This is a genomic window from Arthrobacter pasteuri, assembly GCF_054510955.1.
Window position 1 is genome coordinate 227,005 of sequence record NZ_JBTNDO010000001.1, and the last position, 227,575, is coordinate 454,579.

The following is a 227,575-nucleotide window of genomic DNA, read 5'->3' on the forward strand; positions in this document are numbered from 1 at the left end:
CGTTCGGCGCGACGAGGCCGGTGACGTACAGGGTGTCGGGGAGGTTCGGGTCCTTGACGCCGGTCGACGCCCATAGGGGACGCTGTGCGTTCGCGCCCGCGTTCTTGAGTACCTGCCAGCGCTCGGTGGAGAACTGCTCCTCGAAGATCTGGTACGCCAGGCGGGCGTTGGCCAGGCCGGCCTTGCCCTTGAGCGCCGCGGCCTCGTCCGTTCCGATCGTGTCGAGTCGGGCGTCGATCTCGGCATCGACGCGGGAGACGAAGAAGGAGGCGACCGAGGTGATCTTGGACAGGTCGTGGCCCTTCTCCCTGGCCTGCTCGAGGCCGGTCAGGTAGGCGTTGATGACGGCACGGTAGCGCTCGAGCGAGAAGATCAGCGTGACGTTGACGCTGATGCCCTCGGCCAGTGTCGAGGAGATGGCCTCCAGGCCCTCGACGGTCGCCGGGATCTTGATGAGGACGTTGGTGCGCTGCACCTTCGCGTGCAGGCGCTTGGCCTCGGCGACGGTCCCGGCGGTGTCGCGGGACAGGCGCGGGTCGACCTCGATGGAGACACGGCCGTCGGCGCCGTTGGTGCGCTTGGCCTCCTCGGCGAAGATGTCGCAGGCCTGGGCGACGTCGTGGGTGGTGATGTCGAAGACGGCCTGGTCGACGTCGGCGCCGGCCTCGGCCAGCGCCCCGACCTGCGAGGCGTAGGACTCGCCCTTCTTCAGCGCTGCGGCGAAGATGCTCGGGTTCGTGGTCACGCCGACCACGTCGAGCTCCTCGATGAGGCGCTTGAAGGCGCCGGAGTTGATGCGCTCCCTCGAGAGGTCGTCGAGCCAGATGGATACGCCGGCGGCCGAGAGGTCAGCTGTGGGTGTTGACATGGTGTGCTCCTTGTCCGCTTCCGCGGAATGTGTGCTGGGTTCTGACGGAGGGTACGGAACTACTGGTGGTCGCCGGTCTCTGTGGCCTGGTGGCCCGAGGCCATGGCCGCGGTGCCGTTGGGTGCCAGCGGGTCGGCCGCGACGGCCTGGAGGGAGTCCTTCGCGGCGGCGACGACGGCCTCCGCGGTGATGCCGAACTCGCGGTAGAGCGTCTTGTAGTCGGCGGAGGCACCGAAGTGCTCCAGGGAGACGCTGCGGCCGGCGTCGCCGACGATCCCGTGCCAGCTCTGCGAGACGCCTGCCTCGACCGACACGCGGGCGCGGACGGTGCGCGGCAGGACGCTGTCGCGGTAGGACGCGTCCTGGGCGTTGAACCACTCGAGGCACGGCATCGACACGACGCGCGCCGAGATGCCCTCCGCCTCGAGGGCTTCGCGGGCTTCCACCGCGAGCTGGACCTCGGAGCCGGTTCCGACCAGGATGACGTCGGGCGAGCCGTTCTTCGCCTCGGCGAGCACGTAGCCGCCTTTCGCGACGCCCTCGACCGAACCGAAGATGTCACCCTGGGCCGCACCCTCGCCCCGCTCGTACGTCGGGATGTTCTGGCGCGTCAGCACGATGCCGGCGGGGTTCTCGGTGTTCTCGAGGATCGTGCGCCAGGCGACGGCGACCTCGTTCGCATCTCCCGGGCGGACGACGTCGAGTCCGGGAATGGCCCGCAGCGACGAGAGCTGCTCGACCGGCTGGTGCGTGGGACCGTCCTCGCCGAGGCCGATCGAGTCGTGCGTCCAGACGTAGATCGCCGGAACGCCCATGAGGGCGCCGAGGCGCACGGCCGGGCGCTGGTAGTCGCTGAAGATCAGGAACGTGCCCGAGAACGCGCGGGTGCTGCTGTGCATCACGATGCCGTTGACGATGGCCGCGGCAGCGTGCTCGCGGATACCGAAGTGCAGGACGCGCCCGTACTCGTTGCCCGACCAGGCCTTGGTCTGGCGGCTCGGCGGGATGAACGACGGCGATCCCTCGATGGTCGTGTTGTTCGACTCGGCGAGGTCCGCGCTACCGCCCCACAGTTCGGGAAGCACCGGGCCGATGGCGGTGAGGACCTTGCCGGACGCGGCGCGGGTGGACATGTCCTTGCCCGCCTCGAACACCGGCAGGGCCGATTCCCAGCCCTCGGGCAGCGTGCGCGCCTGGATGCGCTCGAGCAGGGCGGCCTCCTCGGCGTGCCCGGCCTTCCAGGCGTCGAAGCCCTCCTGCCAGGCGCTGTGGGCCTCGGCCCCGCGCTGCACGATGCCGCGCGCGTGCTCGAGGACCTCCGGGTCGACCTCGAAGTGCTTCTCCGGGTCGAAGCCCAGGGCTTCCTTCAGGCCGGCGACCTCGTCCTTGCCCAGGGCCGAGCCGTGGATCTTGCCGGTGTTCTGCTTGTTCGGCGCCGGGTAGCCGATGATCGTGCGCAGCGAGACGATCGAAGGCTTCGAGGTCTCGTTCTTCGCGGCGACGAGGGCGGAGTAGAGCTCTTCGACGTCCTCGACGTACTCGCCGGTCTTGGTCCAGTCGACGCGCTGGGTGTGCCAGCCGTAGGCCTCGTAGCGCTTGAGGACGTCCTCGGTGAACGAGATGTCCGTGTCGTCCTCGATGGAGATGTGGTTCTCGTCGTAGATCACCACGAGGTTGCCGAGCTCCTGGTGTCCGGCCAGCGACGAGGCCTCGGCCGTCACGCCTTCCTGGAGGTCGCCGTCGGAGGCGATGACCCAGATCGTGTGGTCGAAGGGGCTCGTGCCGGCAGGAGCCTCGGCGTCGAACATGCCGCGCTGGCGGCGCTGACCGTAGGCGAAGCCGACCGACGATGCCAGACCCTGGCCCAGCGGGCCGGTGGTGATCTCCACACCCTTGGTGTGCCGGTATTCGGGGTGACCCGGAGTCAGCGAACCCCACGTACGCAGCGCCTTCAGGTCATCGAGCTCCAGGCCGTAGCCGGCAAGGTAGAGCTGGATGTAGAGGGTGAGCGAGGTGTGCCCGGGGGAGAGGACGAAACGGTCCCGGCCCGTCCACTCCGGATCCGACGGATCGTGCCGCATCAGCTTCTGGAACAGCAGGTACGCCGCCGGCGCCAGGCTCATCGCCGTCCCCGGGTGGCCGTTGCCCACCTTCTCCACCGCGTCCGCGGCCAGGATGCGGACCGTGTCGACCGCCTTCTGGTCGAGTTCGGTCCAGGTCAATTCCTGCTGTTGCGTCTGTGGCACGTTTCCGGGCCCCTCTCTGTCCGGAACGGCGGCTGATGGGTGCGTGCTCCAGGCACGCGGTCAGGCCGGCCGTTCACCATTGAATCCTGCAAAGTTCGGCGCCGAGCGAGGCAGCACTCAGCCCGGACCATTCGTTCCGGGCATGCTTCCGCAGCGGGCTTTCACAGCCACACTATCCCTTCCGGCTTCTGTTCGGCCGTGGGAGTCGAAGAATGTCGTAACTCACATTCCGGTGTTGCGCGGGGCCGGTCCGGACGGACCCGTGGCGCGCCGCCGGCTGGCCCACCGGCCCCGGCGGCTCAGCCGGGCGGCGCGTCGTGCAGGAGAAGGGCGGCGGAGCGGGATCCTGCATCAGATTCCACCCCGATTTCTACACGGTGTAAAAGGGTATGATGGGCATTGTCTTTTCCTCCGGAAGAATCGAAAGTGTTGCCTTGTGAAGACCCAGCAGGCTCCTGCTCCGGCACGTTCCCCGCAGGCCCGTCAGGGTGTCGGCCGCAAAGCGAAGGCCTACCTCGCTCTGACGAAGCCGCGCGTGATCGAACTTCTCCTGGTGACCACCCTTCCCACGATGATCTTCGCGCAGGGCGGGTTCCCGCCGCTCGGGCTGATCCTGGCGACCATGGTCGGGGGAGCATTGGCCGCCGGCAGCGCGGGTGCCTTCAACTGCTACATCGACCGCGACATCGACAAGCTGATGCACCGCACGGAGAACCGCCCACTCGTCACGGGTGAGGTGACCCCGCGGGAAGCCCTCGTCTTCTCCTGGATCCTCGGCATCGTCGCCATCGCCGTCCTGTGGTTCGGAGCGAATCCCTTGACGGGGATGCTCGGCGTCGCGGCGATCTTCCTCTACGTGGTGGTCTACACACTCGTGCTGAAGCGCCGTACGTCGCAGAACATCGTGTGGGGTGGCGCCGCGGGCTGCATGCCCGTCCTCATCGCCTGGGCCGCGGTCACGAACTCCGTCGAGTGGCCCGCCGTAGTCCTGTTCCTGATCATCTTCCTGTGGACGCCCCCGCACTACTGGCCGCTGTCCATGAAGTACAGCGACGACTACAACGCCGCCAGCGTCCCCATGCTCGGCGCGATCGCCGGCGCCCGCGTGGTGTCCATCCAGGTGGTCCTGTACGCCTGGGCGATGGTGGCCTGCTCGCTCCTGCTGGTCCCTGCCGGTGCAGGATGGGTGTACACGGTGGCTGCGCTCCTCGGCGGTGCCTGGTTCCTCCGCGAGTCGCATCGTCTGTACTCGCTTGCCCAGCAGGGCGAGCTGAACAACAAGGCCGCGATGAAGGTCTTCCACGGCTCCATCAGCTACCTGACCGTGCTCTTCCTCGCCCTCGCGATCGATCCCTTCGTCGGTTCGGCCATCCTGCCCTGATCGGGTTCTGACCGCGCCCTGATCCTCGGCGCACCGGCCGCCTCCGGAAGCGCCTAGGCTGGCTGTCATGGATTTCACCGGGCTCATCGCCTATCCCGTCACACCGTTCGACGCCGAGGGCAGAGTCAGCCACGAGGACCTGCAGGTACTCGTCGGCACCCTGGCGTCCTCAGGAGTCGACGCGATCACCGTGCTGGGTTCGTCGGGAAGCTTCGCGTACCTCGACCCGGCGGAACGTTCCAGTGTCGCGCGGACCGCCATCGAGGCGGTGGACGGGCGGCTCCCGGTAGCGGTGGGCATCAGCTCGGTGGGCACCCGCGAGGTGCTCGATGCCGCGGTGGATGCACAGGCGGCCGGAGCGGCCGGGCTCGTCCTGTCGCCGGTCTCCTACGTTCCCCTCACCGATGACGAGGTCCTGGCCCAGGTCCGGGCGGTGTGCGCGGCCACGGACCTCCCCGTCTGCCTCTACAACAACCCGGGAACCACGCAGTTCGACTACTCGCTGCGCGTGGTCGCCGAACTGTCCGCGCTGCCGGAGGTGGTGGCGTTCAAGGACACGGCCGCCGATGCCGCCACCTTCAAAGCGCGCCATGCCGAACTGGCCGCCCTCGTTCCGGCCGGTGCCCTCAGCCACGGGGTGAGCGGGGACGTCCTCATGATGTCGGGAGAGATCGCGGCGGATGCGTGGCACAGCGGCCCCGCGGCACTTCTGCCCGCCTATTACCGCCGCCTGAGGTCCGCCGTCGTTGCCGGTGACCAGTCCGAGATCGACCGCGTCCGCCACATCCTCGCTCCCCTCGTGGACCACGTCGCGGGGCTCCGGAAAATCAGCGGGCTGCACCTGCTGGCCCGCGCCTGCGGCATCGCGGCCGGGGATCCGCGCCCGCCGCTGTTACCGAGCCCCGGTTCCGAACTGCGCGAACTGGGACGGCTGCTCGACGTCCTCGAGGCGGAGTTCGACGACCGCTGACGGTTCGCCGGGCCCGGCCCTGACCGGCCCCGGGCGGACATGTCCGATGGAGCTACGGGACGAGCTCGACGTCCTCACCGAGGAGATTGGCACGGAAGCCGTCGCCCTGGACCGTGACGTCCTGGAGCACAAGGCCCTCGGGCAGGCCCTCGACGTCGTGCTCGATGGTCACGAACCTGCGCACGGCCGCGGCGGCGGCATCCGAGAGGAAGTCCGGCCCCCCGACATCGATCGACCGGGGCTCGACCGCGATCCTGCCGGCCTGGACCTCGACCGTGCCAGTGGCGACCACGCGCAGTTCGCGGCCCAGGGCCTCGACGGTGCGGACCACCACGGCCTGGCCATCGTCGGCGGCCCGCACCACGGTGCCCTCCCCGAGGTCATCGGCAACGACCGCGAACGGCACGGTCGCGTCCACAGCCAGCCGTGCAGCGACCAGCCCGTCCGGCCCCGCGACCACGTCCTGCCCGACGGCCCGGACGTCCCGGAGCGTCGAGTCTCCGGTGACCACCGTCCCGGCATCCAGTGCAAGGTCGGCGAGCCATACCTCGTCCTCGCGCAGGTCGGCGGGAGGTTCACTGCCCGGCAGGGGGTCCGCCGTCGGCGACGCCTCAGGCGCTGCCTCGCCTTCGCCGGCCGGGTTGCTCACCACCCACCAGAGGATTCCGACCGCGACCGCCAGGACGAGGACCATCCCGAGAGCACCTATCAGCCAGTCCTTCGCGCGCGTCCATTCCATGAGGACAGTCTGATGGCTCACCACTCAGGATGCGCGACACCGGGCCCGTCGCGCTCGATGGACAGTCGCGCGGCAACCGGTGACACCTGGTCCTCGACGACCTCGTTACGCCCAGCCGGGCCGTTCTCAGTTCCTGCAGCGACATGAGGTCAAGGACGCTTTCCGGAAAAGCTGACCGACCACGCCGCTTCCGGATGACGCTGTCGGCGGCGTGCGTGATCGGAGTCGGCGCGATGTTCTTTCCAGTGCCATCCGGTCTGCCTTCCGCGATCACATTGGCGCCCAGTCGAGACATGTCCTCACCCGTTCTGTGATCAGCGGGTCGGATACTTGGAGCATGGTACTCAGGGGGATTGAAGCAGGACGGAAAGTGCGATGGGTGAGGGACAATATGGCGGCCCTACCGTCGTTGGCGGCGTTGCTTGCCGTAGTCGTGTTGTGGGTCGTCGGAGTAGTGGGCGGCATCGGCTTTCTGGCCGATGCGAGCTCGCCCATGGTGATGCTGATCGGGCTCTACATCATGCTCGCGGGTGTCGCCGTGTCGATCATCGTCGCCACGCTTGCGGTCAATGATCTCCTGAGCCGTTACTCGAAGCAGGGCACCCGTCGCTAGTTCAGCGCGTCGTTCGGGCTGCTCGCCGCCCAATCGGATGAGGCCCCGTCGGCCGCGCTCAGCGAGGAGTTCATTGCTTCCGAGAAGGTCCCCGTCGTCACTTCACACCGGTCGCGCCGCAGCCGGCGTCGGGGCCACTGTCGGATCGGTCGTATCGCCACCGCCACTACCGCTGCTGGGATCGTAGTACTGCCAGTACCGGCTTGTGGCGTTCACATCGGCGAGCATCAGCAGACCACTGCCGGCCGTGCCTTGCGCCGCACTGTTGACGTTCTGCTTCGTCGAGGTCGCGTTGTGGACGTACTGGTCGGCGTCAACGATGCGAGGCGTCTTCGTGGCGGCGCTAAAGTCGATGTTGTCCAGCGGTGTGGACTTCTCGTAGGTCGCGCCGCCGGTGCTGCTGCAGACACCGGCGTTCGCCGTGCCACCGGGCTTCGGGTAGGTGGCGAAGGTACGCAGCATCTGGGTGCTCTCGTCGATCATGACGATCATCCGGTTCGGACACTCCGCCACGGTCGCGATCGTATGCGCCGACCAGGTCGTACCGTTCAATTCCAACAGCTGGATCAGCGGCTGGGACGCGGCGGTGAAGGACGTCTTGATAGCGGCGAAAACCCTGCCGCCGGAGGAGCCCAGCCGCTTCAGGTTGATGTGGTCGTCAGCGCTGTTCTGCCCCAACACCGCCGCTACCGGAGGACTCCAGGAGGTGTTCGACGCTCCATCGACGTGGTAGCTCCAGTACCTGCCGTCAGTGGCGTCGCCGACCTGCCGGCTCCACATCACGCCCATCTTGTTCCCGTCGAAGGCGATGACCGCCGACGTATCGTCCACGGAGACGCTGCCCAACCCCGCAGGGCCCAGCGACGCAGGATGCGGAAACGGCGTCCCCCACGTCGTGCCATCCGTGCCAGTGGCATTGAGGTAGATCCGGTTCCCCTGCTGCCATGTGGCCCACACCCGACCGGTCGAGTCCTTGTCGATGGTCAGCGCCTCGACACGCTCGTTGTTGATTTGAGTAGAACTGAGCTGCTTGTAGGTTTTCGTGCTCCAGTTGTAACTGTAACGTCGCATCGTTGTCGGGAGGCCCGGCTCGGCCGGCAGTCCGTCGTTGACGAACCGGTAGCTCGCCACGTTCAACGTCGTCCCATCCCACAGCACGTCATGATGCGTGCTTGCCCGCGGATCCGTTGCCACGCCTGTATCGACCCACGAACTCGTTGCGGCATCGAACCGAAAGATATGGAAATCCGAACTGTCGGTGTCCCACAGGTTCCCCCACCAGGACTCGTCGTTGAACCACAAACCACTCGTGGCCCGTTTTGTACCGATCGGCGACGGCGTCCCTGCATGCGACGCGCTCTCGACTCCGGCATCGCCCGGCTCCGGCGCACTCGTCGCTGGTGGCGGTGTCACCGTCGGCGAGGCCACGCCGGCCGATGGATCCGGTGGAGTTGGGGGTTCGGCTGCTGATGTCGGTGGTGCCGTCGGTGCGACCCGACTGTCAAAGCCGGTGGTGGCGTTGCCCGGAGTTGAACAGCCGGTGAGGAGCAGAACAGCAATCGCCGCAGGCACCAGGTGTTTGCGGTGGTCGCTGAATGGGCTAATCATAAGGTTCTTCGTGGTCCGATCAGTGTGTACTGCTAGGATCCCCCAGAACGAGGCTGCTCCGAGGGCGAGGACGCCGGTGGTGGAGCGTTTTCGCGAGGTGATGGTGTGCCACCATTGGTTTTGCTCCCCTGGCCCGAGCGAGCGGATCATCGGCGATCCCCTTCCCCGCCAGACACTACGGGGAAACCCATAACAACAGCATGAGTGGCATCTACCCGACTTCACCGTCGTACTACGTGATCCATCACCTAGTGCACTCGTTTGAACACCTACTGGTGGTAAACGCGCTGTGAGTGAAGTCGACGTCCTGACACCGGTATCCGCTACTTGCGATGACCACGTGTTTGTCCCCACTGCTACTCGAACCTCTCAAAACCGCTTCGACAGTGTTGCCGCATTCTGGTCAGCAACCCTACGGTTGAGGATCATCGCAACGAATGTCCGGAGCACCTGGGGGACCTGCTTGAACCACCCTTCGACCGCGACTCGGCAGCGCAACCGCTGCTGAGTCAGCTCCGTACCACCAGAGGTTGCCGCCCACCCTTCGAGATGGGCGGTGACCCTGTCTCCATGGGGGTTATCGGATGCAGCCACCACGTCCTCGTCCGAGGTCCTTCCGGAAAGCGGCTGTAGCCGTCGCAGCGCTCCTGGCGGTCTCCGTCACAGGGTGCGCTGGTGCTCCGGAGCCGCCTGGCCAGCACTCCCCGACTGACGATGTTCGGATTGCTGCTGTCGGTGACATGAACGGTGCCAGGACCGATGATCCTGATAGCCCGTCCGGCCGGAACGGTGCGGCGATCACCCGGCTCGTGGAGAACGACGAGATCGACGCCTTCCTGGGGCTCGGGGACTTCCAGTACGACACTGCGTACTGCGCCGACTACGTGGACTACTGGAAGCCGCTGTGGGGAGGCGCGATGCCCAAGTTGTACTGGGTGTCCGCCCCCAACCACGACTGGAAACCCGGCCGCAACGAAGACCTCGACAACTTCATGAATGGCCAATGCCCGGGCTCCACGGCGAAGGCTGCCATCAACGAGCAGCGTGGGTTCATCGGCAACGGGAAACCGTATTCGAAGGATTTCGGAACTTGGCACTTCGCGTTCCTGTCGTCCGCGCACTGGCAGTACGATTCCGCGAAAGCCCGGGAGTTGACGGAGTGGCTGGACAACGACCTCGCTGCTGCCCGGGCGGCGGGAAAGCACACTGCAGTCGTCTACCACGAGCCGTACTTCACGTCGAACACGGACAGCCATGAGCGGGCGGCTGACCACAAGCCGTGGATCGACGTGATGTGGAAGCACCGGGTCCGCCTGACCCTGTCAGGGTCACAGCACAACTACGAACGCTCCTGTCCGGTGAACAGTGCCGACGAATGCGTCAGTGACGGGATGACCGCGTTCCAGGTCTCCACGGGAGGCATCGGCCTCCGCTCCTTCACCAGCCATCCGTCGTACATCGAGAAGCGGTTCAGCGACACTCACGGGTACCTCCGGTTGACCCTTCGGGGCGACGGTTCCTTCGAGTGGGAATTCGTTCCGACGTCGGGGTCGAGCACGGACTCAGGGACGCGTTCCGCGCCGTAGCGCAAGTCATGACCGGCATCCCCGGGCCGCGGGTCGGGGCGAAGGCGCTGGCCGGGGCGACGTGGTCGGCCAGCGCCTATCGGTGGAATCATGGTTCTTGCTCCGGCTGGTCCGGCTCGTATCCGATGAGCCAGTGCAGGCCGTGGCGATCGATGACCTGGCCATCGGATGCACCCCACGGTTTCGGGGCCAGAGGGTCGACGACAGTCCCGGAGGCAGCCAGCTTGTCGAACCACTGGTGCAACACCGACGGTTCAGCAGTGCCCAGCAGTGAGAGCATCAGTCCCTCACAGCGGATCGTTTTCTCTCCTGCCGGTGCGTCTGCTCCCGCAAGGGCGACGGTGCCGTCGAGCACTCCGTGGGCGACGGCACCCGGGGGGCCGTCTGTCCTGGCGAAGTCCTCGTAGGTGAACAGGGACACTTCGCCGCCGAAGACGTCCGCGTAGAACCCCAGCGCCTCACGCGCGGTCCCCGGGAAGCTGATGTAGATCTGGAGTGAAGCCATCCTGCACCGCTCCTCCTGCCACGTGGTGTGGCTCCGCGCCGACCCTACGATCGCCTGCTGCGTCGCCACTTGGTAGCGTGTGCCGCATGCCCATCAGACTCGAGAATATCGGCATCGCTGTCCGCGACCTCGACGCGGCGATCGCCTTTTTCACCGACCTCGGGCTCATCGTCCTCGGCCGTGACACCGTCAGCGGGGACTGGGCGGACACCGCCGTCGGCCTCGATGGCAACCATGCGCACATCGCCATGCTCCAGACACCGGACGGCCACGGTCGCCTCGAGCTCTTCGAGTACCTGAACCCCGCAGCGATCGAGACGGAACCCACCCGGCCCAACGCGATCGGCATGCACCGGGTCGCCTTCTCGGTCGAAGACATCGACGAGGCCCTCGAGATCGCGGCGAAACACGGCTGCCACCCGCTACGTGGCGTGGCGACCTACGGAGACGTCTACAAGCTCACTTATGTCCGCGGTCCGAGCGGCATCATCGTCATGCTCGCCGAGGAGCTGAACAAGAACTGACCGCAGGGCCATCCTCCTGCAGGACGCCTAGGCGGGGAGTGCGCTCCTGCGGAGAGCATCGACGACTCCATGGACGGCGGTGCGGTGCAGTGCTTCGGGCCGGCAGAGGATGTCGACGCATCGACCGAGGTGCAGGTCGCTCAATGGCTTGAGGACTATCCCGCTGCCGGGGCGCGGTGCCGCGGTGTAGCGGGGCATCAGCGCAAGAGCGGGGCCGGCTGCGACGATCGCGGCAGCAATGAAGAACTCGTTGATCCGGTGCGTGATGTCGAGGGGTCGGCCGGCATGGACGGCGATACTTTCCAGCGCGGCCACGAGGGGAAACCCGTCCTGGACGGACACCCACTGCTCATCGATCAGATCCGCGACGCTCACGGCAGGTTGGCCGGCCAGGCGGTGGTGACACGACATGGCGACGTCCAGGGGCTCGCGCACCAGTGGCAGCGCGGTGATGGACGCGGGCCACGGTGCGCTGTGCTCGAGGCGGTGGGCGATGACGAGGTCGTAATCCGCGGTCAGGGCAGGGAAGCCGTCCTGGCCCACATCACGATCGTGGCAGAGCAGCCGTGGGTTCCCTTCGCCTGCCAGATCCCTGAGCAGTGGGCCGAAGTAGCTCAGGCCGGCGCTGGTGAATGCGGAAATGCTCACCGTCGCGGTGGGGTCCTGCACATACCGGTTCACGGCCTGCTCGGCGGAACTCATCGCCACGCTGATCTGCATCGCTGCCTCGGCCAGTGCCTGTCCGGCGCCGGTCAGGACAAGGGTGCGTCCCCTGCGTTCCGTCAGTGGCACCTCGACCCGGCGCTGCAACGCGGTGAGCTGCTGCGAGATTGCGGATGGGGAGACGTGGAACGCCCGTGCCACTGCGGCCAGGCTTCCACGCTCTCCCAACTCCCGGAGCAGCCGCAGCTGGTGAAGATCCATAAGCCAACGCTAAACCACGTGTTCAAGAAGTACCCTCTCGTCTAACTGTTGCGGGCGGGGAAGACTCGAGGGGTGCCTTCTCCCTCATCCTTGTTCCCACCCTTTCCGCAACCCCTCATAGGAGGGCGGGCCTCGATCGTTTCCTTCCTTGCCGCGCGGCGGGTCGACGTACTCCTCCTCCTGGTGGCCTTCGTCTGGGGCAGTAGCTACCTGGCGGCCAAATCGTTGACCGACACGGTCGGCGTTCCCGTGATCCTGTCACTCCGGTTCCTCATCACGATCGGTGCCCTGGTGGTGATCTCGCTGATCTGGAACCGGCGCAGGATCAGTCTCCGGGAGGGCATCGTCGGCGTCGTGCTGGGGTCCACCCAGGCGGCCGTGCTCATCCTGGAGACGTGGGGGATCGCCGGCACCAGTGCCACGAATGCCGGCCTGATCATCAGCGTGGTCATCGTCTTCACCCCGGTCACCGAGAGCATCGCCTTCCGTGTGAAGCTGCCGCGCATGGTGTTCGTCGCAGGCGTGATCTCGGTCGTGGGCGTTTGCCTGCTCGTCTCCGGGGGCGGGTTCGCGACTCCTACCCTCGGGGATGTCCTGATGCTCGCCGCGGCGATCGTCCGCTCGGTCCACGTGACCGCGGTGTCCGCCCTCACTCGAGGACGCGACATCGGTGCCCTGAATCTGACCCTGGTCCAGAGTGCTCTCTGTGCGGCCGCCTACACAGCCGCAGACCATTCCCGCGTTCTCGCCGCCGTGCGGACCCTCAGCCCGGGCGAGTGGGCTGGTGTGGTCTATCTCGGGCTCGCCTGCAGCGTCTTCGCGTTCCTCGTCCAGACCTGGGCCATCCAGCGGACCTCCGCATCGCGGGCCAGCCTCCTCATGGGAACCGAACCCATCTGGGCTGTGCTCATCGGCCTCACCATCGGACAGGAGACGCTGGTACTTCCCGGAATCCTCGGTGCCGCACTCATCGTCGCGGGCACCTACCTCGGACTACGGGCCGAAAGCCACCACAGGAACCCGCTGACACCCACTCTGCATGCGGGGAGCACGCCTCCGGGAAGTGCCTGAATGGGATCAGGCAGACGTCGGGCTGAGGCGCCGCATCCCACCTGCGGCTGGTGCTGCCCCGTCTACGGGCGCCGCTGCCCGTAGACGGGCTACCTTCCGTATAATCCGAACATGCCAATCATGCGCCCCGACCGCGGACCCCATTCCCAGCAGTGCGCCCTCGGGCAGTGCGGGGACTCACTGTGAGCGGCGGTCTCGTCGCCCTGCTCGACGACGTCGCCGCCCTGGCCCGCATTGCAGCTGCCTCGATGGACGACGTCGCTGCCGGGGCCGCGAAGGCGGGGACCAAGGCCGCCGGCGTGGTGATCGACGACGCCGCCGTCACCCCCCAGTACGTGTCCGGGGCCGACCCGTCCCGCGAACTGCCGATGATCAAGCGGATCTTCTGGGGATCGCTCCGGAACAAGCTGGTGATCATCCTGCCTGCGCTGCTGCTCATCAGCGCCTTCGTCCCGGCGATCATCCCGTTCATCCTCATGCTGGGCGGAACCTACCTCTGCTACGAGGGGGCGGAGAAGGTCTGGCACAAGCTCCGTGGCCACCACGAGGCCGAGAAGGCACCGGCGGTCGAACGGGGCCCGGAGGCGGAGGCCAAGGTCACCAAGGGCGCCATCACCACCGACTTCATCCTGTCCTGCGAGATCATGGTCATTTCGATGACCGAGGTCGCTGACGAGTCCCTGTGGGCACGGGCGCTCATCCTGATCGTCGTAGCGTTCGCGATCACGGTGATCGTGTACGGTGCCGTGGCACTCATCGTCAAGATGGACGACATCGGCCTGCACCTCACCACCAAGGACTCCGCGGGCTCCAAGCGCCTCGGTGAGCTGCTCGTGAAGGGGATGCCCGCCGTGCTGACAGTGATAACACTCGTCGGGACCATCGCCATGCTGTGGGTCGGTGGCCACATCATGCTGCAGGGGGCCTACGACCTGGGCTGGCACGCGCCCTATGACCTGGTCCACGTCCTCGAGCACCCCTTCGCCGGAGTCCCCGTAGCGGGCGGCTTCCTGGCCTGGCTCGTCAACACCCTGTGCTCGGCCGTCCTCGGACTCGCCTGGGGCCTCATCGTCATGGCGATCGTGCACCCGCTCATGAAGGCGCTGCCGTTCGGGAAGAAGGGCGGGCACGAAGAGGGCGACATCCGTGCCGCAGTCGCCGGCCACCGAGCGGCGGGACGCGACGGCGGTTCCGCCGCCTGACCGGCCCGTCCGCCGGCGGTTGCACCGGATACTAGGAGACGGCCTGCGGCACCCTGGTCCCGGCCGTCGTGCCCGGCAGCGGTTTCCGCGTGGTCCCGATGTAGAGGGCGTGGATCGCGGCAGCCATCAGCAGGGACGCCCCGAGCATGTGCAGTGCCACGAGGGCGACGGGCAGGTGCAGGAAGTGCTGGGTGTACCCGATGGCGCCCTGAGCCAGCACGACGGCGGCGAGGATGACGAGCGCCGTGCGCAGCTTCTCGTGGACCTGCGAGCGGTAGGCGAGGAGGACGGCGAGTGCCACCGTGGCGACGAGCAGGTACACCGGGAGCGCGTGCAGCCGCGTCATGATGTCGGAATCGAGTCCGTTCCGGGCAGCCCCGTGGTCACCGGCGTGCGGGCCGGAACCGGTGACGACGACGCCCAGGACGACGGCGATCGAGGTCAGTACCGTCGCTGTGACGAGCAACTGGCGCAGGAGGGGAGACCCGGCCGGGTCCGTGTGGCTGCGGTACTGGTCCGCCGTGAGCCGCGCGCGATTCACCAGTACGGTCGCCAGGGCGACGAGGACCATCGACACGAGGAAGTGAAGGCCGACGACCCACGGATTCAGGTCGGTCCAGACGGTGATGCCGCCGATGACCGCCTGCGCCGGGATGCCGAGGAAGAGCCCGATGGAGAGCCGGAACAGGTCTCTGCGCTCCCGCCGCATCCCGAGCACCGAGATGATCATGGCGACGGCGATGAGAACCAGCACGAAGGTCAGGAGCCTGTTCCCGAACTCGATCACGCCGTGGAAACCCATTTCGGGGGTGGTGACGATGGAGTCCGGCGTGCAGCGGGGCCACTCCGGGCAGCCGAGGCCCGATGCCGTGAGGCGGACCGCGCCCCCGGTCACGACGATGGCGATCTGGGAGACGAGCGAGGCGATCGCCAGGCGGCGCACGAGGGGTGTGGTGGTGCGCGGGAGGGCGCTCGTCAGGCGGGAGGTCGAGGGGAGGGTCATGGCGTCAGCTCCATTTGAACCAGCGGATGGCCGCCAGACTAGCGAGTGCGGCCCAGACGAGGAGGACGAGGCACGCGACGGGGTCGAGGGTGCCGTCCACCAGGGCGCTGCGCAGTCCGTCGCCGAGGGCGGCGGACGGCAGCACGGAGATGAACGGCTCGGCGGCAACGGGCAGGCTCGTTGCCGGGATGATCACGCCGCCGGCGGCGGCCAGCAGGATCCACACGAGGTTGGTCACGGCCAGGGTGGCTTCGGGGCGGAGCGTGCCCGCCACGAGGAGACCCAGGGCCGTGAAGGCCGCCGAGCCGACCAGCAGGAGGACGGCGGCGGGAAGGATGCCCTCGACCTGCGGCGACCAGCCCAGGAGCGCCGCTGCACCGCCGATCACGACGAGCTGGACGGCGAGCACGACGGCGACGGCGACCGCCTTGCCGAGGATCAGCCCGGAACGGCCGAGCGGCGTCGTCGAGAGGAAGCGGAGCACGCCGTACCGGCGGTCGAAGCCGGTGGCGATGCCCTGCCCGGTGAAGGCCGTGGACATCGTGCAGAGGGCGAGGACCCCCGGCGCGGCGATGTCGATGCGGCTGGGACCGTAGGCATCGAGCAGCGGAGTGATCACGAGGGCCGTGAGTGCCAGCAGGGGCAGGACGATCGCCAGGACGAGCTGCTCGCCATTGCGGAGCATCGCCAGGGCCTCGTACCCGCCATGGCGCAGGACGCGGGCCGGCAGGGAGGCGGCAGTGCCCAGGGCCGACCCCGCGCCTTGCACGCCCTGCTGTGGGGTTGCTGCGCCCGGCGTCATCGGATGCTCCGTCCGGAGATGTCGAGGAACACGTCCTCCAGTGAGCGGGGCGCCATGCTGATGGCGGTGGGCATCACACCGGACGCCTGCCACCATTCGGCCAGGCGGGCGACGTCGCCCGCCGTCAGCGGCCCGCGGAGGACATAGTGCCCCGGGTCGGGCTCGCGCTGGTGCAGGTGGGGGAGGAGGTCGGGTGGAAGCGTCAGGCCCGGCACGGTCTCGAAGTGCAGTTCGCGCATCCCGTCGGCGTCCTTGTCGGCGGTGAGCTCCGCGACGGTGCCTTCGGCGACGGTGCTGCCGCCCTCGATGATGTAGACGTAGTCGGCGAGCTTCTGCGCGTCGTCGAGCAGGTGCGTGGTGAGGATGACCGCGAGGCCGTCCGCGCGGAGCTCCCGGATGAGGTCGAACACGATCGAGCGGGACTGCGGGTCCAGGCCCGCGCTCGGCTCGTCGAGGAAGACGACCTCGGGCCGTCCGACCAGCGCGCAGGCCAGGGCCAGGCGCTGCTTCTGCCCTCCGGACAGCCGGCGGATGGAGACGGCGCCGAACTCGTCGAGGCCGAGGCGCTCGGCCAGCGCGTCGACGGGCAGGGGAGCGCTGTACATGGAGGCGACATGGCGCAGCAGTGCAAGCGGCCGCACCGACGGCGGGAGGCCGCCGTCCTGCAGCATCACGCCGACGCGGGCACGCAGCTGGGGTGTCGCCCGGTAGGGGTCCTGGCCGAGGAGGCGGACCACACCACCGTTGGCACGCTGCAGCCCCTGGGCGCACTCGAGCGTCGTCGTCTTGCCTGCTCCGTTGGCGCCGAGCAGTACGGTCACCGCGCCGTGCGCTGCGCTCAGGCTGACCCCGTCGAGCACCCGCACCATCCGCCCGTCGAGGGAGCCGACAGGACCGAAATCCTTGATCAGGCCGTCGATCTCGAGGGCGGGGGAAGTTGTCGGCACCCCAATATTCTACGTCAGGTAGTAGGAGGCCGGAGGGCCGCAGGTGGGTAGCCTCGCCTAAGTGGTGGTGCGGAATACATTAGGTCATGCTTGTGTTGTGTATTGTGTCGCCGACGGGAGGAATGGACTGTGACCGCATCGCCCCGCGCCGCCGTTCCGGCGGACGACAGTCTCGCCCCGCGCACCCGCGCCGTGCCTGAGGTCCCTGCCGGCCGTGCCGACCAGATGGCCCAGATCGTCTCCCCGGACCCTGACGAGCGCACCCGCGACCGGGTGCTGTCGGCCGTGCTCGAGCGCGGACCGGTGAGCGCCGCGGAACTCGGGAACAGCCTCGGCTTCACGCCCGCCGCCATGCGCCGGCATCTCGACGCCCTCTCATCGGACGGCCTCATCGAGGTCAAGCGCGTCCGCAGCTCCGCCACGGGTGCCGGCCGCCCCGCCCGCCGCTACGTCCTGAGCCGGCGCGGCCAGAGCAAGATGGGCAACGACTACCTCGACATCGCCACCGCAGCACTGACGCAGCTCGGCGAGGCCGCGGGTCCCCAAGCCATCGAGGACTTCGCACGCACCCGCTTCTCCGGCATGGAGGAGCGCTACCGCCCGATCGTCGAAGCCGCGGGCCCCGACCTCGAAGCGCGCGCCCATGCGCTGGCGGGCGCCCTGACGGCCGACGGATTCGTCGGATCGACCAAGACCGTCGGGATGCCGCAGGCACGCGGCGTCCGTTCCTCCTCGACCCCGTCGAGCCGCCCGACGATGCTCAGCGTCCAGCTCTGCCAGGGGCACTGCCCCATCCAGGGACTGGCCTCGGCCTTCCCGGCCTTCTGCGACCAGGAGACAGGCGTCTTCGCCCGCCTCCTCGGCGTCGACGTGCGCCGGCTCTCGACACTGGCCGGCGGCGGCCACGTCTGCACCACCCACATACCCCTGGGAAGGGCGACGGCGGCTCCGGCAGCGTCCGGATCCACCGCCGTCCCCGCGGCCGCGGAGGTCGCGTCCCCCAGCAATCCAGCAACGTTATCCATCCATCAGCAAGGAAGGCCATGATGACGGATCAAGTAGACCGCAAGCCAGCTGCGTCGGCAGTGCCGGAGTCGGTGATCAGCGACATCCTGGAGAAGAACCCGGAACTCGAGGGCATCGGCACCTACCAGTACGGCTGGGCCGACAAGAACGAGGCGAGCGACAACGCGCGCCGCGGCCTGAGCGAGGAAGTCGTCCGCGACATCTCCGCGAAGAAGAACGAGCCCGAATGGATGCTCGATCTCCGCCTGAAGGGCCTCAAGTACTTCGACCGCAAGCCCATGCCCGCCTGGGGTGCAGACCTCTCCGGCATCGACTTCGACAACATCAAGTACTTCGTGCGCTCCACGGAGAAGCAGGCGAACACGTGGGAGGACCTCCCCGAGGACATCCGCAATACCTACGAGAAGCTCGGCATCCCCGAAGCCGAGCGTGCGCGCCTCGTGTCCGGCGTCGCCGCCCAATACGAGTCCGAGGTGGTCTACCACCAGCTCCGCGAGGACCTCGAGCGCCAGGGCGTCATCTTCCTCGACACGGACACCGCCCTGCGTGAGCACCCGGAGATCTTCAAGGAGTACTTCGGCACGATCATCCCCGTCGGCGACAACAAGTTCGCGTCGCTCAACACGGCCGTCTGGTCGGGCGGATCGTTCGTGTACGTGCCCAAGGGCGTCCATGTCGAGATCCCCCTGCAGGCCTACTTCCGCATCAACACGGAGAACATGGGCCAGTTCGAGCGCACGCTGATCATTGCGGACGAGGACTCCTACGTGCACTACATCGAGGGCTGCACCGCTCCGATCTACACGTCCGACTCCCTGCACTCCGCCGTGGTCGAGATCGTGGTGAAGAAGGGCGCTCGCGTCCGCTACACCACCATCCAGAACTGGTCGAACAACGTGTACAACCTCGTCACCAAGCGCGCCATCGCGCACGAGGGCGCCACCATGGAGTGGATCGACGGCAACATCGGCTCGAAGGTCACCATGAAGTACCCGGCCGTGTACCTCGTCGGCGAGCACGCCAAGGGCGAGACGCTCTCCATCGCCTTCGCGGGCGAGGGCCAGCACCAGGACACCGGCTCGAAGATGGTGCACATCGCGCCGAACACGAAGTCCTCGATCATTTCCAAGTCCGTGGCGCGCGGCGGCGGGCGTGCCGCCTACCGCGGGCTCGTCCAGGTCCGTGAGGGAGCGACGCATTCGGCGAACACCGTGCGCTGCGACGCGCTGCTGGTCGACACCATCTCGCGCTCGGACACCTATCCGTACGTCGACATCCGCGAGGACGACGTCACTATGGGCCACGAGGCCACCGTGTCGCGTGTCAGCGAGGAGCAGCTCTTCTACCTGATGTCCCGCGGGCTCCCCGAGGACGAGGCCATGGCCATGATCGTGCGCGGCTTCATCGAGCCGATCGCCCGTGAGCTGCCCATGGAGTACGCGCTCGAGCTGAACCGGTTGATCGAACTGCAGATGGAAGGGGCCGTAGGCTAGCAATGGCTGAGACCACCCACACGGAAATTTCGCCCGACACCGCCCCCGAGGGAGAGGTCACCGACCTCGGCGACCTCGACGAGAAGGCCCGCCTGGGCGCCCCCTCGGGCGCCTCGGCCGCCATCGACGGGTTCACAGAGGAGGGCGAGCGCCTCTCGGCGCGCAACGCGGGTTCCGAGCAGCTCGGGCTCAAGAAGCACAGCCATGGCAACGCCCCCGTCGTCCCCGAGGCGTCCCGCGGGGAACGCCGGAGGTCCTTCGACGTCGCCGATTTCCCGACCCTGACGGGCCTCGAGGAGGACTGGCGCTTCACGCCGCTCAAGCGCCTGCGCGGCCTGCACACCGACGCACTGACGGGCACGGCTCCGGCCGTCGAGGTGACCGGTGCCGGCAACGTCACCGTCGAGACGGTCGAGCGCGGCGACGCCCGCCTGGGCACCGCGGCGACGCCCGAGGACCGCGTGTCCGCGGCAGCCTGGAATGCCTTCACCGAGGCGACCGTCATCACCATCCCCAAGGAGACGGTGGCGGACGGTGAGGTCATGGTCAGCGTCACCGGATCGGCGTCCGAGGCGGTGGCGCAGCACATCCTGATCCGCGCGGAGGCTTTCTCGAAGGCCGTCGTCGTGCTGGACCACTCCGGTTCCGTCACGCTCGCCCAGAACGTCGAGATCGTCGTGGGCGACGGCGCGGAACTCACGGTCGTCAGCGTTCAGGAATGGGACGGCGACGCCGTGCACGTCTCCTCGCAGCAGGCGAAGGTAGGACGCGACGCGCGCTACAAGCACGTCGTCGTCAGCCTCGGCGGCGACCTCGTGCGCCTCACGCCGTCCTCGATCTTTACCGCCCCCGGCGCAGAGGTCGAGATGTACGGCCTGTACTTCGCCGACGCCGGCCAGCACCTCGAGCAGCGACTGCTGGTCGACCACGCCGTGCCCAACTGCAAGTCCCGCGTCACCTACAAGGGTGCGCTGCAGGGCAAGGACGCGCACACCGTGTGGGTCGGCGACGTGCTGATCCGCAAGGCGGCCGAGGGAACGGACACCTACGAGACCAACCGCAACCTCATCCTCACGGACGGCGCGCGGTCCGACTCGGTCCCGAACCTCGAGATCGAGACGGGCCTCATCGAGGGCGCAGGCCACGCCAGCGCCACCGGCCGCTTCGACGACGAGCACCTCTTCTACCTGATGGCCCGCGGCATCCCCGAGAAGGACGCACGCCGCCTCGTGGTCCGCGGCTTCCTCACCGAGGTCATCCAGCAGATCAAGGTACCCGCGCTCGAGGAGCGGCTCTCCGAGTCGGTCGAGCGGGAACTCGCGGCAGGCAACCTCTGATGGCTGATGCCCCCAGCGGCGAGCTGATCTGCAGCGTCGACGACATCCAGGTGAAGCAGGCGCTGCGCGTGCTCATCGACGACTATCCCGTCGTCATCGTCCGTGATTCGGACGGTGAGATCCACGCGCTCGGGGACACCTGCTCCCACGCGGACGTCTCCCTGTCCGAGGGCGACGTCGAGGGCTGCACCATCGAATGCTGGGGCCACGGCTCCCAGTTCGACCTGCGCAGCGGTGCCCCGCTGCAGCTCCCCGCCTACGAACCCGTCCCGGTGTTCGCACTCGAGATCCATGACGGCGACGTCTATGTCGATATCACGACGGTCACCAACGGAGCCCCCGCCCCGCAGTTCGGCTAGCGCGGCCGTCCACGCACACACTTCCTGCACAGCAGGCGAAGGAGAAAAGAACACGATGTCCACACTTGAAATCAAGGACCTGCACGTCAGCATCGACACTGAGCAGGGCAACATCCCCATCCTCAAGGGTGTCACGCTGACGATCAACACCGGCGAGACGCACGCGATCATGGGCCCCAACGGTTCCGGCAAGTCGACCCTCGCGTCGACGATCGCCGGGCACCCCCGCTACAAGGTCGACAGCGGATCCATCACGCTCGACGGCGAGGACGTCCTGTCCATGAGCGTCGACGAGCGTGCCCGCGCCGGCCTCTTCCTGGCCATGCAGTACCCCGTCGAGGTACCCGGCGTCACGATGACCAACTTCCTGCGCACGGCGAAGACCGCCCTCGACGGCGAAGCCCCGAGCCTGCGGCACTGGACCAAGGACGTCAAGGCTGCCATGTCGCAGCTGCGCATCGACGCGGACTTCGCCCAGCGCAACGTCAACGAGGGCTTCTCCGGCGGCGAGAAGAAGCGCGTCGAGATCCTCCAGCTCGAGCTCTTCCGCCCGAAGTTCGCGATCCTCGACGAGACCGATTCCGGGCTCGACGTCGACGCCCTGAAGGTCGTCTCCGAGGGAGTCAACCGCGAGCACTCGAAGGGCGAGATGGGCACGCTGCTCATCACGCACTACACACGGATCCTGCGCTACATCAAGCCGGACTTCGTGCACGTGTTCGTGGCGGGCCGCATCGCCGAAGAGGGCGGTCCGGAACTCGCTGACCGCCTCGAGGAAGAGGGCTACGATCGGTTCACGGCCCAGTCCGCGGTCGAGGCCTAGGACCACCAGGATTCCCGGCACGTCCGCGTGCCGGGTCACGTGACTACTGTTCGGAAGGAAGAGTGCGATGAGTGATGTGCAGCAGGCGCAGACCGCGCTGGATGACATCGAGGAAGCGCTGCGGGACGTGATCGACCCGGAGCTCGGCGTGAACGTCGTCGACCTCGGGCTCCTGTACGGCCTGAAGTACGCCGAGGACGGCGCCCTCCTGATCGACATGACGCTCACCACGGCCGCGTGCCCGCTGACCGATGTGCTCGAGGAGCAGGTCGGCCAGGCGCTGGACGGCGTGGTCGACGAGTGGCGGTTGAACTGGGTGTGGATGCCGCCATGGGGTCCCGAGAAGATCACCGAGGACGGCCGCGACCAGATGCGGGCACTCGGCTTCAACATCTGAGGTTCACCCGGCAATCAGCCGGAGGGCGGTTCCAGCAGGCGCTGGGGCCGCCCTCTTCGTCGTTCCGGAGGGACTCACCCGTTCGTCGGATTCCCGCGGCGGCCGGCGGCCCCCGAGTCCTCGTTCCCGTCCCTGTCCCCGTCCCTGTCCCCGTCCCTGTCCCCGTCGCTGTTCCCGTCGCTGTCCCCGTCCAGTTCGCCGTCCTCGTGGTCGCCGAGGCCCCTCGCTGCAAGCGCCTCACCCGTCCGGTGGGCATACGCCACTGCGCCGACGACCAGCGGCGTCACGGCGACGCGCGGGCTCCGGTCCAGTCCCCGCGCACGGGCCGCCTCGCGGACGTCGACGAACAGCCCCGCGAGGTAGGGGATGCTCCTCAGCATGATCGAGAGGGCGAGGGCGAAGCGTTCCGGATCGGCGCCGAGCCTCCGGAAGGGCCGCACCAGCCGCACCACCCCGTCGAGGAGGTCCTGCGTCGGCGTCGTGAGGGTCACGGCCCGCGCCGCCAGGAGGCAGGCCACGATGCCGCCCACGACGACGAATGCACGCAGCCACCCCTGGGCCACGCCCTGGTAGAGCGCAAGAATGCCGAGAAGCGGCGCCGCCGGCAGGAGCATGCGCAGGATCCGTCCGGGGGAGAGGCGTGCGCCGGCCAGGAGCGCACCGGCAGTCACGGCCAGTGCGGCGGCGGTGGTCTCCGGCGACCGCCATGCCACGACGGCGACGGCGCATGCGAGGGAGGCCGCCGCCTTGAGCGGGAGCGGCAGCCGGTACAGGAAGCCACGGCCGGGCTCGTACAGGCCCAGGGTACTGCCGAAGCCCCTCACACCCGGCCGTCCGGCACCGCTGCGGCGAGCTCGCGGTAGAGCGCCACGGCGTGCGCCGGCGCACCGTCGAAGACGATCCTGCCGTCGTCGACCACGAGTGTCCGGTCGCTCTCGAGGGCGAAGTCGAGGTTGTGGGTCGTGAAGACGACCTGCTGGTCGAGGCCCGCGATGAGTGAGCGGACCCGCGCGTCGTTGCGAAGGTCGAGCAGCGTGGTCGGCTCGTCCGCCACGAGGATCCGTGGTTCCACCGCGAGGACGGCGGCGAGGGCGAGGATCTGGCGCTCACCGCCGGACAGGTCGTAGATGCTGCGGTCCGCGAGGTGCGCCACACCGAACCGTCGCAGGACGTCCTCGCCCCGCCGGCGGCGCTCCGCGGCAGGAAGCCTGCGGGCCCGGAGGGACAGCTCGACGTCCTCGCGCCCCGTCGGCATGACGAGCTGCGACAGGGGATCGGTGAAGACGAACCCGACGGCGCGGCGCACGGCCCGCCCCGCGGTCCGGGTGTCCTGCCCGAAGACCGCCACCGATCCCTCGGACGGGGCCAGCAGGCCGTTGATCAGCCGCAGGAGCGTCGACTTCCCGGAACCGTTGGCCCCGATCACCGACACCCTCCGTTCTGCCAGGGTGAGCGTCAGGGGGTGGACGAGTGTCCGGGCCTCGCCGTCATCCGTCCGGACGCCTGCGCCCCTGAACTCAATCACGGGGTGCGCGCCTCCGGGTGGAGAGCAGTCGGGGGAATGCGCGGTGGACCGACACGGCGATCAGGGCGGCCAGGACGTTCTTGATCACGTCGCCGGGGAGGTACGCGGCGTCGATGATGATCGCCTCACGCAGGGGGAGACCGGCGTTGACCATGAGCCCCGCCACGCCCAGGGGGTGGATGGTCAGGAGACTGGCGGCCAGGCAGGCGAGGAAGAGGAGGCCTGCGCGGAACCGGCGCGCCCTGCGCAGCACGACGACGGCCAGCAGGCCCGCGACAAGTGCTGCGAGGGGGAACGCCAGGAGGTATCCCGCCGACGGTCCGGCGAGGACACCGAAGCCGCCGTTGAAGCCGCTGAAGACCGGCAGGCCGATCAGCCCGGCGGCCAGGTAGAGCAGGACGGCGGCGGCTCCGCGTCCCGGTCCGAGCACGATCCCGGCGAGCATCACACCGAGGGTCTGCAGCGTGATGGGCACGCCGAGCGGACCGACCGGTATACCGGGTAAGATTGCAAGGGCGGCGATGAGGGCGGCAAAGACCGCGACCAGCGAGAGATCGGTGGTATCCCACCGCTTCCGGGACGACCGCCGGCTCCCGCCGGCCGGTCCGGTGACGGTTTTCTCCGCTGGCTGCATGGCGCACGCTCCTTCAGCAGGCCGGAGTCGCACCGGCTCTTCCGGTGATTTGTCGAATTCCTCCAGCCGTAACTGCTTCTGTACCGAGACTAGCGCCGGTCATTCGGGGATCCCTTGTGGGATTCCTACAAGAAAACGCCGTCTCCGGCACCATCGAAAGGCCTCACCATGATTAACGTATCGAACCTGGAGCTCCGGGCCGGTGCCCGCCTCCTCATGGACGAGGTGTCCTTCCGTGTGGACAAGGGCGACAAGATCGGGCTCGTCGGGCGCAACGGTGCCGGCAAGACCACCCTCACCAAGGTGCTGGCCGGGGAATCACTCCCCGCGGGCGGCACGGTGACCCGTTCCGGTGAGATCGGCTACCTGCCGCAGGACCCCCGCACACCGAACATGGAGCAGCTGGCCCGTGACCGGATCCTCTCGGCCCGGAACCTGGACGCCGTCGTCGGCGAACTCCGCCAGGCCCACGAGGACATGGCCAGCGAGAAGACGTCGGTGCGGAACAAGGCGATGGCGCGCTACGACCGCATCGAGGCCGCGTTTCTCGCCGGTGGCGGGTATGCCGCCGAGGCCGAGGCGGCGTCCATCTCCTCGAACCTCGCCCTGCCCGAGCGCATCCTCAACCAGCCGCTGAAGACCCTGTCCGGCGGCCAGCGCCGGCGCGTCGAACTCGCCCGCATCCTGTTCTCGGGTGCCGAGACGATGCTCCTCGACGAGCCCACCAACCACCTCGACGCCGATTCCATCGCCTGGCTGCGTGACTTCCTGAAGAACCACCAGGGCGGGCTGATCGTGATCAGCCACGACGTCGAGCTCCTCGAGGCGACCGTCAACAAGGTGTTCCAGCTGGACGCCAACCGCGCGACGATCGACGTCTACAACATGGGCTGGAAGCGCTACCAGCTCCAGCGCGAGACGGACGAGCGCGCCCGCAAGCGCGAGCGCGCCAATGCCGAGAAGAAGGCCCAGGTCCTCATGGACCAGGCGAACAAGATGCGGGCGAAGGCCTCGAAGGCCGTGGCCGCGCAGAACATGGCCAAGCGCGCCGAACGCCTGCTCGGCGGCCTCGATGCGGTGCGGGCCTCGGACCGGGTCGCTGCCCTCCGCTTCCCGGAGCCGTCCCCCTGCGGCAAGACGCCCATGACGGCCGAGGGACTCAGCAAGTCCTACGGATCGCTGGAGATCTTCACCGACGTCGACCTCGCGATCGACCGCGGGTCGAAGGTGGTCATCCTCGGACTCAACGGTGCCGGGAAGACCACGCTGCTGCGCATGCTCGCCGGGGTGGACAAGCCCGATACCGGACAGGTCATCGCGGGCCACGGACTCAAGGTCGGGTACTACGCCCAGGAGCACGAGACGCTGGACACCCAGCGGACGGTCCTCGAGAACATGAAGTCTTCTGCCCCGGACATGCAGGACGCGGAAGTACGCGGCATCCTCGGTTCGTTCCTCTTCTCGGGCGACGACGTCGACAAGCCCGCCGGTGTGCTCTCCGGCGGCGAGAAGACGCGTCTGGCCCTGGCGACCATCGTCGCATCCTCGGCGAACGTGCTGCTCCTCGACGAGCCGACGAACAACCTGGACCCTGCGAGCCGCGCAGAGATCCTGGGGGCCCTCAAGAACTACAGCGGGGCCGTGGTCATGGTCAGCCATGACGAGGGTGCCGTCGACGCACTCGATCCCGAGCGGGTCGTCCTGCTGCCGGACGGCGTCGAGGACCTGTGGAACTCCGACTACCTGGAGCTCGTCACCCTCGCCTAGGTCCGGCTGCCCTTCACCACCCCTGCCAGGGGCCCGGGTGTCTCCCTTCACGGGTGGGGCGAGGGCCCGGGTCGAACACCTCCCAGCAACGGTTCTCACCAACCGTGTCGCCTACGACCCGTGCTGACCGCCACAAAAGGGAAAGCCCCTGGCGAGGGGCTTTCGTGGATTGGACAGGTGTTGATCGGTCGTGGTCAGCGGTGATGCGCTCCTCCTTCCGGCGCCGGTGGCGCTCCTCGGCGGTCTGATGACACCGAGGCTAATTCCTGCCCGGACGGCGGTGCAACACGAAGAGGTGGTTGCATTCCGGCCCGTGATGTCCTTCAATCGCCTCCGATTACTCGGACCGACTGGAGAGCGAACCAGATATTGAGTTTCTGGGCTTGAGTCCCATGACCGAGACCTCCGCCTCTACTACGACATCCACCCTTGCCCGCACGGTTCTGCGCGTGGCCCTGGGCGTCGTCTTCCTCGCCCACGGCTGGCAGAAGATCTTCGACTACACCATTCCCGGTACGCAGGCAGCCTTCGCCCAGATGGGGGTGCCGGCAGCCGAGCTGATCGGACCGGCTGTCGGCTTCCTCGAACTCTTCGGCGGGGCCGCCCTCATCCTCGGCGTACTGGTCCGACCAGTCGCAGCCCTCCTGGCCCTGGATATGCTCGGCGCCCTCTTCCTGGTCCACGCCCCCGCCGGCATCTTCGCCGACAACGGCGGATACGAACTCGTGCTCGTCCTCGCGGCCGGTGCAGCCGCTCTCGGCCTGGTCGGCGCCGGTCGCTTCTCCCTCGACGCCCTGACCTTCGGGCGCAACCGGAACCGCGCGATCGCAGCCCTGGCCTAGGTGGCGTCCGTCCTGCCGGCCGTCCGCCAGGACGCTCAGCACGGGCGTGGTGACGGGGCGGGCAGCGCTGGGATCTCGCTGGCTTCCTCCTGCTACTCGGCGGCCCGCCCTCGGCCCACGGGAGTAGCAGAAGGTCCTGGTGAGGCGACTACTGGTAGGTGACCAGCCAGGGCTTCGGGTCGATGAGTGTGTAGGTCTGCTCCGGTGTCAGCATCGGCTGGTCCTCGTCGTAGAAGTTCTTCCAGGAGGGCCAGGTCCCTTCGGGAGGGACCGACTGGAGAGCGAACCAGGTATCGAGTTTCTGGGCGGGGGTCCCGTGACCGTCCGCATGCAGAGTCACTGCCAGTTCTGTCCGTGAGACGTCGAGGTCCTCGCGCTCGCTGATCATGTCGATGCGGAACTGGTGGATCATCAGGAGTTTCTGCGGCAGGGCTCGGTCCCGCGTGAGGTTCGCGAGCCAGGTGCTGGCAGCATTGATCTCGGCGGCGCTGACGGTGCCGATCTGCTCGAGTGGCTGTTGGCCGGGGAGAAGCCTCCACTCCGGATCCAGGGCCAGTCCGACGGACGGTCGGGCAAGGAGCTCTTCGTAGAGCTTGGCCTGGGACAGGAAGTCTGACCGTCCGGACTGCAGGTCCAGCACCACGTACACGCCCTGTTCCTCGGCGGCGTCGATCCAGGGTTCGAGCTGGTCGATGGAGGTCTCGCTGGAGTAGTCACCGTCCGCACCGGGATCGGCGCTGGCTACGGTGGCGATGAGATCCAGTGCAGGAACGACGGGCTCGTCACTGAACGGCTGATACTGGGCGGCGAGATCCTTCACCCGTGCGAGTGTCGCCTCGATGTCCTGTTCGCCCAGCGCTCCGAGGTAGGGGCCGCTGGGGTGCCCGTAGAGGGCCACCATGCGGCGGCCGGGAAAGACGGTCTGGCCGCCGCCGGGCAGCTGTGCGGCCGTCGCGGCCACGCGGACCCGCTCGGCGAAGATCTGCTCGGATCCGAACGCGTCACCCACGGCGAGGATCGCGCGGTCGGCGTGTGACCGTACCGCATCCACCGTCCGCCCGGTGGCTCGCGGGTCTGGCTCCGTCGCCAGTTCGACATCGGCTCCGGCGGCCCTTGCTGTCACCAGAGGTGCCAGTGCGGAGGAGGGCGTAGCCAGCACCAGCGCCTGGATCGGTTGGGCCGCGGGCGTGAAGTCCGGGACTTCCGCTGCAGTAGCGAGTTCCGCGAGTCCCGCGGACGGGGCACCGGTCGCCGAGGCACCAGGCGATGGCTCAGGTGCCGGCGGTGTCGTGGCCGGTTCCAGAGTGAGCAGGCGGGGGTCGGGTCCGCCCAGTTCACGGACCGAGGCGACGACGTCGGCCTCCACGGGGACGGGACTGACAGCCAGCCCCAGAACCTTTTCGAACCCTGCCGCCGACGTAGGACCAGCCACGAGGGCGCGCTGCGCGGCGAGGGCTTCCCAGTCGGCCGCCGGGTCTCCGTACCCGATGACTGTCTCGACCTCCAGCCGTTCGAGCTCGGCCGTGACTTCCGCCGCATCGGATCCACTCGGGCTCACCACCAGGACGGGGACATGGAGGCCCGCCGCAGCACTCGATGCTGCGGCGAGATCGGCGTCGACGAGGACCGATTCATCCTCGATCCGGCGAGCGACGACCACGGCCGCCGGGCTGCGGTCGAACATCATGCTGCTCATGTGGATCGACGTCTGGGTATCTGTGCCTGCCACCACGTGGCGCTTCTCGGCACCGGGGTGTGCGAGAACGACGGACGCCGCAGCAGCCGCGGACTCAGCGGCATCCGGCGGCTCGCTCGAGACGCAACCGGTCACGAGGAGTAGTGCGGTGAGGGCGAGGAGGGCGCGGGCACGGGGAACACGACGGGAATTAATAGGGGGTCAACTTTCGTGAAGGGGCTCTGACGACTCTATGCCCGTGACGGCTCGGGCGTCGACGGTCGTCCACATCGGGACCGGTCCATACCGTTCACCCGAGGCGAGAATCGGGCTCGGGGATTCCCGGATCCCGAGGAGCGGAGCCGGGGATGTAAGGGTCCAGCGGAGTAGAATAGTACCCCAGCATGAAACAGGTGTGTGATGAGAATTCACCCGAAAAAGCAGCATCAGCACCTCTTCGATCGGCACCTCTTCGGTCGTCCGACCCCCGAACCCCCAGGGGTCGGGGATACGCCGCGCTCCGCCGAGCAGCCGACAGCACCACTGGTCGTGACGAAGAGGAAAACGCACCCATCGTTCTTCCACGGCTTTGACAGGGCTGCCGCCGTGTTCCTCGGGCCGGCAGATCGATCCGATGGCGACACTCCCGTGGTCCACGCCCATGATGCGGCGGAGGACACCTCGGACGAGACACTCCGTTCCGTCGACATCTACACGGACTCACTCGGGCACCACTACGCGCAGCGCAAGCGACCACAGGAAGGACGGGCACAGTAAGTGCCGCCGGCGGGTGTGCGGATCCATCTGTGGCGCCGGCTCCAAGTGCGGGTTCGACGGCACAACTGGAGCACACAGCCACGACCGCAGGTGAGGTCACGGTCGACCCATGCCTACGCGGACATGGTGCCACCGCCGGCTGCGAGCAGACCGAAGTATTCGTCTCCTCGAGCGTCGCCACGTACGCGGATCAGCCCGGCCCCGTCAACAAGCAGGGCCTCACCGCCGTGTTCGTGCGCGTCACCGACACCTGTGCCACGGCGCCCGACCCGGTCAGCGCGGCCGCCGGCGGGGGCGCAGTACTGTTCCAGGCGGAGGGCCAGACCATGGCGCCCCTGGTGGTTGATCCCCGGCTAGCCCCCGCCTCCATTGACACCCGGCTGGCAGGCTCCGACGGCAGCGGAGACCCCGTCACCATCGCACTCTCGGCATCCTGGACGGCCACTGGCCCCCTCCAGCACGTCACGTCCCATAGTCACGAGCATCACCCCGGCGAGGGCAACGTGAACGCGACCGACAATAGTCGGATGCGCGCAGCCACCGCAGATGTGTCCGTGACGGTCGGAGACTTCACGGCTACGGGTACGGACACCACCGCGGTCCTGGAACAGACGAAGTGACGCTGCATCGAGATTGCCCGACCCGGTGTGGAGGAGTTCTATCCCTGCTTCGGATTCCCCGGGTGACAGGGCCGATGGTCGCGCGTCCCTTGCGGCCCGGCCCCTTCCGAGGGACCGGGGCGGGCCCCCTAGCGGATGCCCTGCGCGTCGAGGATGGCGTCCTCCTCGTCTTCCGATGAAGGGCGACGCCGCCGTGCCGGGCGCTCCGGAGCCGTCCCGTCCTGCTCCTCGTCGCTGCGGCGCTGCTGCCGCGCGGCGTAACCGAGGCCCACGAAGGCCAGGACTCCGAAGGCGAACCACTGCATGGAGTACGACAGGTGCGGGCCCTCGTCGATGGAGGGCTTCGGTGCGGCAACCGGTGTCTGCGCCGCCGCCGGCCGTTCGACGGCCAGGAGGCCGTAGGCCGCGTCCTGCAGCGGATAGTCCAGCCTGCCCGCGAGCGCGGGAAGATCGATCGACGCGACCTGGCCTTCGGGGGCCCCGCGGTTGACCGGCGGCTCTCCGGGTTTCGTCCGGGCCGTGACCTCGACCCGGCCGGCAGGCGGAGCGGGGATCTCGTCGGGACGGCCCGCCTCCGCATTGCCGATGGGCAGCCAGCCGCGATCGATGATGACGGCTGTGCCGTCGTCGAGCTTCAGGGGCGTGAGCACCTCGTAGCCCGGTTGGCCGTTCAGTGGCCGGTTGCGCACGACGACCTGGTGCGCGATGTCATAGGTCCCGGTGAAGGTGACGGGAGCCCACTCGCGGTCCGGGTCGTAGCTGTCGAAGCCGTTCTCGCCCGGTAGGTAGCGCTCAGGAGCGGCGTCGTAGTTCGCCTCGATGCGCTGGATGTTCTCCACGACCGCTTCGCGACGGTCGAGTTGCCAGCGTCCGAGGCCCACACACCCTGCGGCCAGCACGATGACCATGGCGAGCCAGCCGAACCAGCGGGCGGAGAAGAGGAAGCGGTACACCTAACGGGTCTCCATCGGTTGATCGGCGGTCAGGGGGAGCGTCTCCTTCCAGAGTCCGCGGTCCCGGAGGTATTCCTCGAACCACTCGACGTGGTCCGGGCAGGACGCCCACGCCTTGCGGCGGTCGGGTGTATGGATGCGCGGGTTGTTCCAGAGCAGCTGCCATTCGGCCGCGTTCCTGCAGCCCTTGCGCGAGCAGACGGGCGCTCCGCTGTCCGCGGCCCGCGGTGCCCCGAACAGGCCGAGGCCCGCGATCGAGGCAGCCGCGGGTCGACCCGCCGGGATCTCAGGCATCTGCACCCGTGGTGCCGTTGCCGGCGGCAGAGGAGCCGTGCCGCGCGCGCTGCTGGGTGTCATCGATGATCTCTCCGCTGAGGACCTCGTCCTCGTCCGCCGGACCGGCGTCGACCACCCGGGCCTCGATCTCCCGGACCGGGGCGCGATCGATCAGCGCGTCGCTGTGCCGGATGTTGCTGGTATCGCTTCCGCCGTTCGCGATGATCACTGCGAAGTACGGCAGGAACACGGCACCTGCGATCATCACCCACTGCAGCCACACGTAGGGGACGACGAAGACCAGGACGAAGCAGATGAGGCGGAGCCCCATCGATACCGAGTACCTGATCATTCGCGACCGCATCTCGTCGCTGTGTGATTCACGAGCGTCGGAGATGGTGTGGACGTCTGGGTTGTGCTTCGTTTGTTTACTCATCACACTCCAAGGAGAATCCCTCAATTATCTCACTCCGGGTCCCGTTCCCGAAGTCGAGGGATGCCCCGCTAGGATCGTCGGGATAGTTTGGCCGCACGGCGGGCCTGAAAGGGTCGACACGCTCCGGCGGATCCTTGGCGGGACCGTCGACAGCGGACAACACGACGAACAACAGCGAACAACGTGGACCCCTTCCGGCCCGCAGATAGAGGAGTTTCCCCTTGGCATCTGGTGCAGACAGCAAGACGACGGCCTCCGGACGCAGCGTCCTCATCACCGGAGGAAACCGGGGGATCGGCCTTGCCATCGCCAAGGTATTCGTAGCCAACGGCGACAAGGTTGCCATCACCTACCGAAGTGGCGAGGTGCCCGAGGGAATGCTCGGCGTCAAGGCCGACGTCACGAGCGAGGAGCAGATCGACGCGGCCTTCACGCAGGTGGAAGCCGAGCACGGTCCGGTCGAGGTGCTCGTCGCGAACGCGGGCATCACCCGGGACACGCTGCTCCTGCGCATGACCGAGAGCGACTTCACCGACGTCATCGACACGAACCTCACGGGAGCGTTCCGGGTCGTCAAGCGTGCGTCGCGCGGCATGATCCGGTTGCGGCGCGGGCGCGTCATCCTGATCTCCAGCGTCACGGGTCTCTATGGGGCGCCCGGCCAGATCAACTACTCGGCGTCGAAGTCGGGACTCATCGGCATCGCGCGCTCGCTGACGAGGGAGCTGGGCTCCCGTGGTATCACGGCCAACGTCGTCGCGCCCGGGTTCATCGACACCGACATGACGGCGGAACTCCCCGACGACACCCGCAAGAGCTACCTGGCGACCATCCCGGCCGGGCGCTTCGCATCCCCCGAGGAGGTGGCCGGCGTCGTGTCCTGGCTGGCCGGCGACGCCGCCGGTTACATCTCCGGCGCCGTCATCCCCGTCGACGGCGGCCTCGGCATGGGCCACTGACCCCCCACCGATTCCCACGGAGCCCCCACTCCGTCCCCGCACCATCAAATTCCAGCAGAAGGAGCACCATGGCCACCCTCGAGGGCACCACAGCAATCGTCACCGGATCGTCCCGCGGCATCGGAGCCGACGTCGCGCAGCAGCTCGCCGCGCAGGGCGCGGCCGTCGTCGTCAACTACCGCCAGAAGGCGCCCCGCGCCAACAAGGTCGTCGCGGGGATCGAGGCGTCGGGCGGCAGGGCCGTCGCCGTGGGAGCGGACCTGACCACGCCCGAGGGGCCGGCCGCGCTGGTCGATGCCGCGGTGTCGACCTTCGGCGGGCTCAACCTGCTCGTCCTCAACGCCTCCGGCGGCATGGAGACCGGCATGGGGGAGGACTACGCGCTCAAGCTCAACCGCGATGCGCAGGTCAACATGCTCACGGCAGCCGCCGAGGTGATGCCCGCGGGATCGCGGGTGGTCTTCGTCACGAGCCACCAGGCGCACTTCATCGAGAAGGTGGAGACGATGGACGCGTACGAGCCCGTCGCCCGCAGCAAGCGGGCCGGAGAGGACGCACTGCGCGCGCTCATCCCGCAGCTCGACGAGAAGGGCATCTCCCTCGTGGTCGTGTCCGGCGACATGATCGAGGGCACGGTCACCGCGACCCTTCTCGACCGGGCGACGCCGGGCGCCATCGAGGCACGGCGCCAGGAGGCAGGACGCCTGTATTCGGTGGCGGAGTTCGCCACCGAGATCGTCCGGATGGTGACGGCCGACGTGCCCACCGGCCACACCGAATACGTGGGCGGCGCCGAGGACTTCCTCGCCAAGAGCTGACGCCCCCGCCAGGAGCTGACGCCGGCCGGGGCGCGTCCGGCCGGCATCCACCGCACACAGGAGGGCGCCCTTCACATGGAAGGGCGCCCTTCGCGCGGGACAAGTCCTTCGCGCGGGACGACCTGAAGGGCTGGCCCCTAGAGACCGGCCAGGTGGCGGACGACGTCGAGGTCGGGCAGGTCCAGGGCGGCGTCGGCTGCCGCGCGGACCGCGGGTTTGGCATTGAACGCGACGCCGAGGCCCGCGGCCGCGAGCATGTCGAGGTCGTTCGCGCCGTCGCCCACGGCCACGGTCGCTGCCAGGGGGACCCCGGCACGGCCGGCCTCGGTGCGCAGCATGCGCGCCTTCTCCCGGCGGTCGACGACGGCGCCGCGAACGCGCCCCGTCAGCACGCCCTCGGCGATGTCGAGGTCGTTCGCCTTGGCGAAGGACAGGCCGAGGCGCTCGGCGAGGGGTGCCAGGACCTGCGAGAAACCTCCCGAGACCACCCCCACGCGGTGGCCGGCCCCGAGGTACGCAGCCACGAGCTCCTCCGCGCCATCGCTCAGTTCGATCCTGCCGGCCACCTCGTCGATCACGGACGCGGGCAGGCCTTCCAGCGCGCGCACCCGGTGATGCAGGGACTGCGCGAAATCGAGCTCTCCGCGCATCGCCGCCTCGGTGACGGCTGCGACCTCCGCCTCACGTCCCGCGTGCGCGGCGAGCAGTTCGATGACCTCCTGCTTGATCAGCGTCGAGTCGACGTCCATGATCAGCAGCTTGGGGCCGGGTGCGTAGACTGCCGCCGGGACGAGGGCCGCTCCGATGCCGGTCCGGTCGGTCCATTCAGACAGTCCCGTACGGAGCGGGGAGATCCGCCCGGACCGGTCCGCCGGCAGGACGACGTCGACCGTCAGGACGGCGTACGTCGCCGTCCCGGCCGCGGACACTCCCGTGACCTCGGTGCCGAGTTCCCGCAGGACGGACACCAGGTCCTCGTGCTGCCCGTCCTCGAGCCGGCGGGCATAGGCGACCACCCTCGCGCTGTCCGCCCTGTTCTCCGCCGTACTGTCCGGGATACTGTCCGGGATGTGGTCCGGCATGCTGTCCGCTCCTGTCCGTGCCGCTGGCGGCGTCGTCGTGTTCTTCCCGTCCTGCCCCGGGGACGCCCGGGCGCGCGGGTTCCCTTCCCGGGCGCTGCCGGTGCGACTCCGACGGCACCTGCCGGGACGGGCACGACCGTCGGGCACAACCCTCGGGAGGCTCCCGGTTTCGCCACGGAGCCGCTCCTTAGCCTAGTGTCTAGGACCATGAGCGACGTTCTGGAACTGGCGGGAGTGAGCCTCGTCAGGGGCGGCAAGACTCTTCTCGATAACATCGACTGGCAGGTCAGCGAGGGTGAGCGCTGGGTGGTCATGGGCCCCAACGGAGCGGGCAAGACCACGCTGCTGCAGCTCGCGGGTGCGCGCCTGCATCCGACCCGCGGTGTGGTGGGCATCCTCGACGAGGTGATGGGCGCCGTCGACGTGTTCGAGCTCCGCCCGCGCATCGGACTGGCGTCCGCTGCCCTCGCCACACAGGTCCCCGACGACGAGACGGTCCTGAACGTCGTCGTGACCGCCTCCTACGGCGTCACCGGCCGGTGGCGCGAGCAGTACGAGCGCCTCGACGAACGACGCGCCTTCCGCCTCCTCGACACGTGGGGCATGTCCCGCTTCATGAACCGCCGCTTCGGCTCCCTGAGCGAGGGCGAGCGGAAGCGCGTGCAGATCGCCCGGGCCCTCATGGCCGATCCGGAGCTGCTCCTCCTCGACGAACCCGCGGCGGGTCTCGACCTCGCCGGTCGCGAGGACCTCGTGAAGCGCTTGACGGAGCTCGCGCGGGACGAGGAAGCGCCGGCCATGGTGCTGGTGACGCACCACCTCGAGGAAGTGCCGCCCGGCTTCACGCACGCGTTGCTCCTCCGCGACGGCAGGGTCGTGGCCGCAGGCCCGCTCCCGGGCGTCCTGACCGAGGAGAACCTGAGCGAAGCGTTCGACGTCGCCCTTCGAGTCACCGAGGAGAACGGCCGCTACAGCGCGGTCGCCCGGGCGTGACGCCGCCGGTCGCTCCGCTGTCCGGTAGGGAAACCTGATGGCGCTCGTCGAGCTCGACGATGTCGACGATCCGCGGCTCGCGGACTACCGGAACCTCACCGACGTCCAGCTCCGCCTCGCGAAGGAACCGGCGGAGGGCCTCTACATCGCGGAGAGCTCCAAGGTGCTGCGGCGCGCGATCGACGCGGGCCATGTGCCCCGCTCCTTCCTGTTGGCCCCCAAGTGGCTGGCCGATCTGGCGGACGTCCTCTCGCGGTTCGCGTCCGTCCCCGCCTTCGTGGCACCGGAAGCCACGCTCGAGGCGATCACGGGCTTTCACCTCCACCGCGGCGCCCTGGCCGCCATGCACCGTCCCGAGCCGCTCCCGCTCGCCGATGTCCTCGCGTCCTCGCATCGCATCGCCATCATCGAGGACATGGTGGACCACACCAACCTCGGCGCCGTGTTCCGCTCGGCGGCTGCCCTCGGCATCGACGCCGTCCTGGTGAGCCCCCGCAGCGCCGATCCGCTCTACCGGCGGGCAGTCCGCGTGAGCATGGGCAGCGTCTTCCAGGTGCCTTGGGTCCGCCTCGTGACCTGGCCGGATGCCCTCGCCGCCGTCCGGGGGGCGGGTTTCACCGTCGCAGCCCTCGCCCTGGTGCCCGGGGCGGTGCCGCTGGGGGAGTTCGCCGCCGGGGAGCACGAGCGCCTCGCCCTCCTGCTCGGCACCGAGGGCGACGGGCTGAGCGACGGCGCACTCGCGCAGGCCGATGTCGCCCTGACCATCCCGATGCACGGGGGAGTGGACTCGCTGAACGTGGCCGCGGCGGCCGCCGTCGCCTTCTGGGAGTGCCGGTACGACGTCGGCGCGGTGCACGCGCTTTAGCGTCGGAGGGCCTCCTGCGCTAGTATGAATAGCTGGCCCTGTCGCCAACCTTTACATCCCCCGTGCCTGGCAAAATCCAGGCAACCAGAGAAGGTAGTCCCGTGAAGTCTGAAATCCACCCCCAGTACCAGTCGGTCGTGTTCCGCGATCTGGCCTCCGACAAGGCGTTCCTGACCAAGTCCACGGTCGGCTCGTCCAAGACCATCGAGTGGGAAGACGGCAACACCTACCCCCTCATCGAGGTCGAGATCTCCTCGGAGTCGCACCCGTTCTACACGGGCAAGCAGCGCATCATGGACTCCGCCGGTCGCGTCGAGCGCTTCAACGCCCGTTTCAAGGGCTTCGGCGGCAAGAAGTAGTCTTCCGCAGCACACCGGACGAGGGCTTGACGCCCTGCATCCACGAGGGAAAGCCATGCCGCGACGGCGTGGCTTTTCCCGCTTAACGAGCAGTTCCATCCAGCACCAGCACTGCCCGCCCGCAGCGGGCCGGCACCCAGGAGGTCCACCCATGGCATCGGCATCGGACGACGGCCGCCTGCACGGCGAGTTCAAGACCCCGGGCGGCAAGCTCACCGCCGTGGACCTCTCGGTCCGGGACGGGCGCCTCACCGGGGTCTCGGTCAATGGTGACTTCTTCCTCGAGCCGGACGAGGCCCTCCTCGACATCAATGCCGCGCTCGAGGGCCTTCCCACGGACACGGCGCCCGGGGAACTCGCGAGCGCCATCACGGCACGCCTCGATCCTTCCGCCGTCCTGTTCGGGTTCTCGGCATCCGCCATCGCCACGGCCGTCCGCCGCGCCCTGGGCCGGGCCACCGGGTTCGCCGACCACCAGTGGGAGATCATCCCGCCGACACCGCTGTCCACGGCGATGCACGTCGCCATGGACGAGGTCCTGACGCACGACGTCGGTTCCGGCGCCCGCAACCCGACCCTGCGCTTCTGGGAGTGGCAGTCCCCGTCGGTGGTGATCGGTAGTTTCCAGTCCATGCGCAACGAGGTGGACCCCGACGGAGCCGCCCGGCACGGTGTCACCGTCGTGCGCAGGATCAGCGGCGGCGGCGCCATGTTCATGGAGCACGGCAATGCAATCACCTACTCCCTCTACGTACCGCAGTCGCTCGTGGACGGCATGAGCTTCGCTGACTCGTACCCCTTCCTGGACGCGTGGGTGATGGAGGCGCTCGAGAAGCTCGGCATCAGGGCCTGGTACCAGCCTTTAAACGACATCGCCACGGAGATCGGCAAGATCGGCGGTGCCGCGCAGAAACGGCTCGCCAACGGCGGCATGCTGCACCACGTGACCATGAGCTACGACATCGACGCCGACAAGATGCTCGAGGTGCTCCGCATCGGCAAGGAGAAGATGTCCGACAAGGGCACGAAGAGCGCCAAGAAGAGGGTGGATCCGCTGCGTCGCCAGACGGGCGTGGCCCGTGAGGAGATCATCGACGTGATGATCTCCACCTTTCGGCAGCGCTACGGCGCCGTGGACGCGACTCTGTCCGAGGACGAGCTGCAGCGCGCCGGGGAACTCGTGGAGCGCAAGTTCGGCACCGAGGAGTGGCTCTACCGCGTGCCCTGAGCCTGCGCCCTGAGGGAGCGCAGCAGGTGGTCGCGCTCCTCGAGGACGATGCGGCGCAGTGCCGCCGGAGCGTCGGAATTCCCGTCCAGCCAGGCATCCGTCCGCTCGACCACGGGGTGCTCCTCCGGCGCCCCGTCCAGGTCCTGGCTCCCCGGGTACAGGCCACGCACGATCCTGCTCGCCATCTCGATGCCACGCGTGGCCCAGACCCCGCGGAGCGCACCGAAGTAGGGTTCCTCGTAGCGGCCGAGCAGGCCGCGCGGGCCCAGCACGAAACCCTCGATCGCCGCACTGAGCAGCTCGTTGGACAAGCGGTCGCCGTGCACGGCTTCCTCCCAGGTCGCCTTCTTGATGCCCGCGTCCGGGATCGCGGCGGAGGCCAGGGTGAACCCGACCCTTCCCGACGCGGTCGCATCCGCGGCACGCTCGGACTCCAGTTCGCCGGGGAGCACGCGCTGCTGCGCCGCCAGTCCCTGCAGGAAGAGCCAGCGCAGCTCGGGGTCGAGGGGAAGCCCTGTGATCCTCTCGTCGCCGTCGAGCACCGCGCGGACGACGTCGGCCGCCCGGGCAGTGGTCCTGGCGGCGGAGGCCAGTGCGCGCGCCCACGCGAGCTGCAGGTCCGATCCCGCAGCGGCCGTCCGCAGCCCCTCCTCGAGGAAGCTACTCACCCGGTCGCGGAGGCCGGCACGCCGGCCCGCCGGAGCAAAGCGCTCGACCGCGGTGCCGGTGGTGGCCAGCAGGACCTGCAGCACGCCCACGCCGGTCTCGGCCGGCGCGGCGAGCAGAACGGCGTCGAGGTAGGAGTCCACCGGCAGGCGGGCGTCCCTCGTGCTGGACCAGAGGGCCGTCAGGCACGTCGCCCGCGCCAGCGGATCGCGCAGGCGGTGGATCGAGGACAGCAGGGTCGAGAGCGAACGCTCGTCGAAGGAGAGCTTGGCGTAGGTCAGGTCGTCGTCGTTGACCAGCAGGAGGTCGGGCTGCGCGGTGCCGGTGAGCGCGGGGACCGGAGTCCGGCCGCCCTCGACGGTCACCGCCTCGGCGCCGGTCCGCACGAGCCAGCCGTCGGCGTCGAAGGAGTACAGGCCCAGCCTGACCCGGTGGGGGCGGGGTTCCTCCACGCCCGTGACCGGGTCCACCGCGTTCTGCACGATCGTGACCTGTCGGAGCACGCCGCCGTCGGCGACGACCTCCGCGCCGAGGGACGGCACGCCGGACGTCTGCAGCCAGGACCGCGACCAGGTGCCGAGGTCCCGGCCCGTGGCGTTGGTGAGCACGTCGAGGAGATCGGCGAGCGTCGTGTTCCCGTACTCGTGTTTCCGGAAGTACCGGCGCACGGCGTCGGTGAAGGCCTCCCGCCCGACGAAGGCCACGAGCTGCTTGAGCACCGACGCGCCCTTGGCGTACGTGATGCCGTCGAAGTTCTGCTTCGCTGCCTCGAGGTCCGGGATGTCGGCGACGATCGGGTGCGTCGTCGGGAGCTGGTCCTGCACATAGGCCCACGACTTCCGGCGGTTCGCGAAACTCACCCAGGACGTGCTCCACCGCGTGGCCTCCGCCACCGCCAGCGCGCCCATGTAGTCCGCGAAGGACTCCTTGAGCCACAGGTCGTCCCACCAGGACATGGTCACGAGGTCCCCGAACCACATGTGCGCCATCTCGTGCAGGATCGTGTTGGCCCGTGCCTCGCGCTGTGCCTCGGTGGCCGCCGACTCGAACACGTAGTTCTCCGTGAAGGTCACCAGTCCGGGGTTCTCCATGGCGCCGAGGTTGTACTCGGGAACGAACGCCTGGTCGTACTTGCCGAAGGGGTACGGGTAGTCGAACAGGTCGTGGAAGAAGTCGAGGCCGCGCCGGGTGGTGTCGAAAATCTCCGGTGCGTCGAAGGACGGCGCGAGGGAGCGGCGGCAGAACAGGGCCAGCGGCACCTCGAGGCCCTCCCCGGCCGTCCCCGGCGCACCGGTCCACGAGTCGGTCTCGCAGTGGTAAGGGCCCGCAAGGATGGTGGTGATGTAGGTCGAGATCCGCCGGGTCGGCGCGAAGGTCCACCGCACGGCCGAGCCCGGTGCGTCGTCGAGCGGCACGACCGCTGCCTCCGCGCCGTTCGAGGCCACGGTCCAGCCGGCGGGTGCGATGACGCGGAAGGAGAAGGAGGCCTTGAGGTCCGGCTGCTCGAAGTTCGCGAAGACGCGGCGCGCGTCGGCCGGCTCGTACTGGGTGTAGAGGTAGGTTTCCCCGTCGGCGGGATCCACGAACCGGTGGAGTCCCTCACCGCTCGTGCTGTAGGCCGCGCGTCCCTCCACCGTGACCGTGTTCGAGGCCGCGAGGTCGTCGAGGAGGACCCTGGCGCCATCGCTCACGGCGGTCGGGTCCAGCACCCGTCCGTTCAGCTCGACGGCGGTGACCTCGCCGATGAAGTCGAGGAACGTCGAGCTGCCGGGTTCGCGGCACGAGAAGACCGCGGTGGTGGTGCTCCGGTACGTCCCCTCCGTGATATCGCAGGCCTCCGAGAGATCGAGCTCGACGGCGTAGCTGCCGGTCTCCAGCAGGGCCGACCGCGCGGCCGCCTCGTCGCGGCGCAGGTTCTCGTTCTCCATCCGGCCATTCAATCACGCAGCCTCACCGCTTCGTTTCGGGCATGTTAACGGCGCGTGTGGCAGTGCGTATCGGCGCTTCATCCATGGCACTGTTGGGTTATGTCCGAGCTCTTTGCTGACTATCCAGCCGCCGCCCGCAAGACGACCGCCTTCGATGAGATGTTCGATGCCGGGTACCTTCCGCGCACCGAATACGGCCAGGTCGCGGCCGCCCTGGACGCTCTCAACCTCGCCGATGTCACAGCCCGTGCCGACTCGATGGCGCGCACCTTCCTCGACCGCGGCGTCACCTTCGACTTCGCCGGTGAGGAGCGTCCCTTCCCGCTCGATATCGTGCCGCGCGTGATCGCCGGCAGCGACTGGGAGGTCCTGGAACGCGGGGTCGCGCAGCGTGTGAAGGCGCTCGAGGCGTTCCTCAGCGACGTCTACGACAAGATGACCGTGGTGTCCGACGGGGTCATACCGCGACGGCTGATCACCTCCAGCGCCCACTTCCACCGGGAGGTCGCGGGGTTCGCCCCGGCGGGCGGCGTGCGCGTCCACATCTCGGGGATCGACGTCGTGCGGGACCAGCAGGGCACCTTCCGTGTCCTCGAGGACAACGTCCGCGTGCCCAGCGGTGTCAGTTACGTGCTGGAGAACCGGCGGGCCATGGCCAAGGGGCTCCCGGAGGCCTTCGGGCAGCAGCACATCCGGCCGGTCGAGGAATACCCGCGCCGCCTCCTCGCCGCCCTGCGCAAGACAGCGCCTCCCGGGGTGGAGGAACCCACCGTCGTGGTGCTGACCCCGGGTGTCTTCAACTCCGCCTATTTCGAGCACACCCTGCTCGCCGGGCTCATGGGCGTGGAACTCGTGGAGGGACGCGACCTGATCTGCCGTGGCAACCGCGTGTACATGCGGACGACGGCGGGGGAGCAGCGCGTGGACGTCATCTACAAGCGCATCGACGACGAGTTCCTGGACCCCCTGCAGTTCCGCGCGGACTCGGTGCTCGGGTGTCCCGGCATCGTCAACGCCGCCCGCGCCGGCATGGTGACCATCGCGAACGCCGTCGGCAACGGCGTGGCCGACGACAAGCTCGTCTACACCTACGTCCCCGACCTCATCCGGTACTACCTGGGCGAGGAGCCCATCATCGCCAACGTGGACACGTACCGGCTCGAGGATGCCCCGGCACGCGAGGAAGTGCTCGACCGGCTCGATGAACTCGTCGTGAAGCCCGTGGACGGCTCCGGCGGCAAGGGACTCGTCATCGGCCCGGACGCCACGAAGGCCGAACTCGACATCCTCCGCGCCAAGGTCCTCGAGGACCCGCGCGGCTGGATCGCCCAGCCGGTCCTCCAGCTCTCCACCGTGCCGACCATGTCCGGGGGCCAGTTCAGCCCCCGCCACGTGGACCTGCGACCCTTCGCGATCAACGACGGCGAGGAGGTCTGGGTGCTTCCCGGCGGACTGACGCGTGTGGCCATGAAGGAGGGCTCACTGATCGTCAACTCGAGCCAGGGCGGAGGCTCCAAGGACACCTGGGTGGTGGACGGCGAGGTCCGCGGTCCGGCGGACGTGCCGCAGGAACGCCCGACTGTGACCGTCCGGGAACGCACCAGCGTCTGGCCGATCGAGACCAACTGGCAGGACAAGCAGTCGGAGCAGCAGCAACAATGACCGCCGCCCCGACGACCACGACTTCCTCGAACACCCCGACTTCCCCGACCTCCATGGAAGGCAGGCTCCATGCTCAGCCGCATCGCTGAATCCCTCTTCTGGATCGGCCGCTACGTCGAACGCGCCGACGGGACGGCGCGCATCCTCGACGTCCACCTCGAACGGCTCAACCAGATGCCGCTCGCCCAGCAGAGGGAGACCTCCCGGCACCTGCTCGGCGTCATGGGCAGCCATCCCGAGAAGGACGACATCGACCTCTCGGACCTGCTCCAGGCTCTCGCCTACAATCGGACGAGCGCCACCTCCATCGCCGGCGCCCTGGGAGCCGCGCGCGAGAACGCGCGGCGGGCCCGCGAGACCGTCTCGAGCAGCGTCTGGGAGGGCCTGAACACCACCTGGTACGGCCTGACCCAGCACCGCAAGGACGTCGTCGGGACCTACCGCTTCTGCCACTGGGTGGTGGAGCGGACGGCGATGATACGGGGACTGTCGGACACCACCATGAGCCACGACGAGTCCTGGCAGTTCCTGGTCCTCGGGCGCAGCCTCGAACGCGCCGACATGACGGCCCGGATGCTCTCCACGCATGACGTCCACGCTGCGGGTCTGTCCTGGGTCAACATGCTGCGGTGCGCAGGCGCGTACGAGTCGTTCCTCCGCACCCGGCGGGCCTCCTTCGGCGACCAGCAGGCCGCGGAGTTCCTGCTCCTGGACCGCCTGTTCCCGCGGTCCATCGTCTACGCGCTCAGCGACGCCGAGAAGTGCCTCACCCAGCTGAATCCCGCGTACCAGCGCGTCGGGTTCATCAATGACGCCACCCGGATCGTCGGGCAGGCGAGGACCTTCCTCGAGTTCCACCAGACGCGGGACCTCATGTCCGAATTGCCCGAGCACATGGACCGCATCCAGAAGGCCTGCGCGCGGGCCTCCGACGCCGTGTCCCGCACGTACTTTTCCCAGGCGGACGAGCTGTCCTGGGTTGGAGAGGTCTCATGACACGCCTGCTGATCGAGCACCGCACCGGCTACGACTACCGCGGCCGGGTCTCGCTGTCCTACAACGAGGCTCGCATGACACCCCTCACCGACCCGCAGCAGGTGGTCCTCGAGTCAACCCTGAAGATCAGTCCGTCGAGCGCCGCCGTGTCCACCTACCGGGACTACTGGGGCACCCGCGTGACGTCGTTCGACGTCCATGTGCCGCACGAGCACCTCGAGGTCACGGCCCTCTCCACCGTCGAGGTCAGCCGCGTGGAGCGCGTGCCCGGCGAGGCGGAGATCCTGTCCTGGGAGGACCTCGCCGCCCCGTCCCTGACCGACGAGTTCGCCGACTGGCTGGCCCAGACGAACCTCAGCGAGCCGGGTGAGGAGGTGCGCGCGCTGGTCGCCGCCCTCGCGCGCGACCGCAACCCCCACGAGACCGCCCGTGCCGTCTTCGACTGGCTGCGGCAGCAGATGGACTACGTCCAGGGCGCCACCGGCGTGCAGACCAGCGCCCGCGACGCCTGGGCGGAACGCGCGGGCGTCTGCCAGGACCTCGCGCACGTCGCGATCGGAGCCCTGCGCAGCCTCGGCATCCCCGCGCGGTACATCTCCGGCTACCTGCACCCCCGCCGCAGCGCGGATATCGGCGAGACGGTCGCCGGACAGTCGCACGCCTGGGTGGAGTGGTACGACGGCGAGTGGCGCGGCTGGGATCCGACCAACAGTGGTCCGGTGAGCGACTTCCACGTCTCCGTGGCCCGTGGCCGCGACTACCGCGACGTCTCTCCGCTCAAGGGCATCCTGTCCGGCGGCGGAGGATCGACGCTCAACGTGACGGTCGCCATCACCAGGGTCGCCTAGCCCCTCCCGGACCTGCCACGCAGAGAAGGCCCCCGGCATGCCGGGGGCCTTCTCTGCGTGCGTCAGATGGCGGGGTAGGCCGGTTCGACGACCTGGTTCTTGCTGACGATCGTCAGTCCCGAGTCCGTGACCGCGAAGCCGCGGCTTCGGTCCAGCTCGAAGTCGACGCCGATCTGTGCGCCCGGGGGGATGCGGACGTTCTTGTCGATGATGGCTCGCCGGACCACCGCACCCGCGCCGACGGTGACCTTGTCCAGGAGCACGCAGCCCGTCACCTCGGCGGCCTCGTCGATGAACACGTCGGTCGCCAGGATGGAGGTGTTCACGGCACCACCGGAGACGACGACGCCGGCCGAGACGATCGAGTCGTGCGCCTCGCCGGACCGGCCCGATGCGCTTCGGACGAACTTCGCCGGCGGTGAGACGCTCTGCCGCGTGTAGATGGGCCACTGCAGGTTGTAGAGGTTGAACAGCGGCAGGGGGGAGATGAGGTCCATGTTGGCCTCGTAGTACGAGTCCATGGTGCCCACGTCGCGCCAGTACTGGCGGTCACGGTCGGTGGCGCCCGGGATGTCGTTCGTCGTGAAGTCGTACACCGCGGCGTCGTTGCGCTCCACGAAGTAGGGGATGATGTCCCCGCCCATGTCGTGCTTGGTGTCGAGCCGTGCGGCGTCGTCCTCGAGGGCCTTGACGAGCGCATCGGTGGTGAAGACGTAGTTGCCCATGGAGGCGAGGAAGCTGTTGGGGTCGTCGGGAAGTCCCGGCGTCGTCTTCGGCTTCTCGACGAAGGCCGCGATGCGTCCGGGATCGTTCTGGTCCACTTCGATGACGCCGAACTGGTCGACGAGGTGCATGGGCTGCCGGACGGCCGCGACGCTGACGGACGCACCGCTCTTCACATGCGCGTCGACCATCTGCTGAAAGTCCATGCGGTACACGTGGTCCGCGCCGATCACGACGACGATGTCCGGCTGGGCGTCGTGGATGAGGTTGAGGGACTGGTAGATGGCATTGGCGCTGCCGAGAAACCAGCTCTTGCCGCGTCGCTGCTGCGCGGGTACCGAGGCGATGTAGTTCTGCAGCTGCGTGGACATCCGCCAGGTCTCGGAAATGTGCCGGTCGAGGCTGTGGGACTTGTACTGCGTGAGCACCACGATCTGGAGGTATCCCGAGTTGACCAGGTTGGACAGCGCGAAGTCGATCAGGCGGTAGCTGCCCGCGAACGGCACGGCCGGCTTCGCCCTGTCCGCGGTCAGCGGCATCAGCCGCTTGCCTTCTCCGCCTGCCAACACCACGGCAAGTACTTTCTTCGGTGCCACTATCGACCCCCCGCTCTTCCTTGAGTGTTCTGCCTCGGCGACCGGTGGTCGGTCAGGCGTCGGTCCACACACCCGGAACCCTTCCGGTCACTTCACACTAGAGGACTCCGGCGCACTGCACTACGTTGGGATGGTGCGAGTAGACATTGTGACCAAGGAGTTCCCGCCCGAGATCTATGGTGGCGCGGGGGTGCACGTCGCCGAACTGAGCAGGGTCCTTGCGCCCCAGGTGGACCTCCGGGTCCACGCCTTCGGCGCAGCCCGGCCCGAGGACTACCACGGCGCATTCGTGCGCTCGTACGGTGTCCCGGAGGGGCTCGCCGGAGCGAACGCCGCCGTGCAGACCCTCGGCACCGACCTTCAGATGCTGGACGCCATCGGAGGCGCCGACCTCGTGCACTCGCACACCTGGTACGCCAATTTGGCCGGCCACCTCGCGTCCCTCCTGCACGGCATCCCGCACGTCCTGAGCGCACACAGCCTCGAGCCTCTGCGCCCCTGGAAGGCCGAGCAGCTCGGCGGTGGCTACGCACTCTCGTCCTGGGTGGAGAAGACCTCCTACGAGGCGGCCGCGGCCGTGATCGCCGTGTCCGCCGGGATGCGGGCCGATATCCTCCGCAGCTATCCTGACGTCGACCCCGGCAAGGTGCACGTGGTCCACAACGGCATCGACGTGGCGCAGTGGTCGCGCGACGAGGACGACGACGCCCTCCGCGCCCACGGCATCGACCCGGACCGCCCGAGCGTGGTCTTCGTGGGCCGCAACACGCGCCAGAAGGGAGTGCCGTACCTCCTCCGCGCGGCCGCCCACCTGCCGGCCGACGTGCAGCTCGTCCTCTGCCTCGGCGCCGCCGACACACCCGAACTGGCGGCCGAGACCGAGGTGCTCATCTCGGACCTGCGCGAGCGGCGCGGCTCCGTGGTGCTGATCGAGAAGATGCTGCCGCGGCGCGAGGTCATCCAGATCCTCAGCCACGCCACCGTGTTCGCCTGCCCGTCCATCTACGAACCCCTCGGCATCGTCAACCTTGAAGCGATGGCCTGCGGCGCCGCTGTGGTCGCCTCGGCCACGGGAGGCATCCCGGAGGTGATCGACGACGGCGTGACCGGGACCCTGGTGCCTCTCGAACAGGTCCAGGACGGCACGGGGACGCCCCTGGACCCGGAGAAGTTCGTGGCCGACTTCGCCGCGGCGCTCAACGCGCTCGTCGAGGACCCCGCGAGGGCCACAGCCATGGGCGCGGCAGGGCGCGAGCGGGCGGAGCGGCACTTCGACTGGGGCTCCATCGCGGAGACGACGCTCGGGGTGTACCGCAGCGTCCTCTGACGCGGGCAACGCCGGGCGTGGGTGCCCGGGGCAGTACCCAGTCAGTCGCTCGCGACAGCGAGCTCCGCACGGAGGAAGGCCCGGGAGCTGATTCCCGGGCCTTCCACGTGCGCTTCACCCGCGGTGGGTTACCCACGGTGCTTCACCCGCGCCTCAGCGCCGCGCCCGCGTCCTGCCGGCCTTCATGGCCTTCCTCTCCGTGGCGGCGCGCGCCAGGAGCGTCTTCTCGTCGATCGGTGCGTCCCCGCCGGCGCGGCGGCGCCGTGCGTACTCGGCGGCTTCCTCCTGGCGCTGCTGCTCGGCACCGCCGGCGATGGCGGAGCGCACGTGCTCCGGGCCGTACCCGAAGGCTTCGACGAGGTCGAGGGCGTGCGGACGGATCTTGACCAGCAGGCGGTTGATGTAGCCGTCGAGCGTCCGCGCGCGCTGGGAGGACAGCCGTCCGTTCATGAGGAACCAGGCAAGGTCCTTCTCGATCAGGCACAGGCCGAACAGGTCGCGCAGGCGCGTGAGGATCTCCCGCGTGCCCGGGTCCTTGATCTGCTGCAGGCCTCGTGTGAACGCCTCCCACTGCAGCAGCTCGGCGTGGGCGTGGGCCACCTCGATGAGCTCGTTTTGGTGCTCGTTGAACAGGGCCGCCGACTCCTCCTGCGACTTGCCCTTCGCGCCGCGCAGTTCGGCGGCGAGTGCCGCCACGCGGGACTGCACCCGGTCCGTCAGGAGTTCGTGCTGCGTGTCCTCGTCACGCAGTGCGATGGCCGACTTCTTCTCCGAGCCGGAGTCCGCGACGGTCTGCGCGACGCGGCGGAGGCCCGAGCGGTGGAGGGTCCTGCCCGCTGCCTGGGACACCGCGTACCGTGCCAGGACGCCGAAGTCGACGCCCTTGAACTCCTTCGCGTAGTCGGTGAGCAGGCGCTTGGCGACGAGCTGCAGCAGGACGTTGTTGTCGCCCTCGAACGTGACGTAGACGTCCAGGTCCGCGCGCAGGGACGCGAAACGGTTCTCGATGAGGAAGCCCTGACCGCCCGTCGCCTCCCGGCACTCCTGCAGCGTGTCGAGCGCCAGCCAGGTGCTGAGTGGCTTGAAGGCGGCGGCCAGCGTCTCGAGGTCCTGGCGGTCCTCGTCGGTGTCGTGGTCGCCGGAGAACACGTCGTCGAGCTTCTCGAGGAGTTCCTCATGGGCGAAGGCCGCGGCGTAGGTCGCTGCGAGGCGCGGCAGGAGCCGCCGCTGGTGCCGCTGGTAGTCCATCAGCACCTCTTCCCTGAGGTCGGATGACGCGTTGAACTGGCGGCGCTGGGTGGAGTAGGTGATGGCCGCCGTCAGCGCGAGTTTGCTCGCGGCGACGGCGGCGCCGTCGAGCGAGACACGGCCCTGCACGAGGGTGCCGAGCATGGTGAAAAAGCGGCGGCCCGGGGAGGCGATGGGTGAGGAGTAGGAGCCGTCCGGTGCGACGTCGCCGTAGCGGTTCAGCAGGTTGGTGCGCGGCACCCGGACGTCCGTGAAGTGCAGCCGGCCATTGTCGATGCCGTTGAGGCCGCCCTTGATCCCGTCGTCCTCGCCGCCCACTCCGGGCTTGAAGGTGCCGTCCTCGTTGCGCAGTTCGACGTAGATGCCGTGCACGCCGTGGTTCACTCCGTTGGTGATGAGCTGCGCGAAGACGACGGCGGCGCGACCGTCGATGGCCCCGTTGCCGATGTAGTCCTTCCAGGCAGCGCGGAAGGGTGTGTCGATGACGAACTCGTCGGTCGCCGGGTCGAAGGTGGCCGTGGTCGCGATGCTCGCGACGTCACTGCCGTGGCCGGTCTCGGTCATCGCGAAGCAACCCGGGATCTCCATGTTCATGATGCCGGGCAGCCAGGCCTCGTGGTGCTTCTCGGTGCCGAGGTGCATGACGGCCGAGCCGAAGAGCCCCCACTGCACGCCGGCCTTGATCTGGAGCGAGGGATCGGCGACGACGAGTTCCTCGAAGCCTGCGACGTTGCCGCCGTGGTCGCCGTCACCGCCGAAGGTCGCAGGGAAGGCGCGGTGGACCGCCTTCTGCTCCACCAGGTAGTGGAGCTGGTCGAGGCACCGCCGCCGGTGGTCGTGATGGGTGAGCCCCTCGATCTTGTGCAGCTCGGGGCGGCCGGCGAGTTCCCGCGCAACCCGCCTCACGTGCGCCCACTTGCCGAGGAGCAGTTCGCCGAGCTCCGCCGTGTCCACGGTGGCCTGTTCGTCGTCCCTGATGTCGACCGTGGCGGGAATCTGCTGGGGACCGGAGATGGTCTGTGTCATGGCGTGTCCTTCGCGGATCGGAGGGTTTCAGGGGAAGACGGGGATCGTCGGGGGGGCGGGGGGCACGAGGGCTTCGTACCGGCTGATGCCGTCGAAGAGCCAGCCCGTGATGTGGCGGGCCATCTGGTCCTCGGTGGGCTTGTCCGGCCCGTCGGGGGAGCAGAGCCACTGCTCGCCAGCCGCCCGGACCATACCGATCGCTGCTGCCGGCCAGTAATGGGGTGCGACGTCATCGGGCCCCACAAACCGCTCGGGGCGCAGCACCGCACGCATCGGCCGCGAGAGCATCTCGGTGACCGCCGCGAGGAAATGGGCGAGGGTGTCCTGGGCGCCGTCGTCGGCGGCCGTCGACTCGGCGATCCCCACCCGGGTGACGAAGGCGTAGACGTTGGGGGAGGTCCGGGCCATCTGGAGGTAGGCCAGCACCATCGAATACAGGCCTTCCCGCGGGGTCGGGGCGGCCTTCGCCGCGTCGAGTACCTTCTGCTGCATCTGTGCGATGACCACCTCGGCCATCGCCCGCTGCAGCCCGGTCTTGTCGCCGAAGTAGCGGTAATAGACCGACTTGGACGTGTCGGCGGCGGCGGCGATGTCCTCCATCGACGCCCCGGGCCCGAGAGCGCTGATCGCCCGCCTCGCCGTCTTGATGAGCTGCCGCCGCCTTTCGGCGCGGTGCTCCTCCCAACGGCTGGAGCGGCCGTCCGTCACTGTCCGCGTGCCGTTCGCCGCGTGATCGGTGAGTGCGTCGGGAGCCCCCTCTGGAACGCCGGAGGAACTCCCTTGGGGAGTGCTCAGCGTGGTCGGCGCAGACTTCATGATACCCAGCGTATCAGGTACGCTAGGTATCGGAAATCACCCTTCGTCCCAGGAGCACTCCCATGGCAGGTCAGGCCGGCACGCAGATCACCGCCCCGTCACCCCGCACGGCAGTCGTCATCGGCGGCAACCGCATCCCGTTCGCCCGCTCCGGTGGGGCCTACGCCTACTCGTCCAACAGGGACATGCTCATCGCCGCGCTGGACGGCCTCGTGGCCCGCTTCGGGTTGCAGGGCGAGCGCATCGGCGAAGTGGCGGCGGGCGCGGTCCTCAAGCACTCCCGCGACTTCAACCTCACCCGAGAAGCGGTCCTCGGCTCCGCACTGTCGCCCGAGACCCCCGCCTACGATCTTCAGCAGGCCTGCGCCACGGGGCTGGAGACCGTGGTGGGTCTGTCCAACAAGATCAAGCTGGGCCAGATCGAGTCCGGCATCGCCGGCGGGGTCGATTCCGCCTCGGATGCACCGATCGTGGTGAGCGAAGGACTGCGGCGCGTGCTGCTCGATCTCTCGCGCGCCCGGACGACGCAGCAGAAACTCAAGGCGCTCAGTGCCCTCCGCCCGAAGGACCTCTCACCGAACGCGCCCACCACCAGCGAGCCCCGCACTAGCCTGTCCATGGGTGAGCACCAGGCCCTCACGACGGCAGCGTGGGGCATCACCCGGGAGGCTCAGGACGAGCTCGCCTACCGTAGCCACCAGAACCTCGCGGCAGCCTACGAGCGCGGCTTCTTCACCGACCTCATGACGCCTTACCGCGGCCTGACCCGGGACGCGAATCTCCGCGCCGATACCTCCCCGGAGAAGCTCGCCACCCTCAAGCCGGTCTTCGGCAAGGGACTCGCCACCCCGGCGACGATGACCGCCGGCAACTCGACGCCCCTGACCGACGGCGCCGCCCTCGTCCTGCTCGGCAGCGAGGAATACGCCACGGCCAACAACCTGCCGATGCTCGCGAACATCGTCGACGCCGAAGCGGCGGCGGTCGACTTCGTCCACGGCGAGGAGGGACTGCTGATGGGAGGTGTCCACGCCGTGCCCCGCCTGCTGGAGCGCAACGGGCTCACCTTCGAGGACTTCGACTTCTTCGAGATCCACGAGGCCTTCGCGGCGACCGTGCTCAGCGCTCTGGCCGCCTGGGAGGACCCCGACTACTGCAAGCGCGTCCTCGGGCTCGACGGAGCGCTCGGCAGCATCGACCGCTCGAAGCTCAACGTCAACGGCTCCTCACTTGCGGCCGGGCACCCTTTCGCCGCCACCGGCGGGAGGATCGTCGCGTCGCTCGCCAAGACGCTGTCCGAGAAGGGCGGGCGAGGCCTCATCTCCATCTGCGCCGCAGGCGGCCAGGGCGTCGTCGCGATCCTCGAGGCGAGGAACTGATGGCCGACAACTACCTGGACCTCGTCAATACGCCGCTTCCGGGCAGGATCGCCAAGGCCCTCGGGTTGCCGCGACCCTCGGTCCTCCGCCGCTACACCCCGGGTGAGGCCCTTGCTGCGATGCCGGTGCTCGTCACCGGATCGGGCACCGGAGCGGACGCGCTCGCCGAGAAGCTGCTCGGCTGGGACATCGAGGTGCGCCGCCACGTCCTGCCGGGCGAGAAGCTCAGTGCCGCCGTCGTGGTCCTCGATCAGGCGGCATCACCGGCGGACCTCGCCGCCCCGATGCTGGAACTCGGGCAGGCGGTGAAGCTCCTGGTCCCCGGAGGGCGCGTGGTCGGCATCTTCCGGTCCCCGGCCGAGACGGCCGACCCCGCCGAGGCCGCCGCACGGCAGGGCGTCGACGGCGCCCTGCGATCCGTGGCCCACGAACTGCGCGGCGGAGCCACCGCCAACGGCATCGTCCTGCGCGGCACCGCCACGACGACGGACCCGACCACCCTCGGTGCGCTCCGGTTCTTCCTGTCCGGCAGGAGCGCCTACGTCGACGGGCAGTTCCTCGACGTGGCGGCCGCCCCTGCGGGAAGCGTTACCGAGCTCGCCGCCGCCACCACGGCGGAGGGCGAAGGCGTCCCCGACAGGCCGCTGGCGGGCAGGACAGCAGTGGTCACCGGTGCGGCGCGCGGCATCGGCGCGAAAATCGCCGAGGTCCTCGCCCGCGAGGGTGCCCGCGTGGTCGTCGTCGACGTACCGGCGGCAGGCGAGCAGCTCGCCCAGGTCGCCAACCGGGTCGGCGGCACCGCCCTGCAGGTCGACATCACCGAACCCGAGGCCGCGGCCCGCATCCTCGAGCATGTGGGGCAGCGCTACGGCGTCCTGGACATCGTCGTCCACAACGCCGGCATCACCCGGGACAAGCTGCTGGCCAACATGGACGCGGCACGGTGGGATTCCGTGATCGCGGTCAACATCGCCTCCCAGCTGCGCATCAACGAGCAGATCCTCGCCTCGCCCGTTTTCTCCGCGACCGGGCGCATCATCAGCCTCACCTCGACGAGCGGCATCGCCGGCAACCGCGGGCAGAGCAACTATGCGGCGTCGAAGGCCGGAGTCATCGGCATGGTCCGTGCGCAGGGTGCCGCCTTCGACGGAACTGCCCGGACCATCAATGCAGTAGCACCCGGGTTCATCGAGACGGACATGACCGCGAAGATCCCGCCGCTCCGGCGGCAGGTCGCCCGCCGACTGAGCAGCCTGCAGCAGGGCGGCCTTCCCGTGGACGTCGCCGAGACCATCGCCTTCCTGGCCTCCGACGCGGCGGCCGGCATCAACGGGCAGGTGGTCCGCGTCTGCGGACAGAACCTGGTGGGCGCGTGAGCGGGATGTCGGGTGACACCGTCCTCCCTGCGCTGCCGGGACTTCCCGCGCTCTACCGGCGTGCCGTCACCCTGGCCGCGCAGCGCTCGCTGGGACGTGCCGCCGTGCCGTCCGGGCTCCCTGCCGCCCGGCACCGCGTCGACGGTGTCCGGACCGACCTCGCGGCGCTCACCCGGTTCCAGCGGCTGATCGGGTCGGCGGGGCGGGACCAGCTCCCGTCGGCCTACCTGCACACCCTCGCCTTCCCGGTGGCCATGAGCGTCCTCGCGCGGCCCGACTTCCCCCTGCCCCTGCTGGGCATGGTGCACCTCAGCAATGAAGTGCACCAGGACCGGCAGGTCAGCGCCTTCGAGCAGCTCGACGTCGTGGCCTACGCCGAGAACCTCCGCCCCCATGCCGCCGGCACCCAGCTGGACGTCGTCATGGAGGTCGCGGCAGGGGACGAACGCGTCTGGACGGGTCGCTCCGTCTACCTCGCCCGCGGAACCCGGCTGGATGCCGCGGCACCGGCGCGGCGACGCGAGGATCGCCCGCCCTTCGCCGCGCCCGCCCCCACCGGTGTCTGGGCCCTCGATGGAGGGATCGGTCGCCGCTACGCCGCCGTGTCGGGGGACTGGAACCCGATCCACCTCAGCGGGCCGACGGCCAGGGCGCTCGGCAGGACGACGGCGATCGCCCACGGCATGTACCTGGCCGCGCGCATGGTGGACCAGGCCGTAGCCGCTCCCTCCGGCACCCTCGACTGGCGCATCGACTTCGCCGCCCCCGTGCCGCTGCCCGGAGTCGTGACGACGTCGTTCTCACGGACGCCCGGCGACGGGGGCGAGCGGATCGACGCGATCGGCTGGTCGGCGAAGCGCCGGCGACCGCACTTCACGGGCTGGGTGCGCGCGGACTAGCGCGACGCGACTCCGCGGTGCCTGATGGATCGCCCCGCGATTCCAGCTCCATCGGCCGCCCTAGACTTGGGCCATGACCGGCTCCTTCCTGGCAGACCGCGCGGCCCAGCTCGACGCCGCCGATCCGCTCGCACACCACCGCGCCCTCTTCCTCGGCACCGACGGCGACGCCGTGCGCTCCTACCTCGACGGCAACTCGCTCGGGCGCCCGCTGGCGACGACCGCGGACAGCCTGGCCTCGTTCGTCACGGACCAGTGGGGCGGCCGCCTCATCAGGGGCTGGGACGAGGGGTGGCTGGTCCTGCCGGAGCAGATCGGCGACCAGCTGGGCCGGGTGGCGCTGGGTGCTGCCGCCGGACAGTGCATCGTGGCGGACTCGACGAGCGTCCTGCTGTACAAGCTCGCCCGGGCTGCGGTGGCGGAGCGCCCGGAGCGGACGGAGATCGTGGTCGACCGCGACAACTTCCCGACCGACCGCTTCCTCGTCGAGGGCATCGCCCGCGAGCGCGGGCTCACGCTCCGCTGGATCGACGTGGCGTCCGACGGCGGTGCGACACCCGCCGACGTCGTCGCCGCCGTCGGCCCCCGGACCGCCCTCGTCCTGCTCAGCCATGTCGCCTACCGCTCCGGCTTCATCGCCGACGTACCGGCCATCACCCGGATCGCCCACGACGCCGGTGCCCTCGTGCTCTGGGACCTGAGCCACTCCGTCGGGTCTGTTCCGGCCGAGCTGGACGCGTGGGACGTCGACTACGCGGCGGGCTGCAGCTACAAGTATCTGAACGGCGGGCCGGGCGCCCCCGCCTGGGCCTACGTGGCGAAGCGGCACCTGGCCACGCTCGACCAGCCGATCCTCGGCTGGCTGGGCAGCGCAGATCCCTTCGCGATGGGGTCGGTGTACCAGCCGGCGGATGGTATCCGGCGTCTGGTCTCGGGTACGCCGCCCATCGTCGGCATGCTGGCGATGCGCGACATGATCACCCTGATCGAGGAGGTCGGCATGCGCGCGGTCCGCCGGAAGTCCGAGCTCCTGACGTCCTTCGCCGTCGAAGCGGTCGACGAGCTCCTGGCGCCGCACGGGGTGGTCATCGCCTCGCCGCGGGCGGCATCCGAGCGGGGGAGCCACATCACGATCGACCACCCGGCCTTCGCGGGGATGGTGCCGGAGCTGTGGCAGGAAGGGGTCGTCCCCGACTACCGGAACCCGAATGGGATCCGGCTGGGACTCTCACCCCTGTCGACGTCGTTCGGCGAAGTGGCTGTCGCCATCGACGCCATCGCAGATCGTCTCGCCTCGACCCCGGAACGGGCAGCAGGGGAGTAGTGGGAGTTCTCGACGCCCTCCTCCGGGTCGAGGAGCGCATCGTCGATGGCTTGGCCAGGGCTGAACCGCCGGATGTCGGCGCCACCGGACTGATCGCCATCGTGCTGGTTGCGATCGCGCTGTCGGTGCCACGCCGCACCTGGCGGTTCTTCGGCCTGTTCGTCACGGTCGTCCATGAACTCGGCCACGCGGCGGCGGCTCTCCTGACGCTGCAGCGAGTCACCGGGGTCACCCTCCGCCTCGACCATTCGGGCACGACCACCAGCGTCGGGCGACGCGGCTGGCGCACCGCCTTCACGACGTTCTGGGGGTACCCGGTGCCCGCCGTCGCCGGCGCCGCCCTCGTCTCCTGTGCTGCCTACGGATGGGCGTCGGCAGCGCTGTCGGTCGGAGCACTGCTCCTGGTGGCCGCTCTCGTCCTCGTCCGCAACCTGCAGGGCGTCCTCATGCTGGGCGGCTGCGTGGGAGTGGCGCTGGCGGTCGTCTGGTTCGGCGGAGGGACGCGGGCGGGCTACGCCTGCCTTGCCCTCGGCCTCGCCCTGCTCGTGGGCTCGTGCCGCGACTGGGTGAAAGTCGTGAGGGTGCATGCGCGACGGCGGGACCTGCCGTCGTCGGACGCCTACCTGCTCCAGCAGGTGACACGCGTCCCGTCCCCGCTCTGGCTCGGGATGTTCGCGCTCGTCATCGGGATGGCCCTGCTGTCGTCGCTGGAGCCGCTCGCGCGGATCGCGGACCTCGCAGCTCTCGGGTGAGGAGTGCCGGCCCGTCAGGTGCTCGTGTGGCGGTTGTGGCCCGACCTGTACGGAGCGCCCTGCTGTCGGCACAGGTCGTCGAACAATTCGTTGACGGCCTGGGAGATACAGTCGCGGTCGTGCACGGGCAGCTCGATCAGGCCGTGGAGGTAGGCGTTGACCTCATACTCGTCCACCCCTCCGCCCATGCTGAAGTAGTGGAGCCAGAGCTCACCCGTCGAGATGTTGGCGCGCTGCATCGCGTCGTACGTCAGGGCGTACTGCTCCTGGTCGGGATTCGTCTCGTCCACGTCATCCACTCCATGCGCTCGGGGCACCGTCCGTTGTACGGCTGGTGGGACCAGCATAAGCACGCGGGTGCCGCCCGGGGGATGTGGGAGGAGTTGCAGGTGGCGCCCACCAGGTGTAGGACGCCGTGCGCATGAATGATGATTCTGCCTGCTCCCGGACGCCGCGGGCACAGGCCGATTCAACACCTGGGCCAAACCCGTGGTAATGTTTCTCTCGTTGCTTTCGACGGTTTCAACCGGAGAAAACCACCCGCGCGGGTGGCGGAATGGCAGACGCGCTAGCTTGAGGTGCTAGTCCTCTTATTGAGGGTGGGGGTTCAAGTCCCCCTCCGCGCACAGAAAAAACCCCGGTTCGCCGGGGTTTTTTTGTGCCTGTTTTTTGTGCCCTCGACCATGCGGAGTGGTTTCCCGACCACGCGGGCCTCGAAATCTGCTGCCCGTGAGAGATCCACGCGCACAGTCACCTGCCTGGCGAGAATAGATGAAAGGTTCCGCAAGAACGATCGGACCGCCTCCCTACTGCATTGAGATGCGTGGTCGCGATGCACGGGACCGGCGTCGGAGCATTTTGCCCGGAGCACCTCAGCAAGCTCCCTCATCGCCGACACCACGGCTATCGCCGGACCATCAAAAGGCCGACCCGACAAGCGGGCCGGAACGGCCAGCGGGAGGACCGGGGATGCGGTGGCCGCCGGCGGACCTGCGGCATCGCTACGATGTCCGGATGGGGGATACTGCTCGACGAGTCAGCCGCGAGAAGCAGAGGAAACGTGCCTACCGCATGGAGGACTTGCCGATCCGCCCGCGCCGGGCTGCCGCGGCTCTGGTTGGACTGCTCTTCGCCCTGGGCGGCGTTCTTTTGGGCGTCCATACCGAGGCCGAGTTCGACCGGGCCGGCGAGTACGTCAAGACGCCGGAGCACCAGAGCGGCACGATCCTGTATGGGAGCCCGAAGTTCGGGGGGCGCTGCGACTACTACGTGGCGGTGGAGGGGAAAGCGCTGCTGCTGGACTATTCGGGATTCATTCTGGACGACTCTCGGCACGCGATCATTGAATACGTTGTCGACCCCGAAAACGAGGAGCGCCTGATTGCAGTGGGCTCACCGGAAGATTGGGAGGACAAACCTTGGAGCACATCGCCCGCGGCGTCAGTCGGCGGATTCTCTGTCCTCGCGATCATCATGGTGACGTGGAGTCGAATCGTCCCTGAAGACGGAGAGGCCGTGCGGGACAAGTTCTTCCCGAGCAGGAAGCCGGCGGGCCGGAGAGCGCGTGACCTGACGCCCGGAAGAAGGAGCGCTCAGGCCCGCCATGTCCGTTGACGATGGGTCGGCTGGGACTGCAGACGGCACAGAGAGCCTGCGGCCGCGGCAAGGCCGGCCGAAGCATAAGCGCCGCTACGTCCGGATGGGGACCCGACTGCGAGGGATCAGGAAGAACCTGCGCAGAAAATTCGACGCGCACTTCTACCGCCTGCCGCTTGGTCTGCGCCGTGCCGCGGCCGTGCTGTTCACGCTCTCGATCGCTGTGCTCATGGTGTCCTTCTACGTGGGCAGCCACGCGCAGTTCAAGGAAACCCGCGAGCACGTCAGAACGCAGGATCACCAGTCCGGCCTCATCGTCCATATCTTTGACAGCTGGAGGGGCGGCACCCCCGATTACTACGTTCAGACTGAAGAGGGATGGCAGAGAGTGCACTATCCGGAGTTCCTTCCGGAAAGGCATTTGTACGCGGAGGTCGAGTACATCGTTGACCCCGAGGGCCCTCCTCGCATCATCGCGGTCGGCACTCCGGAGGACTGGGAGCGGATGTCTGCGGGCATGCTCTGGTTGCGGGTAGGGATGGGTGTCCTCGCCCTTGCGTCCATTGCAATGGCCTGGGAACGCCTCGCCCCCGAAGACGCCCGAGCGCTGTCGCAGAAACTCTTCCCGAACAGGAAGCCACCGGGCCGAAGCTCGCGGCCCCTGCCGCCCACAAGCAGCGGACAGGGACGCCACGACTGGTGACTAGTCGATGTCCCCGTGCTTGATGTCGGCGGCGGCGGCGCGCGCGTACGCGGCGGCGATGTACTCCTCGAGCTTCACGCGCTTATTCGCCGTTGGCCCCGGCCGCCGACCCGGATGGCGGGTAACTCGCCGGAGCCTATGAGCGCCCGGATGGTGAACGGCTCGGTGTCCAGCTCATCGGCTGCCTGCTCGAGGGTGAGGAACCGCGACTGTTTCACGGTCGACGGCTCGGCGGGTGCCCGGTCATGAACCCATCCTGCCCGACGGAGGACTAGATCGGTTCGGGCAGGCCAGCCTCACCGCCGAGCTTCTCCGCGCGCAGATCCCTCGACAACCCGATGACCGAGTAGAGACCAAACAGCGCCGGCGTGGAGAGGAACGCGAAGATCAACGAGTCCTGGGCCTCTGCCGTACGGGTGATCCATACCCAGGAGAGGAGTATGACGACAACGACTGCGGCGGCGACCTACATGATCCACGCGATCTTGTTGGCGCGCGACTGCGTGAAGTCGTCGTGCCAACCATGCCCCCAATGGCAGCATTCGGGAACCCGCGTCACGACGTGTGCGCGCATTGCGGACTGTTGTTCCTCTCGGGGCCGCCTAGGCCATTGCCTCGTGCAACGCATCTTCTGAGCCTCCACTCAGCGCGCCGGTTAGCTCCGCATCATCGACAGAATCTCCGTCTGGATCTTCAGCCGAAGAGCCTCCCAATCGTGCTGAACCTGCCTATTCCGCCTGTTCCGACCCAGCCGGGGACAGCACCGGGTACCCGGATTTGATCTTGGTGGCACTCGACCGTCCGGGATATCCGTTCCTCCACTTTCACTGGGACAGAAGCAGGCTCCCGGCCGATGCTTCTGTCGAAGGGTTGTTCTCCGCGACCAGCGCTGATGGTCAGCGCTCTCGTCACTTCGTGGTGGTTATCCGCAACGGAAGCACTGAAAGTCAGTACGTGCTAGATCCGGGAACGGGCGAGCGGATCGTTCAGCGCCAAAAACGAGACGCAGGATCCGCCAGCACGGCCGAAGCCGGGAGGAATTCGGTGGACATAGACTTCTCAAGTGAGGGCGTCAGTGCCACCTTTCCTGGTTCGACAGTTACACCCCTCCATGGGGGATGGACATGGACGGCTTCAGTCGCCGTCAACGGCACAGTTGTTGACGCGTGTGACACCCGGACGGACTAAGTGGAAAGAGAGCTAAGCCAAGGCCCCCCAGCACGGCGAATGAGTCCACCGGTTTCGGCAGAGGTGTCAGCGTTCACCTGGTCCTCGACAGATGGCGGCGCCTTGCGGGTCCCGGGTTCGACCCCGGCTATGGACGAAGGGCCCGGAAAGGGCCTCCCGGAACTAGCCGACGGATGAGAAGGGATCAGCTGAGAGTGTGAGGCACACTACCGGTCTTCGGACCGGGCGGGTTCGAAGACCGGCGGGCTGCGTCCTTCAACATAGCGAGGCGGCAGGCTGATCGATCAGCTTGCCGCCTTCTCTTTGCCCGGGGAGACTTCACGGTGTACCCGCACACATCCTGATCGAGCATCCGACCTACCATCGAGAGTGACCATGACCAGTACCCAGAGCCCGACCGTGGGCATGACGAACCGCATCCGGCGTTCGGGTTCGCTCGCCCTTGGCGTCACCGCGCTGCTCGCTAGCGCCCTCCTCACAGGCTGCACTCCGGAGGGGGACGTCATCGACGAAGACTATGCCCAGGTGTGTCAGGACAGGACCACGCAGGAGCGCGTCGAGGACAGCAAGTGCAGTGAGGCGGGCCGTTCCAGCGGGGCTTTCGGCTGGTACTTCCTGCCCATGATCATCAACAACTCCGGCCGCAGCACTGTCATCCCGCGCGTTGGATCCCGGGTCTCGGGCGGCATCACCAATATCCCCTCGGGGGCGACCGCCAGGAGCGGGTTCTCCAACGAAGGCCAGTCCGTTACACGCGGCGGCTTCGGCAACAGCGCGAAGTCCGGCGGCAGCGGCGGACGCTCCGGAAGCATGGGAGGCTGACGTGAAGCGCTTGCTGTCTACCCCACGCCCGGACTGGAAGGAGAAGATCGCCAGTCAGGGCCTGATCTACTCGACGACGATCATGCCCGACGGCTCGGAGATCGACTACTGGCACGAGGGCGCCTATTACCAGTTCGACCTCGCAGAGGTCGAGATGCTCGAGAAGGTCACCGAGGAGCTGCACGGCATGTGCATCGAAGCGGCCCGATACCTCGCCACCGGCGTCATGGGCAACATCGGCATCGGCGCGGAAGCAATGAAGTTGGCCGCCGGATCGCTGGCCCGCAGTGAGCCCGCCGTCTACGGCCGCTTCGACTTCGCCTATGACGGCGTGAACCCGCCGAAGATGCTCGAGTACAACGCAGACACTCCGACGGGCCTCATCGAGGCGTCCATCGCCCAGTGGTTCTGGCTTCAGGACGTCAAGCCCGAGAACGACCAGTGGAACGGCATCCACGAAGCCCTCGTCGCCGCATGGGACAAGCAGCGCCGTGGGATCGAGGGCCCAAGGCTGCATGTTGCGCACATCGAAACCGAGGAGTCAGGCGAGGACTGGATGACGGCCGCCTACATGCGCGACGTTGCCTCACAGGCCGGTTGGGAGACCGTCGGCATCAATATGAGCGACATCGGCTGGGACTCCCGCCAGCACCGCTTCGTGGACCTCGACAACAAAGCCATCAGCACCATCTTCAAGCTCTACCCGTGGGAGATGATGATGAAGGAGGAGTTCGGACAGAAGATCCTCGACTGGCCCGTGATGACCCGCTGGGTCGAGCCGGCCTGGAAGATGTTCTTGTCCAACAAGGCCCTCCTGGCCGCCCTCTGGCACCTCTACCCGGACCATCCCAACCTATTGCCGTCCTACCTCGACGGACCGAATGGCATGCAGGAGTGGGTCGCGAAGCCCCTGCACGGCCGCGAGGGCGACAACATCCGCATCCATGCCAAGGGCGTCGAGATCGAGCAGCCCGGCGACTACGGAGCCGAAGGCTGGTGCTACCAGGCGTGGAGCCCGCTGCCCGACTTCGACGGCAACCGGCCAGTCCTCGGTGCCTGGGTGGTCGACGGCGAGTCCGTCGGCGTCGGCATCCGGGAATCCGAAGGCTACGTCACCGACTACTTCTGCCGTTTCGTACCCAACATCATTAACGCGCCCGCGCCGAGCAACGGTTAGGCGGCCATGACCATCTCACCCACCGGATCCGCAGTCCAAGGCAAAGGACTGTCCGCCGGGGACCTCGGCCTCGCCGGCAGTGTCTCCATCGGCTTGTCGTCCACGGCGCCTGTCTACTCGCTCGCCGCTACGCTCGGCTTCATCGTCCTGGCCGTCGGTGTGCAGGCCCCTGCAGCGCTCATCGTCGCCTTCGTGCCGATGCTGCTCATCGCCTACGCCTACCGCGAGCTCAACAGGGACACCCCTGACTGCGGGACGACGTTCACCTGGGCGTCACGCGCGTTCGGGAAGTTCGCCGGCTGGATGGGCGGCTGGGCCGTGGCCCTTTCCGGCATCGTGGTGCTGGCCAATCTGGCTCAGGTCGCCGGGCAGTACCTCTGGCGCCTGGTCGATCCTGGGCTGGGCGACAACGTGCCGCTCGTAACCACTACTGGCGTCGCCTTCATCGCCGGCTTGACGTGGACGAACTACCGGGGCGTGGACATCTCCGAGAAGATGCAGCGCACACTGATCGCCCTCCAGTACGCCGCTCTGGCGCTCTTCACCGGGTTCGCTGTGTACCGCATATCCGCAGGGCAAGCCTTCGACTTCACGGCGGTGAGCCTCGCCTGGTTCAACCCGTTCGCCGTCGAGTCCCTGTCCTCCTTTACCTACGCCATCCTGCTGGCCCTGTTCATCTACTGGGGCTGGGACACCTGCCTGGCGCTGAACGAGGAGACATCCAACCCGCGGAAGACCCCCGGGCGGGCTGCGCTCATCTCCTCGGTCATCCTGTTGGCCACCTACGTCGGTGTCAGCGTCGTCGTCATGATGTTCGCCGGCACCGGAAGCGAGGGCCTCGGACTCGGTAACGAGGACAATGCCGCCGATGTGTTCTACTCGGTCAGCGAGGCGGTCATGGGCGACTGGGCGTGGGTCGCTGTGCTCGCCGTCCTGATCTCCGCGGCCTCATCCACCCAGACGACGATCCTCCCGACGGCGCGCGGAACCCTGTCCATGGCAGCCCACCGGGCATTGCCGGAGCGATTCGCGTCCGTCCACGCGAAGTACCTGACGCCCACGTTCTCCACCGTGCTGATGGGAGTGGTGGCGTCGGCCTACTATGTGGCCCTGACACTGGTCAGCGAGGACTTCTTGGCCGACTCGATCGCGTCCCTTGGCCTGTTCATCGCGTTCTACTACGGGCTGACCGGCTTCGCCTGCGCCTGGTACTTCCGCAGCACCCTGCGCTCGAGCACGCGCAACCTGATGTTCCGGGGCGTGCTGCCGCTGCTCGGAGCGCTGATGATGACGGCCGCGTTCGTCCTCTCTGCTGTCGACATGCTCGATCCCGAGTACGGGAGCACCGTATTCCTCGGCGTCGGCGGCACATTCGTCATCGGTGTCGGGGCGATGCTGCTCGGCGTCCCACTCATGGGCCTCTGGTACGCCACGGCCGCGCGCCGACTGGCGGCGGACGAAGCCATCGCCGAGTACACCGCCGACTGATCAACTGGCCGCTTCGCTCCACGTCTCGGAGCCGCGGACAAGAGCGCCGAGATCCCGCCAGTGCTGATCGGGGAGCCTGCCGCCCGTCTCCCCGAATGCGCCACCCGTCGGCCACCTGCGGAACAGCTCTATGCTGCCTCTGCTTCAAGGGCCGGCTTGAGGACGGACAGCTGCACGACCTGAGCAGTCCGTCTCGCACGAAGTTCGACCTGAATCGGCAAAGGTGGCATCAGCCGGCCCTGCTCGATGAGTTCGATGGTCTGCCGGGACTGCGGGATGGGGATGTTGGACGTGGCGTCGTGGTATTCGCCGGGGTGGGTGATCATGGCTTGCTTTTCCTGCTGGTAATGGGTTCTTCCACAGGTTATTCGTTGCCGGTGACAGTCGGGCGGGGTGCCATCGCAGTGTGCATCACCACGGCGGCGATCACCGGCCGCTGATGGGCACCCAGGCGGAATCGAGTGTTGCAGGGATCTGTACGGGCGGATCTGCGCTGACCCGGGCGAAGACCTTGGGGTCCGTACTGGGAAATCCCTCTGCGCTTCGAGGACAACTCCTGTCGGCGGCGCCATGCGCGGAGGCGGTCAGCCGAACGGAAACCGAACCAAGCCTCCTCGCAGATCCGCTACGCGACAAGGATCCGGCGTCTTTTGCTTCAGGCCCATATCTCTACCTGTACCTAGGCGGCGAGGCGCCTGAGGGCCTGTACATCCTCCCGGGTGAAGATCCGAGGCCGGTCGTCCATCAGGCAGGCGGTGCCGATACGCCAGCCGCTGGCTGTGCAGAGGGGGTGTCCGGCGTAGAAGCGGACCTCCGGCCCGCCGGCAACGAGGGGGTGATGACGCCGTCCCGGGTCGGCGGCGGCGTCAGGAATGACGAGGGTGCGGTCATGGTCAATCGTCGTCGCGCACAGGGACAGGTTCCGCGGGAGGTCCTGCCCTAGGGGTCCGATGACGGATTTGATCACCTGCGCGTCCTCGGTGATCAGGGCCATGGAGGCTGAGCTGACACCGGAGTGGTCCCGGGCCTGCCGGGTAATCCGATCGAAGCGTCCCTCCGCGCCGGTCTCGAGCAATCCCGACTCGTGCAACGCGTGGAGGCGCCGGAACTCGATCTCATCCACGCCAGCACTGTCCACCCCTTCACAGGCGGTACCTGTGGCCGCAGCGACCTCAGGCGAGGTGGCGGCGCTGGTGGCGCTGTGGTCCCTGCTGGTGGGGCGGCGAAGTCGTAGCCGTCGGGGGAGAGGACCAGCTCTCGGAGGTAGTCGCTGTAGCCGGAGGACGACGCCGCCTCATGGTCGCTGTAGTGCGCACCATCGACCATGGAACCGGTACTGTCCAGCAGTTCATGGATGATCTGAGCGAGTAGGTCCCGCTGTGGCGCCGGGAGCATCACCAAACCGGTCAGGTACCCCTGGACATCGAGTTCGTCGCCTTCGCAGGTGAGCTCGGAGGACGCAGTGAGGATCTCGTCCAGGCGGAGGCGCGCTGCTCGCACCGTCTGAATCGCGCTCCACTGCTGCACATACTCAGTCAGCACGCTGATCCCTCCGCCAACTCCGTGGAGCACTATTGGGCAACCCGACAGGATTGCTGCTGCCAACCAACTTCAAAATTTCACACGCGCCGCGTCGCCTGAGGCCCTGACGGGTGGGTGCTCAGGGGATCGGCGGGTCCTCACAGCAGCACGCGTTCATGCTGGCGATGATGCCGGCAGCAACCGCCTCGATCGGGCGTCTTCGTCGATCAGCCGCGCTCTTCAGGAGCGCGCGTGCCTGGTGTTGGGAGCAGTCCTTGGTTCCCATGATGATCCCGGTGGCCACGTTCACCGGGCTGGTGACTTCCACGAAGGCCCGCAGATAGGAGGGCACACCCACCAGGTCCTGGTCTGGCTCGCCGGCAGCCTCTGCCCGACCGGCATTTCTGCCGGGTGGGACGGGGTGGATCGAGGAATTGTCTGGTATGGCGGGGTCGGTCATGCGGCACTGCCCTCACCGGGGATTGTGCTCCGCCGAACGATACAAGCGCTACCGGACACCATCAAGAAGAATCATTTGGTCAGCAGCCTTACTTTCAACTGCTCGTTCTCACACTACGCGCACGCCGCCTTCGGTGCTCATTGCACTGCCGGCAATGTACTTCCGGCCGGTCGAAGACGCCGTGCCGCTCAGGAGCCGAGGATCGGGACGATGCCGGAAACGGTTCATCCTCAGCAGCACGCGCGCGGACTGTCCTCGAGAAATCATGGATAGCTAGAACCTCTAGCTTTACACCTGGTGAGCTTTGCTCTATGGTCTGTGAGCCGGTCCAGTAGCGGGCCTGCAGGACTCTTTTCGTGAAGGGCACATCCGCCATGACAGGTACTCCGCTCTTTCCCGCGACGGTTCCCACAGCCGACCCCACCGCTGACCCTGCTGCCGGTTCCACTCCCGGCCCCGCCAGAGCCGCCGATATCGATCTGCTGAGCGGCTGGGCCGCCTCCGACTCGCTGATTCCCATGGACCTGTCCGTGGTGTCGACACGCAAGCTCAGGGTGTTATGCAACCAGCTCTATAGCGCCCTGGATGGGGACTTCCCGCCCTATGGTGCCCTGAGCGCGTACGCCGCTGTGGGGGAGGAACTCACGCGGCGGGCAACGCGCCCCCGGCAGTGATCTCGCCGGTCCTTCCCGCAGTGGAAACACCACCGCCCGCATGCCGAGCGGATGCATGAGGTAGGGTCGCAGGCTGCGGTAGCGACGGGCCGATCTGCGCCCGAAACCGCTCGACCTCGTGTACCCGCTGGTGTAGGAGCCGGCTGTCTATTTCGCGATTCCTGCGGCTCTTCTAGGATGCCGGGAAGAGGTCGAGCAGGGCTTGAGCACGGGTTTGCGCCTGGTCCTGCTGATTGAGCTGGTGGGTGCGATCGATGATGTCCTGGGAGATGGCAATCACCGTCCGGTTCGTCAGCTGGCTACGCTGTCTGATCCAGTCGAAGGCTTCGGATGCTGTCAGCCCGCCTCGAGCCATGCCCTGGGCCTGCTCGATCACGCTACGCTTCACAGCGGATGCAGCGACGGCTTCGTTCGCCAATCGGTGGGTGTCCCAGTGAATGGAGCGCGTGAGGTCCACGACCAATGCCCAGACCCCGATGGGCTCGCTGCCCTGCTCACCCTCACTCAGGATGTAGTCGCCGGAGATCAGGACCTTCCGGACCTTGCCGTTCACATCACGCAGGGACAGGTACGCGGAACGCGGACCACCCTTGCTCAGCAGGTTCTCCCAGAGGGACCTGGCCGCGGTCTGATCAGCTGGTTTGAAGTGGGAGATACCGAGGTCGAGGGTGGGCACGATCTCGCCGCGCTCGTACCCGTGGATGCGATACAGCTCATCGGACCAGTGCAGGGCCGGTGATTCGAAGTAGTGTTCGACGATGCCGGTCGGACAGTTGACGAAGTACTCGACGGTCTCTGCGGGTCGAGCTTCGACACCAGGCGAGTGAGCCGGAGATGCCGGGATTTTTGGGGACGAGGAAGCAGTGGTGGTCACTGGTGGGGGATCCTTCGACGCGACAAAAGGACCGGCCAGCTTCTTGACCGGTTTGATGAGGATGTTGGACCGACATCATCCCTGCTCGTCCATGTTCAGTTCCCCTCCACAGCCCGGCTGCTTGACCTATGAAGGAGACCCCACGTTCGTGCACGAGGCTCGTCGGTGTGGCCGGCTGAGCCCCACGAACGGACCGCGGAACATCTTTCAGGCGTATAGCCAGTATGCGCAGCCCAGTTTCAACATCGCCCGTGCCCATGCTCAAGCTTGACCCTGCAAAGCACCCTTGTCCTTGTGGCTCGGGTACCAGAGCTTTCCCGCAGGACGCTCGAGTAACGCCTGCCGGTCCTGTCGAACCCGCTGTAGCGTGTCCGGTATGTCGACCGAGCATCGTCCTGCCACTCGAACGGCGATCATCAGACCCGAGCGGCCCGAAGACGCCGAAGCCATCCACGCACTGACGCAAGAAGCGTTCAAGGGGAAGCCGTTCAGTTCCGGGACGGAGGCGGCCATCGTCCGTTCGCTTCGCGCTTCCGGCGGTCTGGCGCTGTCCCTGGTGGCGGACTCATCCGGCACCATCATCGGTCACGTTGCTTTCTCTCCCGTGGGTGTTACCGGGTCCCCGGGGGACTGGTTCGGCTTGGGGCCGATCTCGGTCAAGCCGGAGCACCAGGGCGGTGGGATCGGGCGCAGACTCGTGCGCTGCGGGCTCGAGCTCCTGCAGCAGCAGGGCGCCGAAGGGTGTGCGCTCATCGGGGACCCCGACATCTACTGCAGACTCGGATTCCGGTCCGGTGGCCTCCTGTATCGGGGACTCGATGAGGCCTTGGTCCAGTACGTCGTACTCAATGGCGCGCCTTCCCCTGCAGGGACGCTTACCTTCCTGCCGGCCTTCGATGACGAGTAGGGAGCGGCCGGCTTCCGTTGGTGGGTACTGCGGAATGGCTCGGGGTGCAGGGGTATCACGCCTCCACGTCACCGGGCCGGGTCCACGATCCCTCAGACGGGTGATCCGGAGCTGCGTGCCGGTGCGACGGCGCCCGGGACAGGCGTGAACGCCCGCCCGCTGATCGTTTCCGGAATCAGGCGCATGAACCGGTCCTTCCGGCCCATCTCCCAAGGGTGCAAGGGCAACTGCACCGTGGCCAGCAACTCCGGTATCTGGCTGATCGTCGCCGCGTGGCCCTGGACGACGACACTCCACATCAGGGTGTCGCCATCGACGAGGCCGTCGGCCTCGAAGGTGACGGCAGCCCTCTCGGAGAAACGGGACTTCGTCCCCTCGGACGTTCGAAATACGATCGAACCGTGATCGACGACGAAGTTGATGGGAAAGATCTCCGGATTCCCCTGCACACACAGGGCCAGGCGCCCGAACGGAGCGTCCCGGAGAAATGTCCAGCATTCGTAGGCTGCAAGGATTTTCGTAGGTGTAGTCTCGGCTTCCATAGGTCGACAGTACGAAGCGACCGGCGCGCCGACTAGGGCCCTCTGACCCTGTCGCTGTCAACGATGAGGACTCGTCATGGCCGATGAAGCGTGATTCCCGTGGGGGCGGGCGAGCGCGGTGACAGTACGGGGAGCGCGGGATGACCACATATTCAGGGGAATCGCCGACGGGGGCGACTGCGCAACCGGTGGCGCTCGCGGGGGTGGAGAACCTTCTGGCGGCCTTCGCTGCCATCGCGGACGACCTGGGGCTCGACACCGTCCTGGAGCGGGTCATTGCTGCGGCGTGCCAGCTCGTCGATGCCCGCTTCGGCGCCCTGGGGGTCGTCGGCCCGGATCGGAGGCTCAGCCACTTCATCACCGTCGGCCTCAAGGATGACGAGATCCAACATATTGGCCCGTTACCGACAGGGCACGGGGTGCTGGGACTGCTGATCACCGAGCCGAAGCCCCTGCGGCTCTCCGACCTGCGTGAACATCCCCTCGCCTACGGGTTTCCGGCCAATCATCCTCAGATGACCTCGTTCCTCGGGGTTCCGATCCGCATCCACGAGCGCATTTTCGGGAACCTGTACCTGACGGAGAAGAACGGGGGAGTGGACTTCTCCGATGCCGACGAGCAGCTGGTTGTCTTCCTGGCTTCCGCGGCGGGCGTCGCGATCGAGAACTCGCGGCTCTTCGACGAATCGAACCGGCGGACTCGGTGGCTGGAGGGCGGGCTGAACGCGGTGAAGGAACTGCTCGGCGAGCATGACGGAATACGCAACGACCTGGAAATCCTCGCCACTCATGCCCTCGACGCCTCGCACAGTATTCTTGCCGCCGTCCTGCGGGATTTCGGCAACCAGCGTGAACTGATCTGTGAAGCGGCCGACGGCGTCGAAGCCGAGGCCCTCCTGGGACGACAGACCCGCGACGCCAGGCTGGTGGACAGGCTGCCGAGCACCCTGTCACCGGTTCTACTGAACGCCGATGAGGTTACGGAGGTGCTTCCCGGAGCCCCGGCAGGCACGATCGGGACGGCGCTGTTGTGCCGGCTTCCCGACGAGGGCGACCGGCGTTTCCTCGTCATCGGTCGCGCGCCGGGCGCTCCCCAGTTCACCGATGTCGATCACGAGATGATGCGCACCTTCGCCTCCCATGTGTCCCTGGCCCTTGAACTGCTGCGGGTCCATCGCCAGCGGGAGCAGGAAGCTGTCTTCGGCGACCGCGACCGGATCGCACGGGACCTGCATGACGTTGTCATCCAGCGACTCTTCGCCGCCGGCCTCAGCATCCAGAGCCTGCGCAAGTACACCGCGGATGCGGAGGCCCTGAATCGTATCTCTGCAGTGACGACGGAGCTGGACTCGACCATCAGGGAACTGCGGGACACCATCTACTCGCTGCGCTCGGTCCCCCAGGTCACCCCGACCTTCACCTCGACCGTCTTCTCCCTCGTCGCCGAGGCCTTCGACGGCCACGCCCTCGACCCCGTCCTCCAACTCTCCGGCCCCCTGGATGCTGCCGTGGATGACGAGCGGGCCGACCATGTGCGGGCCGTGCTGCTGGAGGGGCTGTCCAATGCGCTGCGCCACGCCGATGCGCATGCCATCACCGTGATGCTGCGTGCGAGGGACGAGCACCTGGAACTGAGGATCACCGACGACGGCCGGGGGTTCGAGGAACCCGGCCGCAGCAGCGGGTTGGCCAACATGAAGCGCCGCGCCGAATTGTGCGACGGTACGCTGTCCGTCACCAGCACGCCCGGCGGAGGAACCGACGTCCGGCTCGAGATCCCCCTGGCTGCTAACGAGAAGACGACCCCGCCGGTCTCGAGATGAAGACCGCCGCCTGGGTGCGGCGCTGGAAGCCCAGCTTCGACAGCAGCGACGACACATAGTTCTTCACCGTCTTCTCCGCCAGGAACAGTTCCGCGGCGATCTCCCTGTTGGTCAGACCGGCACCGATCAGTGCCAGGACCTTCTTCTCCTGGCTGGTGAGCCCCGCCAGTCGTGGATCCTCGACCGGGGCATCACGAAGTCCGGCGATGATCCGATCCTTCATGGCGGCCTCGAAGAGGGACTCACCCGACGCCGCGCGGCGGACCTTGTCGACCAGGTCAGAGCCCAGGATCTCCTTCAGGATGTAACCGGACGCGCCCGCCAGTACGGCACCTCGCAACGCCTGGTCGTCGTCATAGCTGGTCAGGATGACGCACGACTGGGAGGGGTCGATGGAGCGCACATCACGGCACACCTCGATCCCTGTGCCATCGGGCAGCCTCGCGTCCAGGATGGCCACGCGCGGCGACAGGGCAGGGATCCGCCGGGTAGCCTCCTCGGCGGAACCGGATTCCCCTATGACGGAGAATCCTTCGCCCTCGAGCAATTCCCGCAGTCCGCGCCGGACGAGTTCGTGATCGTCGAGGAGGAACACCGTGATCTTCTCGGGCCCCGTGCCGCCTTCGGCGTTGTCCATGTCCTGCCTCCGGCTTCGTCGACGGACGGGCTGCACCCCTGCCCGGCGCATCCTGCGCCACCACCATCATCACCTGCCGGCGCGCCGATCCGTCAGGGCCGAAGGGCCCGGAAGTCCGGGTGGCCTGTCGGCCCTCACTTCCGGCCCTGGAGAGACGCACCCACGATCGGCTCGCGGACCTCGATAGCCCGACGGGATGGGGAATGCTTTACTGCTCCCATGACGGATGTCTCGGGTCAGGGCAGTGAGCCGCATGACGGTAGCGGCATGGCACGGTCGAACTGGCTGCGGGCCGCCGTTCTGGGCGCGAACGATGGAATCGTCTCGACCGCTGCCACGGTGGTGGGTGTCGCCGGCGTGACGAATGCCCTGGCGCCGATCCTTGTCGCAGGTACGGCGGCCGTCGTCGGTGGTTCGGTGTCCATGGCGCTCGGTGAGTACGTGTCGGTCAGCAGCCAGAAGGACAGCCAGGAGGCCCTGATCGAGAAGGAGCGCCAGGAGTTGCTCGATGACCCGGAGGGGGAACTGGTCGAGCTTGCCGGTCTGTACGAACGGAAGGGCCTGGCTCCAGCCACAGCCCGCCAGGTCGCGGTCGAACTGACAGGACACGATGCCCTCGCCGCCCACCTGTCGGCGGAACTGAACATCGACGAACTCGAGGTGGTGAACCCGTGGCACGCGGCGTTCGCTTCGGCGACGTCCTTCGCGGCCGGAGCAGTGCTGCCCTTGCTGGCGATTCTCCTGCTGCCGGCAGGCATACGTATTCCCCTCACCTTCGCGGCAGTCCTCGTCGCGCTGGCCATCACAGGAACCATCAGCGCCCACGTCGGTGGTAGTTCACGACGGCGCGCGACAGCCCGCCTCGTACTCGGCGGAGCGCTGGCGATGGCTTTCACTTTCCTGGTGGGCACCCTGCTGGGAAATACCGGCATCGCCTGACCGTGCGCCTGTTCAGTCCCGCAGGATCGGGGCCCGGACTCAGGTGCGGACCTTCCGGCTGTCGGCCACTGTGCTCGCCACCAGGGGCACGAGCGCCGCGGGGTCGCGCCGGAACGGCACACCGAGTACTGCCCGGAGAAGCCAGCGAACTTCCAGGAGGGGTGACTTCACCGTGGGGGCAGGAACAGCAGGCAAGGCCAGAGTGAAGGGTATGGCTGGACCGCCGGATGCGGTCAGGGGTATGCGATCGCCACTGATCACTGTTTCCTCGGCGAGGACTTCGGTTGGGGAGCTGTGCTGCTGCGGGCGTTGCCCCGCCCAGGACATCACCTCCTCCTGCATGACGATGCTGAGGGTCAGAGCGCGTGCCTTGGATTCGCGCACCTCTGCGACGCCGGAAATTTGCCCTCCCGGATACAGGGAGTGTGTCGAGAGCTGCGCCAACCGCAGGGACGGCTCGAAGTTCTCGATTCCGGGCTCGACCCCGCCGGCAGTACCACCGGAGTGGACGGTCAGAGGGTGGTGACGTACGAGATCCTCGTTGCCCTCGCTGGATACCCTCACGCGCACGGACCAGGTAGAGGTGATCAGCTTCCCGTGAAGTGTGGGTATCGCGTCGGCGGGCACCATCAGCTGACTCGTCTCACAGCAGGATTCTCCTGCGCGCAGGGTGATGCCGGTTCCGAGGTGGGCGCTTCCGATGTCACGGGAGGTACGCTCAGCGGCGCGGAAGGTGCCGCCGTACGGGTTCCCGTGTGTCTGAGTGAGGCTCAGTGCGTGCACGAGCGTGAACTGCACTGATGTCACCCGCACCCGGTGACTCGCACGGATCTCGACGGTGACAGGAGTGTTGTGGCCCAGAGCCGCGGTGCCCTCGGTGCCACGCTGTAGGAGGGAGACATCCAGAACCTGGGGCGAGCGGGTGAGTAACATCGGGGGCCTTCCTGCGTCGATGAGCATGACGATGGAACCACCCTCTCAGCTAATCGGCTGGAGGACATGGGTCTAAAGTCACGAACCGGCGGCCTCGCGGATGACGAGGACGGGGCAGTGTGCGTGGGATACGCAGGCGCTGCTGACGGAACCAAGGAGAAGCCCGCGGAAGGTGCCATGGCCCCGCCGGCCGACGACGAGCAAGGTGGCACCCTCCGAGGCCTTGACGAGGGCTTTGGCCGGGTGGTTGAACACCACAGTGCTCTGGAGCCCCGCGGGTCGGTCCTCCCCGTATGCGGCGGCGAGAGCCTTGTCCAGGTGTTCACGCGCGGCTTCCGAGAATTCGCTGCTGCCGAGGGGCATGAATCCCGGGTCGGCAGCGGGGTAGTCCCACGCTGCGACGGCGAAGATTGTCGCGTCGAAGGTGGGGGCGAGCTTCTGGGCATACCGCAGTGCTTCGATGGATTGCTCGGATCCATCGACTCCGACAACGATCTGAGGAACGGATGGTGTACTCACGGCGCTTCTCCTTCTGAGACTTCACGAACAGCAACCTTGCTCCCTGAACAGTGCATCTCGCCGGGGTTCCCTCCTAGGGCCTTTCGTCCCGCTTCGAAGGGCTCATGCCGGCCGCGACGGACGATGTGTCCCGCCTGACGGCAGATGGGGGAGAGGCCGTCCGGTCCGGCCGGGCCGTCCGCCGGTGCGCCGAGGTCCCCTCGGGTTCGATCAGGTGCGGTTCCTCGAGCCGTCGGGCTGGGCCTCGGTTGCGTGAAGTTCGACCAGGATGGACTGCTCCGGGAACAGGACAGGTGCCTGGATGCCGACATGGGCGAGGGTGCCTCCGGTCAGTGCCAGGGGTGCGCCCGTCAGTGATGCCTCCGCCCAGGCCATGGGTGACTGACCGTTACCGGGGAGCTCGGTGTAGGGGCTGGAGAGTCGAACCGTGTAGGCGCGGTGCGGGTCGAGGCCCGGGAAGGTGAGCTTCCCCGGGGGGTAGGACGCGCTGGAGGCAGTGAGGGAGTAGGCGAAGAGGGCCGCGGACCTGTCGGACGCGACGGTTCCGCGCAGGTCCATCGCCGGGTCGGGCAGGTCCGTGTGGACGACGTGCCCGCTGTGGAGGATGTCCCGCCACTGGAGGTGGAGGTCGATCCACTCCTTGAGGTCTTCCGTCTCGGTCGCGGTGAGCTTCGAGATGTCCCACTCGATACCGTAATGGCCGAAGATCGCCGTCGCTGCCCGGAAGGGGAGGGCGTGGGTTCGACCGGTGGAGTGGGACGTCGGACCGCTGATGTGCATCCCCATGAGTTCGGGGGGAACGAGGAGACCGGTGTACTTCTGGATGGTCAACCGTTCGAGCGGATCGATGCAGTCACTGGTCCAGATGCGATCCGTGTGTTCGAGCACTCCGAGGTCCACGCGGGCTCCGCCTGAGGCGCAGCTTTCGATTTCCAGCCCGGGATGGCGCTCCTTGAGTGTGCGCATCAACCGGTACACGGCCTCGACGTTCCGGTGGACGGCGGCGCGGCCGCTGACGGCGTCGGCGGCGTCGAGCAGGTCCCGGTTGTGGTCCCACTTGATGTAGCCGATGTCGTGGGTGCCCAGAATGGTGTCGATGCAGTCGAGGATGTAGTCGTACGCGCGCGGGTTGGCGAGGTTCAGGACCTGCTGCTGCCTGCCGGGTATGGGCAGCCTGCCTTCCGCCTGGAGAATCCAGTCGGGGTGGTCGGCCGCGAGTCTGGAGTCGAGATTGATCATCTCGGGTTCGAACCAGAGCCCGAATTCCATGCCGAGGGCACGGACGTGATCGACGAGCGGTGTGAGGCCGTTCGGCCAGACACCGCGGTCGACGAACCAGTCGCCCAGGCTGGAGGTGTCATCGCGACGACCCTCGAACCAGCCGTCATCGAGGACGAACCTCTCCACGCCCAGGGCGGCGGCCTTGTCCGCGAGGCGGGTGAGACGTTCGAGGTCGTGGTCGAAGTACACGGCCTCCCAGGTGTTGAGCGTGACCGGCCGGGGGGAGGAGGGGTGGACAGGACGGGACCGCACGTCGTCGTGGAAGCGGGCGGAGAGCTGGTTGAGGCCGCGACCCCAGGACGCGAGCATCTCCGGGGCTGTGTAGGTCTCTCCCGGGGCGAGGACGATCTCTTCGGGCAGGAGCAGTTCCCCGGCGCTGAGAAATGCCTGACCGGCCGGGGTCTTCTCGGCGGTGAGCTGATGATTTCCGCTCCAGGCGAGGTGAACGGCGTGGACCAGACCGGTCTCGAACCCGAAGGAGCGGGTGCCGGCGGCCAGGACCACCGTGGCGTCGGCGCCGGGTCGGCCGCGTCGGCTCTCCCTCCGGTAGCTTCCCTGGGTGAGCAGGTGGCGCTGGGGGCTCCGTTCGCGCAAGTGCCGGCCGGTGGTGTCCAGGACCTCGACAGCCGAATCCGGCAACGGAACGACAGCCAGCAACGACCGTACTTCGTAGGCGGAATCACCGGTGTTCGTCACCGACAACTGTTGGTGCAGAACGCCTGCGGCGCTGAGGCGGATCGACCCGCTGGCGCGAAGACGGGCAGCCTCGTCGTCGGCCGTGAACGACACTTCCCGGCCGCCGTCGACATCTGCCTGCTCGATCGAGGTGAGCTGGAAGGCGGGAAAGATTTTCGTTCCCTGTCGGTGGCCCGTGAAGCCCGGGGTGCCCTGCCAGCCGAACGCTTCCTGCGGGATGACCGACAGACGGGCGGGTACATCGAGGCCGCCGGAGACGCGCTGGGGCACCAGCGATGCCACGAGTGCTGAGAGTTGCTGCTCGCTGACAGGTCCCAGGGATGGCCCCCAGTGCACGATCGCCGGAACGCCGGGTCCGGAGGCGTCGACCACGACGCTCGTGTCGGCTACTGACAGGTGGATGGTCGTCGTCGAACCAGGGGTGGTGGAGAGCATGAACAATTTCTACAGCAAAACCGAGGCGGATCCCGACAGTGCGCAGAGCGCCCGCCGCCTCCACCGGAGCGATGCTACGCCGACTCGCGCCAGACGACCGTTGTCTCCAGGACCTGGGCGATGCTTGGCCGGCCCTCGATCTGGGCGAGGACGAGCTGGGCGGCGGTACTGCCCAGCAGGTCGGCCGGCTGCCTGACCGTCGAGAGCTGTGGCCGGGTTCTGAGCGCCCAGCTGCTGTCGTCGAAGCCGACGATGCCGACGTCATCCGGCACCTTCCTGCCCGATTCCTGCAGGGCCGTCATCGCACCTGCGGCGACTGCGTCGGACGCGGCGAAGACGCCGTCGATCTCCGGGCAACGGCGGAGCAGCTCCTGCATCCCCTCGAGTCCGGCGGCGTAGGTGTACAGCGGGTATTCGACGACCAGAGAGGTATCGAAGCGCGCGCCGAGGGCGTCCCGGAAGCCCGCGAAGCGGTCGTTGCCGGAGTCTCGGTCCATGGCGCTGGCAATCATTCCGATGCGCCGGCGTCCGGTGTCGACGAGACGCTCCGTGATGGCACGGGCGGCCGCTGCGTTGTCGATGGCCACATACGGCAGATCCGGCGTTCCTGGCGGATGCCCCACGAATGCTGCCGGCACGCCGATGTCGCGGACCGCGGAGGCGATGGGATCCGACGCCCGGGCGGAAACGATGACTGCACCGTCCACGAGCCCACCCCGCAGGTAGTCCGCGACCCGGCGGCTGTCCCGGTCGGAGTCGATGATGAGGGAGACCAACTGGTAGTCGGCTTTCGACAGCACGGCATTGGCTCCGAGGAGGATGGAGCCGATGTTCGGGTCCTCGAACAGGAGCGAGTGGGGTTCGTGGATGATGAGGGCGATGGCCCTGGATTCCTGGGTGACCAGATTCCGTGCGGCCGAATTGCGCACGTAACCGACGCGGGCGATCGCGTCCTCCACGGCAATCCTGGCCTCGTCGGACACGTAGCGTTCGCCGTTGACGACGCGGGACACGGTGCCGCGGGAGAGCCCCGCCGCCGTCGCGACATCATTGATCGTCGCACGGCGGTGGCGGATGCGGGTCGGGGACATATCTGTACTTTAGCGGAGCCTCCACGTGCCATCCCGGACGAAGGAGCCCGGCCCGGGAGTGCCGGAAAAACAGGGGCCCGGCCCCTCCTCGCGGCGCGATCACGTTGACAGCTCCTGTGACCGTGGTTACTCTGGGAACGTTCACAGATCCTCGATGAAGAGTTCACCCGCCTCCTTCTGGGAACGTTCACAGAACGTTGACGGCCCTCTTCCTCCCCTCTCCGTCGGAGGGTTGGCACACACCCAGAAGGAGCAGGATTGGCACGCACAGGAACCGTCGCAGGACTGTCCGACGGACAGCTCGTGTACGGGTGTGACTACAACCCGGAGCAGTGGGAACCGTCCGTGTGGCACGAGGACGTCCGGCTGATGAAGGAGGCAGGCGTCAACCTCGTCGCCGTCAATATCTTCGGCTGGGCGGAACTGGAGCCCGAAGAAGGAACCTTCCGCTTCGAGGACCTCGATGCCGTGATGGACCTCCTCGCCGAGAACGGCATCGGGGTCAACCTCGGCACCGGGACGTCGTCGACTCCCGCCTGGCTGACAACGGCACATCCGGAGGTCCTTCCCCGCGCCGCCGACGGCACCGCCCGCTGGCCCGGTGGCCGCCAGGCGTTCTGCCCGAGTTCCCCCGTCTACCGGCAGCGGGCCCTTGCTCTCGTGGAGCAGGTCTCGGCGCGTTACGGCAACCACCCCGCCCTCCGCCTGTGGCATGTCTCGAACGAACTCGGGTGCCACAACTCGCTCTGCTACTGCGATGTATCCGCCGAGGCCTTCCGGGGCTGGCTCCGCACCCGCTACGAGACCCTGGATGCGCTCAACGCGGCCTGGGGCACCGCCTTCTGGAGCCAGCGCTACTCGGCGTGGGAGCAGGTGCTGCCGCCGAGGCTCACCCTCTCGACCACGAATCCGACACAGACGCTCGACTTCAACCGCTTCAGCTCCGACGAACTGCTGGCGCACTACAAGGCCGAGGAAGGGGTCCTCCGGCGCAGCAGCGATGCTCCGGTCACCACCAACTTCATGGTCGCCGCGCACATCCGCAACCAGGACTACTGGTCCTGGGCACCGGAGATGGATGTCATCGCCAACGACCATTACCTCGACCACCGGCTGGACGCGCCCCTCGCCGAGCTCGCCTTCGCTGCGGACACCACTCGCGGACTCGCCCAGGGCCGGCCCTGGCTGCTCATGGAGCACTCCACCGGCGCTGTGAACTGGCAGCCACGCAACATCGCCAAGGGCCCCGGCGAGATGCTGCGCAACTCGCTGACCCACCTGGCGCGCGGTGCGGACGGCCTCTGCTTCTTCCAGTGGCGCGCCTCGCTCCAGGGCAGCGAGAAGTTCCACTCGGCGATGGTGCCCCACGCCGGCACCGATTCGCAGATCTGGCGCGACGTCGTGGGACTCGGCTCCGCCCTCGGAAAGCTGCGCGAACTCGCGGGCACCACGGTGCATGCCGACGTCGCCCTCGTCTTCAGCTGGGAGGCCTGGTGGGCGCATGACCAGGAGTCGCACCCATCGGGCGACGTCCGCTACATCGAGCAGGTCCATGCCGCCTACAAGGCGCTGTGGGATGCCGGCGTCACGGTCGACATCGTGCCGCCGGGCGCGGATCTCTCCGCCTACAAGCTCGTGGTCGTCCCGAACCTCTACCTCGTCCGTGACGAGGACGCCGCCGGAATCAGCACCTTCGTCGACAACGGCGGATCCGCGTTCGTGACCTTCTTCAGCGGGATCGTCGACGAGAACGAGAGGGTGCGGCCCGGCGGATACCCCGGAGCCTTCCGGGACCTCCTCGGCATCCGCTCCGAGGAGTTCTTCCCCCTGGACCCGGCGCACCCCCTTGTCCTCGACAACGGCTCACCCGCCTCGCTCTGGTCCGAGGCACTGCGCCTCACCACGGCCGACGCCGTTCTCAGCTATGCCACGGGCCCTCACGTCGGCGGGCCCGCCGTCACGCGCAACCGTTTCGGTGCGGGCGAGGCATGGTACGCCGGATCGGTGCTCGACGGTGGCGTCCTCAAGGACCTGCTGCTGCGCGCGGCCGCCACTGCCGGAGTCCAGTTGCCCGATGCTCAGCCCGGCCTGGAAACCGTCACACGGCGCGGCAGCCGCCACGACTACGTCTTCCTCATCAACCACTCCACCGAGGACCGCAAGCACCGGGTCCGCGGTCTGGAACTGCTGACCGCGGAGGCCGTGGCCGACGTCGTCGTGGTTCCCGCCGGCGCAGTCCGCGTCGTCCGCACCACCCCAGCACACCCCGACACCGACGGCTCATCGCAGAGCCGAAAGGACGCAGGCAATGACAGTCACTAGCACTCCGGCGGAGGCGCCGAAGGTTCCTGCGGTCACGAGGAAGAACCGATCCTCGGGAGCGCAGCGCCGGGCCGTGGCCCTGTTCATCGCCCCGTTCGGGCTCCTCTTCCTGGCCTTCTACGCCATCCCGATCATCTACGCCATCGTGCAGTCGCTGCTCACCGTCGAACGTGAGGGGACCTTCGGCAAGCCCCGCCAGGTCTTCGGCGGCTTCGTCCAGTACGAGCAGGTCTTCCAGAACACGGCGTTCTGGGAATCCGTGGGACGTGTCCTGCTGTTCGGCGTCGTGCAGGTGCCGATCATGCTCGGCCTCGCCCTGCTGTTCGCGCTACTGCTCGACTCCCCGCTGCTGAAGGGCAAGAAGTTCTTCCGGCTCGCCTTCTTCGCCCCCTACGCCGTTCCCGGCGTGATCGCGGCGATCATGTGGGGATTCCTGTACTCGCCGTCGCTGTCACCGTTCGGCGCGGTGACCTCGAACATCGACTTCCTGTCCGGCAACCTCGTGCTCTGGGCCATCGCGAACATCGTGACCTGGGTGTACGTCGGCTACAACATGCTGATCATCTACTCGTCCCTTCTCGCCATACCCACAGAGATCTACGAAGCGGCCCGGCTCGACGGCGCAAGCAACCTGCAGATCGCCTGGCGCATCAAGATACCCCTCGTGATCCCCGCCATCATCCTCACCGCGGTCTTCTCGATCATCGGCACACTGCAGCTCCTGGCCGAGCCGCAGACGCTGAGGAGCTTCAGCTCGGCGATCAACAGCACGTTCACCCCGAACCTCGCGGTCTACACCACCGCATCGGTACCCAACTACAACCTCGCCGCCGCGTTCTCCGTTGTCCTCGCGCTCGCCACGTTCATCCTCTCCTTCATCTTCCTGAAGTCGACCCAGCGGAAGGTCTCCCAGTGACGGCAGCCCCAGCCACCGCCCCCAAGCGACAGCGCGGAGCCGGTTCGACGGCGACCAGCGCCGACGGCCGCGCCCGCGGACCCCGGCAGAGCATCATGTCCCGCAGCGCCGCGATGCTCATCATGGGCGTCTTCACCCTCTACTTCCTGACTCCCATCTGGTGGCTGCTCACCACGTCCACGAAGACGGGCGGCGAGATCACCTCGACGGCGCCCCTGTGGTTCACGGCGGACTCCCTCGGGACGTTCTTCGGCAACCTCGGGCGGCTCTTCACCTACGGCGACGGCCTCTTCGGCCGATGGCTGGTGAACTCGGCCCTCTATGCCGGTGTGGGTGCCCTGATCGGCACGATCATCGCGGCGATGTGCGGGTACGCGCTCGCCAAGTACGAGTTCCGGGGACGCGAGGCGATCTTCAACATCGTCCTCAGCGGCGTCCTTGTTCCCGCGACGGCCCTCGCCCTCCCGCTCTTCCTGATCTTCAGTCGGGTCGAGCTGACCAACACCATGTGGGCCGTGTTCCTGCCGAGCCTCGTGAGCCCCTTCGGCGTCTACCTGGCGCGCATCTACGCCGCGGCCAGCGTTCCCGGAGAGTTGCTGGAGGCAGCACGCCTCGACGGGTCGGGCGAGATCCGGACCTTCTTCACCGTGTCCACGCGCCTCATGGCGCCGGCCCTCGTGACGATCTTCCTCTTCCAGTTCGTCGCGATCTGGAACAACTTCTTCCTGCCCCTGATCATGCTCCGCGACCAGGCGCTCTTCCCCGTGACGCTGGGCCTCTACGCCTGGAACAGCCAGATCAGCCAGATCCCCGAACTGCGGTCCCTCGTGATCGTCGGGGCCCTCGTCTCGATCCTCCCGCTGATCATCGCGTTCCTCGCCCTCCAGCGCTTCTGGAGCAGCGGCCTCGGCGCCGGCGGCGTCAAGTAGCAGCCCCGAACCTTCCGACCAGCACTCCAGGTGCAGGGGCGTCCGCCCCCGCACCGCACTACCAACGATAGGAAAGACAATGCGCGCGCATTACGGAAAAGTCACCGCGGCCTTTGCCATGATCTCTGCGCTGGCTCTCTCCGGCTGTTCAGCCGGCGGAGACAGCCCCGATGCACAAGCGGGAGCCGAAGCAGCCCCCTGCGAAGCGTCCGAAGGTCCCGTGACCCTCCAATTCACCACCTGGGTTCCCGGTATGGACAAGGTCGTCGAGCTGTGGAATGCCGACAATCCGGACATCCAGGTCGAGGTGCAGACCGGGCCGAACGGCAACTCCGGCACCTACCAGAACTTCTTCAACCAGATCCAGGCCGGCAACGCGCCCGACCTCGGCCAGATCGAGTACGACGCCCTGCCGAACTTCCGCGTCCAGGACGGCCTCGAGAACATCGCCGGCTGCGAGGGCGTCGCCGATGCGCAGGACCAGTTCGTCGACTGGACCTGGGGGCAGGTGACCTTCGGCGAGGAGGACTCCGTCTACGCCATCCCGCAGGACAGCGGGCCCATGGCCATGTACTACCGCGCGGACCTCTTCGAGCAGGCGGGCATCGAGGTGCCCACCACCTGGGAGGAATACGCCGCGGCCGCCGAGAAGATCAAGGCGCAGGGCTCGTACATCACCAACTTCCCGAAGTCGGACGTCAACTGGTTCGCAGGCATGGTCTGGCAGAACGGTGGCCAGTGGTTCCAGAACGACGGCGAGAGCTGGAACGTCGACCTCACCAGCCCCGAGTCCGAGGAAGTCGCCACGTACTGGCAGGACCTGCTGTCCAAGGACCTCGTCTCCACCCTGCCGTCGTTCTCGGACGAGTGGAACGCCTCCTTCAACGAGGGCCAGCAGTGGACCTGGGTCTCCGCGGTGTGGGGTGCCACGACGCTCTCGTCCGGCGCACCCGACACGGCCGGCAAGTGGGCTGTCGCCCCGATGCCGCAGTGGGAGGACGGCGGCGAGGCCGCAGGTAACTGGGGCGGCTCGTCCACGGCGGTCCTGAAGGGCTCGGAGCACCCGGCCGAGGCTGCGCAGTTCGCCCTGTGGCTCAACACGGACCCTGAAGCCCTCGCCCTTGCGAACGAACTCGGAGGCCTGTACCCGGCCGCCAAGTCCGCGACCGACCTGGAGGCCTTCGCGGGTGGCGTCGACTACTACGGCGGACAGAAGATCTACGACGTGTTCGCGGAAGCTTCCGCGAACGTGAACCCCGACTTCACGTGGGGCCCCACGATGACGCAGACCTACACCGACGTCTCCGACGGCTTCGGCGCAGCCATCGGCGGCACCGGCACCCTGCTGGACGCCCTCGAGAACGGCCAGCAGAAGACCATCGACTCCCTGAAGTCACAGTCCATCCCCGTGTCCGAGTAGCACCCCTCCTGCCCGGTCCGTCCGGGCGCCACACGACGGAGAGCCGCACCCCTCGAGGGGCGCGGCTCTTCCCGTTCCCCGAGCCTGTCCCCGGTGGAACCGTGTCCTCGGTAGGCTGGAGCGAAACCGCTACCCAGGAGGACCACGTGGGCATTTCACCCGAAGATGAAGTCGTCAGGATCTGTCAGGACCTCATCCGCATCGATACCTCGAACTTCGGGGACAACGTGGGCCCGGGGGAGCGGAAGGCCGCCGAATACACCGCGGGCCTCATCGAGGAGGTCGGACTGTCCACGCAGCTGTTCGAAGCCGCCCCCGGCCGTACCTCCGTCGTAGCCCGCATGGAGGGCTCGGATCCGTCCCTGCCCGCGCTCGTCGTCCACGGACACCTCGACGTCGTGCCCGCGCAGAAGGAGGACTGGACCGTCGATCCCTTCGGCGGCGAGGAGAAGGACGGCCTGATCTGGGGCCGCGGCGCCGTGGACATGAAGGACATGGACGCCATGATCCTGTCCGTCCTCCGCTCCCTGCAACGCGACGGGGTCAAACCCCAGCGGGACCTCATCTTCGGGTTCTTCGCGGACGAGGAAGCGGGAGGGGCCTACGGAGCGTCCTGGCTGGTCGACAACAAGCCGGAGATCTTCGAAGGTGCCACGGAGGCCATCTCCGAGGTGGGTGGCTTCTCCGCGACCATCGGGGGACAGCGCACGTACCTCCTGCAGACGGCGGAGAAGGGCATCTCCTGGCTGCGGCTCGTGGCCCACGGCCGCGCCGGCCACGGATCGCAGATCAACACCGACAATGCCGTGACAGCCCTGGCCCGCGCCGTCACGCGCATCGGCGAGCACACCTGGCCTATCGAGCTCACCCCCACCACGCGGCAGTTCCTCGACGGCGTCACCGAGCTGACCGGCATCGAGTTCGACGCCGACAACCCCGACATCCTGCTGAAGGAACTCGGCACCGTGGCGCGCTTCGTCGGCGCGACACTGCAGAACACCGCCAATCCGACGGTCCTCAAGGGCGGCTACAAGCACAACGTCATCCCGGGCACCGCCGAGGCGCTGATCGACGTGCGGACACTGCCCGGACAGCAGGACCAGGTCCTCGAGATCATCCGCGGCCTCGCCGGCGACGGCGTGGACGTGACGTACGAGCACAAGGACACCTCGCTCGAGGTGCCCTTCGCCGGAAACCTCGTCGACTCCATGATCGACGCCCTGCACTCCGAGGATCCGGGAGCCAAGGTCCTGCCGTACACGCTCTCGGGCGGGACCGACAACAAGTCGCTCAGCAGGCTCGGCATCACGGGCTACGGCTTCGCGCCCCTGCAACTGCCCGACGAGCTCGACTTCACGGGCATGTTCCACGGCGTGGACGAGCGCGTCCCCACGGACTCGCTCCGCTTCGGCGCCCGGGTGCTCACCCGCCTGCTCACCACCTACTGAGAACCACCTCCTGAAAATCCAGCTCCTGGAAATCCACCTACCGAGCACGGAACGGGACGACACGTGGCGACGAGAACGGAGGGTGCCGCCGGGCACCTCCTGCCCGCGGAGATGCTCGAACGCTTCCGGGAGAGGGCGGCACGCTACGACGCGGCCAATGTCTTCTTCACGGAGGATTTCGAGGAGCTCACCGCGTCCGGCTACCTCCGGATCCTGGCGGAGGTGCCCGCCGGCGACGGCGGGGGGATGGGCCGGGCCGCCGCTGCACAGCGGAGACTCGCCGCCGCCGCACCCGCGACCGCCCTGGGCGTGAACATGCACCTCGTCTGGACAGCGGTGGCGGGCCTGCTCGCGGATCGCGGTGACGCGTCGCTGCAGTTCGTCCTCGATGAGGCCGCGCGGGGCGAGGTGTTCGCGTTCGGCGTCTCGGAACCGGGCAACGACGCCGTCCTGTTCGATTCCCTGACACGCGTGGACCGCCTGCCGGACGGCGGCTTCAGCTACACCGGGACCAAGGTGTTCACGAGCCTGTCACCGGTGTGGACCCGGCTCGGGATCTTCGGCAAGCTCGAGGGCCGGGACGGCGACGACGACGCGATCCTGCACGCCTTCGTCCCCCGCGGCACCCCGGGGGTGGAGACCGTGGAGGACTGGAACCCGCTGGGGATGCGCGCCACGCAGTCCAACACCACGCGCCTGTCCGACGTCCGTGTCCCTGCCGACGCGGTGTTCCGGCGTGTGCCGGTCGGACCGAATGCGGACCTCCTGGTCTTCGGGATCTTCGCGGCATTCGAGACCCTCATCGCCTCGGTGTACCTGGGTATCGCGGATCGGGCCCTCGACCTGGCCTCGCAGTCCCTGTACCGGCGTCGCAGCCACGTGGCGGACCGCCCTCTGTCGCAGGATCCCGTGCTCCGGAACCTCCTGGCCGGGGCTGCCATGCAGCGGACCGGAGCGGAGGCCGAACTGCGCAGTGTCACCCAGGACCTGGATGGGAGGGCGGGGGTCGGATCCCTGTGGTTCGCACGCCTCGTGACGCTCAAGACCCATGCCGTCGAGGCGGCCGTTGCAGCGACCGCCACGGCGCTTCATGTCGGCGGGGGATCCGGATTCGCGGCATCCTCGGAAGTGGTGCGGCTCCACCGCGACGCGCTGGCCGGGCAGTTCCACCCGTCGACGGAGGAATCCGCGCGGGCGACGGTGGCCACGGCCCTGCTCGGTCCGCCGTCGGTCTAGCGTGTTCCTGGTCGGCGGGAGCCTGTCCGGGCCGACGGATCGGGTGAGTTCGGACCTGTACTCGGGCCCGCAGGGCCTACGCCGTGCGCTCTACCCGCAGGACCTTCCGCCGCAGCCAGTAGCGCCTGCTGCCGCCCAGATAGATGCAACTCCGCTCGAGTTCCCACTTGCCGTACTCGGCGTGTTCTGTGAGGAGTTTCCGGGCCGCGGGCAACGACTCTCCGGCATTCACGGTCAGGACCAGGTACTCGTACTGCCGCCCGTAGTCGCGCTTCCGGACGGCCGTTGCGTTCAGAAAATGTTCTCGCATATCCCTCCAATTTTGATCACTTTACCGATAACGTCTAGTGCATGAGCATAGATCCGCGTGTCGCGCTCCAGTCCCTCGTGACGGCCCTCGAAGAGCATCTTGCAGCCTCGGCGTCACGACGGCGGGAAGATGATCCGGCGGTGGAAGCGGCATACCTCGGCATCGCCGATGCCTTCGAGGTCTACGAGGAGGCACTCTATGACGCCTTCGGCGAAGTGACCCCGCTCGAGATCTATGAGGAGCCGGACGACGAGGACGGCGAGGACGACGCCGACTACGCTCCGGACCTGATCGAAGCTGAAGCCGCACCCGACCGGAGCTGACCCAGAGCGCTGAGGAAGACCTGGTCGGTCGCGGGGATCAGCCGCTGCGCGGACTGGCCGGGTCAGGTCGCGAGCGCGGAGACCTCGTCGAGGACCTCGGCGATGGGCGCTGCGACGGGCGCATCACCGGTCTGGAGGATTTCCTTCAGCTGCTGGGCCGTCCGCGCCCCGACGATCGCCGAGGCTACTCCGGGCCGGTGCAGGAGCCAGCGCAGCGCGAGTTCGTGCGGCTGGAGATCGAGTCCGCGTGATGCAGTGCACAGGGCCTCGGTGATCCGCTGCGGTTTCCCCGAGAGGTAGGGCTCCACGTAGGGCGACCACAGGTCGGACGCCCCGCGTGATTCGGAGGGGATCCTGCCCCGGTACTTCCCGGTCAGCACGCCGCGGCCCAGCGAACCCCAGGCGAGGATCGCCGCGCCGAAGGCCTCGGCCGCGGGAAGGACCTCCCGCTCGGCGCCGCGGTTCACCAGCGAGTACTCGACGTCGTTGACGAGGAGCGGGAACGACGCCGTCGCCGCCGCGCGTGCGAATTCCCACCCCGAGTAGTTGGACACACCGACATAGCGCGCACGTCCCGTTCCATAGGCGACCTCGAGCGCACTCAGGGTCTCCTGCAGGGGAACGGAGGGGTCGGGGGAGGGGGCGAGCCAGACATCCACGTGATCGGTACCGAGCAGCGACAGCGAGGCATCCAGCGAGTCGAGCAGGCCCCGGCGTGAGCCGTCCAGGCGCCTGCTGCCGGAGCGGGTCGTGCCGCCCTGCACCACCAGTACGAGCTCGGAGCGCGCCACGGTGTCACCCATGAAGCCGCCCAGCATCGCCTCCGCCTGGCCCTGCCCGTAGCGTGCGGCGGTCTCGACCAGCGTGCCGCCGGCCTCGGCGAAGATGCGGAGCTGCTCGCGTGCGGCTTCCTCGTTGACCTCCTGGCCCCAGTTCATGGTGCCGAGTCCCAGCGCCGAGACGGCCAGACCACTTGCTCCCACGTTTCGCCGTTGCATGGAGCAAGCCTAAAGCCTGTCCCCGGCCGCATGGCTTAGGGTCATAAGAGTGAATTGGATAGAAGCAGTCATCCTGGGGTTCATCCAGGGCCTTACCGAGTTCCTACCCATTTCATCGAGCGCACACCTGCGCATCGTGGGAGAACTACTGCCGAACGCGCAGGATCCGGGGGCGGCCTTCACCGCCATCACGCAGCTCGGCACGGAGACCGCCGTCGTCGTGTTCTTCTGGCGGGACATCGTGCGGATCGTCAGGGCCTGGTTCGGCGCCCTGCGGGGCACGGTGCCCCGGAACGACCCGGATGCCCGCATGGGCTGGCTGGTCATTCTCGGCAGCGTGCCGATCGTCCTGCTCGGGCTGCTGTTCCAGGACCAGATCGAGAGCACGTTCCGGAGCCTGTGGATCGTGGCGACCATGCTGATCGTCTTCGGTCTCATCCTCGCCGTCGCCGATCACGTGGGCCGGCAGGAACGCGAGCTGGCGAGCCTGACCTACCGGCACGGCATCCTGTACGGACTCGCACAGGCATTGGCCTTGATCCCGGGCGTGTCGCGATCCGGCGGCACCATCACCGCGGGCCTGCTCATGGGATACACCCGTGAGGCGGCGGCGCGCTACTCGTTCCTGCTCGCCATTCCCGCGGTCTTCGGCAGCGGCGTGTTCCAGCTCGCCAAGAGCTACGACGAGACCGGACCCTACGCCCTGCCCGAGACGGCACTGGCCACGCTGGTCGCCTTCGTGGTCGGCTTCGCGATCATCGGGTGGTTCCTGAAGTTCGTCACCACCCGCGGGTACGGCCTCTTCGTCTGGTACCGCATCCTGCTCGGCCTGGCCCTCTACGTCCTGCTCGGCTTCGGCGTCATCAGCGCCTGACGCCGGGCCGTAAGGTAGAACGTGTGATTGCGTGGAATTCGACTCCTGTCCCAGAACTCGACGGCACCCAGTCGGGCATCAGCCTCTTCGACACCGCCCTCCAGCAGCCGGCGCCACTCGGGCAGCTCCCTGAGCACAGCCTCTACGTCTGCGGCATCACCCCCTACGACGCCACCCACCTCGGCCATGCGGCCACCTACGTCGCCTTCGACCTCCTCAACCGCACCTGGCGCGACGCCGGAGCAGCGGTGTCCTACGTGCAGAACGTGACGGACGTCGACGATCCCCTGCTCGAGCGCGCCTCGGCCACCGGCGTCGACTGGCAGGATCTCGCTGCCGACCAGATCGCCCTGTTCCGCGAGGACATGGAGGCGCTGAACGTCCTGCCCCCGGACCACTACATCGGCGCCGTCGAGGCGATCGACTGGATCGTCCCCGCGGTCGAGGAGCTGGTGGACCGCGGACTGGCCTACGCCGTGCCGGGGGAGGACGGTGAGCCCGACGGCGACGTCTACTTCTCCCTCGATTCCGTAGCCTCGCTCGATGAGCACGACCCTGCCCGCTGGTTCCTCGGCCAGGTCTCGCACCTCGACGCCGGGACGATGCTCGAGCTGTCGGCTGAACGCGGCGGGGACCCGCAGCGTCCGCACAAGCGCAACGCGCTCGATCCGCTCCTCTGGCGCACGGCACGCGCAGGGGAGCCGAGCTGGCCCGGAGGCGCCCTGGGCGACGGACGGCCCGGCTGGCACATCGAATGCGCGATCATCGCCCAGCGGTTCCTGCCGACCCCCTTCACCGTGCAGGGCGGCGGCTCGGACCTCGTGTTCCCCCACCACGAGATGAGCGCGTCCCACGCCTGGGCGACCAGCGGCACCCCCCTGGCCCGGCACTATGCGCACGCCGGGATGGTCGGGTACGACGGCGGGAAGATGAGCAAGTCCCGGGGAAACCTGGTCCTCGTGTCGAAGCTGCGCCGGGCCGGTGTCGATCCTGGAGCCATCCGCCTGGCCATCCTCGCGCACCACTACCGCTCGGATTGGTCCTGGACGGATTCCGTGCTGGACGAGGGCATCGCCCGCCTCGCCGCCTGGCGTGCAGCCGCCGACGGCGCGGGGGAGGCCGACGTCGCCGCAGTGCGGGAGGCCATCCGCGGTCACCTGGCGAACGACCTCGATGCGCCGTCCGCCCTCTCCGCGGTGGACGCCTGGGCGGCGGGGGCACCCGGAGTCGCGGGAGGCGGGACGCACCGGCAGGGCCTTGCCGATGTCCTCGACGCCCTGCTCGGCGTCCGCCTCTAGCGTCCGCCTCTAGCGTCCGCGGGGGCATCGCCCCGCCGCCGTCGGCCCCCTGGAAGGACCCGTCCCGGCCGACGCCCGCGGCTACCGCCAGAGGTGCCGCGCCCCGTCAGCGTCCGGTTCACTGTTCACGGCGGCGCTTCTTCAGGTAGCGCTCGAACTCGCGGGCGATCGATTCGCCGCTCGCCTCCGGGAGGTCCACGGTGTCCTTGGCCTCCTCGAGCTGGCGCACGTAGGCCGCGACCTCGGGATCCTCGGTGGCGAGCTCGTCCACCCCGCGCTCCCAGGCCTCCGATTCCTCGGTCAGCACGTGGGTGTCCACCGTGATCTGGAGGATCTCCTCGAGCTTGTTCAGGAGGGACAACTGGGCCTTCGGCGACGGGGACTGGCCGACGTAGTGGGGCACGGCGGCCCAGAGGGACATGGTGGGGATGTCGGCGAGCAGACCCATCTCGGCCAGCACGCCGACGATGCCGATCGGGCCCTCGTACGTCGATGGCTCGACGTCCAGGCTCTCCCGGACGAGGTCGTCGTCGGAGGTGACCGTGACAGGGATGGGGCGCGAATGCGGGACGTCGGCCAGCAGTGCTCCCACCAGGACGATGCAGTCGACGCTGAGCTCCTTCGCCAGGGCGACGAGCTCCGCAGTGTAGGCGCGCCACTTGTAGGATGGCTCGACCCCGTTGACGAGGATCAGGTCGACGTTGGACTTCGGGACGACCGCCTTGCTGATGCGCGTGTTCGGCCACTTGATGCGCCGCTGGCCCGAGGAGTTCCGCTTGATCATCGGCCGGGTGAACTGGAAGTCGTAGAACTCGTCGGCGTCGATGGTCGAGATGCGCTCACTGCCGAAGTACCGGCCCATGAACTTCAGGGCGTCGCTGGCCGCTTCCCCGGCGTCGTTCCAGCCCTCGAAAGCCGCGAGCATGACGGTGATACGGCGCTCGGGCTCGCCGGCATCCTGGAAAAGGTCCTGTACGCCGGTCGGCTGGTTCTCTTCGAAGCTGTCCACCGTCTCACCCTAAACCCCTGCGCGCGGCCATGTCAGGCGGGGCTCCACGGCTACGCGGAGAGCTGACGCGCGGGTCCGCCAAGGGGTCACCGTAGACTTGAAGGCATGGCCAACCACCTCACCGGCAGTGTCCGAACCCGTCCGACCGAGATCCACCGGACCGTCTCCGAACGGTCGGGAAATGTTCGGGGACTGCAGGGCGTGCTGTGGGACATGGACGGGACGATCGTCGACACGGAGCCGTACTGGATCCGCGCGGAGAAGGAACTGGTCGAGTCCCACGGCGGAACCTGGACCACCGAGCAGGCGACCACCCTCGTCGGCCAGGCCCTCGAGTACTCCGCCGGTGTGCTCCAGCGGGCCGGCGTCGCCCTGGACATCCGGAGCATCATCGAGCACCTGACGGACCGCGTCGCCGCGGACGTGCGGACCGCCGTGCCCTGGCGCCCGGGAGCGCGCGAGCTGCTCTCGGCCCTGCGCGCGGAGGGCGTCCCCTGTGCCATGGTCACGATGTCCGAGAGCCTCCTCGCCCGCGAGATCGCCGCGCAGCTGCCCGAGGGCACCTTCTCCCACCTCGTCACCGGTGACCGCGTGAGCGCCGGAAAGCCGGATCCGGAGGCCTACCAGCTGGGCTTCGACCTGCTGGCGGCGGATCACCCCGGGCTCCGCAAAGACCGGGTCGTCGCCATCGAGGACTCCCTGCCGGGTGTCACCTCGGCCCTCGCCGCCGGACTTGTCACGCTCGCCGTTCCCCACTTCGTCCCCCTGCCGCCCGATGGGCGCCGCACCGACTGGGACACCCTGGAAGGCCGGACGCCCGCCGATCTCGCCGCGCTCCTGCCGGAGGAGACGGGCGGGGACCGGCATGAGTAGCGGCCGGCAACCTGCCCGGACGCAGGGGAGCCCCGGGCTGTCCCTCGGCCGCCTCGCCGGCATCCCCGTCGTCCTCGCATGGTCCTGGTTCGTCATCACGGCCTTCATCGTGCTCGTGTTCGGGCCGCGCGTCTCGGCGGCGTTCCCGGGCATCGGTATCGGCGCCTACGCCGTCGCTCTCGGCTACGCCCTGCTCCTCGCCGCGTCCGTGCTCATCCATGAACTGGCGCACGCGCTCACCGCACGTGCCTTCGGCTGGCCGACCACCCGGATCGTCCTGAACCTGTGGGGCGGCCACACGCAGTTCGCGAGTTTCAACGCCTCGCCGGGCAGGTCCCTCGCCGTCGCCCTCGCCGGGCCCGCGGCGAACTTCGTGCTCGCGGGCCTCGGGTGGGTCATCCTGCAGGCCCTTACGCCCGGGTCGGTGTCCTATCTGCTCGCCACCATCCTGGTCTGGGCCAACCTCCTCGTCGCCCTGTTCAACGTGCTGCCGGGCCTGCCGCTGGACGGTGGGCGCCTCGTCGAGAGCGTGGTCTGGAAGGCGACCGGCAGCCAGGAGAAGGGCACAGTGGCGGCCGGCTGGTCCGGACGCGTCATCGTCATCCTCCTGCTCGCTTCGGTGGTGGGCGTCCAGCTGCTGCAGGGGCGCGGCCCCGACCTCCTGGTCATCGTCCTCACCGTCGTCATGGGCGCATCCCTGTGGATGGGCGCCACGGCCGCCATCGAGAATGCGCGGATGCGACTGCGCCTCCCCGCCATCAGTGCCGGCCGGCTGCAGCAGCGCGCCCTGGGGGTCCCCGCGAGCACGACTGTCCTCGCAGCGCACCGGCTCCTGCGGGACAACCCCGGAGTCGCGGTCGTCCTGACCGGCCCCTCCGGCGAGCCAGAGGCCGTCGTCGACGAGGCCGCGCTCCTCGCCGTCCCCGACGACAGGGCCGGGACGACGGCCGTCGACGCCGCAGCGCGCCGGCTGGCTGCCGGCGCCTACGTGCCGGAGTCGGCCGAGGGCCAGGAACTCCTGCAGGTCCTCGCCCGGCTCGAGGGGAACGAGTACGCGGTCATCAACCGCCAGGGTGCCGTGACGGGCGTGCTGCACCAGCGGACGGTCGTCCAGGCCATCACCGGCAAGACCACACCCGGTCCCTAGTTCCGCATCCCTGCCGACGGCGGCGTGCAGTGCAGGTCGCCTGCCTCCTGCCGATTCCCTGTCCGCTCCGCTTCCAGATCCACTTCCAGATCCACTTCCACCACCATGCCGGTTCGCCGGCCGCCGAAGGACGAACCATGAGTACCATCCAGACCACCCCCGAAGCGCCCGCCGGCCCCCACGGCGCGGCTGCCCGCCGCGGCCCGTTCCGCGCCGGCGAGCGCGTCCAGCTGACCGACGAGAAGGGCCGGATGAACACCATCACCCTCACGCCCGGCGGCGCCTTCCACACGCACAAGGGCTTCCTGCAGCACGACGCCCTCATCGGTGCCACCGAGGGAACCATCCTCGAGAACACCACCGGCCAGCTGTACCAGGCGCTGCGGCCGCTGCTGTCGGATTTCGTGCTGTCCATGCCCCGCGGCGCGGCCGTCGTGTACCCGAAGGACGCGGGCCAGATCGTGACGATGGCCGACATCTATCCGGGAGCGCGTGTCGTCGAGGCGGGCGTCGGTTCGGGGGCGCTCTCCATCTCGCTGCTGCGGGCGGTCGGCGATTCCGGCTACCTCCACTCGTTCGAGCGCCGTGAGGAATTCGCCGACATCGCCCGGGGGAACGTCGAGACGATCTTCGGCGGGCCCCACCCGGCCTGGCAGATCACGCTCGGCGACTTCCAGGAGCAGGTCGTGGAGCACGAGGAGCCCGGCTCGGTGGACCGCGTGGTCCTCGACATGCTCGCGCCCTGGGAGTGCCTCGACGCCGTCGCCACCGTCCTCGCCGCGGGCGGCGTCTGGATCAGCTACGTTGCCACGGTGACGCAGCTGTCGCGCACCGCCGAGGCGATCCGCGCCGACGGACGTTTCACGGAACCCGAGGGCTGGGAGTCGATGGTGCGAGGCTGGCACCTCGAGGGCCTCGCCGTCCGTCCCGACCACCGCATGGTCGCCCACACCGGCTTCCTCCTCACCACCCGCAGGCTGGCCGAGGGCGCTACGGGTTTCACCCCGAAGCGCAGGCCGTCGAAGACGGGGTTCAGCGAGGAGGACCTCAATGCCTGGACGCCGCAGGCCGTCGGTGAGCGCGACGTCTCCGACAAGCGGCTGCGCAGGGTGGCGCGGGACGCGGCGTCGACGATCCAGCGGGGATCCCTGCCTCCGGAGGAAGCGCAGGCACGTCGCGATGCCATCGCCGACGGGGGAACGGTCGAGTAGGCCGCGGCCGGGCAGGAGTGCGCGGATAGTTACCGTGCACGTTGTGAACAGTACTCACCGGGGACGGGCGTCTGCGCTAAGGTCGGAAGACAGCTGAAGGTCGAACCGAAAGTGGCGAACCGAAATGCCGAACTCCGAAGACAACGCTCCTGCCGCTGATCCGCGGGGCGCAACCCCGCCTCCCGTCGACACTTCGGTCACCCAGCGCCAGCTCAATGTCCTCCGGGACAAGCTGCGCCACATCGACCGCCAGCTCGCCTCGGCGACGCAGAACAACGGGAAGCTCGTCGCCGCCCTGGAGTCGGCGCGGACGGAGATCGTCCGGCTGAAGGCCGCCCTCGAGAAGGAGGGCGCGGCGCCGTTCAGCTTCGCCACCGTGATGCAGGTGAATCTCAGGCGTCCTGCCGAGCCGGGAACCACCACCGAGGCGACCGTCCAGGACACGGCCGACATCCTGCAGTCGGGCAGGAAGCTCCGGGTGACGGTCAGCCCCCTCATCAGCGTGCGGCAGCTCACCCCCGGGCAGGAAGTCCTGCTGAACGAATCACTGACCATCGTGGCGGCGCTCGGCTTCGAGCGGGCGGGGGAGATCGTCACCGTCAAGGAACTGCTGGGAGCGGACCGCGCGCTCGTCGTCGGCCGGACGGACGACGAACGCGTCATCCGGCTCAGCGGTCCGCTGCAGGCGGAGAAGATCCGCGTCGGCGACGCACTCGCCGTCGACACCAAGTCGGGGTACGGCCTCGAGAAGGTACCGCGGAGCGAGGTCGAGAACCTCGTGCTCGAGGAAGTCCCGGACATCGCCTACGGTGACATCGGCGGCCTCGGCCCGCAGATCGAGCAGATCCGCGACGCCGTCGAACTGCCGTTCCTGCACCCGGACCTCTACCGTGAGCACGGCCTCAAGCCACCGAAAGGCATCCTCCTGTACGGTCCGCCCGGGTGCGGCAAGACCCTGATCGCGAAGGCCGTGGCGAACAGCCTCGCCGCCAGGGCTGCGGAGAGGGCCGGCGTCGAGCAGATCCGCAGCTACTTCCTGAACATCAAGGGCCCGGAGCTGCTGGACAAGTACGTGGGCGAGACGGAGCGCCACATCCGGCTCATCTTCGCCCGCGCCCGGGAGAAGGCCTCGGACGGCAGCCCCGTCGTCGTGTTCTTCGACGAGATGGATTCGCTGTTCCGCACCCGCGGTACCGGTGTCTCCTCCGACGTCGAGACCACCATCGTGCCCCAGCTGCTGAGCGAGATCGACGGCGTCGAGAAGCTCGAGAACGTGATCGTCATCGGTGCCTCGAACCGTGAGGACATGATCGATCCCGCCATCCTCCGACCCGGCCGGTTGGACGTGAAGATCAAGATCCAGAGGCCCGACGCCGAGGGCGCCGCCGAGATCTTCGCCAAGTACATCACCGCCGACCTGCCGCTGCACGCGGACGACCTCGCGGAGAACGGCAACGATCCGCAGACCACGATCTCGGAGATGATCCGCCGCACGGTGGAGCAGATGTACTCGACGGACAAGCGGAACGAGTACCTGGAGGTGACCTACGCCAACGGGGACACCGAGATGCTGTACTTCAAGGACTTCAACTCCGGGGCAGTGATCCAGAACGTGGTGGACCGCGCGAAGAAGTACGCGATCAAGGACCTCCTCCTCGACGGCAGCAAGGGCCTGCGCATCGAGCACCTGATGCGGGCCGTGGTGGACGAGTTCCGCGAGCACGAGGACATGCCGAACACCACCAACCCCGACGACTGGGCGCGCATCTCCGGCAAGAAGGGTGAGCGCATCACGTACATCCGGACGATCGTCCAGGGCAAGGCCGGCCAGGAGCCGGGCAAGTCGATCGAGACGACGGCGAATACGGGCCAGTATCTGTGATTGAAACGGGGGGACGACGGGCCGGACGGCGCGGCGCATGGCCGCCGGTCGGCGAGGGGGTCTCGGTCCACCGGGTGATGGGGACGGAGACGGAGTACGGCATCATCGCACCCGCCCTGCCGTCGGCCAATCCGACGCTGCTGTCATCCCAGGTGGTCAACGCCTACGCGGCCACGCTGCGGGAAGGACTCGGCAACCTCGCCGGAACCCGCTGGGACTATACGGACGAGACCCCGCTGACGGACGCGCGCGGGTTCCGCGTGGATCGGGCCAGTGCGCATCCGAGCCAGCTGACCGACGAGCCGCCTGAACTCACCGCCGAACAGATCGCCCTCGAACGCGGCGAGCCCGCCGAGGCGGCCGTGCTCATGAACCTGGTCCTGAACAACGGGGCGCGGCTGTACGTCGACCATGCCCACCCCGAATACTCCTCACCCGAGGTGACGAATCCGCTCGACGCCGTCCTCTGGGACCGGGCAGGGGACCACGTGGCCGTCGCGGCGATGGAGCGGATCGGAACCACGCCGGGATTCTCGCCCGTCATCCTGTACAAGAACAACACGGACAACAAGAGCGTCTCCTACGGGTCGCACGAGAACTACCTCGTTCCCCGGAGCGTCCCGTTCTCGAAGCTCGCCGAGGCCCTGATCCCCTTCTTCGTCTCCCGCCAGGTCATCTGCGGCGCGGGTCGCGTCGGCAAGGGCCCGCTGAACCAGGAGCCCGGCTTCCAGATCAGCCAGCGGGCGGACTTCTTCGAGAACGAGATCGGCCTGGAGACGACGGTCCGCAGGCCCATCATCAATACGCGTGACGAGCCGCACGCGGTGGCGGAGAAATACCGGCGACTCCACGTGATCATCGGTGACGCCAACCTGAACGAGGTGTCCAACTACCTCAAGCTGGGGACGACGTCGCTTGTTCTCGCACTGGTCGAGCAGGGCCTCGCGCCGGCTCCCACGCTGGAGGACCCGGTCCAGGCACTGCGGGCCATCAGTCACGACCCGACGCTGAAGGCCACCGTCCGGCTGGCGGACGGCCGCAGCATCACCGGGCTCGAGCTGCAGGAACTGTACTGCGAGGCGGTGCTCGACGCCGTGCCCGCCGGCGCCGACGAGCAGACGCGCGACGTCGTGGACCGGTGGCGGGCGCTCCTGGAGACCCTGCGGCGGGAGCCGATGGAGGCAGCGCGCCAGGTGGACTGGATCGCCAAGCTGAAGGTGCTCGAGGCGTACCGGGCGCGGGACGGCCTTGAATGGACGAGCCCGCGGCTCGCGCTCGTGGACCTGCAGTACGCCGACCTCCGGCCCGAGAAGGGCATCTACCAGCGGCTGGCACGCCGCGGCGACGTCGAACTGCTCGTGCATCCCGAGGACGTCGCCCGCGCCGCCGTCCAGCCGCCCCGCGACACCAGGGCGTACTTCCGCGGCCGCTGCATCTCCGAGTACCCCGCCGAGGTCGTCGGGGCGAGCTGGGACTCCCTCATCTTCGAGCTGGCGGGGGAACGGCGGCTGCAGCGGGTGCAGACGCGCGAGCCGCTCAGGGGCACGGCGACGCTCACCGAGGAGTTGTTCGACATGGCAGCCGATGCCGAGGATTTCCTCGGCCGATTGTTGAGCGGCCCGGATCGGCGCGTGGCACCATAGGACCAGATCACTGAAGTGATCGTGAACACGGAAGGGGTGGCCATCATGGCGACACAGGACCGCATCAACACCGGCGGATCGTCCACCGAGACGGAGGAGGAAATCCCCGAGCCCGCACCCGCTGCTCCCGCGGCGCAGGACTCCACCCAGACCCAGGGCGTCGACGATCTGCTCGACGAGATCGACGGCGTCCTCGAGTCCAACGCCGAGGAGTTCGTGCGCGGGTTCGTGCAGAAGGGCGGCCAGTAGCGGATGCTCCCGGACGATGCAGCAGCCGCGGTTCCCCGGGCCGCCTCGACATCCTTTGCCGACTTCCTGGGCGCCCACCATCCCGGGCTGCTGCCGTCGAACCGGACGCTCGGTCCGGTGACCGCGTCCACCGATGCCTCGCACCTGGCGCCACACGCCACGACGATCGTCTCGCTGACCTTCCCCGGCGGCGTGCTGATGGCCGGTGACCGGCGGGCCACGATGGGCAACGTGATCGCGAGCCGCCACATCGAGAAGGTGTTCCCCGCCGACCGCTACTCCGTGCTGGGGATCGCCGGCAGTGCCGGGATCGGCCTCGACCTGACCCGACTGTTCCAGGTGGAACTCGAGCACTACGAGAAGATCGAAGCGACCATGATGAGCCTCGACGGCAAGGCCAACCGCCTCGCTGCCATGGTCCGGCAGAACCTCTCCATGGCGATGCAGGGCCTCGCCGTAGTGCCGCTCTTCGCCGGCTTCGACACGGACCGGCACATCGGGAGGCTCTTCTCGTTCGACGTCACCGGCGGACGCTACGAGGAGCACGAACACCACTCGGTCGGATCCGGCTCGGTCTTCGCGCGGGGTGCGCTCAAGAAGCTGTGGAATCCGCGCCTGACGGAGGCGTCGGCGGTGCGTGTCGCCGTCGAGTCGCTCTACGACGCGGCGGACGACGACTCCGCGACCGGTGGTCCGGACACCGTCCGTGCCCTCTGGCCCGTCGTCTACGTCGTGGACGGAGCCGGTGCACGGCGCATCCCGGAGCGTGACCTCGAGTCCGCCGCGCACACCATCATCGAAGCCCGCTCCGCGGCGGGCCGGGAGGCATAGGCCATGACACAGCAGTTCTACGTTTCCCCCGAGCAGCTCATGAAGGACCGCGCGGACTTCGCGCGGAAGGGGATCAGCCGTGGCAGGTCGGTCGTGGTGATGAGTTGCCGCGACGGCATCGCACTGGTCGCCGAGAACGCCTCACCGTCGCTCCACAAGCTGGGCGAGATCTACGACCGCATCGCCTTCGCCGCGGTCGGGAAGTACAACGAGTTCGAGAGCCTCCGGCAGGCAGGGGTGCGCTACGCCGACGTCCGCGGCTACTCCTACGCGCGCGAGGACGTGACCGCCCGTGGGCTCGCCAGTGTGTACGCACAGAGCCTGGGTGCGGTGTTCACCGCGGAGAGCAAGCCCTTCGAGGTCGAACTCGTCGTGGCAGAGGTGGGGCACGCGCAGGACAGTGACCACCTCTACCGGCTGACCTTCGACGGCTCCATCGCCGACGAGACCGGCTTCGTGGTCATGGGCGGTGCCGCCGACGCCGTCGTCGACTCCCTCAGCGGCACCTGGTCCTCCGACCTCAGCCTTCCCGAGGCCGTGGGGGCCGCTGCCCGGGCGCTGCGGAACGCCTCCCGTCCGCCGGCCGACGGCACCCAGCGCGGGGTTCCTCCGCTGGATCCCTCCGTCCTCGAAGTCGCGTTCCTGGAACGCGACCCGGACACGCTGCGCGGCAGCCGCCGCGCGTTCCGCAGGGTGGGCGGGCCCGAACTCGAGAACCTCCTCCAGCACGAACAGGACACCTGATGGACCGGCGCATCTTCGGAGTCGAGACCGAGTTCGGGATCTCCTACTCGGGGCCCAATTCACGCCCGCTCTCGCCCGAGGAAGTCGCGCGGTACCTCTTCCGTAAGGTCGTCAGCTGGGGGCGGTCCTCCAACGTCTTCCTCACCAACGGATCGCGCCTGTACCTCGACGTCGGTTCCCACCCCGAATACGCGACCGCGGAGTGCGACGACCTGGCGCAGCTGATCGCCCACGACCGGGCGGGGGAGCTCATCCTCGAGGACCTCGTGTCGGAGGCCCAACGCAAGCTCGCGCAGGAGGGCTACGACGGCAAGATCTACCTCTTCAAGAACAACACCGACTCCGCGGGCAACTCCTACGGCAGCCACGAGAACTACCTGATCCCCCGCAAGCTCGAATTCTCACGCCTCGCGGACATCCTCATCCCGTTCCTGGTGACGCGGCAGCTCCTCGTGGGCGCGGGGAAGGTCCTCAAGACGCAGACCGGGTCCCTCTATGCGTTCTCCCAGCGGGCCGACCACCTGTGGGAAGGCATCTCCTCCGCCACGACCCGCTCGCGACCCATCATCAACACCCGGGACGAGCCGCACGCCGACGCGGAGCACTATCGCCGGCTGCACGTGATCGCCGGAGACTCCAACATGTCCGAGACCACCACGCTGCTCAAGGTCGGGTCCGTCGACCTGCTGCTGCGGATGGTGGAAGCGGGCGAAATGATGCGGGACTTCCGCCTGGAGAACCCCATCCGGAGCATCCGCGAGATCTCGCACGACCTCACCGGGCAGCAGCTGCTCAAGCTCGCCAACGGCCGGCACATGACGGCCCTCGAGATGCAGCGCGAGTACCTGGCGCGCGCGACGGCGTTCGTCGGCCAGCACGGGGCGCACAACGCCCACGTCCCGGCGGTCCTGGACCTGTGGGAGCGGGTGCTCGATGCCGTGGAGTCCGGCAGTACCGCGCGGATCGACACCGAGGTGGACTGGGCCATAAAGAAGAAGCTCATCGACCGGTATCTCGCGCGCTCGGGCGAGGACCTCGACTCGGCGAAGGCGGCGCAGCTCGACCTCACCTACCACGACATCTCCCGCTCCCGGGGCCTGTTCTTCCTGCTTCAGGCCCACGGGGAGGCCGCCCGGGTGGTGGACGACACCGCGGTCAAGGAGGCGGTGGACATCCCGCCGCAGACCACGCGTGCCAAGCTGCGCGGTGAGTTCGTGCGCCGCGCCAAGGAAGCGAACCGCGACTACACGGTGGACTGGGTTCATCTCAAGCTCAACGACCGGGCCCAGCAGACCATCCTCTGCAAGGATCCCTTCACCTCCGTGGACGAGCGCGTGGAGGCGCTCCTGCAGCAGCTCTGACCGACTGCGGCGCGCGTCGCGCTGTCGACCCCTGTTGTGTCAGGGCTTTTCCAGGAGAAACCGCGCACCCGCAGCCGTTAGGCTTGTCAGGGCCCTTTGTTCTGCGGGCAGCCTGAACTGGACACCAAGATGAAAGTAGTTCTGTGCGAAAAGTACTAGCAACATCCCTTGCGCTGATGCTGTCCCTCACAGCATGCGGCGGGCCGACGACCGACAATCTGACCGGGGATGCGTCCGGCGATTCCGCGGGTGCCGCCGAGGTGTTCGACACGGTGAAGGTGAGCGGGGGTTCGGACGAGGAAGCGCCGGACGTCGAGTTCGAATCGCCCCTCGATGTCACCGGCGTCGCCGCCAAGACTGTCGCCGAGGGCGACGGCGACGAGGTGGAGGCCGGGCAGCAGGTCCACTACCAGCTCGTCGCGCTCAACGCCGAGGACGGCGAAGTCCTCGGCGATACCTACAGCCAGGGCGAGCCCCAGGTCCTGCCGGTCGACGACATGCTCAAGGAGCAGGACGGCGAACTCTACGAGGTCCTCGTGGGCACGAAGGTCGGCTCGCAGGTGGCCTACACCCGCCCCTCCCCGGAGCCCGCCGAGGGTCAGACCGCCACTCCGGAGCAGCTGATCGTGCTCAAGGTCATCTCGGCCGAACAGCCTCCGCCCGAGCCCGAGGTCCTCTCGCCCGAGGATGTGAAGAAGCTCGACGACGAGGGCAAGCTGCCCACGTTCACCTTCGCCGACGGCGGTGCACCCGAGGTCACCATCCCCGAGAACGAGCCCTCCGACGACCTCGTGGTCAAGGTGCTCGAAGAGGGCAAGGGCGACGTCGTCGCCGAGACCGACAGCATCACGGCCAAGTACACCGGCTGGACCTACAGCGACGGCGAGAAGTTCGATTCGAGCTTCGACCGGGGCGAACCCGCTACCTTCCCGCTGAACCAGGTCATCACGGGCTGGACCAAGGGCCTGTCCGGGCAGAAGGTCGGCTCGAAGGTGCTGCTCGTGATCCCCGAGCCGTGGGCCTACCCCAACGCCTCGCAGGGCCAGCCCTCCGGAACCCTCGTGTTCTACGTCGAGATCGTCAGCAAGGAAGCGGCGAAGTAGTCCGCGTCCCCGCACCGCCAATGAACCTCCTACGAAAGGAAACCATGTCCTTCGGACAGCGCAACTTCGACCGGCAGAAGCCGGGGATCGACTTCCCCGCACACGAGGTGCCCACCGACCTCGTCATCGAGGACATCATCGAGGGCACCGGCGACGAGGCGAAGCCCGGCAACACCGTGTCCACCCACTACGTGGGCGTGGCTTTCTCCACGGGTGAGGAATTCGACGCCTCCTGGAACCGCGGTGCTCCGCTCGACTTCCGGGTCGGCGTCGGCCAGGTCATCCAGGGCTGGGACCAGGGGCTCCTGGGCATGAAGGTCGGCGGCCGCCGCCGCCTCGAGATCCCCTCCCACCTCGCCTACGGCCCCAGTGGCGCCGGTTCGGCGATCGGCCCCAACGAGGCGCTGATCTTCGTGGTGGACCTGCTCGCCGTCCGCTAGGGCATCCGTCCGAGGCATCCGCCCGAACTCTCCGCCGGGGCTCCGCAGCCCGGTGCCGTCCAGAAGGGACGCACGTCAACCCCGGTTGGTGTGCGTCCCTTCTGTCGCTTCCGGAAAGGTAGGGTTTCCCCCGTGTCTGCAAAACGAACCGAACGGCTCCTCACGCTCGTGATCATGCTCCTGTCGAGCCGGCGCGGGTTCACGAAGGAGGAACTGTTCGAGGAGATCGACCTGTATCGCGAGGCGACCTCGGTGGCGGCGCGGGAGAAGCTCTTCGACCGTGACAAGGCGGCCCTCCGCGAGCAGGGCATACCCTTGGAGTCCTTCAGTGAGGACGCCCTGTTCGAGCACGACAACACCGTGCAGCGGTACCGGATCAACGCCGAGGACTACCGCCTGGGCGGGGTCACGTTCCAGCCCGAGGAGTACGCGGTCCTCAACCTGGCCGCAGGAGTGTGGGACCAGGGATCGCTCGACTCCGCGGCGTCGCGTGCCCTCAGGAAGCTCAGTTCGCGGAGTACCGACGGCACCGTCGAACTCACCCCCCTCATCCAGCCCCGCATCACCACGGACGCGCCGTACTGGGACATCGTGTGGCAGGCCCTCACCTCGCGCACCCCCCTCCGGTTCCCCTACCGGGCGGCGAGCACCGGCCGGGAGGAGGTCCGCACCGTGCACCCCTGGGGGATGGGGGCCCGATTCGGCCACTGGTACGTCGTCGGTTTCGACACCACACGCAAGGCCGAACGCTTCTTCCGCCTCTCCCGCATGACAGGGGAGCCCGTGCTGCTGAAGGGCACGTTCGAGGTCCCGGCGTCCTTCGACATGAACTCCACGCTGTCCTCCCTGTCCCGCAGCGAACCCGACCGTACCGCGGTCGTCGCGGCGCGGCCCGGATCCTGCCAGGTGCTGCGCGTCCGCAAGGACACCGAGGTCCTCCAGACGGGGGAGGAGTGGGACATCCTGCGCGTGCCCTACGCCGCGTCGAGCCCGATGGCGGCGACGATCGCGGGTCTCGGAACCAACGCGAGGGTCGAGGAGCCCCAGGAGCTCGCAGCGGAGGTCGCCCGGCTGCTGGAGGGAGCCTTCGACGCTGCCGTGGCGGCTCCTGACAACGTGGAGATCACCGCCGGCGCACGTCCCGCCCCCCGCCGGAAGTCCTCCTCCCAGGACCACCTGCTGCGCCTGCTCGACCTCGTGCCGTACCTCCTGGCGCACCCGGGAGCGGAGGTGGGGGAGACGGCGCGCCGGTTCGACGTGAGCGAGACCCAGCTGACCAAGGACCTGGACCTGCTGTTCGTGAGTGGTCCCCGGCACTACCCGGACGGGCTCATGGACGTGAACATCGAGGACGGCAGGATCTACCTGACCAACGCGCGTGACCTCGCCGAACCCGTGAAGCTGAGCATGGACGAGGCCTGCTCCCTCATCGTGGGGCTCCAGGCCCTGCGCGAGCTCCCCGGAATGAGGAACAATGAGGCGATCGTCAGCGCGCAGACCAAGCTGACGGCCGCCGCCGGCGACGCTGCGCGGATCGGTTCCGCCGTCGCCACGAAGCTCACCGAGGACGACATCGACCCGACCCTCGAGGTGCTGCAGGCTGCCCTGCACTCGGGAGTCCGGGTGGCGGTCGACTACTTCGTCCCGACGCGCGACGAGATCACGCACCGGCTGCTCGAGCCGATCCGGATCTTCCTCCACCAGGACACGTGGTACCTCGAAGCGTGGAGCGTGGACTCGGACGGACTGCGCAACTTCCGCTTGGACCGCATCCAGAGCGCCTCGCTGACCGACGAGCCGGGGACGGCCACCGCGGACGAAGCGTTCGCAGCGCGGGACCGGGGGTCGGCGCCCTACCGCTCCGGTGATGCCGACCACGCCGTTACGCTCGTGCTGGAACCGCGGGCACGGTGGATCGCCGCGCAGTACAACGCCGACGCCGTGCAGGAGCTCGGGGAGGACCGGCTCGCCGCACGCCTGAAGGTGGCCTCGACGTCCTGGATCCCCGGCCTCGTGGCGAGCCTCGGGGGGTCCGCCGCCGTCGTCGCCCCTGACGAGCTGCGCGAGGAGACCCTGCGCTGGCTGGAGGAAGCCCGGGCGCACCAGGCGCTGGCCTAGACTGGGCTCATGCTCTGGTGGATGTGGATCGTGCTGTGGGTTGCGCTGGTGGCCGTCAGCGTGATCTTCCTCGTCGTCGTCGGCTTCCGCGTCTTCCGCCGGGGAGTGCGAACTCTCGGTGAATTCGGGGAAGCAATGGACCGCCTCGCGGTGAACGCCCCGGTCGGCGGTGACGGTCCGGCACCCTCCGCCGGCGTCCCCGGAATTCCCATTCCCGCGGTGTTCTCCGCTCCGGAGGACGTCCGTGCGGCGCGGGAGGCCGCCAGGACCCGACGCATCGACGACCGCCGCAGCAGGCGCATCCGCAAGCGTGCCGGTCGCGGGCAGCCCCAGCTCCTGCAGGACATGCCCCACCTGTGAACTAAACTGGGGCCCGGATCAACGAGAGGAATTGGGCATGAGGCTCGAAGGCTGGCACATCGTCATCATCATCGTTCTTGCGATCGTCCTGTTCGGCGCGCCGAAGCTCCCCGGTCTCGCACGGAGCCTCGGGCAGTCGCTGCGGATCTTCAAGTCCGAGGTGAAGCAGATGAAGGACGAGAACAACACCCCTGACGCCGGGACGGACCCGGTGGAGGGCCGGGTGGTCGACACCGGCCGGTCACAGACCTACACGCCCACCTACGAAGCGCCCGTCCAGCACCAGGCCCCCGCCCAGCACCCGGGCCACCAGGCACCGCGCTATCAGGATGGTACCTCCGGTAGCGGCCCGGTGGACGCCCCCGGCACCCAGCCGCAGGCGGGACCGCCGCAGCACGGCGGTACCTCGCACACCTCCCAGTAGGCCGGGTACCCGTGTCACCCGCGAAGGTCCGGAAGCGCGGCAGGAAAGCCAATCCGGAGGGGCGCATGGCCCTGAAGGAGCACCTGCGCGAAGCACGCAACCGGCTGTTCAAGTCCGCGGTAGCGGTCATCCTCGCGACGGTCGCCGGGTTCTTCGTCTACGACCCGGTATTGCGGGCGCTGGCGGCCCCGATCATCGCGATCAACGAGCAGGAGGGCCGGACGGCGTCCCTGAACTTCGACAGTGCCGCATCCCCGTTCGACCTGCTCATCCAGGTCTCGGTGTTCCTGGGCCTGGTGATCTCCAGCCCGGTCTGGCTGTACCAGCTGTGGGCGTTCATCACGCCCGGCCTCAAGTCGAAGGAGCGGCGTATCGCGCTGGCGTTCATCGCCGTCGCGTTCCCCCTGTTCCTGGCCGGCATCGGACTGGCCTGGTCGATCCTGCCCAACGCGGTGCGCGTCCTGACGGAGTTCACGCCCGAGGACTTCTCCAACTACATCAGCGTCTCGGTGTACTTCACCTTCGTCCTGCGGCTGATGCTGGCCTTCGGGATCGCGTTCCTGCTCCCGGTGGTCCTGGTCGGGCTGAACCTGGTAGGCCTGGTCTCGGGGAAGCAGATCCTCAAGGCATGGCGGATCACCGTGTTCCTCGTCTGCCTCTTCGCGGCGATGGCCGCCCCGGGCGGGGACGCGCTGAGCATGTTCTACCTCGCCGTGCCCCTGCTGCTGCTGTTCTTCGTCGCGATCGGGCTGTGCCTGCTCAATGACAAGCGCAGGGCGCGGCGCACCGCGGCCCGTGAAGCCGCCGTCGAAGCCACCGCCGACACCGCCTCGCCCCTGGACGCCATCTAGGACGACAGCGCACGACGGCAGCGCTCGACGGCAGCACACGACGGCGCCCCCGGCACGTCCCTGCCCTGTCCCGCAACCATGATCGGGGCGGGGACACCGATCGGGTGCTCGGCGTGCCCGCCTCCTACCGAGCGTCTAGGGTGGAAAGATGAGCACCCCCGCAGAGAGATATGCAGCTGCAAAGGCCCGCACTCAGCACTCCCGGACCCAGCTGTTCCATTTCGAGCAGACGCTGGAATTCGACCTCGATCCGTTCCAGCGGGAGGCGTGTACCGCCCTCGAGGCAGGTAGGGGAGTGCTGGTCGCGGCACCCACCGGAGCAGGCAAGACGGTGGTCGGCGAGTTCGCCGTCTTCATGGCCCTGCAACACGGTCTCAAGGCGTTCTACACCACGCCCATCAAGGCGCTCAGCAACCAGAAGTACTCGGAACTCGCCGCCGTGCACGGCAGCGACCGGGTGGGGCTGCTGACCGGGGACACGAGCATCAACGCCGACGCCGACGTCATCGTGATGACCACCGAGGTGCTCCGCAACATGCTCTACGCCAACTCGGAGGCCCTCAACAACCTCGGCTACGTGGTGATGGACGAGGTGCACTACCTCGCGGACCGCTTTCGGGGGGCGGTCTGGGAGGAAGTCATCATCCACCTGCCCACCGAGGTCAAGGTGGTCTCCCTCAGCGCGACCGTCTCCAACGCGGAGGAGTTCGGTGCCTGGCTCGATACCGTCCGCGGTGACACCGACGTCGTCGTCTCCGAACACCGCCCGGTCCCGCTCTGGCAGCACGTCATGGTCGGGCAGAACCTCATCGACCTGTTCGCCGGTGACATCGCCTTCGACGAGGCGGCGCCGGCCGGCACGGATGCCGGAGCGCGGGACCAGTACGACGTCAACCCTGAGCTGCTGGAACTCGCCAGCAACGAGATCCGGCTGAACCAGCGGGCCAACTGGGGTGCCGGCGGCGGCCGGCGCGGCCGGGCGAGGACGGGCCGCGGGGAACCCGCGCAGATGTCGGTGGTGCGGCGTGCGACACGCCCGCAGGTCATCACCGCCCTGGACCGCGCCGACCTGCTCCCTGCCATCACCTTCATCTTCTCGAGGGCCGGCTGCGAGGCCGCCGTCACGCAATGCCTCCATGCCGGGCTGTGGCTGACCACCGAGGACGAACGCGACGAGATCAGCGAGACCATCGACGGCGCCACGATGGACATCCCGCGGGACGACCTCGAGATCCTCGGCTTCTGGACCTGGCGCGAAGGACTGATCCGCGGCTTCACGGCGCACCACGCCGGCATGCTGCCCACGTTCAAGGAGATCGTGGAGCGGCTGTTCGCGGCAGGACTCGTCAAGGCGGTCTTCGCGACCGAGACGCTCGCCCTCGGCGTCAACATGCCCGCGCGCACGGTCGTGCTGGAGAAGCTCGACAAGTTCAACGGCGAGGCGCACGTGAACGTGACGGCGGGGGAGTACACCCAGCTCACCGGCCGGGCGGGACGGCGCGGGATCGACGTCGAGGGCCACGCCGTCGTCCTGTGGCAGCCCGGGACCGACCCGGGAGCCGTCGCCGGCCTCGCGTCCCGCCGCACCTACCCGCTGAACTCGAGCTTCCGGCCGACCTACAACATGAGCATCAACCTCATGGCGCAGTTCGGGCAGGAGCGGTCCCGGGAGATCCTCGAGACGTCCTTCGCCCAGTTCCAGGCGGACCGCTCGGTGGTCGGGCTGGCTAAGCAGGTACGCAGCCGCGAGGAGTCACTCAAAGGCTACGAGAAGTCGATGACCTGCCATCTGGGCGACTTCCGCGAGTACGCGAACCTTCGGCGGGAACTGTCCGACCTGGAGTCCAGGGCCACACGGGACAGGTCGCGGACGCTGCGGTCGGCTGCGGAGTCGTCCCTGGAGTCGCTGCGGCCCGGAGACGTGATCGACGTCCCCGGCGGTCGGAGCCAGGGCTACGCCGTCGTCCTCGACAGCGACACCTCCCGGGAACCACGGCCGACCGTGCTCACGCTCGAGACGCAGATCCGCCGCGTGGGCGTGCAGGACCTCGACGGTCCCGTCGAGGTCCTCTCCCGCATCCGGATTCCCAAGCACTTCAGCGCGCGCAGCCCGAAGGACCGACGCGACCTGACCTCGTCGCTGCGCAACGCACTGGAGCAGCAGCGGCCTCCCCGCCGGGGAGCCGACCGTGTCTCCGCCGGGTACTCGGCGTCGGCGGCGGCCGAGGAACGGGCCATCACCGAACTCCGACGCAGGCTCCGGGCGCACCCCTGCCACGGCTGCAGCGAGCGCGAGCAGCACGCGCGCTGGGCCGAGCGGTGGTGGAAGCTGCGCCGGGAGACGGACAAGCTCGCCGGCCAGATCCGTGGCCGCACCAATACGATCGCGAAGATCTTCGACCGCGTCTCTGAGGTCCTCGGGCACTACGGCTACCTGGAGTACACCGAGGACGGCGTGTCCGTGAGCGCGTCCGGCCAGAAGCTCCGCCGGATCTACGGGGAGAAGGACCTCCTGATCGCGCTCTGCATCGAGGAGGGCGCCTTCGACGACCTCGACGCCGCCGAACTCGCGGCCGTTACGACGGTGCTTGTGTACCAGGCCAAGCGCGAGGAACGCGGCGTGCGGCCTGTGATGCCGAGCGTGTCGCTGGAGAGTTCCGTCGAGACGATCATCCGGCAGTGGTCGCAGCTGAACGACGTCGAGGAGCAGCACCGCCTGCCCGTGACCGGTGAACCGGAACTCTCGCTCGTGTGGCCCATGTTCAAGTGGGCCCAGGGCCGGTCCCTGCAGGCCGCCCTGAGCGGGACCGAGCTGGCGGCGGGCGACTTCGTCCGCTGGTCGAAGCAGGTCATTGACCTGCTCGACCAGCTGGCCAAGGTGCCGGACCTCCCCTCCGGCCTGCAGCAGACGTGCGTGCGGGCGATCCGGCTGATCCGCCGTGGCGTGGTGGCATACTCGAACATCAGTGAGTAGTCCCGCCGCGGGACCCGCCGACCACAGAAAGCCTCCCAGCACCCCCATGCCGAATTCGAAGCGCCCCTCGACCGTCCTCTACCGCAACGGGTCCGTGTACAGTCCCGCCGACCCCTTCGCCACCGCCATGCTCGTCGACGGAGGGACGGTGGCCTGGGTGGGGTCCGAGCACGCCGCCGCGAACCTCACGGGGCCGGACGTGCGGACCGTCGACCTCGACGGCGCCCTGGTCACCCCGGGTTTCGTCGACGCCCACACCCATACGACGGAGACGGGCATCGCCCTCGGGTCGATCGACCTCACCTCCTGCCGTTCGCTCGCGGACCTCCTCGACTCGGTGTCCGCGGCGGCCGCGTCGGGATCCACCACGATCCTCGGCTTCGGCTGGGACGAGTCCCAGTGGCCGGAACGGCGCGTCCCGACGGCGGCGGAGCTCGACCGCGCAGGCGACGGCGCCCTGGTCTACCTCGTGCGGGCCGACATCCACTCGGCCGTCGTATCGGGGGTCCTGGCGGACGCACTCGGCCTCGCAGGCCTGGACGGCTGGGACAACGGGTTCGTGGTCCGTGCCGCGCATGAGGCCGCCCGACAGGCCACCCGCAGGCTCACTCCGGACCAGCGCCGCAGCTACCAGCAGGCGGCCCTCCTCCACGCAGCGGCCCGGGGGTACATCGCGGTCACCGAGATGGCTGCGCCACACATCGCGCCCCGCGAGGACCTCGAGATGCTCCTCTCCATCGACGGGCCGGCGCACGAGGTGCCGCTGCCCGAGGTCATTCCGTACTGGGCCCAGCTGACGTCGTCGAGGGACGAGGTGCGCGACCTGATGCAGGGCTTCGGCGGCCGGCTCGCCGGACTCGCGGGAGACCTCAACGTGGACGGTTCGATCGGTTCACGCACCGCCGCCCTCCGCGAGCCCTACACCGATGACCCCGGGAACCGGGGCACGCTCTACCTGGGCCAGGACGAGGTGGCCGCCCACCTGCTCGCGACGACCGCCGAGACCGTCCAGACCGGTTTCCACGTCATCGGCGACGCCGGGCTCGACGTCGTCCTGCGCGGGCTCGAGGCGACGGCCCGCGAGCTGGGTGTGGAGGAGGTGCGCCGGTCACGCCACCGCCTCGAACATGTGGAGCTCGCCGATGACGACGCCATCGCGGCGCTGGTGCACTACGGCGTCGCCGTCAGCGCTCAGCCCGTCTTCGACGCCCTCTGGGGCCGCGAGGGCGGCCTCTACGACCAACGGCTGGGGGAGCGCAGCCACGGGATGAACCGCTTCGCCTCGCTCCTGTCCGCGGGGGTCCTTGTGGCGCTCGGCTCGGACAGCCCGGTGACGCCGCTCGACCCGTGGGCATCCGTTCGTGCCTGCCTCCAGCACAGCAGCGCGGCCGAGAACATCTCGGCGCGTGCGGCCTTCATCGCCCATACGCGGGCCGGCTGGCGGCTCTCCGGACGCAGCCCGATGATGGGCCAGCTGGCACCGGGCACTCCCGCATCCTTCGCCGTCTGGAAGGTCGACGAGCTCATGGTGCAGACGCCGGACAACCGCGTCCAGTCCTGGAGCACCGATCCGCGCGCGGGTACGCCGCTCCTGCCGGCGCTCGATACCGAGAACGCCCCGCTCTGCCTCGAGACCGTACATGACGGACGCCGGCTGTACGTCGCCGAGGGTTTCGCTGCGGGCTAGGCACCAGCACCGCGGACAGAAGTCCCGCGGTGTCGCGGGGAGTGTCGCGGGCAGTGTTCCGACAGTGCTCGGGCAGTATTGCAGCAGGATCTCCGGCACTATCTCCGGCAGTACGAAGAGGGCCGCCTGACCTGCGCGGAAGCATGTCCGCGCAGGTCAGAGGGCTGTTGACACGCGCTCCACAGCACGTAAGCTTTTGGCCTACGGGTAGAGGAACTCCTGCGGGAGGGAACCTGGCCGGTCTCCACGAGCGCAGCGCATCGGCCGCATCACGGGCGCGTGCTGCCCACCCGATGGAGCCGGCACTCATAGCGGCAGGTCCACGCGTCCTTAGAGAACGGTGTCCGCCCGCGTGCGGCTACCGGTACGAAGCCGCGTGGACCTGCCCGAGTGCCGGCCCGCTCCCGACGATCATTCCAGTGTTTCCGGGTGGCTCGGCGACCGTCGCCTATACTTGCAGATCGGCTCCCCGCCCGGGGCCGGTCCCTGCGCTATGCGCACCCCCGATGGAAAGGCCTACCTGCGTGCGAGTCGTCACGATCATTCCCACCTACAACGAGATTGAGTCGCTTCCGCTGACCCTCGCCCGCCTGCGCGCGGCAGTGCCGGACTCGGACGTCCTCATCGTGGACGACAACAGCCCGGACGGTACCGGGGATCTCGCTGACCGGGCTGCGGCGGCTGACGACCAGGTCCACGTGCTGCACCGGACCGGCAAGGAAGGCCTCGGGGCCGCCTACATCGCCGGCTTCCGCTGGGCGCTGGCGCGCGACTACGACGTGCTCGTGGAGATGGACGCCGACGGGTCGCACAAGCCCGAACAGCTGCAGGGCCTGCTTGACGCGGTGGACCGCGCGGACCTGGTGATCGGCAGTCGCTGGGTTCCCGGCGGCAGCGTGGTGAACTGGCCTGCCCACCGCAAGCTCCTCTCGCGCGGGGGCAGCACCTATTCGCGCCTGATGCTCGGGCTGCGGGTCCGGGACATCACCGCCGGTTACCGGGCGTTCCGCCGCTCCACCCTCGAAGCACTCGACCTCTCGGCCGTGGACTCCGTCGGCTACGGCTTCCAGGTGGACATGACGTTCCGCGTCGCCCGTCTCGGCCTCACCATCGTGGAGGTCCCCATCACGTTCGTGGAGCGGGAGCTCGGAGCGTCGAAGATGAGCGGCAACATTGTATTCGAGGCGATTGCCAGCGTCACGCGCTGGGGACTCAGCGCCCGGTGGAGGACCCTGACCGGTCGCCGCTGATTCTACGGCGGCAGCAAAAAGGCACCCGCCGCGGCGGGTGCCTTTTTCGTCTGCAGGGTTTCAACTGCAGGGAGGAGCTATGCGGAGCGGCGCTCGCCCCGGCGCTCGCGCAGGATCGTGAGGCGGTCCTGGAGGATCTGCTCGAGTTCCTCGACGGACCGGCGCTCGAGGAGCATGTCCCAGTGGGTGCGGACGGGCTTGTCGTTGGAGGTGTCGGGCTTCTCTCCGTCGACGAGGAGGGCTTCCTTGCCGGTCTTCGAGACCCAGGTGGCCGGGATCTCGGCTTCGGACGAGAAGGTCACGAAGACCCGCTCGCCGTCCTCGCAGCGGTACTCGACCCGCTGGCGGGGAGCAGGCTCGACGCCGGATTCCGTTTCCATCGACTGCGCTCCGAGGCGCATGCCGCGCAGGCTGCGATCGCTCATGATTTTCTCCTAGTCACCGTGGCCCCCGTGTAGCGGAGGGCCGTTGCCGCTGTTCTTCACCGAAGTCGTCCACCGGACCTGCTGCTGACACGTCCGGCACCCGCTGTCGCCCGGAGGCGGAAGGGAAGCTGTCTGTATAACACCCTCGGCCGCGCGGATGTTCCTGCGCGGACGGGTAAACACCTAAGTATACAGGCCGGCCCTCCAGAGCCTCCTACGGGTTCTGCCGGTGCCTGCTGCGCGTGCGCGGCCGTCGCCGTGCAACGGCATCAGGGGACGAGCGACAGCCGAACCGGGGGACAGGGTCTCAGGGGCGTGACATCAATTCAGGGCCGTCCGAAGGGGAGTCCGGTGTGGCGGTACCGAGGACAGTGCCGATGCCCTTCAGCGCCTCGCCGACCTCGCTGGGGATGATCCAGAGTTTGTTCGCGGACCCTTCGGCCAGCTTGGGAAGGGTCTGGAGGTACTGGTAGGCGAGCAGCTTCTGCGTCGGGTTGCCCTTGTGGATGGCGTCGAACACCTTGTGGATCGCCTGCGCCTCGCCGTCGGCCCGCAGGATCGCGGCCTTCGCGTCACCTTCGGCGGCGAGGATGGCGGCCTGGCGCTGGCCCTCCGCCGTGAGGATCTGGGACTGCTTGGTGCCCTCGGCGGTCAGGATCGCGGCGCGGCGGTCACGCTCGGCGCGCATCTGCTTCTCCATGGAGTCCTGGATGGAGTGCGGCGGGTCGATCGCCTTGAGCTCCACGCGGCCGACGCGGATCCCCCACCGGCCCGTCGCCTCATCGAGGACGCCGCGGAGCTGGCCGTTGATCTGATCGCGGGAGGTCAGCGCCTCCTCGAGGTTGAGTCCGCCGACCACGTTCCTCAGGGTCGTCGTCGTGAGCTGTTCGACGGCCTGGATGTAGTTGGCGATCTCATAGGTCGCCGCCCGGGGGTCGGTCACCTGGAAATAGACGACGGTGTCGATGGACACCACGAGGTTGTCCTCGGTGATGACGGGCTGCGGCGGGAAGGACACGACCTGCTCCCGGAGATCGAGCAGCGGCAGCAGCCGGTCGACGAACGGAATCAGGATGGTCAGTCCCGGGTTCAGGGTCCGCTGGTACTTGCCGAGCCGCTCGACGACGCCTGCGCGTGCCTGCGGGATGATCCGGACCGACTTCACGAGTACGACCAGGACGAAAAGAATGAGGACGATCAGGACCAGAGTGAGCCCGATCGTCCCGGCGTTGCCGTTCATGGATCCCCTTTGTTGGAGTGGTGCGTCCCGAGGCCGGGAGACGGCCGGGGAGCGCAGGAAGCGGTGGGCCGCGCTAGGCGTCGGGAACGGGAGGAGCGGGGCGGTCGACGGGTTCGACGACGGCGGTGGCGCCGTCGATCCTCATCACGGACAGGCGTGCACCGGCGGGAAGCAATGCTCCGTCGGCGGAGCGGGCCGTCCAGGTGTCACCACCGATCTTCACCGTCCCGGAATGGGCCGTCACGGGCTCCAGGGCGAGGGCTGCAGCGCCCACGAGGCGGTCGATGTTGTTCAGCTGATCCGCCGGGCCCCTCTGGAGGTGCCGCACGGCCACCGGTCGGACGAGCAGGATCATGAGGAGGGACACGACGGCGAAGATCACGATCTGCAGGACGAGTCCCGCGCCCGCGAAGGTCGCGGCAAGGGCGGCCAGTGCGCCGACCGACAGCATGATGAAGAACAGGTCGAGTGTGAGAGTCTCCACGGCGGCGAGCCCCAGGAACAGGACGAGCCACAGGACCCAGCCGTTGGCGAGCAACCAGTCCATCGGGCATCCCCCTCATGTCGACGCCGCACCGAGCGGCCCTCGCCTTCATCATGGCAAACGGGTGCGACATAACCTAGGGCACACAGGCCTGCAGCCGCAGTTGTTACCCTTCCGTGCCGTCCCAAGGTTCCGCCGGCCCTGGCCGAGCGGTCCTGGAGAGTACCTGGACCGTGAAGCGGGCCGCGATCTCGAGGGTCGCGACCTCACGTGCGGCGGCGAACCCGTCCGTGGATCCATCCCTGGGCCCATCCCTGGGCCCATCCCTGGACCCGCCCGTCGCTTCCTCCGTCGTCGTGCCTCCCTTCCCATGGTGCGCCGCCGGTCCCATCACCAGCGCCGACCGCGCGAGGTCCTGCGGCAGCTGCATCGCGTAGTCCAGGTCCTCACGCGAGGTCTCGACCAGCGCGCCGTCGAAGACCTCCCGGACGTCGTCGGCCTTCTGCGCTGGTACGGACAGCAGCGGCCCCACGGCCTCGAGCCCTGCGAGGTGTCCGGGCCGGGGGGTCACGACGACGAGGCAGCCTCCCGGCGCGAGGACGCGCACGAACTCGCCGGGGTTCCTCGGCGCGAACACGTTCAGGAGAATGTCCACCGAGCCGTCCGCCAGAGGGAGCGGGCGCCACACGTCCCAGACGACGCTCGCCCCGCCGGGGAGTCGCCGCGCCGCACGCCGCAGGGCGACCTTCGAGATGTCGAGTGCCACGGGGAACAGGCCCGGCACCGCGTCGGCCAGCCCCTCGAGGTAGTACCCTGTGCCCGCCCCGGCATCGAGTGCGACGCCCGGCACGGGGAACTGCCGGAGGGCAGCAGCAACCACGGCGCGGCGAAGCGGCGCATAGTGACCGGATCCGAGGAACTGCTCCCGCGCATCGACCATCTCCGCGGTGTCGCCCTCGAACGGCGATCCCTTGCCCGTCAGCAGGTTGAAGTAGCCCTGCCGGGCGGCGTCGAACCGGTGCCCGCGCTCGCAGGCCAGGGTTCGTGCGGCACGGTCCATCGGTTCTCCGCAGACGGGGCAGAGCAGGAGGTGGCGGGGAAGGTCGGGCATCGTCTCATCCTAAGGAAAAGGACCGCCGCACCGTTGACTCAGGCCACTATTTCGGGTTCAGTCGGAAGGGTGAAACCAGACCAGCTCGAACTCCTGACCACCACGGGCACCCCGGCCCTCCACCCGGACGGTTCCCGTCTGGTGGTCGCCGCGACCCGCCCGGACTTCCGAGCCGACGCCTATGTCGGCCAATTGTGGGAGCTCACGCTCCAGGGAGGGCGACGCCGGCTGACGCGGGGCTTCCGTGACACCGCGCCGCGCTACTCCCCGGACGGCGAGGTGCTCGTGTTCCTCCGGGCAGTGCCGGGCGGCAAGCCCCAGCTGTTCGCCGTCCGCGCCTCCGGCGGGGAAGCCGTCCAGATGACGGACCAGCCGCTCGGTGTCACCGCCTTCGACGTCTCACCGGACTCGCGGAGCATCGTCTTCGCCGCACGGGTGCCGGAACAGGGACGCTACGGGACGCTCGACGGCGTGAGCCCGGGCCTCGAGGACGCACGACTCATCACGCAGTACCAGTACCGGATGAACGGCCTCGGCTACACGACGGACAAGCGCTCGCAGCTGTTCACCGTCGCCGTGCCGGACCTCGACGCGGAGCCCTACATCGCAGCGGTCGGGCGGCTCAAGCAGCAGGACGCCGACGGTCCCGGTGCCCTCGAGGAACAGGGCGCCGTGCCCCCTGCCACCCAGGTGACCACTGCCGACGCCGACCACCTCGATCCTGCCTTCACGGCGGACGGCCGCCGCGTCCTCTTCACCGCCGCGCTGGGACGGGACGCGGACACGACCCTCGTCTCCGACATCCACTCGATCGCCCTCGACGGCAGCGACCGGCAGCAGCTGACGAACCAGGGCGGGGACACCCTGCTCGGCTGCAGCGCGCCCCGCCCCAGCACCGACGGCGCGTGGGTGTTCTTCCTGGCCTCGGACCTGTCGCCGTCGGGCCTGGACTTCGTGGCGCGGAACACCGCCCTCTACGTGATGCCGGCGGACGACCCGCGGGGCGTCCGGCGCCTCAGCGACCCGGAAACCGTGGACTTCGGTGACGTCCAGGAGATCGTGGCCGACGGCCCGCACTCCGTCCTGGTGTTCAACCGGTCGCGCGGCACGGGGGAACTGCTGCGCGTCTCGGCGACAGGGGAGACGGCCACCCTGGTCACCGGTCCCACCGTCGTCACCGGAGCCGCATCCACCGGAAGCACCGTCGTGGTGTCGTATACGGATCCGACGACGTCGGGCGAGGTCGCCGTCGTCGACGGGACCTCCCTGCGTCCGCTGTCCGACTTCTCCGCCGCACTGCGCACGGACACGCGCGTGGGAGAGCTGCAGGAACGCACCTTTCCGGCTCCCGATGGAACCCCGGTGCACGGGTGGGTCGTCCTGCCCGAGGGCGACGGACCGCACCCGGTGCTGCTCGTCATCCACGGCGGCCCCTTCGCCCAGTACGGCTGGGGCTACTTCGACGAGGCCCAGGTGTACGCCGCGGCAGGCTACGCGGTGCTGCTGTGCAACCCGCGCGGTGCCGCCGGCTATGGACAGGCCCACGGGAGGGTCATCAAGGAGGCGATGGGCACGGTGGATCTCGACGACGTCCTCGCCTACCTCGACGGCGCGCTCGCCGAGTACGATGCGCTCGACAGCGAGCGGCTCGGCGTCATGGGTGGGTCCTACGGCGGCTACCTGACCGCCTGGACCATCGCCCACGACCACCGATTCCAGGCCGCGATCGTGGAGCGCGGCTACCTCGACCCCCCGTCGTTCGTGGGATCGTCCGACATCGGGTGGTTCTTCTCCGAGCAGTACACCGGCACGGACCCGGCGCAGGTCGAGGCGCAGAACCCGTTCGCCAAGATCGGCGATGTGAGGACGCCGGCCTTCGTGATCCACTCCGAGGAGGACCTGCGGTGCCCGATCGAACAAGCGCAGCGGTACTACACGGCACTCAAGAAGCAGGGCGTGGAGACCGAGCTGCTCGTGTTCCCCGGTGAGACGCACGAGCTGTCGAGGTCGGGCTCGCCGTGGCACCGGAGGCAGCGTTTCGACCACATCCTGCGCTGGTGGGCGAAGTATTTGCCCACCGGAACGAATCCCTCCGACCCCGCGGGCGCATGACCTGACGCGGCGGGTGCTAGAAGCCGAGGCCCCGCCGCGCGTCATCGATCGTGGGCTGCGTCCACCGGCCGTGCTGGCTGTCGGCGGTGAGGGAGCGGAGGATCGCGCGGTCGAGGTACAGCTGCCCGTTGAGGTGGTCCGTCTCGTGCTGCACGATGCGGGCCGGCCAGCCCTCGAAGCCGGTCGTCACGGCGCTCCCGTCCGGCTGCGTGTAGGTGGCCGTGATGCCGTGCGGGCGCTCGACGACGGCCTGGTAGCCGGGCACCGAGAGGCAGCCCTCGTAGAACGCCGCCACGGCGTCGCCCGCCGCCTTGTAGCTCGGATTGATGAGGACGGTGAACGGCAAGGGAGTCCGGGACCGCGCCTCGGCGACCGCCTGGTCCTGGACGCCCTGGTCCTCGAGGACGGCGATCCGCAGGGGGATTCCGATCTGGGGTGCGGCGAGACCCACACCCGGTGCCTCGTGCATCACGCGACGCATCGTCGCGATGAGCCGTCCAAGGGTGTCGTCGTCGAGCTGCCCGTCGAAGTCCTGGGCGGGCCGGCGCAGGACCGGATGACCGGCAGCCACGATCTCCGGCAGGTCCGCCGCGAGGACGGCCTCGACGAGCTCGACGACGGCACCGGCCGGGAGCACGGAACGGACATGGTTGCTCGAAGCATCTGCACTCATGCCTACAGGAAAGCACACTTGCGGACAGGGACGGGTCGACGCGCGTTGCCGGTCCGGCCGTGAGGACGGACAATCAGACGTGCTGCCTTCGGTGGCGGCCCACTGCACGGGTACGGGTCGGCCGCGCTCGCGGCAGCCCGATGGATGGAGGCACCATGAGCACAGCCACGACGGACGCCCAGCAGGCAGCGCCGCACGCGGCGGACAGCCACGACCTCATCAGGGTCCGGGGCGCGCGGGAGAACAACCTCAGGGACATCACGATCGACATCCCGAAACGGCGGCTCTCGGTGTTCACGGGCGTCTCGGGGTCCGGCAAGAGCTCGCTCGTCTTCAACACCATCGCCGCCGAGTCGCAGCGCATGATCAACGAGACGTACAGCGCCTTCGTGCAGGGCTTCATGCCGACGCTCGCCCGCCCCGAGGTGGACGTCCTCGAGGGTCTGACCACCGCGATCATCGTCGACCAGGAACGCATGGGCGCCAATCCGCGGTCCACCGTCGGCACGGCCACGGACGTCAACGCGATGCTGAGGATCGTGTTCTCGCGTCTCGGCCAGCCCCAGATCGGATCCCCGCAGGCCTTCTCGTTCAATGTGGCGTCGATCAGCGGAGCGGGTGCCGTCACGATCGAGCGCGGCGGCGCGACGGTCAAGGAACGCCGCAGCTTCACGGTGACCGGCGGCACGTGCCCGCGGTGCGAGGGCATGGGGTCCGTGACGGACATGGACCTCACGCAGCTCTACGACGAGGCCAAGTCCCTGAATGAGGGAGCGCTGACCATCCCCGGGTACAGCATGGAGGGCTGGTACGGGCGCATCTACAGCGGCACCGGGTTCTTCGACGCCGACAAGCCCATCCGGGACTTCACCAAGCGGGAGCTGCAGGACCTGCTCTACAGGGAGCCGACGAAGATCAAGGTCGACGGCATCAACATCACCTACGAGGGCCTGATCCCCAAGATCCAGAAGTCGATGCTCTCCAAGGACCGCGAGGCGATGCAGCCGCACATCCGCGCCTTCGTGGACCGGGCCGTCACCTTCACTCCGTGTCCGGAATGCGACGGGACGCGCCTCAGCGAGGCGGCCAGGTCCTCGAAGATCCACGGCGTCAGCATCGCCGACGCGTGCGCGATGCAGATCAGCGACCTCGCGGTCTGGGTCCGCGGGCTGACCGAACCGTCCGTGGCGCCGCTGCTGGCCGCGCTGGGGGAGACCCTCGGCTCGTTCGTGGAGATCGGACTCGGCTACCTCAGCCTCGACCGTCCCTCCGGCACGCTGTCCGGAGGCGAGTCGCAGCGCACCAAGATGATCCGGCACCTCGGGTCGTCGCTGACGGACATCACGTACGTGTTCGACGAACCGACGATCGGGCTCCACCCGCACGACATCCAGCGCATGAACGACCTGTTGCTGCGCCTGCGGGACAAGGGCAACACCGTGCTCGTCGTCGAGCACAAGCCGGAGATGATCGTCATCGCGGACCACGTCGTCGACCTCGGCCCGGGTGCCGGGACCGCGGGCGGTACGGTCTGCTTCGAAGGCTCCGTCGAGGGCCTGCGCCGGAGCGGGACGCTCACGGGCCGGCATCTCGACGACCGGGCAGCCCTGAAGGCCACGGTGCGCGGGCGTCGGGGGGAGCTGGAGATCAGGGGAGCGACATCGCACAACGTGCAGGACGTCGACGTGGACATCCCCCTCGGCGTGCTGTGCGTGATCACCGGCGTGGCCGGATCGGGCAAGAGCTCCCTGATCCACGGCTCGGTGTCCCGCCGGGAGGGCGTGGTGGCGGTGGATCAGGGAGCGATCAAGGGCTCACGACGTAGCAACCCCGCCACGTACACCGGCATGCTCGAGCCCATCCGGAAGGCGTTCGCGAAGGCCAACGGCGTCAAGCCGGCCCTGTTCAGCGCGAACTCCGAGGGCGCCTGCCCCACCTGCAACGGGGCCGGGGTCGTTTTCACGGACCTCGCCATGATGGCCGGCGTCGCCACCACCTGCGAGGTCTGCGGCGGCAAGCGGTTCATGGCCGAGGTGCTGGAGTACAAGCTCGGCGGGAAGGACATCAGCGAGGTCCTGGCGATGCCCGTCACCGAGGCCACCGAGTTCTTCCGGGCCGGCGAGGGCAAGGTGCCCGCCGCCCACGCCATCCTCAGCCGTCTCTCCGACGTCGGGCTCGGGTACCTGAGCCTCGGCCAGCCCCTGACCACGCTGTCCGGCGGCGAGCGCCAGCGCCTCAAGCTCGCCACGCACATGGGCGAGAAGGGGGACATCTACGTCCTCGACGAACCGACCGCCGGACTGCACCTCGCCGACGTCGAGAACCTGCTCGGCCTGCTGGACCGGCTGGTCGACGCGGGCAAGTCGGTTCTGGTCATCGAACACCATCAGGCGGTCATGGCGCACGCGGACTGGATCATCGACATCGGACCCGGAGCCGGCCACGACGGCGGAACCATCGTCTTCGAGGGAACGCCGGCGGATCTGGTCGCGTCCCGGTCGACGCTGACCGGACGGCACCTCGCGGAGTACGTGGGCTCCTGATGGCTCCCGTCCGATGGATCGTCGGACGGGCTATTTCGCCGCTGTGCCGCGCTTCGCTTGAAATGCGCGGAGATAGCGTCGACTATTTCTAAGGCTGGTAGAGCACCGGCAGTGGAGGAGGCATCATGACCACGTGGCTGATCACCGGCTGCTCGACAGGTTTGGGACGCGCCCTGGCAGAAGCGGTCCTCTCGCGGGGAGACAGGGCCGTCGTCACGGCACGCGACGCATCGACGGTCGAGGACCTCGCGTCCGACTACCCCGACACCGCGCTTGCCCTCGCGCTCGACGTGACCGACGCCGGCCAGGTGCGGACGGCGATCGAGCGTGGGACCGAGGCGTTCGGCGGCATCGACGTGCTGGTCAACAATGCCGGCTACGGATACCGGGCCGCTGTGGAGGAGGGAGACGACGATGACGTCCGGACGCTCTTCGACACGCACTTCTTCGGATCGGTCGACATGATCAAGGCAGTCCTCCCTCAGATGCGGGCCCGCCGCTCCGGTACCATCGTGAACCTCTCGTCGATCGGCGCGAAGATCACCCCGGCCGGTTCCGGCTACTACGCAGCCGTGAAAGCCGCCATTGAAGGACTTACCGGATCCCTGCGCAAGGAAGTGGGGCCGCTGGGTATCACGGCAATGGTCGTCGAGCCCGGCGGATTCCGGACCGATTTCTCGGGCCGGTCGCTCCAACAGTCCGTCGACGCCATCGGTGACTACTCCGAGACCGCCGGGAAGCGGCGGAAGGAGAACGACACCACCCATGGCACCCAGCCCGGCGACCCGGCCAAGGCCGCAGCGGCGATCATCACCGCGGTGGAATCCACCGACACGCCGGAGGTGCTCGTCCTCGGGTCCGACGCGATCAGCGCCCATACCGGCGTTCTTCAGGCACAGCTGGATTCGCTGGAGACCTGGCGACCCCTCGGCGAGAGCACGGGCGTCGACGCATAAGCGCGCCTCCCGGGGCTTCCTCAGCCGCGTCGTTCCCGGTGATGCCCGTCTATGCCCCACCGCATCTGCCCGATCCCACGTTGCCCGGAAACCCGGTCGACGCTCAATCCTCGAAGGAGACACCATGAAGGTCCTGATCACGGGAGCCCACGGCAAGGTCGGCCGCGCAGCAACGCAGGCGATGAAGGAGGCCGGTCACGACGTGGTCACCACCGACCTCACCCGTCCCGGCTTCGAGCGCAAGCCCGAGGGCACGCTGAAGTACACGATGGCCGACCTCGCGGACGCCGGCCAGGCCTACGCCGTCGTGCGGGACGTGGACGCCGTCGTTCACGTCGCAGCCATCCCCGAGCCGACCGGCAACCCGCCCCATGTGGTGTTCCAGACCAACCTCATGGCCACGTTCAACGTCCTCGAGGCCGCCATCCGCTCCGGCGTGAAACGCTTCGTCAACATTTCCAGCGAGACCGTCCCCGGATTCTTCTTCCCCGAGCGGGACTTCCTCCCCGACTACGCACCCGTGGACGAGAACCACCCGATCCATCCGCAGGACCCGTACGCGCTCTCCAAGCACTTCGGCGAGCAGCTCATGGACGCCGCGATCGCCCGGTCCGACATCCGGTGCATCAGCATCCGCCCCAGCTGGGTCCAGTTCGAGGGGAACTACGAACAGAATCTCGGACCGCAGGTCCGGGACGCGTCGGTCCTGAGCCCGAACCTGTGGAGCTACATCGACGTCTACGACCTCGCCGACGCCATCGTGCTGGCCACGGAATCGGAGCTTCCCGGACACGAGGTCTTCTACATCGCGTCCCCCGACAACGTCGGTGGCCACGACTTCGCCGAGATCCTGGCGAAGCACTACGGCGACACGATCGAACTGCGCAGCCTTGACCGCACCGATGCATCAGGCATCACCAGCGCGAAGGCCCAGAGGATGCTCGGCTGGACGCCGAAGCGTTCCTGGCGCGACTACCTCGACTCCGACGGGCACGCGCTGAGGAAATGATCCGCTTCGGGATCGTCGGAAGTGGGTGGAGGAGCGAGTTCTTCCTCCGCATCGCCCGGGAGATGCCCGACCGCTTCGAGGTGACGGGCCTCGTCACGCGGGACGAGGGGACCGGGCGGCGCATCGAGAAGGCGTGGCAGGTGCGGCCCTTCGCGTCCATCGACGACCTCGTGGCGGGGACCTCCCCGTCGTTCGTGGTCGTCTGCGTTCCCCGGGAGGCGGCGCCCGGGGCGATCCGTCACCTCGCAGAGCTGAAGGTCCCGGTGCTCACCGAGACACCGCCTGCGCCCGACTTGGAGGCCTTGAGCAGCCTGTATCCACTGGTCGGCCGGGGAGCCGTCATCCAGGTGGCGGAGCAGTACCATCTGTCCCCGCTCCTGCGTTCACAGTTGCGCGTCGCGGCGTCCGGACGCCTGGGAAGGATCAGCCAGGTGCTGGTCGCCCAGTGCCATGACTATCACGGTGTGAGCATCCTGCGGCGGGCGCTGGACGTCGGGTTCGATGATGTCTCCATCACGGCGGCGATCTTCCGGTCGCCGCTCGTGAAGGGGCCCGATCGGGAGGGGGACCCGCGGGAGGAGGTGACCGTCACCGCGGAACAGGTGTCCGCCCGTTTCGATTTCGGCGACCGACTGGGCGTCTACGACTTCGCCGAGCAACAGTACTTCTCGTGGATCCGCACGAATCGCCTCCTGGTGAGGGGGAACCGTGGAGAGATCAACAACACGGACCTGCACTACCTCCGAGACGTCCGTACACCGGTTTCGACGGCGTTCCGTCGTGTTGCTGCAGGGGAGGGCGGCAACCTTGAAGGCTTCTTCCTGCGGGGCATCATGGCCGGCGACGAATGGGTGTTCGAGAACCGGTTCGCGCCCGCGCGGCTGAGTGACGATGAGATCGCGATCGCGGAATGCCTCGTGAGGATGAGTGAGTGTGTCGAGGGCGGTCCGGAACTGTACAGCCTTGCTGAGGCGAGCCAGGACCATTATCTGTCCCTGCTCATGAAGGAAGCGGCGCTCACGGGCGAAGCGGTGCGCTCCCGGCGGCAGGTCTGGTCCCGGTGAAGTCGAGCGGGTCGACTCCCGTTCCCGGTGCTCTGCCGGCCGTGCCGGCGCCGAAGGTCATCCTTTGTTCGGCAGGGAGAACGCTGCGCGGCCGGCACCCGATTGCCTGATCGCTGGAGCGGAGTCGACAGGCGAGGAGCGCGAGAAACGCTTCCCGACCCGCGGTGCCACGGGAGCGGTGACGCTGAACGTCGCGATGACGGACGTGCCGACATCCGGCGCGGAGTGGATGTCGAGGGTCCCGCCGGCTTGCCGGATGGTGTCGCCGAGGATCCTCAGACCGAAGTGGCCTTCCGGACGGGGCTCGTTCGGGTCGAAGCCGACGCCGTCATCCGACACCGTGATCTGGGTCTGTCGACTGGTCTGCCGGATCCGGATATCCACCGAGCGCGCGGAGGAATGCTTGGTGGCATTGACCAAGGCCTCGCGCGCCGCACGGTAGACAAGGACCGTGTGGTCCCGGTCCAGCACCAGCTTGTCCGGGATGTCGACCGTGAAGGCGATCCCGCGCTCCACCAGGGGTGCCTCCAGCCTCATGAGGGAAGCCTCCAGTCCGAGCTCGTCGAGGTCGGGGGGATAGAGTTCGCTGGTCATGGCGCGCAGGATACGGACGTCGTTCTGCAGCATGATCCGGGCGTTCGTGAAGACGGGGCCCAGCGACGCCGGGCCGCGGCGTTCTTCCGATTCCATGGCGTATGCCAGCCCGGACAGGTCCTGGATGACCTCGTCGTGGAGTTCGCCCGCGATGTGCCGGCGCTCCTGGTCCGACGCTTCGATCGCGTTACGCAACAACGCGGTGCGCGTCGCCTGATGGTCCTGGATCCTGCGTGCCAGGCGGACTGCCGGAATCAGCTGCGCCACCTGCAGGACCGCCAGTGACAGCAAAGTCGGTGGGATCATGCCCATGAGGACCGCTTGCTGTTCGCGGCGCACTCCCTCCCCCGACGAGTAGGTTTCGAAGATCATGGGAGCGCCGGTCTGGGACGTGGAGAGGACGTAGACCTCCACCAGTTCGCCCGAGCCGGCCTCGTACTCGTTCTCTTCCGCGGTCTGGGATTCGAGGGTAGCCGTCGCCGGCCCACCTGCCAGGAGCAGGCGGGCCCATTCCTCCTGCTCGAATTCTCGCCCGATGAGTGACTTCACATCCGAATAGACCACCCGACCGTGCTCGTCCCACACCTTGATCCTCGTCACGTGGCCGTTGGCCAGCCACGGGGCCAGCCTCTGATCGAGTGACTCCAGTGCGGCGGGATCCTGCGCAAGGAGTTGGTTCGTGATCAACGGTCCGACCACGTTGTTGGCCATACGCTGGGTCATGTCCCGCGCATTGGCCAGGGCGTGCCGTTCCGCTTCTGCTCGGATCCAGAAAGCAACGGGGGTGGCCACCAGCACGAGGGCCAGGAAGCCGACCGTGAGAAAGCGTGCGATGGCTGCACGGACTTCACGTCGTTCGGTGACTTCCGAGGCAGCGGTGAGGGAATGATTTGCTTCTCCTGTGTGAAGTCCGTCCATGCCTATTTCTCCGCAGCATCGGGCGCGGACCCGGTAGTGTTGCCGAGTCTTGCCACCAGTGACGGGTGCACGATCATATTTCCCGGGCGGGCGTGCCGGAGGGTGTCCAGCATGACTCCCAAGGCGCCGTCTTTCGGGAGGAACCCGCAGATCCCCATGCGAGCGGCTTCCCGCAGCGCTTCCTGGGACGGATTGCCGGTCAGCATGACGATCCGGGCTTCCGGTGCTGCGGCAAGAATCCGCTCGGCGGCATTGAGTCCGGACCCGCCGGCAAGATACAGGTCCATGACGACGACGTCGGGCCGCGATTCCTCGAACATCGTCGCGGCCGACTCCACCGATGTCGCAGCTCCGACGCTCGTGAAGTCGGGTTCCCGGTCCAGTGCGCCGGCCAGCAGGTCCGAGAACGTGATGTGATCGTCGACGATCAGGACCCGCAGACGTTCCGTCACCGTCGCCGTCGCCGTCTCTGTCTCGGGCAGCGGTGGCGCGGTGGTGTGACTCTGGGTCATCACCGGCATCGGTGCTCGGGACGTTGTCGGACCGTTCGTCGTCCCCGTGATCGTCAGTAGCCTGGCGTGGGCCTCCTTGAGGACCTCGCTCGGCGCGCAGCCCAGTTCCTCGTCCATGACCCTGCGGCAGCGGTCGAAGACCCTCAGCGCTTCTGTGTTCTCACCGTGCTGCTCGAGTCCCAGGACAAGAGTGGTCCACGCTCTCTCATTCAGAGGATCCTCCCGGACCGCCTCGCTGGCCCAGGCGATCGCCCTACCTATTTCTCCCGTGATGAGCGCGGTTTCCGCCGCCATGACACGCGTATGACCGACCCGCTGTGCATGCAGGGCCCGCTCCTCTTCGGCCCAGGCCGGCAGCAGTTCGTCGCCGAGCAGCGGGGCAGAAGCGAGCTCGAGTGCTTCGGTCAGCAGTGCCAGTGCGGCGGGTGGTGCTGCCATGCTGGCCCGCCTGGTGAGATTTTCGAAGCGGTTCAGATCGAGATGCACGAGCGACGGCTCGATGACGTAACCGCCCGTGACCGTGCGCAGGGGACCCGTCCGACCGGCTCCCGGCTGCAGTCTCCGTCGCAGGACGCTGACATAGCTTTCAAGGGTCGGAAGTGCGACGGCGGGAGGGTTGCCGTTCCACAGGAGATCGATGATTCTGGTCTTGGATACTGCCAGACCGAAGCTGAGGAGCAGGATTTCGAGCACCTGGCGGGGTTTGGGCCCACCCAGGTCGTTGGCGGAGAGGGTCGTATCGCCGAGCCGGATCGACAGCGGACCCAGAACCGAAATGTGCAGTGGCGGCGATGCGCGGAACGCTTCGGAAGAATCAGGCAGATTAGTTGCTTTCTTAACCAATTCCAAAACAATCACAATGTCTAGTCCGAAGTAATTTCCTACCGTGCATTGCAATATTAAAAGTGGCCGCATAACGCCTGCACACGAGTAATCGATACCTAGTTCTTGCGGAGCCGGTACTCGGTAGTTTGCTTGGCGGCTGCGACATCCCTGTGACCGCGTCCGCCGGTCCCGGGCACGCCGAAAGGCGGGCTCCGAGGAGGAGCCCGCCTTCCGGAGGGGACGGTGGTGCTAGCTGCCCAGCGTGAACGGAGCGCTGACTCCCAACTCCTTGCCGCTGCCGTCGAACAGCTTGGCGACGATCGGGCCGGGGTTGGCGGTGCCGGTCAGAGCGGTGCTGCGGAACCGGCCGTCGAAGGTGGAACCGGTGGCGGGAGCCACCGCGGCGACCAGTGCGGCCGGGCCGGCGTACTGGGTGCTGTAGGAGCCGTCAGCCGACTTGCGGTAGAACCGGACGACGCTGGAAGTGAGGGCCGGCTGGTCGGTCGTGCCCTGGATCCGGGTGTCGGCGTTCCTCCACCGGCCGCTGGTGATGGTCACCTTGGCCGAAGCCACCGGAGTCGTCGCCGTCGCGGCACCCGACGGGTCGCTCGACGAGGTGCCGTAGAGCGCCCTGACGGTGAACGAGTGCTTCGTGTCCGGCGCGAGCCCCGTGACGACCTGGTTGGTGTCGGTGGTGGCCGCGGGCTGCGTGGGCAGCACGGTCGTCGTGCCGTCGGCGCTCACGGTCGAGGCCTCGACCTGGTAACCGGTGACCGCGGTGCTGCTACCGGAGGGGGCGACCCACTTGAGCGACACCTGCCCGACGCCCGCGGTGGCGGCGAGACTCGTCGGGGCATTGAACACCTGAGCGCTCACAGGCTTGTAGAAGCCGATGGCCTGCTTGGAGATGTTGCCGGCGCGGTCGATGGCCACGGCGTGGATCTCGGTCAGCGCGGTGATGGCGATCGGGGACCTGTAGAGCTGGGCGGTGTCGCCGGGCAGGTCGCCCAGGACAGCCTCGCTGCCGTCGGTGGTGAAGTACACGTCGGCCGCGCTCTCGGAGCCGAGGGTGACGCTGGCGGCCTCGACGGCGGTCTCGGCCGTGTTGCCCGACGCTGCCGGGTTGATGGTCAGGTTGGGCGCGGTCTGGTCCGCAGGGAGCTCGCCGGTGCCCGTGGTGGGAGCCTGCTCGAAGGGGTCACCCATTTTCGCACCGGCCATGGAGCGGACCTCGACGTCGTAGCTCGCCACCGACGGGTCGACCGTCAGTGTCGCACCGGTGGCGGAGGCACCCACCCGGGCGCCGACGAGCGTGCCGTCGGCCTTGAGGGCCTCGACGTTGTAGTTCGTGACGGCGGGCGTACCCGCGATGGCGTCGGCCGGCGTCCATTTGACGGCGAGCTTGGTCCTGTCCGCCGAGCGGGTCACGCTGTAGCTGGACTTCGGTGGGGCCACGTCACCAGGGCCGGCCGGGCAGCCGCCCATGCCGGGGCCGCCGAGCTCGCCGAACTCGGAGATGGTCAGGCCCTGGCGGTTGGCGTCGCCGTCCTCGACCTGCCAGGACATGAACCGCTCGACCTGCGTCGCGGCGGCGATCTGTGCCGCTTTGAGCTCGGTGAATTCGAAGGTTGCGGTGAACTTGCCGTCAGCCATCTCCAGGTTGGAGGAGTAGCCACCCTTGGGGGCGGGCGTCAGGCCCCCGGTGACGGCTCGCACGTCGCGGCGGCCGACCTCAGCAGTGAGGTCGGGGTTCACGATCCGGACCTCGGCCTGGCCGGCGATGACGTCGGAGCCGTACGTGCCCTCGACCGTCACAGTGTTGCCGCTGAGTGCTGCGTGGGTGGTGGCGGTGCCGGTGCTGGTGGTGGTGTCGCCGCTGGCGCCATCGGCGAAGTTGATCGAGACCTTGTCGCCCTTCTGGATATCCGGCGTGACGTTGAGGCCGGTGCCGGCACCCCAGCAGACCCCGCCCGGGTGGTTGATCTCGAAGGCGACGTCGCCCTCGGCCACGGTTCCCACCGCGGAGCCGACAACCTGGGTGCCGCGGGTCACGGTGACCGTGGCTGTCTCGCCGATGTGGTCCTGGTAGCCCTCGATGGTGACGAAGTCGCGGTCCGGAAAGACCACGACGTTGTCCGGGAAGGCCGGGACGGCCGCGTTGGCGGCCGGGACGGCCAGGAGGGTAGCGCCCATGACGGCGGAGACTGTCGCGACAATCGCGGTCCGTCCATAACTCCGGCCGCGGGACTTCGGCTGTCCCGTTTCCTGTATCGCAGCTTTCATGATGACCTCACAGATCGTCGTTGCGTGAGTAAGGGGTTCACTCGTGATCACAAATTAGGATGCCCACCTTGTGGAAATGCTGGTCATGGGTCCGTCTGTCATCGTGAGGAGGCCGGAAGACAGCATCACCGGCCCCTTGTGATGAGCGGTGTGGTGACGGTTCCTAGGAGTTCCTAGGGTTTCCCTAGAAGTTGGTTGGAGACTCGCTGGCATGTCATCGACAGCTTCGCCCAGCCCCACGCCAGTTCGGAGTTTCTCGGGATCGTCATGGGCGACGTCACCGTCGGGTTCCGCTTCGCCGCCGGATTCCTCGGGTTCGCCCGGCTTCGGCCCATGGCGGGGGCGCATCAGGTTTCTCGTCCCGGTCATTTTGCTGGTCCTCGTAGGAACTGTGCTTGCCAGCGTCCTGATGGCCGCTCCTCGGACGCCTCCTGCCCTGTTGGGCGCTTCGGCCAGTGTCGATGGTGGTCTAGCGCGTATTCAGGGGGTGATACCGATCGAGGTCGACGGATGGAGGCCCCCTACACCGTCGGCTGCGCTTTCTGATCCCGCCGATGAAGGAGCCCACCGTGTTCGGATACTGCTGGAACTGACCGCGATGGAGGCGGACGGCCTGTCCTTCGACCCGTCGGGGTACGGCGTTTCGGCTCTGGGGAATGAATCGTGGGAACCGGTCTGGTTCTCTCCTGCTCCTGCGAGGGCCCGCCAGGGGCAGACGGTCGACGTGGTCCTCGTGTTCGAACTCCCGGATCAGGCCATCGATCTGACCCTGGAATTGTCCGGAGGACCTGGGCTGTCCCTCGGCGAGGGACACCACCGAGGGTGACAGGCACGGGCGTCCCCCGGGTGCGAGGTCTCGGGGTCGGGGTGTTGTTTTCTTGGGGTTAGCATGACTGTTTCTAGGGGTGGTCCTAGGACGAGCGGGGTCGGGTGCAGGGAATCTCCAACCTGGGTGCGAGATGGTCGGGGAACCAAATAAGGGAGACCCGCAATGTCAACTTCACGCCGTCAGGTTCTGCTTCTGGGGGGACTCGGAGTCCTCGGCGCAGGCGCTGCAGTGCTGCCGACGAGGTCGGTTGAAGCGAAGTCCGTGAGCCGGCTCAGGGATAGCGAGATGCCGCGGCCTTTCCGGACAGATTTCTACCAGGCCCCGTTCCTCCAGCCGACGTCCACCGGTGTCGATCCGGCCGACGGGGCGCCGGTGAACTACTACACCGTGACAGAACAGGCCGCCATGGCGAAGATCCTGCCGCGGCTGGAAACACCCATCCTGGGGTACAACGGATTGTTCCCGGGCCCGACGATCAGCTTGGACCAGGGCACGAAAGCCGTCCTGCGGGTTCGCAACAAGCTGCCCGCCACACATCCACTGGACGGGCATGCCCTGTCGACCTCCACCCACCTGCACGGGTCCGCGTCGCTGCCGCAGTACGACGGTTATGCCAGCGACATCACGAACCCGGGCTTCTTCAAGGACTACCGCTACCCGAACTTCCAGGGTGCCCGGACGCTGTGGTACCACGACCACGGCGTCCACTTCACGGCGCAGAACGCCTATTCCGGGCTGGCCGCCCAGTACCACATGCACGACCCCATCGAGCGTCAGCTCCTGCCGCAGGGTAACTTCGACGTCGCCCTGACCATCACGGATGCCATGTTCGCGGAGGACGGGTCTCTGGGCTACGACGACAACACCCACTCGGGCCTCTGGGGGGACGTGATCCTGGTCAACGGCAGGCCCTGGCCGGTCATGAAGGTGCAGAAGCGCGTGTACCGCTTCCGGATCCTGAACGCTTCCATCTCCCGCTCCCTGCGGCCGACGCTCAGCACCGGGGCGCCCTTGGTGGTGGTCGGTACTGACGGCGGTCTGATGCCGACAGCGCAGAGCGTGTCGAACTACCGACATGCCGGTGCGGAGCGGTACGAGGTCCTGATCGACTTCCGGAAGTACGCCACGGGGCAGCGGATCGAACTGCGGAACCTCTCGAACAAGAACAACGTGGACTACGACTTCACCAACAAGATCATGGCGTTCGATGTGGTGGGCGATGCGGTGGATACCTCGGACCCGACGTGGAACCGGATCCCTACGACCCTGGTCGGCAGCGAGGCGATGTCTCTGACGACCGCGCAGTCCGTGAGGACCCGCAGGTTCCGGGTGAAGCGTAACGACGCCACTAATCTGTGGACGATCAATGACGACAGTTGGCAGGACGTCATCGCCAGCGGATACAAGAAGGTCGTCGCCGATCCGGCCCTGAACTCCGTGGAGATCTGGGAGATCGAGAACAGTTCGGGCGGCTGGTTCCACCCCCTGCACATCCACCTCGTCGACTTCCGGGTCCTCAGCCGCAACGGGAGTGGTCCCTTCCCTTACGAGCGCGGACCGAAGGACGTGGTGTACGTGGGCGAAGGGGAAACCGTGAGGCTCCTGATGAAGTTCACTCCGCATCCGGGCCTCTACATGATGCACTGCCACAACCTCCCGCACGAGGACCATGACATGATGGCCCAGTTCCGGGTGGGTCTGAAGGAAACCGACTACGACCACAACGATCCCATGACAGCAGCACGACCAGAATGGGATGACGACGACGAGGGGTGAGACGAGGGGTGAGTAGCCCGCAAACACCACGCGGTGGCTGGTCGGGGTGCCCGCGCCCGGAACAGCCACCGCAAGGATCGAAGGCGTTCGACCCTTGCCGACCACAGCCAGATGTAGGGTCGAAGCCAGAGTCGACGCCAGAGTCCACGTCATGGTCGGGGCCAAGGGCGACCCGACGGTATCGGTCCGTTCTGCTCGCGGTAGCCGTGGTGCCGGCCGTGGTTGTCCTCGCTCTTCGGGCGTGGGTGGTGGAGCCTTTCATGGTCTCGTCCGACAGCATGGAACCGACCATCCGAACGGGTTCCGTCGTGCTTCTCTACAAGCCCGGGGCGGGCGCGAACCCGGTCCGCAACGGTTCCGTGGTCGCTTTCACCAACCCCGTGGATGGGCATACGGCGATCAAGCGGGTCGTCGCAGGACAGGGCCAGAGCGTCGCCATCCGTGATGCGGAACTGTACGTCGACGACGTCGTCGTACCGGAGCCGTTCATCGACCACAGCCGCATCGATGCGACCTACTTCGGACCCGTCGAGGTGCCCGCCGGAAACGTCTTCGTGCTGGGGGACAATCGGGGCGTGTCGATCGATTCCAGGGACTTCGGAGCCGTACCCCTGACAGCGATCCAAGGCACCCTGCTCACGGGCCAGAAGTAGGTCCCACAGTAGAGCGGACACCCGAGATCCCTGGCATGGTTATCGCTGGCGACCATGAAGACTACCGGCGCTCGCGGAGGCGCTGACGTTCACTCGAACAGGCCGCGTCGCAACACGAGGCTTTCGGGGCTGTTGCGGTGCCCGCAGTGATCCGATCGGATGGAGAAGGCAGTGCTTCTGCGCCTACCTTGTAGGAATCTTGGAGCTCGAGCCCGCCTCAGCCGTCCGCCTGTGCGCATGGCCGGGGAATGAATACCCGAAACCTGCTGCACTCGGGGTCATCAGTGTCATCAGTGCATCAGCGAGTTGTCAGGTGCTGGCGCACGCTGTCGTTGCTGGCCGCGTTGATGAACACAGCCAGCGTCCTCGCTTCGGTCGGGGTCAGGAAGACCTCAAAGGGTTTGATCTGACCCGCCACTTGGACGGTGAGCGTGAAGCCGTCAACACCTACGCTCGGGCGGGCAGACCAACTCTCCAGGACCGGCGTGATGTCCTGGCCCAGAAGGACCGAGTGTCCTTCGATGCACCACGGCGAACCGGCATCGATCAACGCCTTATGGTCATCGCAGACATAGGCCTCCCGATAACCCCCGTGTAGGCCCTGACTACCCACCACGAAGGTGGCACCGGGATTTGTGCACCGAAGCACCGGGCAAGAAAGCATGTCATCGACGGTACGCAGCCGATATTGGGAAAACCCTGCATGCCCGGCGAAAGGGGAGGCAGGTACGAGCGGGAATCTCCCCGTCCATCCCGAACACGGTGACTACGGCGAGGTGCCTGTCAGGGCGCGTCAGGATCGGGAGGTCAGTGCAGGGCAGTAGCACCGACTTCGGGCCAGCGGGGGAGTGTCGTGTTTTCAGTGGAGGGAGTTTCCGAAGGTTTATCCAAGAGTTGAGATGCAGTCTTCTCCCCAGGGGGTGGCAGTACGTCTGTCCCGCCGGGCCCGGCCCCCTGCCGGGACAATCAGGAGGATCGAAACCATGGGCAAGAAACTTTCCACTTCATTGGCCGGGGCCGCACTGACCCTGCTGGCGCTGACAGGGTGCTCAGGGTCCGGGCAGGAGGCCGCCGAGACCGTAGCGGCTGAGGCTACCGAGGCGACGGCGGAGACAACGGAGGCAGCCGAACCCACACCGGCAGCCGAGACGAGCGAGGCGGCCACTGGGGAGGCCACACCGGAGGCCAGTGCGCCCGCGGCGGCCAGTCCGACCACGCTGGGTGTTGCGACGAGTGATTTGGGTGAGATCGTGGTCGATGCCGAGGGCATGACCGTGTACTACTTCACCAAGGACGTTGCCGATTCGGGGGTCAGTGCCTGTAAGGATGATTGCCTGGTCGCCTGGCCGCCGGTAATCAGCGGAACCGAGACCCCGGAGGTGGAAGGTGTCACCGGTGAGGTTGGCACCATCGAAACCACCGAGGGTGGATTGCAGATGACCATCAACGGAATGCCGATTTACTACTTCAATAAGGACCTGGCCGCCGGTGACGTCAACGGACAAGCCGTCGGGGACGTCTGGTACGTGGTGGCTCCCGACGGGACGATGATCCAGTAAGTCCTGACAGCTCACACCGTCGCTCTCCAACTCATCGATGCGGGAAGAATCACCATGAAGATACGCTACGGAAGATCAGCTCTGATGGTCGCCGCGCTCATCGCCGGCGCCACCGCCTGTGGCTCCGATACCGGGCCCACCACGTCGGGGGCGACCAGTGCGGCCAGTGAGACCGCCGCACCTGCATCACCGGAGGACACCGCCGGCGCCGGGACCTCGACGGAAGCTGCGCCGGCGGAAGAAGCGACGATCACCATCGCGGACTTCGAATATGTGATGCCCGAGGCCATCGCACCCGGCGCCACCGTGACGGTGATCAACGAGGACGATGCTCCGCATACGGTTACGGCCAAGGACGAGGGCGGGTTCGACGTCGACGTGTCCGGCGGTGAAACAGTCACTTTCACGGCACCGGATGAAGCGGGCGAATACGCCGTCATCTGCACCTACCACCCCGCGATGTCCGGCACCCTGGTCGTCGGATGAGCACGCCAGGAGCCGCTGCCGGCAACAGGAAAGCTGAATCCACGCCGGGGCAGGGTCCCGACGCTGGGGGAGAGGGGCGCAATCAACTGCTGATGATCGCCCTGCGGGTCCTGGTGGGGGGTGGTTTGATCGTCAGTGCGGTCATCCACTTCCAGCTTGCCCCAGGGTTCCAGCAGGCCGCACCGGGTGGAATCGGCGGGGGTAATCTCTTCCGGATCCAGGCGGTCGTCGCGATCCTCGCAGCGGCGTATGTCCTCATCAGAGGCAGCCGAGCCGCCTACGCGCTCGCCGCCGTCGTGGCGTTGTCTGCTCTGGCCGCGGTGGTTCTGTACCGATATGTGCAGGTCCCGGCGATCGGGCCCATTCCGTCCATGTATGAACCCGTCTGGTACGCGAAGAAGACCCTGACGGCCGTGGCAGAAGCCATTGCCGGGACCCTTGCCGTCGTCGGATACGTCCTCCTGCACCGGAGCCGGAGCACCAGGTAAGCCGCTACAGGGCGGTGTTCGGCTCAGGACCCACAGCACGCCGCTGACACAGGAATTCGTATCCGCCGATCAGTGGAGGAACTGAAGGCATTCCCCGGGTTACTTGACTAATTCCCCGGCCGACGACGTCGTCGACTGGTCGAAGGGGAAAAGGGCCTTCTGCAGTGCCTTCGCCTGGGCCCTCCAGAATGTCCGCGAGACACCCTTGTTCTTAAAGAGGGTGTCAAAACCATGGAACGCGCCCTGAACGATGAACAGCTCGCAGGCCACTCCTGCCTCTTCGAGTCGGGCGGCGTAGGTCCGGTCTTCGTCGAAGAAGAGATCGAGGGTACCGACTCCGATCCACGCCGAGGGGAGCCCTGCGAAGTTTTCTCGTCGGGCGGGAGCGGCATACGGCGAGACGTTGTCGCTCCCCGGTTCCTGGCCCAGGTAGGACGTCCAGCCGTACCGGTTGCTGCCAGGGGTCCATACCCGCACGTTGGTCGTGTCGAGGTCGGTTCGTATGACGGTGCGGTCATCGATCATCGGATAGACCAGGAGCTGGAACACGGGGGTTACCTCCCCGCGATCGAGGGCCAGCAGGGCAAGGCCCGCGGCCAGGCCTCCGCCTGCACTCTGCCCGCCGACGGCTATGCGGGAAGGGTCTATTCCACGTTCAGCTGCGTTGTCGTTGAGCCAGACAAGTGCGGCGTAGGCGTCCTCGACTGCGGCGGACGCGGTGTGTCGGGGTGAGAGACGGTACTCGACGGAGGCCACGCTGATACCGAGGGTGCGGGCGAACGCGAAGTTGGTGGCGTCATCCTGGGAGTTGTTGCCGAGGATCATGCCACCGCCATGCAGCCACAGCAGTGCCGGAGCCGCTCCCTTCAAAGTCTTCGGGCGGATGAGTCGCACCCGGACGTTCTGGGCACCGCGTCCGGCAGGTATCTCGATGTCGTCGATGTCGAGGTCCTCGGGGGCTTCCGTAGCCCTACCTCGCGGGATGTTCGCTAATCTCGCCAGTCGCGGTCCGAAGGAAGCCTTGGGGATCCATTTGCCTACCGCCAGTTCAGGATGAAATACATTCATCGAGGGGGCCCTTTGTTTCTGGTCGATCGACCGGTTGACTGGAAAAAGACGATACCTCGGCGCCGGAGTTACTGTCCTTATAGAGCTCCGAGCGGCTGACGGCCGCGCTCCAGTCCGCCCTGACAGGTGCGAAAGCTGGGCGCACCGGATGAACCAACGTTCTCCGACATGCTCGACGACACCCAGGATCCGTCGCCATGGCGGCTCCGGGTACTGGCTAACCCACGCGAGACCACCATATGAGGGCATATACGTCAGTAGTTGGCCCGTATACCGGCGAGCTGCTCGGATACCTCCCAGGTGCGACGGGCCTGGCCCATATCGCGAAGGGGTGTCCAGAACTCTTGGAGAGCCGGCGGCCCACCGACGGTGCGCTTGGGTCCGAAGAACTGATCCCCTCCGTATTCGACGTCGGTTGCTGCCATAAGGGCGGGCAAGGCCGCGCTTTCCGGGGTGCCGGCGAAACCGATCTGCGAGAGGAAGCCGATGAGGCGGCGCTCCGGAGGCATTCGGTCGCGACCCATGGCGGGTTGTGCTGCTAGAAGGTTCGTGGGTGAGATGCCGGGGTGTGAGAGGTTGCTGCTGATTCCCCACCCGTTCGCGCGGCTCCTGGCCTCGAGTTCACGGGCGAACAGGCCGACTGCGATCTTCGAGCCGGAGTACGCCTTCATGACGTCGTAGCTCTGCTCGGAGTTCAGATCATCCCAGTTTATCGCTCCTTTCCGGGCGGCCACGCTGGTCTGGTGGGTGACACGGGCCCGGCCTTCCCGCAGAAGCGGCAGCATGCCAAGGGTGAGGGCGAAGTGGGCGAGATGGTTCGTACCCCACTGCAGTTCGAAGCCGTCGCGGGTTTCCTGCCGTGCGGGTGGGCGCATGACGCCGGCATTGTTGATCAGGATGTTGACCGGACGTCCCTCGGTGGCGAGGGTGGTGACGAGCTCTGCCACGGATTGCAGCGAGGACAGGCCCAGGGGGCGGGTGCTGACCGTGACTCTGCCGACGGCGGTGCGAATACGCTGCGCTGCCGCGTCTCCTTTGGCTTGGTTGCGGACGGGCATGATGACCTCCGCGCCGGCGCCGGCCAGCCGTGTCGCGATGACGGTGCCGATGCCATCGCTCGCTCCGGTGACGACGGCGAGTTTCCCGGTCAGGTCGGGGATGGCGAGCTCATACGTGCGCGTCATGAGAGGATCCTTTTTCGTGGGGGTAGGGGCGACCGGGATCGGCGCCTGGCTCAATGGTTCACGAGTTCCTTCGGCGTATCCAGGACCTGTCGATCCACGGCTAGCGAGACAGTGGTCACCGAGTTGGCGGGGCTAGGAGTTGATGGTCTGCACACCGATGACAGACAGCAGTTGCAGTTTTTCGTGGCTGTCGCTGCCGGGAACGGCTGTGTAGACGAGGAGGCGGTGGGACTGATCCGGGTCGAGCAGGGTCTGGCAGTTCAGATCCAGCCGGCCGACGGTCGGGTGAAGGAAGCGTTTGACCTCCGGTGGTTGCACGCCGATTTCCTGCATGTCCCAGACTTTGCGGAAGTCAGCGTTTTCCTGCAGGAGCGCGGCGAGCTCGGCTGCCCGCGAGCCTGGTCCGCGCAAAACGCAGAGTTGACGCAGACCAGATGCGTAGAGGCGGGACAGCCGCTCGCGTTCCTCGGGTGGGTATGCTTCCTTCGCTGACGGGTCGGTGAACCACCGGTAACCGATACTCCGACCGGGACCGGTACGCTGTGAGGCGTCCCCGAAGAGAGCCAGGCCGAGCGGTGTTTGCCGGAGGGTGTCCCCGACCTCTGAGACGATTTCCGCAGGAGTATCCGTGAGGCGATCGAGGATCCGCAGCATTCCCGGGCTCACGAACTCACTGGCCGTTCCGCGCTGAGGTGGGGTGTGCCCGGCGAGGCGGAAAAGATGATCGCGCTCTCCGAGCGTCAGGTGTAGACCCTGGGCGATGGAGGCGACCATCTGCTCCGAGGGGTGTGGGCCTGTGCCCCGTTCGAGTCGGGCGTAGTAGTCGCTGGACATGTGGCAGAGTCCGGCCACTTCCTCTCTACGCAAGCCGCCGGTCCGCCGCCGCTGACCCCGCATCAGCCCTACGTCCTCGGGCTGGAGGGACTCGCGGCGATGTCGGAGAAATGAGCCCAGACCTTCGCGATCGATCATGCCGTGCCTCCTTGATGGGTGGACCTCCTGTTTATCGTGTATGCCTTCGGCTATCCACGGCTTCTCAGCCCACCCCTGAGTGGGATCCCCGGGTTCCGGGGTGAGTCAGGAAGGCCCTGCGGCCCGCTGGGGGCGGGCAGTGACCATGAGGGTGACGATGAGGGCGGCTGCGGCGAGAATGATTGCTCCGCTGCTCAGGGCGCTGGTGTAGCCGTCGACGATGGCCTGGCTGGCCATTGCCGCAGCCTGGGTATCGCCGGCTGAGCGGGCTTCGTGAAGGATGGCGAGGGCATTCGGGAACCGGCTTTCTGTGGTGGTGACGCTGATGGTGGACAGGGCTGCGATGCCGAGGGCGACGCCGATCTGCTGGGCGGCGTTGAGCAGTGCCGAGGCGATGCCGGAGTCTTCGGGTCGGACGCCGGTAACGGCGGTGAGGGTCAGTGGCACGAAGCTCAATCCGAAGCCGACGGCGACGGCGAAGATCCCGATCATGAGGTGCTGTACGTACCCGGACTCAGGGGTGATGGTCGACAGCCACAGGATGGCGGCCGTGGAGATGAGAATCCCGGCGACTGCCACGAGCCGGGGAGCGAACCTGGCGACGAGTTTCGAGGCGATGCCGGCAGAGAGGATGATGCCGGCTCCGAAAGGCAGCCAGGCCAGTCCGGTGCGGACTGGGTCGTACTCGAGGATGTGCTGCATGTAGAGGGTCAGCAGGTAGAAGGTGCCCATGGGTCCGAAGCTGATGAACAGCATGCCGAGATATGAGCCGGTGCGGTTGTGGTCCCTGAAGAGGCGCAGCGGAAGCATCGGGTCCGTGCTGTGGGATTCGATGATGACGAACGCGGGGAGCAGGACGGCGGCGAGGCCTAGAGCGATGAGTGTCATCGAAGCGTTCCAGCCCTGCTCACCTCCGTGAATGATGGCGAAGACCAGGGCCGCGATCCCGCCGGTGCCGGTGATGGCTCCGGGCAGATCGAGTCGGGCGCTGTGCCGGGGTGCGTCGATGAGGATGCGGGTCCCGGCGAGCAGGGCGAGTCCGATGGGGAGGTTGATGAAGAACACCGACCGCCAGCCGAGCGTCCCTGTCAGCACTCCGCCCAGCAGCAGCCCTAGGGTTACGCCGAGGCCCGACATGGCCCCGTACAGGGCAAGTGCCTTGTTCCGTGCCTCGCCGGCAGGGAAGGTCGTGGTAATCAGGGCGAGTGCGTTCGGCGCGGTCAGTGCGGCGCCGAGTCCCTGGAGGGCGCGGGCTGCCACGAGCACCGGGCCGGCCGGAGCGATTCCCGCGACAAGAGAAGCGAGGGTGAACAAACCGATGCCGATCTGCAGGATGCGCCGTCGGCCGAAGAGGTCACCGACCCTTCCACCGAAGAGAAGGAGGCCGCCGAACGCCAGGATGTAGGCGTTGATCACCCAGGGCAGGCTCGCGGGAGTGATTCCCAGCTCGACCTGGATCGATGGCAGGGCGATGTTCGCGATCGAGTCATCAAGTACCAGCATCAACTGGGCGCCGGCCACAACGAGCAACGCCAGACCAAGACGCCGACTCTTCGCAGCGGTAGGCCTGCGTGCAGGTCGGGAGCTGAGTAACTTCATGGGCATTGGAACTCCTCGAGGATTGGATCGTCCATCTACATACCCCTTGGGGGTATATGCCAACTGTTATACCCCTAGGGGGTATTGGTCGCAAATCGGGGAAGCGCGACGTGAGGGCAGTGGGTGGTTCGACGCGCCGACCGGAGGAGAAGTAGATGGGCGCGAACATGCATACAAGCCACGATCATCACGGTGGGCCGTGGGTGACGTCGTGGTCCACAGTGGGGGAGTAGCCAAGAGCCTCGATGACAATGGCCACGGGTCTGAGTTCGGTGAAGTGTCATTTCTCCGGAAGACGCAAGTTCTTGCAGCTGCTTCTGCCCCGTACCGTGAACGCCGACAACCGTCGGGTTTGTCGTACTGACAGATCCGTCGACCTCAGGTCTCGGTGTTCACGTCACGGTCCGTGCACAGTCGAGGATGGTTCGGAACCTGGAACTGAGCGCGGAGTGGTTTGTCACCCGGGAATTCAGTCTTCCTGCTGTCGAAGGATGAAGCCGGACATACCTGGGACGGTGAAGGCGACCTGTCCGTACTCGGGGGAGTAGATGATGCCCTTGTTGATCAGCTGAGCTCGAGCGGGGCCTAGGGCGGTCACTTTGACGCCGAGTCGCTCGGCAATCTGGCTGGTACTGGATCCGGCGTCACCATCATGAGCCATCGCTCTGAGATAGCAGCGTTCCTTGCGTGTTGCGCGTCCCCAGCGGGAGGAGAAGAACCCTGCGTCGAGTTGGCTCCGACCGATCGACACTGCCACCTCGGCGTCTTCCTCGGTGAAGGGCGTGCTCGGAGCTGCATCCCAGATCGCCTTGCCGAACTCCTGGATGAAGTAGGGATATCGCCCGGAGGCATCAAGCAGGACGTCGAGAGCGTGCTGGGAATATTCCGCTCCCATCTCTTTCGCCGGCCGCGTCAGGGCGTACTCCGCATCGGTGTCAGCGAGGGGGCCGATGGTGCGGTAGGTGAAAAGCCTTTCGGCGTAGGTCCGGGCTTCACTGAGGGTGGTAGGGAGATTGGGTAGACCGGCGCCGACGATGTAGAACGGCCAGCCTCGTTGACCTGCTGCATGCTGGACGGTGATGAGCGCGGAGAGCAGTTCCTGGTCGAGGTCTTGCATCTCGTCGATGAAGATCGCGAAAGCACTCTTGTCGGTCTTGAGGGCGAGTGAAACGTCCTCGACGAGCTCCTCGAGGTCGATATCGATGGTGCCGGAGTTGGCCCGGTTGGCGCTCACGCTGATATCGGCTTTGATCCCGGGCACGCCCAGGGCGAGGTTGAAGGATTGGATCGTCCCGAAAGCCTCCCGTAATCGGTCCTTGCCGGAGGGTCCGTTGTATCGGCGTGCCGCGGAGGTCAGTTCCCGTGCAAACTTCTCGCGAACCTCCGTGAAGCCCTGCGCTTCGGGCTTACCCTCGAGCCAGATGGTGAACCAGCCGTGGTTGTCCGCGTGGGACCGGAGGTAGTTGAGGAGTACTGTCTTGCCGACACCCCGGAGCCCCGACAGCACCATTCCACGGTTTGGCAGGTCCCGTTTTGTTCGCGCGACGATGAGGTCGAACGCGTCCATTTCCTGCTGCCGGCCTCCCATGACACGGGGCGGTAGCCCCGATCCGGGGTTATAGGGGTTCAGCTCCAGGTGCATGTACGAAAATCTACCTGCTTGTAAGGAAAGTTGTATAACTACCTAGAACTTTGTAGCACTGATGAGGCCGGCCAGGTGACAGTGGACGGCGACCAGTACGTTCCCATGGCCAGGAACAGTACGTTCGGCGCGGTGTGTGCACGGTGTCCGGACGGCGGCGCCGGCAAGTGTCGTGGTCATCGCATTCGGGACGGTGCGGGATGCTTCCTCGACTGAAGGGCCGGAGGTTCGACGAGCGTTGGCTACAAGGGGAAGCCCATCAGCCATGGGTGATCGCAGGGGTCACGGCACCTGCAGCACCGCTTCCCAAAGTGCCGATAATCCACATTATGTCAGGTTGTGGTTCGAAGGCCCCTCCTCTCGGCCGTCTTCCGGCCGGTTCTCGCGTTTCCATCAGAAGGCGCGGATGGCGTCCGGATGGCGTTCCCTCCGGGCGAGCCCTCGAATCACGGACAGCGCTCCCTGCCGACGTACGGCGACTTGGACCAGGACGATCGCAGCCTCGTCATAGGCGTCCTGCGGGAGATCCATGCTGTTCTCGTGGCCCACGCTGACCGCAAGGTCATCGAGGTGTACCACCAGTTCCACGAGGCGCGTCCTCAGGTATTCCTCGACCGTGATCACAACGCCCTGTAGGACTTCCACTCGTCGGTCCATGGTCGATTCATCGAGGCGCTCGTCCAGCCTCCGTCGCGCGCGTCCGACCTCCCGCGCAAGGGCCGATGCCCCGCCTCTCGAGGTATCCAGTGACCGGGCACGGACACTCCGGTGGAAACCGCTGTGGACCGGATCATGATCGCCCAGCACGGCGGTGATGTAACCTGCCGCGTCAGTTGCCTCCGTAGTGGTGGACGGCTCCGGGGCGTCCATGTACTTCTCGACTGTCAGCACACCCCTCGCCAGGTGCCCGGCCAGACCTGCCACGGTATAGCCCTCGAGTGCGCTCCGGTCCTCCCAACGCTCTGCGACAGCCTTGCTGTCGAGAACGGCCTCCACCTGGTCGGCCGCTCCCAGGAACGCAGCAAGTATTGCAGCGGATCCATCCCTCATAGAAACTCGCCCTCCGGCTGCGCCTCGCTGCTTTCCGTAGCTACTGTCCCCCTGTCGGGATCGGGTGGCAAGATGCACGCGCCGCCCAGGCCGGCGACGGAGGCCCCACTCCCCCGCCGGCCTGAGTCCAGTCGGCAGCGTCAGGCAGGAGAGCATTCCGAGGGTGTGCAGGTCCCGCTACTGACACACTTCCTCCTGACGTGACGACAGCCCGTTCGGCGCCTCGTACCGGTGGACGCCGTCCACAACCACCAGGCAGGTCCGGTTGCTGAGCAGCCCGATGGGATCCTCGGACAAGGGGTCCGCCTCCAGCACCGCGAAGTCCGCAAGGAACCCGGGCTCTATGCTGCCCTCCTGATGCTCCGCCCTGCAGGAGTAGGCCGCATCCCTGGTGGCGTGGTGCAGGGCCGCCTCGAGGTCGAGCGCGTACCCGGGGAGATTCGCCGGCAGGGACTGATCCAGCGCGGACTTGCGGGTTGCCGCGATATACATGTTGGGCAGTGGCTCGTGGGGGGCGGTCGGTGCATCGGTACTCAGCGCCAGGGTGGCCCCGGCGGCAATGAATTCCGCCCACGGGTAGGCCCGGTCTATCCGGTCATCTCCCAGCATGGCCTGCCAGTTGTGCTGGATGGCGGGGTCGGCATGGACGGGTTGCATCGAGGCCACGACGCCGAGCCGGGCCAGCCGGACCACGTTCTCGGGTGTCACGGTTTCCAGGTGTTCTATCCGGTGGCGCCGGTCCCGGGGCCCGTTGATCTCATAGGCCGCTTCGAGTGCGTCCAGTGCAATGTCCGAGGCCTCGTCGCCGATGGCGTGGATGGCGATCTGGAGTCCGGCCGCATCTGCTGCGACGACGACGGGGATCAGTGCCTCGCGATCCCAGATCGGATCGCCGTTCGTTCCATCGAAGTACGGTTCCTTCATCGCTGCCGTGCAGCTGTCGATGACCCCGTCGAGAACCAGTTTGATGCCTGCCATCTTCAGGGTCGGCGAGTTCACCTGAGCGGCCAGCTCGACGGCACGGTGCACCTGCTGGACGTTCTCCTCCACGGTGGGTCGATGGTGGATGAACCAGTGTCCCTTGATCCGGAAAGGCAGCTCTCCCCCGTGTCGAGCTTCTGCTCGAAGGAAAGCCTGGAGATCGTCGTCCTCCACGGCCATGTCGACAGCACTGGTGACGCCGCTGGCGAGGTAATGGCTGATCGCGCTCTCGAGCCAGGAATCCCGATCGGCGTCGGTGGCCCGCCGGGCCAGCGCGGGCCAGACGATTTGCTGCGCCGCGGTCTCGAGGAGCATCCCTGTCGCTTCTCCGGTTTCCGGGTCCCGGGTGATGGATCCTCCATGGGGATCCTCGGTGTCAGCGGTGATACCGAGTTCTGCCAGTGCTGCCGAGTTCACCCACACGGAATGCAGGTCATTGGCGTCGAGGTAGACGGGGATGTCCTCGACGGCGGCGTCGAGCATTGCCCGATCGGGAGCGGCGCCGCCCAGCGCGCTGTAGAGCCAGCCGCCGCCCAGGATGCGTGCAGCCCCGGGGTTCCGGCGTCGCGCGTCCTTCACCGCTTCCTGGATCTCCGCGAGCGACAGGGCTCCGCGGAGCTGCACTTTCTGCAGGGACTGACCGAGCATGAGCAGGTGGCTGTGCGCGTCGACGAATCCTGGCAGGAGAAAGCGGCCGCCGAGGTCGATCTCACGCATTCCCGCCGTGTCGGCCCGGTCGGTGGCCTGAGCGTCGGCGTCATCATGACGGACGGCGTGGATGCTGTTGCCGTCGACGACGATGGAGCCTTTGATCACTCCCCGAGGAGTGAGGATGGACGCGTTGGCATAGGCGGTCTGCTGAAGTGGCACGGGAATTCGTTCTGTCGTCAGGCGATGGCTGCGCGGGGGAAGTCGGTCTCGGGCGTCGCGTGCGGCACGGGACCTTTTTGTCTGCGCAGGGACTCGCGCGAGACGACCACCAGGGGACCCAGGACCAGCAGGGTGATGCCCCCGAGGATGATGCCCAGGGCCGGGTAGCCCAGCGCCGAGGAGACCGCGGTCCCGAAGAGGGGTGCGAAGGAGGAACCCACCAGATAGACCCCGAGGATGGGAGCCGACCAGCGGCCCGTTGGATCCAGCGCGGCGGCGATGGCGATGACGTAGAGGAAGGCCACCATGTAGACGGTGTTCCAGATGATGATCACCACCAGGTACAGCTGGGGATCGGTGATGAATCCGGACGCGATCTTCAGCGCTGCACCGGTGAGGAGAGCTGCTGCGAGCGGGACTGTTCGACCGAGTCGTTTGCCTGCGATTCCCACCACAGCGGAGGCAAGGAGCCCACCCAGGGTCGAAAGACTCAGGACCAGACCCATTCCTGCTTCATCGAGCCCGGCTTGCTCTGCCCCCATCACTGCTGCGACGGCCCAGAGCGAGTCCTCGCCCAGTGCCCAGAGGGCGAAACAGGCAAGGAGCACGACCCCGGCGATGGTGACGGCTCGTGGGCTCTCGACGGGAGCCGCCGAGCGGCCGGCGCTGCGGTGCGGTGGGGCGGCCGGACGGTCCGGCAGCCAGCCTGTGGTCACGAGCGCCGCAAGCGCCAGGCATGCCAGGATGCCGAAAGCGCTCGCCATGCCCAGGCCGATGACGGGGATGATGAACAGCACGACGGCGACAACGGCCCTGTTGGCGAATCCGCTGATACCGGATGCCCGGTCAGGATCACGCAACGCAGCAAGGGCCGCTCCGCCTGCAGCCACCGCTCCCCCGCCGCCGATGCCGCCGATGATGATCCCGGCCGCGGCGATCGTAGGGTCGGCGACCAGGGCGGCCGCACCGAACCCCAGGGCCGTGAGTGCCAGGCCCGCCCGCGCAACCACATACCGGCCGCCGAGGGCGGTCCAGCGGGAGGTAGCCAGGCAGGCAACGGCGGACAGGAGCAGGCATGCCGTCATGAGCGTGCCCGCCCCGGTCGGGGTGAACCCCAGGTCGGCCAGCGCGACGATCATGACGGGGACCAAATTCGCGGTCATGAATCCTACGACCGTGATCCCGAAGGTGGAGATGGCGCGGGCGGCCGTCAGTGGCACCCGGATGGTGGCATCAGGTTGTGTAGTCGTACTTCCCACGAAGTGCTCCATTCAGAGTGTGATGACCGTCACTGAAATGAACGGCATTCATTTAGTATCGGGGCGAGGAGCGCCTGGAGCAATAGTTTTTGAAAGCCTTTCAGTTAACTTCGTGTTTCACCCGTGTTGCGATGCCGGCGATCAACGCCTCGAGGCCGAACTCGAAGGCACGCTCGACCCGCTCCGGGGCCGACGGGCTGGATCGGACCGTCCTCGTCAGGGCCGGGTACTTCTCGGGTTCCGGCCCCCAGACCTCCTCAGGGGCGGTGAAGTCGAGCGCCGCACCCAGCGCGAAGTAGTCGACCAGCGAGAGGGCCGGAGCGACGTCGGCGGCGTCGAGGCCGGACCGTTCCAGGGCGAGCGTCAGATCCTCATACATGGCGATGACCTCGGCGGCCCTCACCGTTTGGGTCACCAGCAGGGGTACCAGTCTGGGATGCGGAGCGAAGCAGTCGCGATATCCGCGAATGAGGATGCGCAGAGCCTCGTCCCAGGGGATGTCGGTGGTCGATGGCGTGGGATTCGAGGTGAAGAGGTGGGCGCGGAGGAGTTCCACGATGTGTTCGCGGCTGGAGATCCGGTTGTAGAGCGAGGACTGACTGACTCCGAGCTCGCGGGCGATCCTGGGGAAGCTGAAGTCGCCCGTCTCGTCGACGAGCTTCAGCGCTGCCTCGACGATCAGCTCGACGGACAGGAGGGTGGATCGGGGGCGCGGCATGGTCGGTCTCCTTCAGGCCCAAAGTAGCAGCCGACGTGAAGGCGGGAGCACGCTCAGCGGACCTTCGTCGCGCGGCTATGCTCTCGCCATGGACCAGCAGCTGCACTTCATCACCGTCGCCACGCGGGACCTCGACGCGGGACGGTCGTTCTACCGAACGCTGGGCTGGACGCCGGCACTGGATGTTCCGGGCGAGATCATCTTCTACCAGGTGGCACCCGGCCTGTTGCTGGGGCTGTTCCTCGACGACAAGTTCGCCCAGGACACCGGACTCGATGCAGCACCCGCGCCGTCGGGGGTGACGCTGTCCCACAACGTCGGCAGTCCGGCCGACGTGAACCAGCTCGTCTCGGCGATGGCGGTTGCGGGCGCGACGATCCTGAATGAGGCTCGGGAAGGTGCTTTCGGGGGCATTTTCCACGCACTCGTGCGTGATCCGAACGGCATCGTCTGGGAAATTGCGCACAATCCGGGCTGGCATATCGGTGAGGACGGCACGGTGGACATCGGTTGACGCACGACACGCCAGATCGCCTTCAACCTCTTCGAGATGAATTGCGTGGGCCATATCTCCCACGGCCTCTGGGTCCACCCCGAGAACAACCGGCACCGCTTCAACGATCTCGACTTCTGGACGGAAACGGCGAAGATGCTCGAGGCAGGGCTCTTCGACAGCGTGTTCCTCGCCGACGTGATTGGCACCTATGACGGCTACCGCAACGGCCCAGACACGGCCCTCCGGGAAGCCGTCCAGATCCCGAGCAACGACCCCCTGCTCGTCATCCCGGCGATGGCGGCGGTCACCGAGCATCTCGGATTCGCCGCGACCTTCTCCACGACGTACGAGCCGCCGTTCGCCTTCGCCCGCGGAGCCTCGACGCTGGACCACCTCACCAAGGGCCGGTTCGGCTGGAACATCGTGACGTCGTACCTCCCCAATGCGGCCCGCAACCTCGGACTGGCCGACGAGGTGGAGCACGACCAGCGCTATGCCATCGCCGACGAGTACCTCGATGTGCTGTACAAGCTGTGGGAAGGGTCCTGGGACGACGACGCGGTGATCGAGGACCGCGAGCGGCGGATCTTCACCGATCCGTCCAAGGTCCGCTACATCAACCACCGCGGCCCGAACTTCTCGGTCGCCGGCCCGCATCTCAGCGCGCCGTCCCTCCAGGGCACGCCGGTCCTGTTCCAAGCGGGTAGCTCGACGGCGGGAAAGGCATTCGCGGCAAAGCATGCCGAGGGCGTCTTCGTCGGCGGGCGCGACGCGGCGGCGTACCGCGAGAACGTCTCCGACCTGCGCAGGCTGGCGGTCGAGAACGGCCGGGAAGCCGACCACATCAAAGCCTTCGCGGGGGCCGTCGTCATCGTCGGCAGGACCCACAAGGAGGCACAACGCAAGGCGGAGGAGTACCGGCGACTCTCCAGTGCCGAGGGCTACCTCGCGCACGCCGGTGGTGACAGCCTCGACCTCGCTGCCTACCGGCCGGACGTCCTATGAGGAGTCGACCCTCCGCGAGCGCCTGTTCGGCCCGGGGAACACAAGGCTGTTCGATCAGCACCCCGGTGCGCGGTACCGCAACGGTGCCCACCTCGGCCCGGAGGCCAGCACCCTCGATGCCGGCGCCGTCGACCCCGTGACCCCTTCCTACGCCTAGCTGGAAGGTCAACCCCGGCGCCCTGCCCGAGAGGCCGGCGACCGAGTCCAGCCTCGGGAGGACAGTCGGCCGGAGGAAACGGCGCCGGGGGCGACCGAGGCGAACTGGAGTGCTCGGACCCGATACCGTTGGAGCATGACGCCCGGCTTCCGGTACGACGTGGAGATCCTGCACCTGCTCGTGTCGGGGGCGCACGCCTACTTCGGTCGGGCGCGAGACGGTGCAGCCGACGTCTTGACCACGGATGCCGAGAGCGTCGAGGTCGTCGCGGGCAAGGGAATCGTGGGAGACCGCTTCTTCGGCAAGGCGGCACATATGGATGCCGCGGTGACCCTGTTCGCCGTCGAGTCGCTGGAGGCCATCGCGGCGGATCTCGGCGCTGATTCGTTCGATCCCCTGCTGCCCCGCCGCAATGTGGTCCTCCGCGGCGCCGAGCTACCGCCCCTCATCGGGCAGGACTTCGTCCTGGAGACGCGGGCGGGAAGCGTGGGATTCCACGGCGGCCGGCATGCGCACCCCTGCGCCTGGATGGATCGGGTGCTGGCGCCCGGCGCCCATAAGGCGATGCGGGGCAGGGGCGGGCTGCGCTGCAGGCCCCTGGACAGCGGCACCCTCTCCCGTGGACCGGCGGTCCTGGTCAGCCCGGTCCCCCTGGACCCCGCCCAGGCCGCCCGCGCCTCCTTGCTGAGGCCGAGCCGGCTCCCCTGACCGGAGGCGCCCGTCGCGAGAGACGGCTAGCCCGGAAAAGGGATGTCCGCCGTCGCGCCGACGGCGGCAGTCCGGCCGGGGGCGGCCTGGTACTGCCAGTACAGGTTGGTGTGACCAATGACCTTGTCCGGCGGAGGGGCGCCCCACGCGCTCTGGTCCTCGGTCGTATGGGCGTCACCGACCAGCGTCACGTCGTACCCCCGCACGAACGCCCCGTGGATGGTCGAGCGGATGCACGCGTCGGTCTGGGCCCCCGACACCACCAGCCGACCGACGCCTGCCGCTGCGAGGACGTCCTCGAGGTCGGTTCCCTCGAACGAGTCCCCGTAACTCTTGTGCACGAGCGGTTCGGACGGGAAGCGCTCGAGTTCGGGGACGAGCTCCCAGGAATCGGAGCCGACCTCGAGGTCGGCATCCGAGTGCTGCACCCAGACCACCGGGACACCTGCGATGCGTGCCTTCCCGACCAGGGCATCGATGTTCGCGACAACCGCGTCACGGTCGTAGGCATCGGCAACGACGCCGTTCTGCACGTCGATGAAGAGCAACGCTGTCCTCGGGCGGTTCTGCAGGGTGGTCATGGCTGCTCCTCGTGTGCTTCTCGAAAAGTGGCGGGGTCGCTGCACGGCGCTTCCCGCCGGCTGAGGATAGAGTATGTCGCCGTTCTGCCGCAGGGAGGAGCACTGCGGACAACCCGGTTCCGCAGCAGCAGGGGCTGCCGAGGAACCGGGCGGCGGTGTTCCGCTTACCGGTGTCCGCCGATGATGCCTAGTTCCACGGCCTTGGCCGCTCCGTCCGCCTCCGCCCGGGTCAGGGAGCCGTCCGTGACTGCGGCATCGAGACGATCCTGAAGGGCAGCGGCTCGTTCCTCCTGTTGTTCGGTGCGGAGTTCGTCGAGGGCAGCCTGCACCGTGGACTCGTCCAGTTCCAGTGCCTCCGCGAGCGAAGCAGCCAGGGCGGCCTGCACCGCCTCCCGATCAGGCCTGGTACCGTCGTCGTCCCCGGACCGCGCCTCGTCCCGAATGGTCTCCAGCGCATCGCTGACCGCCGATTCCTCCACCCCGAGCTTGTCGGCGAGGCTTCCCGCGTCGACTCCACCGCGGCCGTGGCGCCCGACGCCGCCGTCGTGGTTCCCGTCACCCGGAGTGGCCGACGCGCTGGCCGAGGGCTCGGGCGTCGCCGTCGTTGCCGCAGTGGCCATACCGGTGACTCCGAGACTCGCTCCGGCCACGAGGGCAGCAGCACTGATGCCCAGTGCGATCTTCCTACGCTGAATCATTGTGTCTCCTTGATCTTCCGCTCGTCTCGAGCGGTTGCAGTGAAGGGCCACACGGCCCAGAACCACTGTCACCGCTGCGCTTGTGGCCTACCTTTCGCGAAGCTGTGAGCAGGCTGTGCCTGGGAACGGTGTCCTCCTCCGGAGGAGGGGCAAGCGCCGCTACGAGCTGGTGACACTCGCTGCCGCACTCGGTATCGGCTCCCCCCACTTCCATCTCGCCCACGGCAGGAAGTCCCTCGGGCTGATCGACGAGGCACAGTCGATGAGGATCGCCCGCGACTACCGCACCGCCGTCGTCCGACGTCGCGATGATGGAGTGCGCGGAGAAACTCAGCCGGAATGCTGCTGGCCCCGTCGGATGATGCCGGGCGGTAGGTCAGTCGCCCCGGTAGGCGGCTTCGAGGGCTGCGATGTCCAGCTTCCGCATGCCCAGCATGGCTTCGAGGGCGCGTTGGGCGCCCGCGGCGTCCTCGCCCCCGATTAGACCCGGCAGCACGGCCGGAACGATCTGCCACGAGAGTCCGAACCGGTCCTTCAGCCAGCCGCACCGGCTCTCCTCCCCGCCCTCGGTCAGGGCGGACCAGTAGTGGTCGACCTCCGCCTGGTCCACGCAGGCGATCTGGAAGGACACCGCTTCCGTGAAGGAGAACTGGGGTCCGCCATTCAGGGCGACGAACGGCTGACCGTCCAGATCGAACGACACCGTCAGCGCCGGGTCATCCGGCCCCTGTCCGGCGCGGGAGACCTCGACGATGCGGGAGTTCCTCACGACCGACGTGTACAGCTGTGCGGCTTCCTCGGCCTGGCCGTCGAACCAGAGGCACGGAGTTATCGATCCCATCGGAGGCGCCCTTCGCTCGTGCCGCGCTGGAGCGTCGGCTGGTGCCCGAATCTAGTCCACGGGCAGGACGGCGACAACCACTACGCTGGTGCCATGCCCCGCCCCAACCCTGTCCCTCCGGTCGAGCAGGTACGGGAGCGCTCCCGGGCCGCAGCAGCCGCCTGGGGAGTCGCCGACGTCGTCCTGATCCTGGCTTTCGCCGCCTCGGGGCGCCGCACCCATGAGCACGGCGTGACCGTGGCCGGCGTCCTGGAGACGGCCTGGCCCTTCCTCGTCGCGTATGCGCTGTCGGCCCTCGCGGTGCGGGCCTGGCGCTCCCCCGGCGCACTCCGGCCCACCGGGGTGGTCCTGTGGCTGGGCACCGTCATCGCCGGCCTCGCGCTCCGGGCACTGTCCGGCGGCGGGGTGGCCCTGAGCTTCCAGATCGTCACCCTGGTCGTCCTCGGCGCGTTCCTCCTGCTGCCCCGCGCCGTCGTGCGCCGGCTCAGGCGACGCCGCGGGAACCGGTAGCGTAGATCCGAGTTCACGCCCCTCCTGAAAGGCACGCCATGATCACCGCATTCGTCCTCATCCAGACCGACGCGTCGCGCATTCCCGAGAGCGCCCAGGCGATCTCGGAGATCGAGGGCATCAGCGAGGTCTACTCCGTCACAGGCGAGTGGGACCTGATCGCCATCGCGCGCGTGAGCCGGCATGAGGACCTCGCGGACGTCATCGCCGACCGCCTGTCGAAGGTCGACGGCATCCGGTCGACGACGACGCAGATCGCCTTCCGCTCCTACTCGCAGCACGACCTCGACGCCGCGTTCAGCCTGGGCTTCGACAGCTGACGCTTCCGGCGCCGCCCGAACCTACCCGGCGGGCCGGCCGACGACCCCGCGAATGGATTCCCGATAGATCCGGTCGATCCGGTCGATCCGGTCGATCCGGTCGGACAACGAGCCGGGCGGTCAGCGGGACCGGCTGACCTCGACCCACCGCTCGAGCACTCCTGCGGCCGCGCCGGAATCGATCGACGTGCGCGCCCGCTCCATCGCGGTACGGATGCGGCCGACGAGGCTGCCGTCGGCGGTTTCGTCCAGCGCCACCAGGCCCGCCGCGGCGTTCAGGATGACGGCGTCGCGCACCGGGCCGGCCTGCCCGGCGAGAACCGCGCGGACCACGTCGGCGTTGCCGCTCGCATCGGTGCCGCGCAGCGCATCGACAGGGACGACGTCGAGCCCGAAGTCCCCCGGGTGCACCTCGTGCGCCTGGACCTGGCCGTTCCGGACCTCCCACACCGTGGACGACCCGCTCGTCGTCAACTTGTCCCGGCCGTCGTCGCCCCGGAACACCAGCGCGCGGATGCCCCGCGCCGCGAGCACCCCGGCCATCAGCGGAGCCATTCGGGCATCGGCGCACCCGAGCGCCTGGGCGGAGACCCCGGCCGGATTGCTCAGCGGGCCGAGGAAGTTGAACGCCGTAGGAACCCCGAGCTCCCGGCGCGGCACGGCCACGTGCTTCATGGACGGGTGGAAGACCTGCGCGAAGCAGAACGTGATGCCCGCCTGCTCCGCGGTCCGGGCGACGTCGGCCGGCGCGAGGTCGAGCCGGACACCCAGTTCCTCGATCACGTCCGCCGCGCCGGAGGCCGACGACGCCCCCCGGTTCCCGTGCTTGACAACCTTCGCCCCGGCTCCTACGGCCACCAACGAGGACATCGTCGAGATGTTGAGGGTGTTCAGCCCGTCACCACCGGTACCGACGATGTCGAGGGTGGCGCCCGCCACCTGGATCCGGTGCGCCCGGCCGAGCATCGCCTCGACGAGGCCGACGAGCTCACCCACGGACTCGCCCTTCGCCCGCAGCGCGATGAGGAAGCCCGCGATCTGGGCGTGGCTCGCCTCCCCCGCCATGATCGTGTCCATCGCCCAGCGGCTCTGCCCGGTGCTCAGATCAGTGCCCGACAGGAGGGACGAGAAGATCGACGGCCAGGTGGGTTGCGCCGCGGCAGGGCTTGTTGTCAGGCTCACCGTCCAAGATTATCTACGAATTGTAGAAAGTCATCACGGGGAACTTCCGCGGAATACCGGGCGTTAGGGCTCCCAACCCCTTCGTAGCAGGCTCGAGGACGCCGTTTCGCGTTGGTGATCGCAATGATCTTGGGGACATAATGAGATCGTGACATCTGCGACCCAAGCCCCCAGTGCCGCCCCGCATCCCGCGCTCAACCGTCCCAACATGGTCTCCGTAGGAACCGTGGTGTGGCTGTCCAGCGAGCTGATGTTCTTCGCCGGCCTCTTTGCCATGTACTTCACCCTGCGCTCCACCTCCAGCGAGATGTGGGCCACGGAGACCGAGAAGCTGAACGTCCCGTTCGCCCTCGTCAACACCGTCATCCTGGTGTCGAGCTCCTTCAGCTGCCAGTTCGGCGTCTTCGCCGCCGAGCGCCTGCAGGCGCGCAGGACGGGCGGACTCTTCTCCTTCGCCCGCTGGGGCATGGTCGAGTGGTTCCTGCTGACGTTCCTCATGGGCGCGATCTTCGTCTCGGTGCAGGCCTACGAGTACGCAGAGCTGGTCTCCGAAGGTGTCGCACTGTCCTCCAATGCCTTCGGGTCCGCCTTCTACATCACCACGGGCTTCCACGGGATCCACGTCATCGGCGGTCTCATCGCCTTCCTCTTCATCATCGGCCGCGCCTTCATCGCCCGCCGCTTCGGCCACTTCGAAGCCACCTCTGCCATCGTGGTCTCGTACTACTGGCACTTCGTCGACGTCGTCTGGATCGGCCTGTTCATCATCATCTACTTCCTTCAGTAACTACCTCCCCAAGACTCTTCTACTAGAGGTAGAATTCAATGAAGAACTCCAGCAGCTCTGGTACCACAAAAGGCAGGAACCATTTCGTGAAGGCACTCTCCCAGAGGCGGCGTCATCCCCTAGCAGCATTTGCGCTGCTCCTGATGGCACTCCTCGTCACCGGCGGGATCTACGCCGCAGCCAGCACCGCCAACCAGGCGCAGGCACAGACCACCACTTTCACGGCCGACGACGTCGAAGAGGGCAGCAAGCTGTTCTCGGCCAACTGCGCCTCCTGCCACGGCATGGGTGCGACCGGCTCCGAAGCGGCACCGTCGCTCGTCGGCGTGGGAGCCGCGTCGGTCGACTTCCAGGTCGGCACGGGCCGCATGCCCATGCAGATGGACGGCCCCCAGGCGCAGGCCAAGCCCGTCCAGTTCACCGAAGAGCAGATCAGCCAGATGGCCGCCTACGTGGCGTCGCTCGGCGCCGGTCCCGCCATCCCGTCCGAAGAGATCCTGGATGCCTCCGAAGGTGACGCTTCCAACGGTGGCGAGCTGTTCCGTGTCAACTGCGCCATGTGCCACAATGCGGCGGCCGCCGGCGGAGCCCTCACCCAGGGCAAGTTCGCACCGTCGATCGACGGCACGAGCGAGAAGCACATCTACGAGGCCATGGTCACCGGCCCGCAGAACATGCCCGTCTTCAGCGACGCGAACATCTCTCCCGAGGACAAGCAGGACATGATCGCCTTCCTCAAGACGATCGAGGAGCAGGGCTCCCCGGGTGGAGCCGAGCTCGGCTCCCTCGGCCCGGTCTCCGAAGGGCTCTTCATCTGGGTTGCCGGTCTGGGCGTCGTCATCGCCTTCACCGTGTGGCTCACATCAAGGTCCTCCTGACCATCCGCGCACGCCCCGAGAACGAATCAATGACAGACCTGCGTATGCAGTACCTAAAGAAGGATGAGAGAGATCATGGCCGACTCCAGTAACGGCGCTCCGGGAACCTCGGTCACCGTCGCTACGCCGGGCCGGGAGCTCGACGAGTTCGAGAACCCGGGCCTGCCCCCCCACCGGCCACGACTCGCCGATCGGGACCGCCGCGCGGAGAAGCGCGCCGAGCGCCAGGTCGCCCTCCTCTTCTTCATCTCGGTCCTGGGCACCCTGCTCTTCTTCGCCGGCTACTTCTTCGTCCCGCTCAACGAGACGGTGGAGCGGCTGCGGCTGCAGAACCTTATGCTCGGCCTCGGCACGGCCTTCTCCATGCTCGGCATCGGTGTCGGCATCGTGCACTGGGCGAAGACCCTTATGCCCGACCACGAGGTCACCGAGAGCCGCCACGAGATCCGTCCGGAGAAGGACCGCCAGGACGCGGAGAAGATCGTCAACGACGTCCTCGACGAGTCCGGCATTAAGCGGCGCCCGCTCATCCGGAACACGCTCCTCGGAGCAGCGCTCCTGGCTCCCCTGCCGGCGATCGCGATCTTCCGCGACCTCGGCCCCCTGCCGGGCAACTCGCTGAAGCACACCATGTGGGACGCGGGCGTCCGCCTGACGCGCGATCCGAGCGGCACACCCATCCGCGCTTCGGACGTGACCGTCGGATCGGCCTTCCACGTCATTCCGGAAGGCCTCAACGAGGTCGAGAACAAGCTCGAGGAGAAGGCGAAAGCAGTCGTCCTGCTGATGCGCCTGGACCCCGAGGAACTCAACCCCTCTCCCGGCCGGGAGAACTGGGGCTACGACGGAATCGTTGCGTATTCCAAGATCTGCACGCACGTCGGCTGCCCGGTAGCACTGTACGAACAGCAGACGCACCACCTGCTGTGCCCCTGCCACCAATCCACCTTCGACCTCGAGCAAGAGTGCAAGGTGATCTTTGGACCGGCTGCGCGCCCGCTGCCACAGCTACCCATCGAAGTCGACGACGAGGGCTATCTCGTCGCGTCAAGCGATTTCCAAGAACCCGTAGGACCTAGTTTCTGGGAGCGAGGCTGACCATGAGCAGCTCAACTGCGACGCATACCTACGTGCCGAAGACGCGCGTAGGAAAGGTCACCGACTACGTCGACTCACGTGTCGGCGGCTCGGGGATCGTCAAGGAGTTCGGCCGGAAGATCTTCCCGGACCACTGGACGTTCATGTTCGGCGAGGTGGCGCTGTACACCTTCGTCATCCTGCTGATCTCCGGTACCTGGCTCACCTTCTTCTACGACCCGTCGATGGCGGAGACGCACTACGAAGGCAGCTACCTGCCCCTGCGCGGCGTCGAGATGTCCGTGGCGTACGCGTCGTCGCTGGACATCTCCTTCGACATCCGCGGCGGCCTCTTCATGCGTCAGATCCACCACTGGTCGGCGCTGCTCTTCGCGGCCTCGGTGGCCGTACACATGCTCCGTGTCTTCTTCACGGGCGCATTCCGCCGGCCGCGGGAGTTCAACTGGGTGGTCGGTTGCGTCCTGCTCATCCTGAGCCTCGCTGCCGGCTTCACGGGCTACTCGCTCCCCGATGACCTGCTGTCCGGCAACGGCCTGCGCATCATCGACGGCGTGATGAAGGCCCTTCCGGTGGTGGGCACCTACCTGAGCTTCTTCCTCTTCGGCGGGGAGTTCCCGGGCACCATGATCATCGGTCGCCTCTACGTTCTCCACATCCTGCTGATCCCGGCCGTGATCCTGCTCCTCATCGGTATCCACCTCTTCATGGTCGTGCTGCACAAGCACTCCCAGTTCCCCGGCCCGGGCCGGACGAACACCAACGTGGTCGGCTACCCCGTGGGGCCCGTGTACGCCGCGAAGGCCGGTGGCTTCTTCTTCATCGTGTTCGGTGTGCTCGCCGCGATCGCCGCAGCGTTCACCATCAACCCGATCTGGAATTACGGACCGTACGACCCCTCCCCTGTTTCCGCCGGTACCCAGCCCGACTGGTACATCGGCTGGGTGGATGGCGCCCTGCGTCTCATGCCGGGCACACTCGGGAGCAACTTCGACTTCGAATTCATGATTCCGTTCCCTTGGGGCGTGAATGCGCTCTCGCTGAACGTTCTGGTCCCCGCTCTGGTCCCGGCCACCATCGTCTTCGCGCTCATGTTCGCATGGCCCTGGATCGAGGCGTGGGTGACGAAGGACAAGCGCGAGCACCACCTTCTGGACCGCCCACGCAACGCTCCTACCCGCACCGGCGTCGGTGTGGCAGGCATCGTGTTCTACTGCGTCCTGTGGGCCGCTGCCAGCTCGGACCTCATCGCCACGCACTTCCTCGTGTCGTTGAACGACGTGACCTACTGGCTGCGCTTCCTGGTGTTCTTCGGTCCCGTCATCGCCTTCATGGTGACGCGTCGCATCGCGCTGGCCCTGCAGCGCAAGGACCGCGAGATCGCCCTCCACGGTCGCGAGACGGGGCGCATCGTCCGCCTCCCGCACGGCGAGTTCATCGAGGTGCACGAGCCGGTCGACGACTACAAGCGCTACAGGCTCGTGAGTTTCGAGTCACCCGAGGTCACGGTTCCCACGCCGGGCGCGAACGGCAAGGTCAGTCTGCTCGACAAGGTCCACGGTCGGGCGTCCCGCTTCTTCTTCGAGGACCGGGTCGCACCGGTCACGCCGAAGGAACTGGCCGCGTCGCACGGCGGCCACCATGACGAGGTCGCCGGTGCGAAGGATCGCGAGTCGATCGCAAGCCACTAGGCCGCACGCCGAAAGGGCCCGGACTCCAGAGTCCGGGCCCTTTCGGCGTCTCCGGAACCGGACCGACGCCCGGGCTCCGGGTCCCCACCATCCGGAAGGGTTCTCCGTGGATGCATCAGGCACCGCACGGGAGAGATCGGCCGGCCGTTCCCTCGCGGCCGCGATCAGCGAGGTCTTCGCTCCGGCCATCCTCGTGTCGGTCTTCCTCCTGGTCGCCGCGGTCCGATCGGCGGGCGGACCCGGTGGCATCCTCCCCGGCGTCATCGCGGTGGTCTTCACTGCAGCACTCCCCTTCGCGGGCGTGCTGCTCCTCGTGCACCGCGGCTACCTGGTGGATCACCACATCTGTGATCGCCGTCAGCGGGGCCCGGTGCTCGCTGCAACGCTCGTGTCCATCGGTGTGGGCCTCCTGCTCCTCACCCTCCTGCACGCGCCCTGGGCTGTCACCGGCACCGTCCTGTGCACGGTCGGGGGCGTGGTCGCCGTGCTCGTCGTGAACCTCTGGTGGAAGCTGTCCGCCCACTCCGCGGTCGCCGTGTTCTTCGTCATCGGCATCGTGGCGCTCTTCGGCCCGAAAGCCGCCCCGCTCCTGCTCGTACCCCCGGCGGTGGGATGGTCACGGGTGCGACTCAGGGCCCACACCCCGGCGCAGGTCTGGGCCGGCTGCCTCGTCGGTGCCGTCATCGGCACAGCGTTCGCGCTCTTCGTCGCCGGGAGGTGAACCGGCCCCCGGGCTGTCGAGCGTCCGCTGGGTGCCCTGCGCCGCCCCGAGCAGATCGGGGACTACCCGAGGCGCTTCGAGGTGTACGCACGTGGCGTACGCACTCCCGGCCGCTGCAGCGGCACCCAGAGCTTATAGCGGTCGGCGCGGTAGTAGGACACCGAGTAGTCGATCATGGCGCGCGCGACGTAGGCATGGCGCTGGATCTTCAGCAGCGGCGCGTTCATCTCCACATTGAGCAGCCTCGCGATCGCAGGGGACGCAGCGGTCGCCTCGATGGTGTCCTCGCCCCACTCCATCACGAGGCCGTACTTCTCGCTGAGCACGTGGTACAGGGATGTCGGCGGCGGGTCATCGAGGATGCCCTTCACGCGGTGTGCGGGAATGAAGTTCTCGTCGACGCTCATGGGTTCGCCGTCGGCGAGCAGCTGCCGGCGGAACCGCACCACCGGCTGCCCGATCTCGATCTGGAGCTCCCTCGCCACGAGTGGCGAGGCACCCTGCTGCTCGAAACTCAGCACCCTCGCGTCGGGCACCATCCCGCGGCGGATCATCTCCTCGGTGTAGGAGGTCATCTTCATGTGCAGATCCATCTTGCTGCGCGCCACGAAGGTCCCCAGACCGACGATGCGCTCGAGGACTTCCTCCGCGACCAGCGCATCGATGGCCCGGCGGACCGTCATGCGCGCGACCCCGAAGTACTCGCTGAGCTGGCGCTCGGAAGGGATGCCGGCCCCGGGTTCCCCGAACTGCCGCACATAGCGCCGCAGGCTCTCGCGCAACTGGACATGCTTGGGCACCCCGGACGCGCCGTCGAGGGGCTCGGCATCAAAAGGCCTCGGCAGCACCGCCATGATCCCCGTCCCTCCCGATCCCCAGGCCACCCGGCGGCGGCACTACCGACTGTACTTAAACGGAAGGGAGCCCGCACGTGGCAGGCTCCCTTCACATGAGCTGTGCAGTCCGGGCAGCCCTAGTGGGCGTGGTCCCCACGGCTGTATTCGAAGACCCAGCCGACCAGCGCGATCACGGCCAGGCCCATGCCGATGTACATGATCCAGAACCCGATCGCCATGCCGAGGAAACCGGTCGCGGCAGCGATCCCGAGGACCAGGGGCCACCAGCTCCAGGGGCTGAACTGGCCCTGCTCACCGGAACCCTCGTGGATCTCGGCGTCCAGACGGTCCTCGGGGCGCAGGCCCACACGCTTGCCCGTGAAGCCGATGTAGAACGCGATCATCCCGGACAGGCCCGCCGTCAGGTAGAGGGCGAGGAACCCTACGGGCTCCGACCATTCCACGAGGAAGCCGTACACGGTTCCCACCAGCAGGAAGAACGGAGTCATGTAGGCGAAGAGCTTCGTCTCGATCTTCACGCGTTCGCGTCCTTCCGGTCGGCAGAGCCGAGGAGCTGGCCCGCGGCATTGTCATCGGGGGTGTGGGTCTGCTGCAGCTCCGGATGGTGCAGGTCGAGTGCGGGGCGCTCAGAGCGGATGCGCGGGAGCGAGGTGAAGTTGTGGCGCGGGGGCGGGCACGAGGTCGCCCACTCCAGCGAGGCTCCAAAGCCCCAGGGATCGTCCACCTCGACCTTCTTGCCGCTGCGCCACGTGATGTAGACGTTCCAGAAGAACGGGATCAGGGACGCTCCGAGGATGAAGGACCCGATGGTCGAGAACTGGTTCATCGCCGTGAAGCCGTCCTCGGGCAGGTAGTCCGCGTAGCGCCGGGGCATGCCCTCGACGCCGAGCCAGTGCTGGATCAGGAACGTGGCATGGAAGCCGAGGAACAGCATCCAGAAGTGGATCTTGCCGAGGCGCTCGTTCAGCATCTTGCCCGTGAACTTGGGCCACCAGAAGTAGAACCCGGCGAACATCGCGAACACCACGGTGCCGAAGACCACGTAGTGGAAGTGGGCCACCACAAAGTAGGTGTCCGAGACGTGGAAGTCTAGCGGCGGCGACGCCAGGATGATGCCGGTGAGTCCGCCGAAGAGGAAGGTGACGAGGAAGCCGATGCTCCACAGCATCGGGGTCTCGAACGTGATGGAGCCGCGCCACATGGTGCCGATCCAGTTGAAGAACTTCACGCCCGTGGGGACGGCGATGAGCATCGTCATGAAGGCGAAGAACGGCAGCAGGACCGCGCCGGTCACGTACATGTGGTGCGCCCACACCGTCACAGAGAGCGCGGCGATCGAGATCGTCGCGTAGACGAGGCCCTTGTAACCGAAGATCGGCTTGCGGCTGAAGACGGGGAAGATCTCGGAGACGATGCCAAAGAACGGCAGCGCGATGATGTACACCTCGGGGTGGCCGAAGAACCAGAAGAGGTGCTGCCACAGGATGGCACCGCCGGCTTCCGGGTCGAAGATGTGCGCTCCGAAGCGGCGGTCGGCACCGAGCGCGAACAGGGCCGCAGCGAACGGCGGGAAGGCCATCAGCACCAGGATCGAGGTGATCAGGGCATTCCAGGTGAAGATCGGCATCCGCCACATGGTCAGGCCCGGGGCACGCATGCAGATGATCGTCGTGATGAAGTTGACGCCACCGAGGATGGTGCCGAAGCCGGACAATGCGAGGCCGAAGACCCAGAGGTCCCCGCCGATGCCCGGCGAGAACGTGGTGCTCGAGAGCGGGGCGTACGCGAACCAGCCGAACGAGGCCGCACCCTGGGGGGTGATGAACCCGGAGACCGCGATGGTGCTGCCGAAGAGGAAGAACCAGAAGGCCAGGGCGTTTAGCCGCGGGAAGGCGACGTCGGGGGCCCCGATCTGCAGCGGCATGATGACGTTGGTGAAGCCGGCGAACAGGGGTGTCGCGAACATCAGGAGCATCACGGTGCCGTGCATGGTGAACAGCTGGTTGTACTGCTCCTTGGTCTGCAGGATCTGCATCCCGGGCTCGAAGAGCTCGGCGCGGATGATCAGCGCCATCACGCCGGCGAAGCAGAAGAAGACGAACGAGGAAATCAGGTACATGTACCCGATGGTCTTGTGGTCCGTCGTTGTGAGCCAGTTGACGACGATGCGTCCCTTGGACCGCGGGACGACACGCGGAGCGGCTATGGTGCCGGCTTCCTCAAGGGTGTATTCGAAGGTGGACATCAGCTGCTGCTCCTGGCTGGGTCGGTATCGGGATCATCCTCTGGGTAGGAGTCGCGGTCGTACTCGTCACCGAGCTGACCGTCTTCCAGCTGCGCCATCTGCGCGTCGAATTCCGCCTGCGAGACGACCTTGACGTTGAAGAGCATCTCCGAGTGGTACTGCCCGCACAACTCGGCGCACTTGCCCGCGAAGGTCCCCTCCTTGGTGGGAGTGAGGTTGATGTAGTTGGTCCGCCCGGGGTAGAGGTCCCGCTTCTGCAGGAACGCCGGGACGAAGAAGGAGTGCTGCACGTCGCGGGCGTTGAGCTGGAGCTCGACGCTCCGGTTCACGGGCAGGTACAGGGTCGGCAGGTCATCGACCCGGCCGGGCTCACCCGTGAGGTGGGCCTGCTCCCCCGTGGAGTACTTGTCCTCGGTGACGTAGTTGAAGTCCCACGCCCACTGCTTGCCACGGACGTCCACGATGACATCGGGGTTCTCGACGCGGGCGTCGATCGTGGCGATGTCGCGCTCGGTGAAGTAGAAGAACACGAGCACCATGAACAGCGGGATCGTCAGGTAGAAGATCTCGAGCGGCAGGTTGTAGCTCATCTGCCGCGGGTACCCGGTGTCGTTCTTCCGGCGACGGTAGGCCACCATGCACCAGATGATCAGGCCCCACGTGATGATGCCGACGACCAGGGCCGCGATCCACGAATTGACCCAGAGATCGGTGATGATCCCGGTGTGATTGGTGTTGTCCCGGTCTGCCGGGAGCCAGCCATTCTGGGCTTGTGCCGAACAGCCGGTCAGTAGGAGGGCGCCAGCCAGCGAGATGCTGGAGATCTTCGCGATCCTGACGCGCTTGCTACCGGTTCGGTCCTGCGAACTCACAGACGGACCTTCCTTTTCTACGTGCGTTGCCACCCGCCCATGAAGCTGCCCGGGGAGCACATCCAGTTTTACTACTCACTGTAGAGCTTACCTGTAAGGCCGGCGATCTGGTGACATGCAAAAGGCCCGGAACACACCTCGTCGGTGGTGTTCCGGGCCCCTGCGACGTGTTAGTGGAAGGAGTCCCCACAGGCGCAGGATCCGCCGGCGTTCGGGTTGTCGATGGTGAATCCCTGCTTCGAGATGGTGTCCTCGAAGTCGATGGATGCACCGGACAGGTACGGGACGCTCATCTTGTCCACGATGACCTCGACTCCGTCGAAGTCACGAACCGCATCGCCGTCGAGGACGCGCTCGTCGAAGTACAGCTGGTAGATCAACCCGGAGCAGCCACCAGGCTGGACCGCGACGCGCAGACGGAGGTCGGTGCGTCCTTCCTGCTCGAGGAGGCTGCGCACCTTGCCGGCTGCGACATCGGACAGGTTGACCTCGTGCACGGGAAGTTCCGAGGACTCCTGGAGGGACCCTGTTTCGGTGGTCGATGTGCTCATAGTGTTTCTCCTAGCTCGGACCCATGGTGTCCGCTCTCAGTGCCGTCCGCGGTGGAGCGCACACGGCTTCATCCAATGGTAGCCGTGCAGGCTCCAGACATAACGGACGGGAGGGCGGAAACATTTCCGCCCTCCCGTGCAGGGCGATCACGCGCCGGCGAGTCCTCCGTCGTCGAGCCGGGCAAGCAGGATCGCCTCGGCGAGGACGGCCTTCCGGAACTCGCCCAGGTGCAGCGACTCGTTGGCGCTGTGGGCCCGCGAATCCGGGTCCTCGACGCCCGTGATCAGGATCTGCGCCGAAGGGAAGAGTTCGGTCAGGTCGGCGATGAAGGGGATGGAGCCGCCCATGCCGGCCTCGACGGGCTGCACGCCCCAGGCCTCCTCGAGTGCCTCCAGCGCCAGGCGCGACGCCGGCTCGGAGGTGTCCGCCTGGAAGGGGCTGCCACTCTCCCCCGGCGTGAACGTGACCCTGGCCCCGAAGGGGGCGTGGGACTCGACGTGGGCCCGCACGGCGTCCATGGCGGCCTGCGGATCCTCGCCGGGGGCGAGCCGGAGGCTGAACTTGGCGCGCGCCCGCGGCAGCAGCGTGTTGGAGGACAGGGCAACGCTCGGGATGTCCATACCGATGATGGACAGGGCCGGCTTGTGCCACAGGCGGGAGGCGATCGAACCCGTCCCGGCGAGCTCGACGCCGTCGAGCACCGAGGCGTCCGAACGGTAGTCCCGCTCGTCGTACTCGACGGACGCGAGGTCGCCGCCCCGCAGGCCCGCGATGGCGACGTCTCCGGCGTCGTCGTGCAGTGTCGCGATGAGCCGCGCGAGGAGGGTCGGCGCGTCGAGGACCGGTCCGCCGAACATGCCGGAGTGCACGGCGTGGTCGAGGACCTGCACCTCGATGGTGCCGTCCACCAGCCCGCGCAGGCTCGTGGTCAGTGCCGGCACCCCCACGTTCCAGTTGCTGGAGTCGGCGACGACGATCACGTCGGCCTCGAGGTCGTCGCGGTACGTCTCGAGGAACGTGCGGAAGGTCGGCGAGCCGGCCTCCTCCTCCCCCTCGATGAAGAGCGTCACCCCGACCCCGAAGGAGTCGCCGAGTACCTCGGTGAGGGCTCCGAAGGCGCCGACGTGCGCCATGATGCCTGCCTTGTCGTCGGCCGCTCCGCGACCGTAGAGCCTGCCGTCGCGCTCCGTGGCGACGAAGGGCTCCGACTCCCAGAGCGCCGGATCTCCGGGCGGCTGCACATCGTGGTGGGCGTAGAGGAGGACGGTCGGCTTGCCCTCGGCCGCGACGCGGCGGGCGACGACGGCCGGCCCGCCGGGAGTCCCGTCGTTGTCCACGCGCAGGACGCGGACGTCGTCGAAGCCGACGCCCCGGATGAGGGCGGCAACGGCGTCGGCGCTGCGGTCCAGCTCGGCTGCGTCGAACGCTTCCCAGGCGATGCCCTGGATGGCGACGAGGCCCGAGAGCTGCTCGACGATGCGGGGGAACGCCGCGTCGACGCTCGCCCGCAACTGCTCGACGACGTGCGACCGGTCGTGCGACGGCTCGGTGGAGGTATTCGTGGAAGTCATGCCAGAACCCTACACACGGGGTCTGGTCCGGCGGGGATGCGCGGACCGGCGTCGAGGCCCGCGCGCCCGAGGGGGCGTCCGCAGCACACCGAGCCGGTATCCTGAAGGGGTGTTCGGACGAAAAGAAACCCCGCCTGCCCAGGAAGCCGTCGACAGCGCTTCACGCACCCACGAAGCGCTGCGCGCCCAGGGCAAGGGCGCACCGACGCCCAAGCGCAGCGTGCAGGAGGCCGCGCGCAAGCGGCCCCTCGTTCCCACCGACCGCAAGGCCGCCCGGGACCAGAGCCGCTCGAACGTGCGCGACGAACGCGCGAAGATGCGCCAGGCCCTCGACACCGACGACGAGCGCTACCTGCCGCTGCGGGACAAGGGCCCGAACCGTCGCTACATCCGCCAGTTCGTCGACGCCCGCATCAACATCGGCGAGTTCCTCATGATCGCCGCCCTGGTGTTCGTCGTCCTGAGCTTCTTCCAGTCCGTCGCGGTGCAGAGCACAGTCCTGATGGCCTTCTGGGTGCTCATCGTCGCTGTGATCGTCGACTGCGTCCTGCTGCGCCGGAAGCTGAAGAAGAAGCTGACCGAGAAGTTCGGCTCCCCCAACCAGGGTGACCTCTGGTACGGGGTGACGCGTGCGCTGCAGTTCCGCCGCCTGCGCCTCCCGAAGCCGCAGGTCAGCCGGGGCCAGTACCCCTCCTGACGCATCTGCCGACCTGCACATCCTGGCTCCGCCCGCATGCCGGGCGATTGCAGGAACCGCGGTTCGAGTCGCTGCGGTTGCAGGAACCGAAGGAAGCCGGGCCCGAGGGCCCGGCTTCTTCTGTCTGACAGCCCCGGCGCGCGGCTCTGACAGCCCCGGCGCGCGCCGGCCCGGGGTTCCCGTCCGGTCAGGCCGCTGTGCGTCCCGACCGCAGCAGGCCGCGGTTGATCCGGTGCGCCCAGAAGGGACCCTCGTAGAGGAACGCGGTGTACCCCTGGACGAGGGTGGCCCCGGCTTCCAGCCGCTCGACGACGTCCTCGGGGGTTTCGACGCCGCCGACGGCGATGATGGCGAGCTGATCCCCCACGGCGGCACGAAGGCGCTTGAGGACCTCGAGGGACCGCGCCTTGAGCGGAGCACCGCTCAGCCCGCCCACGCCCTTGGCCATCACGGTGGCGGGATCGGTGACGAGGTTCTCACGGGTGATGGTGGTGTTCGTCGCCACGATGCCGTCCAGCCCCAGATCGAGGGCGAGGGCGCCGACGTCGTCGATGTCGGAGTCCATCAGGTCGGGGGCGATCTTGACGAGGAGCGGCACGTGGCGCCCCGCCGCCTCGTCGGCCGTGCGGCGGACCGCTTCGAGCAGGGGCCGCAGCGACTCGACGGTCTGCAGCAGCCGCAGGCCCGGAGTGTTCGGTGAGGAGACGTTGACGACGAGATAGTCCGCCACGGGCGCCAGCTGCTCGGCGCTCACGAGGTAGTCGGCGACCGCGTCGGCGAGGTCCACTTTCTTGGTCTTCCCGATGTTGACCCCGACGATCGGACGGGAACGTGCACCATAGCGCCGGGCCAGTCGCTGCCGGGCCGAGCGCAGGCGCGGGGCGACGGCGGCCGCCCCGTCGTTGTTGAAGCCCATCCTGTTGATGACCGCCCTGTCCTCGACGAGCCGGAAGAGCCGGGGCGCCGGATTGCCGGGCTGGGCCTGGCCGGTGATCGTCCCGATCTCCACGTGCCCGAAGCCGAGCGTGGTGAGCGGAAGCACGCCCTTGCCCGCCTTGTCGAAGCCTGCAGCGAGGCCGAACGGCGACGGGAAGTCCACTCCGAAAGCGGTGGTGGCGAGGCGGGGGTCGGGCGCGCAGAAACGCCGCAGGGCCCACCCCACCGGTGGAAGGTCCGCGGCCCGGATCAGGGCGAACCCGATCCGGTGGGCCCGTTCGGCGTCCATCCCGGAGAACACGATCCGGAAGAAGGTCGGGTAGAAGCGCATGCCTCCAGAATTCCACGCGGACGGGGCGGGCACCAACTCAGGACAGGCTCGTGCCACCGCCGGGCTCCGGGTCGGCGGCGCGGCCAGCAGGGCGGGCAGGGCGGGCGAGGGCGGGCAGGGTCGGCGGTAGGGTCATCGTATGGACGAGCTCTGGTCGGAGGACATCCTCGGCGAATCCTTCCGTGCGCTGACGCTCCCGCTGGAGCCCGACGACGAGGGGCCGCGCGTCGCCACCCTCGTCGCGTACGAGCCCGACGACGGGCCTGCCGGGGACGACCCGCAGCAGGGCGGACCGGCGCGGGCGGTGCTCTACGTCCACGGCTTCAGCGACTACTTCTTCCATGCGGAGCTCGCCCGGACGCTGCACGCCCACGGCTGGGCGTTCTTCGCCCTGGACCTCCACAAGTACGGCCGGAGCCTCCTGCCGGGTCAGACCCCCGGATTCGCCACGTCCCTCGACGACTACGACGCCGACCTCGAGGCGGCGATCGCGGCGCTGAAGGACCGCATCGCCGCCCGCCGCGGCGGCTCCGCACCGGATTCGCCCACGGAGTCTTCCGCAGCCTCGTCCGTCGACCTGGTACTCATGGCGCACTCCACCGGGGGGCTGACCGCGGCGCTCTGGGCCGCCCGCAATTCGGGCCGGATCGCGGCACTCGTCCTCAACAGTCCATGGCTCGACACCCAGGGCAGTGCCCAGTTGCGCACCGCGGCTCAGGGCATCCTGGCGGTGTCACGGCGCCGGCCGAAGACCCGGTTGAGGCTTCCCGAACTCGGCTTCTACTTCCGCAGCATCAGCGACACCCGCGACGGCGAGTGGAGCATCGACCCCGCGTGGCGTCCCGAGGCAGGCTTCCCCATCCGGGCCGGCTGGCTGGCAGCCGTCCTGGCCGGGCATGCGGCCCTCGCCCGCGGGGTGTCGATCGACGTCCCGGTGCTCGTCCTCTGTTCGAGGGCGTCCACGATCAGCACCACCTGGAACAGCGCGATGCTGGAGACGGACAGCGTCCTCGATGTCACCCCGATGGTGCGCCGCGCTGCCGAGCTCGGTCCCAACGTGACTATCCGTCGGCTTCCGGGAGCGCTGCACGACGTATTCCTCTCACGCCGCGAGGTGAGGACGCAGGCAGTCGGGATAGCCGCCTGGTGGCTGGACGTCTACGTACCCACGCGCAGGCCGTGCCGGGAGGACGCCCACCCGGAGAGCTTCCGCCGCTAGGAGGACGCGCGACCCGCAGCAGCCTTGTCCACCGCTCCCCCGTAGCGGCGGTCGCGCGAGGCGTACTCCTCGACCGCGCGCCACAGCGTCCGTCGGTCGACGTCGGGCCACAGCGTGTTCATGAACACCATCTCCGCGTAGGCCGACTGCCAGAGCATGAAGTTCGACAGTCGCTGCTCGCCGGACGTGCGGAGGAACAGGTCGACGTCCGGCAGGTCGGGTTCGTCCAGGTACCGCTGGATGGTCTTCTCGCTGACCGACGAGGCCTTCAGGGTGCCGGCCGCGACGTCCTCGGCGATGGCCCTGGCGGCGTCGGCGATCTCGGCGCGACCGCCATAGTTCACGCACATCGTGAGCGTGCACGTCGTATTGTGCGCCGTGTGCTGCTCGGCGTCCTCCAGTTCACGGATCACCGACTGCCAGAGCTTCGGCCGGCGCCCGGACCAGCGGATGCGGACGCCCCACTCGTCGAGCTGGTCCCGCCGGCGCCTCAGCACCTCCTTGTTGAAGCCCATGAGGAAGCGCACCTCCTCCGGGGACCGCTTCCAGTTCTCGGTGCTGAACGCGTACACGGACACATGCCGGACGCCGATCTCGATCGCGCCCGCCATGACGTCGAGCAGCGCTGCCTCCCCGGCCTTGTGCCCCTCCGTGCGCGGCAGGCCCCGCTCGTTCGCCCAGCGGCCGTTGCCGTCCATGACGATCGCCACGTGCGCCGGCACGAACTGGCGCGGGATCGACGGCGCCTGCTCACCGCTCGGGTGGGGCCATGGCGCCACGGGCCGATGTGCCGGGTTCTTCATACACGCTCCACATGTTTGAGGGAGGCGACCCCGCGTTCGAGGTGCCATTGCAGGAAGGCCGCCACGAGTCCGGCGGCTTCGCGGCGGGCGCCGTTGTCCGACGCGTCCGCGATCGCCCAATCGCCCGTCAGGAGGGCTCCGAGCAGTTCCATGGTGGCGGCTGACGGCGACGCGGCGCCCGGCGGGCGGCAGGTCGGGCAGACGGCCCCGCCGAGCGGCGCGGAGAAGGCGGAGTGCGGGCCGGGAGCGCCGCACCGGGCGCAGTCCGTGAAGCTGGGGGCCCAGCCCGCCGTCGCCAGTGCGCGCAGCAGGTAGGAGTCGAGGATGAGCTCGGACGGATGCAGGTTGCGGCTGAGCGCGGAGAACGCGCCGGCGACGAGCGCGTACTGCGCTCCCCCGCCCTCGCCGATGTCCGTCAGACGTTCGGCGGTCTCGGCGATGGCCGTCGCCGCAGTGTACCGGCCGTAGTCGGAGGCGATGCCGTGCCCGTAGGCGCCCTTCGTCTGGGCCTGGGTGACGACGTCGAGGTTCCGGCCGTGCGCGAGCAGGAGATCGACGGACATGAAGGGCTCCAGGCGCGATCCGAACTTGCTGCTGGTCCTGCGCACGCCCTTGGCCACCGCACGGACCTGGCCGTGCTCACGCGTCAGGAGCACGATGATGCGGTCCGCCTCGCCGAGCTTGTAGGTCCGCAGGACGACACCTTCGGTGCGGTAGGTGCGGAAGGCTGTCGATGAAGGCACGGAACCATTCTCCCACCTGCCACCCCCGCGGAGCTCGGGAGGCGCGGGGGCGGCGGGCGGAAAGTGCCGGAATCAGGCGGCGTCGCGGATGGCGCGGTTGACTGCGGAGATGACTGCCTTCAGCGCCGCCATCGTCGTGTTGGCGTCGATCCCGACACCCCACAGCACCCGCTCGCCGACGGCGCACTCGACGTACGCGGCAGCGCGGGCGTTGCCGCCGGAGGACAGGGCATGCTCGGTGTAGTCCAGGACGCGGACGTCGACGCCGTCGGAGCTGAGGATGGCCAGGAGTGCATCGATCGGGCCGTTGCCCTGGGCACTCCTGCGCTGCTGCACCCCGTCCACCAGAAGCGTCGCGACGAGCTTGAACGAGCCGTCCTCCGCGGTGTCGGTGTTGACCGAGGTCAGCTCGTAGTGGCCCCAGGCCTCCGAGCCGCCTTCCGCACGGGTCGGCAGGTACTCGTCCTGGAAGACCGACCACAGCTGCGCACCGCTGACCTCGCCGCCCTGGGTCTCGGTCCGGCGCTGGATGACGCCGGAGAACTCGATCTGCGCCCGGCGCGGCAGGTCCAGGCTGTGCTCGTTCTTGAGCAGGTAGGCGACGCCGCCCTTGCCCGACTGCGAGTTGACCCGGATGACCGCTTCGTAGGAGCGCCCGATGTCCTTCGGATCGATCGGCAGGTACGGGACGGCCCAGGGCAGGTCGTCGACCCCGACGCCGGCTGCGGCGGCGTCGCGCTCCATGCTCTCGAAGCCCTTCTTGATGGCGTCCTGGTGCGAACCAGAGAAGGCCGTGAACACGAGGTCGCCGCCATAGGGCGAGCGTTCGGGAACGCTGAGCTGGTTGCAGTACTCGGCCGTGCGGCGGATGGAGTCCATGTCGGAGAAGTCGATCTCCGGGTCGATGCCCTGGCTGAAGAGGTTCATCCCCAGCGTCACCAGGTCCACGTTGCCGGTGCGCTCCCCGTTGCCGAAGAGGCAGCCCTCGATGCGGTCCGCGCCGGCGAGGTAACCGAGTTCGGCGGCTGCGACGCCGGTCCCGCGGTCGTTGTGCGGGTGCAGGGACAGGATGATGCTGTCCCGGTCCGCGAGGTTCCGGGTCATCCATTCGATGGAATCGGCGTAGACGTTGGGGGTGGCCATCTCCACGGTGGCCGGCAGGTTCAGGATCATCTGGCGGTCCGCGGAGGCCTCGAACACGGAGGAGACCTCGTTGCTGATCCGGGCTGCGAACTCGAGTTCGGTCCCGGTGAAGGATTCCGGCGAGTACTCGTAGGTGATCGCCGTATCGCCCATGTTCTCCTCGAACTTGCGGCAGAGGCGTGCCCCCTGGAGGGCGATGTCGATGATGCCGTCCTGGTCCTGGTTGAACACGACGCGCCGCTGCAGGACCGACGTCGAGTTGTAGAGGTGGACGATGGCGCGGTCGGCGCCCTCGAGGGACGCGTAGGTGCGCTCGATCAGGTGCTCACGGGACTGGGTCAGCACCTGGATGGTGACGTCGTCGGGGATGCGGTCGCCCTCGATGAGCTGGCGGACGAAGTCGAAGTCGGTCTGGGACGCCGAGGGGAACCCGACCTCGATCTCCTTGTAGCCCATCTGCACGAGCAGGTCGAACATCTTGTGCTTGCGCTCGGGATTCATCGGGTCGATCAGGGCTTGGTTGCCGTCACGCAGGTCGACGGCGCACCAGCGGGGCGCCTTGGTGATGACCTTGTCCGGCCACGTGCGGTCGGGCAGCTCGACGGAGATCTGCTCCTGGAAGGGTCGGTACTTGCCGAACGGCATACCGGAGGTCTTCTGTGCGTTTCGCATGGGAATCGGCCTTGTCTGTCGGAACTGGAGGTGCTGGCGGCCGGGCAACGCAGACTCCGCGGCGAGGATTGGCCAGTAGCTCGAATGTCCTAAATGGCCTCGCCGCGGCACCGAAGAAGAGTCAGCTGCGCGCGCACAGTGCCACCTTAGCACGGCGCATAGGATGGCTGGCGGGGCGTTCGGACGAGCGCCACCCTCCCCCGCAACACGAGGAAACGGGAAGCGACAATGACGATCAGCACACTCGATCCGGACCGTCTCGACAGGACGGTCCGGCCCCAGGACGACCTCTTCCGGCACGCCAACGGCGTGTGGCTGAGGGAGACGGCCATCCCCGACGACCGTCCGCTGACGGGCTCCTTCACCGCGTTGCGTGACGCGTCGGAACTCGCGGTCCGCACCATCATCGAGGAGGCTGCCCGGACGGGCGAGGGATCGGCGGACGCCATCGGAGCGAAGCTGGGCATCCTCTACGCGGACTTCATGGACACCGATCGCATCGAGGCGGAGGGAGCCGCTCCGATCGTGCCGCTGCTGGAGCGGATCGCCGCGATCAGGACGATCGAGGAACTCGTGGACCTCAGCGCGGGCCTCACCCGGTCGGGGGTCCAGGGACTGGTCGCACCCTACGTGAGCAACGACGCCGGCAACCCCGAGCGGTACCTGCTCCACCTGTACCAGTCGGGCCTCGGGCTGCCGGACGAGTCGTACTACCGGGAGGAGGGCTTCGCGGAGACGAGGGACAGGTACCGCGACCTGCTCGCGGCACTCTTCGGACTCGTCGCCACGGACGATCCCGTCGGCGCGGCCGACCGTGTGTTCGAGCTCGAGACGCGCCTCGCGGCGTCGTCCATGGGCAGCGTGGAACGGCGGGACCCGCAGAAGACCTACAACCTGGTCCAGCACGACGACGTCGCCGGCCTCTCGGGTCACCTCGTCCCCTGGTTGCGGATCGTGACGGACGAGCCGCACCAGTCGGCGGAGCTCGTGGTCAACCAGCCCGACTTCGTCCGCGGACTCGACGCGGCGCTCGCTGCTGAGGATCTCGGGACCTGGCGCGAGTGGCTGGTGAGCCGCGTCCTGCTGCATGCCGCGGACTACCTCGACGAGCGATTCGTCGACGCCGCCTTCGCCTTCTACGGAACGCACCTCGCAGGGACCCCGCGGCTGAAGGACCGGTGGAAGCGCGGTGTGGCCCTGGTCGAGGGGGCGATGGGTGAGGCCATCGGGCAGCGCTACGTCGAGCGGCACTTCCCGGCCACGCACAAGTCCGCGATGCTCGAGCTGGTGGGCAACCTCATCGCGGCCTACGAGTCGAGCATCACCGCTCTCACCTGGATGACGGACGGCACCCGCGCCAGGGCGCTCGAGAAGCTCGCGCAGTTCACCACGAAGATCGGCTACCCCGACACGTGGATCGACTACGGGCCGCTCGAGGTCCTGCCGTCCGACCTGTACGGCAACGCCCTTCGCGCAGCGGAGTTCGAGCACCGCAGGCAGCTGGACAAGCTCGGGCAGCCGATCGACCGCGGCGCCTGGCTGATGACCCCGCAGACGGTCAACGCCTACTACATGCCGACGATGAACGAGATCGTCTTCCCTGCCGCCATCCTCCAGCCTCCGTTCTTCGACATCGAGGCCGACGACGCCGTCAACTACGGGGCGATCGGCGCGGTCATCGGGCACGAGGTCGGGCACGGGTTCGACGACAAGGGCTCCCAGTTCGATGGCACCGGCCGCCTGCACAACTGGTGGAGCGAGGACGACAGGACGGCGTTCGACGCCCTGACCGGGCGGCTGGTGGCGCAGTACGCCGCACTCGAGCCCTCGGAGGTCCCCGGCCGGACGGTGAACGGGGAACTGACGCTGGGCGAGAACATCGGGGACCTCGGCGGACTCGGCATCAGCTACCGCGCCTACCTCCTGAGCCTCGGAGGCGTGGAGGCACCCGTGGTGGACGGGCTGACCGGCACCCAGCGGTTCTTCCTGTCCTGGGCCACCTGCTGGCAGCAGAAGATCCGCCCCGAGGAAGCCACGCGGCGCCTGACCGTCGACCCGCACTCACCCAACGAGTTCCGCTGCAACCAGGTGGTACGGAACCTGGACGAGTTCCACGAGGCATTCGGTGTGAGCGGGCAGGACGGCCTGTGGCTCACCCCCGAGGAGCGGGTCCGTATCTGGTAGGCCGGCACCGCCGCATCCCTTCGTCCGGGGTGCGGCGGGCCTCAGTGCGGCCGGAATTCCCGCTAGAACCCCGACGACGTCTGGCAGGTCACCTGATCCGCCGTCTGGCCCTGCAGGTCGCTGCCGAGCGGCGGGACGACGACCCGGGATCCGCTCGCTAGGTCCGCGCCGACGAGCAGCTCGACTCCGACAGCGGTTCCGCTGAACTGCACCTGGCTCGCGGGAACCCCGAAGCGGGCGGCGAGATCGGCGGCCGCCGCGTCGTAGCCGGTTCCGAACAGGATCTGCGTCGTCTCGGCCGGGACCGATTCGTACGGTGTGGCCTGCGAGTACCCGGCGTCCACGAGGAGCTGCTGCACCTCGACCGCGCGGTCGGCGTTCGTCGTCGCGTTGATGACCAGGACGGGAACGGCCGCGGGATCGATGGCCGGCGCCTCGGCAGTGGCCGGCGCCGAACTGGTACTGGGCGCTGGGGTCGAGGCTTCGGGAGTGGCCTCGGTAAGCCCACGATCCTCGCGCAGCGCCTCGAAGAGTGGTGCGGCGCCCTCCTCGTCGAGGACCAGCCGGTTGGGGTCCTCGACCCATGGCGCGGTAGGCGCCGTCACGAAGGCGATGTTGCCGAGATCGACGTTCTTCATGCGGTCGGCGATCTTCAGCAGTTCCGTCGGCTTGGACAGTCCGTCGTCGACGGTCAGGTTGCGGGTGATCGTGTCGGCGATCGCGTAGAGCTTGGGCAGGTTCGTCAGCGTGCCCTCGGCCCTCACCTTGCGGGCCATGGACGCCAGGAAGGACTGCTGGGCGGCGATACGCCCGGTGTCGCCGCCGTCGGCGAAGCTGTGGCGCGTCCGCAGGAAGGCCAGGGCCTGGTCGCCCTCGACCTCGCTGGTGCCGGCGGGCAGCCGCAGTCCCGAGTACTCGTCGTCCACCGGCTCCTCGACGCAGACCTCCACGCCGCCGAGCGTGGAGGACAGTTCCTTGACCGCGTTGAAGTCCGCCATCATGAAGTGGTCGACGGACAGGCCCGTGAGGTTGTTGATCGCAGCGACGGTGCAGCCCGGACCGCCCTCCTGGAGGGCCCCGTTGAGCTGGCCGAGGTCCATCTCCTCGGATGACTCTCCCGTGTCGGGATTGGTGCAGCTGGGCAGGGGCACCAGGAGGTCGCGGGGGAACGAGACGACCGTGACGTTCTCCCGATCCGCGGAGAGCGTCACCAGCATCATGACGTCCGAGTTCCCCTCGCCCGAGGAGAGGTCCTCGCCGCCGATGAATTCGCCGCCGTTGCCGGTCCGGGTGTCGGTACCGAGGATCAGGATCTGGAGCGGGTCGGTGCTGGAATCGACCGGAAGGGCTGATTCCCCGCCGAGGTTGAGCGGCATCGTGGCCACGTTGGACTGCAGGCGGAAGACCTGGACGGCGACGAACGCGACGGCGGCCACGAGGACCGACGCGACGACGATGGCCACCACCCTGAGCCTCCGGCGTGCGTTGCCCAGGTGCCGCCCGGCAGGGTGCGGACTGTCCGGCCCGTTGCTGCTGCCTCCGGCCGTGCCGGGGACAGTCGCGGTGTCGGGGACAGTTGCCGAAGGGGCATCACTGGCGCGGTCGGCGCCCTCGGGGGACGTGCGGCGGGTCATGCCCGGGCTCCTTCGGATGTGGTCGGTTCCGGCTGGAGGCCGGAGCTGTTCTGTCCCTCGCTCACCGCGGCGCCGGATGCAGCGGCCGGATCTCCGCTGTGCCTCGGGCGCGGTCATCGACGGTGATCGGCGGGTGTCGCAGGGCCCCGTTCCCGGGTCCCAACGAACGGGGCCGGGAGGTAGTGCCGGCTAGAAGCCGAGCTTGACCAGCTGCTTGGGGTCGCGCTGCCAGTCCTTGGCGACCTTCACGTGCAGGTCGAGGTAGATCCGGGTTCCCAGCAGGGCCTCGATCCCACGGCGGGCGTTGGTGCCGACCTCCCTGAGCCGGGAGCCGCCCTTGCCGATGATGATGGCCTTCTGGGACGGCCGCTCGACGTAGAGGTTCACGTGGACGTCGAGCATCGGATTGTCCTCGCTGCGTCCCTCGCGCGGGATCATCTCCTCGACCACGACCGCGATCGAGTGCGGCATCTCGTCTCGGACTCCCTCGAGGGCTGCCTCCCGGACGAGCTCGGCGACCATCACGGCTTCCGGCTCGTCCGTCAGCTCGCCGCCCGGGTACAGTACCGGCGATTCCGGCATGTGGTTGCTGAACACCTCTGCGACCGTGTCCACCTGGAAGCCGTCGGCGGCCGACACCGGCACGATGTCCGCCCAGCCGCCGGGACCCGCCACGTCGGTACCGAGCTTCGACACCGCGAGGAGCTGCTCCGTCAGTGCCTGGCGGTCGACGAGGTCGGTCTTCGTGACCACCGCGATCAGCGGCTTGCGGTTGAGCCGCGCCAGCTGCTCGGCGATGAACCGGTCACCGGGACCGATCTTCTCGTTGGCCGGCAGGCAGAATCCGACGGCGTCGACCTCGGCGAGCGTATCGGCCACGAGGTCGTTGAGGCGCTGGCCCAGCAGGGTGCGCGGTCGGTGCAGCCCCGGGGTGTCCACGAGGACGATCTGCGCGTCCGGCCGGTTGACGATGCCGCGGATGGTGTGCCGGGTCGTCTGTGGCTTGGCCGAGGTGATGGCGACCTTCTGCCCCACCAGGGCGTTCGTCAGGGTGGACTTGCCGGCATTGGGCCGTCCGACGAGCGAGACGAATCCGGCCCTGTGCTTAGCGTCGCTCATTGTCAGCCTCTATCGTCTCTCGTTCGTCCTGCTCGGTGTTCTCGGGTGGTAGGCGGTAGGCGATGACGTGGGAGACCCTGTTGCGTCGGCCCTCCACGCGCTCGGCCCGCAGGCCTATACCGTCAATTGTGACCTCGGATCCCACGATCGGCACCCTTCCGAGGGTCTTGGCCAGGAGTCCGCCCACCGTGTCGACTTCCTCGTCGTCGAGGTCGAGGCCGAAGAGCTCGCCCAGGTCGTCGATCCCCATCCGGGCGCTCACGCGGTATTCACCGTCGTCGAGCTGTTCCTGCTCAGGCACCTCGGAGTCGTACTCGTCGACGATCTCGCCCACGATCTCCTCGATGAGGTCCTCGAGGGTGACGAGCCCGGCCGTTCCGCCGTATTCGTCGATGACGATGGCCACGTGGGTGGATTCACGCTGCAGCTCCCGGAGCAGGTCGCCCACGGGCTTCGATTCCGGGACGTACCGGGCCGGCCTGCAGTCCCCGTCCACCGGCCGCGAGAGGTTCGACGCCGGGCGGCCGTGCAGGCTCGCGACGACGTCCTTCAGATACAGCAGGCCCTTGATGTCGTCCGAGCTCTCCCCGATGACGGGGATCCTCGAATACCCCGAGCGCAGGAAGAGCGACATCGCCTGGTTCAGCGTGGAGCCCGATTCGATGGTGACCATATCGGTACGGGGGACCATCACGGAGCGCACCTTCGTGTCCCCGAGTTCGAACACCGAGTGGATGAGTTCGGCCTCGTTGTCCTCGATCATCTCCGCGTCCGAGGCACGGGAGAGGAGCTCGCGGAACTCCTCCTCCGTGAAGAACGCTGCCTCGTCCCGTGCGGCGCCCGGGGTGATCGAGCTGCCGATCCGCACGAGCCAGCGCGGGATGGGCCCGAGGACGGTGCAGAGGGAAGCCACCAGTCCGGCGGTCAGGCGGACGACGGAAGGGGCATGCAGCCGCCCGAGCTGGCGGGGCGAGACTCCCACGATCACGAACCCGACGGCCGCCATCACGGCTGTCGCCAGAAGCCCGGCGAGCCAGACGTTGTCCAGCAGGTCGTGGAAGAGGATCGCGACGGCGACGGCCCCGGCCATCTCGAACCAGACGCGCCAGAACCGCAGCGCATGCATGTGGGCAACGGGGGCTTCGAGGATGCGGCGGAGCGACGACGTGCGTGACTCCTGGACCAGGGCCTCGCCCTCCTGTCGCGGGAGGTAGCTGAAGGCCGCTTCGGCAGCGGTCACGAGGGCAGCGGTGAGGGCGAAGAACAGGGCCATGAGCCCGAGGAGCCAGATGGTCAAGCGCTGGTCTCCTGGGGTGCGGTGCCCCCGAGGAAGTCCGACAGGAGCTGCCGCTGCAGCCCGAACATCTCCTTCTCCTCCTCGGGTTCCGCGTGGTCGTAACCGAGGAGGTGGAGGACGCCGTGGGTGGTCAGCAGCAGCAGCTCGTCGTTCGTGCTGTGCCCCGCGGCCGCACCCTGGGAAGCCGCGACCTCCGGGCACAGCACGATGTCCCCGAGCAGTCCGGCAGGCGTGATGCGCCCGGGCGTACCCGGGCGCAGTTCGTCCATCGGGAAGGAGAGCACGTCGGTCGGGCCGGGCTCGTCCATCCACTCGACGTGGAGCTTCTCCATCGCCGCCGTATCCACCAGGATGATCGACAGCTCGGCCTCGGGGTGGAGGAACAGTGCCTCGAACAGGAAGTTCGCGAGGCGGACGAGTGACTGCTCGTCGACGTCGTACCCGGACTCGTTGTTGACCTCGACGCTCATCGTGCCACCCCCGGACGGCTGGCGCGCTGCTCGTCGTCCCAGGTGCTGTAGGCGCTGACGATGTCGCCGACGAGCCGGTGCCGCACGACGTCGGCGGCGTCCAGTTCGCTGAAGTACACATCGTCGACATCCCGGAGGATCTCGCTGACGATCCGCAGTCCCGAGCTGGTGCCGTTGGGGAGGTCCACCTGCGTGACGTCGCCGGTCACCACCATCTTGGAACCGAAGCCGAGGCGCGTGAGGAACATCTTCATCTGCTCCGGCGTGGTGTTCTGGGCCTCGTCGAGGATGATGAACGCGTCGTTCAGGGTCCGTCCGCGCATGTACGCCAGGGGCGCTACCTCGATCGTTCCCGCCGCCATGAGGCGCGGGATGGAATCCGGGTCCATCATGTCGTGCAGGGCGTCGTACAGCGGGCGGAGGTACGGGTCGATCTTGTCGTTGAGAGTTCCGGGCAGGAAGCCCAGGCGCTCCCCCGCCTCGACCGCGGGCCTCGTGAGGATGATCCGGTTGACTTCCTTCTGCTGCAGCGCCTGGACGGCCTTGGCCATGGCCAGGTAGGTCTTGCCGGTACCCGCCGGGCCGATACCGAACACGATGGTGTTGCGGTCGATCGCTTCGACGTACGTGCTCTGGTTGAGCGTCTTGGGGCGGATGGTCTTGCCGCGTGAGGTCAGGATGCTTACGGACAGCACCTCCGACGGCCGGGCGGCGCTCTGCGTCTTGAGCATCGTGACCAGCTGCTCGAGGACATGGGGAGAGACCGTCGCATTGTTCGTGGCCATGGTCTGGATCTCACCGATGAGTCGCTCGGTACGCAGCACGTCCGCTGACGGACCGGTGATCGTCAGTTCATTGCCCCGGGCCTGCAGACCGATGCCGGGGAAGGAGTCTTCGATCAGATGCAGGGCCTCGTCGTTCGAACCGAGCGCCTGGACCATCTGCTCCGTCGAGTCGAAGACGAACGTCCGTGTGTCGAGCCCTGCCACGTTGATGCCTGTTGAAGATTCGCTCATAGCTCGGCCGTCCGGCCTTCGATCGCCCCTCGTCTGAGTAGTCGTACTGTGCTGTCCGTGCTGTTGTTCGTGCTGTTGTTCGTGCTGTTGTTTGTGCTGCCGTCCGGCGGCGATCCCGCCCCCGGGACGGAGCACACCAGCACCGGCGGAGATGCCAATGTTACGGCATCCCCCTTTTGTCAACAGGCGCGGAAGCGGCTTGATTCCCGTGCCGTCCGGCGGCCCCCGTCTTACCGAGCGGCACTCGACTTTCGTCGCGAATCAGCAACAAGTTCGTATCGATCAGGTTTCAGTCCCGCCGACCAGGCGTATTCGCACTGGTGTGCTCCGTGTGCTGTGCCAAGCTGAAACAGGTCCGGCAGGTCCGCGCCCGCGAGTGGGCGCCGATCCCTCCGGCGCAGACGTCGAGGGTCGGGCCGACCGGGAGGATTCCACGTAACAATTCCACCCGCGCACCAGCGCGCCCGACGGAAGGGGGGCCGGCATGCACGAGCACGACCCCCTGAAGAAGAACCGGCTCGGGCTCCGAGGGATGCTCCTGGTGTCGGGCACGGTGCTCGCGGCCAGCAGTGTGTTCTTCCTTCCGGAGGTGGGGCTGCTGCAGGGCAGCGCACCGACGACGACCCTTCCTGTCCAGCTTCCGACGGCGGTCCCCGACGGGGAGTCGGGCGAGCCCGAGGCGCGCATCCAGAGCGAGGGCGCGGCGGCGGGTCCCGCCGACGCCGTCCGGCCGCTCCTGCCGGTCTACTGGCTCGGCGAGGTGGAGGGCAGCGACCGGCTGTTCCGTGAATTCCTCGTGGCTCCGGAATCCACTGGCGACCCGATCTCCGACGCGGTGCGGCTCATGACCGCGGGGCAGCCCCTCGACTCCGACTACCACTCGCCGTGGCGTGCCGCATCGAGCGTGAGCTCGTCGATCTCCACGAAGAACGTCATCACCCTCGACATCTCCTCTGACGCCTTCTCGGAGAGCCTCGGAGAAGACGACGCACGCCTCGCCCTGCAGCAACTGGTCTACACCGCCACGGCGGCCGCCGCGAACGCCGGCCTCATCGCCGGAGGCGAGTCCAGTTCCGTCGTCGTGCTCGTCGACGGAGCGGCGGGTTACCGCGCCTTCGACTCCGTGGACGTCGGCGGGGAATGGACACGGGACACGTCCACACTCGCTCCCGTCTGGATCATCGATCCGCAGGAGGGTGTCGAAGCCGACAGCTCCGGGCTGACCATCCACGGGGTAGGGCCGGCAGCGGAGCGGACGCTCGCCTGGCGGATAGACCGGAGCGAGGGCGGGCCGGCGGGCGGCGGAACCGGCGATACCTCGCTCTTCCGCGACGGCTCGGTCCGGATCTCCCCCGAGGACGGTGCTCCGGGAGCCTATTCCTTCTCCGTGACCCTTCCGCCCGGCTCCTACCAGATCACGGTGGCCGTGCCCTCCGGGGACGGTCAGGCACAGGACTCGAAGTCCGTCGTCGTCCGGTGACCGCCGGGACCGGCCCGGCGGTCCATGCCGCCGTCGGCTACCAGCGCCCCAGAAGGTGGTTCAGCAGCACGAGCGCAGCCGGGCCGGCGGAGGACGAACGCAGGACATGCGGTCCCAGACGGGCCGCACCGGCGCCCACTGCTCGCAGCTTCCCGAGCTCGGCGTCACTGATGCCGCCCTCCGGACCCACAACGACGGCGGTCGACGACGGCGCGTCCAGCGCACCCGCGGCGCGGAGCGCCGAGACCTGGTCGGCGAGGGAGGACTCGGCGTCCTCGTGCAGGACGACCATCCGGTCCACGGTCGAAGCCCAGGCGGCCAGCCCCGAGGTGTCCAGGACGGCGTGGACCTCGGGAACGAACGACCGGCGCGACTGCTTCGACGCCGCGCCCACGAGGGACACCCATTTCTGCCGGCCCTTCTCGGCCTTGTCGCCACGCCAGCGGACGATGCTGCGCTCGGCATGCCACGGCACCACGGCGTCGACGCCGAGCTCGGTGGCCGACTCGACGGCCTGCTCGTCGCGACCGCCCTTCGCGAGGGCCTGGACGAGCACGAGGCGGTGCTGCGGTGCGGGATCCTGGCCCGCGGTCTCCACCTCGACCTCGACGGTTCCCGCCCCGACGGCCGAGATCACCCCGCCGATCCGGTAGCCGGAGCCGTCGGACACGTCGATGCGCTCTCCCGCCCCGAGCCGCCGGACGGTCGCGGCGTGCCGGCCCTCGTCACCGTCGAGGACGAACAGGTCGCCGGGCGCGGCAGCGCGGACAGCCTCGCTCGGCCCGAAGAACAGGGGACGCGTCATGGTCAGCGGTTCCCGAGGCGCTCCCGCAGGCGTGCGAACACGCCGGAACCGCTGCTGGCGAGCTGGCCGTCCGTGTACTCCTCGTTCCGCAGTTCGGCGAGCTTGCGCAGGAGCTCCTCCTGCTGGTGGTCCAGGTTGCGCGGCGTCTCGACATTCAGGTGGACGCGCAGGTCCCCCCTGCCCTGGTTCCTGAGATGCGTGACGCCGAGCCCGCGGAGGGTCACGATCTCCCCGGACTGCGTCCCGGGCTTGATGACCAGTTCCTGGTCGCCGTCGAACGTGTCCAGCTGCACCGTGGTGCCCAGCGCGGCCGCCGTCATGGGCACGCTCAGCGTGACATGGAGGTCGTCGCCGTCGCGGAGGAACGTCGAATCGGTGTTGACGCGGATCTCGACGTAGAGGTCGCCCTGGGGGCCGCCGGCGATGCCGGCCTCGCCCTGGCCCGCGAGCTGGATGCGCGTGCCCGTGCTGACGCCGGCGGGGACCTTGATGGTCAGGGTGCGGCGCGCGCGGACCCGTCCCTCGCCGCTGCATTCGTGGCAGGGGTTGGGGATCACGGTTCCGTAGCCCTGGCACGTCCCGCAGGGCGCGCTCGTCATGACCTGGCCGAGGATCGACCGGACGGCCCGCTGGACCTGGCCGGAGCCGCCGCAGATGTCGCAGGTGCGCGGCGACGTGCCCGGCTGGCAGCAGGTCCCGTCACACGTGGGGCAGACCTCCGCGGTGTCCACCTCGATCTTCTTGTTGGTGCCGAAGACGGCGTCCTTGAGGTCGATCCGCACGTTGATGAGCGCGTCCTGGCCACGTCGCGTCCGGGAGGGCGCTCCTGCCTGCTGGCCCCCGCCGCCGAAGAAGGTCTCGAAGATGTCCTGGAACGCGAACCCGGAGCCCGAATAGCCGGCACCGTAGCCGTTGTCCGTGCCGTTCTCGTTGCCGGTCGTGTCGTAGATCCGCCGCTTCTGCGGGTCGGACAGCACCTCGTAGGCATGCGTGATGCGCTTGAACTCCTCCGCGGCGTCCTCACCCGGGTTCACGTCCGGGTGGAGCTTGCGGGCGAGCTTGCGGTACGCCTTCTTGATTTCCTCCCCGGTCGCACCCTGCGCCACACCGAGGACCTCATAGTGATTACTCACTCGTGCACATCACTTCCTGTTGGAGATTTCTGTCTACTGCTCGCCGGCCGTGCCGGCGGAATGCCGTCGTCCCGGCGGAATACGGGGGCGGCCACGGGGGCCGCGGGCTACTCCTCGAGGATCCTCGAGAGGTAACGGGCGACGGCGCGCACCGCCGCCATCGTCGTCGGATAGTCCATGCGGGTGGGCCCGAGGATCCCGAGCTTCGCCCCGGCGTCCGGGCCGTAGCCCGTCGCGACCACGGAGGCCTCCGACAGGCCGCCGTAGGGGTTCTCACTGCCGATCCTCACCGAGATGCCGCGGGCGTCGTACTCCATCTCCGACAGGAGCCTCAGCATGACGACCTGCTCCTCGAGCGCCTCGAGGATGGGACCGATGCTGAGCGGGAAGTCACCCGTGGACCTGGCGAGGTTCGCCGTTCCTGCCAGCAGGATCCGGTCGTCACGGCCGAGCCCGGCGAGCTGCTCGAGCGCCTTGATGATCGTACCCCCGTGGGCCCGCAGTGCGGGGGGCAGGTGCGACGCCGCGACGCCCAGCTCACCGGCAAGCGCCGAGAGCCTCACCCCTGACACCGCGGACAGGATGCGCTGCTTCAGGTCCGCGAGCTCGGCTTCCTGGATGTCCGCGTGCGTCCGGACGATGCGCTGCTGGACGGTGCCGTTGGTCGCGATCAGGACCACGAGGATCTGCTGGGGAGCCAGCAGGACGAACTCGATGTGGCGGACGGACGCACCTCCCACGCGGGGGAACTGGACGACGGCGACCTGGTTCGTGAGCTGGGCGAGCAGCCGAACGGTCCGGTCCATGACGTCGTCGAGGTCCTCCGCGCCCTCCAGGAGGGTCTGGATCGCCTTCTTCTCCGGCGCGGACAACGGCTTGACCTCGGAGATACGGTCCACGAACAGCCGGTAGCCCTTGTCAGTGGGGATGCGGCCCGAACTCGTGTGGGGCGCCGCGATGAGGCCTTCCTCCTCGAGGACGGCCATGTCGTTGCGGATGGTGGCGGAGGAGACGCCGAGCTGGTGCCGGTCGACCAGTGCCTTGGAGCCGACGGGCTCCCGCGAATGGACGTAGTCCTCGACGATGGCCCGGAGTACCTCCAGGCGTCGCGGTTCACTCATTCGATGTCACCTCCGGGTCTGCACGAACAGGCGTGGGGGCGGCTCCGAGCGATTAGCACTCGACACACCCAAGTGCCAAGTCTAGTACGTCCGGGCCGATTGTTAGCATTGGGAACCCGGGCCGCGGCAGACCGCCGGAGCCCTCGGTGGAAGGACAGCTCGGCATGGACTACGGCTGGGGAGCACAGGACATCACGGCTCCGAAGCGGGTCGCCCTGCCCGACGTCCCGGTGGAGAAGGACATGGTCCTCGAGGACGTGCAGAGCGGATTCGTCGGCGCAGTGGTCAGGGTCGAGAAGTCCGGCGGCCTGCATGTGATGGTGCTCGAGGACCGGCGCGGGAAGCACCGGACGTTCCGGCTCGGTCACGGATTCCTCCTCGACGGACAGCCCGTCCACGTCGTCGCACCTGTGCAGCGCGCAGCGCCGGCTTCGACCCGGACCGCATCCGGGTCGGTCCGCGTCGAGGGCGCGCGGGCGAGGACGGCACGGGCCAGCAGGATCTGGGTCGAGGGACAGCACGACGCCGAGCTGGTCGAAAAGGTCTGGGGGGACGATCTCCGGCTCGAGGGAATCGTCGTCGAGCCGCTGCACGGCGTCGACGATCTCGCGGGCGCGGTCCGCGCGTTCGGCCCCGGGCCGCAGCGGCGGCTGGGCATCCTCGTCGACCACCTGCTGCCCGGCACGAAGGAGTCCCGGATCGCGCAGCAGGCAATGAACGTGCCGGGTGCACGGCACCACGTCCTGATCGTCGGCCATCCCTACGTCGATGTCTGGCAGGCGGTGAAGCCGGCCGCGCTGGGACTCGACGCCTGGCCCGTGGTGCCGCGGAACCAGGACTGGAAGACCGGGATCCTCGCCGGACTCGGCTGGCCGCACTCCAGTCAGGCGGCCGTGGCGCACGGCTGGAAGCGGATCCTTGCCGGCGTCAGCACCTACGCCGATCTCGAGCCCTCACTCCTGGGCCGGGTAGAGGAGGTCATCGACTTCCTGACAGCTCCCCCGGGCACCGCCTGAGCGGTCCACGCGCAGCCACCACGTATCCTTGGACACAGTCCGGGGGAACAGTCCCGCCAGCCAGCAAAGGAATTGACGTTGTCCAACACCGCCGACCAGCAGCACCACGGGCGGGGCGAGTCCCGGCCCGCGTTCGAAGGGACGCCGGCACAAGCCCTTCCCCTGACGGCATCCGAGGACCGCCAGTTCGCGACGCTGGCGCACTTCGGCGGCATCCTGGGATTCATCCCCTCGCTGCTGATCTTCCTCATCTTCAAGGACCGGGGGCCGTTCACGGCGCAGGAGTCGAAGGAAGCGCTGAACTTCACGCTCCCGCCGACCTTGCTGGCGCTGGCGGCCTGGCTCCTGTCGCTCGCGCCGGTGATCGGAGGGGTGTTCGCCGTCGTGAACGCCCTCATCTGGGTCACGATCACGATCTTCTCGGTGAATGCGGGTATCCAGGTCAACCGTGGCCGGCCCTACCGGTACAACCTGAACCTGCGCCTGATCCCCTAGGCCCGCCGCGCCAGGCCGGCACTCAGTCCGGCAGCAGTCTCCGTACGACGGCGTCCGCGAGCAGTCTGCCCTGGAAGGTCAGGACTACGCGGCCCGCAAAGGCCGCGGCGGGCTCGACCAGCCCGTCGGCGATGAGTCCGGCGATCGCCGTGCGGCCGGTCGCCGCGAGAGAGCCGGTCGGAAGTCCCTCACGCAGCCGTACGCGCAGCATGACGTCCTCGACGTAGCGGTCCTCCGCCGAGAGGATCTCGCGTCCCGCGGCGGGTGACCGTCCGGCACCCAGTGCCTCGGCGTACGGGCGTGGATGCTTGACGTTCCACCAGCGCGTGCCGCCGACGTGGGAGTGCGCGCCCGGACCGGCCCCCCACCAGTCGCTCCCGCGCCAGTAGGCGAGGTTGTGCCGGCATTCGTCGGCGGGCGTCCGCGCCCAGTTGCTCACCTCGTACCAGTGCAGGCCGCCGGCGGTGAGCATCTCCTCCGCGAGAGCGTACTTGTCGGCATGGTCGTCGTCGTCGATGGGGGGCACCTGGCCGCGGCGGATGCGCGACGCGAGGCGCGTCCCGTCCTCGATGATGAGGGCGTACGCGGAGATGTGGTCGGGCCCGTAGGACAGCGCCGTGGAGAGAGACGTCCGCCAGTCCTCCAGCGACTCCCCCGGCGTGCCGTAGATCAGGTCCAGGCTCACCTTCAGGCCCGCCTCGCGCGCCCACTGCACGGCCTGCGGCACGCGCGCCGGCGAATGGGTGCGGTCGAGCACGGCGAGCACATGGGGTACCGCGGACTGCATGCCGAACGAGACCCGGGTGAACCCGGCCTGCTTCAGGACGCGCAGTGACGCCGGCGTCACCGAGTCCGGATTGGCCTCGGTGGTCACCTCCGCGTCGGGCGCCAGACCCCACTGCGCCGTCGCCGCCCGCAAAATCGACGCGAGGTCCTCGGCGGGCAGCAGCGTGGGCGTGCCTCCGCCGAAGAAGACCGTGGACAGCGGTCGGGCCGGCATCCCCGAGGACCGGAGCACCTGCGCACCGAGGGCAAGCTCGGCGAGCACGGACCCGGCGTAGGCGTCCTGCGACGCCCCGCCGCCGAGCTCCGTGGCCGTGTAGGTGTTGAAGTCGCAGTAGCCGCAGCGGACCGCGCAGAACGGGATGTGCACGTAGAGGCAGAAGTCGCGGTCGGGCGCGCCTTCTGCCGCCTCACGCGGCAGGATGCCGTCCTCGGGTGCCGGCAGGCCGAGCGGAAGGGCGCTAGGCACGCGGACCAGCCCCCTCGAAACCGTACGGGGTCACTTCTTGGCTTTGTCCTTCGACTCGTCGGAGGACAGGGCGGCGATGAAGGCCTCCTGGGGCACTTCCACGCGCCCCACCATCTTCATCCGCTTCTTGCCCTCCTTCTGCTTCTCGAGCAGCTTGCGCTTACGCGTGATGTCACCGCCGTAGCACTTGGCGAGAACGTCCTTACGGATGGCCCTGATGCTCTCGCGGGCGATGATGCGCGCACCGATAGCGGCCTGGATGGGCACCTCGAACTGCTGGCGCGGGATGAGCTCGCGGAGCTTGCCCGTCATCATCACGCCGTAGGCGTAGGCCTTGTCGCGGTGGGTGATGGCGCTGAAGGCGTCCACCTGTTCGCCCTGCAGGAGGATGTCCACCTTGACGAGGTCGGACACCTGGTCGCCGTCGGCCTTCCAGTCCAGGGAGCCGTACCCGCGGGTCTTCGATTTCAGCAGGTCGAAGAAGTCGAAGACGATCTCCGCCAGTGGCAGCCGGTACCGGATCTCGACGCGGTCCTCGGACAGGTAGTCCATCCCGCCGAGGATGCCGCGGCGCTGCTGGCACAGCTCCATGATGGCGCCGACGAACTCCGACGGCGCGAGGATGGTCGCGGACACCATGGGCTCGCGCACCTCGGCGATCTTGCCGACCGGGTACTCGCTGGGGTTGGTGACCTTCAGGATGCGCTTGTCCTCGAGAGTCACCTCGTACTCCACGTTCGGAGCGGTCGAGATCAGGTCGAGGTTGTACTCGCGCTCGAGGCGTTCCCGCGTGATCTCGAGGTGCAGCAGACCGAGGAAGCCGACGCGGAACCCGAAGCCCAGCGCGGCGGAGGTCTCCGGCTCGTAGACGAGCGCGGCGTCGTTCAGGGTGAACTTCGCCAGGGCGTCCCGCAGGACGGGGTAGTCGGTGCCGTCGAGCGGATAGAGGCCGGAGAAGACCATCGGCTTCGGATCCTGGTACCCGCCCAGCGACTCCGCGGCGGGCTTCGCCAGGTTGGTGACGGTATCGCCGACCTTCGACTGGCGGACGTCCTTCACACCGGTGATGAGGTAGCCCACCTCGCCGACGCCGAGCCCCTTGGAGGGCTTCGGCTCGGGTGAGCTGACGCCGATCTCGAGCAGCTCGTGGCTGGCCCGGGTGGACATCATCTGGATACGCTCGCGGGGGCTGAGCTTGCCGTCGACGACCCGGACATAGGTGACGACCCCGCGGTACGTGTCGTACACCGAGTCGAAGATCATCGCGCGGGCCGGCGCGTTCGGGTCGCCGGTCGGGGCTGGGAGGTCGCGCACGATCTTGTCCATGAGGGCCTCGACGCCGACTCCGGTCTTCCCGGACACCATCAGCACGTCCTCGGGTTCCCCGCCGATGAGGCTCGCCAGCTCCGCGGCGTACTTCTCCGGCTGCGCGGCCGGCAGGTCGATCTTGTTCAGGACGGGGATGATCGTGAGGTTGTTCTCCATCGCGAGGTACAGGTTCGCGAGGGTCTGCGCCTCGATGCCCTGGGCGGCGTCGACGAGCAGGATGGCTCCCTCGCAGGCCGCGAGCGAGCGTGACACCTCATAGGTGAAGTCGACGTGGCCGGGAGTGTCGATCATGTTCAGGGCGTAGGCCGTGCCGTCCACCTCCCACGGCAGGCGGACGGCCTGCGACTTGATCGTGATGCCGCGCTCGCGCTCGATGTCCATCCGGTCGAGGTACTGCGCCTTCATGTCCCGCTGCTCGACGGCTCCGGTGAGCTGAAGCATGCGGTCGGCCAACGTGGACTTGCCATGGTCGATGTGGGCGATGATGCAGAAATTACGAATGATCGCCGGATCGGTGGAGGCAGGCACCGGCGCGGTGCGGGCCATGGGTGACACGTAGGTTCCTCACTTTTTCGGGACAGGGTGCGGCATGCGGCTCCCGGCCGTGCCGTCATCGGCGGCGGCCGGGGCTGGATCGCGCCGTTTCAACTCCCCTTAGTGTCCCACGTGGCCGGACGGCTCCGGGAATCGCCTGCCCCGGCTGCTGGGCCGGCGGCGACTACCCGCCTAGGATTCCAGCATGGCGATCACGGTCCGCTCCCTCCTGTCCCTCGCGACTCGCGTTGTCCGGGCGGTGAGCGCATCGCCCCCGGACGCTCCTCGCCGCGGCGGTGCGAAGCGCACCCGGTCCGCCGGTTCCGCAGCCCCCGCCGCCGCGCGCAGGACGACGGGCGGCCGGCAGGAAGCACTGCTCGCCTATTCACCCTCGAGCGACGGCAGGCCCGACCCGGGCGAGATCGTCTGGACATGGGTGCCCTACGAGGATGACCCGGCGCAGGGGAAGGACCGCCCGGTGCTCCTCATCGGGCACGACGGCGGCGACCTGCTGGGCCTGATGCTGACGAGCAGGGACCGGAACAACGCCCGCGACCACGACGGACGGTACGTCGACATCGGCACGGGGGCCTGGGACCGGCAGGGACGCCCGAGCGAGGTGAAGGTGGACCGGCTCCTGCGGATCGCGCCACGAGACATCAGGCGCGAGGGCGCGGTCCTGCCCCGCCGGCGCTTCGAACAGGTCATCGCAGCGATACCGGAGCACCTGCTGGAGTAGCGCACGGGCACGAGAAGTCGCCGCCCCTCGGCGCGAGCCACCCGCGCTGTCCTGAATGCTCCGCCCACCCGTTGCCGACCCTGGCCCGGGCCACCACGGGTCGGGTTCCGCGCGGGTTTCTGGTAACCTTTATAGCTGTGTGTCCGCGCAGGTCTCCGGGCACTTTGGCCAATCGCCATACGGTATCCCCACGCCGCTCAGTCTTGGTTGGCCGAAATACCCTCACGACCAGTCCGCAATACAAAGAAAGTTCTCATACGTGGCAAATATCAAGTCCCAGAAGAAGCGCATCCTCACCAACGAAAAGGCGAGGCAGCGCAACAACTCGGTCAAGTCCGAGCTCAAGACCGCCATCCGCGCCGTGAACACGGCCGTCGAGGGCGCTGACAAGGACGCTGCCGCAACGGCTCTGCAGGCAGCCAGCCGCAAGCTCGACAAGGCTGTCAGCAAGGGTGTGCTGCACAAGAACAACGCAGCGAACCGCAAGTCCGCGATCTCCAAGAAGGTCAACGCGCTCTAAGCTGCGGACCCTTCGACGTAGGGCCGACTCCTCACGGAGTCGGCCCTACGTCGTTAACTGGTCGATCCGACCGGGCGATGCGCCGCCGAGGTCCGGCCCTCGCCCGGCGGCTGGTCAGTCGTCGGGGTCACTCGAACGGCCATGGTCCGTGCCTGTGGGGAAACCGATCGGAACCAGGCGAGGCGCGGAACAGCACCCACCCGCGATCGCCTCACGACCGCCCGTGCCGTCACCGCCGTCAGCAGCGGGTGGGGCACCGGTTCCGCAGGACGCACCAGCGGGCTCACCCGGCATCGTTGCCGCGGGAGCGCCGCCGAGATCGGTGCTGCAGACCCCGGTCTCGGGCAGTTGGAGTTGGATCGTGGATGCGGCTCCGTTGTCGCCGGCGATCGCGGCGACCACGGAGCGGACCTGCTCGTACCCGGTGGCGAGGAGGAACGTCGGGGCGCGCCCATAGGACTTCATCCCGACGAGGTAGAAATCCTTCTCCGGGTGCGCCAGGACGTCGGCCCCGTGGGCGGGGACTGTTCCGCACGAATGGAACTCCGGGTCGATCAGGGGTCCGAGGGCGCGGGGTGCCTCCACCGCGGTGTCCAGTTCCAGCCGCAGCTCGCGCAGCATGTCCAAGTTCGGCCGGAATCCGGTGGCGGGCACGAGGACGTCCACGCCGATGGTGCGGGGCCCGGCCGGCGTCGACGCGGTGACGGCCAGACCGGTTGCGGTCGTGTCGAAGCTGGTGATGGTGAAGTTGGTGATGAGTTCGATGGTGCCGTCGCCGACGAGGGTGCGCAGGCGGCTGCCGAGCTGCCCGCGGGCGGGTAGTCCGTCGAGGTTCCCGCCGCCGTAAAGCTTCTGCGCGGGTCCGCTCCCGCGCACGGCCCAGAGGATGCGGGTGCCGGGTTCGTTCCTGGCGACCTGGCCGAGGTCGATGAGGGTGTTGGCGGCCGAATGGCCGGCGCCGACGACCATGACCGTCCTGCCGGCGAATCGGTTCCGCTCTGCACCGACGACGTCGGGCAGTGCGGTGGTGATGGACGCGGACGCCGCGTCTTCGCCGGGCGCCCGCAACCCGGCCTGTCCGACAGGATTGGGCTGGCTCCAGGTCCCCGATGCGTCGATGACGGCCCGCACGAGGTGATCCACAGTGCCCTCGGGGCTGGTGACGCGGACGAGGAAGGGTGTGGTGTTGCGGTCCTTGGTGCGGGTCTTGTCCATGCCGAGGCGGGTGACCGCGGTAACGGTGCTCTTGAAGTGCAGGGTCGCCCTGACGGCGGGGATCGCGGCGAGGGGTTCGAGGTAGGCCTCCACGAGTTCCCAGCCGTAGGGCAGCGCAGTGGGGCGGGGCGCTACCCAGCCGGTGGGTTCGAGCAGGCGCCGGGCCGCCGGGTCGATGTTGTACTGCCAGGGCGAGAACAGGCGGATATGCGCCCACCGCCGCACCGCTGCTCCGACGCAATCCCCTTGTTCGAAGACGATCGGGGTCAAACCCTGCTCGAGGAGGTGCGCGGCCGCGGACAGCCCGGTCGGCCCGGCGCCGATGACGGCGACCGGCAGAACAGCCATCCTGTCCGTCGGCGTGCTGCGGCTCGTGGGAGTGGTGTCAGGCATGGGAGCTCTCCTCGGTGGGCAGCAGTTCCCTGATCAGCTGCTGGATCCGCCCCCTGATCTCGTCGCGGATGGGCCGGACGGACTCGACGCCCTTGCCGGCCGGGTCCTCGAGCACCCAGTCCTCGTACCGCTTGCCCGGGAAGTACGGGCACTCGTCCCCGCACCCCATGGTCACCACGACGTCGGAGGCCTTCACAGCTTCGGTGGTGAGGATCTTCGGGTTTTCGGCGGTGATGTCGATACCCTCCTCCTTCATCGCCTCGACCGCTGCAGGGTTCACCTGGTCCGCGGGCTGGGACCCGGCGGAGAGGACCTCGATGCGTCCCTCAGACAGGTGGTCGAGGTAGGCGGCGGCCATCTGGGACCGACCGGCGTTGTGGACGCAGACGAACAGCACCGAGGGCTTCTTCTGATCTGTGGTCGCTACAACTGCAGGTTCGGTGGTCATGGTGATCCTTCGTCTTCGCTCTGTCCCGGCGCTCCGGACAGGCCTCGTGGATAGTGGGTGGGAGTCGGATGTCTCTCAGGTAATCGCCTGTGCGGGCACCCGTCGAGAGATTGACCGTCTTCGATATCGAGTATGCGGAGGTATATCGACGGTTGTCAATGTGGGGGTATGCTGAGGGGCATGACGACGATTTCCGAGCCGCGAACCGTGGCTGCAGTCACGGACCTCGCGGTCACCGACGTGGCTGATGTTGCACCGGGTGGGGTGGTTGACGAGGGCCGGTGCTGCGTGCCGTCCGGGAGACCGGCGATGAGCGCGGAGCGGGCCGAGGAGCTGTCCAGGCAGTTCAAGGCGATCGCCGACCCGAACCGGCTGCGCCTGGTCTCACTGATCTCTGCCAGCGCCGAGAATGAAGCCTGCGTGTGCGACCTCACCGAGCCGCTGAACCTCGGGCAGCCGACGGTGTCGCATCATCTGAAGATCCTCGTCGACGCCGGGATCCTGCACCGGGAAAAGCGCGGCGTCTGGGCGTACTTCTCCCTCGTGCCCGGCGCTCTGGATGCCCTCGCCGGCGTCCTCACCGAACCCAGGTAACACCCCAGCCACCCGGGCCAAACCTAGTTCCTGCCCGGATCCCGCCTGACCCCTGCTGTCCCCTCCACCGACCAGAAGTGAGTACCCCTATGAGTTTCAAGGCCGATAAGCCCTCTGTCCTGTTCGTGTGCGTGAAGAACGGAGGGAAGTCCCAGATGGCCGCCGGCCTCATGGACAAGGTCGCCGGTGACTCCGTGACCACCGCTTCTGCCGGATCGAAGCCTGGCTCCGCGGTCAACGACCTCTCCGCCCAGGTCCTGGCCGAGGTAGGGGTCGACATCAGCCGGAACGTCCCCCGCCAGATCACCCGGGAGGACCAGGAGCAGGCGGACCTCGTCGTCATCCTCGGCCCTGAAGCGCAGGTCGACGAGGTCGAGGGCACCCTCTATGAGCGGTGGGAGACGGACGAGCCCAGCGAGCGCGGTATCGACGGGATCGAGCGGATGCGCCTGGTCCGTGACGACATCCTTGAACGGGTCACCGACCTTCACGCAACCCTCACCACCCGCTGACCCCAGCCCCGACGCTTCTCGCGCCGGGCGAGGACGGCCGTGTTCAACTGCCGTCGTCGCCCGGTGTTCGCTCCCGAATCCGTCACGACCTCACGTGTGAGCTCGTCGGCGCGCTTCTTTCTGCCCTCCTGTTAGGAGTCCTGCTGCTATGACTGCCATGACCGTGGTCGCTGTTCTGATCTTCCTCGCCACCCTGACCCTGGTCATCTGGCAACCCAAGGGCCTCGGCATCGGCTGGTCTGCCCTGGCAGGTGCGGTCCTCGCACTCATCACCACGGTGGTGAGCCTCTCCGACATCCCGGTCGTATGGGACATCGTCTGGAACGCGACCTTCGCGTTCGTCGCCATCGTGATCATCTCCCTCATCCTCGACGAATCCGGGTTCTTCACATGGGCGGCACTGCACGTCGCCCGCTGGGGCAGAGGCAACGGACGGCTGCTGTTCACGCTCATCGTCCTGCTCGGAGCCGCCATCGCGGCGGTGTTCGCCAACGACGGCGCGGCCCTCATCCTCACGCCGATCGTCATCCAGATGCTCCTGGCCCTGAAGTTCCCGGCCAAGGCATCCCTCGGATTCGTGATCGCCTGCGGCTTCATTGCCGACGCCGGGAGCCTGCCGCTCGTCGTGTCCAACCTCGTCAACATCGTCACCGCCGACTTCTTCGACATCAGCTTCGCCCGCTACGCCGCTGTCATGGTCCCCGTGGGTATCGTGTCCGCCGCCGCGAGCCTCGGCGTCCTGCTCCTGTTCTTCCGCAAGGTCATCCCCCGTCACTACGACATGGGCGTCCTCGGAACCCCCAAATCGGCTATCGCGGATCCCCTCACGTTCAAGACCGGGTGGGTCATCCTCGGCGTCCTGCTCATCGGCTACTTCGCCGCTGAACCGCTGCACATCCCACTGTCCGCAATCGCCGGCCTCGGCGCAGTGGTCCTCATGCTCGTCGCATCCCGCAAGCCTGCATTCTTCTTCCCGCGGGCCAGAGCAACGGGTTCAGCAGTGCAGGCTGCGACGTCCACGGCTGATGCTGCGGACCGGGCAGCCGACCTCGATTACGCAACAGTTGGAGCGACCCGCCGCTCCACCGGCGGCGCCGCGAACAGCGTCCCAGCCTCTGACGTAAGCGCCTCTGACGGACATCACGACGAGACTACCATTCCCTCAGCAGGCGGCGGCGCAGTAGCTCTTTCGAACGGTCGGATCTCCGTCCCTCGAATCCTCCGTGAAGCGCCCTGGCAGATCGTCCTGTTCTCCGTCGGCATGTACCTGGTCGTCTACGGACTGCGGAACCAGGGGCTCACCGACGAACTCGCCGGTGTGTTCTCCGCCATCAGCACCAACGGAGTCCTCATCACCGCACTCGGCGTCGGCGTCATCGTCGCGGTCCTCGCATCCCTGATGAACAACATGCCGACCGTCCTCATCGCATCCCTCGCCATCGGAGCAGCAGGAGTCACCGGCCTCACCCAGGAGGCGATGATCTACGCCAACGTCATCGGATCCGACCTCGGCCCGAAGATCACCCCTATCGGCAGCCTGGCCACCCTGCTCTGGCTGCACGTCCTGGACCGCAAGGGCATCCACATCGGCTGGGGCCGGTACTTCCTCACGGGCATCGTCCTGACCATCCCCGTCCTGATCATCACCCTCCTCGCCCTCGCCGCATGGCTCAGCGTCATCGGAATCTGAGCATGGCGTCCCAGCGGGACTCGGAGGGCGCCGCGACGGCTTTGCGGCGGTCAGCCGTGCGTCAGCCGTCCCCCAGGGCGATGACGGTCACAGCCCGCTCGACGGCGTAGACCGGGTCCCGTGACTCGCCCTTGACCTGGGCGTCCGCCTCGGCGAGGGCGCGGATGGAACGTGCGAGGGCGTCCGAGCTGAAGCGCTGGGCTTCCTTCCGGGCCTGGTCGACCTGCCACGGCGCCATGCCCAGGTCCTTCGCAAGCTGCATCGAGGACCCTCTGACGCCGTGGACCTTCGCGACGGCGCGAACCTTCATGGCGAGCGCGGCGACGATCGGGACCGGGTCCGCTCCTGTCGCGAGGGCGTGGCGCAGCATGGACAGCGCCTGAGCCGTGCGTCCCGCCAGCGCAGCGTCGGCCACCTTGAATCCCGTGGCCTCCACGCGTCCGCCGTAGTACTTCTCCACCGTCTCGGCGGAGACATCGCCCGCGGAATCCGCCATGAGCTGCTGGCAGGCTGCCGCGAGTTCCGGCAACTGCGACCCGACGGCGGCGACGAGCGACCTCACGGCGTCCGGGTCGATGCGACGACGCGCCAGCCGGAACTCCGTCGTGACGAATTCCGCTTTCTCGCCGTCCTTCTTGAGTGGCTGGCAATCGACGACGGTACCCACGGCCTTGATCGCGTCGAGCAGCTTCTTCCCACGATTGCCGCCCGAGTGACGCAGGACCAGGACGACATCCGGTGCGGGATCCGTGAGGTAGGCGAGCGCGTCGACCAGGAATGCGTCGTTCATCTGGGCGAGCCCCGCCACCTCGATGACCTTCCAGTCACCGAACAGTGACGGACTGGCGTGCATCGTCAGAGTGCCTGCCTCGTATGATCCGGCGTCAAAGCTGACGAGCTCCGCCCCTGGCTGGGCGGTGCGGACCTGCGCCCGGATCGACTCGGAGACCTTCGACGCCAGGTAGTCCTCGGGGCCGGACAGCAGCATGACGGCCGCGGGACGCGCCTCACGCCACGATGCCGGCTGCTGGTTGGAGCCGCTGCTGCGGCCGGCGGGTGATCTTGTTGCCACGTGGCGAGGTTCCTTCCGTCAGACCTCCGTCTACTGTTTCACGGCGGGGCCTTGCCTCAAAGCTGCGGGGCACCCCGATGGCGTGGCGGCCCTACCGGAGCCTGCGGACTTCGACCGTGTCGCCGACGACCTCCACGGTGAACGACCCGAGCTCATCCGTCCTGGCCGTGGCGATGCCCAGTCGATCGAGCGCGTCGATGATGGCAGGGTGGGGGTGGCCGTACTCGTTGTCCTCACCCACGGAGATGAGCGCGAGGCTGGGAGCGATCGCTTCCAGCACCGCCGTGCCTCCGTTCCGGGCTCCATGGTGGGCGATCTTCAGGATGTCCACTCCCCTGTCGGCCAGTGCCGGCTCGGCGGCCAGCAGGGCGGCGGCAGCGTCCTCCTCGATGTCTCCCGTGAGCAGCAGTGTCACGGACCGGTCCGGCGTCGGCACGACGACGTCGAGGACGGCGCTGGCGTTGTTCTCCTCCGACGTGATGGTGTCCCCTCTCGGCCAGAGGATGTCGACCTGGATCTGTGGGAGGTCGAGAGCGGTCGAGCTGGTCAGGCGCTCAGCCTCCACCCCTGCGGCAGCTGCAGCCTCCTTCACCTCTCGGGGCGGGTTCTCCTCGCCCGTCGAGTAGTAGATGGCCGTGAGGGTCCTTCCCCGCATGGCGCCCTCGACGCCGCCGTAGTGATCGTCGTGCAGATGAGTGAGAACGAGCGCGTCGATCACATCGACCTCCAGGCGGTCCAGGCACATGTCCATGGCGTCGGGATCCGGTCCCGCGTCCACGACCATCGCATGGCCGGCTGTCGTCCTGACGACGATGCCGTCTCCCTGACCGACATCACACATCGCCATCACCCAGCTCCCGGGCGGCCGCGCCGTCGTCCGGTGGATGACAAGGGCACCCGCTGCAACGCACAGGGCGAGAAGGAGTGCGAGCACGGCGCCGTGATGCCGCCGGCGCCTGTCCTGCCCGACAGCAGACGGACGGGCCCCGCGTGGGACAGAACCATCCGGGCTCGGGCCCACCGCCCGATCCGGGCCGGAGCCAGTGCCCATGCCGCCATCCGGAACCTGCGGAAGGGGTGATGCGACTCTCCTCCCCCACCACCCGGCGATGGCCTCCTGCTGGATCATGAGCACGAGAATCGTCAGCGTCACCACCGCGGCGAGGACGGCGCCGGGCGCGCCCGGGATCCACGGCAGGGACGCCGCCGGCGCAGCAGCGAGCGTGCCGGCAACGCCGGCGACCCACCATGTCCCCCACTGGGCTGCAGCGACGAGGGGTTGTGCAAGGACCGGAGCGGCTACCAGCGCGAGGACGGCCAGCATCCCCACGAGAGTGATCGCGGGGACCACGGGCGACACCAGCACGTTGGCCGGCAGCGAGTACACCGGGAGCGCGGGCTGGATCAGGACGAGGATCGGTGTGCAGAAGAGTTGCGCCGTCAGGGGAATGGCGAGCAGTTGGGCGGCGACACGCGGCATCACGAGGTTGAGCGTGTCGACGGCCTTGGGTCCGGCGGTGACCAGCCCCAGGGTTGCTGCAACCGAGAGCAGGAAGGCGAAGGACACCGAGAGCCACGGGTCCACCGCGAGAAGGATGATGATCGACAGCATCAGCAGGGTCAGGGACGCCCTGCCGCGCCCCGAGAGGACGGCGGCCACACCGATCGTGCCCATCACTGCCGCCCGGAGGACACTCGGCTCAGGGCGGACAAGCATCACGAAGCCCACCAGCGCCACCACCGCGCCGGCGGCGGCGGGTGCACGTGGGAGCCGGGCCGCCCTCAGTCCGAGGAACGCGAAGGCGACGACATAGGAGCAGTTGGCTCCACTCACGGCCGTCAAATGGGTCAGGCCGGTGACCGTCATGGCCTTCTTCAGGGCCGGCTCGAGACCGGTCCGGTCACCGAGCACCATACCGGGCAGCAGACCGCCGGGGGCGTCCCGAACGGCGAGGTCGCGGAAGCGTGTCCTCAGGTCGGCGGTATAGCCGAGCCACCCCTCTGCCTTCGTGACCGCGGGCCGGGTCGAGGGAAGGAAGATCGCGGTCGCCTCGCCCACGCGATCGGGCGGTTTCGCGATGCCGAGCACGCGGACCGTGTCTCCCGTCCCTAGCCCAGCCCACTGCTCCGAGCCGAAAACCACGACGGGCGTCCTGGAAGCGAAGGGATCACCGCGCACCATCCCACCGATGACGTCGGCGTCGATGAGGTAGCGCTTGCCGCCGCCGAAGGTTCCGGGATCCAGCAGCGACGGTTCCCCCGAGATCCGGAGGACGGCCGTGAACGGTATCCTGCCGGCGACGGCATCATCTACCGGTCCAGCGTCCGCACGGGCGAGGCTTCCGGCCGCTGCGAGCAGGACGAGCGTCAGCGTTGCTGCTGACGCGAGTGCCTGCGTGGCGACCATCGTCCACCTCCGGCCGGACCCGGACGGGACGAGGACCACGATGCACGCCAGGACCAGCCCGACCGCAGCAGCAAGGAGGCCACTCGCCGCAGCGCCTGTCGCTCCACCCCGGATGGCGATCGCGGCCGCCGCCCACGCCACTCCGGCGGATGGCACGAGGCGGAGGTCACCACTCCACCGCGGTCGGCGGGGCCGCTGTGCGCCGTCCTCGGGTCCGCCGTCCCCGCCGGTCCGGAGGGGCGCCGGGGGGCCAGGGGAAGCCACAGGACGGTTCACCGCACCACGATGCGGGGAAGGATCCCTTCGAGCATGCCCGGCCCGATTCCCGGTACGGCGTCGATATCGGCGGGCTGCCCGAAAGGGCCATTCTCCTCGCGCCAGTCGATGATCCGCTGCCCGATGACCGGACCCACGCGGGGCAGTGATTCGATCTCGGCGAGGGTGGCGGTGTTGATGTCGATGACCCCACCTGGGCCGGCACCACTGCTGTCCGGAGTCCCGCCGGAGGCGTCGACCTCCACGCCCGGAGGCGCTGCCGTTGCATCCGGTACGTCCTGATCGGCTCGCGGCTCCTCACCCACGGCGAGGAGGTGGATATGCTGTCCGTCGGACGGGGCGGCGGCGAGATTGATCCCATCGAGGTCCGCCTCGGGAAGGGCGCCACCGGCCTTCTCCAGAACCTCGAACAGGCGTGCGTCGGACGGGATCGTGACCACGCCGGGCGAAGCCACCGCACCCGTGACGTAGACGAGGATCGTCCGCTGGCCGGCGCCGCCCGCCGGGGCAGGCGTTCCTGCCGATGAACCTTCCGACGAGCCCTCCGATGCGTCGCCGACACGCGCCTGGACATGCCCCTGCTGCCGCCCTCCGGGCGCAGCCCCACTGCTCGAGCCTCCTGCGTCCGGGCCCGTCGCGTCCGCGTCCGCCCCGCCGGACCCACCTGAGCCACCGTCGCCCGCACCAGGACCGACCGCATCAGGACCGACCGCATCAGGACCGACCGAGCGGGAGGCGTCGGGCGGGCCGGTGCCAGGCTCTTCACCGTTGGAGGATCTGGCGTCGAGCTGCACCGACACCGCAGCGGCAGACGGCTCGGAGCTACGCACCAGGAACAGTGCAGCACCGATCGCCAGTGCGACCCACAGGAAGACGAGCGCTGCCGGCCGGGCGACGCCCCACTGCACCCCGCTACGGGGAGGACCCTGATCCTGCCCTCGCTGGAGGAGAGGACCCTGATTTTGCCCGCCCGGCCGCGAGAACAGACCGGGGGCAGGACGCTGCAGGACGTCGCTGCGGTGGAGCGCGTGCCGCTCTTCGGCTGTGTCCCCATCCCGGCCCTCGTCGGGCCGCGGGGAGTCGGGCAGCGGGGAGTCCGGCCGGCCCTCGTCCTGCGGACCAGGTTCGGGCGGCGAAGAAGCAGGAGACGGGGACACGGACGCCAGCGGGGGCCGCGCACCTTCGTCCCGTGCAGTCGGCCATCGGTGCTTTCCCATGGGGAAACGCTAGGACCAACGCCTCGCGGAGCCGCAGACGGCTGGTGCTATGTGGACATCGGGCTGGAACGGCCGACAGGAACCCTCAGAAGTGCGTCAGGAAGACCGTCAGGAGCGGCTGTCAGGAGCGGCCGGACGTCACGGGCTGGTCCGCAGTGACCGTCACGGCGACCACGCCGAGGCCCGCGTGCGCGGCGAGGACAGAGGGGCAGGGAGCCAGGGACACGCGTCCCGTCCCTGCCACCGCCTCGAGGCGCTCGGCCAGGCCGCGCGCCTCCTCCTCGTTGCCGAAATGGTGCACGGTCAGCAGGACGCCGCCCGCCCGGGTCGCGACGTCGGCCTCCACCAGTTCCTGCAGCCGCGCCATCGCCCGCTGCGCCGATCGCATGCGTTCGAGGGGCACCAGCCGCCCGGCCTGCACGTGGAGGATCACGCGGACGGACAGGAGCGTGCCCAACCAGGCCGCGGCTGCGGTGACCCTGCCGCCGCGCCGCAGCTGCTCGACACTGGGCACGTAGAAGTAGAGCGCGGAGGCGCGTGCCGCGATCGCCGCGGCGGCTGCGGCTGCCTGCAGGTCCGCACCCGTCCGGGCGGCAGCGAGGGCGGCGAGGGCCGCCCGGCCCTGGGCCATGCCCGTCGTCCTCGTGTCGATCACCTCGACCGGGATGGTCGCCCGTGACGCCGCCAGCCGTGCTGCTTCGACCGTCCCGGACAGCAGCCCCGACAGATGGACGGACACGACGCCGTCGTAGCCTTCCTCCGCGAGGCGTCCGTACACCCTGTCGAACTGGCCCGGCGACGGACGGGACGTGCGCACGTCCGACCCCGCGGCGAGGGCCACCATCAGCGGTTCCGTGACGTCGTCGTGCTCACCGGTCAAAATGTCGGATCCCACGAGGACCGGCATCGCGACCACCTGCACGTCGTCGGCCGCACCGCCGGGCGTCAGCCAGTCGGACGGGAAGCCCGCGGCCGAATCGGTGACGACGGCCACCCGTACGGTGTCCGCATGCCCTGGCGCCGCCGGTCCCCGCTCCATCAGGCCGGGACGATGTTGACCAGTTTGGGCGCGCGCACGATGACAGTGCGGATGCCCCGGCCGTCCAGCACACGCTGTACCTGCTCGCTCGCGAGGGCGAGCTCGCGCAGGTCCTGCTCGGCGATGTCCGGGGACACCGTCAGCCGGTCCCGAACCTTGCCCTGCACCTGGACGACGGCCACGACGCTCTCCTGCGTCAGCAGCCCCGCGTCCACCGCGGGCCAGCCCGCCGTCGCCACGGTCGCCTCGTGTCCGAGGCGGTTCCACAGGTCCTCCGCCGTGTAGGGCGCGAAGAGGCTGAGGATGATGGCAACCGCTTCGGCCGCTTCACGCACTGCGGGGTCAGCGCCGCCCGCACCCGAGTCGATCGCCTTCCTCGTCGCATTGACGAGTTCCATGAGCTTCGCGATGACGACGTTGAACTTGTTGGCCTCCATCAGCTCCGAGGCCTCGGCCACGGTCCGGTGCGTCACCGAGCGCAGTGCCCGGTCACCCGCCGACGCGTCGGCTCCGACCTCGCTGGTGACGTCGCCACCGAGCCGCCAGGCGCGCGCCAGGAACTTGGCCGAGCCCGACGGCGAGACATCCGCCCAGTCGACGTCGTCCTCCGGCGGGGACGCGAACACCATGGTCAGGCGCACGGCATCGACGCCGAAGCGGTCGAGCTGCTCGCCGAGGTCGACGCCGTTGCCGAGTGACTTGCTCATGGCCTTGCCGCCGTTGAGCACCTGGCCCTGGTTCAGCAGCGCGCTGAAGGGCTCCGTGAAGCCGACCATGCCGAGGTCGAACAGCACCTTCGTGAAGAACCTGCTGTACAGCAGGTGCAGGATGGCGTGCTCGACGCCGCCCACGTACTGGCCGACGGGCAGCCAGCGGTTCACGGCCTCGGTGTCGAACGGCGCGGTGTCCAGTTGGGGGTTGACGAAGCGCAGGTAGTACCAGGAGGAGTCCACGAACGTGTCCATGGTGTCGGTGTCACGGAGTGCGGCGCCACCGCAGTCCGGGCACGCCACGTTGACCCATTCCTCGACGGCGGCCAGCGGCGACGTCCCCTTCGGTGCGAGGGCCTCGCCGCGCAGGCCCTCGGGCAGCGTGACGGGCAGCTGGTCGTCCGGAACGGCGACCTCACCGCACTTAGGGCAGTGGATGATCGGGATGGGCGTGCCCCAGAAACGCTGCCGCGAGAGCAGCCAGTCCCGCAGGCGGTAGTTGATCGTGTGCTCGCCCGTCCCCTGCTCCTCGATCAGCCCGATCGCGCGGCGGATGGCCTCGGCCTTGTCCAGGCCGGTCAGCTCGCCCGAATTGACCAGCGTCCCCTCGCCCGTCGTCGCGATCCCGGTCTCGGCGGCGTCCTCGGCTCCGGTGTCGACGACGGTGCGCACGGGCAGGTCGAAGGCGCGGGCGAAGTCGAGGTCGCGCTGGTCGTGCGCGGGGACCGCCATGATCGCCCCGGTGCCGTAGTCGGCCAGGACGTAGTCTGCGGCCCAGACCGGCAGCTTCTCGCCGTTGAGCGGGTTGACGGCGTAGCGGCCGGTGAAGATCCCGGTCTTCTCACGCTCCGTCGCCTGGCGTTCGATCTCCGACAGTCCCTTGACCTGCTCCCGGTACTGTTCCAGGTCCGTCCGCCGGTCCGGCGTGACGAGGTCCAGCGCGAGGTCGGCGTCCGCGGCCACGACGAAGAACGTCGCCCCGTACAGGGTGTCCGGCCGGGTCGTGAAGACGGTGACGTCGCTCGCCGGCAGGTCGCCGTCGGCCTCGATCCGGAACCGCACGTGCGCGCCCTCGGAACGGCCGATCCAGTTGCGCTGCATGGCGAGCACGCGCTCGGGCCAGTGGCCCTTCAGCTGCTCCATGTCGTCCAGCAGGCGGTCCGCGTAGTCGGTGATCTTGAAGTACCACTGGTTCAGGTTCTTCTTGGTGACCATCGTCCCGCAGCGGTCGCAGGCGCCGTTGATGACCTGCTCGTTCGCCAGGACGGTCTGGTCCTTGGGGCACCAGTTCACCGGCGAGTTGCGGCGGTAGGCCAGCCCCTTCTGGAAGAACCGCACGAAGAGCCACTGCGTCCAGCGGTAGTACTCCGGGTCGGAGGTGTGCAGCCGGCGGCTCCAGTCGGCGCTGATCGCGTAGCGCCTGAACGAGTTCGCCTGGGTCTCGATGTTCGCGTAGGTCCACTCGGCGGGATGGGCGTTGCGCTTGATGGCCGCGTTCTCGGCGGGGAGCCCGAAGGAGTCCCAGCCGATCGGGTGGAGGACGTCGTAGCCCTTCTGGCGGTAGAAACGCGCCGCGACGTCGCCCATGGCGAACGCCTCGGCGTGGCCCATGTGCAGGTCGCCGGAGGGGTAGGGGAACATGTCGAGCACGTAGCGGCGCTCGCGCTCGCCGTCGTCGGCCGGTGCGAACGCCTGGAGCCGGTCCCAGACCGCGGGCCACTTCGCCTCGATGGCGGAGAAGTCGTAGGTGTTCTCGTCCGGCTGAGCGCCCTCGGGGTTGATGCTCACTGTATGTTGACCTGTCCTGTCGGTGGAACGTCGTCCTGCTCGATGCTTTGTCTCTGCTGCGCTGCCGCGGACCCGCGCCCCGGTGCCTCGGGGCGTCCTGCGCCGGACACACAAAAGCCCCTCACACAGGGAGGGGCCGCCGCACGGTGAGTACCGTGCGGCTAGGTAAGCAGGAGGCCGCGGAGCATGCGTTCACTTTAGCAGTGCCCGCAGCCCGACGACGGAAACCGGGATGCAGGGGTGCACCTGCCAGGTCATGCCCGGCCCGCCCTGCGGCGGACCGGGCACGCCCCGGTGGACGGTCGGTGCTAGCGCACGTCCTCGTCGACCCAGTCGAAGGTCTTCGTGACCGCCTTCTTCCACAGGCGCAGCTGGCGGTCCCGCTCGGCCTCGTCCATGGACGGGTTCCAGCGCTTGTCCTCGGCCCAGTTGGTGGCGAGCTCGTCGGTGTCCTTCCAGAAGCCGACGGCGAGGCCCGCAGCGTAGGCGGCGCCGAGTGCGGTGGTCTCCGTGACCTTCGGTCGGATGACGGGGATGCCGAGGATGTCGGCCTGGAACTGCATCAGGGCGTCGTTGGCGACCATGCCCCCGTCGACCCTGAGGTCCTCCATGTTCACCCCGGAATCGGCGTTCGCCGCGTCCAGCACCTCACGGGTCTGGAAGGCCGTGGCCTCCAGCGCCGCACGGGCGATGTGGCCCTTGTTCACGAAGCGGGTCATGCCGACGATGGCACCGCGAGCATCCGCGCGCCAGTACGGCGCGAACAGGCCCGAGAACGCGGGCACGATGTACACGCCGCCGTTGTCGTCGACCGTCGTGGCGAGCTGCTCCACCTCGGGGGCGCTCTTGATGATGCCGAGATTGTCCCGGAGCCACTGGACGAGCGAACCGGTGACGGCGATCGAACCCTCGAGCGCGTAGACGGGCTTCGCGTCGCCGAGCCGGTAGCAGACCGTCGTGAGCAGGCCGTTCTTGGAGTGGACGATCTCCTCGCCGGTGTTCACGATCATGAAGTTGCCGGTGCCGTACGTGTTCTTTGCACCGCCCTTGTCGAAGGCGGCTTGACCGAAGGTCGCCGCCTGCTGGTCACCAAGGATGCCGGCCACCGGCGTCTCGCGCAGGAGCTGCGAGGTGTGCACGGTGCCGTAGACCTCGGACGAGGACTTGATCTCGGGCATCATCGACACGGGCACCCCGAAGTCGGCGAGGATCGACTCGTCCCACGCCAGCGTCTCGAGATCCATGAACAGCGTGCGCGAGGCGTTGGTGACGTCGGTGATGTGCACGCCGCCGTCGGTGCCGCCCGTGAGGTTCCAGGTGACCCAGGAATCCGTGTTGCCGAACAGGAGGTCGCCGGCCTCCGCCTTCTCGCGTGCCCCGTCGACGTTGTCGAGGATCCACTTGATCTTGGTGCCGGAGAAGTAGGTGGCCAGCGGCAGACCGACCTTCTGCTTGTACCGTTCGACGCCGCCGTCCCGTGCCAGCTCGTCCACAATGTTCTGGGTCCGCGTGTCCTGCCAGACGATCGCGTTGTAGACGGCCTTGCCGGTGGTCCTGTCCCAGACGACGGCGGTCTCGCGCTGGTTGGTGATGCCGACGGCGGCGATGTCGTGGCGTGTGAGGTTCGCCCTGGAGAGTGCGGTGCCGATGACCTCACGCGTGTTGTCCCAGATCTCGGCGGGATCGTGCTCCACCCAGCCGGCCTGCGGGAAGATCTGCTCGTGTTCCTTCTGGCCGGAGGACACGATGTCCCCCTTGTGATCGAACACGATGGCCCTGCTGGAGGTGGTGCCCTGGTCGATGGCGATGACGTACTGCTGCGACATGTCTTGCTCCTTCATTGGATGGACGTCGTTGATCGGCGGCTGCGCACAGCCGCCGAGTCGGAAGGGGGACCTACGCGGCCGCTACGGGGAACGTGATGAACTGGACGACGATGCCGGCGAGGACACCACCGATGATCGGTCCGACGACCGGGACCCAGGCGTAGCCCCAGTCGCTGCTGCCCTTGCCCCGGATGGGCAGGATGGCGTGGGCGATACGGGGACCGAGGTCGCGGTTCGGGTTGATGGCGTAGCCGGTGGGGCCGCCGAGGGAGGCACCGATACCGACGACGAGCAGGGCGACCGCGAGGGGGCCGAGGCCCGTTGCTGTGGGGCCGAGGGACAGGATGACGAAGACGAGCACGAACGTGCCGATGATCTCGGTGACGAGGTTCCAGCCGTAGGACCGGATGGCGGGACCCGTGGAGAAGACGCCGAGCTTGTTGGCGGGGTCCGGCTCCTCGTCGAAGTGCTGCTTGTAGGAGAGCCAGCACAGGATCGCGCCGAGGATGGAACCGAGCATCTGCGCCGCGAGGTAGGCGATCGCCGTGATGAAGTTCTTGTCGACGCCGGGAGCGAATTCGGCGGTGTCGCCGTTGACCCAGAGACCCATCGTGACCGCGAAGTTGAGGTGGGCTCCGGAGAGGGCTGCGACGTAGACGCCGGCGAAGACGGCGAGCCCCCATCCGAAGTTGACCATGAGGAAGCCACCGTTATTGCCCTTGGTCCTGGCGAGCGCGACATTCGCGACGACGCCCGTACCGAGCAATAGCAGCAGCATCGTGCCGAAGGTTTCGGCAACAAATACTTCCAGAGACATCATTGACTCCTCTATCTATTCATTTATCGACGGGTGCCGCCGCCTCGACGGCACCCGTTGGTTCCCCCCGGCAACCACTGCCGTTGGCACTGCACCGCCGGAACAGCGGTTCGACCACGTCGCGGCAGGTGCCGCTACGCGGTCAGGCTCTTGACCTGCACCCGGTGGGCCTCGGCGAGGACCTTCTCGGCGAGCTTGATCTCCGCTGCGGATTCGTCAGCGGTCCAACCCAGCAGCGGGGCCAGGGTCTCGGCAAGCTCTACCAGTAGTTCCTCGGAGACCAGGCCCCGGAATGCAAGTGATGTACGGCGAATCAGGACGTCGATCAGGTGGCCGACCTGCTCGTGCTCCACCATGTAGGCGAGTTCTCGCGTGCTCAGCTCCTGCGTGGAATTAAACATCCTGTCCGGGCTTTCGGCGAGGTATTCGAGAACATCCTTTGCGCGGGTTCCGTAGCGCGTGAGCAGGACCTCCACGCGGGCCTCGTCGACGCCCGGCCGGATCGCCGCCGTGATCCAGGTTCGCCGTGACGTTTCGTCCGTCGGGAAGTCCCTGCCGCCGCCGATCGCGACACCCGCCGTCGAGGTCCTGCGCGTCGCCCCGAGGGCCGCGAGCGTGTCGTTGGTGAGGTGCTCGGAGAGGGCACGGAAGGTGGTCCACTTGCCGCCGACGAGGCTCAGGGTGGTGACGGAGCGGCCGCCCCGCTTCTCCTCGCGCTTCTCGATGCGATAGTCGCGCGAGACGAAGCCGGGCTGCGTGTCATCATGGCGTGGCAGGGGCCGCACGCCGGAGAAGCTGTACACGATGTCGTCCCGCGAGACCGGGATGTCGGGGAACACGTGCCCGATCAGTTCGAAGAAGTACGCGATCTCCTCGTCCGTGCAGACGGCCTGCGCCTCGACGTCGACGTCGATGTCCGTGGTGCCGACGAGAACGCGGTCCCCCATGGGGTAGATGAGGACGATGCGGCCATCGAGATGCTCGAAGAAGATCTCGGTGCCGTTGCACGCCTCCAGCAGTCGGGGGTTGTCCAGCACGATGTGCGAGCCCTTGGTACCGCCCATGAAAAGGGTCTCCGCACCGAGCGCGGCGTTGGTGCTGTCGGTCCAGGCCCCGGTCGCATTGACGACGACGTCGGCCTGGAAGGGAAAGGTCTCCCCCGTGAGCTCGTCCCGCAGCACGACGCCCTCGTCGGTCGTCCCGATGGCGCTGACGTAGTTGGCGGCGCGGGCGGCCGGGTTGGCGACCTGGCCGTCCCGCAGCACGTCCAGCGTGAGGCGCTCCGGGTTGTGCACGGAGGCGTCGAAGTAGGTTGCCGCGTACTTGATGTCCTTGCGGAGCTCGGGCATGGCGGCGAGCGCCTTCTTGCGGCCGACGAAGGAGTGGCGGGGGACGTTGCCGCCGTCGCGCGAGAAGAAGTCGTACATCGTGAGGCCGGCCTTGATGAGGACGGCGCCGCGCTCCACCTGCTTGCCCTGGCGGTGCGTGAGGAAGCGCATCGGGGCGGAGAGGATGCCCGAGAAGGTCGTGTAGATGGGGATGGTCGTCTGCAGCGGCTTCACGTAGTGCGGTGCGATCCGCAGGAGGGCGTTGCGCTCGATGACGGACTCGCGGACGAGGCGGAACTCGCCGTTCTCGAGGTAGCGGATCCCGCCGTGGATCATGTGCGACGAGGCACCCGAGGCCCCCTGGCAGTAATCGCCGCGTTCCACGAGGGCGACGTCGATCCCCTGCAGTGCGAGATCGCGGAAGGTACCGACCCCGTTGATGCCGCCGCCGATGACGAGCACGGAGGCCCGGGGGGTGTCCCTGAGCTTCTGCACCACGGTGCGGGTGGAAGTTGTCGTGCCTTCTCCGGTGGTCCGGTCGGCTGGAATGCTCAAAGGACTACTCCGTCGCTTCTCTGTAGCTGGTCTGTCTGGACTGGGTACTGCGGTTCCATTCTTGGAGCAGTGGGAATAGCAGTCAATCGGATTGCACAAACGTGCACGGACGGCCAGACTGGCGGAATGACGACGGCGAACGGCAGTACCGGATGGGAGTCCGCCGAGGTGGAGCGAACGGAGGGCAACCGCTCGCGGGACGCCCTGAGGGCCGCCCAAATGTACTACCTCCAGGACCTCACCATGGAGGCCATCGCGCGCGAGCTGCGCACCTCGCGCTCCACGGTCTCCCGCCTGCTCTCCATGGCGCGCGAGACGGGCCTCGTCCAGATCCAGGTCAACAACCCGTCCGAGCGTGCGCCGGCGCTGGAGCAGCAGATCGGCCGCCGGTTCGGCGTCGAGGCCCACGTGGTGCCGGTCGCGGACTCCATCAGCGACTCCGAGGTGCTCGACCGCGTCGCCATCCAGGCGGCCCGGACCATCGGGCCCCTCGTGGATTCGAACGCCATCATCGGCGTCGCCTGGGGATCCACCCTGAGCGCCGTCAGCCACCACCTCACCCGCAAGCAGACCCACGACAGCACGATCGTGCAACTCAACGGTGCCGGCAACACCCAGACCACGGGGATCACCTATGCGAGCGAGATCCTGCGGCGCTTCGGGCAGGCCTACGGCGCTCGTGTGGAACAGTTCCCCGTCCCCGCGTTCTTCGACCACGCGGCCACGAAGACGGCGATGTGGGAGGAGCGGAGCGTCCGCCGCATCCTCGATCTGCAGGGCCGGATGACCATGGCGATCTTCGGTGTCGGATCCATCGGCGCCGGCATCCCGAGCCACGTCTACAGCGGTGGGTATCTGGACCGCGAGGACCTCGACACCCTGGAGAGCGAGGAGGTCGTGGGCGACGTCGCCACCATGTTCTTCCGGGCCGACGGCTCCTACAGCGACATCCTGCTCAACGAGCGCAGCACCGGGCCCGACCTCGACGACCTGAAGCGGGTTCAAAGGCGCATCTGCGTCGTGTCGGGAGAATCGAAGATCAACGGCCTCCGCGGGGCGCTCGCGGCAGGACTGGCCACCGACCTCATCCTGGACGAGGGATCCGCCCGGCGCCTCGTCCACACCTGAGGAGGAACTGCCGAAGCACGCGCGGCTACACCGTGAGGACCACCTTGCCGCGGACGGCCCCCGACTCGAGGTAGTCCATCGCCTCCGCGGCATCCGCCAGCGGGAAGGTGCGGTCGATGCTCGGTACGACGGAGCCGGCTTCGATCAGGGGGACGAGCCGCTCGAGCACCTCCGCGCGCACCACGGCGAAGACCATCGCCAGCCTCTGGCGAACGAACGGGGACAGTGCCGCGGCCCCGATCTGCCGGTGCAGACCGCCGGTCAGGTTCCCTCCGCCCTCGCCGCCGACGATCACCGCCGTGCCGTTCGGTGCGAGCGCCCGGCGCAGGTGACCCACCGACGGGGTGCCGCCGATATCGAGGATGAGGTCGAACGCGGCACCGGCGTGCGCGAAGTCCTGGAGCGAGTAGTCGATGACCCGATGGGCACCCAGTGCGCGCACGTACTCGCCCTTGGCACCGCTGCACACCGCCGTCACCTGCGCTCCTGCCGCCCTGGCGAGCTGCACCGCGAAGCTGCCGACACCGCCCGAGGCTCCCAGGATCGCCACCTGCTGGCCGTCGCAGACCCGGCCGACATCGTGCAGCGCCTTCATCGCCGTGACGCCGGAGACCGGCACCGCTGCGGCCTGGACGAAGGACAGCGCGGCGGGCTTGTGCACGAGACTTCCCTCCGAAGCCGTCGCGTACTCCGCGAAGGTTCCGCGACCGACGCCGAACACCTCGTCGCCGACGGCGAAGCGCGACACCCGGGCACCTGCTGCGACGACGACACCGGCGACGTCCATGCCGGGCACCGGATTCCTCGGCCCGCGCAGCCCGAAGGCCAGCCTGCCCAGGTACGGCAGTCCCGTCATCGTGTGCCACACCCCCCGGTCGAGCCCGGCGGCCCGTACCTGGACCAGTACCTCGTCCGCCGCGATCCCGGGCACCGGCACCTCGCGCGGGCGCAGCACCTCCGCCCTGCCGTAGGCATCCTGCACCACCGCCCTCATGGTCCCGGTACCCGCCGTCGTCCTGCCGAGCCGTTCCTGCATGACTGCCTCTCCGGCGCCGCACGGTGCGTCACCCGTTATGCGGGGAGGTTATCGTACAATGTACGAAACCACTAGGCCGAGGAGCCGCCGCGATGGCCGCACGGACGGGAACGAACGGACGGACCCCGCTGTCCAGGGAGCGCGTCCTGCGGTGTGCGCTCACCCTGGCCGACCGCGACGGCATCGCCGGCCTGACCATCCGCACGCTCGCCCAGGAGCTCGGCTGCAGACCCATGAGCCTCTACTACTACGTGGCCAATAAGGAGCAGATCCTGGACGGCATCGTGGACCTGGTCTTCGGGGAGGTCCACCTTCCGGTGATCGGTAATCCGTGGCGGGAGGAGATGCTCGCCCGGGCACGTTCCCTGCGGGAGGTGCTGGGCCGCCATCCCTGGGCTGTCGGCCTGCTCGAATCGCGGACGCACCCCGGCCCCGCGACCCTGCGACACCATGACGCCACGCTCGGTACCCTGCGCAGCGCCGGTTTCACCCTCCGCGCGACGGCCCACGCCTACGCACTGCTCGACAGCTACATCTACGGTTTCGCCCTGCAGGAGGTGGCCCTGCCGCTCAGTGGCGCCGACTCGGTGGCCGACGTCGCGGCACCGATCATGGAGCAGTTCGCCGGCGGGCAGTACCCGTGGATGATGGAGATCGCCACCGGTATCGTGATGCAGCCCGGCTACGACTTCGGCGACGAATTCGAGTACGGACTGGAGCTCATCCTCGACGGGCTCGATCCCCGCTGAGCGACGCGCAGGGCCTACCGGGCGCGGGCCCTGCCCGGGCCGATCTCGGTAGAGTTCCCCCATGAGCTCCTCCGTCCCCCGCGTCGCACTCGCCGACGGCACATCGATCGACGTCGTCGGGTACGGCGTCTATAAGGTCCCGCCCGCGGACACCGCGCACCTCTGTTCGACGGCGCTCGACGCCGGCTACCGGCTCCTCGACACGGCGGCCCTCTACGGCAACGAAGCGGGCGTGGGCGAAGCCACGCGGGCCTACCTCGAGACCGGTGACCGGGGGGACCTGTTCGTCACGTCGAAGGTCTGGAACGACGACCACGGCCACGACGCCACCCTGCGGGCGTTCGACGCATCGATGGACCTGCTGGGCCTCGACCGGCTGGACCTCTACCTCATCCACTGGCCGTGCCCGTCGAAGGACCTGTACGTCGAGACCTGGCGTGCCCTCGGGCGGCTCCAGGCGGAAGGCCGCGTCCGGTCCATCGGGGTCTCCAACTTCCAGCGGCCGCACCTGGAGCGCCTGCTGGCCGAGACCGGCGTCGTCCCCGTCCTCAACCAGGTCGAACTGCACCCCTACCTGCAGCAGCACGACCTGCGCTCGTTCCACGCACGGCACGGCATCGCCACGCAGGCCTGGAGTCCCCTCGGACGCGGCAACGTGCTGCAGGACCCCGTCGTGGGCCGGATCGCCTCTGAACTCGGCCGCACGCCGGCGCAGGTGATCCTGCGGTGGCACCTGCAGCACGGCATCCTCACGATCCCAAAGGCGAGCTCCCGCGAGCGCATCAGCTCCAACCTCGACATCTTCGGGTTCGCCCTCGACGACGCGCACGTCGCGGCACTCGACGCGCTCGACCGGGACCAGAGGTTCGGCTCGCACCCGGACCGGGTGGGCTGATGCGATCCGCCGTCGTCCGGAGCATCCCCTGGGAGGGGACGCTCCAGCGGGTCTGGGACTATCCCGCCGAGCGTGCCGCCGACCTCCCCGCCGGCGGACCGAGCGACGCTCCGCACGGCGCGACCATCGTCATGGTGCACGGGTTCCGGGGGGACCACCACGGGTTGCTGCGCCTGGTCGAGGAACTACCCGGGCACCGGGTCCTCCTGCCGGACCTGCCGGGGTTCGGTCAGGGCCAGGAACTGGGCGGCACGCACGACGTCGCCGCCTACGCCCGTTTCATCAGGGACGTCACCCGGAGGCTCGTCCCGGAGCCGCGCGTCCTGCTCGGGCATTCCTTCGGGTCGATCGTCGCTGCCGAGGCCGCCGCCCTGGACCCGGACCTCGCCGGGATCCTGGTCCTCGTCAACCCCATCAGCGCTCCCGCCCTCGAGGGGCCGAGCCGGACCGCATCCCGGCTGGCGGAGGGCTACTACGTCGCCGCGGACCGCCTGCCGGAAACCGCCGGGCGGGCGCTCCTGTCGAATCCCGCGATCGTACGGGGCATGAGCATCTTTCTGGCCAAGACGAAGGACAGGAACCTGCGGCGCTGGATCCATGGGCAGCACGATGCCTACTTCAGCTCGTTCGCCGGCCGGCGCGTCGTGCTGGAGGCGTTCCGGGCGTCGATCTCGGGCACCGTCCGGGACCGAGCGCGGGAGCTGACGATGCCGGTCCTGCTCATCGCCGCGGAGAACGACGACATCGGGTCGGTCGCCAGCCAGCGGGAGTTGGCGGCCCTCATCCCGGACGCGACACTGGAGGTCATCCCCGACGTCGGCCACCTCGTCCACTACGAGAAGCCGCGCGAGGCAGCGCTGCTGGTGGAGGACTTCCTCGAGAACTGCCTGAAGGACGCACCTGCATGAGGATCCTGTTCGACGCGCGCTTCACGCGCACCGACCACCACGACGGCATCAGCCGTTACGGAGCCAGCCTGATCTCCGCCCTCGCGGAGACGGACGACGTCGTGATGCTCATCAGCGACCCGCGGCAGCTCGCCCTCCTGCCGGACGTACCGCATGTGCGGATCAACAGCCCCCTCTCCCCCGCGGAACTGTTCGTCGCCCGGCGCATCAACCCGCTCGAGCCCGACGTCGTCGTGTGCCCCATGCAGACCATGGGGTCCTGGGGCCGCAGGTACCCGCTCGTCCTCACCCTGCACGACCTCATCTACTACCAGAACCCGACACCGCCGACGTTCCTCCCGCTCCCCGTGCGCCTGCTCTGGCGGCTCTACCACCTCGCCTACTGGCCCCAGCGCCTCCTCCTCGACCGCGCGGACGTCGTCGCCACCATCTCCAGCACGACGGCGGACCTCATCCGCCGGCACCGGCTGACGCGCCGGCCCGTCCTGCTCGTGGGCAATGCGCCGCAGCCGACGGAGCGCCGTCGCGATCCGGAGGCGCCGCGGTCGGCGTCGCTGCTCTACATGGGCTCCTTCATGCCCTACAAGAACGTCGAGACACTCGTCCGCGCCATGGCCACCCTGCCCGGGCACACGCTCCACCTGCTGAGCCGCATCACGCCGGAACGCCGCCGGGAGCTCGAGGCCCTGGCTCCCGGAACGGACCGCGTGGTCTTCCATGGCGGCGTGACGGACGCCGAGTACGAGGACCTGCTGCACGACTCGACCGCGCTCGTCACCCTCTCGAGGGCGGAAGGGTACGGCCTGCCGATCATCGAGGCGATGGCGACGGGCACCCCGGTGGTCGCCAGCGACATCCCCATCTTCCGCGAGGTCGGCGGCACCGCAGCGCTGTACGTCGACCCGGACGACCCGTCGGCGGTGGCCGCCATGGTGCGCACCCTGGAGGAGCCGGACCGGTGGGCCGAGGCGTCCCGAGCCGGGATCGAGCGGGCGTCGGCCTACTCGTGGGCCTTCTCGGCGAAGCAGCTCCGGCTGGCGTGCGAACGGGCTGTCGCCGAGCATGCACGACGGCGGGCCTGACATGGCCGACCTCCAGTGCCCGGCCACGGCGATCCTGCTCGACGCCGCCGCCGCTCCGCCCCCGTGGCTGGCGCGCCTGCGGGTCGCGGGCCGGTTCGAGGCACGCGGTCCGGACGCCGTCGTCGCCCTCGTGGAGGAGACGGCCGACCTGTACCGCGGCGAGGCCTTCGTGGTCGCCGCACCCCTGGCCGATCTCGACGGGGCGCTGCGGGCGCGGGGTATCGGAGTCGGCGCGCCGATCGTCGTCGAGATCGATTCCGGCGGGTGGCGGACCGTGCCCACTCCCTGACGGGCGCCGTCCGTCGCGCTCCATGCAGCCCCACGTCACCGGCGTACCGTGCATGAACTGTCACTGCCGGCTGACCAGGCAGCTGACACAGACCCGGGTACCAACGGCTGACGCAGGAACGGGCTCGGACGCTGGGGCCGGCTGAGGCAGGCTGAGGCAGGCTGAGGCAGGCTGAGGCAGGCTGAGGCAGGCTGAGGAGACGCTGCGGCGATCCCGGCACGGGTGGCCGGCAAGAGCATTGCGAGTGGTCTGCTAGAGCACGTCGAGCGCATCGAGCCGGATGTGGACCGGCTCTCCCGTCCGTTTCGCGGACAGGGTGGCGCGGCGGGCCCGCAGCTGCCGTGTCATGGCGGCTGCCGCACGGTAGGGGAAGAACAGGAGGACGCGGTGGCTTCCCTGCCCGGCGAGTGCGTCCGGGGACGGAGCGCCCGTCCGCCCCGTGTCCTTCGGGTCCGCTGCTGCACGTGCCACCCGCATCGCCTCCCGGCGGATGTCCGGCGGGACGGGCGCGGGCCCGACGACGCGGGCGCCCTCCGTCCCGACTCCTTCGAGGAAGTACGTCAGGGCCTCGCGGGTCCCCGTCAGCACGGCATACCGGACGGCGGGAGGCAGGCCGAGGTGCTGCCGCTCCAGGAGTTCCCGCGCCGCAGCGCCGGCGGGATCCCAGCGCACGAGGTGGCCCACCGCGACGTCGTCGTCGCCCGTGATGACCACGGTGCCTCCTGCCGCGGACGGGCGCGCCAGGATGGCCGCCGAGAACCAGCGCCGCAGGGCGTCCTCTCCGGCGCGCAGGGACTCACGGCTGAGCAGGGCGTTGCCGTCGAGCAGGATGACGGCCGCGTAGCCGCCAGGCGCCACGGGCTCCGCGCCGGGCGTCGCGACGACGACGGCGGGCACGTCGCGGACGGTGTCGACGATGTGCTCGCCCGCAGAGGACACCACCGGCACGCCGGGGAAGGCCCGCCCCAGTTCCTCGGCGGTCCGGAGAGCACCCGCGACGGTTGCGCGGACCCGGGTCCCGCCGCACTCGGGACAGGACCAGGAGGTCTCGGGCCGCCCGCACCAGCGGCAGGCCGGTGGGGCGTTCCGGCTCGGCTGCGCCAGCGGCCCGGCGCAGGAGGAGCACCGTGCAGGGTGACGGCACCGGTCGCAGGCCAGGGACGGGGAGAATCCGGTGCGGGCCACCTGCAGCAGGACGGGTCCGTGCTTCAGCCCGGCCTGCGCTGCTGCCCAGGCCGCGTGGGGTATGCGGGCCTGCGCGGCGAGCGGGTCGCGTTCCATCTGGTACGCGTCGGCGGCGTGGACGACCCGCGGTGTCGCGCGGCGCACCTCGGCACGATCGGCCTGGACGGCGTGGGCCCAGCCGGTGTCGACGAGCCGCTGCGTCTCCGTGCTGCGGGAGAAGGAGGAGAGCAGCACGGCGGCGCCCTCCTGCTCGGCCCGCAACAGCAGCACGTCGCGGACGTGCTGGTACGGTGCGCGCTGCTCGAGATGCTGGTCGTCGCCGTCGTCCCACAGGCACACCAGTCCCAGGTCGCGCACGGGCGCGTAGGCGGCCGAACGGGTCCCGACGGCGACCGTCGCCGACCCGTGCAGGATCCGCAGGAAGCTGCGATACCGGGGCGTCGCCCCGTCCTCCCCCGTGAGGCGGGCCACGGCGGTCGGGCCGAGGCGCGCCACGAGCGCGGTTTCGACGCGCGCGAGGTCGCGCTGGTCGGGAACGACGACGATGGAGCCGCGGCCCGAGGCTGCCGTCTCGGCGACGGCCTCGGCGATCTCCTCCGTCCACGCCGTGCTGCCGAAGCCACCGAGGCTCGTGAGGACGGCCCGCGGCGATTCCCCCGCCCGCAGGTGCTGCAGGTAGGCCGGCCCGTTGGAGTAGCGCCGGAAGATGCCGGGGGCCCGTGGGGCCGGCGTGGCTGTGCCTGGAGCAACCACCGTATCTACCACCGTATCGACTGCCGTATCGACTGCCGGGGCAGTTCCCGGGGGGAACTCGTCCTCCACGCGGGCCATCCGCGGCGGGACCGCCAGCCGCAGGACATCGCTCACCGTTCCGACCGACCGTGCCGCGACGGCCGTCGCGAGGGCCAGGACCTCGGGTGTCAGGACGCGCTGGGGGGACACGACCTTGCCCAGGGGCAGGAGCGTGGCCGTCGTACTGGCCTCATCCACCCGTTCGGCGAGGAACCCCGTGTGCTCGCGTCCGGCGAACCGCACCTTGACCCGCACCCCGGGCTGCGCCTCGGCATCCATGGCGGCGGGCACCGCATAGTCGAAGAACCGGTCGAGATGGGGTAGCTGCGCGTCGAGGATCACCCGGGCCACGGGATGCGTCGACGCCCGTTCGGGATCGGTCCGGGGCAGCTTCGCGGGCCCGAAGCCGTGCAGCAGCGACAGCTGGCCGTCCGTCCCGATCGTGTCCCGCTCCGTCTCCGTCATGATGCTGAAGCGTCCGGCAGCCTGCGCCGTGCGCTGTCCCCTTCCGGCTCAGGCGTTGAAGTAGCTCCGGAGCTTGTCCACGCGGTCGGTGCGCTCCCAGGTGAAGCCCTCCTCCTCGCGGCCGAAGTGGCCGTGGGCGGCGGTGCGCTGGTAGATGGGACGCTTGAGGTCGAGTGCGGTGATGATGCCGAGGGGGCGGAGGTCGAAGACCTCACGGATGGCGGTGCCGATGGCGAGCGGGTCGACCGTCTCCGTACCGAAGGTCTCGACGTAGATGCCGACGGGCTGGGCCATGCCGATGGCGTAGGCGATCTGGATCTCGGCGCGGCGCGCAAGGCCGGCCGCGACGACGTTCTTCGCGACCCAGCGCATGGCGTAGGCGGCCGAACGGTCCACCTTCGAGGGGTCCTTGCCGCTGAAGGCTCCACCGCCGTGCCGGGCCATGCCCCCGTACGTGTCCACGATGATCTTGCGGCCCGTCAATCCGGCATCTCCTACGGGGCCACCGATCACGAACGCGCCGCCCGGGTTGAGGATGTGCCGGACGGAGGACGTATCGAGCTCGGAATCCTCGAGGACCGGCGCGATGACGTGGTCGGCCAGGTCGGCCCTGAGCTGCTCGAGGGACACATCGGAGGAGTGCTGCGACGAGATGACGACGGAGTCGATCGAGACCGGCCGGTCGCCGTCGTAGCCGATGGTGACCTGGGTCTTGCCGTCGGGCCGTAGGTACGGAAGGGTGCCGTCCTTGCGGACAGCGGTGAGGCGTTCCGAGAGGCGGTGGGACAGCCAGATGGGCGCCGGCATCATGACCGCCGTCTCGTCGCTCGCGTAGCCGAACATGATCCCCTGGTCACCGGCACCCTGGGCGTCGAAGGGATCCACGCCGGTGCCCTCGCGGGTCTCCAGGGAGGTGAACACGCCCGAGGCGATCTCCGCGGACTGCTGGCCGATGGACACCGACACGCCGCACCGCGCCCCGTCGAAACCGTTCGCCGAGGAGTCGTAGCCGATGCCGAGGATCGTCTTGCGGACGATGTCGGGGATCTCGACGTACGCCTCCGTGGTCACCTCACCCGCGACGTGCACCAGCCCGGTGGTGACGAGCGTCTCGACCGCCACGCGGGAGTCGGGGTCCTGCTCGAGGAGTCCGTCGAGGATCGCGTCGCTGATCTGGTCGCAGATCTTGTCCGGATGGCCCTCGGTGACCGACTCCGAGGTGAACAGGCGCAGGGGGGAATCAGTGCTGGGTGAATTCACGTGCCCACTCTACTTGGTTGGAGGGACAGTCCGGCCCGGATGCTGCACGGCCCGAGGGTCCCGCGGCTGCCGGACGAATGCCCGTCGTGAGCCCGTTGGACGCTGGGCCGCCGCCGGGCGGACGGCTGCCGACACGCCCGGCGGAGCTGCCTCAGCGGGACAGGAGGTGCGCGGCGTGGTCGAGAACGGCATCCGCGACGGCCCGCTTCGATCCGCGCACGGGGTCGGACTCGCTGCCGTCGGCATCGAGGATGGTGACCTCGTTCGAGTCCTCGCCGAAGACGAGGTCCGAGCCGACGACGTTCAGCACGAGGAAGTCGCAGCCCTTCCGCGCGAGCTTGGCGCGGGCATGCGTGAGCGGGTCGGCCGCGGCGTCACCGGTCTCGGCGGCGAATCCCGCGATGACGGGCGGCTTCCCGTGATCCTGCCGGGCCAGCACGGCCTCCCGGAGAACGTCGGGATTGCGGACGAGCGTGATCACCGGATCGGTCCCGTCGTCGTTCTTCTTGATCTTGGTGGCGACGACCTCGGCGGGACGGAAGTCGGCGACCGCGGCGGCCATCACGAGGACATCGGTGACCGGGAGCGCCGCGAGGACGGCCTCGCGCAGCTGGAGGGCTGATTCGACCCGGACGACGTCGCAGCCGCGGGGCGGCGCCACCTCCGCATGCGCGAGGATCAGGGTCACGTGCGCTCCCCGGGCGAGGGCCGCCTCGGCGAGGGCCATGCCCTGCTTGCCGGACGACCGGTTCCCAAGGAAGCGTACCGGGTCGAGGGCCTCGCGCGTGCCTCCCGCGGAGATGGTGATGCGCTTGCCCTGCAGGGCCTCGGACCCCGAGGACCGCGCGACGGCGGCCATCGCCGCGTCGAAGATGTCGGCAGGTTCCGGCAGCCGGCCAGGACCGGAGTCCGAGCCGGTGAGACGCCCGGATGCGGGCTCCATGACCGTGACGCCGCGGGAGCGGAGGGTCTCGACATTCGCCCTCGTCGCGGCGTGCTGCCACATCTCGGTGTGCATGGCGGGTGCCAGGAAGACGGGACCGTGCGCCATGAGGAGAGTGCCCGTCAGCAGGTCGTTGGCGAGCCCCGCGGCAGCGCGGGCCAGGACGTCGGCCGTGGCGGGGGCGACGACGATGAGGTCGGCCTCGTGGCCGAGCCGCACGTGGTTCACCTTGTCGACGTCGTCCCAGACGCTGTTGCTCACCGGGTTGCCCGAGAGTGCCTCCCAGGTGGCGGTTCCGACGAAGCGCGTCGCCGCGTCCGTGGGGATGACGGTGACGTCATGCCCCGACTCCGTGAAAAGACGGAGGAGGGATGCTGCCTTGTAGGCTGCGATCCCTCCTCCGACACCAAGTACTATGCGCACCGGTTGTCCGTGTGCTGCCCGACCGGCGGGACTACTCGGACTGTTCCATCGGCGTGGACACGAGCATGCCCTCGTTGATCTCGCGCAGCGCGATGGAGAGCGGCTTCTCGTTCAGCTTCGTGTCGACCAGGGGGCCGACGTACTCGAAGAGCCCTTCATGCAGCTGCGAGTAGTACGCGTTGATCTGGCGGGCGCGCTTGGCACCATAGATCACGAGGGCGTACTTCGAGTCCGAGGCCTCCAGCAGAGAGTCGATCGGCGGGTTGATGATGCCTTCGGGCTGAGTTGACACAAATTCTCCAAATATTAGGCGGAACGGCCGGTGCAGGGCTTGTCAGCGCTGCAGCGGACGCAGTCCCATCAGTGATACGAGCTCGTCTGCCGCATGCTCCACGGTGTCGTTGACGACGGTGTGGTTGAATTCCGGCTCGGCGGCAAGTTCCAGTTTAGCTGTTTCCAGCCGCTGCTGCTGTTCCTCCGGTGTTTCGGTGCCGCGGCCCACGAGCCGGCGCACCATCTCGTCCCAGCTCGGCGGGGCCAGGAAGACGAAATTCGCCTCCGGCATGCTCTCCTTGACCTGGCGCGCGCCCTGCAGATCGATCTCGAGCAGCACGGTGCGGCCCTCGTCCATCGCGGCCTGCACGGTGCGGCGCAGCGTGCCGTAGCGGTTGCGGCCATGGACCAGGGCCCACTCCAGCAACTGCCCGTCCTCGATGAGCTGGTCGAACTCCTCCGGGGAGACGAAGAAGTAGTGCACGCCATGGATCTCACCCGGGCGGGGAGGCCGGGTGGTCGCGGAGACGGAGAGCCACACCTCCGGGTAGTTGTCCCGGATATAGGTGGAGACGGTTCCCTTGCCGACCGCGGTCGGGCCGGCGAGAACAGTCAACCGGGGCTGGAACACTGAGGCTTCCTTACTTACTGGCCGAGCCAGAATGGTGTCCGAGGTACTCGACGAGTAACCTGCGCTGATGGATGCCGAGTCCGCGGACGCGGCGCGTCGCGGCGATACCGACCTCTGCCATGATGGCGGCCGCCCGCACGTCCCCCACGCCGGGCAGGGCCTTGAGGAGATCCAGGACCTTGAGGCGGCCCACGGCGTCGTCGCCGTCGGGATTCTCGATCACTTCCGCCACAGAGAGCTTACCGGTCTTCAGCCGGGACTTGATGTCCGCCCGAACCGCGCGCGCAGCCGTCGCCTTCTCCCGCGCCCGTCTTCGTTCGACATCCGTCAATGGCTTCAGACTCACTGGTGCTCCCTGCGCTTGACGGCACCTGATGGGGCGGCGGCCGCTCGTCGTATCGATGGGCTTGATGGGTCGGTCCCGAACCGAACCTACCCGGCGCACGCCTCCGAAATCAATGCGACCTACGCGAGCTCGTCGCGCGTCCGCTCCGCCGCCGCCCGCAGATTCGCGGGAACGGGCCCAGCCGCGAGGATGGCACGGCTCGACGTCGGCAGGACGAACGGCAGGGCGTCCCCGAACGCGGCACCCAGCTCCTCCGGTCCCGCACCCTGCGCTCCCACGCCCGGGGCGAGGATGGGCCCGTTGAGCGAGGCGAGGTCCAGGCCGAGCCGCTGGGCGGCGTCGCCGATGGTCGCCCCGACGACGAGTCCCACGTACCCCGGTGCCGACCCGGCGTTCTCGGCGGCGGCGGCACGCGCGATGGACCGCGCCACCGACGCGTCCCCTCCGACGTGCTGCACCGAGCGGCCCTCCGGATTCGAGGTGAGTGCGAGGACGAAGACCCCCCGGCCGGTCGCGGCGGCGAGATCGATCGCGGGCCGGAGGGACTCGAACCCGAGGTACGGGTTGAGCGTCACGGCGTCGGCGGCCAGGGGCCGCCCCTCCCCCAGCCACGCCTCCGCGTACGCCTGCATGGTCGAGCCGATGTCGCCGCGCTTGGCGTCGGCGATCGTCAGGACACCGGTTTCCGCGGCGCGCGCCAGCACGGCCTCGAGGACCGCCAGCCCCCGCGCACCGTGCCGCTCGTACAGCGCCACCTGTGGCTTCACGGCTGCCGCGACGGGCCCGACGGCGTCGAGCACCGCGAGCGAGAACCGCTCGAGGCCCGCAGGTGAGTCGTCCAGTCCCCAGGCACCCAGCAGCGCGGGATGCGGATCGATCCCGACGCACAGGCTGCCCTTCGCCGCGCGGGCCGCCGCGAGCCGCTCCCCGAAGGGGGCACGGGACGCGGCGCCCGCCTCAGGAGGCATCGCGGGCTTCGGTCGATGCGCGCAGGTCGGCATCGCGGGCTTCGGTCGACGCGCGCAGGTTGGCGGCGTGTTCCTGGAGGCTCGTCACCGACCACTCGTAGGAGCGCATGGCCTCGATCGCCTGCACGGCCGCTCCCACCTCGGGGATGGTCGTGATGACCGGCAACCCGTAGGAGGTGGCCGCGGCGCGGATCTCGTAGCCGTCACCGCGGGCCTGCCCGCCCGAGGGCGTGTTGATGATCATGTCGATCCCGCCCTCGGTGATGAGGTCGACGACGGTCCCCTCGCCCTGGGCGCCCGCGCCCTCGGCGACCTTGCGGACCGTGGTCGCCTGGATTCCGTTGCGCCGGAGCACGTCGGCCGTGCCGCCGGTGGAGACGATCTCGAAGCCGAGGTCCACGAGCCGCTTGACCGGCATGATGATGGAGCGCTTGTCCCGGTTCGCGACGGACACGAAGACCTTGCCCTCGATGGGCAGGGCCGCGTTCGCGGCGGCCTGGCTCTTCGCGAAGGCCGTGTCGAAGTACTTGTCGATCCCCATGACCTCACCCGTGGAGCGCATCTCGGGGCCCAGCAGCGAGTCGACGACGGTGCCCTCCGGCGTACGGAAGCGGCTGAACGGCAGGACGGCTTCCTTCACGGACACCGGTGCGTCCAGCGGCAGGGAGCCGCCGTCACCCCGCGCCGGGAGCAGTCCGTGCTCGCCCCGGAGCTCCGCGATGGTGACGCCGGTCCCGATGAGCGCAGCCCCCTTGGCGAGCTGCACGCCGGTGGCCTTCGAGACGAAGGGCACGGTGCGCGAGGCCCGCGGGTTGGCTTCGAGGACGTAGAGCACGTCCGAGGCGAGGGCGAACTGGATGTTGATGAGGCCCCGCACGCCCACTCCCTCCGCGATGGCGAGGGTCGCCTCGCGGACGCGCTGCAGGACATCGGCACCCAGGGTGATGGGCGGCAGCACGCACGCGGAGTCGCCCGAGTGGATGCCGGCCTCCTCGATGTGCTCCATGATGCCGCCGAGGTACATCTCCGTCCCGTCGTACAGGGCGTCGACGTCGATCTCGATGGCGTCCTCGAGGAAGCGGTCGATCAGGACGGGGTGGGCCTCGGTGATCTCCGTGGCGTTCGTGATGTAGCGCGAGAGGTTCGCCTCGTCGTAGACGATCTCCATGCCGCGGCCGCCGAGCACGTAGGACGGCCGGACGAGGACCGGGTACCCGATCTCGTCGGCGATCTTCTTGGCGTCCTCGAAGGACACCGCGGTACCGTTCTTCGGGGCGATGAGGCCGCCGGCGTCGAGCACGCGGCTGAAGGCGCCGCGGTGCTCGGCGAGGTCGATCGCCTCCGGGGAGGTACCGAGGATCGGGATGCCGGCGTCGGCCAGCTGCTGGGCCAGCTTCAGCGGTGTCTGTCCGCCGAGCTGCACGAACACGCCGAGCACGCCACCGGTGCGCTCCTCGGCGGCGATGACCTCCAGGACGTCCTCGAGGGTCAGCGGTTCGAAGTACAGGCGCGTCGAGATGTCGTAGTCGGTGGAGACCGTCTCGGGGTTGCAGTTGATCATGACCGTCTCGTGGCCCGCCTCGCGCAGCGCCATGGTGGCGTGGACGCACGAGTAGTCGAACTCGATGCCCTGGCCGATCCTGTTCGGGCCGGAGCCGAGGATGATGATCGAGGGCTTCTCGTGCGGCTCCACCTCGTCCTCCTCGTCGTAGGACGAGTAGTGGTACGGCGTGTAGGCGGCGAACTCGGCGGCACACGTGTCGACCGTCTTGAAGACCGGGCGGATGCCCAGGGCGTGCCGGACACCGCGCACGACGGCGTCGGGGGTGGAGGTCAGCAGCCCGATCTGCTCGTCCGAGAAGCCGTGGCGCTTGGCGTGCCGCAGCACCTCCTCGGTCAGGTTCGGCGCCGAGCGCACCTCCTCGGCCACCTCGTTGAGCAGGACCAGCTGGTCGAGGAACCACGGGTCGATGCCGGTGGCCTCGTACAGCCGCTCGACGCTCGCCCCGCCGAGCAGCGCGCGCTGCACCTGCGAGAGGCGCTCGGTGGTGGGGCGCTTCGCCGCCTCGACGAGGGCGTCGACCTCCTCCGCCGCGACCGGCGCGAAGGACAGCTGGGAACCCTTCTGCTCGAGCGAGCGCAATGCCTTCTGGAGCGCCTCGGTGAAGTTGCGGCCCATGGCCATGGCCTCGCCGACGGACTTCATGGTGGTGGTGAGCGTGGGGTCGGCCGCGGGGAACTTCTCGAAGGCGAACCGCGGGACCTTGACCACCACGTAGTCGAGGGTCGGCTCGAACGAGGCGGGGGTCTTCAGTGTGATGTCGTTCGGGATCTCGTCGAGCGTGTAGCCGAGGGAGAGCTTCGTGGCGATCTTGGCGATCGCGAAGCCCGTGGCCTTCGACGCCAGCGCGGAGGACCGCGAGACACGCGGGTTCATCTCGATGACGACGACGCGGCCGGTGTCCGGCTCGACGGCGAACTGGATGTTGCAGCCGCCCGTGTCGACGCCGACCTCGCGGATGACCGCGATGGAGATGTCGCGCAGGCGCTGGTACTCGCGGTCGGTCAGGGTCAGGGCCGGAGCCACGGTGATCGAATCACCGGTGTGGACGCCCACGGGATCGAAGTTCTCGATGGAGCAGACGACCACGACGTTGTCGTTCTTGTCGCGCATCATCTCGAGCTCGTACTCCTTCCACCCGAGGATGCTCTCCTCGAGGAGGACCTCGCTCGTGGGGCTGTACTGCAGGCCCTGGCCGACGATCCGGCGCAGGTCCTGCTCGGTGTACGCGAGGCCGGAGCCGAGGCCGCCCATGGTGAAGGAGGGGCGGACGACCATCGGGTAGCCCAGGTCCTCGGCGGCCACGAGGGCCTCGTCGAGGGAGTGGATGATGGCGGACCGGGCGGACTCGGCCCCGCAGCGCTCGACGACGCCCTTGAACTTCTCGCGGTCCTCGCCGAGCTCGATGGCGGCGATGTTCGCGCCGATCAGCTCGACGCCGAACTTGTCCAGGACGCCGTTCTTGTCGAGGGCGATCGCCGTGTTCAGCGCCGTCTGGCCCCCGAGGGTCGGGAGCAGCGCGTCGGGGCGTTCCTTCTCGATGATCTTCGCGACGACGTCGGGCGTGATCGGCTCCACGTAGGTCGCATCCGCGAACTCGGGGTCGGTCATGATGGTCGCGGGGTTCGAGTTCACGAGGATGACCCGCAGGCCCTCCTCGCGCAGGACGCGCAGCGCCTGGGTGCCCGAGTAGTCGAATTCGGCGGCCTGCCCGATGACGATCGGCCCTGAGCCGATGACCAGGACGCTCTTGAGGTCGGTTCTGCGGGGCATCAGTTCTCTTCCTGCGTTGTGCTGCTCAGTGATGTCGTGCTGTGCCGGGGCTGCGTACCCGACACCTTGGATCCGTGGGTCCCCAGTTCTGCCGAGGCCGCGGCGGCCAGCGCGTCCGATTCGGAGGACGCGTCGAGCCGGGAGGCCGCGCGGGCGTCGCCTGCCCCGTGCTTCTCGGCCTGCATGAGGTCGACGAAGCGGTCGAAGAGGTACGCGGAGTCGTGGGGACCCGCGGCCGCTTCGGGGTGGTACTGGACCGAGAATGCCGGGATGTCCAGGCAGGCGAGTCCCTCGACGACGTCGTCGTTGAGGTTGACGTGGCTCACCTCGACGCGCCCGTAGCGGCCGGCGGGCGCCTCGACCGGCCCGCCGAGCGGGGCGTCGACGGCGAACCCGTGGTTGTGCGAGGTGATCTCGACCTTGTCGGTGCGGCGGTCGAGGACCGGCTGGTTGATGCCGCGGTGGCCGTAGCGGAGCTTGTAGGTGCCGAAGCCGAGGGCGCGGCCCAGGATCTGGTTCCCGAAGCAGATGCCGAAGAACGGCATCCGCTCGTCGAGGACGCGGCGCAGCAGTTCCACCTGGGCGTCGGCGGTCGCCGGGTCGCCCGGGCCGTTGGACATGAACACGCCGTCCGGCTGTGCGGCCACGACGTCCTCGAAGGACGCCCCGGCGGGCAGGACGACGGTGCGCACGCCGCGCTGGGCGAAGTGCTTGGGCGTCATGGCCTTGATGCCGAGGTCAAGCGCCGCGATGGTGGCGACGGGCTCGTCGGTCCAGCCGTGGTCTGCGGGCTCGACGACGTACGCCTTCTCGATGCTGACCTCCTCGGCGAGGCGGGCGCCTGCCATGGACGGCTGGGCGAGGACCTGCTCGAGCAGCTGCCCCTCCGGGAGGGCCGCCTCGGCGCCGGAGAAGATGCCGGCGCGCATGGCGCCGCGTTCGCGGAGGTGACGGGTGACGGCGCGGGTGTCGACGCCCTCGATGCCGACGACGCCCTGCTCGCGCAGCTGGTCGTCGAGGCTCTGCTCGGACCGCCAGTTCGACGGGCGGCGGGCGGCGTCGCGGATGATGTATCCCGCGACCCAGATGCGCCGCGACTCGGCGTCGTCGGCGTTGACCCCGGTGTTGCCGATGTGGGGCGCGGTCTGGACGACGAGCTGGCGGGCGTAGGAGGGATCGGTGATGGTCTCCTGGTAGCCGGTCATGCCGGTGGCGAAGACGGCTTCTCCGAGGGCGGTGCCCTCGGCTCCGTAGGCCCGGCCGCGGAAGGTCCGGCCGTCCTCGAGGACGAGCACCGCGGGTGCCTTGGATTGGACGTTGCTCACAGCTGTTCCCTGCCTTCGGGTTTCGGTGGGGTTCGGGGGGTGGGTTCGGCCGGCACGAGCGCCGCGACGGCGGCGACGAGCTGGGCCTTGGATGCGGGGTGGCGTGTGCGGAAACCGGTGTCGACGCGGCCGGGACCCAGGCGCCAGGTGATGACGACGAGTCCCTCCTTCTCGACGAACTTGCCGGTCATGCCGCTGGCGAGCTGGACCGAGACGAGGTCCGTGCGCGGGATGAAGACGGTCCGAGCACCCGTGCGGGTGATCACGACGCCCTCGGGGTGGACGGCGGCGACGGCGTTGCCGCGGAGGCCGAGCCCGTGCACCGCGATGCGGTCGAGCCAGTCCGCTGCGGTGGTCGTCGCCACGTACTGGCCCTCGGCCTCGTAGAGGACGGGTCCCGGGTCGGCGGGGGCGTCGGGTGGTGCGGGGACGTCGGCCTGGCGGCGCAGCCGGTTGCGCCACCCGAGCGCCATGAGCGCGACGACCACGACGATGATGCCGAGGGTCAGCGCGATCCAGCCTAGGTATTCCATGCCGGGGCCTCCTCCACGATCGGATCCGTGGTCCGCGGCGTGGCGAGGCGTCCGTCGAGGACCGTCGGATGTCCGCCGTAGAAGGTCGCGCGCACGCTGCCGGGCAGCTCGAGCCCCCGGAACGGGCTGTTGCGCCCCTTGGTGGCCATGGTCGACGGATCCACCGTCCAGCGTGCGGCGGGGTCGACGAGGATCAGGTTGGCGGGCTCGCCGGGCGCGAGGGGGCGGCCCTGGTGCCCGAGGCGGCCGATGCGCGCCGGCGTCGTGGAGGTGACACGGGCGAAGCCCTCCCAGTCGAGCAGGCCGGTCTCCACCATGGTGTGCTGCACCACGGACAGCGCGGTCTCCAGCCCCGTCATGCCCATCGCTGCCTGCGCCCACTCGCATTCCTTGTGCTCGCTCGGGTGGGGCGCGTGGTCGGTCCCGACGACGTCGATCGTGCCGTCGGCGAGGGCCGCGCGCAGGGCGTGGACATCGTCCGACGTGCGCAGCGGCGGGTTGACCTTGTACACGGGGTCGTAGCTGCGGACCAGTTCGTCGGTCAGGAGGAGGTGGTGCGGCGTGACCTCGGCCGTCACGTCGATGCCGCGGGCCTTCGCCCAGCGGATGATCTCGACCGACCCCGCCGTGGAGACGTGGCAGACGTGCAGCCGGGATCCGACGTGCTGGGCCAGCAGGACGTCGCGGGCGATGATGCTCTCCTCGGCGACGGCCGGCCAGCCCGTGAGTCCGAGGACGGCCGAGACCTCGCCCTCGTTCATCTGGGCGCCCTCCGTGAGCCGTGGCTCCTGGGCGTGCTGGGCGATGACGCCGTCGAAGGCCTTGACGTACTCCAGGGCCCGGCGCATCAGGACGGGGTCGGAGACGCAGATGCCGTCGTCGGAGAACACGCGGACGGACGCCCGGGACTCGGCCATGGCACCCAGCTCGGCGAGCCGTTCGCCGCCCAGGCCCACGGTCACGGCGCCCACGGGACGTACCTCGACCCAGCCGGACGCGAGGCCCAGGCGGTACACCTGCTCGACGACGCCTGCCGTGTCGGCCACGGGCGAGCTGTTGGCCATGGCGTGGACGGCGGTGAAGCCGCCCAGCGCCGCGGCGCGGGAGCCGGTCTCGACCGTCTCGGCGTCCTCCCGGCCCGGCTCGCGGAGGTGGGTGTGGAGGTCCACCATGCCGGGCAGGGCGACGAGGCCGCCGGCCTCGATCGGAAGGGCCCCCGGGGAGGCCTCCTCTGCTGCGGCCTGCCCGACGGCGGCGATCATGCCGGCGCGCACGAGGAGGTCCTGCGGAGCACCGCCGAGGATCGAGGCGCCGCGGATCAGGTATTCGGCGGGGTGGCTGGTGTTCGTCGTCACGGGGTACGGCCTTCCGGTGTCATGGCAGGCTTGAGGTCCTGCAGGTCGTCGTCCGGCCCGTCGTGCTGGTCACCCGAGAGCAGCAGGTAGAGCGCCGCCATGCGCACGGAGACGCCGTTGCGGACCTGGGCGAGGACGGTGGAGCGGGGTGAGTCGGCCGCGGCCGAGGAGATCTCGAGGCCGCGGTTCATGGGGCCGGGGTGCATGATGACGGTGTCGTCGAGGCCCATCGTGTCGAGCAGGGCGAGGCGCCCGTCGTCGAATCCCCAGCGCCGCGAGTACTCGCGGGTCGACGGGAAGAACGCCGCGTTCATGCGTTCGGCCTGGAGGCGCAGCATCATCACGGCGTCGGGCCGCTGCGCGAGGGCGTCGTCGAGGTTGTAGTACACCGTGCACGGCCAGGAGCCGACACCGACCGGGAGCAGCGTGGGCGGACCCGCGAGGAGGACCTCCGCGCCGAGCGTGGTCAGGAGCCAGACGTTGGAGCGGGCCACCCGCGAGTGGAGGACGTCGCCGACGATCAGTACCTTCATGCCGGCGAGGGTGCTGCCCGCGGAGGGGCTGCCGCCGAGCCGCGACCAGTGCCGCCGGAGCGTGAAGGCGTCCAGCAGCGCCTGGGTGGGGTGCTCGTGGGTGCCGTCGCCGGCGTTGACGACGGCGGCGTCGATCCAGCCCGACGCGGCGAGCCGGGCCGGCGCGCCGGACGCCGGATGCCGGATCACGACGGCGTCGGCGCTCATGGCCTCGAGCGTCTGCGCGGTGTCCTTCAGGGACTCGCCCTTGGACACCGACGAGCCCTTCGCCGCGAAGTTGATCACATCGGCCGACAGGCGCTTCGCGGCGGCCTCGAAGGAGATCCGCGTGCGCGTGGAGTCCTCGAAGAAGAGGTTCACCACGGTGCGTCCGCGCAGGGCGGGGAGCTTCTTGATCTCCCGCTCCCCCACGGCCGCCATCTCCTCGGCGACGTCCAGCAGGCGCAGGGCATTCCTCGCGGAGAGGTCCTGGGTGCTGAGCAGGTGCTTCACGGACGATCCTCGATGACGACCTCGTTCACCGCGGAGCCGCCGATCAGGTCGATCTCCGCCAGGTGGACCCGGACACGTTCCCGCGACGACGTCGGGAGGTTCTTGCCGACGTGGTCGGCGCGGATCGGGAGTTCGCGGTGGCCCCGGTCCACGAGGACGGCGAGGCGCACGATGCGCGGCCGTCCGAGGTCCGCGAGGGCGTCGAGGGCTGCGCGGATGGTGCGTCCCGAGTACAGGACGTCGTCGACGAGCACCACGACCTTGTCGTCGATACCCGACGGCGGCAGCTGCGTGGCCAGCGGCGAACGGGTGGGGTTGCGGCGCAGGTCGTCCCGGTACATGGTGACGTCGAGCTGGCCGGTGATGAGATCGGGGTCGACGCTCTCGTCGACGGCGGCGATCTTCTGGGCGAGCCGACGGGCCAGGGGGAAACCCCTGCGCGGGATGCCGAGGAGGACGAGATCCCGGGAACCCTTGTTCGCCTCGAGGATTTCGTGGGCGATGCGCGTGAGCGCCCGGTCTATATCTGCTTCTGCGAGAACAACGCGCTTGTGGATGCCGGATTCCTGGGCAGGCACAGTCATAACACGCTTCCTCCTTCCCCGCCTCACTGGACGGAATTTAAAGGCTGGTTGCACCGTCAAAACTATCACAGCGCCGCTTGCCCCTAGGGTTGCACCATGGCGATCAACGATCACGGAGCGGGCGCGGGCAGCCCGCAGTGGAACGAGGCCCGGGGCTCCGGCCGCCACGACACCTCCTTCTCCCCGCACCCTGGCTGGTGGGGCGACACCACGGTGCGGCACCACCGTCCGGCCCCCACCCCGACCAGCGGGCACCCCTTCCGGCCGGTCTGGGACCAACCGCCGCCGCGCCGCTCCGGCGTCCTCAACGTCCTGCTCGTGATCGTCGCGGCCCTCGTCGTCGCAGGCGTCCTCCTCCTGCTGTCCCTGTCCCTGGGTCCGTCCGCGTTCGTGCTCTGCGGCATCCTCGCCCTCGTGCCCCTCGGCATCTGCCTGCTCGGCCTGCGCTGGATCGACCGATGGGACCCCGAACCCCGCGGCGCCCTGCTCTTCGCGTTCCTCTGGGGCGCCGGCGCCTCGGTCGTCGTGTCCCTGCTGCTCGGCACCTACGTCGTGGAACTCCTCGGGACCGCGCTCGAGACGACGTCGCCGGAGGTCATCGGCCCGGTGCTGCAGGCGCCGCTCGTCGAGGAGTTCGCCAAGGGCCTCGGCGTCCTCATCCTGGTCTACACGCGCCGCAGCCACTTCGACGGCCCCGTCGACGGCATCGTCTATGCGGGGACGGTCGCGGCGGGCTTCGCCTTCACCGAGAACATCCTGTACTTCGGATCGGCCGTCAGGGAGTCCGGCACCGCGGGCGCCCTGGTCGGGGTGTTCATCCTGCGGGGCCTGTTCTCCCCCTTCGCGCACGTCATGTTCACGTCCCTCCTCGGGTTCGTCCTCGGCTTCGCGCTGAGCCGAGGAGGGGGCAACGCCCGCATCCTGACGGCGTTCGTCCTCGGACTGATCCCCGCGATCGCGGGCCACATGCTCTGGAACGGCGGCACCCTCGTGCTGTTCCACGACTTCTTCCTGTTCTACCTCGTGGTCCAGGTGCCGCTGTTCATCGTCGCCGTGATCTCGGTCGTGGCCCTACGCCGGTCCGAGCGGCGCCTGACGGAGGCGCGCCTGGGCGACTACGCCCGCGCCGGCTGGTTCACGCCGGAGGAAGTGAGGATGCTGGCGACGCGCCCGGGGCGCTCGCGCGCGCTCGCCTGGGCGCAGTCCATCGGCGCGAAGCAGGACATGCGCGCGTTCATCCGCACCGGGGCGCGCATCGCCTACACGCGGCAGCGCCTGCTGGGCGGGCGCCGCGACGCCGACTACGCCGCGGAGGAGCGCGTCCTGCTGGAGGAAGCCACGCAGCGCCGCGCACGGATCTTCGAGCTGGCCTCGGCCGCGCGCTGAGCCACAAGCCGTCCGCTCCGTCGGCTCACGCCGTCCCGGCGTCCGGGTAGGCCGTCCAGGACCACAGAAGCTCCCGTACGACGCCCCGGGGGCGTCGTA

General features: G+C 68.2%; 210 protein-coding genes and 1 tRNA gene (1 of these 211 cut by a window edge). 109 read left to right on the forward strand and 102 right to left on the reverse strand.

The features are described 5' to 3' along the window. On the reverse strand, positions 1 to 868 hold the 5' portion of the coding sequence (gene tal, locus ACX80H_RS01100; protein ID WP_459310592.1) for a transaldolase. 242 nt of this gene lie to the left of the window's left edge; the window shows 868 of its 1,110 coding nt (coding positions 1–868); the start codon lies at positions 866 to 868; the stop codon falls past the left edge of the window. 59 nt (positions 869 to 927) lie between these two features. Then, on the reverse strand, positions 928 to 3,114 hold the full coding sequence (gene tkt / locus ACX80H_RS01105) for a transketolase (RefSeq protein WP_459310593.1): 2,187 nt from the start codon (positions 3,112 to 3,114) through the stop codon (positions 928 to 930). Between the two features lie 436 nt (positions 3,115 to 3,550). Here tkt and ACX80H_RS01110 point away from each other — a divergent pair, with 436 nt between their 5' ends. Then, complete coding sequence (locus ACX80H_RS01110; RefSeq protein ID WP_459310594.1) at positions 3,551 to 4,495, forward strand: heme o synthase; 945 nt, start codon at positions 3,551 to 3,553, stop codon at positions 4,493 to 4,495. Positions 4,496 to 4,562: 67 nt separating this feature from the next. Continuing rightward, positions 4,563 to 5,465 carry a dihydrodipicolinate synthase family protein gene (locus tag ACX80H_RS01115; RefSeq protein ID WP_459310595.1) on the forward strand — a complete coding sequence of 301 codons (903 nt, stop codon included), beginning with the start codon at positions 4,563 to 4,565 and terminating at the stop codon, positions 5,463 to 5,465. Positions 5,466 to 5,517: 52 nt separating this feature from the next. Here ACX80H_RS01115 and ACX80H_RS01120 read toward each other — a convergent pair whose 3' ends face one another. Beyond that, positions 5,518 to 6,204, reverse strand: a complete 687-nt coding sequence (locus tag ACX80H_RS01120) for an LmeA family phospholipid-binding protein (RefSeq protein ID WP_459310596.1) — start codon at positions 6,202 to 6,204, stop codon at positions 5,518 to 5,520. 418 nt (positions 6,205 to 6,622) lie between these two features. On the opposite strand from ACX80H_RS01120, the gene ACX80H_RS01125 reads away from it, so the two are divergent. Continuing rightward, positions 6,623 to 6,817 carry a hypothetical protein gene (locus ACX80H_RS01125; RefSeq protein WP_459310597.1) on the forward strand — a complete coding sequence of 65 codons (195 nt, stop codon included), beginning with the start codon at positions 6,623 to 6,625 and terminating at the stop codon, positions 6,815 to 6,817. Between the two features lie 102 nt (positions 6,818 to 6,919). Here the strand turns inward: ACX80H_RS01125 and ACX80H_RS01130 are convergent, their stop codons facing one another. After that, positions 6,920 to 8,575: a hypothetical protein gene (locus ACX80H_RS01130; RefSeq protein ID WP_459310598.1), complete on the reverse strand. Its 1,656-nt coding sequence runs from the start codon at positions 8,573 to 8,575 to the stop codon at positions 6,920 to 6,922. 590 nt (positions 8,576 to 9,165) lie between these two features. Here ACX80H_RS01130 and ACX80H_RS01135 point away from each other — a divergent pair. Then, positions 9,166 to 10,011 carry a metallophosphoesterase family protein gene (locus ACX80H_RS01135; RefSeq protein ID WP_459310599.1) on the forward strand — a complete coding sequence of 282 codons (846 nt, stop codon included), beginning with the start codon at positions 9,166 to 9,168 and terminating at the stop codon, positions 10,009 to 10,011. A gap of 88 nt (positions 10,012 to 10,099) precedes the next feature. Here ACX80H_RS01135 and ACX80H_RS01140 read toward each other — a convergent pair whose 3' ends face one another. Next, positions 10,100 to 10,516: a VOC family protein gene (locus ACX80H_RS01140; RefSeq protein ID WP_459310600.1), complete on the reverse strand. Its 417-nt coding sequence runs from the start codon at positions 10,514 to 10,516 to the stop codon at positions 10,100 to 10,102. 86 nt (positions 10,517 to 10,602) lie between these two features. Between ACX80H_RS01140 and ACX80H_RS01145 the strand changes: the two genes are divergently transcribed. Then, positions 10,603 to 11,040 carry a VOC family protein gene (locus ACX80H_RS01145; RefSeq protein WP_459310601.1) on the forward strand — a complete coding sequence of 146 codons (438 nt, stop codon included), beginning with the start codon at positions 10,603 to 10,605 and terminating at the stop codon, positions 11,038 to 11,040. Positions 11,041 to 11,067: 27 nt separating this feature from the next. On the opposite strand, the gene ACX80H_RS01150 is transcribed toward ACX80H_RS01145, so the two are convergent. Continuing rightward, entirely contained in the window at positions 11,068 to 11,964 is an 897-nt protein-coding gene (locus tag ACX80H_RS01150) for a LysR family transcriptional regulator (protein ID WP_459310602.1), read from the reverse strand. Positions 11,965 to 12,099: 135 nt separating this feature from the next. Here ACX80H_RS01150 and ACX80H_RS01155 point away from each other — a divergent pair, with 135 nt between their 5' ends. Together ACX80H_RS01155 and ACX80H_RS01160 are read left to right on the forward strand one after the other, a co-directional pair. Continuing rightward, positions 12,100 to 13,035: a DMT family transporter gene (locus tag ACX80H_RS01155; protein WP_459313334.1), complete on the forward strand. Its 936-nt coding sequence runs from the start codon at positions 12,100 to 12,102 to the stop codon at positions 13,033 to 13,035. Positions 13,036 to 13,217: 182 nt separating this feature from the next. Next, entirely contained in the window at positions 13,218 to 14,237 is a 1,020-nt protein-coding gene (locus tag ACX80H_RS01160; protein ID WP_459310603.1) for a DUF808 domain-containing protein, read from the forward strand. A gap of 31 nt (positions 14,238 to 14,268) precedes the next feature. Here ACX80H_RS01160 and ACX80H_RS01165 read toward each other — a convergent pair whose 3' ends face one another. Genes ACX80H_RS01165 through ACX80H_RS01175 form a run of 3 tightly spaced genes read right to left on the reverse strand, consistent with a single transcriptional unit; the run spans position 14,269 to position 16,989 of the window. Then, positions 14,269 to 15,240, reverse strand: a complete 972-nt coding sequence (locus tag ACX80H_RS01165) for a COX15/CtaA family protein (RefSeq protein WP_459310604.1) — start codon at positions 15,238 to 15,240, stop codon at positions 14,269 to 14,271. A gap of 4 nt (positions 15,241 to 15,244) precedes the next feature. Beyond that, the gene (locus ACX80H_RS01170; RefSeq protein WP_459310605.1) at positions 15,245 to 16,042 is read right to left on the reverse strand and encodes an ABC transporter permease; all 798 of its coding nucleotides are present in this window, start codon (positions 16,040 to 16,042) and stop codon (positions 15,245 to 15,247) included. Further along, entirely contained in the window at positions 16,039 to 16,989 is a 951-nt protein-coding gene (locus tag ACX80H_RS01175; RefSeq protein WP_459310606.1) for an ABC transporter ATP-binding protein, read from the reverse strand. The genes ACX80H_RS01170 and ACX80H_RS01175 overlap by 4 nt, the downstream gene beginning before the upstream one ends. 225 nt (positions 16,990 to 17,214) lie before the next feature. Here ACX80H_RS01175 and ACX80H_RS01180 point away from each other — a divergent pair, with 225 nt between their 5' ends. The 6 genes from ACX80H_RS01180 (at position 17,215) to ACX80H_RS01205 (ending at position 22,424) form a co-directional block, all read left to right on the forward strand. Next, a complete protein-coding gene (locus tag ACX80H_RS01180) occupies positions 17,215 to 18,036 on the forward strand; it encodes a helix-turn-helix transcriptional regulator (RefSeq protein WP_459313335.1) in 822 nt (273 codons plus the stop codon). Further along, the gene (gene sufB, locus ACX80H_RS01185) at positions 18,036 to 19,508 is read left to right on the forward strand and encodes a Fe-S cluster assembly protein SufB (protein WP_301227824.1); all 1,473 of its coding nucleotides are present in this window, start codon (positions 18,036 to 18,038) and stop codon (positions 19,506 to 19,508) included. The genes ACX80H_RS01180 and sufB overlap by 1 nt, the downstream gene beginning before the upstream one ends. A gap of 2 nt (positions 19,509 to 19,510) precedes the next feature. Beyond that, positions 19,511 to 20,845 carry a Fe-S cluster assembly protein SufD gene (gene sufD, locus ACX80H_RS01190; RefSeq protein WP_459310607.1) on the forward strand — a complete coding sequence of 445 codons (1,335 nt, stop codon included), beginning with the start codon at positions 19,511 to 19,513 and terminating at the stop codon, positions 20,843 to 20,845. Continuing rightward, on the forward strand, positions 20,845 to 21,204 hold the full coding sequence (locus tag ACX80H_RS01195; protein ID WP_087073212.1) for a non-heme iron oxygenase ferredoxin subunit: 360 nt from the start codon (positions 20,845 to 20,847) through the stop codon (positions 21,202 to 21,204). Before sufD ends, ACX80H_RS01195 begins: the two co-directional genes overlap by 1 nt. Before the next feature lie 55 nt (positions 21,205 to 21,259). Further along, entirely contained in the window at positions 21,260 to 22,027 is a 768-nt protein-coding gene (gene sufC, locus ACX80H_RS01200; RefSeq protein ID WP_301227818.1) for a Fe-S cluster assembly ATPase SufC, read from the forward strand. Positions 22,028 to 22,094: 67 nt separating this feature from the next. Continuing rightward, entirely contained in the window at positions 22,095 to 22,424 is a 330-nt protein-coding gene (locus ACX80H_RS01205; RefSeq protein WP_087073208.1) for a metal-sulfur cluster assembly factor, read from the forward strand. 74 nt (positions 22,425 to 22,498) lie between these two features. Here ACX80H_RS01205 and ACX80H_RS01210 read toward each other — a convergent pair whose 3' ends face one another. The 3 genes from ACX80H_RS01210 to ACX80H_RS01220 are packed head-to-tail and all read right to left on the reverse strand — an operon-like array spanning position 22,499 to position 24,583. Next, positions 22,499 to 23,248: an energy-coupling factor transporter transmembrane component T family protein gene (locus ACX80H_RS01210; RefSeq protein WP_459310608.1), complete on the reverse strand. Its 750-nt coding sequence runs from the start codon at positions 23,246 to 23,248 to the stop codon at positions 22,499 to 22,501. Beyond that, positions 23,245 to 23,949, reverse strand: a complete 705-nt coding sequence (locus ACX80H_RS01215; RefSeq protein WP_459310609.1) for an energy-coupling factor ABC transporter ATP-binding protein — start codon at positions 23,947 to 23,949, stop codon at positions 23,245 to 23,247. The genes ACX80H_RS01210 and ACX80H_RS01215 overlap by 4 nt, the downstream gene beginning before the upstream one ends. Continuing rightward, on the reverse strand, positions 23,942 to 24,583 hold the full coding sequence (locus ACX80H_RS01220; protein ID WP_459310610.1) for a biotin transporter BioY: 642 nt from the start codon (positions 24,581 to 24,583) through the stop codon (positions 23,942 to 23,944). Before ACX80H_RS01220 ends, ACX80H_RS01215 begins: the two co-directional genes overlap by 8 nt. A 168-nt stretch (positions 24,584 to 24,751) precedes the next feature. Between ACX80H_RS01220 and ACX80H_RS01225 the strand changes: the two genes are divergently transcribed. Next, a complete protein-coding gene (locus tag ACX80H_RS01225; RefSeq protein ID WP_459310611.1) occupies positions 24,752 to 26,350 on the forward strand; it encodes an ABC-F family ATP-binding cassette domain-containing protein in 1,599 nt (532 codons plus the stop codon). A gap of 392 nt (positions 26,351 to 26,742) precedes the next feature. Beyond that, positions 26,743 to 27,192, forward strand: a complete 450-nt coding sequence (locus tag ACX80H_RS01230; RefSeq protein ID WP_459310612.1) for a DoxX family protein — start codon at positions 26,743 to 26,745, stop codon at positions 27,190 to 27,192. Between the two features lie 148 nt (positions 27,193 to 27,340). On the opposite strand, the gene ACX80H_RS01235 is transcribed toward ACX80H_RS01230, so the two are convergent. Continuing rightward, positions 27,341 to 28,924: a serine/threonine-protein kinase gene (locus ACX80H_RS01235; protein WP_459310613.1), complete on the reverse strand. Its 1,584-nt coding sequence runs from the start codon at positions 28,922 to 28,924 to the stop codon at positions 27,341 to 27,343. A 492-nt stretch (positions 28,925 to 29,416) separates the two neighbouring features. Between ACX80H_RS01235 and ACX80H_RS01240 the strand changes: the two genes are divergently transcribed. Together ACX80H_RS01240 and ACX80H_RS01245 are read left to right on the forward strand one after the other, a co-directional pair. After that, a complete protein-coding gene (locus tag ACX80H_RS01240) occupies positions 29,417 to 29,644 on the forward strand; it encodes a hypothetical protein (RefSeq protein WP_459310614.1) in 228 nt (75 codons plus the stop codon). A 29-nt stretch (positions 29,645 to 29,673) separates the two neighbouring features. After that, entirely contained in the window at positions 29,674 to 30,264 is a 591-nt protein-coding gene (locus ACX80H_RS01245; protein WP_459310615.1) for a hypothetical protein, read from the forward strand. A 128-nt stretch (positions 30,265 to 30,392) separates the two neighbouring features. Here ACX80H_RS01245 and ACX80H_RS01250 read toward each other — a convergent pair whose 3' ends face one another. The 3 genes from ACX80H_RS01250 to ACX80H_RS01260 are packed head-to-tail and all read right to left on the reverse strand — an operon-like array spanning position 30,393 to position 31,929. Further along, a complete protein-coding gene (locus ACX80H_RS01250) occupies positions 30,393 to 31,217 on the reverse strand; it encodes an SURF1 family cytochrome oxidase biogenesis protein (RefSeq protein ID WP_459310616.1) in 825 nt (274 codons plus the stop codon). Continuing rightward, on the reverse strand, positions 31,218 to 31,511 hold the full coding sequence (locus tag ACX80H_RS01255) for a hypothetical protein (protein ID WP_459310617.1): 294 nt from the start codon (positions 31,509 to 31,511) through the stop codon (positions 31,218 to 31,220). After that, positions 31,504 to 31,929, reverse strand: a complete 426-nt coding sequence (locus ACX80H_RS01260) for a DUF3099 domain-containing protein (RefSeq protein WP_459310618.1) — start codon at positions 31,927 to 31,929, stop codon at positions 31,504 to 31,506. Before ACX80H_RS01260 ends, ACX80H_RS01255 begins: the two co-directional genes overlap by 8 nt. Positions 31,930 to 32,150: 221 nt before the next feature. Between ACX80H_RS01260 and ACX80H_RS01265 the strand changes: the two genes are divergently transcribed. Next, complete coding sequence (locus tag ACX80H_RS01265; protein ID WP_459310619.1) at positions 32,151 to 32,888, forward strand: beta-ketoacyl-ACP reductase; 738 nt, start codon at positions 32,151 to 32,153, stop codon at positions 32,886 to 32,888. 68 nt (positions 32,889 to 32,956) lie between these two features. Beyond that, positions 32,957 to 33,706 (forward strand): SDR family oxidoreductase, encoded by a 750-nt coding sequence (locus ACX80H_RS01270; RefSeq protein WP_459310620.1) that lies wholly within the window; start codon positions 32,957 to 32,959, stop codon positions 33,704 to 33,706. Positions 33,707 to 33,843: 137 nt separating this feature from the next. On the opposite strand, the gene serB is transcribed toward ACX80H_RS01270, so the two are convergent. After that, positions 33,844 to 34,788, reverse strand: a complete 945-nt coding sequence (serB, locus tag ACX80H_RS01275; RefSeq protein ID WP_459310621.1) for a phosphoserine phosphatase SerB — start codon at positions 34,786 to 34,788, stop codon at positions 33,844 to 33,846. Positions 34,789 to 34,995: 207 nt separating this feature from the next. On the opposite strand from serB, the gene ACX80H_RS01280 reads away from it, so the two are divergent. The 4 genes from ACX80H_RS01280 to lplAB all read left to right on the forward strand — a co-directional run bounded on the left by ACX80H_RS01280 (position 34,996) and on the right by lplAB (position 38,233). Continuing rightward, positions 34,996 to 35,781: an ABC transporter ATP-binding protein gene (locus tag ACX80H_RS01280; protein WP_459310622.1), complete on the forward strand. Its 786-nt coding sequence runs from the start codon at positions 34,996 to 34,998 to the stop codon at positions 35,779 to 35,781. A 37-nt stretch (positions 35,782 to 35,818) separates the two neighbouring features. Further along, positions 35,819 to 36,646, forward strand: coding sequence for a TrmH family RNA methyltransferase (locus ACX80H_RS01285; RefSeq protein WP_459310623.1), 828 nt, complete (start codon positions 35,819 to 35,821; stop codon positions 36,644 to 36,646). A gap of 101 nt (positions 36,647 to 36,747) precedes the next feature. Further along, positions 36,748 to 37,005, forward strand: a complete 258-nt coding sequence (locus ACX80H_RS01290) for a type B 50S ribosomal protein L31 (RefSeq protein WP_087073176.1) — start codon at positions 36,748 to 36,750, stop codon at positions 37,003 to 37,005. Positions 37,006 to 37,156: 151 nt separating this feature from the next. Further along, positions 37,157 to 38,233 (forward strand): lipoate-protein ligase LplAB, encoded by a 1,077-nt coding sequence (gene lplAB, locus ACX80H_RS01295; protein ID WP_459310624.1) that lies wholly within the window; start codon positions 37,157 to 37,159, stop codon positions 38,231 to 38,233. Here lplAB and pepN read toward each other — a convergent pair. Then, the gene (gene pepN / locus ACX80H_RS01300) at positions 38,218 to 40,827 is read right to left on the reverse strand and encodes an aminopeptidase N (RefSeq protein WP_459310625.1); all 2,610 of its coding nucleotides are present in this window, start codon (positions 40,825 to 40,827) and stop codon (positions 38,218 to 38,220) included. The genes lplAB and pepN overlap by 16 nt on opposite strands. 99 nt (positions 40,828 to 40,926) lie before the next feature. On the opposite strand from pepN, the gene ACX80H_RS01305 reads away from it, so the two are divergent. The 3 genes from ACX80H_RS01305 (at position 40,927) to ACX80H_RS01315 (ending at position 44,333) form a co-directional block, all read left to right on the forward strand. Continuing rightward, positions 40,927 to 42,489 (forward strand): circularly permuted type 2 ATP-grasp protein, encoded by a 1,563-nt coding sequence (locus tag ACX80H_RS01305; RefSeq protein ID WP_459310626.1) that lies wholly within the window; start codon positions 40,927 to 40,929, stop codon positions 42,487 to 42,489. A gap of 69 nt (positions 42,490 to 42,558) precedes the next feature. Then, complete coding sequence (locus ACX80H_RS01310) at positions 42,559 to 43,485, forward strand: alpha-E domain-containing protein (protein WP_459310627.1); 927 nt, start codon at positions 42,559 to 42,561, stop codon at positions 43,483 to 43,485. Beyond that, positions 43,482 to 44,333, forward strand: coding sequence for a transglutaminase family protein (locus ACX80H_RS01315; RefSeq protein WP_459310628.1), 852 nt, complete (start codon positions 43,482 to 43,484; stop codon positions 44,331 to 44,333). The genes ACX80H_RS01310 and ACX80H_RS01315 overlap by 4 nt, the downstream gene beginning before the upstream one ends. 62 nt (positions 44,334 to 44,395) lie before the next feature. Here the strand turns inward: ACX80H_RS01315 and glgC are convergent, their stop codons facing one another. Beyond that, a complete protein-coding gene (gene glgC, locus ACX80H_RS01320) occupies positions 44,396 to 45,655 on the reverse strand; it encodes a glucose-1-phosphate adenylyltransferase (protein WP_459313336.1) in 1,260 nt (419 codons plus the stop codon). A gap of 130 nt (positions 45,656 to 45,785) precedes the next feature. On the opposite strand from glgC, the gene glgA reads away from it, so the two are divergent. After that, on the forward strand, positions 45,786 to 46,979 hold the full coding sequence (glgA, locus tag ACX80H_RS01325; protein WP_459313337.1) for a glycogen synthase: 1,194 nt from the start codon (positions 45,786 to 45,788) through the stop codon (positions 46,977 to 46,979). 153 nt (positions 46,980 to 47,132) lie between these two features. On the opposite strand, the gene ACX80H_RS01330 is transcribed toward glgA, so the two are convergent. Both ACX80H_RS01330 and ACX80H_RS01335 read right to left on the reverse strand, forming a co-directional pair. Then, on the reverse strand, positions 47,133 to 49,253 hold the full coding sequence (locus ACX80H_RS01330; RefSeq protein ID WP_459310629.1) for an acyl-CoA dehydrogenase family protein: 2,121 nt from the start codon (positions 49,251 to 49,253) through the stop codon (positions 47,133 to 47,135). A gap of 27 nt (positions 49,254 to 49,280) precedes the next feature. Then, positions 49,281 to 50,069 carry a TetR/AcrR family transcriptional regulator gene (locus ACX80H_RS01335; RefSeq protein WP_459310630.1) on the reverse strand — a complete coding sequence of 263 codons (789 nt, stop codon included), beginning with the start codon at positions 50,067 to 50,069 and terminating at the stop codon, positions 49,281 to 49,283. Between the two features lie 62 nt (positions 50,070 to 50,131). Between ACX80H_RS01335 and ACX80H_RS01340 the strand changes: the two genes are divergently transcribed. The 5 genes from ACX80H_RS01340 to ACX80H_RS01360 all read left to right on the forward strand — a co-directional run bounded on the left by ACX80H_RS01340 (position 50,132) and on the right by ACX80H_RS01360 (position 55,799). Further along, positions 50,132 to 51,448 carry an acetyl-CoA C-acetyltransferase gene (locus ACX80H_RS01340; protein ID WP_459310631.1) on the forward strand — a complete coding sequence of 439 codons (1,317 nt, stop codon included), beginning with the start codon at positions 50,132 to 50,134 and terminating at the stop codon, positions 51,446 to 51,448. Further along, positions 51,448 to 52,824 (forward strand): 3-oxoacyl-ACP reductase, encoded by a 1,377-nt coding sequence (locus tag ACX80H_RS01345; RefSeq protein WP_459310632.1) that lies wholly within the window; start codon positions 51,448 to 51,450, stop codon positions 52,822 to 52,824. Before ACX80H_RS01340 ends, ACX80H_RS01345 begins: the two co-directional genes overlap by 1 nt. Before the next feature lie 5 nt (positions 52,825 to 52,829). After that, the gene (locus tag ACX80H_RS01350) at positions 52,830 to 53,723 is read left to right on the forward strand and encodes a MaoC/PaaZ C-terminal domain-containing protein (protein WP_459313338.1); all 894 of its coding nucleotides are present in this window, start codon (positions 52,830 to 52,832) and stop codon (positions 53,721 to 53,723) included. 73 nt (positions 53,724 to 53,796) lie between these two features. Then, positions 53,797 to 55,047, forward strand: coding sequence for a kynureninase (locus tag ACX80H_RS01355; RefSeq protein ID WP_459310633.1), 1,251 nt, complete (start codon positions 53,797 to 53,799; stop codon positions 55,045 to 55,047). Next, the gene (locus ACX80H_RS01360) at positions 55,047 to 55,799 is read left to right on the forward strand and encodes a M50 family metallopeptidase (RefSeq protein ID WP_459310634.1); all 753 of its coding nucleotides are present in this window, start codon (positions 55,047 to 55,049) and stop codon (positions 55,797 to 55,799) included. The genes ACX80H_RS01355 and ACX80H_RS01360 overlap by 1 nt, the downstream gene beginning before the upstream one ends. Before the next feature lie 14 nt (positions 55,800 to 55,813). On the opposite strand, the gene ACX80H_RS01365 is transcribed toward ACX80H_RS01360, so the two are convergent. Further along, a complete protein-coding gene (locus ACX80H_RS01365; protein WP_459310635.1) occupies positions 55,814 to 56,089 on the reverse strand; it encodes a hypothetical protein in 276 nt (91 codons plus the stop codon). A 252-nt stretch (positions 56,090 to 56,341) separates the two neighbouring features. Between ACX80H_RS01365 and ACX80H_RS01370 the strand changes: the two genes are divergently transcribed. From ACX80H_RS01370 to ACX80H_RS01380, 3 genes are all read left to right on the forward strand, one after another. Next, a tRNA-Leu gene (locus ACX80H_RS01370) sits at positions 56,342 to 56,425 on the forward strand. A gap of 343 nt (positions 56,426 to 56,768) precedes the next feature. Continuing rightward, entirely contained in the window at positions 56,769 to 57,413 is a 645-nt protein-coding gene (locus ACX80H_RS01375; protein ID WP_459310636.1) for a hypothetical protein, read from the forward strand. Next, a complete protein-coding gene (locus ACX80H_RS01380; RefSeq protein ID WP_459310637.1) occupies positions 57,403 to 58,098 on the forward strand; it encodes a hypothetical protein in 696 nt (231 codons plus the stop codon). The genes ACX80H_RS01375 and ACX80H_RS01380 overlap by 11 nt, the downstream gene beginning before the upstream one ends. A gap of 74 nt (positions 58,099 to 58,172) precedes the next feature. Here the strand turns inward: ACX80H_RS01380 and ACX80H_RS01385 are convergent, their stop codons facing one another. After that, complete coding sequence (locus ACX80H_RS01385) at positions 58,173 to 58,316, reverse strand: helix-turn-helix domain-containing protein (RefSeq protein WP_459310638.1); 144 nt, start codon at positions 58,314 to 58,316, stop codon at positions 58,173 to 58,175. 1,345 nt (positions 58,317 to 59,661) lie between these two features. Here ACX80H_RS01385 and ACX80H_RS01390 point away from each other — a divergent pair. Genes ACX80H_RS01390 through ACX80H_RS01400 form a run of 3 tightly spaced genes read left to right on the forward strand, consistent with a single transcriptional unit; the run spans position 59,662 to position 62,773 of the window. Beyond that, positions 59,662 to 60,108, forward strand: coding sequence for a tRNA-dihydrouridine synthase (locus ACX80H_RS01390; RefSeq protein ID WP_459310639.1), 447 nt, complete (start codon positions 59,662 to 59,664; stop codon positions 60,106 to 60,108). Between the two features lies 1 nt (position 60,109). Continuing rightward, complete coding sequence (locus tag ACX80H_RS01395; protein ID WP_459310640.1) at positions 60,110 to 61,285, forward strand: glutathionylspermidine synthase family protein; 1,176 nt, start codon at positions 60,110 to 60,112, stop codon at positions 61,283 to 61,285. A gap of 6 nt (positions 61,286 to 61,291) precedes the next feature. Further along, the gene (locus tag ACX80H_RS01400; protein WP_459310641.1) at positions 61,292 to 62,773 is read left to right on the forward strand and encodes an APC family permease; all 1,482 of its coding nucleotides are present in this window, start codon (positions 61,292 to 61,294) and stop codon (positions 62,771 to 62,773) included. A gap of 128 nt (positions 62,774 to 62,901) precedes the next feature. On the opposite strand, the gene ACX80H_RS01405 is transcribed toward ACX80H_RS01400, so the two are convergent. The 3 genes from ACX80H_RS01405 to ACX80H_RS01415 all read right to left on the reverse strand — a co-directional run bounded on the left by ACX80H_RS01405 (position 62,902) and on the right by ACX80H_RS01415 (position 64,754). Beyond that, complete coding sequence (locus tag ACX80H_RS01405) at positions 62,902 to 63,099, reverse strand: hypothetical protein (protein WP_459310642.1); 198 nt, start codon at positions 63,097 to 63,099, stop codon at positions 62,902 to 62,904. Positions 63,100 to 63,452: 353 nt separating this feature from the next. Next, positions 63,453 to 63,896 carry a GAF domain-containing protein gene (locus ACX80H_RS01410; RefSeq protein ID WP_459310643.1) on the reverse strand — a complete coding sequence of 148 codons (444 nt, stop codon included), beginning with the start codon at positions 63,894 to 63,896 and terminating at the stop codon, positions 63,453 to 63,455. Positions 63,897 to 64,433: 537 nt separating this feature from the next. After that, positions 64,434 to 64,754 carry an ANTAR domain-containing protein gene (locus tag ACX80H_RS01415; RefSeq protein ID WP_459310644.1) on the reverse strand — a complete coding sequence of 107 codons (321 nt, stop codon included), beginning with the start codon at positions 64,752 to 64,754 and terminating at the stop codon, positions 64,434 to 64,436. Positions 64,755 to 65,110: 356 nt separating this feature from the next. Between ACX80H_RS01415 and ACX80H_RS01420 the strand changes: the two genes are divergently transcribed. After that, complete coding sequence (locus tag ACX80H_RS01420) at positions 65,111 to 65,428, forward strand: hypothetical protein (protein WP_459310645.1); 318 nt, start codon at positions 65,111 to 65,113, stop codon at positions 65,426 to 65,428. 172 nt (positions 65,429 to 65,600) lie between these two features. Here the strand turns inward: ACX80H_RS01420 and ACX80H_RS01425 are convergent, their stop codons facing one another. Continuing rightward, complete coding sequence (locus tag ACX80H_RS01425) at positions 65,601 to 66,302, reverse strand: PAS and ANTAR domain-containing protein (protein WP_459310646.1); 702 nt, start codon at positions 66,300 to 66,302, stop codon at positions 65,601 to 65,603. 376 nt (positions 66,303 to 66,678) lie between these two features. Here ACX80H_RS01425 and ACX80H_RS01430 point away from each other — a divergent pair, with 376 nt between their 5' ends. Continuing rightward, complete coding sequence (locus ACX80H_RS01430) at positions 66,679 to 67,209, forward strand: GNAT family N-acetyltransferase (protein WP_459310647.1); 531 nt, start codon at positions 66,679 to 66,681, stop codon at positions 67,207 to 67,209. Positions 67,210 to 67,301: 92 nt separating this feature from the next. Here ACX80H_RS01430 and ACX80H_RS01435 read toward each other — a convergent pair whose 3' ends face one another. Next, positions 67,302 to 67,751, reverse strand: a complete 450-nt coding sequence (locus tag ACX80H_RS01435; protein WP_459310648.1) for a pyridoxamine 5'-phosphate oxidase family protein — start codon at positions 67,749 to 67,751, stop codon at positions 67,302 to 67,304. Positions 67,752 to 67,891: 140 nt separating this feature from the next. On the opposite strand from ACX80H_RS01435, the gene ACX80H_RS01440 reads away from it, so the two are divergent. Further along, positions 67,892 to 69,574, forward strand: coding sequence for a GAF domain-containing sensor histidine kinase (locus ACX80H_RS01440; protein ID WP_459310649.1), 1,683 nt, complete (start codon positions 67,892 to 67,894; stop codon positions 69,572 to 69,574). Here the strand turns inward: ACX80H_RS01440 and ACX80H_RS01445 are convergent. Next, on the reverse strand, positions 69,540 to 70,211 hold the full coding sequence (locus ACX80H_RS01445; RefSeq protein WP_459310650.1) for a response regulator: 672 nt from the start codon (positions 70,209 to 70,211) through the stop codon (positions 69,540 to 69,542). The two genes, ACX80H_RS01440 and ACX80H_RS01445, sit on opposite strands and share 35 nt — an antisense overlap. Before the next feature lie 219 nt (positions 70,212 to 70,430). On the opposite strand from ACX80H_RS01445, the gene ACX80H_RS01450 reads away from it, so the two are divergent. Then, positions 70,431 to 71,150 carry a VIT1/CCC1 transporter family protein gene (locus tag ACX80H_RS01450; protein WP_459310651.1) on the forward strand — a complete coding sequence of 240 codons (720 nt, stop codon included), beginning with the start codon at positions 70,431 to 70,433 and terminating at the stop codon, positions 71,148 to 71,150. A 39-nt stretch (positions 71,151 to 71,189) separates the two neighbouring features. On the opposite strand, the gene ACX80H_RS01455 is transcribed toward ACX80H_RS01450, so the two are convergent. The 4 genes from ACX80H_RS01455 to ACX80H_RS01470 form a co-directional block, all read right to left on the reverse strand. Further along, entirely contained in the window at positions 71,190 to 72,083 is an 894-nt protein-coding gene (locus ACX80H_RS01455) for a hypothetical protein (RefSeq protein WP_459310652.1), read from the reverse strand. Positions 72,084 to 72,161: 78 nt separating this feature from the next. Continuing rightward, positions 72,162 to 72,602, reverse strand: coding sequence for a universal stress protein (locus tag ACX80H_RS01460; RefSeq protein ID WP_459310653.1), 441 nt, complete (start codon positions 72,600 to 72,602; stop codon positions 72,162 to 72,164). Positions 72,603 to 72,812: 210 nt separating this feature from the next. Continuing rightward, complete coding sequence (locus ACX80H_RS01465) at positions 72,813 to 75,014, reverse strand: alpha-galactosidase (RefSeq protein WP_459310654.1); 2,202 nt, start codon at positions 75,012 to 75,014, stop codon at positions 72,813 to 72,815. A 74-nt stretch (positions 75,015 to 75,088) separates the two neighbouring features. Then, positions 75,089 to 76,105, reverse strand: coding sequence for a LacI family DNA-binding transcriptional regulator (locus ACX80H_RS01470; RefSeq protein ID WP_459310655.1), 1,017 nt, complete (start codon positions 76,103 to 76,105; stop codon positions 75,089 to 75,091). A 258-nt stretch (positions 76,106 to 76,363) separates the two neighbouring features. On the opposite strand from ACX80H_RS01470, the gene ACX80H_RS01475 reads away from it, so the two are divergent. From ACX80H_RS01475 to ACX80H_RS01500, 6 genes are all read left to right on the forward strand, one after another. Further along, positions 76,364 to 78,427: a beta-galactosidase gene (locus ACX80H_RS01475; protein WP_459310656.1), complete on the forward strand. Its 2,064-nt coding sequence runs from the start codon at positions 76,364 to 76,366 to the stop codon at positions 78,425 to 78,427. Further along, positions 78,414 to 79,343 (forward strand): carbohydrate ABC transporter permease, encoded by a 930-nt coding sequence (locus tag ACX80H_RS01480; RefSeq protein ID WP_459310657.1) that lies wholly within the window; start codon positions 78,414 to 78,416, stop codon positions 79,341 to 79,343. Before ACX80H_RS01475 ends, ACX80H_RS01480 begins: the two co-directional genes overlap by 14 nt. 95 nt (positions 79,344 to 79,438) lie before the next feature. After that, positions 79,439 to 80,272 (forward strand): carbohydrate ABC transporter permease, encoded by an 834-nt coding sequence (locus ACX80H_RS01485; RefSeq protein ID WP_459313339.1) that lies wholly within the window; start codon positions 79,439 to 79,441, stop codon positions 80,270 to 80,272. A gap of 79 nt (positions 80,273 to 80,351) precedes the next feature. Beyond that, positions 80,352 to 81,692, forward strand: coding sequence for an ABC transporter substrate-binding protein (locus tag ACX80H_RS01490; protein WP_459310658.1), 1,341 nt, complete (start codon positions 80,352 to 80,354; stop codon positions 81,690 to 81,692). A 146-nt stretch (positions 81,693 to 81,838) separates the two neighbouring features. Next, on the forward strand, positions 81,839 to 83,140 hold the full coding sequence (locus ACX80H_RS01495; RefSeq protein WP_459310659.1) for a M20/M25/M40 family metallo-hydrolase: 1,302 nt from the start codon (positions 81,839 to 81,841) through the stop codon (positions 83,138 to 83,140). A 63-nt stretch (positions 83,141 to 83,203) separates the two neighbouring features. Then, positions 83,204 to 84,376, forward strand: a complete 1,173-nt coding sequence (locus ACX80H_RS01500) for an acyl-CoA dehydrogenase family protein (RefSeq protein WP_459310660.1) — start codon at positions 83,204 to 83,206, stop codon at positions 84,374 to 84,376. Positions 84,377 to 84,452: 76 nt separating this feature from the next. Here the strand turns inward: ACX80H_RS01500 and ACX80H_RS01505 are convergent, their stop codons facing one another. After that, the gene (locus ACX80H_RS01505) at positions 84,453 to 84,686 is read right to left on the reverse strand and encodes a DUF5703 family protein (RefSeq protein ID WP_301227710.1); all 234 of its coding nucleotides are present in this window, start codon (positions 84,684 to 84,686) and stop codon (positions 84,453 to 84,455) included. A 41-nt stretch (positions 84,687 to 84,727) separates the two neighbouring features. On the opposite strand from ACX80H_RS01505, the gene ACX80H_RS01510 reads away from it, so the two are divergent. Then, a complete protein-coding gene (locus ACX80H_RS01510) occupies positions 84,728 to 85,009 on the forward strand; it encodes a hypothetical protein (RefSeq protein ID WP_459310661.1) in 282 nt (93 codons plus the stop codon). A gap of 62 nt (positions 85,010 to 85,071) precedes the next feature. On the opposite strand, the gene ACX80H_RS01515 is transcribed toward ACX80H_RS01510, so the two are convergent. Next, positions 85,072 to 86,007, reverse strand: a complete 936-nt coding sequence (locus ACX80H_RS01515) for an aldo/keto reductase (RefSeq protein ID WP_459310662.1) — start codon at positions 86,005 to 86,007, stop codon at positions 85,072 to 85,074. Positions 86,008 to 86,056: 49 nt separating this feature from the next. Between ACX80H_RS01515 and ACX80H_RS01520 the strand changes: the two genes are divergently transcribed. Then, on the forward strand, positions 86,057 to 86,881 hold the full coding sequence (locus ACX80H_RS01520; protein ID WP_459310663.1) for an undecaprenyl-diphosphate phosphatase: 825 nt from the start codon (positions 86,057 to 86,059) through the stop codon (positions 86,879 to 86,881). Positions 86,882 to 86,904: 23 nt separating this feature from the next. After that, positions 86,905 to 88,179 carry a cysteine--1-D-myo-inosityl 2-amino-2-deoxy-alpha-D-glucopyranoside ligase gene (gene mshC / locus ACX80H_RS01525; RefSeq protein WP_459310664.1) on the forward strand — a complete coding sequence of 425 codons (1,275 nt, stop codon included), beginning with the start codon at positions 86,905 to 86,907 and terminating at the stop codon, positions 88,177 to 88,179. A 118-nt stretch (positions 88,180 to 88,297) separates the two neighbouring features. Here mshC and ACX80H_RS01530 read toward each other — a convergent pair whose 3' ends face one another. Beyond that, the gene (locus tag ACX80H_RS01530; protein ID WP_459310665.1) at positions 88,298 to 89,188 is read right to left on the reverse strand and encodes a PAC2 family protein; all 891 of its coding nucleotides are present in this window, start codon (positions 89,186 to 89,188) and stop codon (positions 88,298 to 88,300) included. 105 nt (positions 89,189 to 89,293) lie between these two features. Here ACX80H_RS01530 and ACX80H_RS01535 point away from each other — a divergent pair, with 105 nt between their 5' ends. The 18 genes from ACX80H_RS01535 to ACX80H_RS01620 all read left to right on the forward strand — a co-directional run bounded on the left by ACX80H_RS01535 (position 89,294) and on the right by ACX80H_RS01620 (position 110,336). Further along, on the forward strand, positions 89,294 to 90,061 hold the full coding sequence (locus ACX80H_RS01535; protein WP_459310666.1) for an HAD family hydrolase: 768 nt from the start codon (positions 89,294 to 89,296) through the stop codon (positions 90,059 to 90,061). Then, complete coding sequence (locus tag ACX80H_RS01540) at positions 90,054 to 91,208, forward strand: site-2 protease family protein (protein WP_459310667.1); 1,155 nt, start codon at positions 90,054 to 90,056, stop codon at positions 91,206 to 91,208. The genes ACX80H_RS01535 and ACX80H_RS01540 overlap by 8 nt, the downstream gene beginning before the upstream one ends. A 137-nt stretch (positions 91,209 to 91,345) precedes the next feature. Continuing rightward, a complete protein-coding gene (locus tag ACX80H_RS01545; RefSeq protein ID WP_459310668.1) occupies positions 91,346 to 92,419 on the forward strand; it encodes a tRNA (adenine-N1)-methyltransferase in 1,074 nt (357 codons plus the stop codon). A 124-nt stretch (positions 92,420 to 92,543) separates the two neighbouring features. Then, entirely contained in the window at positions 92,544 to 94,301 is a 1,758-nt protein-coding gene (gene arc, locus ACX80H_RS01550) for a proteasome ATPase (protein ID WP_459310669.1), read from the forward strand. Positions 94,302 to 94,378: 77 nt separating this feature from the next. Beyond that, positions 94,379 to 95,944: a depupylase/deamidase Dop gene (gene dop / locus ACX80H_RS01555; protein WP_459313340.1), complete on the forward strand. Its 1,566-nt coding sequence runs from the start codon at positions 94,379 to 94,381 to the stop codon at positions 95,942 to 95,944. Positions 95,945 to 95,989: 45 nt separating this feature from the next. After that, complete coding sequence (locus tag ACX80H_RS01560) at positions 95,990 to 96,193, forward strand: ubiquitin-like protein Pup (RefSeq protein WP_459310670.1); 204 nt, start codon at positions 95,990 to 95,992, stop codon at positions 96,191 to 96,193. 3 nt (positions 96,194 to 96,196) lie between these two features. Next, entirely contained in the window at positions 96,197 to 97,024 is an 828-nt protein-coding gene (prcB, locus tag ACX80H_RS01565; RefSeq protein WP_459310671.1) for a proteasome subunit beta, read from the forward strand. A gap of 3 nt (positions 97,025 to 97,027) precedes the next feature. Further along, the gene (gene prcA / locus ACX80H_RS01570) at positions 97,028 to 97,768 is read left to right on the forward strand and encodes a proteasome subunit alpha (RefSeq protein ID WP_459310672.1); all 741 of its coding nucleotides are present in this window, start codon (positions 97,028 to 97,030) and stop codon (positions 97,766 to 97,768) included. After that, the gene (gene pafA / locus ACX80H_RS01575) at positions 97,768 to 99,129 is read left to right on the forward strand and encodes a Pup--protein ligase (protein ID WP_459310673.1); all 1,362 of its coding nucleotides are present in this window, start codon (positions 97,768 to 97,770) and stop codon (positions 99,127 to 99,129) included. The genes prcA and pafA overlap by 1 nt, the downstream gene beginning before the upstream one ends. 143 nt (positions 99,130 to 99,272) lie before the next feature. After that, the gene (locus ACX80H_RS01580; protein ID WP_459310674.1) at positions 99,273 to 100,232 is read left to right on the forward strand and encodes an FKBP-type peptidyl-prolyl cis-trans isomerase; all 960 of its coding nucleotides are present in this window, start codon (positions 99,273 to 99,275) and stop codon (positions 100,230 to 100,232) included. 44 nt (positions 100,233 to 100,276) lie between these two features. After that, positions 100,277 to 100,672, forward strand: coding sequence for an FKBP-type peptidyl-prolyl cis-trans isomerase (locus ACX80H_RS01585; protein WP_459310675.1), 396 nt, complete (start codon positions 100,277 to 100,279; stop codon positions 100,670 to 100,672). Positions 100,673 to 100,804: 132 nt separating this feature from the next. Continuing rightward, positions 100,805 to 102,790, forward strand: a complete 1,986-nt coding sequence (locus tag ACX80H_RS01590) for a helix-turn-helix transcriptional regulator (protein ID WP_459310676.1) — start codon at positions 100,805 to 100,807, stop codon at positions 102,788 to 102,790. A gap of 9 nt (positions 102,791 to 102,799) precedes the next feature. After that, positions 102,800 to 103,150, forward strand: a complete 351-nt coding sequence (locus ACX80H_RS01595) for a hypothetical protein (RefSeq protein ID WP_459310677.1) — start codon at positions 102,800 to 102,802, stop codon at positions 103,148 to 103,150. A 37-nt stretch (positions 103,151 to 103,187) separates the two neighbouring features. Next, positions 103,188 to 103,574 (forward strand): Sec-independent protein translocase subunit TatA, encoded by a 387-nt coding sequence (tatA, locus tag ACX80H_RS01600; RefSeq protein ID WP_459310678.1) that lies wholly within the window; start codon positions 103,188 to 103,190, stop codon positions 103,572 to 103,574. 65 nt (positions 103,575 to 103,639) lie between these two features. Beyond that, complete coding sequence (gene tatC, locus ACX80H_RS01605; RefSeq protein ID WP_459313341.1) at positions 103,640 to 104,425, forward strand: twin-arginine translocase subunit TatC; 786 nt, start codon at positions 103,640 to 103,642, stop codon at positions 104,423 to 104,425. Positions 104,426 to 104,573: 148 nt separating this feature from the next. Further along, positions 104,574 to 107,399 carry a DEAD/DEAH box helicase gene (locus ACX80H_RS01610; RefSeq protein WP_459310679.1) on the forward strand — a complete coding sequence of 942 codons (2,826 nt, stop codon included), beginning with the start codon at positions 104,574 to 104,576 and terminating at the stop codon, positions 107,397 to 107,399. A 46-nt stretch (positions 107,400 to 107,445) separates the two neighbouring features. Further along, on the forward strand, positions 107,446 to 109,086 hold the full coding sequence (locus tag ACX80H_RS01615; RefSeq protein WP_459310680.1) for an amidohydrolase: 1,641 nt from the start codon (positions 107,446 to 107,448) through the stop codon (positions 109,084 to 109,086). A gap of 524 nt (positions 109,087 to 109,610) precedes the next feature. Then, entirely contained in the window at positions 109,611 to 110,336 is a 726-nt protein-coding gene (locus ACX80H_RS01620) for a polyprenol monophosphomannose synthase (RefSeq protein WP_459310681.1), read from the forward strand. 77 nt (positions 110,337 to 110,413) lie between these two features. Here the strand turns inward: ACX80H_RS01620 and ACX80H_RS01625 are convergent, their stop codons facing one another. The 4 genes from ACX80H_RS01625 to ACX80H_RS01640 all read right to left on the reverse strand — a co-directional run bounded on the left by ACX80H_RS01625 (position 110,414) and on the right by ACX80H_RS01640 (position 113,596). Continuing rightward, positions 110,414 to 110,761 carry an RNA polymerase-binding protein RbpA gene (locus ACX80H_RS01625; RefSeq protein ID WP_104051092.1) on the reverse strand — a complete coding sequence of 116 codons (348 nt, stop codon included), beginning with the start codon at positions 110,759 to 110,761 and terminating at the stop codon, positions 110,414 to 110,416. Positions 110,762 to 111,068: 307 nt separating this feature from the next. After that, entirely contained in the window at positions 111,069 to 112,001 is a 933-nt protein-coding gene (locus tag ACX80H_RS01630; RefSeq protein ID WP_459310682.1) for an SPFH domain-containing protein, read from the reverse strand. A 73-nt stretch (positions 112,002 to 112,074) separates the two neighbouring features. Next, positions 112,075 to 112,548, reverse strand: coding sequence for an NfeD family protein (locus ACX80H_RS01635; RefSeq protein WP_459310683.1), 474 nt, complete (start codon positions 112,546 to 112,548; stop codon positions 112,075 to 112,077). Between the two features lie 103 nt (positions 112,549 to 112,651). Then, positions 112,652 to 113,596, reverse strand: coding sequence for a putative RNA methyltransferase (locus tag ACX80H_RS01640; protein ID WP_459310684.1), 945 nt, complete (start codon positions 113,594 to 113,596; stop codon positions 112,652 to 112,654). A 69-nt stretch (positions 113,597 to 113,665) separates the two neighbouring features. Between ACX80H_RS01640 and ACX80H_RS01645 the strand changes: the two genes are divergently transcribed. Further along, on the forward strand, positions 113,666 to 115,708 hold the full coding sequence (locus tag ACX80H_RS01645) for a S9 family peptidase (RefSeq protein ID WP_459310685.1): 2,043 nt from the start codon (positions 113,666 to 113,668) through the stop codon (positions 115,706 to 115,708). Between the two features lie 16 nt (positions 115,709 to 115,724). Here the strand turns inward: ACX80H_RS01645 and ACX80H_RS01650 are convergent, their stop codons facing one another. Further along, positions 115,725 to 116,381: a peptide deformylase gene (locus ACX80H_RS01650; RefSeq protein WP_459310686.1), complete on the reverse strand. Its 657-nt coding sequence runs from the start codon at positions 116,379 to 116,381 to the stop codon at positions 115,725 to 115,727. Between the two features lie 155 nt (positions 116,382 to 116,536). Between ACX80H_RS01650 and ACX80H_RS01655 the strand changes: the two genes are divergently transcribed. The 4 genes from ACX80H_RS01655 (at position 116,537) to ACX80H_RS01670 (ending at position 121,953) form a co-directional block, all read left to right on the forward strand. Beyond that, entirely contained in the window at positions 116,537 to 118,924 is a 2,388-nt protein-coding gene (locus ACX80H_RS01655; protein ID WP_459310687.1) for an ATP-binding cassette domain-containing protein, read from the forward strand. Positions 118,925 to 119,049: 125 nt separating this feature from the next. Then, a complete protein-coding gene (locus ACX80H_RS01660; protein ID WP_459310688.1) occupies positions 119,050 to 119,880 on the forward strand; it encodes an oxidoreductase in 831 nt (276 codons plus the stop codon). 124 nt (positions 119,881 to 120,004) lie between these two features. Next, the gene (locus ACX80H_RS01665) at positions 120,005 to 120,889 is read left to right on the forward strand and encodes an NAD-dependent epimerase/dehydratase family protein (protein ID WP_459310689.1); all 885 of its coding nucleotides are present in this window, start codon (positions 120,005 to 120,007) and stop codon (positions 120,887 to 120,889) included. Further along, the gene (locus ACX80H_RS01670) at positions 120,886 to 121,953 is read left to right on the forward strand and encodes a Gfo/Idh/MocA family protein (RefSeq protein WP_459310690.1); all 1,068 of its coding nucleotides are present in this window, start codon (positions 120,886 to 120,888) and stop codon (positions 121,951 to 121,953) included. Before ACX80H_RS01665 ends, ACX80H_RS01670 begins: the two co-directional genes overlap by 4 nt. A gap of 57 nt (positions 121,954 to 122,010) precedes the next feature. On the opposite strand, the gene ACX80H_RS01675 is transcribed toward ACX80H_RS01670, so the two are convergent. From ACX80H_RS01675 to ACX80H_RS01685, 3 genes are all read right to left on the reverse strand, one after another. Beyond that, entirely contained in the window at positions 122,011 to 123,465 is a 1,455-nt protein-coding gene (locus ACX80H_RS01675; RefSeq protein ID WP_459310691.1) for a sensor histidine kinase, read from the reverse strand. Positions 123,466 to 123,467: 2 nt separating this feature from the next. Continuing rightward, positions 123,468 to 124,892 (reverse strand): BTAD domain-containing putative transcriptional regulator, encoded by a 1,425-nt coding sequence (locus ACX80H_RS01680; RefSeq protein ID WP_459310692.1) that lies wholly within the window; start codon positions 124,890 to 124,892, stop codon positions 123,468 to 123,470. 159 nt (positions 124,893 to 125,051) lie between these two features. Beyond that, positions 125,052 to 126,995 (reverse strand): fibronectin type III domain-containing protein, encoded by a 1,944-nt coding sequence (locus ACX80H_RS01685; RefSeq protein WP_459310693.1) that lies wholly within the window; start codon positions 126,993 to 126,995, stop codon positions 125,052 to 125,054. Between the two features lie 688 nt (positions 126,996 to 127,683). Here ACX80H_RS01685 and ACX80H_RS01690 point away from each other — a divergent pair. The 3 genes from ACX80H_RS01690 to lepB all read left to right on the forward strand — a co-directional run bounded on the left by ACX80H_RS01690 (position 127,684) and on the right by lepB (position 130,343). Beyond that, entirely contained in the window at positions 127,684 to 127,911 is a 228-nt protein-coding gene (locus ACX80H_RS01690; protein WP_459310694.1) for a DUF4352 domain-containing protein, read from the forward strand. 288 nt (positions 127,912 to 128,199) lie between these two features. Beyond that, a complete protein-coding gene (locus tag ACX80H_RS01695) occupies positions 128,200 to 129,690 on the forward strand; it encodes a multicopper oxidase family protein (protein WP_459310695.1) in 1,491 nt (496 codons plus the stop codon). Positions 129,691 to 129,899: 209 nt separating this feature from the next. Beyond that, positions 129,900 to 130,343 carry a signal peptidase I gene (gene lepB / locus ACX80H_RS01700; RefSeq protein WP_459310696.1) on the forward strand — a complete coding sequence of 148 codons (444 nt, stop codon included), beginning with the start codon at positions 129,900 to 129,902 and terminating at the stop codon, positions 130,341 to 130,343. 298 nt (positions 130,344 to 130,641) lie between these two features. On the opposite strand, the gene ACX80H_RS01705 is transcribed toward lepB, so the two are convergent. After that, positions 130,642 to 130,959, reverse strand: a complete 318-nt coding sequence (locus tag ACX80H_RS01705; protein ID WP_459310697.1) for a hypothetical protein — start codon at positions 130,957 to 130,959, stop codon at positions 130,642 to 130,644. A 367-nt stretch (positions 130,960 to 131,326) separates the two neighbouring features. Between ACX80H_RS01705 and ACX80H_RS01710 the strand changes: the two genes are divergently transcribed. The 3 genes from ACX80H_RS01710 to ACX80H_RS01720 are packed head-to-tail and all read left to right on the forward strand — an operon-like array spanning position 131,327 to position 132,876. Beyond that, positions 131,327 to 131,902 (forward strand): COG4315 family predicted lipoprotein, encoded by a 576-nt coding sequence (locus ACX80H_RS01710; RefSeq protein ID WP_459310698.1) that lies wholly within the window; start codon positions 131,327 to 131,329, stop codon positions 131,900 to 131,902. 54 nt (positions 131,903 to 131,956) lie between these two features. Next, on the forward strand, positions 131,957 to 132,388 hold the full coding sequence (locus tag ACX80H_RS01715; protein WP_459310699.1) for a cupredoxin domain-containing protein: 432 nt from the start codon (positions 131,957 to 131,959) through the stop codon (positions 132,386 to 132,388). Beyond that, positions 132,385 to 132,876: a hypothetical protein gene (locus ACX80H_RS01720; RefSeq protein ID WP_459310700.1), complete on the forward strand. Its 492-nt coding sequence runs from the start codon at positions 132,385 to 132,387 to the stop codon at positions 132,874 to 132,876. Before ACX80H_RS01715 ends, ACX80H_RS01720 begins: the two co-directional genes overlap by 4 nt. 99 nt (positions 132,877 to 132,975) lie before the next feature. Here the strand turns inward: ACX80H_RS01720 and ACX80H_RS01725 are convergent, their stop codons facing one another. The 9 genes from ACX80H_RS01725 to ACX80H_RS01765 all read right to left on the reverse strand — a co-directional run bounded on the left by ACX80H_RS01725 (position 132,976) and on the right by ACX80H_RS01765 (position 144,219). After that, on the reverse strand, positions 132,976 to 133,944 hold the full coding sequence (locus ACX80H_RS01725; RefSeq protein ID WP_459310701.1) for an alpha/beta hydrolase: 969 nt from the start codon (positions 133,942 to 133,944) through the stop codon (positions 132,976 to 132,978). A gap of 254 nt (positions 133,945 to 134,198) precedes the next feature. Next, positions 134,199 to 135,128 carry an SDR family oxidoreductase gene (locus ACX80H_RS01730; RefSeq protein ID WP_459310702.1) on the reverse strand — a complete coding sequence of 310 codons (930 nt, stop codon included), beginning with the start codon at positions 135,126 to 135,128 and terminating at the stop codon, positions 134,199 to 134,201. Positions 135,129 to 135,260: 132 nt separating this feature from the next. Continuing rightward, complete coding sequence (locus ACX80H_RS01735) at positions 135,261 to 136,100, reverse strand: helix-turn-helix transcriptional regulator (protein ID WP_459310703.1); 840 nt, start codon at positions 136,098 to 136,100, stop codon at positions 135,261 to 135,263. A gap of 105 nt (positions 136,101 to 136,205) precedes the next feature. Beyond that, positions 136,206 to 137,621: an MFS transporter gene (locus ACX80H_RS01740; RefSeq protein ID WP_459313342.1), complete on the reverse strand. Its 1,416-nt coding sequence runs from the start codon at positions 137,619 to 137,621 to the stop codon at positions 136,206 to 136,208. 547 nt (positions 137,622 to 138,168) lie between these two features. Continuing rightward, positions 138,169 to 139,341 carry an ATP-binding protein gene (locus tag ACX80H_RS01745; protein ID WP_459310704.1) on the reverse strand — a complete coding sequence of 391 codons (1,173 nt, stop codon included), beginning with the start codon at positions 139,339 to 139,341 and terminating at the stop codon, positions 138,169 to 138,171. Between the two features lie 393 nt (positions 139,342 to 139,734). Beyond that, the gene (locus ACX80H_RS01750) at positions 139,735 to 140,391 is read right to left on the reverse strand and encodes a maleylpyruvate isomerase N-terminal domain-containing protein (RefSeq protein WP_459310705.1); all 657 of its coding nucleotides are present in this window, start codon (positions 140,389 to 140,391) and stop codon (positions 139,735 to 139,737) included. A gap of 177 nt (positions 140,392 to 140,568) precedes the next feature. Continuing rightward, complete coding sequence (locus ACX80H_RS01755; RefSeq protein ID WP_459310706.1) at positions 140,569 to 142,242, reverse strand: amidohydrolase; 1,674 nt, start codon at positions 142,240 to 142,242, stop codon at positions 140,569 to 140,571. A 17-nt stretch (positions 142,243 to 142,259) separates the two neighbouring features. Next, entirely contained in the window at positions 142,260 to 143,501 is a 1,242-nt protein-coding gene (locus ACX80H_RS01760; RefSeq protein ID WP_459310707.1) for an MFS transporter, read from the reverse strand. A 100-nt stretch (positions 143,502 to 143,601) separates the two neighbouring features. Beyond that, positions 143,602 to 144,219 carry a TetR/AcrR family transcriptional regulator gene (locus ACX80H_RS01765; RefSeq protein WP_459310708.1) on the reverse strand — a complete coding sequence of 206 codons (618 nt, stop codon included), beginning with the start codon at positions 144,217 to 144,219 and terminating at the stop codon, positions 143,602 to 143,604. An 88-nt stretch (positions 144,220 to 144,307) separates the two neighbouring features. Here ACX80H_RS01765 and ACX80H_RS01770 point away from each other — a divergent pair, with 88 nt between their 5' ends. The 4 genes from ACX80H_RS01770 to ACX80H_RS01785 all read left to right on the forward strand — a co-directional run bounded on the left by ACX80H_RS01770 (position 144,308) and on the right by ACX80H_RS01785 (position 146,585). Then, a complete protein-coding gene (locus tag ACX80H_RS01770; protein WP_459310709.1) occupies positions 144,308 to 144,733 on the forward strand; it encodes a VOC family protein in 426 nt (141 codons plus the stop codon). 45 nt (positions 144,734 to 144,778) lie between these two features. Next, on the forward strand, positions 144,779 to 145,720 hold the full coding sequence (locus ACX80H_RS01775) for an NtaA/DmoA family FMN-dependent monooxygenase (protein WP_459310710.1): 942 nt from the start codon (positions 144,779 to 144,781) through the stop codon (positions 145,718 to 145,720). Continuing rightward, positions 145,677 to 145,877 (forward strand): hypothetical protein, encoded by a 201-nt coding sequence (locus ACX80H_RS01780; protein WP_459310711.1) that lies wholly within the window; start codon positions 145,677 to 145,679, stop codon positions 145,875 to 145,877. The genes ACX80H_RS01775 and ACX80H_RS01780 overlap by 44 nt, the downstream gene beginning before the upstream one ends. A gap of 135 nt (positions 145,878 to 146,012) precedes the next feature. Further along, entirely contained in the window at positions 146,013 to 146,585 is a 573-nt protein-coding gene (locus ACX80H_RS01785; protein ID WP_459310712.1) for an MOSC domain-containing protein, read from the forward strand. Positions 146,586 to 146,611: 26 nt separating this feature from the next. On the opposite strand, the gene ACX80H_RS01790 is transcribed toward ACX80H_RS01785, so the two are convergent. The 3 genes from ACX80H_RS01790 to ACX80H_RS01800 form a co-directional block, all read right to left on the reverse strand. Continuing rightward, positions 146,612 to 147,166 carry an isochorismatase family protein gene (locus ACX80H_RS01790; protein ID WP_459310713.1) on the reverse strand — a complete coding sequence of 185 codons (555 nt, stop codon included), beginning with the start codon at positions 147,164 to 147,166 and terminating at the stop codon, positions 146,612 to 146,614. Between the two features lie 164 nt (positions 147,167 to 147,330). Then, entirely contained in the window at positions 147,331 to 147,864 is a 534-nt protein-coding gene (locus tag ACX80H_RS01795) for a hypothetical protein (protein WP_459310714.1), read from the reverse strand. A gap of 376 nt (positions 147,865 to 148,240) precedes the next feature. Continuing rightward, the gene (locus ACX80H_RS01800; RefSeq protein ID WP_459310715.1) at positions 148,241 to 148,705 is read right to left on the reverse strand and encodes a VOC family protein; all 465 of its coding nucleotides are present in this window, start codon (positions 148,703 to 148,705) and stop codon (positions 148,241 to 148,243) included. 93 nt (positions 148,706 to 148,798) lie between these two features. On the opposite strand from ACX80H_RS01800, the gene ACX80H_RS01805 reads away from it, so the two are divergent. Both ACX80H_RS01805 and ACX80H_RS01810 read left to right on the forward strand, forming a co-directional pair. After that, positions 148,799 to 149,215 (forward strand): DUF3054 domain-containing protein, encoded by a 417-nt coding sequence (locus ACX80H_RS01805; RefSeq protein ID WP_459310716.1) that lies wholly within the window; start codon positions 148,799 to 148,801, stop codon positions 149,213 to 149,215. Between the two features lie 38 nt (positions 149,216 to 149,253). Further along, positions 149,254 to 149,535 (forward strand): Lrp/AsnC family transcriptional regulator, encoded by a 282-nt coding sequence (locus ACX80H_RS01810; protein WP_459310717.1) that lies wholly within the window; start codon positions 149,254 to 149,256, stop codon positions 149,533 to 149,535. A 120-nt stretch (positions 149,536 to 149,655) separates the two neighbouring features. Here the strand turns inward: ACX80H_RS01810 and trpD are convergent, their stop codons facing one another. Beyond that, positions 149,656 to 150,717: an anthranilate phosphoribosyltransferase gene (gene trpD / locus ACX80H_RS01815; protein WP_459310718.1), complete on the reverse strand. Its 1,062-nt coding sequence runs from the start codon at positions 150,715 to 150,717 to the stop codon at positions 149,656 to 149,658. Between the two features lie 148 nt (positions 150,718 to 150,865). Between trpD and ctaE the strand changes: the two genes are divergently transcribed. The 5 genes from ctaE to ACX80H_RS01840 all read left to right on the forward strand — a co-directional run bounded on the left by ctaE (position 150,866) and on the right by ACX80H_RS01840 (position 155,889). Next, complete coding sequence (gene ctaE, locus ACX80H_RS01820) at positions 150,866 to 151,504, forward strand: aa3-type cytochrome oxidase subunit III (protein ID WP_459310719.1); 639 nt, start codon at positions 150,866 to 150,868, stop codon at positions 151,502 to 151,504. Positions 151,505 to 151,590: 86 nt separating this feature from the next. Beyond that, a complete protein-coding gene (gene qcrC / locus ACX80H_RS01825; protein WP_459310720.1) occupies positions 151,591 to 152,382 on the forward strand; it encodes a cytochrome bc1 complex diheme cytochrome c subunit in 792 nt (263 codons plus the stop codon). Between the two features lie 75 nt (positions 152,383 to 152,457). Continuing rightward, positions 152,458 to 153,480 (forward strand): cytochrome bc1 complex Rieske iron-sulfur subunit, encoded by a 1,023-nt coding sequence (qcrA, locus tag ACX80H_RS01830; RefSeq protein WP_459310721.1) that lies wholly within the window; start codon positions 152,458 to 152,460, stop codon positions 153,478 to 153,480. A gap of 2 nt (positions 153,481 to 153,482) precedes the next feature. Then, entirely contained in the window at positions 153,483 to 155,168 is a 1,686-nt protein-coding gene (qcrB, locus tag ACX80H_RS01835) for a cytochrome bc1 complex cytochrome b subunit (RefSeq protein ID WP_459310722.1), read from the forward strand. Between the two features lie 106 nt (positions 155,169 to 155,274). Then, positions 155,275 to 155,889, forward strand: coding sequence for a phosphatase PAP2 family protein (locus ACX80H_RS01840; RefSeq protein ID WP_459310723.1), 615 nt, complete (start codon positions 155,275 to 155,277; stop codon positions 155,887 to 155,889). 62 nt (positions 155,890 to 155,951) lie between these two features. Here the strand turns inward: ACX80H_RS01840 and ACX80H_RS01845 are convergent, their stop codons facing one another. The 6 genes from ACX80H_RS01845 to ACX80H_RS01870 all read right to left on the reverse strand — a co-directional run bounded on the left by ACX80H_RS01845 (position 155,952) and on the right by ACX80H_RS01870 (position 161,986). Then, complete coding sequence (locus ACX80H_RS01845; RefSeq protein ID WP_459310724.1) at positions 155,952 to 156,743, reverse strand: GntR family transcriptional regulator; 792 nt, start codon at positions 156,741 to 156,743, stop codon at positions 155,952 to 155,954. Between the two features lie 119 nt (positions 156,744 to 156,862). Next, on the reverse strand, positions 156,863 to 157,264 hold the full coding sequence (gene ctaF / locus ACX80H_RS01850) for a cytochrome c oxidase subunit 4 (RefSeq protein ID WP_459310725.1): 402 nt from the start codon (positions 157,262 to 157,264) through the stop codon (positions 156,863 to 156,865). Next, positions 157,261 to 158,991: an aa3-type cytochrome oxidase subunit I gene (gene ctaD / locus ACX80H_RS01855; protein ID WP_459310726.1), complete on the reverse strand. Its 1,731-nt coding sequence runs from the start codon at positions 158,989 to 158,991 to the stop codon at positions 157,261 to 157,263. Before ctaD ends, ctaF begins: the two co-directional genes overlap by 4 nt. Further along, positions 158,991 to 159,863 carry an aa3-type cytochrome oxidase subunit II gene (ctaC, locus tag ACX80H_RS01860; protein ID WP_459310727.1) on the reverse strand — a complete coding sequence of 291 codons (873 nt, stop codon included), beginning with the start codon at positions 159,861 to 159,863 and terminating at the stop codon, positions 158,991 to 158,993. The genes ctaD and ctaC overlap by 1 nt, the downstream gene beginning before the upstream one ends. 170 nt (positions 159,864 to 160,033) lie before the next feature. Further along, complete coding sequence (locus ACX80H_RS01865) at positions 160,034 to 160,414, reverse strand: HesB/IscA family protein (protein ID WP_301227521.1); 381 nt, start codon at positions 160,412 to 160,414, stop codon at positions 160,034 to 160,036. A gap of 147 nt (positions 160,415 to 160,561) precedes the next feature. Then, positions 160,562 to 161,986: a dipeptidase gene (locus ACX80H_RS01870; RefSeq protein ID WP_459310728.1), complete on the reverse strand. Its 1,425-nt coding sequence runs from the start codon at positions 161,984 to 161,986 to the stop codon at positions 160,562 to 160,564. A 109-nt stretch (positions 161,987 to 162,095) separates the two neighbouring features. On the opposite strand from ACX80H_RS01870, the gene ACX80H_RS01875 reads away from it, so the two are divergent. Next, complete coding sequence (locus ACX80H_RS01875; protein WP_459310729.1) at positions 162,096 to 162,683, forward strand: DUF3043 domain-containing protein; 588 nt, start codon at positions 162,096 to 162,098, stop codon at positions 162,681 to 162,683. A gap of 187 nt (positions 162,684 to 162,870) precedes the next feature. On the opposite strand, the gene ACX80H_RS01880 is transcribed toward ACX80H_RS01875, so the two are convergent. Further along, the gene (locus tag ACX80H_RS01880; RefSeq protein ID WP_459310730.1) at positions 162,871 to 163,950 is read right to left on the reverse strand and encodes a quinone-dependent dihydroorotate dehydrogenase; all 1,080 of its coding nucleotides are present in this window, start codon (positions 163,948 to 163,950) and stop codon (positions 162,871 to 162,873) included. A 139-nt stretch (positions 163,951 to 164,089) separates the two neighbouring features. Here ACX80H_RS01880 and ACX80H_RS01885 point away from each other — a divergent pair, with 139 nt between their 5' ends. After that, the gene (locus ACX80H_RS01885) at positions 164,090 to 165,169 is read left to right on the forward strand and encodes an alpha/beta hydrolase (protein ID WP_459310731.1); all 1,080 of its coding nucleotides are present in this window, start codon (positions 164,090 to 164,092) and stop codon (positions 165,167 to 165,169) included. On the opposite strand, the gene ACX80H_RS01890 is transcribed toward ACX80H_RS01885, so the two are convergent. The 3 genes from ACX80H_RS01890 to leuA form a co-directional block, all read right to left on the reverse strand. Beyond that, positions 165,166 to 165,972: an isoprenyl transferase gene (locus tag ACX80H_RS01890; RefSeq protein WP_087075721.1), complete on the reverse strand. Its 807-nt coding sequence runs from the start codon at positions 165,970 to 165,972 to the stop codon at positions 165,166 to 165,168. The genes ACX80H_RS01885 and ACX80H_RS01890 overlap by 4 nt on opposite strands. Further along, positions 165,969 to 166,715, reverse strand: coding sequence for a DNA repair protein RecO (recO, locus tag ACX80H_RS01895; RefSeq protein WP_459310732.1), 747 nt, complete (start codon positions 166,713 to 166,715; stop codon positions 165,969 to 165,971). Before recO ends, ACX80H_RS01890 begins: the two co-directional genes overlap by 4 nt. A 72-nt stretch (positions 166,716 to 166,787) precedes the next feature. Continuing rightward, positions 166,788 to 168,530 (reverse strand): 2-isopropylmalate synthase, encoded by a 1,743-nt coding sequence (gene leuA / locus ACX80H_RS01900; protein ID WP_459310733.1) that lies wholly within the window; start codon positions 168,528 to 168,530, stop codon positions 166,788 to 166,790. Between the two features lie 228 nt (positions 168,531 to 168,758). On the opposite strand from leuA, the gene ACX80H_RS01905 reads away from it, so the two are divergent. Continuing rightward, a complete protein-coding gene (locus tag ACX80H_RS01905) occupies positions 168,759 to 170,714 on the forward strand; it encodes a M13 family metallopeptidase (RefSeq protein ID WP_459310734.1) in 1,956 nt (651 codons plus the stop codon). A 62-nt stretch (positions 170,715 to 170,776) separates the two neighbouring features. Here the strand turns inward: ACX80H_RS01905 and ACX80H_RS01910 are convergent, their stop codons facing one another. The 5 genes from ACX80H_RS01910 to ACX80H_RS01930 all read right to left on the reverse strand — a co-directional run bounded on the left by ACX80H_RS01910 (position 170,777) and on the right by ACX80H_RS01930 (position 176,250). Beyond that, positions 170,777 to 172,348, reverse strand: coding sequence for an LCP family protein (locus tag ACX80H_RS01910; RefSeq protein WP_459310735.1), 1,572 nt, complete (start codon positions 172,346 to 172,348; stop codon positions 170,777 to 170,779). 189 nt (positions 172,349 to 172,537) lie between these two features. Next, positions 172,538 to 173,467 (reverse strand): GTPase Era, encoded by a 930-nt coding sequence (era, locus tag ACX80H_RS01915; RefSeq protein ID WP_459310736.1) that lies wholly within the window; start codon positions 173,465 to 173,467, stop codon positions 172,538 to 172,540. Beyond that, positions 173,454 to 174,764: a hemolysin family protein gene (locus ACX80H_RS01920; protein ID WP_459310737.1), complete on the reverse strand. Its 1,311-nt coding sequence runs from the start codon at positions 174,762 to 174,764 to the stop codon at positions 173,454 to 173,456. The genes era and ACX80H_RS01920 overlap by 14 nt, the downstream gene beginning before the upstream one ends. Next, complete coding sequence (gene ybeY, locus ACX80H_RS01925) at positions 174,761 to 175,234, reverse strand: rRNA maturation RNase YbeY (RefSeq protein ID WP_459310738.1); 474 nt, start codon at positions 175,232 to 175,234, stop codon at positions 174,761 to 174,763. The genes ACX80H_RS01920 and ybeY overlap by 4 nt, the downstream gene beginning before the upstream one ends. After that, positions 175,231 to 176,250: a PhoH family protein gene (locus ACX80H_RS01930; protein ID WP_459310739.1), complete on the reverse strand. Its 1,020-nt coding sequence runs from the start codon at positions 176,248 to 176,250 to the stop codon at positions 175,231 to 175,233. Before ACX80H_RS01930 ends, ybeY begins: the two co-directional genes overlap by 4 nt. Positions 176,251 to 176,734: 484 nt before the next feature. Between ACX80H_RS01930 and ACX80H_RS01935 the strand changes: the two genes are divergently transcribed. Continuing rightward, a complete protein-coding gene (locus ACX80H_RS01935) occupies positions 176,735 to 177,730 on the forward strand; it encodes a GerMN domain-containing protein (protein ID WP_459310740.1) in 996 nt (331 codons plus the stop codon). A gap of 37 nt (positions 177,731 to 177,767) precedes the next feature. Here the strand turns inward: ACX80H_RS01935 and ACX80H_RS01940 are convergent, their stop codons facing one another. From ACX80H_RS01940 to hrcA, 3 genes are all read right to left on the reverse strand, one after another. After that, complete coding sequence (locus ACX80H_RS01940; RefSeq protein ID WP_459310741.1) at positions 177,768 to 178,535, reverse strand: 16S rRNA (uracil(1498)-N(3))-methyltransferase; 768 nt, start codon at positions 178,533 to 178,535, stop codon at positions 177,768 to 177,770. A 2-nt stretch (positions 178,536 to 178,537) separates the two neighbouring features. Further along, on the reverse strand, positions 178,538 to 179,668 hold the full coding sequence (gene dnaJ, locus ACX80H_RS01945; RefSeq protein ID WP_087075741.1) for a molecular chaperone DnaJ: 1,131 nt from the start codon (positions 179,666 to 179,668) through the stop codon (positions 178,538 to 178,540). A gap of 107 nt (positions 179,669 to 179,775) precedes the next feature. Then, positions 179,776 to 180,789, reverse strand: a complete 1,014-nt coding sequence (gene hrcA / locus ACX80H_RS01950) for a heat-inducible transcriptional repressor HrcA (RefSeq protein ID WP_459310742.1) — start codon at positions 180,787 to 180,789, stop codon at positions 179,776 to 179,778. A gap of 164 nt (positions 180,790 to 180,953) precedes the next feature. On the opposite strand from hrcA, the gene ACX80H_RS01955 reads away from it, so the two are divergent. Together ACX80H_RS01955 and ACX80H_RS01960 are read left to right on the forward strand one after the other, a co-directional pair. Next, positions 180,954 to 181,805: a DUF3097 domain-containing protein gene (locus ACX80H_RS01955; protein ID WP_459310743.1), complete on the forward strand. Its 852-nt coding sequence runs from the start codon at positions 180,954 to 180,956 to the stop codon at positions 181,803 to 181,805. Between the two features lie 78 nt (positions 181,806 to 181,883). Then, complete coding sequence (locus ACX80H_RS01960; protein ID WP_459310744.1) at positions 181,884 to 182,300, forward strand: DUF4870 domain-containing protein; 417 nt, start codon at positions 181,884 to 181,886, stop codon at positions 182,298 to 182,300. Between the two features lie 22 nt (positions 182,301 to 182,322). Here the strand turns inward: ACX80H_RS01960 and hemW are convergent, their stop codons facing one another. Both hemW and lepA read right to left on the reverse strand, forming a co-directional pair. Then, the gene (gene hemW, locus ACX80H_RS01965; RefSeq protein ID WP_459310745.1) at positions 182,323 to 183,552 is read right to left on the reverse strand and encodes a radical SAM family heme chaperone HemW; all 1,230 of its coding nucleotides are present in this window, start codon (positions 183,550 to 183,552) and stop codon (positions 182,323 to 182,325) included. Between the two features lie 30 nt (positions 183,553 to 183,582). After that, entirely contained in the window at positions 183,583 to 185,436 is a 1,854-nt protein-coding gene (lepA, locus tag ACX80H_RS01970) for a translation elongation factor 4 (protein ID WP_301227483.1), read from the reverse strand. Between the two features lie 184 nt (positions 185,437 to 185,620). Between lepA and ACX80H_RS01975 the strand changes: the two genes are divergently transcribed. Further along, positions 185,621 to 186,154: a type II toxin-antitoxin system PemK/MazF family toxin gene (locus ACX80H_RS01975; RefSeq protein WP_459310746.1), complete on the forward strand. Its 534-nt coding sequence runs from the start codon at positions 185,621 to 185,623 to the stop codon at positions 186,152 to 186,154. A gap of 259 nt (positions 186,155 to 186,413) precedes the next feature. Continuing rightward, positions 186,414 to 186,674 carry a 30S ribosomal protein S20 gene (gene rpsT, locus ACX80H_RS01980; RefSeq protein WP_087075755.1) on the forward strand — a complete coding sequence of 87 codons (261 nt, stop codon included), beginning with the start codon at positions 186,414 to 186,416 and terminating at the stop codon, positions 186,672 to 186,674. A 114-nt stretch (positions 186,675 to 186,788) separates the two neighbouring features. On the opposite strand, the gene ACX80H_RS01985 is transcribed toward rpsT, so the two are convergent. After that, positions 186,789 to 188,282 (reverse strand): NAD(P)-binding protein, encoded by a 1,494-nt coding sequence (locus tag ACX80H_RS01985; protein ID WP_459310747.1) that lies wholly within the window; start codon positions 188,280 to 188,282, stop codon positions 186,789 to 186,791. Next, positions 188,275 to 188,730, reverse strand: coding sequence for an arsenate reductase ArsC (locus ACX80H_RS01990; protein WP_459310748.1), 456 nt, complete (start codon positions 188,728 to 188,730; stop codon positions 188,275 to 188,277). Before ACX80H_RS01990 ends, ACX80H_RS01985 begins: the two co-directional genes overlap by 8 nt. Before the next feature lie 309 nt (positions 188,731 to 189,039). Here ACX80H_RS01990 and ACX80H_RS01995 point away from each other — a divergent pair, with 309 nt between their 5' ends. The 3 genes from ACX80H_RS01995 to ACX80H_RS02005 all read left to right on the forward strand — a co-directional run bounded on the left by ACX80H_RS01995 (position 189,040) and on the right by ACX80H_RS02005 (position 191,526). After that, a complete protein-coding gene (locus ACX80H_RS01995) occupies positions 189,040 to 189,324 on the forward strand; it encodes an ArsR/SmtB family transcription factor (protein ID WP_459313343.1) in 285 nt (94 codons plus the stop codon). 89 nt (positions 189,325 to 189,413) lie between these two features. Next, positions 189,414 to 189,836 carry an arsenate-mycothiol transferase ArsC gene (locus tag ACX80H_RS02000; protein ID WP_459310749.1) on the forward strand — a complete coding sequence of 141 codons (423 nt, stop codon included), beginning with the start codon at positions 189,414 to 189,416 and terminating at the stop codon, positions 189,834 to 189,836. 148 nt (positions 189,837 to 189,984) lie between these two features. Next, the gene (locus ACX80H_RS02005; RefSeq protein WP_459310750.1) at positions 189,985 to 191,526 is read left to right on the forward strand and encodes an arsenic transporter; all 1,542 of its coding nucleotides are present in this window, start codon (positions 189,985 to 189,987) and stop codon (positions 191,524 to 191,526) included. 61 nt (positions 191,527 to 191,587) lie between these two features. On the opposite strand, the gene holA is transcribed toward ACX80H_RS02005, so the two are convergent. The 8 genes from holA to ACX80H_RS02045 form a co-directional block, all read right to left on the reverse strand. Next, complete coding sequence (gene holA / locus ACX80H_RS02010; RefSeq protein ID WP_459310751.1) at positions 191,588 to 192,598, reverse strand: DNA polymerase III subunit delta; 1,011 nt, start codon at positions 192,596 to 192,598, stop codon at positions 191,588 to 191,590. Positions 192,599 to 192,689: 91 nt separating this feature from the next. Beyond that, positions 192,690 to 195,269, reverse strand: coding sequence for a ComEC/Rec2 family competence protein (locus ACX80H_RS02015; RefSeq protein WP_459310752.1), 2,580 nt, complete (start codon positions 195,267 to 195,269; stop codon positions 192,690 to 192,692). Positions 195,270 to 195,277: 8 nt separating this feature from the next. Then, the gene (locus ACX80H_RS02020; RefSeq protein WP_459310753.1) at positions 195,278 to 196,189 is read right to left on the reverse strand and encodes a ComEA family DNA-binding protein; all 912 of its coding nucleotides are present in this window, start codon (positions 196,187 to 196,189) and stop codon (positions 195,278 to 195,280) included. Between the two features lie 430 nt (positions 196,190 to 196,619). Beyond that, positions 196,620 to 197,492 carry a DegV family protein gene (locus ACX80H_RS02025; RefSeq protein ID WP_459310754.1) on the reverse strand — a complete coding sequence of 291 codons (873 nt, stop codon included), beginning with the start codon at positions 197,490 to 197,492 and terminating at the stop codon, positions 196,620 to 196,622. Between the two features lie 44 nt (positions 197,493 to 197,536). After that, positions 197,537 to 200,035, reverse strand: a complete 2,499-nt coding sequence (leuS, locus tag ACX80H_RS02030; RefSeq protein WP_459310755.1) for a leucine--tRNA ligase — start codon at positions 200,033 to 200,035, stop codon at positions 197,537 to 197,539. A gap of 308 nt (positions 200,036 to 200,343) precedes the next feature. After that, a complete protein-coding gene (gene glpK, locus ACX80H_RS02035) occupies positions 200,344 to 201,861 on the reverse strand; it encodes a glycerol kinase GlpK (protein ID WP_459310756.1) in 1,518 nt (505 codons plus the stop codon). 70 nt (positions 201,862 to 201,931) lie between these two features. Next, complete coding sequence (locus ACX80H_RS02040) at positions 201,932 to 202,678, reverse strand: MIP/aquaporin family protein (RefSeq protein ID WP_459313344.1); 747 nt, start codon at positions 202,676 to 202,678, stop codon at positions 201,932 to 201,934. Between the two features lie 134 nt (positions 202,679 to 202,812). After that, positions 202,813 to 204,555: a glycerol-3-phosphate dehydrogenase/oxidase gene (locus ACX80H_RS02045; RefSeq protein ID WP_459313345.1), complete on the reverse strand. Its 1,743-nt coding sequence runs from the start codon at positions 204,553 to 204,555 to the stop codon at positions 202,813 to 202,815. A gap of 225 nt (positions 204,556 to 204,780) precedes the next feature. Between ACX80H_RS02045 and ACX80H_RS02050 the strand changes: the two genes are divergently transcribed. Then, a complete protein-coding gene (locus tag ACX80H_RS02050; protein ID WP_459313346.1) occupies positions 204,781 to 205,689 on the forward strand; it encodes a sugar-binding transcriptional regulator in 909 nt (302 codons plus the stop codon). A 25-nt stretch (positions 205,690 to 205,714) separates the two neighbouring features. Here the strand turns inward: ACX80H_RS02050 and ACX80H_RS02055 are convergent, their stop codons facing one another. Continuing rightward, a complete protein-coding gene (locus ACX80H_RS02055; protein ID WP_459310757.1) occupies positions 205,715 to 206,725 on the reverse strand; it encodes an NAD(P)-dependent alcohol dehydrogenase in 1,011 nt (336 codons plus the stop codon). A 92-nt stretch (positions 206,726 to 206,817) separates the two neighbouring features. Here ACX80H_RS02055 and ACX80H_RS02060 point away from each other — a divergent pair, with 92 nt between their 5' ends. The 5 genes from ACX80H_RS02060 to ACX80H_RS02080 all read left to right on the forward strand — a co-directional run bounded on the left by ACX80H_RS02060 (position 206,818) and on the right by ACX80H_RS02080 (position 210,648). Further along, entirely contained in the window at positions 206,818 to 207,474 is a 657-nt protein-coding gene (locus ACX80H_RS02060; protein WP_459310758.1) for a TetR/AcrR family transcriptional regulator, read from the forward strand. A gap of 61 nt (positions 207,475 to 207,535) precedes the next feature. After that, the gene (locus ACX80H_RS02065; RefSeq protein ID WP_459310759.1) at positions 207,536 to 208,369 is read left to right on the forward strand and encodes an aldo/keto reductase; all 834 of its coding nucleotides are present in this window, start codon (positions 207,536 to 207,538) and stop codon (positions 208,367 to 208,369) included. Beyond that, positions 208,369 to 209,277: an alpha/beta fold hydrolase gene (locus tag ACX80H_RS02070; protein ID WP_459310760.1), complete on the forward strand. Its 909-nt coding sequence runs from the start codon at positions 208,369 to 208,371 to the stop codon at positions 209,275 to 209,277. The genes ACX80H_RS02065 and ACX80H_RS02070 overlap by 1 nt, the downstream gene beginning before the upstream one ends. Then, a complete protein-coding gene (locus ACX80H_RS02075; protein WP_459310761.1) occupies positions 209,274 to 210,359 on the forward strand; it encodes a glycosyltransferase family 4 protein in 1,086 nt (361 codons plus the stop codon). Before ACX80H_RS02070 ends, ACX80H_RS02075 begins: the two co-directional genes overlap by 4 nt. Before the next feature lies 1 nt (position 210,360). Further along, a complete protein-coding gene (locus ACX80H_RS02080; RefSeq protein ID WP_459310762.1) occupies positions 210,361 to 210,648 on the forward strand; it encodes a hypothetical protein in 288 nt (95 codons plus the stop codon). A gap of 252 nt (positions 210,649 to 210,900) precedes the next feature. Here ACX80H_RS02080 and ACX80H_RS02085 read toward each other — a convergent pair whose 3' ends face one another. From ACX80H_RS02085 to pyrR, 13 genes are all read right to left on the reverse strand, one after another. Next, the gene (locus tag ACX80H_RS02085) at positions 210,901 to 213,090 is read right to left on the reverse strand and encodes a primosomal protein N' (RefSeq protein ID WP_459310763.1); all 2,190 of its coding nucleotides are present in this window, start codon (positions 213,088 to 213,090) and stop codon (positions 210,901 to 210,903) included. 48 nt (positions 213,091 to 213,138) lie between these two features. Then, a complete protein-coding gene (gene metK, locus ACX80H_RS02090; protein ID WP_459310764.1) occupies positions 213,139 to 214,350 on the reverse strand; it encodes a methionine adenosyltransferase in 1,212 nt (403 codons plus the stop codon). A gap of 151 nt (positions 214,351 to 214,501) precedes the next feature. Next, positions 214,502 to 215,716, reverse strand: a complete 1,215-nt coding sequence (coaBC, locus tag ACX80H_RS02095; RefSeq protein ID WP_459310765.1) for a bifunctional phosphopantothenoylcysteine decarboxylase/phosphopantothenate--cysteine ligase CoaBC — start codon at positions 215,714 to 215,716, stop codon at positions 214,502 to 214,504. Between the two features lie 31 nt (positions 215,717 to 215,747). Next, positions 215,748 to 216,008 carry a DNA-directed RNA polymerase subunit omega gene (gene rpoZ, locus ACX80H_RS02100; RefSeq protein ID WP_087025955.1) on the reverse strand — a complete coding sequence of 87 codons (261 nt, stop codon included), beginning with the start codon at positions 216,006 to 216,008 and terminating at the stop codon, positions 215,748 to 215,750. Between the two features lie 42 nt (positions 216,009 to 216,050). After that, the gene (gmk, locus tag ACX80H_RS02105) at positions 216,051 to 216,620 is read right to left on the reverse strand and encodes a guanylate kinase (protein WP_459310766.1); all 570 of its coding nucleotides are present in this window, start codon (positions 216,618 to 216,620) and stop codon (positions 216,051 to 216,053) included. 10 nt (positions 216,621 to 216,630) lie between these two features. Further along, a complete protein-coding gene (mihF, locus tag ACX80H_RS02110; RefSeq protein WP_459310767.1) occupies positions 216,631 to 216,966 on the reverse strand; it encodes an integration host factor, actinobacterial type in 336 nt (111 codons plus the stop codon). A gap of 119 nt (positions 216,967 to 217,085) precedes the next feature. Then, positions 217,086 to 217,934 (reverse strand): orotidine-5'-phosphate decarboxylase, encoded by an 849-nt coding sequence (gene pyrF / locus ACX80H_RS02115; protein ID WP_459310768.1) that lies wholly within the window; start codon positions 217,932 to 217,934, stop codon positions 217,086 to 217,088. Next, positions 217,924 to 221,268 (reverse strand): carbamoyl-phosphate synthase large subunit, encoded by a 3,345-nt coding sequence (carB, locus tag ACX80H_RS02120; protein ID WP_459310769.1) that lies wholly within the window; start codon positions 221,266 to 221,268, stop codon positions 217,924 to 217,926. The genes pyrF and carB overlap by 11 nt, the downstream gene beginning before the upstream one ends. Then, positions 221,268 to 222,593, reverse strand: a complete 1,326-nt coding sequence (carA, locus tag ACX80H_RS02125; RefSeq protein WP_459310770.1) for a glutamine-hydrolyzing carbamoyl-phosphate synthase small subunit — start codon at positions 222,591 to 222,593, stop codon at positions 221,268 to 221,270. The genes carB and carA overlap by 1 nt, the downstream gene beginning before the upstream one ends. Next, positions 222,590 to 223,126, reverse strand: coding sequence for a PH-like domain-containing protein (locus ACX80H_RS02130; protein ID WP_459310771.1), 537 nt, complete (start codon positions 223,124 to 223,126; stop codon positions 222,590 to 222,592). Before ACX80H_RS02130 ends, carA begins: the two co-directional genes overlap by 4 nt. Next, entirely contained in the window at positions 223,114 to 224,481 is a 1,368-nt protein-coding gene (locus ACX80H_RS02135) for a dihydroorotase (RefSeq protein ID WP_459310772.1), read from the reverse strand. The genes ACX80H_RS02130 and ACX80H_RS02135 overlap by 13 nt, the downstream gene beginning before the upstream one ends. After that, a complete protein-coding gene (locus tag ACX80H_RS02140; protein ID WP_459310773.1) occupies positions 224,478 to 225,506 on the reverse strand; it encodes an aspartate carbamoyltransferase catalytic subunit in 1,029 nt (342 codons plus the stop codon). The genes ACX80H_RS02135 and ACX80H_RS02140 overlap by 4 nt, the downstream gene beginning before the upstream one ends. Continuing rightward, positions 225,503 to 226,090, reverse strand: a complete 588-nt coding sequence (pyrR, locus tag ACX80H_RS02145; protein WP_459310774.1) for a bifunctional pyr operon transcriptional regulator/uracil phosphoribosyltransferase PyrR — start codon at positions 226,088 to 226,090, stop codon at positions 225,503 to 225,505. The genes ACX80H_RS02140 and pyrR overlap by 4 nt, the downstream gene beginning before the upstream one ends. Positions 226,091 to 226,186: 96 nt before the next feature. Here pyrR and ACX80H_RS02150 point away from each other — a divergent pair, with 96 nt between their 5' ends. Continuing rightward, positions 226,187 to 227,476, forward strand: coding sequence for a PrsW family intramembrane metalloprotease (locus ACX80H_RS02150; protein WP_459310775.1), 1,290 nt, complete (start codon positions 226,187 to 226,189; stop codon positions 227,474 to 227,476). Positions 227,477 to 227,575 lie beyond the last annotated feature (99 nt).

Bases quoted from the DNA above. Each gene is read 5' to 3' on its own strand.
- leuA (WP_459310733.1), bottom strand. From the start codon at position 168,530: ATGCGAAACGCACAGAAGACCTCCGGTATGCCGTTCGGCAAGTACCGA.
- era (WP_459310736.1), bottom strand. From the start codon at position 173,467: ATGAGCGACGCTAAGCACAGGGCCGGATTCGTCTCGCTCGTCGGACGG.
- ACX80H_RS01585 (WP_459310675.1), top strand. From the start codon at position 100,277: ATGTCCTTCGGACAGCGCAACTTCGACCGGCAGAAGCCGGGGATCGAC.
- sufB (WP_301227824.1), top strand. From the start codon at position 18,036: ATGACGGATCAAGTAGACCGCAAGCCAGCTGCGTCGGCAGTGCCGGAG.
- ACX80H_RS01305 (WP_459310626.1), top strand. From the start codon at position 40,927: ATGTCCGAGCTCTTTGCTGACTATCCAGCCGCCGCCCGCAAGACGACC.
- ACX80H_RS01440 (WP_459310649.1), top strand. From the start codon at position 67,892: ATGACCACATATTCAGGGGAATCGCCGACGGGGGCGACTGCGCAACCG.
- ACX80H_RS01170 (WP_459310605.1), bottom strand. From the start codon at position 16,042: ATGACGCCGGGCGCAGCAACCCCACAGCAGGGCGTGCAAGGCGCGGGG.
- ACX80H_RS01625 (WP_104051092.1), bottom strand. From the start codon at position 110,761: ATGAGCGATCGCAGCCTGCGCGGCATGCGCCTCGGAGCGCAGTCGATG.
- ACX80H_RS01665 (WP_459310689.1), top strand. From the start codon at position 120,005: ATGAAGGTCCTGATCACGGGAGCCCACGGCAAGGTCGGCCGCGCAGCA.
- ACX80H_RS02085 (WP_459310763.1), bottom strand. From the start codon at position 213,090: ATGACGGAGACGGAGCGGGACACGATCGGGACGGACGGCCAGCTGTCG.
- ACX80H_RS01315 (WP_459310628.1), top strand. From the start codon at position 43,482: ATGACACGCCTGCTGATCGAGCACCGCACCGGCTACGACTACCGCGGC.
- ACX80H_RS01640 (WP_459310684.1), bottom strand. From the start codon at position 113,596: ATGCCCGACCTTCCCCGCCACCTCCTGCTCTGCCCCGTCTGCGGAGAA.
- ACX80H_RS01660 (WP_459310688.1), top strand. From the start codon at position 119,050: ATGACCACGTGGCTGATCACCGGCTGCTCGACAGGTTTGGGACGCGCC.
- ACX80H_RS01545 (WP_459310668.1), top strand. From the start codon at position 91,346: ATGAGTACCATCCAGACCACCCCCGAAGCGCCCGCCGGCCCCCACGGC.
- ACX80H_RS01415 (WP_459310644.1), bottom strand. From the start codon at position 64,754: ATGACCGACCCCGCCATACCAGACAATTCCTCGATCCACCCCGTCCCA.
- ACX80H_RS02050 (WP_459313346.1), top strand. From the start codon at position 204,781: ATGTACTACCTCCAGGACCTCACCATGGAGGCCATCGCGCGCGAGCTG.
- ACX80H_RS02130 (WP_459310771.1), bottom strand. From the start codon at position 223,126: ATGGAATACCTAGGCTGGATCGCGCTGACCCTCGGCATCATCGTCGTG.
- ACX80H_RS01765 (WP_459310708.1), bottom strand. From the start codon at position 144,219: ATGCCGCGCCCCCGATCCACCCTCCTGTCCGTCGAGCTGATCGTCGAG.
- ACX80H_RS01195 (WP_087073212.1), top strand. From the start codon at position 20,845: ATGGCTGATGCCCCCAGCGGCGAGCTGATCTGCAGCGTCGACGACATC.
- ACX80H_RS01805 (WP_459310716.1), top strand. From the start codon at position 148,799: ATGCCCCGCCCCAACCCTGTCCCTCCGGTCGAGCAGGTACGGGAGCGC.
- ACX80H_RS01515 (WP_459310662.1), bottom strand. From the start codon at position 86,007: ATGCAACGGCGAAACGTGGGAGCAAGTGGTCTGGCCGTCTCGGCGCTG.
- ACX80H_RS01795 (WP_459310714.1), bottom strand. From the start codon at position 147,864: ATGATTCAGCGTAGGAAGATCGCACTGGGCATCAGTGCTGCTGCCCTC.
- glpK (WP_459310756.1), bottom strand. From the start codon at position 201,861: ATGTCGCAGCAGTACGTCATCGCCATCGACCAGGGCACCACCTCCAGC.
- ACX80H_RS01865 (WP_301227521.1), bottom strand. From the start codon at position 160,414: ATGAGCACATCGACCACCGAAACAGGGTCCCTCCAGGAGTCCTCGGAA.
- ACX80H_RS01935 (WP_459310740.1), top strand. From the start codon at position 176,735: ATGCACGAGCACGACCCCCTGAAGAAGAACCGGCTCGGGCTCCGAGGG.
- ACX80H_RS01260 (WP_459310618.1), bottom strand. From the start codon at position 31,929: ATGAGTAAACAAACGAAGCACAACCCAGACGTCCACACCATCTCCGAC.
- ACX80H_RS01715 (WP_459310699.1), top strand. From the start codon at position 131,957: ATGAAGATACGCTACGGAAGATCAGCTCTGATGGTCGCCGCGCTCATC.
- ACX80H_RS01480 (WP_459310657.1), top strand. From the start codon at position 78,414: ATGACAGTCACTAGCACTCCGGCGGAGGCGCCGAAGGTTCCTGCGGTC.
- ACX80H_RS01790 (WP_459310713.1), bottom strand. From the start codon at position 147,166: ATGACCACCCTGCAGAACCGCCCGAGGACAGCGTTGCTCTTCATCGAC.
- ACX80H_RS01435 (WP_459310648.1), bottom strand. From the start codon at position 67,751: ATGGAAGCCGAGACTACACCTACGAAAATCCTTGCAGCCTACGAATGC.
- ACX80H_RS01745 (WP_459310704.1), bottom strand. From the start codon at position 139,341: ATGCACCTGGAGCTGAACCCCTATAACCCCGGATCGGGGCTACCGCCC.
- ACX80H_RS01880 (WP_459310730.1), bottom strand. From the start codon at position 163,950: ATGCGCTTCTACCCGACCTTCTTCCGGATCGTGTTCTCCGGGATGGAC.
- ACX80H_RS01930 (WP_459310739.1), bottom strand. From the start codon at position 176,250: ATGAGCGAATCTTCAACAGGCATCAACGTGGCAGGGCTCGACACACGG.
- ACX80H_RS01180 (WP_459313335.1), top strand. From the start codon at position 17,215: ATGGCCCAGATCGTCTCCCCGGACCCTGACGAGCGCACCCGCGACCGG.
- ACX80H_RS01350 (WP_459313338.1), top strand. From the start codon at position 52,830: ATGTCGGGTGACACCGTCCTCCCTGCGCTGCCGGGACTTCCCGCGCTC.
- ACX80H_RS01985 (WP_459310747.1), bottom strand. From the start codon at position 188,282: ATGCCTGACACCACTCCCACGAGCCGCAGCACGCCGACGGACAGGATG.
- ACX80H_RS01445 (WP_459310650.1), bottom strand. From the start codon at position 70,211: ATGGACAACGCCGAAGGCGGCACGGGGCCCGAGAAGATCACGGTGTTC.
- ACX80H_RS01845 (WP_459310724.1), bottom strand. From the start codon at position 156,743: ATGGCGGTGCTGCCGAGGCCTTTTGATGCCGAGCCCCTCGACGGCGCG.
- ACX80H_RS01540 (WP_459310667.1), top strand. From the start codon at position 90,054: ATGAGTAGCGGCCGGCAACCTGCCCGGACGCAGGGGAGCCCCGGGCTG.
- ACX80H_RS01750 (WP_459310705.1), bottom strand. From the start codon at position 140,391: ATGAGGGATGGATCCGCTGCAATACTTGCTGCGTTCCTGGGAGCGGCC.
- ACX80H_RS01455 (WP_459310652.1), bottom strand. From the start codon at position 72,083: ATGTTACTCACCCGCTCGCCCCAGGTTCTGGATGTCTCCCTCCTACAG.
- ACX80H_RS01380 (WP_459310637.1), top strand. From the start codon at position 57,403: ATGTCCGTTGACGATGGGTCGGCTGGGACTGCAGACGGCACAGAGAGC.
- sufC (WP_301227818.1), top strand. From the start codon at position 21,260: ATGTCCACACTTGAAATCAAGGACCTGCACGTCAGCATCGACACTGAG.
- ACX80H_RS01140 (WP_459310600.1), bottom strand. From the start codon at position 10,516: ATGGCTTCACTCCAGATCTACATCAGCTTCCCGGGGACCGCGCGTGAG.
- ACX80H_RS01735 (WP_459310703.1), bottom strand. From the start codon at position 136,100: ATGATCGATCGCGAAGGTCTGGGCTCATTTCTCCGACATCGCCGCGAG.
- ACX80H_RS01890 (WP_087075721.1), bottom strand. From the start codon at position 165,972: ATGAAGAACCCGGCACATCGGCCCGTGGCGCCATGGCCCCACCCGAGC.
- ACX80H_RS01470 (WP_459310655.1), bottom strand. From the start codon at position 76,105: ATGTCCCCGACCCGCATCCGCCACCGCCGTGCGACGATCAATGATGTC.
- ACX80H_RS01650 (WP_459310686.1), bottom strand. From the start codon at position 116,381: ATGAGTGCAGATGCTTCGAGCAACCATGTCCGTTCCGTGCTCCCGGCC.
- pyrF (WP_459310768.1), bottom strand. From the start codon at position 217,934: ATGCCTCCTGAGGCGGGCGCCGCGTCCCGTGCCCCCTTCGGGGAGCGG.
- ACX80H_RS01465 (WP_459310654.1), bottom strand. From the start codon at position 75,014: ATGCTCTCCACCACCCCTGGTTCGACGACGACCATCCACCTGTCAGTA.
- ACX80H_RS01310 (WP_459310627.1), top strand. From the start codon at position 42,559: ATGCTCAGCCGCATCGCTGAATCCCTCTTCTGGATCGGCCGCTACGTC.
- ACX80H_RS02040 (WP_459313344.1), bottom strand. From the start codon at position 202,678: ATGTCTCTGGAAGTATTTGTTGCCGAAACCTTCGGCACGATGCTGCTG.
- ACX80H_RS02070 (WP_459310760.1), top strand. From the start codon at position 208,369: ATGCGATCCGCCGTCGTCCGGAGCATCCCCTGGGAGGGGACGCTCCAG.
- ACX80H_RS01995 (WP_459313343.1), top strand. From the start codon at position 189,040: ATGAGCGCGGAGCGGGCCGAGGAGCTGTCCAGGCAGTTCAAGGCGATC.
- sufD (WP_459310607.1), top strand. From the start codon at position 19,511: ATGGCTGAGACCACCCACACGGAAATTTCGCCCGACACCGCCCCCGAG.
- ACX80H_RS01785 (WP_459310712.1), top strand. From the start codon at position 146,013: ATGACGCCCGGCTTCCGGTACGACGTGGAGATCCTGCACCTGCTCGTG.
- ACX80H_RS01145 (WP_459310601.1), top strand. From the start codon at position 10,603: ATGCCCATCAGACTCGAGAATATCGGCATCGCTGTCCGCGACCTCGAC.
- ACX80H_RS01205 (WP_087073208.1), top strand. From the start codon at position 22,095: ATGAGTGATGTGCAGCAGGCGCAGACCGCGCTGGATGACATCGAGGAA.
- ACX80H_RS01675 (WP_459310691.1), bottom strand. From the start codon at position 123,465: ATGGACGGACTTCACACAGGAGAAGCAAATCATTCCCTCACCGCTGCC.
- ACX80H_RS01510 (WP_459310661.1), top strand. From the start codon at position 84,728: ATGAGCATAGATCCGCGTGTCGCGCTCCAGTCCCTCGTGACGGCCCTC.
- ACX80H_RS01225 (WP_459310611.1), top strand. From the start codon at position 24,752: ATGATTAACGTATCGAACCTGGAGCTCCGGGCCGGTGCCCGCCTCCTC.
- prcA (WP_459310672.1), top strand. From the start codon at position 97,028: ATGACACAGCAGTTCTACGTTTCCCCCGAGCAGCTCATGAAGGACCGC.
- ACX80H_RS01230 (WP_459310612.1), top strand. From the start codon at position 26,743: ATGACCGAGACCTCCGCCTCTACTACGACATCCACCCTTGCCCGCACG.
- ACX80H_RS01485 (WP_459313339.1), top strand. From the start codon at position 79,439: ATGTCCCGCAGCGCCGCGATGCTCATCATGGGCGTCTTCACCCTCTAC.
- ACX80H_RS01450 (WP_459310651.1), top strand. From the start codon at position 70,431: ATGACGGATGTCTCGGGTCAGGGCAGTGAGCCGCATGACGGTAGCGGC.
- ACX80H_RS01390 (WP_459310639.1), top strand. From the start codon at position 59,662: ATGACCAGTACCCAGAGCCCGACCGTGGGCATGACGAACCGCATCCGG.
- ACX80H_RS01615 (WP_459310680.1), top strand. From the start codon at position 107,446: ATGCCGAATTCGAAGCGCCCCTCGACCGTCCTCTACCGCAACGGGTCC.
- ACX80H_RS01940 (WP_459310741.1), bottom strand. From the start codon at position 178,535: ATGACGCGTCCCCTGTTCTTCGGGCCGAGCGAGGCTGTCCGCGCTGCC.
- ybeY (WP_459310738.1), bottom strand. From the start codon at position 175,234: ATGAGCGTCGAGGTCAACAACGAGTCCGGGTACGACGTCGACGAGCAG.
- pepN (WP_459310625.1), bottom strand. From the start codon at position 40,827: ATGGAGAACGAGAACCTGCGCCGCGACGAGGCGGCCGCGCGGTCGGCC.
- ACX80H_RS01535 (WP_459310666.1), top strand. From the start codon at position 89,294: ATGGCCAACCACCTCACCGGCAGTGTCCGAACCCGTCCGACCGAGATC.
- tatA (WP_459310678.1), top strand. From the start codon at position 103,188: ATGAGGCTCGAAGGCTGGCACATCGTCATCATCATCGTTCTTGCGATC.
- ACX80H_RS01975 (WP_459310746.1), top strand. From the start codon at position 185,621: ATGGCGATCACGGTCCGCTCCCTCCTGTCCCTCGCGACTCGCGTTGTC.
- qcrA (WP_459310721.1), top strand. From the start codon at position 152,458: ATGGCCGACTCCAGTAACGGCGCTCCGGGAACCTCGGTCACCGTCGCT.
- qcrB (WP_459310722.1), top strand. From the start codon at position 153,483: ATGAGCAGCTCAACTGCGACGCATACCTACGTGCCGAAGACGCGCGTA.
- ACX80H_RS01595 (WP_459310677.1), top strand. From the start codon at position 102,800: ATGCTCTGGTGGATGTGGATCGTGCTGTGGGTTGCGCTGGTGGCCGTC.
- ACX80H_RS01165 (WP_459310604.1), bottom strand. From the start codon at position 15,240: ATGACCCTCCCCTCGACCTCCCGCCTGACGAGCGCCCTCCCGCGCACC.
- ACX80H_RS01770 (WP_459310709.1), top strand. From the start codon at position 144,308: ATGGACCAGCAGCTGCACTTCATCACCGTCGCCACGCGGGACCTCGAC.
- ACX80H_RS01285 (WP_459310623.1), top strand. From the start codon at position 35,819: ATGGCGCTCGTCGAGCTCGACGATGTCGACGATCCGCGGCTCGCGGAC.
- ACX80H_RS01345 (WP_459310632.1), top strand. From the start codon at position 51,448: ATGGCCGACAACTACCTGGACCTCGTCAATACGCCGCTTCCGGGCAGG.
- lplAB (WP_459310624.1), top strand. From the start codon at position 37,157: ATGGCATCGGCATCGGACGACGGCCGCCTGCACGGCGAGTTCAAGACC.
- ACX80H_RS01685 (WP_459310693.1), bottom strand. From the start codon at position 126,995: ATGGGCGCTACCCTCCTGGCCGTCCCGGCCGCCAACGCGGCCGTCCCG.
- ACX80H_RS01720 (WP_459310700.1), top strand. From the start codon at position 132,385: ATGAGCACGCCAGGAGCCGCTGCCGGCAACAGGAAAGCTGAATCCACG.
- ACX80H_RS01220 (WP_459310610.1), bottom strand. From the start codon at position 24,583: ATGCAGCCAGCGGAGAAAACCGTCACCGGACCGGCCGGCGGGAGCCGG.
- ACX80H_RS01725 (WP_459310701.1), bottom strand. From the start codon at position 133,944: ATGAATGTATTTCATCCTGAACTGGCGGTAGGCAAATGGATCCCCAAG.
- ACX80H_RS01280 (WP_459310622.1), top strand. From the start codon at position 34,996: ATGAGCGACGTTCTGGAACTGGCGGGAGTGAGCCTCGTCAGGGGCGGC.
- ACX80H_RS02150 (WP_459310775.1), top strand. From the start codon at position 226,187: ATGGCGATCAACGATCACGGAGCGGGCGCGGGCAGCCCGCAGTGGAAC.
- ACX80H_RS01405 (WP_459310642.1), bottom strand. From the start codon at position 63,099: ATGATCACCCACCCCGGCGAATACCACGACGCCACGTCCAACATCCCC.
- ACX80H_RS01905 (WP_459310734.1), top strand. From the start codon at position 168,759: ATGACGATCAGCACACTCGATCCGGACCGTCTCGACAGGACGGTCCGG.
- ACX80H_RS01375 (WP_459310636.1), top strand. From the start codon at position 56,769: ATGCGGTGGCCGCCGGCGGACCTGCGGCATCGCTACGATGTCCGGATG.
- ACX80H_RS01560 (WP_459310670.1), top strand. From the start codon at position 95,990: ATGGCGACACAGGACCGCATCAACACCGGCGGATCGTCCACCGAGACG.
- pyrR (WP_459310774.1), bottom strand. From the start codon at position 226,090: ATGACTGTGCCTGCCCAGGAATCCGGCATCCACAAGCGCGTTGTTCTC.
- ACX80H_RS02005 (WP_459310750.1), top strand. From the start codon at position 189,985: ATGACTGCCATGACCGTGGTCGCTGTTCTGATCTTCCTCGCCACCCTG.
- ACX80H_RS02075 (WP_459310761.1), top strand. From the start codon at position 209,274: ATGAGGATCCTGTTCGACGCGCGCTTCACGCGCACCGACCACCACGAC.
- arc (WP_459310669.1), top strand. From the start codon at position 92,544: ATGCCGAACTCCGAAGACAACGCTCCTGCCGCTGATCCGCGGGGCGCA.
- ACX80H_RS01670 (WP_459310690.1), top strand. From the start codon at position 120,886: ATGATCCGCTTCGGGATCGTCGGAAGTGGGTGGAGGAGCGAGTTCTTC.
- ACX80H_RS01115 (WP_459310595.1), top strand. From the start codon at position 4,563: ATGGATTTCACCGGGCTCATCGCCTATCCCGTCACACCGTTCGACGCC.
- ACX80H_RS01400 (WP_459310641.1), top strand. From the start codon at position 61,292: ATGACCATCTCACCCACCGGATCCGCAGTCCAAGGCAAAGGACTGTCC.
- ACX80H_RS01885 (WP_459310731.1), top strand. From the start codon at position 164,090: ATGGACGAGCTCTGGTCGGAGGACATCCTCGGCGAATCCTTCCGTGCG.
- ACX80H_RS01150 (WP_459310602.1), bottom strand. From the start codon at position 11,964: ATGGATCTTCACCAGCTGCGGCTGCTCCGGGAGTTGGGAGAGCGTGGA.
- ACX80H_RS01680 (WP_459310692.1), bottom strand. From the start codon at position 124,892: ATGCGGCCACTTTTAATATTGCAATGCACGGTAGGAAATTACTTCGGA.
- dop (WP_459313340.1), top strand. From the start codon at position 94,379: ATGGGGACGGAGACGGAGTACGGCATCATCGCACCCGCCCTGCCGTCG.
- ACX80H_RS01635 (WP_459310683.1), bottom strand. From the start codon at position 112,548: ATGGACTGGTTGCTCGCCAACGGCTGGGTCCTGTGGCTCGTCCTGTTC.
- ACX80H_RS01490 (WP_459310658.1), top strand. From the start codon at position 80,352: ATGCGCGCGCATTACGGAAAAGTCACCGCGGCCTTTGCCATGATCTCT.
- ACX80H_RS01810 (WP_459310717.1), top strand. From the start codon at position 149,254: ATGATCACCGCATTCGTCCTCATCCAGACCGACGCGTCGCGCATTCCC.
- ACX80H_RS01630 (WP_459310682.1), bottom strand. From the start codon at position 112,001: ATGAACGGCAACGCCGGGACGATCGGGCTCACTCTGGTCCTGATCGTC.
- prcB (WP_459310671.1), top strand. From the start codon at position 96,197: ATGCTCCCGGACGATGCAGCAGCCGCGGTTCCCCGGGCCGCCTCGACA.
- ACX80H_RS01270 (WP_459310620.1), top strand. From the start codon at position 32,957: ATGGCCACCCTCGAGGGCACCACAGCAATCGTCACCGGATCGTCCCGC.
- ACX80H_RS02080 (WP_459310762.1), top strand. From the start codon at position 210,361: ATGGCCGACCTCCAGTGCCCGGCCACGGCGATCCTGCTCGACGCCGCC.
- ACX80H_RS01120 (WP_459310596.1), bottom strand. From the start codon at position 6,204: ATGGAATGGACGCGCGCGAAGGACTGGCTGATAGGTGCTCTCGGGATG.
- hrcA (WP_459310742.1), bottom strand. From the start codon at position 180,789: ATGAGTGAACCGCGACGCCTGGAGGTACTCCGGGCCATCGTCGAGGAC.
- ACX80H_RS01910 (WP_459310735.1), bottom strand. From the start codon at position 172,348: ATGACCCGCCGCACGTCCCCCGAGGGCGCCGACCGCGCCAGTGATGCC.
- ACX80H_RS01340 (WP_459310631.1), top strand. From the start codon at position 50,132: ATGGCAGGTCAGGCCGGCACGCAGATCACCGCCCCGTCACCCCGCACG.
- ACX80H_RS01330 (WP_459310629.1), bottom strand. From the start codon at position 49,253: ATGACACAGACCATCTCCGGTCCCCAGCAGATTCCCGCCACGGTCGAC.
- ACX80H_RS01870 (WP_459310728.1), bottom strand. From the start codon at position 161,986: ATGACTTCCACGAATACCTCCACCGAGCCGTCGCACGACCGGTCGCAC.
- ACX80H_RS01610 (WP_459310679.1), top strand. From the start codon at position 104,574: ATGAGCACCCCCGCAGAGAGATATGCAGCTGCAAAGGCCCGCACTCAG.
- ACX80H_RS01430 (WP_459310647.1), top strand. From the start codon at position 66,679: ATGTCGACCGAGCATCGTCCTGCCACTCGAACGGCGATCATCAGACCC.
- ACX80H_RS01730 (WP_459310702.1), bottom strand. From the start codon at position 135,128: ATGACGCGCACGTATGAGCTCGCCATCCCCGACCTGACCGGGAAACTC.
- ACX80H_RS01955 (WP_459310743.1), top strand. From the start codon at position 180,954: ATGGACTACGGCTGGGGAGCACAGGACATCACGGCTCCGAAGCGGGTC.
- ACX80H_RS02060 (WP_459310758.1), top strand. From the start codon at position 206,818: ATGGCCGCACGGACGGGAACGAACGGACGGACCCCGCTGTCCAGGGAG.
- ctaD (WP_459310726.1), bottom strand. From the start codon at position 158,991: ATGTCCACCTTCGAATACACCCTTGAGGAAGCCGGCACCATAGCCGCT.
- tatC (WP_459313341.1), top strand. From the start codon at position 103,640: ATGGCCCTGAAGGAGCACCTGCGCGAAGCACGCAACCGGCTGTTCAAG.
- ACX80H_RS01690 (WP_459310694.1), top strand. From the start codon at position 127,684: ATGGAGGCGGACGGCCTGTCCTTCGACCCGTCGGGGTACGGCGTTTCG.
- serB (WP_459310621.1), bottom strand. From the start codon at position 34,788: ATGCCGGACCACATCCCGGACAGTATCCCGGACAGTACGGCGGAGAAC.
- ACX80H_RS01135 (WP_459310599.1), top strand. From the start codon at position 9,166: ATGAACGGTGCCAGGACCGATGATCCTGATAGCCCGTCCGGCCGGAAC.
- ACX80H_RS02000 (WP_459310749.1), top strand. From the start codon at position 189,414: ATGAGTTTCAAGGCCGATAAGCCCTCTGTCCTGTTCGTGTGCGTGAAG.
- ACX80H_RS01710 (WP_459310698.1), top strand. From the start codon at position 131,327: ATGGGCAAGAAACTTTCCACTTCATTGGCCGGGGCCGCACTGACCCTG.
- ACX80H_RS02055 (WP_459310757.1), bottom strand. From the start codon at position 206,725: ATGCAGGAACGGCTCGGCAGGACGACGGCGGGTACCGGGACCATGAGG.
- ACX80H_RS01655 (WP_459310687.1), top strand. From the start codon at position 116,537: ATGAGCACAGCCACGACGGACGCCCAGCAGGCAGCGCCGCACGCGGCG.
- carB (WP_459310769.1), bottom strand. From the start codon at position 221,268: ATGCCCCGCAGAACCGACCTCAAGAGCGTCCTGGTCATCGGCTCAGGG.
- ACX80H_RS01255 (WP_459310617.1), bottom strand. From the start codon at position 31,511: ATGCCTGAGATCCCGGCGGGTCGACCCGCGGCTGCCTCGATCGCGGGC.
- ACX80H_RS01505 (WP_301227710.1), bottom strand. From the start codon at position 84,686: ATGCGAGAACATTTTCTGAACGCAACGGCCGTCCGGAAGCGCGACTAC.
- ACX80H_RS01130 (WP_459310598.1), bottom strand. From the start codon at position 8,575: ATGATCCGCTCGCTCGGGCCAGGGGAGCAAAACCAATGGTGGCACACC.
- ACX80H_RS01355 (WP_459310633.1), top strand. From the start codon at position 53,797: ATGACCGGCTCCTTCCTGGCAGACCGCGCGGCCCAGCTCGACGCCGCC.
- ACX80H_RS01335 (WP_459310630.1), bottom strand. From the start codon at position 50,069: ATGAAGTCTGCGCCGACCACGCTGAGCACTCCCCAAGGGAGTTCCTCC.
- ACX80H_RS01990 (WP_459310748.1), bottom strand. From the start codon at position 188,730: ATGACCACCGAACCTGCAGTTGTAGCGACCACAGATCAGAAGAAGCCC.
- ACX80H_RS01695 (WP_459310695.1), top strand. From the start codon at position 128,200: ATGCCGCGGCCTTTCCGGACAGATTTCTACCAGGCCCCGTTCCTCCAG.
- ACX80H_RS02065 (WP_459310759.1), top strand. From the start codon at position 207,536: ATGAGCTCCTCCGTCCCCCGCGTCGCACTCGCCGACGGCACATCGATC.
- ACX80H_RS01800 (WP_459310715.1), bottom strand. From the start codon at position 148,705: ATGGGATCGATAACTCCGTGCCTCTGGTTCGACGGCCAGGCCGAGGAA.
- pafA (WP_459310673.1), top strand. From the start codon at position 97,768: ATGGACCGGCGCATCTTCGGAGTCGAGACCGAGTTCGGGATCTCCTAC.